Annotated in this window: 227 protein-coding genes, 1 tRNA gene and 2 pseudogenes (2 of these 230 only partly in view); 125 read left to right on the top strand and 105 right to left on the bottom strand. The window is 69.0% G+C overall.

What is annotated here, in order from left to right:
- From BLR21_RS42655 to BLR21_RS22435, 4 genes are all read right to left on the bottom strand, one after another.
- A protein-coding gene (locus BLR21_RS42655) for a hypothetical protein (RefSeq protein ID WP_256334861.1) crosses the window boundary here: on the bottom strand, positions 1 to 26 show its start. 727 nt of this gene lie to the left of the window's left edge; only the first 26 of its 753 coding nucleotides appear in the window; its start codon is at positions 24 to 26; its stop codon lies off the left edge, out of view.
- Positions 27 to 337: 311 nt separating this feature from the next.
- The gene (locus BLR21_RS22425; protein ID WP_256334862.1) at positions 338 to 1099 is read right to left on the bottom strand and encodes a heme ABC transporter ATP-binding protein; all 762 of its coding nucleotides are present in this window, start codon (positions 1097 to 1099) and stop codon (positions 338 to 340) included.
- On the bottom strand, positions 1096 to 2100 hold the full coding sequence (locus tag BLR21_RS22430) for a FecCD family ABC transporter permease (protein WP_090007914.1): 1005 nt from the start codon (positions 2098 to 2100) through the stop codon (positions 1096 to 1098). Before BLR21_RS22430 ends, BLR21_RS22425 begins: the two co-directional genes overlap by 4 nt.
- Positions 2097 to 3155 carry a heme/hemin ABC transporter substrate-binding protein gene (locus BLR21_RS22435; RefSeq protein ID WP_090007916.1) on the bottom strand — a complete coding sequence of 353 codons (1059 nt, stop codon included), beginning with the start codon at positions 3153 to 3155 and terminating at the stop codon, positions 2097 to 2099. The genes BLR21_RS22430 and BLR21_RS22435 overlap by 4 nt, the downstream gene beginning before the upstream one ends.
- An 85-nt stretch (positions 3156 to 3240) precedes the next feature.
- On the opposite strand from BLR21_RS22435, the gene BLR21_RS22440 reads away from it, so the two are divergent.
- Positions 3241 to 3738, top strand: a complete 498-nt coding sequence (locus tag BLR21_RS22440; protein WP_256334863.1) for a hypothetical protein — start codon at positions 3241 to 3243, stop codon at positions 3736 to 3738.
- A gap of 256 nt (positions 3739 to 3994) precedes the next feature.
- Here BLR21_RS22440 and BLR21_RS22445 read toward each other — a convergent pair whose 3' ends face one another.
- Both BLR21_RS22445 and BLR21_RS22450 read right to left on the bottom strand, forming a co-directional pair.
- Positions 3995 to 4639: a response regulator transcription factor gene (locus BLR21_RS22445; protein WP_090007920.1), complete on the bottom strand. Its 645-nt coding sequence runs from the start codon at positions 4637 to 4639 to the stop codon at positions 3995 to 3997.
- Positions 4630 to 5748 (bottom strand): sensor histidine kinase, encoded by a 1119-nt coding sequence (locus tag BLR21_RS22450; RefSeq protein WP_218130947.1) that lies wholly within the window; start codon positions 5746 to 5748, stop codon positions 4630 to 4632. The genes BLR21_RS22445 and BLR21_RS22450 overlap by 10 nt, the downstream gene beginning before the upstream one ends.
- 173 nt (positions 5749 to 5921) lie before the next feature.
- Between BLR21_RS22450 and BLR21_RS22455 the strand changes: the two genes are divergently transcribed.
- Positions 5922 to 6563, top strand: a complete 642-nt coding sequence (locus BLR21_RS22455) for a DedA family protein (RefSeq protein ID WP_090007925.1) — start codon at positions 5922 to 5924, stop codon at positions 6561 to 6563.
- A 98-nt stretch (positions 6564 to 6661) separates the two neighbouring features.
- Here BLR21_RS22455 and katG read toward each other — a convergent pair whose 3' ends face one another.
- The 3 genes from katG to BLR21_RS22470 form a co-directional block, all read right to left on the bottom strand.
- Positions 6662 to 8893 carry a catalase/peroxidase HPI gene (gene katG / locus BLR21_RS22460; RefSeq protein ID WP_090007927.1) on the bottom strand — a complete coding sequence of 744 codons (2232 nt, stop codon included), beginning with the start codon at positions 8891 to 8893 and terminating at the stop codon, positions 6662 to 6664.
- 18 nt (positions 8894 to 8911) lie between these two features.
- A complete protein-coding gene (locus BLR21_RS22465) occupies positions 8912 to 9346 on the bottom strand; it encodes a Fur family transcriptional regulator (RefSeq protein ID WP_030481444.1) in 435 nt (144 codons plus the stop codon).
- A gap of 66 nt (positions 9347 to 9412) precedes the next feature.
- Positions 9413 to 10807, bottom strand: coding sequence for an aminotransferase-like domain-containing protein (locus BLR21_RS22470; RefSeq protein WP_090007929.1), 1395 nt, complete (start codon positions 10805 to 10807; stop codon positions 9413 to 9415).
- 22 nt (positions 10808 to 10829) lie between these two features.
- Here BLR21_RS22470 and BLR21_RS22475 point away from each other — a divergent pair, with 22 nt between their 5' ends.
- From BLR21_RS22475 to BLR21_RS22495, 5 genes are read left to right on the top strand one after another with little or no spacing between them, the layout of a single operon-like run.
- Positions 10830 to 11720 carry a DMT family transporter gene (locus BLR21_RS22475; RefSeq protein ID WP_218130934.1) on the top strand — a complete coding sequence of 297 codons (891 nt, stop codon included), beginning with the start codon at positions 10830 to 10832 and terminating at the stop codon, positions 11718 to 11720.
- Positions 11721 to 11759: 39 nt separating this feature from the next.
- Positions 11760 to 12302, top strand: a complete 543-nt coding sequence (locus BLR21_RS22480; protein ID WP_090007933.1) for a DUF6939 family protein — start codon at positions 11760 to 11762, stop codon at positions 12300 to 12302.
- A gap of 43 nt (positions 12303 to 12345) precedes the next feature.
- On the top strand, positions 12346 to 12693 hold the full coding sequence (locus BLR21_RS22485) for an MmcQ/YjbR family DNA-binding protein (RefSeq protein WP_090007935.1): 348 nt from the start codon (positions 12346 to 12348) through the stop codon (positions 12691 to 12693).
- Positions 12690 to 13049 (top strand): VOC family protein, encoded by a 360-nt coding sequence (locus tag BLR21_RS22490; RefSeq protein ID WP_090007937.1) that lies wholly within the window; start codon positions 12690 to 12692, stop codon positions 13047 to 13049. Before BLR21_RS22485 ends, BLR21_RS22490 begins: the two co-directional genes overlap by 4 nt.
- A 60-nt stretch (positions 13050 to 13109) precedes the next feature.
- The gene (locus BLR21_RS22495; protein ID WP_090007939.1) at positions 13110 to 13781 is read left to right on the top strand and encodes an SDR family oxidoreductase; all 672 of its coding nucleotides are present in this window, start codon (positions 13110 to 13112) and stop codon (positions 13779 to 13781) included.
- On the opposite strand, the gene BLR21_RS22500 is transcribed toward BLR21_RS22495, so the two are convergent.
- Complete coding sequence (locus tag BLR21_RS22500) at positions 13778 to 14620, bottom strand: serine hydrolase (RefSeq protein ID WP_090007941.1); 843 nt, start codon at positions 14618 to 14620, stop codon at positions 13778 to 13780. The genes BLR21_RS22495 and BLR21_RS22500 overlap by 4 nt on opposite strands.
- 149 nt (positions 14621 to 14769) lie before the next feature.
- On the opposite strand from BLR21_RS22500, the gene BLR21_RS22505 reads away from it, so the two are divergent.
- The 3 genes from BLR21_RS22505 to BLR21_RS22515 are packed head-to-tail and all read left to right on the top strand — an operon-like array spanning position 14770 to position 16354.
- A complete protein-coding gene (locus tag BLR21_RS22505) occupies positions 14770 to 15192 on the top strand; it encodes a hypothetical protein (RefSeq protein ID WP_090007943.1) in 423 nt (140 codons plus the stop codon).
- Positions 15189 to 15413, top strand: a complete 225-nt coding sequence (locus BLR21_RS22510; RefSeq protein WP_256334864.1) for a helix-turn-helix transcriptional regulator — start codon at positions 15189 to 15191, stop codon at positions 15411 to 15413. Before BLR21_RS22505 ends, BLR21_RS22510 begins: the two co-directional genes overlap by 4 nt.
- Positions 15410 to 16354: an NAD(P)-dependent alcohol dehydrogenase gene (locus BLR21_RS22515; RefSeq protein ID WP_090007945.1), complete on the top strand. Its 945-nt coding sequence runs from the start codon at positions 15410 to 15412 to the stop codon at positions 16352 to 16354. The genes BLR21_RS22510 and BLR21_RS22515 overlap by 4 nt, the downstream gene beginning before the upstream one ends.
- On the opposite strand, the gene BLR21_RS22520 is transcribed toward BLR21_RS22515, so the two are convergent.
- The gene (locus tag BLR21_RS22520) at positions 16312 to 17493 is read right to left on the bottom strand and encodes an amidohydrolase family protein (protein WP_090007947.1); all 1182 of its coding nucleotides are present in this window, start codon (positions 17491 to 17493) and stop codon (positions 16312 to 16314) included. The genes BLR21_RS22515 and BLR21_RS22520 overlap by 43 nt on opposite strands.
- Positions 17494 to 17531: 38 nt before the next feature.
- Positions 17532 to 18167 (bottom strand): GTP cyclohydrolase II, encoded by a 636-nt coding sequence (gene ribA, locus BLR21_RS22525; protein WP_090007948.1) that lies wholly within the window; start codon positions 18165 to 18167, stop codon positions 17532 to 17534.
- Positions 18168 to 18258: 91 nt separating this feature from the next.
- Here ribA and BLR21_RS22530 point away from each other — a divergent pair, with 91 nt between their 5' ends.
- Genes BLR21_RS22530 through BLR21_RS22545 form a run of 4 tightly spaced genes read left to right on the top strand, consistent with a single transcriptional unit; the run spans position 18259 to position 21353 of the window.
- Positions 18259 to 18669, top strand: a complete 411-nt coding sequence (locus BLR21_RS22530; RefSeq protein WP_090007950.1) for a 6-pyruvoyl trahydropterin synthase family protein — start codon at positions 18259 to 18261, stop codon at positions 18667 to 18669.
- Positions 18647 to 19618: a glycosyltransferase family 4 protein gene (locus BLR21_RS22535; protein ID WP_338061063.1), complete on the top strand. Its 972-nt coding sequence runs from the start codon at positions 18647 to 18649 to the stop codon at positions 19616 to 19618. The genes BLR21_RS22530 and BLR21_RS22535 overlap by 23 nt, the downstream gene beginning before the upstream one ends.
- Positions 19615 to 20394: a class I SAM-dependent methyltransferase gene (locus BLR21_RS22540; protein WP_090007954.1), complete on the top strand. Its 780-nt coding sequence runs from the start codon at positions 19615 to 19617 to the stop codon at positions 20392 to 20394. Before BLR21_RS22535 ends, BLR21_RS22540 begins: the two co-directional genes overlap by 4 nt.
- Complete coding sequence (locus tag BLR21_RS22545; RefSeq protein WP_090007956.1) at positions 20394 to 21353, top strand: lysylphosphatidylglycerol synthase transmembrane domain-containing protein; 960 nt, start codon at positions 20394 to 20396, stop codon at positions 21351 to 21353. The genes BLR21_RS22540 and BLR21_RS22545 overlap by 1 nt, the downstream gene beginning before the upstream one ends.
- Here BLR21_RS22545 and BLR21_RS22550 read toward each other — a convergent pair.
- Complete coding sequence (locus BLR21_RS22550; RefSeq protein WP_090007959.1) at positions 21270 to 21959, bottom strand: creatininase family protein; 690 nt, start codon at positions 21957 to 21959, stop codon at positions 21270 to 21272. The genes BLR21_RS22545 and BLR21_RS22550 overlap by 84 nt on opposite strands.
- Complete coding sequence (locus BLR21_RS22555) at positions 21946 to 22923, bottom strand: zinc-dependent alcohol dehydrogenase (protein WP_090007962.1); 978 nt, start codon at positions 22921 to 22923, stop codon at positions 21946 to 21948. Before BLR21_RS22555 ends, BLR21_RS22550 begins: the two co-directional genes overlap by 14 nt.
- Before the next feature lie 42 nt (positions 22924 to 22965).
- Here BLR21_RS22555 and BLR21_RS22560 point away from each other — a divergent pair, with 42 nt between their 5' ends.
- A complete protein-coding gene (locus tag BLR21_RS22560; RefSeq protein ID WP_090007964.1) occupies positions 22966 to 23700 on the top strand; it encodes a CDP-alcohol phosphatidyltransferase family protein in 735 nt (244 codons plus the stop codon).
- Positions 23693 to 24094, top strand: coding sequence for a DoxX family protein (locus BLR21_RS22565; protein WP_090007966.1), 402 nt, complete (start codon positions 23693 to 23695; stop codon positions 24092 to 24094). The genes BLR21_RS22560 and BLR21_RS22565 overlap by 8 nt, the downstream gene beginning before the upstream one ends.
- On the opposite strand, the gene BLR21_RS22570 is transcribed toward BLR21_RS22565, so the two are convergent.
- Entirely contained in the window at positions 24084 to 24737 is a 654-nt protein-coding gene (locus tag BLR21_RS22570; RefSeq protein WP_090007968.1) for a RibD family protein, read from the bottom strand. The two genes, BLR21_RS22565 and BLR21_RS22570, sit on opposite strands and share 11 nt — an antisense overlap.
- 84 nt (positions 24738 to 24821) lie before the next feature.
- Between BLR21_RS22570 and BLR21_RS22575 the strand changes: the two genes are divergently transcribed.
- Complete coding sequence (locus tag BLR21_RS22575) at positions 24822 to 26396, top strand: sulfatase-like hydrolase/transferase (RefSeq protein WP_090007970.1); 1575 nt, start codon at positions 24822 to 24824, stop codon at positions 26394 to 26396.
- Here the strand turns inward: BLR21_RS22575 and BLR21_RS22580 are convergent.
- Positions 26393 to 26911 carry a DinB family protein gene (locus tag BLR21_RS22580; protein WP_090007971.1) on the bottom strand — a complete coding sequence of 173 codons (519 nt, stop codon included), beginning with the start codon at positions 26909 to 26911 and terminating at the stop codon, positions 26393 to 26395. The genes BLR21_RS22575 and BLR21_RS22580 overlap by 4 nt on opposite strands.
- Before the next feature lie 146 nt (positions 26912 to 27057).
- Positions 27058 to 27249, bottom strand: a complete 192-nt coding sequence (locus tag BLR21_RS22585; RefSeq protein WP_143027832.1) for a hypothetical protein — start codon at positions 27247 to 27249, stop codon at positions 27058 to 27060.
- Positions 27250 to 27299: 50 nt separating this feature from the next.
- Between BLR21_RS22585 and BLR21_RS22590 the strand changes: the two genes are divergently transcribed.
- Complete coding sequence (locus BLR21_RS22590) at positions 27300 to 27869, top strand: DinB family protein (RefSeq protein ID WP_090007975.1); 570 nt, start codon at positions 27300 to 27302, stop codon at positions 27867 to 27869.
- On the opposite strand, the gene BLR21_RS22595 is transcribed toward BLR21_RS22590, so the two are convergent.
- Positions 27800 to 28927 carry an MFS transporter gene (locus tag BLR21_RS22595; RefSeq protein WP_420843904.1) on the bottom strand — a complete coding sequence of 376 codons (1128 nt, stop codon included), beginning with the start codon at positions 28925 to 28927 and terminating at the stop codon, positions 27800 to 27802. The genes BLR21_RS22590 and BLR21_RS22595 overlap by 70 nt on opposite strands.
- Before the next feature lie 122 nt (positions 28928 to 29049).
- Between BLR21_RS22595 and BLR21_RS22600 the strand changes: the two genes are divergently transcribed.
- Genes BLR21_RS22600 through BLR21_RS22610 form a run of 3 tightly spaced genes read left to right on the top strand, consistent with a single transcriptional unit; the run spans position 29050 to position 31561 of the window.
- Entirely contained in the window at positions 29050 to 29526 is a 477-nt protein-coding gene (locus tag BLR21_RS22600) for a phosphatase PAP2 family protein (protein ID WP_143027833.1), read from the top strand.
- Positions 29527 to 29534: 8 nt separating this feature from the next.
- Positions 29535 to 30914 (top strand): sensor histidine kinase, encoded by a 1380-nt coding sequence (locus BLR21_RS22605; RefSeq protein WP_176929744.1) that lies wholly within the window; start codon positions 29535 to 29537, stop codon positions 30912 to 30914.
- Entirely contained in the window at positions 30911 to 31561 is a 651-nt protein-coding gene (locus BLR21_RS22610; protein ID WP_090008322.1) for a response regulator, read from the top strand. The genes BLR21_RS22605 and BLR21_RS22610 overlap by 4 nt, the downstream gene beginning before the upstream one ends.
- Here BLR21_RS22610 and BLR21_RS22615 read toward each other — a convergent pair.
- Together BLR21_RS22615 and BLR21_RS22620 are read right to left on the bottom strand one after the other, a co-directional pair.
- Complete coding sequence (locus tag BLR21_RS22615; RefSeq protein WP_090007983.1) at positions 31558 to 33138, bottom strand: solute symporter family protein; 1581 nt, start codon at positions 33136 to 33138, stop codon at positions 31558 to 31560. The genes BLR21_RS22610 and BLR21_RS22615 overlap by 4 nt on opposite strands.
- 3 nt (positions 33139 to 33141) lie before the next feature.
- The gene (locus tag BLR21_RS22620; RefSeq protein WP_090007985.1) at positions 33142 to 33558 is read right to left on the bottom strand and encodes a DUF485 domain-containing protein; all 417 of its coding nucleotides are present in this window, start codon (positions 33556 to 33558) and stop codon (positions 33142 to 33144) included.
- Positions 33559 to 33822: 264 nt separating this feature from the next.
- Here BLR21_RS22620 and BLR21_RS22625 point away from each other — a divergent pair.
- The 13 genes and pseudogenes from BLR21_RS22625 to surE all read left to right on the top strand — a co-directional run.
- Positions 33823 to 35145 (top strand): annotated as a pseudogene (locus BLR21_RS22625) (OFA family MFS transporter); the annotation flags it as partial.
- 110 nt (positions 35146 to 35255) lie between these two features.
- Positions 35256 to 35381, top strand: coding sequence for an MFS transporter small subunit (locus BLR21_RS43920; RefSeq protein WP_256334866.1), 126 nt, complete (start codon positions 35256 to 35258; stop codon positions 35379 to 35381).
- Positions 35381 to 37471 carry a sensor histidine kinase gene (locus BLR21_RS22630; RefSeq protein WP_090007989.1) on the top strand — a complete coding sequence of 697 codons (2091 nt, stop codon included), beginning with the start codon at positions 35381 to 35383 and terminating at the stop codon, positions 37469 to 37471. Before BLR21_RS43920 ends, BLR21_RS22630 begins: the two co-directional genes overlap by 1 nt.
- The gene (locus BLR21_RS22635; protein WP_090007991.1) at positions 37468 to 37866 is read left to right on the top strand and encodes a roadblock/LC7 domain-containing protein; all 399 of its coding nucleotides are present in this window, start codon (positions 37468 to 37470) and stop codon (positions 37864 to 37866) included. Before BLR21_RS22630 ends, BLR21_RS22635 begins: the two co-directional genes overlap by 4 nt.
- Complete coding sequence (locus BLR21_RS22640; RefSeq protein ID WP_090007994.1) at positions 37863 to 38387, top strand: DUF742 domain-containing protein; 525 nt, start codon at positions 37863 to 37865, stop codon at positions 38385 to 38387. The genes BLR21_RS22635 and BLR21_RS22640 overlap by 4 nt, the downstream gene beginning before the upstream one ends.
- A gap of 43 nt (positions 38388 to 38430) precedes the next feature.
- On the top strand, positions 38431 to 39021 hold the full coding sequence (locus BLR21_RS22645) for a nitroreductase family protein (RefSeq protein WP_090007996.1): 591 nt from the start codon (positions 38431 to 38433) through the stop codon (positions 39019 to 39021).
- Positions 39012 to 41927, top strand: coding sequence for an AfsR/SARP family transcriptional regulator (locus tag BLR21_RS22650; RefSeq protein ID WP_090007998.1), 2916 nt, complete (start codon positions 39012 to 39014; stop codon positions 41925 to 41927). The genes BLR21_RS22645 and BLR21_RS22650 overlap by 10 nt, the downstream gene beginning before the upstream one ends.
- Before the next feature lie 510 nt (positions 41928 to 42437).
- On the top strand, positions 42438 to 42986 hold the full coding sequence (locus tag BLR21_RS22655) for a Uma2 family endonuclease (RefSeq protein ID WP_090008324.1): 549 nt from the start codon (positions 42438 to 42440) through the stop codon (positions 42984 to 42986).
- A 143-nt stretch (positions 42987 to 43129) separates the two neighbouring features.
- Entirely contained in the window at positions 43130 to 45262 is a 2133-nt protein-coding gene (locus BLR21_RS22660) for a terpene synthase family protein (RefSeq protein WP_090008001.1), read from the top strand.
- An 83-nt stretch (positions 45263 to 45345) separates the two neighbouring features.
- Positions 45346 to 46434 carry an FAD-dependent monooxygenase gene (locus tag BLR21_RS22665; protein WP_090008003.1) on the top strand — a complete coding sequence of 363 codons (1089 nt, stop codon included), beginning with the start codon at positions 45346 to 45348 and terminating at the stop codon, positions 46432 to 46434.
- A 113-nt stretch (positions 46435 to 46547) separates the two neighbouring features.
- On the top strand, positions 46548 to 48275 hold the full coding sequence (locus tag BLR21_RS22670; protein ID WP_090008005.1) for a family 20 glycosylhydrolase: 1728 nt from the start codon (positions 46548 to 46550) through the stop codon (positions 48273 to 48275).
- 51 nt (positions 48276 to 48326) lie between these two features.
- Positions 48327 to 49232 (top strand): 1-phosphofructokinase family hexose kinase, encoded by a 906-nt coding sequence (locus BLR21_RS22675; RefSeq protein ID WP_090008007.1) that lies wholly within the window; start codon positions 48327 to 48329, stop codon positions 49230 to 49232.
- A gap of 4 nt (positions 49233 to 49236) precedes the next feature.
- Positions 49237 to 49992 (top strand): 5'/3'-nucleotidase SurE, encoded by a 756-nt coding sequence (gene surE / locus BLR21_RS22680; protein WP_090008009.1) that lies wholly within the window; start codon positions 49237 to 49239, stop codon positions 49990 to 49992.
- Here surE and BLR21_RS22685 read toward each other — a convergent pair.
- From BLR21_RS22685 to BLR21_RS22695, 3 genes are read right to left on the bottom strand one after another with little or no spacing between them, the layout of a single operon-like run.
- Complete coding sequence (locus BLR21_RS22685) at positions 49955 to 50275, bottom strand: hypothetical protein (RefSeq protein WP_143027835.1); 321 nt, start codon at positions 50273 to 50275, stop codon at positions 49955 to 49957. The two genes, surE and BLR21_RS22685, sit on opposite strands and share 38 nt — an antisense overlap.
- Positions 50276 to 50290: 15 nt before the next feature.
- Complete coding sequence (locus BLR21_RS22690; protein WP_090008013.1) at positions 50291 to 50686, bottom strand: DUF5313 family protein; 396 nt, start codon at positions 50684 to 50686, stop codon at positions 50291 to 50293.
- A complete protein-coding gene (locus BLR21_RS22695) occupies positions 50683 to 51132 on the bottom strand; it encodes a MarR family winged helix-turn-helix transcriptional regulator (RefSeq protein ID WP_176929745.1) in 450 nt (149 codons plus the stop codon). Before BLR21_RS22695 ends, BLR21_RS22690 begins: the two co-directional genes overlap by 4 nt.
- A 55-nt stretch (positions 51133 to 51187) precedes the next feature.
- On the opposite strand from BLR21_RS22695, the gene BLR21_RS22700 reads away from it, so the two are divergent.
- Entirely contained in the window at positions 51188 to 52012 is an 825-nt protein-coding gene (locus tag BLR21_RS22700; RefSeq protein WP_090008015.1) for a glycosyltransferase family 2 protein, read from the top strand.
- Here BLR21_RS22700 and BLR21_RS22705 read toward each other — a convergent pair.
- The 3 genes from BLR21_RS22705 to BLR21_RS22715 all read right to left on the bottom strand — a co-directional run bounded on the left by BLR21_RS22705 (position 51978) and on the right by BLR21_RS22715 (position 54754).
- Positions 51978 to 53054 carry an aminotransferase-like domain-containing protein gene (locus BLR21_RS22705; RefSeq protein ID WP_218130935.1) on the bottom strand — a complete coding sequence of 359 codons (1077 nt, stop codon included), beginning with the start codon at positions 53052 to 53054 and terminating at the stop codon, positions 51978 to 51980. The genes BLR21_RS22700 and BLR21_RS22705 overlap by 35 nt on opposite strands.
- A gap of 30 nt (positions 53055 to 53084) precedes the next feature.
- A complete protein-coding gene (locus BLR21_RS22710) occupies positions 53085 to 54281 on the bottom strand; it encodes a PI-PLC domain-containing protein (protein WP_218130936.1) in 1197 nt (398 codons plus the stop codon).
- 269 nt (positions 54282 to 54550) lie between these two features.
- Entirely contained in the window at positions 54551 to 54754 is a 204-nt protein-coding gene (locus BLR21_RS22715) for a cold-shock protein (RefSeq protein ID WP_030479286.1), read from the bottom strand.
- 140 nt (positions 54755 to 54894) lie between these two features.
- On the opposite strand from BLR21_RS22715, the gene BLR21_RS22720 reads away from it, so the two are divergent.
- The 7 genes from BLR21_RS22720 to BLR21_RS22750 all read left to right on the top strand — a co-directional run bounded on the left by BLR21_RS22720 (position 54895) and on the right by BLR21_RS22750 (position 60608).
- Positions 54895 to 55995, top strand: a complete 1101-nt coding sequence (locus tag BLR21_RS22720; protein WP_090008019.1) for an acyl-CoA dehydrogenase family protein — start codon at positions 54895 to 54897, stop codon at positions 55993 to 55995.
- On the top strand, positions 55995 to 56996 hold the full coding sequence (locus tag BLR21_RS22725) for a s-methyl-5-thioribose-1-phosphate isomerase (protein ID WP_176929746.1): 1002 nt from the start codon (positions 55995 to 55997) through the stop codon (positions 56994 to 56996). The genes BLR21_RS22720 and BLR21_RS22725 overlap by 1 nt, the downstream gene beginning before the upstream one ends.
- Entirely contained in the window at positions 56993 to 57649 is a 657-nt protein-coding gene (gene mtnC, locus BLR21_RS22730) for an acireductone synthase (protein WP_090008021.1), read from the top strand. The genes BLR21_RS22725 and mtnC overlap by 4 nt, the downstream gene beginning before the upstream one ends.
- Positions 57646 to 58242, top strand: a complete 597-nt coding sequence (mtnB, locus tag BLR21_RS22735; protein WP_256334867.1) for a methylthioribulose 1-phosphate dehydratase — start codon at positions 57646 to 57648, stop codon at positions 58240 to 58242. The genes mtnC and mtnB overlap by 4 nt, the downstream gene beginning before the upstream one ends.
- Entirely contained in the window at positions 58239 to 58802 is a 564-nt protein-coding gene (locus tag BLR21_RS22740; RefSeq protein WP_090008025.1) for a 1,2-dihydroxy-3-keto-5-methylthiopentene dioxygenase, read from the top strand. The genes mtnB and BLR21_RS22740 overlap by 4 nt, the downstream gene beginning before the upstream one ends.
- Positions 58803 to 58912: 110 nt before the next feature.
- Positions 58913 to 59590: a polysaccharide lyase family 7 protein gene (locus BLR21_RS22745; RefSeq protein ID WP_143027836.1), complete on the top strand. Its 678-nt coding sequence runs from the start codon at positions 58913 to 58915 to the stop codon at positions 59588 to 59590.
- 82 nt (positions 59591 to 59672) lie between these two features.
- Entirely contained in the window at positions 59673 to 60608 is a 936-nt protein-coding gene (locus BLR21_RS22750; RefSeq protein ID WP_090008029.1) for an asparaginase, read from the top strand.
- 536 nt (positions 60609 to 61144) lie between these two features.
- On the opposite strand, the gene BLR21_RS22755 is transcribed toward BLR21_RS22750, so the two are convergent.
- Positions 61145 to 62323 (bottom strand): HNH endonuclease signature motif containing protein, encoded by a 1179-nt coding sequence (locus BLR21_RS22755; protein ID WP_176929747.1) that lies wholly within the window; start codon positions 62321 to 62323, stop codon positions 61145 to 61147.
- Between the two features lie 167 nt (positions 62324 to 62490).
- Between BLR21_RS22755 and BLR21_RS22760 the strand changes: the two genes are divergently transcribed.
- Both BLR21_RS22760 and BLR21_RS44550 read left to right on the top strand, forming a co-directional pair.
- The gene (locus BLR21_RS22760) at positions 62491 to 63336 is read left to right on the top strand and encodes a helix-turn-helix domain-containing protein (RefSeq protein WP_090008033.1); all 846 of its coding nucleotides are present in this window, start codon (positions 62491 to 62493) and stop codon (positions 63334 to 63336) included.
- 37 nt (positions 63337 to 63373) lie between these two features.
- A complete protein-coding gene (locus tag BLR21_RS44550) occupies positions 63374 to 63484 on the top strand; it encodes a DUF397 domain-containing protein (protein ID WP_338061064.1) in 111 nt (36 codons plus the stop codon).
- On the opposite strand, the gene BLR21_RS22770 is transcribed toward BLR21_RS44550, so the two are convergent.
- The 9 genes from BLR21_RS22770 to BLR21_RS22810 form a co-directional block, all read right to left on the bottom strand.
- Positions 63471 to 64016: a radical SAM family protein gene (locus BLR21_RS22770; protein WP_030479274.1), complete on the bottom strand. Its 546-nt coding sequence runs from the start codon at positions 64014 to 64016 to the stop codon at positions 63471 to 63473. The two genes, BLR21_RS44550 and BLR21_RS22770, sit on opposite strands and share 14 nt — an antisense overlap.
- A 57-nt stretch (positions 64017 to 64073) precedes the next feature.
- Positions 64074 to 64739 carry a response regulator transcription factor gene (locus tag BLR21_RS43925; protein ID WP_090008037.1) on the bottom strand — a complete coding sequence of 222 codons (666 nt, stop codon included), beginning with the start codon at positions 64737 to 64739 and terminating at the stop codon, positions 64074 to 64076.
- Positions 64736 to 66610: a sensor histidine kinase gene (locus BLR21_RS43930; protein WP_090008039.1), complete on the bottom strand. Its 1875-nt coding sequence runs from the start codon at positions 66608 to 66610 to the stop codon at positions 64736 to 64738. Before BLR21_RS43930 ends, BLR21_RS43925 begins: the two co-directional genes overlap by 4 nt.
- Entirely contained in the window at positions 66589 to 66813 is a 225-nt protein-coding gene (locus BLR21_RS22785) for a hypothetical protein (RefSeq protein WP_090008041.1), read from the bottom strand. Before BLR21_RS22785 ends, BLR21_RS43930 begins: the two co-directional genes overlap by 22 nt.
- Positions 66814 to 66920: 107 nt before the next feature.
- Positions 66921 to 67910: a zinc-dependent alcohol dehydrogenase family protein gene (locus tag BLR21_RS22790; protein ID WP_090008043.1), complete on the bottom strand. Its 990-nt coding sequence runs from the start codon at positions 67908 to 67910 to the stop codon at positions 66921 to 66923.
- Positions 67907 to 68722 (bottom strand): carbohydrate ABC transporter permease, encoded by an 816-nt coding sequence (locus tag BLR21_RS22795; protein ID WP_090008045.1) that lies wholly within the window; start codon positions 68720 to 68722, stop codon positions 67907 to 67909. Before BLR21_RS22795 ends, BLR21_RS22790 begins: the two co-directional genes overlap by 4 nt.
- A complete protein-coding gene (locus BLR21_RS22800) occupies positions 68719 to 69639 on the bottom strand; it encodes a carbohydrate ABC transporter permease (protein WP_218130937.1) in 921 nt (306 codons plus the stop codon). Before BLR21_RS22800 ends, BLR21_RS22795 begins: the two co-directional genes overlap by 4 nt.
- A gap of 10 nt (positions 69640 to 69649) precedes the next feature.
- A complete protein-coding gene (locus tag BLR21_RS22805; RefSeq protein WP_090008047.1) occupies positions 69650 to 70984 on the bottom strand; it encodes an ABC transporter substrate-binding protein in 1335 nt (444 codons plus the stop codon).
- Between the two features lie 66 nt (positions 70985 to 71050).
- Positions 71051 to 71812: a DeoR/GlpR family DNA-binding transcription regulator gene (locus tag BLR21_RS22810; RefSeq protein ID WP_090008048.1), complete on the bottom strand. Its 762-nt coding sequence runs from the start codon at positions 71810 to 71812 to the stop codon at positions 71051 to 71053.
- Between the two features lie 276 nt (positions 71813 to 72088).
- Here BLR21_RS22810 and BLR21_RS22815 point away from each other — a divergent pair, with 276 nt between their 5' ends.
- The 4 genes from BLR21_RS22815 to BLR21_RS22830 are packed head-to-tail and all read left to right on the top strand — an operon-like array spanning position 72089 to position 74249.
- A complete protein-coding gene (locus tag BLR21_RS22815; RefSeq protein ID WP_090008049.1) occupies positions 72089 to 72574 on the top strand; it encodes a DUF6346 domain-containing protein in 486 nt (161 codons plus the stop codon).
- Positions 72575 to 73036 (top strand): YbaB/EbfC family nucleoid-associated protein, encoded by a 462-nt coding sequence (locus BLR21_RS22820; RefSeq protein ID WP_090008051.1) that lies wholly within the window; start codon positions 72575 to 72577, stop codon positions 73034 to 73036.
- A gap of 5 nt (positions 73037 to 73041) precedes the next feature.
- Positions 73042 to 73377, top strand: a complete 336-nt coding sequence (locus BLR21_RS22825; RefSeq protein WP_090008052.1) for a type VII secretion target — start codon at positions 73042 to 73044, stop codon at positions 73375 to 73377.
- Complete coding sequence (locus BLR21_RS22830) at positions 73374 to 74249, top strand: hypothetical protein (protein ID WP_090008054.1); 876 nt, start codon at positions 73374 to 73376, stop codon at positions 74247 to 74249. Before BLR21_RS22825 ends, BLR21_RS22830 begins: the two co-directional genes overlap by 4 nt.
- 38 nt (positions 74250 to 74287) lie before the next feature.
- Here the strand turns inward: BLR21_RS22830 and BLR21_RS22835 are convergent, their stop codons facing one another.
- From BLR21_RS22835 to BLR21_RS22860, 7 genes are all read right to left on the bottom strand, one after another.
- The gene (locus BLR21_RS22835; protein WP_090008056.1) at positions 74288 to 75769 is read right to left on the bottom strand and encodes a glycoside hydrolase family 13 protein; all 1482 of its coding nucleotides are present in this window, start codon (positions 75767 to 75769) and stop codon (positions 74288 to 74290) included.
- Positions 75770 to 75780: 11 nt separating this feature from the next.
- Positions 75781 to 76614, bottom strand: a complete 834-nt coding sequence (locus BLR21_RS22840) for a carbohydrate ABC transporter permease (RefSeq protein ID WP_090008058.1) — start codon at positions 76612 to 76614, stop codon at positions 75781 to 75783.
- Positions 76611 to 77468: a carbohydrate ABC transporter permease gene (locus tag BLR21_RS42660; RefSeq protein WP_030479259.1), complete on the bottom strand. Its 858-nt coding sequence runs from the start codon at positions 77466 to 77468 to the stop codon at positions 76611 to 76613. The genes BLR21_RS22840 and BLR21_RS42660 overlap by 4 nt, the downstream gene beginning before the upstream one ends.
- Positions 77469 to 78806 (bottom strand): ABC transporter substrate-binding protein, encoded by a 1338-nt coding sequence (locus BLR21_RS42665; RefSeq protein WP_176929748.1) that lies wholly within the window; start codon positions 78804 to 78806, stop codon positions 77469 to 77471.
- 109 nt (positions 78807 to 78915) lie between these two features.
- Positions 78916 to 79899 (bottom strand): LacI family DNA-binding transcriptional regulator, encoded by a 984-nt coding sequence (locus BLR21_RS22850; protein WP_090008060.1) that lies wholly within the window; start codon positions 79897 to 79899, stop codon positions 78916 to 78918.
- A 42-nt stretch (positions 79900 to 79941) separates the two neighbouring features.
- Positions 79942 to 81075 (bottom strand): hypothetical protein, encoded by a 1134-nt coding sequence (locus BLR21_RS22855; protein ID WP_256334868.1) that lies wholly within the window; start codon positions 81073 to 81075, stop codon positions 79942 to 79944.
- A 91-nt stretch (positions 81076 to 81166) separates the two neighbouring features.
- Positions 81167 to 81964 carry a FadR/GntR family transcriptional regulator gene (locus BLR21_RS22860; protein WP_090008062.1) on the bottom strand — a complete coding sequence of 266 codons (798 nt, stop codon included), beginning with the start codon at positions 81962 to 81964 and terminating at the stop codon, positions 81167 to 81169.
- A gap of 157 nt (positions 81965 to 82121) precedes the next feature.
- On the opposite strand from BLR21_RS22860, the gene BLR21_RS42670 reads away from it, so the two are divergent.
- From BLR21_RS42670 to BLR21_RS22870, 4 genes are all read left to right on the top strand, one after another.
- A complete protein-coding gene (locus tag BLR21_RS42670; protein ID WP_169746011.1) occupies positions 82122 to 82274 on the top strand; it encodes a hypothetical protein in 153 nt (50 codons plus the stop codon).
- Positions 82275 to 82398: 124 nt separating this feature from the next.
- Complete coding sequence (locus BLR21_RS22865) at positions 82399 to 83679, top strand: aKG-HExxH-type peptide beta-hydroxylase (protein WP_090008064.1); 1281 nt, start codon at positions 82399 to 82401, stop codon at positions 83677 to 83679.
- Between the two features lie 586 nt (positions 83680 to 84265).
- Positions 84266 to 84454 carry a hypothetical protein gene (locus BLR21_RS41760; RefSeq protein ID WP_143027837.1) on the top strand — a complete coding sequence of 63 codons (189 nt, stop codon included), beginning with the start codon at positions 84266 to 84268 and terminating at the stop codon, positions 84452 to 84454.
- A gap of 191 nt (positions 84455 to 84645) precedes the next feature.
- Positions 84646 to 85374: an LPXTG cell wall anchor domain-containing protein gene (locus BLR21_RS22870; RefSeq protein ID WP_143027838.1), complete on the top strand. Its 729-nt coding sequence runs from the start codon at positions 84646 to 84648 to the stop codon at positions 85372 to 85374.
- A 118-nt stretch (positions 85375 to 85492) separates the two neighbouring features.
- Here BLR21_RS22870 and BLR21_RS22875 read toward each other — a convergent pair whose 3' ends face one another.
- The gene (locus BLR21_RS22875) at positions 85493 to 85999 is read right to left on the bottom strand and encodes a DUF305 domain-containing protein (protein ID WP_218130938.1); all 507 of its coding nucleotides are present in this window, start codon (positions 85997 to 85999) and stop codon (positions 85493 to 85495) included.
- 133 nt (positions 86000 to 86132) lie between these two features.
- On the opposite strand from BLR21_RS22875, the gene ctaD reads away from it, so the two are divergent.
- From ctaD to BLR21_RS22915, 8 genes are all read left to right on the top strand, one after another.
- Positions 86133 to 87920, top strand: coding sequence for an aa3-type cytochrome oxidase subunit I (gene ctaD, locus BLR21_RS22880; RefSeq protein ID WP_030479250.1), 1788 nt, complete (start codon positions 86133 to 86135; stop codon positions 87918 to 87920).
- An 81-nt stretch (positions 87921 to 88001) separates the two neighbouring features.
- Positions 88002 to 89216: a phosphoserine phosphatase SerB gene (gene serB, locus BLR21_RS22885; RefSeq protein WP_090008070.1), complete on the top strand. Its 1215-nt coding sequence runs from the start codon at positions 88002 to 88004 to the stop codon at positions 89214 to 89216.
- 56 nt (positions 89217 to 89272) lie between these two features.
- Positions 89273 to 89893: a peptidyl-tRNA hydrolase gene (locus BLR21_RS22890; protein WP_090008335.1), complete on the top strand. Its 621-nt coding sequence runs from the start codon at positions 89273 to 89275 to the stop codon at positions 89891 to 89893.
- Between the two features lie 30 nt (positions 89894 to 89923).
- Positions 89924 to 91303: a phospholipase D-like domain-containing protein gene (locus BLR21_RS22895; protein WP_256334869.1), complete on the top strand. Its 1380-nt coding sequence runs from the start codon at positions 89924 to 89926 to the stop codon at positions 91301 to 91303.
- 22 nt (positions 91304 to 91325) lie between these two features.
- The gene (locus tag BLR21_RS22900) at positions 91326 to 91898 is read left to right on the top strand and encodes a VOC family protein (RefSeq protein WP_090008072.1); all 573 of its coding nucleotides are present in this window, start codon (positions 91326 to 91328) and stop codon (positions 91896 to 91898) included.
- Between the two features lie 10 nt (positions 91899 to 91908).
- On the top strand, positions 91909 to 92214 hold the full coding sequence (locus BLR21_RS22905; RefSeq protein WP_090008074.1) for a helix-turn-helix transcriptional regulator: 306 nt from the start codon (positions 91909 to 91911) through the stop codon (positions 92212 to 92214).
- Positions 92211 to 92510, top strand: coding sequence for a hypothetical protein (locus BLR21_RS22910; RefSeq protein WP_090008076.1), 300 nt, complete (start codon positions 92211 to 92213; stop codon positions 92508 to 92510). The genes BLR21_RS22905 and BLR21_RS22910 overlap by 4 nt, the downstream gene beginning before the upstream one ends.
- A 48-nt stretch (positions 92511 to 92558) precedes the next feature.
- Positions 92559 to 93155 carry a VOC family protein gene (locus tag BLR21_RS22915; protein WP_090008078.1) on the top strand — a complete coding sequence of 199 codons (597 nt, stop codon included), beginning with the start codon at positions 92559 to 92561 and terminating at the stop codon, positions 93153 to 93155.
- Here BLR21_RS22915 and BLR21_RS22920 read toward each other — a convergent pair.
- From BLR21_RS22920 to xrtP, 5 genes are all read right to left on the bottom strand, one after another.
- The gene (locus tag BLR21_RS22920) at positions 93124 to 95127 is read right to left on the bottom strand and encodes an ATP-dependent DNA helicase (protein WP_476737558.1); all 2004 of its coding nucleotides are present in this window, start codon (positions 95125 to 95127) and stop codon (positions 93124 to 93126) included. The genes BLR21_RS22915 and BLR21_RS22920 overlap by 32 nt on opposite strands.
- A 35-nt stretch (positions 95128 to 95162) precedes the next feature.
- Positions 95163 to 95798, bottom strand: a complete 636-nt coding sequence (locus BLR21_RS22925; RefSeq protein WP_176929749.1) for a nucleotidyltransferase family protein — start codon at positions 95796 to 95798, stop codon at positions 95163 to 95165.
- A gap of 10 nt (positions 95799 to 95808) precedes the next feature.
- Entirely contained in the window at positions 95809 to 96381 is a 573-nt protein-coding gene (locus BLR21_RS22930; RefSeq protein ID WP_256334870.1) for a biotin transporter BioY, read from the bottom strand.
- A 99-nt stretch (positions 96382 to 96480) separates the two neighbouring features.
- On the bottom strand, positions 96481 to 97803 hold the full coding sequence (locus BLR21_RS22935) for a glycosyltransferase (protein WP_090008343.1): 1323 nt from the start codon (positions 97801 to 97803) through the stop codon (positions 96481 to 96483).
- A 44-nt stretch (positions 97804 to 97847) separates the two neighbouring features.
- The gene (xrtP, locus tag BLR21_RS22940; protein ID WP_256334871.1) at positions 97848 to 98366 is read right to left on the bottom strand and encodes an exosortase P; all 519 of its coding nucleotides are present in this window, start codon (positions 98364 to 98366) and stop codon (positions 97848 to 97850) included.
- 295 nt (positions 98367 to 98661) lie between these two features.
- Between xrtP and BLR21_RS22945 the strand changes: the two genes are divergently transcribed.
- From BLR21_RS22945 to BLR21_RS22960, 4 genes are all read left to right on the top strand, one after another.
- Complete coding sequence (locus tag BLR21_RS22945; RefSeq protein WP_090008084.1) at positions 98662 to 99426, top strand: choice-of-anchor P family protein; 765 nt, start codon at positions 98662 to 98664, stop codon at positions 99424 to 99426.
- Positions 99427 to 99439: 13 nt separating this feature from the next.
- Positions 99440 to 99631, top strand: a complete 192-nt coding sequence (locus BLR21_RS22950; RefSeq protein ID WP_090008086.1) for an LPXTG cell wall anchor domain-containing protein — start codon at positions 99440 to 99442, stop codon at positions 99629 to 99631.
- Positions 99632 to 99700: 69 nt separating this feature from the next.
- Entirely contained in the window at positions 99701 to 100873 is a 1173-nt protein-coding gene (gene wecB, locus BLR21_RS22955) for a non-hydrolyzing UDP-N-acetylglucosamine 2-epimerase (RefSeq protein WP_090008088.1), read from the top strand.
- Positions 100874 to 100997: 124 nt separating this feature from the next.
- Entirely contained in the window at positions 100998 to 101666 is a 669-nt protein-coding gene (locus tag BLR21_RS22960; protein WP_090008090.1) for a hypothetical protein, read from the top strand.
- On the opposite strand, the gene BLR21_RS22965 is transcribed toward BLR21_RS22960, so the two are convergent.
- Both BLR21_RS22965 and BLR21_RS22970 read right to left on the bottom strand, forming a co-directional pair.
- Positions 101663 to 102202: an isochorismatase family protein gene (locus tag BLR21_RS22965; RefSeq protein WP_090008092.1), complete on the bottom strand. Its 540-nt coding sequence runs from the start codon at positions 102200 to 102202 to the stop codon at positions 101663 to 101665. The genes BLR21_RS22960 and BLR21_RS22965 overlap by 4 nt on opposite strands.
- Before the next feature lies 1 nt (position 102203).
- Positions 102204 to 103487: a nicotinate phosphoribosyltransferase gene (locus tag BLR21_RS22970; protein ID WP_090008094.1), complete on the bottom strand. Its 1284-nt coding sequence runs from the start codon at positions 103485 to 103487 to the stop codon at positions 102204 to 102206.
- A 79-nt stretch (positions 103488 to 103566) separates the two neighbouring features.
- Between BLR21_RS22970 and clpS the strand changes: the two genes are divergently transcribed.
- The 7 genes from clpS (at position 103567) to BLR21_RS23005 (ending at position 107389) form a co-directional block, all read left to right on the top strand.
- Positions 103567 to 103866: an ATP-dependent Clp protease adapter ClpS gene (gene clpS / locus BLR21_RS22975; RefSeq protein ID WP_090008096.1), complete on the top strand. Its 300-nt coding sequence runs from the start codon at positions 103567 to 103569 to the stop codon at positions 103864 to 103866.
- Positions 103863 to 104420 carry a DUF2017 domain-containing protein gene (locus BLR21_RS22980; protein ID WP_176929750.1) on the top strand — a complete coding sequence of 186 codons (558 nt, stop codon included), beginning with the start codon at positions 103863 to 103865 and terminating at the stop codon, positions 104418 to 104420. The genes clpS and BLR21_RS22980 overlap by 4 nt, the downstream gene beginning before the upstream one ends.
- Positions 104417 to 105328 (top strand): P1 family peptidase, encoded by a 912-nt coding sequence (locus tag BLR21_RS22985; protein ID WP_090008100.1) that lies wholly within the window; start codon positions 104417 to 104419, stop codon positions 105326 to 105328. Before BLR21_RS22980 ends, BLR21_RS22985 begins: the two co-directional genes overlap by 4 nt.
- Positions 105329 to 105345: 17 nt before the next feature.
- Positions 105346 to 105642 carry a hypothetical protein gene (locus BLR21_RS22990; RefSeq protein ID WP_090008102.1) on the top strand — a complete coding sequence of 99 codons (297 nt, stop codon included), beginning with the start codon at positions 105346 to 105348 and terminating at the stop codon, positions 105640 to 105642.
- A gap of 73 nt (positions 105643 to 105715) precedes the next feature.
- The gene (locus BLR21_RS22995) at positions 105716 to 106126 is read left to right on the top strand and encodes a M67 family metallopeptidase (RefSeq protein WP_090008104.1); all 411 of its coding nucleotides are present in this window, start codon (positions 105716 to 105718) and stop codon (positions 106124 to 106126) included.
- A 31-nt stretch (positions 106127 to 106157) separates the two neighbouring features.
- Entirely contained in the window at positions 106158 to 106430 is a 273-nt protein-coding gene (locus BLR21_RS23000; RefSeq protein WP_090008106.1) for a MoaD family protein, read from the top strand.
- Between the two features lie 8 nt (positions 106431 to 106438).
- Complete coding sequence (locus tag BLR21_RS23005) at positions 106439 to 107389, top strand: PLP-dependent cysteine synthase family protein (protein ID WP_030479224.1); 951 nt, start codon at positions 106439 to 106441, stop codon at positions 107387 to 107389.
- 102 nt (positions 107390 to 107491) lie between these two features.
- Here the strand turns inward: BLR21_RS23005 and BLR21_RS23010 are convergent, their stop codons facing one another.
- A complete protein-coding gene (locus BLR21_RS23010; RefSeq protein ID WP_090008108.1) occupies positions 107492 to 108352 on the bottom strand; it encodes an SMP-30/gluconolactonase/LRE family protein in 861 nt (286 codons plus the stop codon).
- Positions 108353 to 108385: 33 nt separating this feature from the next.
- Between BLR21_RS23010 and BLR21_RS23015 the strand changes: the two genes are divergently transcribed.
- Genes BLR21_RS23015 through BLR21_RS23030 form a run of 4 tightly spaced genes read left to right on the top strand, consistent with a single transcriptional unit; the run spans position 108386 to position 110943 of the window.
- Positions 108386 to 108997 carry a rhomboid family intramembrane serine protease gene (locus BLR21_RS23015; RefSeq protein ID WP_090008110.1) on the top strand — a complete coding sequence of 204 codons (612 nt, stop codon included), beginning with the start codon at positions 108386 to 108388 and terminating at the stop codon, positions 108995 to 108997.
- 11 nt (positions 108998 to 109008) lie between these two features.
- Positions 109009 to 109761, top strand: coding sequence for a glutamate racemase (gene murI, locus BLR21_RS23020; protein ID WP_090008345.1), 753 nt, complete (start codon positions 109009 to 109011; stop codon positions 109759 to 109761).
- A 1-nt stretch (position 109762) separates the two neighbouring features.
- Entirely contained in the window at positions 109763 to 110530 is a 768-nt protein-coding gene (locus tag BLR21_RS23025) for an MBL fold metallo-hydrolase (protein WP_090008112.1), read from the top strand.
- The gene (locus BLR21_RS23030; RefSeq protein ID WP_090008114.1) at positions 110527 to 110943 is read left to right on the top strand and encodes an OsmC family protein; all 417 of its coding nucleotides are present in this window, start codon (positions 110527 to 110529) and stop codon (positions 110941 to 110943) included. Before BLR21_RS23025 ends, BLR21_RS23030 begins: the two co-directional genes overlap by 4 nt.
- Here BLR21_RS23030 and BLR21_RS23035 read toward each other — a convergent pair.
- Entirely contained in the window at positions 110901 to 111395 is a 495-nt protein-coding gene (locus tag BLR21_RS23035) for a DUF2231 domain-containing protein (RefSeq protein WP_256334872.1), read from the bottom strand. The genes BLR21_RS23030 and BLR21_RS23035 overlap by 43 nt on opposite strands.
- Positions 111396 to 111444: 49 nt before the next feature.
- On the opposite strand from BLR21_RS23035, the gene rph reads away from it, so the two are divergent.
- Positions 111445 to 112209 (top strand): ribonuclease PH, encoded by a 765-nt coding sequence (rph, locus tag BLR21_RS23040; protein WP_090008118.1) that lies wholly within the window; start codon positions 111445 to 111447, stop codon positions 112207 to 112209.
- Positions 112206 to 112805, top strand: a complete 600-nt coding sequence (gene rdgB, locus BLR21_RS23045) for an RdgB/HAM1 family non-canonical purine NTP pyrophosphatase (protein WP_090008120.1) — start codon at positions 112206 to 112208, stop codon at positions 112803 to 112805. Before rph ends, rdgB begins: the two co-directional genes overlap by 4 nt.
- Here rdgB and BLR21_RS23050 read toward each other — a convergent pair.
- The 8 genes and pseudogenes from BLR21_RS23050 to BLR21_RS23085 form a co-directional block, all read right to left on the bottom strand.
- Positions 112802 to 113248 carry a hypothetical protein gene (locus BLR21_RS23050; RefSeq protein WP_143027841.1) on the bottom strand — a complete coding sequence of 149 codons (447 nt, stop codon included), beginning with the start codon at positions 113246 to 113248 and terminating at the stop codon, positions 112802 to 112804. The genes rdgB and BLR21_RS23050 overlap by 4 nt on opposite strands.
- Positions 113249 to 113312: 64 nt before the next feature.
- A complete protein-coding gene (locus tag BLR21_RS23055) occupies positions 113313 to 114038 on the bottom strand; it encodes an NACHT domain-containing protein (protein ID WP_090008124.1) in 726 nt (241 codons plus the stop codon).
- A 73-nt stretch (positions 114039 to 114111) separates the two neighbouring features.
- Positions 114112 to 114999 (bottom strand): annotated as a pseudogene (locus BLR21_RS44710) (NACHT N-terminal Helical domain 1-containing protein); the annotation flags it as partial.
- A gap of 58 nt (positions 115000 to 115057) precedes the next feature.
- Complete coding sequence (locus BLR21_RS23065; protein ID WP_090008128.1) at positions 115058 to 115399, bottom strand: DMT family transporter; 342 nt, start codon at positions 115397 to 115399, stop codon at positions 115058 to 115060.
- 283 nt (positions 115400 to 115682) lie between these two features.
- A complete protein-coding gene (gene bcp / locus BLR21_RS23070) occupies positions 115683 to 116150 on the bottom strand; it encodes a thioredoxin-dependent thiol peroxidase (protein ID WP_090008131.1) in 468 nt (155 codons plus the stop codon).
- Positions 116151 to 116160: 10 nt separating this feature from the next.
- The gene (locus BLR21_RS23075; RefSeq protein ID WP_090008133.1) at positions 116161 to 116688 is read right to left on the bottom strand and encodes a hypothetical protein; all 528 of its coding nucleotides are present in this window, start codon (positions 116686 to 116688) and stop codon (positions 116161 to 116163) included.
- A gap of 336 nt (positions 116689 to 117024) precedes the next feature.
- On the bottom strand, positions 117025 to 118053 hold the full coding sequence (locus BLR21_RS23080) for an LLM class flavin-dependent oxidoreductase (RefSeq protein WP_090008135.1): 1029 nt from the start codon (positions 118051 to 118053) through the stop codon (positions 117025 to 117027).
- 7 nt (positions 118054 to 118060) lie between these two features.
- On the bottom strand, positions 118061 to 118813 hold the full coding sequence (locus BLR21_RS23085; protein WP_256334873.1) for a hypothetical protein: 753 nt from the start codon (positions 118811 to 118813) through the stop codon (positions 118061 to 118063).
- Positions 118814 to 118907: 94 nt separating this feature from the next.
- Between BLR21_RS23085 and BLR21_RS23090 the strand changes: the two genes are divergently transcribed.
- Positions 118908 to 119954, top strand: coding sequence for an NAD(P)-binding domain-containing protein (locus BLR21_RS23090; RefSeq protein ID WP_256334874.1), 1047 nt, complete (start codon positions 118908 to 118910; stop codon positions 119952 to 119954).
- Positions 119955 to 120488: 534 nt separating this feature from the next.
- On the opposite strand, the gene BLR21_RS23095 is transcribed toward BLR21_RS23090, so the two are convergent.
- Positions 120489 to 121103, bottom strand: coding sequence for a DedA family protein (locus BLR21_RS23095; RefSeq protein WP_256334875.1), 615 nt, complete (start codon positions 121101 to 121103; stop codon positions 120489 to 120491).
- A gap of 350 nt (positions 121104 to 121453) precedes the next feature.
- Between BLR21_RS23095 and BLR21_RS23100 the strand changes: the two genes are divergently transcribed.
- Positions 121454 to 122539, top strand: coding sequence for an ATP-binding protein (locus BLR21_RS23100; protein WP_090008139.1), 1086 nt, complete (start codon positions 121454 to 121456; stop codon positions 122537 to 122539).
- Between the two features lie 136 nt (positions 122540 to 122675).
- Here the strand turns inward: BLR21_RS23100 and BLR21_RS23105 are convergent.
- Positions 122676 to 122752 (bottom strand) — tRNA-Leu (locus tag BLR21_RS23105).
- 109 nt (positions 122753 to 122861) lie between these two features.
- Between BLR21_RS23105 and BLR21_RS23110 the strand changes: the two genes are divergently transcribed.
- The gene (locus BLR21_RS23110) at positions 122862 to 123083 is read left to right on the top strand and encodes a DUF3618 domain-containing protein (RefSeq protein ID WP_030469566.1); all 222 of its coding nucleotides are present in this window, start codon (positions 122862 to 122864) and stop codon (positions 123081 to 123083) included.
- Here BLR21_RS23110 and BLR21_RS23115 read toward each other — a convergent pair.
- The gene (locus BLR21_RS23115; RefSeq protein WP_245816491.1) at positions 123080 to 123694 is read right to left on the bottom strand and encodes a TetR/AcrR family transcriptional regulator; all 615 of its coding nucleotides are present in this window, start codon (positions 123692 to 123694) and stop codon (positions 123080 to 123082) included. The two genes, BLR21_RS23110 and BLR21_RS23115, sit on opposite strands and share 4 nt — an antisense overlap.
- A 452-nt stretch (positions 123695 to 124146) precedes the next feature.
- Between BLR21_RS23115 and BLR21_RS23120 the strand changes: the two genes are divergently transcribed.
- On the top strand, positions 124147 to 125193 hold the full coding sequence (locus BLR21_RS23120; RefSeq protein WP_090008141.1) for a zinc-dependent alcohol dehydrogenase family protein: 1047 nt from the start codon (positions 124147 to 124149) through the stop codon (positions 125191 to 125193).
- On the opposite strand, the gene BLR21_RS23125 is transcribed toward BLR21_RS23120, so the two are convergent.
- A complete protein-coding gene (locus BLR21_RS23125) occupies positions 125190 to 126653 on the bottom strand; it encodes a flavin-containing monooxygenase (protein WP_090008143.1) in 1464 nt (487 codons plus the stop codon). The genes BLR21_RS23120 and BLR21_RS23125 overlap by 4 nt on opposite strands.
- Before the next feature lie 115 nt (positions 126654 to 126768).
- On the opposite strand from BLR21_RS23125, the gene BLR21_RS23130 reads away from it, so the two are divergent.
- Positions 126769 to 127353, top strand: coding sequence for a TetR/AcrR family transcriptional regulator (locus BLR21_RS23130; protein ID WP_090008351.1), 585 nt, complete (start codon positions 126769 to 126771; stop codon positions 127351 to 127353).
- On the opposite strand, the gene BLR21_RS23135 is transcribed toward BLR21_RS23130, so the two are convergent.
- From BLR21_RS23135 to BLR21_RS23150, 4 genes are all read right to left on the bottom strand, one after another.
- The gene (locus BLR21_RS23135; protein WP_030479202.1) at positions 127319 to 128026 is read right to left on the bottom strand and encodes a type 1 glutamine amidotransferase; all 708 of its coding nucleotides are present in this window, start codon (positions 128024 to 128026) and stop codon (positions 127319 to 127321) included. The two genes, BLR21_RS23130 and BLR21_RS23135, sit on opposite strands and share 35 nt — an antisense overlap.
- Positions 128019 to 129266 (bottom strand): MurT ligase domain-containing protein, encoded by a 1248-nt coding sequence (locus BLR21_RS23140; protein ID WP_256334876.1) that lies wholly within the window; start codon positions 129264 to 129266, stop codon positions 128019 to 128021. The genes BLR21_RS23135 and BLR21_RS23140 overlap by 8 nt, the downstream gene beginning before the upstream one ends.
- Positions 129267 to 129342: 76 nt before the next feature.
- Positions 129343 to 129828, bottom strand: coding sequence for a helix-turn-helix domain-containing protein (locus tag BLR21_RS23145; RefSeq protein WP_256334877.1), 486 nt, complete (start codon positions 129826 to 129828; stop codon positions 129343 to 129345).
- 116 nt (positions 129829 to 129944) lie between these two features.
- Entirely contained in the window at positions 129945 to 131852 is a 1908-nt protein-coding gene (locus BLR21_RS23150; RefSeq protein ID WP_256334878.1) for an LCP family protein, read from the bottom strand.
- A gap of 152 nt (positions 131853 to 132004) precedes the next feature.
- Here BLR21_RS23150 and BLR21_RS23160 point away from each other — a divergent pair, with 152 nt between their 5' ends.
- Complete coding sequence (locus BLR21_RS23160) at positions 132005 to 134935, top strand: glycine--tRNA ligase (RefSeq protein ID WP_090008357.1); 2931 nt, start codon at positions 132005 to 132007, stop codon at positions 134933 to 134935.
- A 51-nt stretch (positions 134936 to 134986) separates the two neighbouring features.
- Here the strand turns inward: BLR21_RS23160 and BLR21_RS23165 are convergent, their stop codons facing one another.
- The 3 genes from BLR21_RS23165 to BLR21_RS23175 all read right to left on the bottom strand — a co-directional run bounded on the left by BLR21_RS23165 (position 134987) and on the right by BLR21_RS23175 (position 139078).
- Complete coding sequence (locus BLR21_RS23165) at positions 134987 to 136447, bottom strand: alpha/beta hydrolase (protein ID WP_090008150.1); 1461 nt, start codon at positions 136445 to 136447, stop codon at positions 134987 to 134989.
- Positions 136448 to 136499: 52 nt separating this feature from the next.
- Positions 136500 to 137216 (bottom strand): helix-turn-helix domain-containing protein, encoded by a 717-nt coding sequence (locus BLR21_RS23170; protein WP_090008152.1) that lies wholly within the window; start codon positions 137214 to 137216, stop codon positions 136500 to 136502.
- A 167-nt stretch (positions 137217 to 137383) separates the two neighbouring features.
- Positions 137384 to 139078 (bottom strand): S8 family serine peptidase, encoded by a 1695-nt coding sequence (locus BLR21_RS23175; RefSeq protein WP_090008154.1) that lies wholly within the window; start codon positions 139076 to 139078, stop codon positions 137384 to 137386.
- A gap of 231 nt (positions 139079 to 139309) precedes the next feature.
- Here BLR21_RS23175 and BLR21_RS23180 point away from each other — a divergent pair, with 231 nt between their 5' ends.
- Entirely contained in the window at positions 139310 to 140407 is a 1098-nt protein-coding gene (locus BLR21_RS23180; protein WP_090008358.1) for a sugar ABC transporter substrate-binding protein, read from the top strand.
- 7 nt (positions 140408 to 140414) lie between these two features.
- On the opposite strand, the gene BLR21_RS23185 is transcribed toward BLR21_RS23180, so the two are convergent.
- Positions 140415 to 141119 carry a hypothetical protein gene (locus BLR21_RS23185; RefSeq protein WP_256334879.1) on the bottom strand — a complete coding sequence of 235 codons (705 nt, stop codon included), beginning with the start codon at positions 141117 to 141119 and terminating at the stop codon, positions 140415 to 140417.
- Between the two features lie 74 nt (positions 141120 to 141193).
- On the bottom strand, positions 141194 to 141436 hold the full coding sequence (locus BLR21_RS23190; RefSeq protein WP_090008158.1) for a hypothetical protein: 243 nt from the start codon (positions 141434 to 141436) through the stop codon (positions 141194 to 141196).
- A gap of 210 nt (positions 141437 to 141646) precedes the next feature.
- Between BLR21_RS23190 and BLR21_RS23195 the strand changes: the two genes are divergently transcribed.
- On the top strand, positions 141647 to 141853 hold the full coding sequence (locus BLR21_RS23195) for a cold-shock protein (protein WP_030479190.1): 207 nt from the start codon (positions 141647 to 141649) through the stop codon (positions 141851 to 141853).
- A gap of 105 nt (positions 141854 to 141958) precedes the next feature.
- The gene (locus BLR21_RS43935) at positions 141959 to 142081 is read left to right on the top strand and encodes a hypothetical protein (RefSeq protein WP_256334880.1); all 123 of its coding nucleotides are present in this window, start codon (positions 141959 to 141961) and stop codon (positions 142079 to 142081) included.
- Here BLR21_RS43935 and BLR21_RS23200 read toward each other — a convergent pair.
- Positions 142078 to 142518: an ester cyclase gene (locus BLR21_RS23200; RefSeq protein WP_090008160.1), complete on the bottom strand. Its 441-nt coding sequence runs from the start codon at positions 142516 to 142518 to the stop codon at positions 142078 to 142080. The genes BLR21_RS43935 and BLR21_RS23200 overlap by 4 nt on opposite strands.
- A 68-nt stretch (positions 142519 to 142586) precedes the next feature.
- On the opposite strand from BLR21_RS23200, the gene BLR21_RS23205 reads away from it, so the two are divergent.
- Complete coding sequence (locus tag BLR21_RS23205; RefSeq protein WP_090008161.1) at positions 142587 to 143216, top strand: TetR/AcrR family transcriptional regulator C-terminal domain-containing protein; 630 nt, start codon at positions 142587 to 142589, stop codon at positions 143214 to 143216.
- On the opposite strand, the gene BLR21_RS23210 is transcribed toward BLR21_RS23205, so the two are convergent.
- Entirely contained in the window at positions 143213 to 144901 is a 1689-nt protein-coding gene (locus BLR21_RS23210) for an acyl-CoA dehydrogenase family protein (RefSeq protein ID WP_090008163.1), read from the bottom strand. The two genes, BLR21_RS23205 and BLR21_RS23210, sit on opposite strands and share 4 nt — an antisense overlap.
- A gap of 145 nt (positions 144902 to 145046) precedes the next feature.
- On the opposite strand from BLR21_RS23210, the gene BLR21_RS23215 reads away from it, so the two are divergent.
- Entirely contained in the window at positions 145047 to 146126 is a 1080-nt protein-coding gene (locus BLR21_RS23215) for a WD40/YVTN/BNR-like repeat-containing protein (RefSeq protein WP_090008165.1), read from the top strand.
- Positions 146123 to 146407, top strand: coding sequence for a MoaD/ThiS family protein (locus BLR21_RS23220; protein ID WP_090008168.1), 285 nt, complete (start codon positions 146123 to 146125; stop codon positions 146405 to 146407). Before BLR21_RS23215 ends, BLR21_RS23220 begins: the two co-directional genes overlap by 4 nt.
- 459 nt (positions 146408 to 146866) lie before the next feature.
- On the opposite strand, the gene BLR21_RS23225 is transcribed toward BLR21_RS23220, so the two are convergent.
- Together BLR21_RS23225 and BLR21_RS23230 are read right to left on the bottom strand one after the other, a co-directional pair.
- Positions 146867 to 147826 (bottom strand): zinc-binding dehydrogenase, encoded by a 960-nt coding sequence (locus BLR21_RS23225; RefSeq protein ID WP_090008360.1) that lies wholly within the window; start codon positions 147824 to 147826, stop codon positions 146867 to 146869.
- Positions 147827 to 147906: 80 nt separating this feature from the next.
- The gene (locus BLR21_RS23230) at positions 147907 to 149373 is read right to left on the bottom strand and encodes an aromatic amino acid ammonia-lyase (RefSeq protein WP_090008170.1); all 1467 of its coding nucleotides are present in this window, start codon (positions 149371 to 149373) and stop codon (positions 147907 to 147909) included.
- A 30-nt stretch (positions 149374 to 149403) separates the two neighbouring features.
- On the opposite strand from BLR21_RS23230, the gene BLR21_RS23235 reads away from it, so the two are divergent.
- On the top strand, positions 149404 to 152382 hold the full coding sequence (locus BLR21_RS23235) for a DEAD/DEAH box helicase (RefSeq protein ID WP_090008172.1): 2979 nt from the start codon (positions 149404 to 149406) through the stop codon (positions 152380 to 152382).
- On the top strand, positions 152375 to 153202 hold the full coding sequence (locus BLR21_RS23240; RefSeq protein ID WP_090008174.1) for an SWIM zinc finger family protein: 828 nt from the start codon (positions 152375 to 152377) through the stop codon (positions 153200 to 153202). The genes BLR21_RS23235 and BLR21_RS23240 overlap by 8 nt, the downstream gene beginning before the upstream one ends.
- Positions 153203 to 153233: 31 nt before the next feature.
- Here BLR21_RS23240 and BLR21_RS41765 read toward each other — a convergent pair whose 3' ends face one another.
- From BLR21_RS41765 to BLR21_RS44425, 4 genes are all read right to left on the bottom strand, one after another.
- Positions 153234 to 153386 (bottom strand): esterase-like activity of phytase family protein, encoded by a 153-nt coding sequence (locus BLR21_RS41765; RefSeq protein ID WP_143027842.1) that lies wholly within the window; start codon positions 153384 to 153386, stop codon positions 153234 to 153236.
- A gap of 412 nt (positions 153387 to 153798) precedes the next feature.
- Positions 153799 to 154071 carry a GlsB/YeaQ/YmgE family stress response membrane protein gene (locus BLR21_RS23245; protein ID WP_090008176.1) on the bottom strand — a complete coding sequence of 91 codons (273 nt, stop codon included), beginning with the start codon at positions 154069 to 154071 and terminating at the stop codon, positions 153799 to 153801.
- A gap of 64 nt (positions 154072 to 154135) precedes the next feature.
- Positions 154136 to 154618 carry a hypothetical protein gene (locus BLR21_RS23250; protein ID WP_090008178.1) on the bottom strand — a complete coding sequence of 161 codons (483 nt, stop codon included), beginning with the start codon at positions 154616 to 154618 and terminating at the stop codon, positions 154136 to 154138.
- A gap of 94 nt (positions 154619 to 154712) precedes the next feature.
- Positions 154713 to 155777: a DUF2786 domain-containing protein gene (locus BLR21_RS44425; protein WP_090008180.1), complete on the bottom strand. Its 1065-nt coding sequence runs from the start codon at positions 155775 to 155777 to the stop codon at positions 154713 to 154715.
- A gap of 62 nt (positions 155778 to 155839) precedes the next feature.
- On the opposite strand from BLR21_RS44425, the gene folP reads away from it, so the two are divergent.
- The 3 genes from folP to BLR21_RS23270 are packed head-to-tail and all read left to right on the top strand — an operon-like array spanning position 155840 to position 157950.
- A complete protein-coding gene (folP, locus tag BLR21_RS23260) occupies positions 155840 to 156664 on the top strand; it encodes a dihydropteroate synthase (protein ID WP_090008182.1) in 825 nt (274 codons plus the stop codon).
- A gap of 14 nt (positions 156665 to 156678) precedes the next feature.
- Positions 156679 to 157617 carry a hypothetical protein gene (locus BLR21_RS23265; protein ID WP_030479172.1) on the top strand — a complete coding sequence of 313 codons (939 nt, stop codon included), beginning with the start codon at positions 156679 to 156681 and terminating at the stop codon, positions 157615 to 157617.
- A gap of 48 nt (positions 157618 to 157665) precedes the next feature.
- On the top strand, positions 157666 to 157950 hold the full coding sequence (locus BLR21_RS23270; RefSeq protein WP_084401906.1) for a hypothetical protein: 285 nt from the start codon (positions 157666 to 157668) through the stop codon (positions 157948 to 157950).
- Here BLR21_RS23270 and BLR21_RS23275 read toward each other — a convergent pair.
- Positions 157907 to 158959 (bottom strand): cytochrome P450 family protein, encoded by a 1053-nt coding sequence (locus BLR21_RS23275; RefSeq protein WP_176929751.1) that lies wholly within the window; start codon positions 158957 to 158959, stop codon positions 157907 to 157909. The two genes, BLR21_RS23270 and BLR21_RS23275, sit on opposite strands and share 44 nt — an antisense overlap.
- A gap of 85 nt (positions 158960 to 159044) precedes the next feature.
- On the opposite strand from BLR21_RS23275, the gene BLR21_RS44430 reads away from it, so the two are divergent.
- A complete protein-coding gene (locus tag BLR21_RS44430) occupies positions 159045 to 161333 on the top strand; it encodes a helix-turn-helix domain-containing protein (RefSeq protein ID WP_090008186.1) in 2289 nt (762 codons plus the stop codon).
- Here BLR21_RS44430 and BLR21_RS23285 read toward each other — a convergent pair.
- The 5 genes from BLR21_RS23285 to BLR21_RS23305 form a co-directional block, all read right to left on the bottom strand.
- The gene (locus BLR21_RS23285) at positions 161317 to 165090 is read right to left on the bottom strand and encodes a TIGR02680 family protein (protein ID WP_090008188.1); all 3774 of its coding nucleotides are present in this window, start codon (positions 165088 to 165090) and stop codon (positions 161317 to 161319) included. The genes BLR21_RS44430 and BLR21_RS23285 overlap by 17 nt on opposite strands.
- The gene (locus tag BLR21_RS23290; protein WP_090008190.1) at positions 165083 to 166156 is read right to left on the bottom strand and encodes a TIGR02678 family protein; all 1074 of its coding nucleotides are present in this window, start codon (positions 166154 to 166156) and stop codon (positions 165083 to 165085) included. Before BLR21_RS23290 ends, BLR21_RS23285 begins: the two co-directional genes overlap by 8 nt.
- Positions 166153 to 167553, bottom strand: coding sequence for a TIGR02677 family protein (locus tag BLR21_RS23295; RefSeq protein WP_256334881.1), 1401 nt, complete (start codon positions 167551 to 167553; stop codon positions 166153 to 166155). Before BLR21_RS23295 ends, BLR21_RS23290 begins: the two co-directional genes overlap by 4 nt.
- Before the next feature lie 118 nt (positions 167554 to 167671).
- The gene (locus BLR21_RS23300) at positions 167672 to 169561 is read right to left on the bottom strand and encodes a DUF2075 domain-containing protein (RefSeq protein WP_256334882.1); all 1890 of its coding nucleotides are present in this window, start codon (positions 169559 to 169561) and stop codon (positions 167672 to 167674) included.
- Positions 169562 to 169685: 124 nt separating this feature from the next.
- The gene (locus BLR21_RS23305) at positions 169686 to 171545 is read right to left on the bottom strand and encodes a DNA/RNA helicase domain-containing protein (RefSeq protein ID WP_176929752.1); all 1860 of its coding nucleotides are present in this window, start codon (positions 171543 to 171545) and stop codon (positions 169686 to 169688) included.
- A gap of 146 nt (positions 171546 to 171691) precedes the next feature.
- Here BLR21_RS23305 and BLR21_RS42675 point away from each other — a divergent pair, with 146 nt between their 5' ends.
- Positions 171692 to 171847 (top strand): hypothetical protein, encoded by a 156-nt coding sequence (locus BLR21_RS42675; RefSeq protein ID WP_176929753.1) that lies wholly within the window; start codon positions 171692 to 171694, stop codon positions 171845 to 171847.
- A 252-nt stretch (positions 171848 to 172099) separates the two neighbouring features.
- Here BLR21_RS42675 and BLR21_RS23310 read toward each other — a convergent pair whose 3' ends face one another.
- Genes BLR21_RS23310 through BLR21_RS23330 form a run of 5 tightly spaced genes read right to left on the bottom strand, consistent with a single transcriptional unit; the run spans position 172100 to position 175482 of the window.
- Positions 172100 to 172993: a DUF6346 domain-containing protein gene (locus BLR21_RS23310; RefSeq protein ID WP_090008197.1), complete on the bottom strand. Its 894-nt coding sequence runs from the start codon at positions 172991 to 172993 to the stop codon at positions 172100 to 172102.
- Positions 172990 to 173436, bottom strand: a complete 447-nt coding sequence (locus BLR21_RS23315; protein WP_090008199.1) for a DUF6346 domain-containing protein — start codon at positions 173434 to 173436, stop codon at positions 172990 to 172992. The genes BLR21_RS23310 and BLR21_RS23315 overlap by 4 nt, the downstream gene beginning before the upstream one ends.
- Positions 173433 to 174731, bottom strand: a complete 1299-nt coding sequence (locus tag BLR21_RS23320; RefSeq protein WP_090008201.1) for a WXG100 family type VII secretion target — start codon at positions 174729 to 174731, stop codon at positions 173433 to 173435. The genes BLR21_RS23315 and BLR21_RS23320 overlap by 4 nt, the downstream gene beginning before the upstream one ends.
- Complete coding sequence (locus BLR21_RS23325) at positions 174728 to 175033, bottom strand: hypothetical protein (protein ID WP_090008204.1); 306 nt, start codon at positions 175031 to 175033, stop codon at positions 174728 to 174730. Before BLR21_RS23325 ends, BLR21_RS23320 begins: the two co-directional genes overlap by 4 nt.
- Positions 175030 to 175482, bottom strand: coding sequence for a YbaB/EbfC family nucleoid-associated protein (locus tag BLR21_RS23330; protein WP_176929754.1), 453 nt, complete (start codon positions 175480 to 175482; stop codon positions 175030 to 175032). The genes BLR21_RS23325 and BLR21_RS23330 overlap by 4 nt, the downstream gene beginning before the upstream one ends.
- A gap of 56 nt (positions 175483 to 175538) precedes the next feature.
- On the opposite strand from BLR21_RS23330, the gene BLR21_RS23335 reads away from it, so the two are divergent.
- The 9 genes from BLR21_RS23335 to BLR21_RS23375 all read left to right on the top strand — a co-directional run bounded on the left by BLR21_RS23335 (position 175539) and on the right by BLR21_RS23375 (position 193837).
- Entirely contained in the window at positions 175539 to 176090 is a 552-nt protein-coding gene (locus BLR21_RS23335) for a hypothetical protein (protein WP_090008208.1), read from the top strand.
- Positions 176091 to 176153: 63 nt separating this feature from the next.
- Positions 176154 to 176786 carry a hypothetical protein gene (locus BLR21_RS23340; RefSeq protein ID WP_090008210.1) on the top strand — a complete coding sequence of 211 codons (633 nt, stop codon included), beginning with the start codon at positions 176154 to 176156 and terminating at the stop codon, positions 176784 to 176786.
- A 114-nt stretch (positions 176787 to 176900) separates the two neighbouring features.
- Positions 176901 to 178220, top strand: coding sequence for a purine-cytosine permease family protein (locus BLR21_RS23345; protein ID WP_090008364.1), 1320 nt, complete (start codon positions 176901 to 176903; stop codon positions 178218 to 178220).
- Between the two features lie 118 nt (positions 178221 to 178338).
- Complete coding sequence (locus tag BLR21_RS23350) at positions 178339 to 189834, top strand: amino acid adenylation domain-containing protein (RefSeq protein ID WP_090008212.1); 11496 nt, start codon at positions 178339 to 178341, stop codon at positions 189832 to 189834.
- Positions 189834 to 190589 (top strand): ABC transporter permease, encoded by a 756-nt coding sequence (locus BLR21_RS23355; RefSeq protein ID WP_090008214.1) that lies wholly within the window; start codon positions 189834 to 189836, stop codon positions 190587 to 190589. The genes BLR21_RS23350 and BLR21_RS23355 overlap by 1 nt, the downstream gene beginning before the upstream one ends.
- Before the next feature lie 19 nt (positions 190590 to 190608).
- Positions 190609 to 191817: a cytochrome P450 gene (locus BLR21_RS23360; RefSeq protein ID WP_090008216.1), complete on the top strand. Its 1209-nt coding sequence runs from the start codon at positions 190609 to 190611 to the stop codon at positions 191815 to 191817.
- Positions 191814 to 192011: an MbtH family protein gene (locus tag BLR21_RS23365; RefSeq protein WP_090008218.1), complete on the top strand. Its 198-nt coding sequence runs from the start codon at positions 191814 to 191816 to the stop codon at positions 192009 to 192011. The genes BLR21_RS23360 and BLR21_RS23365 overlap by 4 nt, the downstream gene beginning before the upstream one ends.
- 4 nt (positions 192012 to 192015) lie before the next feature.
- Positions 192016 to 192954 (top strand): ATP-binding cassette domain-containing protein, encoded by a 939-nt coding sequence (locus BLR21_RS23370; protein ID WP_090008220.1) that lies wholly within the window; start codon positions 192016 to 192018, stop codon positions 192952 to 192954.
- A 4-nt stretch (positions 192955 to 192958) separates the two neighbouring features.
- Positions 192959 to 193837 (top strand): ArsR/SmtB family transcription factor, encoded by an 879-nt coding sequence (locus BLR21_RS23375; protein ID WP_090008222.1) that lies wholly within the window; start codon positions 192959 to 192961, stop codon positions 193835 to 193837.
- Here BLR21_RS23375 and BLR21_RS23380 read toward each other — a convergent pair whose 3' ends face one another.
- The 4 genes from BLR21_RS23380 to BLR21_RS23395 are packed head-to-tail and all read right to left on the bottom strand — an operon-like array spanning position 193838 to position 198165.
- Entirely contained in the window at positions 193838 to 194341 is a 504-nt protein-coding gene (locus tag BLR21_RS23380; RefSeq protein WP_256334883.1) for a flavin reductase family protein, read from the bottom strand.
- Positions 194338 to 195603, bottom strand: a complete 1266-nt coding sequence (locus BLR21_RS23385; protein WP_090008224.1) for a cation:proton antiporter — start codon at positions 195601 to 195603, stop codon at positions 194338 to 194340. Before BLR21_RS23385 ends, BLR21_RS23380 begins: the two co-directional genes overlap by 4 nt.
- 7 nt (positions 195604 to 195610) lie before the next feature.
- Positions 195611 to 197206, bottom strand: coding sequence for a tryptophan halogenase family protein (locus BLR21_RS23390; RefSeq protein WP_090008226.1), 1596 nt, complete (start codon positions 197204 to 197206; stop codon positions 195611 to 195613).
- Positions 197207 to 197250: 44 nt separating this feature from the next.
- The gene (locus BLR21_RS23395) at positions 197251 to 198165 is read right to left on the bottom strand and encodes a TauD/TfdA family dioxygenase (protein WP_256334884.1); all 915 of its coding nucleotides are present in this window, start codon (positions 198163 to 198165) and stop codon (positions 197251 to 197253) included.
- Positions 198166 to 198445: 280 nt separating this feature from the next.
- Between BLR21_RS23395 and BLR21_RS23400 the strand changes: the two genes are divergently transcribed.
- The 13 genes from BLR21_RS23400 to BLR21_RS23460 all read left to right on the top strand — a co-directional run bounded on the left by BLR21_RS23400 (position 198446) and on the right by BLR21_RS23460 (position 210526).
- The gene (locus BLR21_RS23400; RefSeq protein WP_218130941.1) at positions 198446 to 200647 is read left to right on the top strand and encodes an MMPL family transporter; all 2202 of its coding nucleotides are present in this window, start codon (positions 198446 to 198448) and stop codon (positions 200645 to 200647) included.
- 154 nt (positions 200648 to 200801) lie between these two features.
- On the top strand, positions 200802 to 201074 hold the full coding sequence (locus BLR21_RS23405; protein ID WP_090008231.1) for an acyl carrier protein: 273 nt from the start codon (positions 200802 to 200804) through the stop codon (positions 201072 to 201074).
- Positions 201075 to 201104: 30 nt separating this feature from the next.
- On the top strand, positions 201105 to 202331 hold the full coding sequence (locus BLR21_RS23410) for a beta-ketoacyl-[acyl-carrier-protein] synthase family protein (protein ID WP_090008233.1): 1227 nt from the start codon (positions 201105 to 201107) through the stop codon (positions 202329 to 202331).
- Positions 202331 to 203101, top strand: a complete 771-nt coding sequence (locus BLR21_RS23415) for an alpha/beta fold hydrolase (protein ID WP_090008369.1) — start codon at positions 202331 to 202333, stop codon at positions 203099 to 203101. Before BLR21_RS23410 ends, BLR21_RS23415 begins: the two co-directional genes overlap by 1 nt.
- Before the next feature lies 1 nt (position 203102).
- Entirely contained in the window at positions 203103 to 204059 is a 957-nt protein-coding gene (locus BLR21_RS23420; protein ID WP_176929755.1) for a thioesterase family protein, read from the top strand.
- Positions 204056 to 205192, top strand: a complete 1137-nt coding sequence (locus tag BLR21_RS23425; protein ID WP_176929756.1) for a beta-ketoacyl synthase N-terminal-like domain-containing protein — start codon at positions 204056 to 204058, stop codon at positions 205190 to 205192. The genes BLR21_RS23420 and BLR21_RS23425 overlap by 4 nt, the downstream gene beginning before the upstream one ends.
- A complete protein-coding gene (locus tag BLR21_RS23430; RefSeq protein ID WP_090008235.1) occupies positions 205189 to 205545 on the top strand; it encodes a 3-hydroxyacyl-ACP dehydratase FabZ family protein in 357 nt (118 codons plus the stop codon). The genes BLR21_RS23425 and BLR21_RS23430 overlap by 4 nt, the downstream gene beginning before the upstream one ends.
- A complete protein-coding gene (locus BLR21_RS23435; RefSeq protein ID WP_090008237.1) occupies positions 205542 to 206039 on the top strand; it encodes a 3-hydroxyacyl-ACP dehydratase FabZ family protein in 498 nt (165 codons plus the stop codon). The genes BLR21_RS23430 and BLR21_RS23435 overlap by 4 nt, the downstream gene beginning before the upstream one ends.
- Entirely contained in the window at positions 206036 to 206776 is a 741-nt protein-coding gene (gene fabG / locus BLR21_RS23440) for a 3-oxoacyl-[acyl-carrier-protein] reductase (RefSeq protein WP_090008239.1), read from the top strand. The genes BLR21_RS23435 and fabG overlap by 4 nt, the downstream gene beginning before the upstream one ends.
- 20 nt (positions 206777 to 206796) lie before the next feature.
- Positions 206797 to 207501, top strand: coding sequence for a 2-hydroxychromene-2-carboxylate isomerase (locus tag BLR21_RS23445; RefSeq protein WP_090008241.1), 705 nt, complete (start codon positions 206797 to 206799; stop codon positions 207499 to 207501).
- Positions 207498 to 208658 carry an acyl-CoA dehydrogenase family protein gene (locus BLR21_RS23450; protein ID WP_090008243.1) on the top strand — a complete coding sequence of 387 codons (1161 nt, stop codon included), beginning with the start codon at positions 207498 to 207500 and terminating at the stop codon, positions 208656 to 208658. Before BLR21_RS23445 ends, BLR21_RS23450 begins: the two co-directional genes overlap by 4 nt.
- Before the next feature lie 326 nt (positions 208659 to 208984).
- Complete coding sequence (locus BLR21_RS23455) at positions 208985 to 209743, top strand: AfsR/SARP family transcriptional regulator (protein WP_090008247.1); 759 nt, start codon at positions 208985 to 208987, stop codon at positions 209741 to 209743.
- 225 nt (positions 209744 to 209968) lie between these two features.
- Positions 209969 to 210526: an AfsR/SARP family transcriptional regulator gene (locus BLR21_RS23460; RefSeq protein ID WP_256334885.1), complete on the top strand. Its 558-nt coding sequence runs from the start codon at positions 209969 to 209971 to the stop codon at positions 210524 to 210526.
- Positions 210527 to 210530: 4 nt separating this feature from the next.
- Here the strand turns inward: BLR21_RS23460 and BLR21_RS23465 are convergent, their stop codons facing one another.
- The 3 genes from BLR21_RS23465 to BLR21_RS23475 are packed head-to-tail and all read right to left on the bottom strand — an operon-like array spanning position 210531 to position 213132.
- On the bottom strand, positions 210531 to 211283 hold the full coding sequence (locus BLR21_RS23465) for an FkbM family methyltransferase (protein ID WP_090008249.1): 753 nt from the start codon (positions 211281 to 211283) through the stop codon (positions 210531 to 210533).
- A complete protein-coding gene (locus BLR21_RS23470; protein WP_090008250.1) occupies positions 211277 to 212212 on the bottom strand; it encodes an alpha/beta hydrolase in 936 nt (311 codons plus the stop codon). Before BLR21_RS23470 ends, BLR21_RS23465 begins: the two co-directional genes overlap by 7 nt.
- 14 nt (positions 212213 to 212226) lie before the next feature.
- Positions 212227 to 213132, bottom strand: a complete 906-nt coding sequence (locus BLR21_RS23475) for a tryptophan 2,3-dioxygenase (protein ID WP_218130943.1) — start codon at positions 213130 to 213132, stop codon at positions 212227 to 212229.
- A gap of 110 nt (positions 213133 to 213242) precedes the next feature.
- On the opposite strand from BLR21_RS23475, the gene BLR21_RS23480 reads away from it, so the two are divergent.
- Positions 213243 to 214718: an amino acid adenylation domain-containing protein gene (locus BLR21_RS23480; protein ID WP_176929757.1), complete on the top strand. Its 1476-nt coding sequence runs from the start codon at positions 213243 to 213245 to the stop codon at positions 214716 to 214718.
- A gap of 54 nt (positions 214719 to 214772) precedes the next feature.
- Here the strand turns inward: BLR21_RS23480 and sbnA are convergent, their stop codons facing one another.
- Genes sbnA through BLR21_RS23500 form a run of 4 tightly spaced genes read right to left on the bottom strand, consistent with a single transcriptional unit; the run spans position 214773 to position 219048 of the window.
- Positions 214773 to 215708 carry a 2,3-diaminopropionate biosynthesis protein SbnA gene (gene sbnA, locus BLR21_RS23485; protein ID WP_090008254.1) on the bottom strand — a complete coding sequence of 312 codons (936 nt, stop codon included), beginning with the start codon at positions 215706 to 215708 and terminating at the stop codon, positions 214773 to 214775.
- 7 nt (positions 215709 to 215715) lie between these two features.
- The gene (gene sbnB, locus BLR21_RS23490) at positions 215716 to 216735 is read right to left on the bottom strand and encodes a 2,3-diaminopropionate biosynthesis protein SbnB (protein ID WP_090008256.1); all 1020 of its coding nucleotides are present in this window, start codon (positions 216733 to 216735) and stop codon (positions 215716 to 215718) included.
- A gap of 19 nt (positions 216736 to 216754) precedes the next feature.
- Entirely contained in the window at positions 216755 to 217681 is a 927-nt protein-coding gene (locus tag BLR21_RS23495) for a TauD/TfdA family dioxygenase (protein ID WP_090008258.1), read from the bottom strand.
- On the bottom strand, positions 217675 to 219048 hold the full coding sequence (locus BLR21_RS23500; protein ID WP_090008259.1) for an amidase family protein: 1374 nt from the start codon (positions 219046 to 219048) through the stop codon (positions 217675 to 217677). The genes BLR21_RS23495 and BLR21_RS23500 overlap by 7 nt, the downstream gene beginning before the upstream one ends.
- A gap of 153 nt (positions 219049 to 219201) precedes the next feature.
- Between BLR21_RS23500 and BLR21_RS23505 the strand changes: the two genes are divergently transcribed.
- Genes BLR21_RS23505 through BLR21_RS23520 form a run of 4 tightly spaced genes read left to right on the top strand, consistent with a single transcriptional unit; the run spans position 219202 to position 221495 of the window.
- On the top strand, positions 219202 to 219483 hold the full coding sequence (locus BLR21_RS23505) for an ArsR/SmtB family transcription factor (RefSeq protein WP_256334886.1): 282 nt from the start codon (positions 219202 to 219204) through the stop codon (positions 219481 to 219483).
- Positions 219480 to 219713, top strand: coding sequence for a hypothetical protein (locus BLR21_RS23510; RefSeq protein ID WP_090008261.1), 234 nt, complete (start codon positions 219480 to 219482; stop codon positions 219711 to 219713). The genes BLR21_RS23505 and BLR21_RS23510 overlap by 4 nt, the downstream gene beginning before the upstream one ends.
- Positions 219710 to 220489 carry a sensor domain-containing protein gene (locus BLR21_RS23515; protein ID WP_090008263.1) on the top strand — a complete coding sequence of 260 codons (780 nt, stop codon included), beginning with the start codon at positions 219710 to 219712 and terminating at the stop codon, positions 220487 to 220489. Before BLR21_RS23510 ends, BLR21_RS23515 begins: the two co-directional genes overlap by 4 nt.
- 31 nt (positions 220490 to 220520) lie before the next feature.
- A complete protein-coding gene (locus tag BLR21_RS23520) occupies positions 220521 to 221495 on the top strand; it encodes a LysR family transcriptional regulator (protein WP_090008265.1) in 975 nt (324 codons plus the stop codon).
- Between the two features lie 66 nt (positions 221496 to 221561).
- Here BLR21_RS23520 and BLR21_RS23525 read toward each other — a convergent pair whose 3' ends face one another.
- Entirely contained in the window at positions 221562 to 222338 is a 777-nt protein-coding gene (locus tag BLR21_RS23525) for a sensor histidine kinase (protein ID WP_218130944.1), read from the bottom strand.
- Between the two features lie 216 nt (positions 222339 to 222554).
- Between BLR21_RS23525 and BLR21_RS23530 the strand changes: the two genes are divergently transcribed.
- Positions 222555 to 224768, top strand: coding sequence for a xanthine dehydrogenase family protein molybdopterin-binding subunit (locus BLR21_RS23530; RefSeq protein ID WP_090008267.1), 2214 nt, complete (start codon positions 222555 to 222557; stop codon positions 224766 to 224768).
- 13 nt (positions 224769 to 224781) lie between these two features.
- Positions 224782 to 224871 carry the beginning of a (2Fe-2S)-binding protein gene (locus tag BLR21_RS23535; RefSeq protein WP_090008269.1) on the top strand. It continues 366 nt past the right edge of the window, so 90 of the gene's 456 nt are visible here — the first part of the coding sequence; it begins with the start codon at positions 224782 to 224784; the stop codon falls past the right edge of the window.

A 224871-nucleotide genomic window follows, 5' to 3' on the forward strand; every position in this document is an offset into this window, starting at 1 on the left:
GCCGCGGTGAGGACCAGCAGGGCCACGACCACCAGCGTCCGTAACCCTCGTGCGGCTACAGGCGACCGCCGAGCCCCTGGCCGCACAGCCTCAGGCCACACGGTCTCGCGCCGCACAGCCTCGGGCCGCACAGCCTCGGGCCGCACAGCCTCAGGCGGCACAGCCTCAGGCCGCACGGTCTCGCGTCGCACAGCCCCGGCTGGCGCGGTCTCGCGTCGCACAGCCCTGTGCGGCACAGCCTCTCGCCGCGGGCTCGGCGTTGAAGGCTTACGCAGGGGTCCCCTCCAGGGGGTCCCCTTGCTTTTATTCTTCCAGACGGCACCGACAGTTTTCGGCCTCATGCTTCCCCTCTCCACGGCAGCACGACCGGCCGCCCGGTCCGCGGATGCGCGAACACCTCGACCCGATGCCGGTACACCTCGCTCAGCAGGTCTCCGGTGAGCACCTCGTTCGGCGGCCCGTCCGCGACGATCGAGCCCCCGGACATCACCGCGACCCGGTCCGCGTGCGCCGCGGCCATCCCGAGGTCGTGCAACACCACCAGCACCGCGTTGCCCTGCGCCGCCTGACTCGTGGCCGTGCGGAGCACCAGTTCGGAATGCCGGATGTCCAGGGCGGCCGTCGGTTCGTCCAGCAGCAGCACCCCGGCCCGTTGGGCGAGCACGCGAGCGAGTGCGGCCCTGGCCTGCTCGCCGCCGGAGAGCGTCGTGAACTTCCGCCCGGCGAACGCGGCCATCTCGGTCTGCTCCATCACCTCGGCGACCACGTCCTCGTCGTCGTCCCACGGCGCCCGGCCCATCCGGACCACCTCGGCCACCGTGAAGGGGAACGACAGCGTGATCCGTTGCGGCAGAACGGATCGGCGCCGGGCGGTCTCGCGCGCGGACCACTCGTCGAGCGGTCTCCCGTCCAGCCACACCGAACCGGCGTCGGCCCGGACGTCGCCTGCCAGCACCGCGAGTGCCGTGGACTTGCCCGCGCCGTTCGGCCCGACCAGCGCCAGCACCTCGCCGGACGCCACCGTGAGGTTCAGGTCGCGCAGCACCTGCTGCCCGCCCAGCCGGACCGACACGTTCTCGCAGCACATCTCCGGCTTCACGCCCAGCCACCCGCCTGCTGCCGCGTCCTCCTGAGCAGCCAGAAGAAGAACGGCCCGCCGACGAGCGCGGTCAGCATCCCGATCGGCAGGTCGACGAACGTGATCACGCCACGCGCGCCCAGATCCGCCGCGACCAGCAGCAGCGCGCCGCCGAGCGCGCTGGCCGGCAGCAGCACGCGGTGGCCGGGGCCAGCGATCATCCGGATCAGATGCGGCACCACGAGTCCGACGAACCCGATCACGCCGGTGAACGACACCGCGGCCGACACCATCAGCGCCACCAGCACGATCGAGCCGAGCCTGAGCACCTCGACGTTCACGCCGAGGTGCCGCGCGGGCCGTTCGCCGAGCGACAGCAGGTCGAGCCTCCGCGCGAGGACCGCGGCGAGCGCGATGCCGGCGACCGCGAGAGGCAGCACCGTCCAGACGTAGCTCCACCGCGCGCCGGCGATGCTGCCGAGTTGCCAGAACACGATCTGCTCGCGTGCCTGCTGGTCGCCGAGGAACGTCAGGAACGCGATCCCCGCGCCCGCCACCGCGTTGATCGCGACACCGGTCAGGATCAGCGTGACCACCTCGGTGCGGCCGCCCGACCGCGCGAACGAGTACACGAGCAACGTCGCGGCCAGCCCGAACACGAAGGCGATGACCGGCGTCGTGAACTGGCCGAAGAAGGTCAGCTGGAACACGATCGTCAGGCACGCGCCGACCGCGGCACCACTCGACACCCCGACCACGCTCGGTTCCGCGAGCGGGTTGCCGAACACGCCCTGCATCAACGCGCCCGCGACCCCGAGCACGGCGCCGACGACGATCGACATCACCACGCGCGGGAACCGGACGTTCCACAGCGTCGCCTCGGCCATCGGATCACTCGACGGGCTCCCGAACAGCGACGCGAAGACGTCGCCGACGGGAATCGGGAACTGGCCGACGGACGCGGACAGCAGCACGGCCCCGAACAGCAGGACGGCGAGCGTCAGGAAAAGCAGCGACCTCACGTGTACAGCGCCCTGGCCAGGCCGTCGATCACGGAGGCGGTCAGCGGTCCGAAGCTCAGCACCTGGTAGTCGTTCATGTCGACGATCCGGCGCTTCTGCCCGGCCGGCGTCTGCGCGACACCGGGCACGCCGACCATGCCGTCGACCCCGCCGACGGACGCGAGTCCCTTCGACATCACCAGGATCACGTCCGGCGCCGCCCTGGACAACGCCTCCGGGTTGATCGGCTTGGAGCCCTGCAGGCCGACCTCGGTGGCGACGTCGACCCCGCCGACCGCGGTGATCAGCTCGTCCGCGCCGGTGCCCTGGCCGAACATCTGGTAGACCCCGGACTGGCCTCTGACGTAGAGGAACACGATCCGCAGCTCTGATCCGTTCGCCAGCCGCTGGGCCGTGATCTTGGCCTTCTCGATCTCGATCGTCGTGCGGTAGGCCAGTTTTTCGCCCTCTCCCGGCACACCAAGGGCGTCGGCGACCTGCTTGATCAGCTCGCCGACGTTGTTGACGGCCCGCCGCGACTCCGTGACGACGACGGGGATGCCGGAATCCCTGAGTTGCAGCACCACGTCCCACGGCCCGAGCGTGGTGTCGGTGATCACGACGGTCGGTCGCAGCGCGAGGATCGCCTCGGCGTTGAGCTGGTGCCCGTTCGTCGTGACGAGCGGAAGCTGTGCGGCGGCGGGAAAACCGGTCGACGTGTCGCGCCCGACCATCCGGCCGCCCAGGCCCAGCCCGAACACCGTCGCGCCGAGCGTGCCGTACTGGTCGAAGGCGAGAATTCGGTCGGCGCTGGTCACCGTGACCTTGGTGTCCTGCGCGTCGGTGATCGTCGTCGGCAGCACCGGAGACGGCCTGTCGCTGATCGGCACGACGTCCGGTACCGCCACCGTCGCGGTGCTCGGCCCGGACTTCTGCCGCGGGTCCTGCGCCGGTTCCAGTTGTTCCAGCGGCGTTCTGCCCGGATCGCCCTGCGGTACTTCCGGCGCGTTGCGGCTCGCCGGTCCGGTGCATCCCGCGACCAGCGCGACCGTGAGCACAGCCACCCAGATTCTCACGCTTTGAACTTAACTTAGGCTTACCTAACAGTCTAGGGTGAAGCTCCCACCACATCCGAGTCCCCATTCACACCAAGGACAAGTGATGGCAAGAAAGATCCTGGCAATGGCAGCAGTAGCGGCCGCCCTCGTGACGACCGCCGTGCCTGCCGCGGCGGCTCCGGGAAGCGCTTCCCGCAACGGCCACACCCTGAGCGCGTCCAACGCCACCGACCTCGTCGTGGCCGGTGAGACGATCACCGTGACCGGCACCGGCTACGACCCGGCCAAGGGCTACTACGTGGCGTTGTGCCAGGTGCCCGACGACTACAGCTACGGCACGACCCCGACCCCCTGCCTGGGCGGCGACGGCCAGGGCGGCAGCGGTGTCGGCCCGTCGGCGTGGGTGACCAACACGCCGATCGGCACCAACCCGAGCGTGCCGATCGCGGCGGACGGCTCGTTCACCGCGCAGATCCACGTCAGGCAGGCCGGGGGCAACCTCGACTGCGCGCAGGTGACGTGCGCGATCGTCACCAGGCGCGACCACTGGGGCCTCTCCGACCGCAGCTTCGACGTCTTCATCCCGGCGTCCTGGAGTTAGTGCCGGCTCGTTCGTTTCAGCTGGCCGGTGGGTGTTCGCGGACCGCGCAGCGGCGGCGGAACCCGGCGAGGAACCTCGCCGGGTCGCCGTGCCGGCGGATCGCGGACACCGCACCGGTCAGCGGGAACCAGCTCCGTGATCGTCTCCGCTGCGTGCCGCCAGCCCGCGTGGCGCAGCGGTTCGTCAAGCAGGGCAACGAGTTCGGCGTCCCGCTCGAGTTTCGCGCCCGGTGTCGTGAGCAGCTCCTCGACGGTCGTCAGCTGCCCAGGTAGCGGACGACGGCCATCACCCGGCGGCTCACGCCGGACGAGCCGGAGAGGCCGAGCTTGTCGAAGATCGCGTTGATGTGCTTCTCCGCGGCGCTCTGCGAGATGTGCAGCTGTGCGGAGATGCGGGCGTTGGTGAGGCCCTGGGCCATCAGTTCGAGGACCTCCTTCTCCCGTGCGGTCAGTGTTTCGAGCGGGTCGACGTGCGTGGTCCTGGTCAGCAGCCTGCGCACGACCTCCGGGTCGAACGCCGCACCGCCCGCCGCCACCCTGTCCAGTGCCTCCAGGAACTCGTCCACCTGCGCCACCCGGTCCTTGAGCAGGTAGCCGACCTTGCCGCCGGTGCTGGTGATGAGCTCGGTGGCGTAGCGGTTCTCGACGTACTGCGAGAGCACGAGCACGCTGACCTCCGGCCACCGCTCCCGGATCTCCAGCGCGGCGCGCATGCCGTCGTCCTTGTGGTCCGGTGGCATCCGGACGTCCGTCACCACTATGTCCGGCCGGTGTTCTTCGGTGGCCTTCAGTAACTCCGGCGCGGTGCCGACGGCGGCCACGACGTCGTGGCTCTCCTCGGCGAGCAAGCGGATCAGGCCCTCGCGCAGCAGCGTCGAGTCCTCGGCCAGGATCACTCGCACGGCACCCTCGCGTAGATCGTGGTGGGACCGCCGGGCGGACTGGTCACCTCGAAGTCCCCGTCCACCGCCTTGACCCTCCTCGCCAGCCCCGACAGCCCGGTGCCGGTGGGGTCCGCACCACCGATGCCGTCGTCCCGCACCACGATCGCGATGCCGCCCTTGCCATCCCGTCGCACGTGGATCTCGACCAGCGACGGGTCCGCGTGCTTGGCCGCGTTGGTGACGGCCTCGGACGTCACGAAGTAGATCACCGTCTCCAGCGCGGTGCCGGGCGACGACCCGAGCCGGTTGCTGATCTCGACGCGCACGCTCGACCGTTCCGCCAGCACCTCGAGCGCCGCGTCCAGCCCCGAGTCGTCCAGCACGGCCGGGTAGACGCGCGTCGCGACCTCGCGCAACTCGTCGATGGCCTCGCCCGCCGTGTCGTGCGCCTGCCGCAACAACTCCTGCAACTGCTCCTCGCCCCTGGCCCGCTTGGCCCGGCCGATCAGCATGCCGAGCGCCACAAGTCGTTGCTGGACACCGTCGTGCAGGTCGCGTTCGATGCGCCGCCGTTCGTCGTCGATCGCCTCGATGACCTCGGCCCGCGTGCTGGTCAGTTCCGCGACCCGCTCGCGCAGCAGCGTCTGCTGGCTGGTCCCGAGCATCGTGGTGGCGAGCCACCGGTCCAGCACCGCCACACCGACCACGCCGGCCGTCGTCACGAAGATGACCAGTGCACCCGGGATCGCCATCAGTGCGATCAGCCCGAGGGTGACCCGGTCCGCGTCCTCGATGAGCGCCCAGTCGCCGTCGAACAGCCACGCCGTCACCACCGAGATCCCGATGATGTACCAGAACGTCAGCAGGCAGATCACGCCGGCGCCGAGCGCGCCGACCAGCCACCGCACCGCGAGGTAACGACGGCATCCCTGACGTGTCAGCGGGTTCGTGTGCACGGGCCGGTCGAACCGCGTGATCCTGCCGAGCTCGTACTCGGTCAGCCGGACCACGCCCACACCGGCGGCCGCGGCGGCGAGACCGGCCACTCCCGTCAGCGATCCGATCGTGAGACCCACGAGCATCCGGAACCAGCCACGCACCAACGAACCCGCGCTGAGCCGCTCCATCTGATGCACGTTCGCCACCGTACTGACCCCTCCGGCGCCCGGCATTGCGGTTTACCACAGTATCGCCCTGCGGTTTCCCCCACGATTCCCGACGGACAACCTCATGGTGCCGCCCATTCCCCATTCCTAACGTGGACCCCGACAGATTTCACCGTCACCTGAGGGGAAAACCGATGCTGGCTGAATGGGCCGTCTCGCTGATGGAGTCACTGGGAGGCGTGGGCGCGGCCGTGGTCGTGGGCCTGGACAACCTGTTCCCGCCTATCCCGAGCGAGCTGGTGCTGCCCCTGGCCGGCTTCTCCGCGAGCAAGGGCGTGTTCAGCCTGCCCGCGGCCCTGTTCTGGACCACCGTGGGCTCGGTCGCGGGGGCCGTCATCGTCTACTTCGCGGGAATGCTCCTGGGCCGCACCAGAACTCGCAACCTGGTGGCCCGGATCCCACTGGTCCGGGTGACCGACTTCGACAGGACCGAAGCCTGGTTCACCCGCCACGGCACGAAAGCCGTCTTCTTCGGCCGAATGGTGCCGCTGTTCCGCAGTTTCATCTCCCTGCCCGCGGGAGTGGAACGCATGAACTTCCCGAAATTCCTCGTGCTCACCACATTGGGCAGCCTGATCTGGAACACCATCTTCGTGGGAGCCGGTTACCTGCTGGGCGAGAACTGGCACCGGGTCGAGTCCTACGCCGGCGTCTTCCAGAAACTGGTGCTGTTCGCCGTGGCCGCGGCCGTCGTGCTCTTCGTCGTCACCCGCCTGCGCCAGCGCTCCAAGGGCGACCCGGAGGCGACGCGGGTTCTACCGCGTGTCAGGCGATGACGTTGCCGCACAACACAACTGGGCCGTGGTGTACCGGGGCTGGACACGAAGGTGCCCCAGGCCGGGGGAGTGGCCTGGGGCACCTGGGTGAGGCTGGATCAGACGTCGTAGCGGTCCGCGTTCATGACCTTGTTCCACGCGACGACGAAGTCCTGCACGAACTTCGAGGCGGCGTCGTCACTCGCGTAGACCTCGGCGACGGCGCGCAGTTCGGAGTTCGAGCCGAACACCAGGTCGTTGCGGGTGGCGGTCCAGCGGACGGCACCGGTGGCGCGGTCGCGGCCCTCGAAGTTCTCCTGGTCCTCGGTGACCGACTTCCACTCCGTCTCCATGTCGAGCAGGTTGACGAAGAAGTCGTTGGTCAGCGTCTCCGGCTTGGCCGTGAGCACGCCCGCCTGCGAACCGCCGTGGTTGGCGCCCAGCACGCGCAGGCCGCCGATCAGCACGGTCAGCTCGGGCGCCGAGACGCCGAGCAGGTTCGCCCTGTCGATCAGCAGGTACTCCGACGGCAGCGGGGTGGCCTTGCCGCCGTAGTTGCGGAAACCGTCGACCTTCGGCTCCAGGACGGCGAACGACTCGGCGTCGGTCTGCTCCTGGGACGCGTCCACGCGGCCCGCGAGGAACGGCACCTCGACGTCGTGGCCGGCGGCCTTGGCTGCCTGCTCGATCGCCGCGGCACCGCCGAGGACGATCAGGTCGGCCAGCGAGACCTTCTTGCCGCCGGTCGCGGAGCTGTTGAACGCCTCCCGCACGCCTTCCAGCGTGCGCAGCACCTGGGCGAGGTGGTCGGGCTCGTTGACCTCCCAGCCGCGCTGCGGCTCGAGGCGGATGCGGGCACCGTTGGCGCCACCGCGCTTGTCGCTCTGGCGGAACGACGAGGCCGAAGCCCACGCCGTCTTGACCAGCTGCGAGACCGAGAGGCCGGTCTCCAGGATCTTCGCCTTCAGCGACGCGATGTCGTCGGCGGAGATCAGCTCGTAGTCGCGGACGGGCAGGCGGTCCTGCCAGATCAGCTCCTCCTGCGGCACCTGCGGGCCGAGGTAGCGCTGGATCGGGCCCATGTCGCGGTGGGTCAGCTTGAACCACGCGCGGGAGAAGGCGTCGGCGAACGCCTCGTGGCTCTCCGCGAACTTGCGCGAGATCGGCTCGTAGATCGGGTCGAAGCGCAGCGCGAGGTCCGTGGTCAGCATCATCGGCGTGCGGTCGAGGGTGCCGTCCTCGGGGTCCGGCACGGTGTTGGCGCCCGCACCGTCCTTCGGCTTCCACTGGTGCGCGCCGGCGGGCGACTTGGTGAGCTCCCACTCGAACGCGAACAGGTTCTTGAAGAACAGGTTCGTCCACTTGGTGGGCTGCTGCGTCCAGGTCACCTCCAGGCCGGAGGTGATGGCGTCGCGGCCCTTGCCGGTGCCGTGCGTGCTGATCCAGCCGAAGCCCTGCGCGTCCATCAGGGAGCCCTCGGGCTCGGCACCGACCAGCGACGGGTCGCCGGCGCCGTGCGCCTTGCCGAAGGTGTGGCCGCCGGCGATGAGCGCGACGGTCTCCTCGTCGTTCATGCCCATGCGGCCGAACGTCTCGCGGATGTCGCGGGCGGAGGCCAGCGGGTCGGGGTTGCCGTTCGGGCCCTCGGGGTTGACGTAGATCAGGCCCATCTGGACGGCCGCGAGCGGGCTCTCCAGGTCGCGCTCACCGCTGTAGCGGGCGTCGCCGCCGAGCCACTCGGTCTCCGGGCCCCAGTAGACGTCCTCGTCCGGCTCCCACACGTCGGCGCGGCCGCCGGCGAAGCCGAAGGTCTCGAAGCCCATGGTCTCCAGCGCGCGGTTGCCGGTGAAGATCATGAGGTCGGCCCAGGAGACCTTCTTGCCCCACTTCTTCTTGACCGGCCACAGCAGACGGCGGGCCTTGTCCAGGTTGCCGTTGTCCGGCCAGCTGTTGAGCGGGGCGAAGCGCTGCATGCCCGCGCCTGCACCACCGCGGCCGTCGTGGGTGCGGTACGTGCCCGCGCTGTGCCACGCCATGCGGATCATGAACGGGCCGTAGTGCCCGAAGTCCGCGGGCCACCAGTCCTTCGACTCCGTCAGCACGGCGTCGACGTCGCGGGCCAGCTCGTCGAGGTCGACGGTCAGGAACTCCTGGCCGTAGTCGAGCTCACCACCGAAGGGGTCTGCCTGGACGGGGTGCTTGCGCAGGATCCGGAGGTTGAGCTGGTTGGGCCACCAGTCTCGGTTGCCGCCGCCCTCACTGGGGTGGCTGCGCCGGCCGTGCGCGACCGGGCAGCCGCCGGCCTCCTCCTGGTTCAGCTCGCTCAGCTTGGCGTCAGTGCTGTCGGACACGGGAATCCTTCCGGGTGTTCAGGAACTTTTCGCGGCGGTCGTGCACTCGGGGCAGGAGCCCCAGTAGATGACCTCGGCCTCGTCGATGGCGAAGCCGTGGTCGTCGGATGCGTCCAGGCATGGCGCGTGGCCGACTGCGCAGTCGACGTCGGCGATGGCACCGCAGGATCTGCAGACGACGTGGTGGTGGTTGTCCCCGACGCGCGCCTCGTAACGGGCGACCGAGCCCTGGGGCTCGATCTTCCGCAGCAGGCCGGCTCCGGTCAGCGCGCGGAGCACGTCGTACACGGCCTGATGGGAGACCGCGCCGAGGTTCTGACGCACGACGCCGATGATCGAGTCCGTGTCGGCGTGCGGGTGGGAGTGCACTGCGGACAGCACTGCTATCCGCGGGGCCGTCACCCGAAGCGACGCTCCACGCAGCAGGCGCTCGAAATCGGAAGCCGTGGGCACGGACCCACCATGCCGCCTTTTCTGGAGTGAGTCAAGTTAATGAATGATGCAATTCACCCGAAGCGGTCACCGCCGCACGGTGGACAGCGCGTCGGCCAGCCGCCGGACACCCTCGGCGAGCACGTGCTCGGGTGCGCCGCCGTAGGTCAAACGGAGAAAACTGCCCGGTGGTTCAGCGGCGAACCACGGCCGGCCCGGGAACACCACGACGTCACGTGCGGCGGCGGCCGTCGTGAGCTCCAGGTCGTCGACGCCGTCCGGCAACGTCACCCACAGGTGCAGTCCTCCGGACGACCTAGCGATCTCCAGCTCCGGCAGGTGCTCGCCGAGTGCGCGTGTCAGAGCGTCACGCCTGGACCTCAAGGACTGCTGGAGCGTGCGCAGATGCCGGCGCCAGACAGGCGAGGTCACGAAGTCGATCGCCGCCTCCTGCAACGGCCCCGCGACGTACAGGTCCTGCCGGGACCGCGTGTTCTTCAGCCGGATGCCCGCCGGGCCGCGGGCACCGATCGCGGCGACGCGCAGACCGGGCGCGGCGACCTTGGTGAGCGAGCGGACGTAGACGACGTGGCCGTCGGTGTCCTGCGAGACCAGCGTCGGCGGCGCGGTGCCGTCGATGGTGAAGCCGCGCGCCCAGTCGTCCTCGACCAGGAACGCGCCGTTGTCGCGGACGATGCGCATGACCTCGGTACGCCGCTCCTCGGACAACACGGCGCCGTGCGGGTTCGCGTGCAGCGGCTGGCAGTAGAAGACCTTCGCGCCCGTGCGTTCGAAGGCGGCCTGGAGCAGGTCCGGCCGCACACCGTCCTGGTCCGCCGGCACCGGAACGACCTTGAGCCCGGCGTCGCGCGCCGCCGCGATCGCGCCGAGGTAGGTGGGCGACTCGACCAGCACGGCGTCACCGCGCTCGCCGAGCCCGCGGAACACCGTCGCGAGTGCTTCCTGAGCGCCCGCGCACACCGTGATGTCACCGGCTCTGAGCTCGCCGCCGGCCTCCTTCGCGAACCACGCGCGCAGCTCCTCCTTGCCCTCCACCGGGACGCGTCCCCACGAGGCGGGGCGGCGTGCGGCGCGGCTGAGCGCGGCGCCGAGCGCGTCGGTCGGTTGCAGGCCGGGATCGAGGTAACCGCTGGTCAGCGGGATGGCCTCGGGTTTCGGCACCGCGACGAGGTTGGCCACCAGGTCCTCGCCGGGCCTGCCCTCGCCGAGCGCGACGGCCTGCCACGACAGGTCGTGGCTCGTCGCCGCCGTCCGCGGGGCGACGTAGCTGCCGCGGCCGGGACGCACCTCGACCAGTCCCTCGGCGGCCACGCGCTGGATCGCCTGCTGGACCGTCGCGGGCGACGCCCGGTGCCGCGCCATCAGCTCGCGCACCGAGGGCATGCGGTCGCCGGCGCGACCGGACCGTGCCGCTGCTCTCAGGTGCTCGATAACGCGGACGGCTGCGTTATCCTCGTTCATGAGAGCCAAGAGTAACGTTATCGTGCCAGCGGGGGTAACACTCGGCGCGCTCGGCGTCCTGGGTTTCAGCTTCTCGCTGCCCGCGACCCGCCTGGCAGTGGCGGGACTGGACGCGTGGTTCGTCGCGTTCGGCCGCGCCTTCGTCGCCGGGCTCCTGGCGATCGCCTACCTCGCGTTATCGCGAGCGCCTCTTCCTTCGGTAACGCAGGTCCGCCGCCTGCTCGTCGTCGCCCTTGGCATCGTGGTCGGCTTCCCGCTCCTCACGTCCCTGGCCCTCACCACGCAGACCTCCGCCCACGGCGCCGTCGTGATCGCCGTGCTGCCCATGTCCACGGCGATCTGGGCGGTCCTGCGCGCCTCCGAACGCCCACCCGTCAAGTTCTGGCTCGCCAGCGGCGCCGGTCTGCTCGCGGTGCTGGCGTTCGTGGCCACCGGCGGCGGCTTCTCCGGCTCGCTGAGCCTCGCCGACGGCTACCTGCTGGTCGCCGTGGTGCTGTGCGGCCTGGGATACGCCGAGGGAGGCGCGCTCTCCCGCGAACTGGGCGGCGCCAGGACCGTCTGCTGGGCGCTGGTCGTCTCGCTGCCGGTGACGATCCCGATCTCCTTCTACACGGCCGACTTCTCGCGCGCCGACAGCGTCGTGTGGCTCAGTTTCGCCTACGTGTCACTGATTTCGATGTTCCTGGGCTTCTTCGCCTGGTACGCGGGCCTGGCCGCGGGCGGCGTTGCCAAGATCGGCCAGATCCAGCTGGCCCAGCCGGTGCTGACGCTCGTGTGGTCGGCGCTCGTCCTGGGCGAACCGGTCGGCTGGCCGGCCCTCGCCACCGCGGCCGTCGTGCTCGTCTGCGTCGTGCTGACCCAACGAAGCCGTGTCACGTCAACGACAACCCTGACCGCCCAACCGGTGCGCTGACCGTCCGAAAATGTCAGACCCTCCTGCCATGCTCGGGCCATGCCGATCGAAGTCGCGAGCAAGCGCCGCAAGGTGAAGCGCCCGGACGCGGTGGTCATCGACGTGACCTCCCGCGGCCCCGAGCCGTGGGTGCGCTTCAGCCCGTTCTTCCCGCACGGCCAGATCCCGGTGCCGTTGTCGCCCGGCGTGACGAGCGAGTCCGTCGAGGGCCTCTGGCAGGCGCTGAAGGTGTTCGAGGGGGCCGACGTCGATCCGTCGAAGCTCGCGGTGACATCGATGAAGGGCCTGAAGCGCACGGTTCGCCGCTTCGGCCAGGTCCGCGGGCACCGCGCGGGGCTCATCGGCGAGAGTCTGCTCGACTACCGCACGGCCCGCCAGGAGATCTACTTACCGGCCTACCGCTGGGTTCTGGAGCACCGCCTGCGGGCCGAGGTCGAACGCTTGCGCGCGCTGGCCGAGTCCGCCGACGTCGTGCTGCTCGACTACACGACCAACGGCGACGTCGATGACCTGAGCACGCCGCTGTCCCACGCCGCACTGGTCGTCGACCACCTGGGGAGGCTCACCGCGCCCGCGTCCTGAGAGCCGGATTTATACTTTCCGCCTTCGGCTTTGGGGGTCGGCAGTGGCGACATCGAACAAGCAGCTCTTCAAGATCGTGGACGGGCTCGCCGAGGCGCAGCGGTCGTCCGGCCAGCAGTACGACACGTTGCGTGTGCGCGGCAAGGTGTTCGGCTACTACTGGCCGCGCACGCAGACGGTCGGGCTGAAGCAGACGCTGTCCGAGCAGCGGGCTCTCGTGGCCGAACGGCCCGAGGTGTTCGAGGAGCAGTTCACGTCCGGTGGCTTCGGCTGGGTCGTGGTGTACCTCGAAGGCATCGAGGCCGACGAGATGAAGGAGCTGGTGTACGAGGCCTGGCGGCTGTCCGCGCCGGAGGAGCTCGTCGCCCAGGTCCCGGACCTTGCGCGATGAGCAGGGTCAAGTTCGAGCTGCCCGCTGACGACCTCGGCCGTGCGACGGCGTTCTACCGCGACGTCTTCGGGTGGTCGGCGCAGCAGTTGCCGTTCGACTACGTGCTTGTCGGCACGGACGGGGAGCCGGTCGACGTGGCCGACGCGGACGGCGGGATCTCGCCCCGGACCGAGTTCGTGCAGGGGCCGGTGCTGATCATCGAGGTGCCGGCCATCGACGCCGTGGCGAGCAAGGTCGTGGCAGCGGGCGGCACGGTGCTCAATGCCAAGGAACGCGTGGGCGACTACGGGTTCTCGCAGTACGTCAAGGACAGCGAGGGCACTGTGCTCTGCCTGTGGGAGTCGGTTCAGGGCTGACGGCGCACGCTGTTCGCGCGGCTTGACCTCCACCGCGATCGAGGGTGCAGCATCTCGGTCATGAACGTGGTGATCACAGGTGGTGGCAGGGGTTTCGGGCGCACGATCGCGCGGCGGTTCGCCGAGCAGGGGGCCACGGTCGTCGTGACGGCCCGTGATCTCGTTGCCGCGCAACGCACTCGCGACCTGCTGCCCGGCGCGCACGCGTTGCGGTGCGATCTCACGGATCCGGTGTCGGTCCGGCGTTGTGCCGCCCAGGCAGGCGAGTTGCTCGGCCACGTCGACGTGCTGGTCAACAACGGCGCGGCGTTTCTGGCGGAGTCCCAGGTGGACGATGACGCGATCGTGCGCACGATCTTGTCCGGCACGGCCGGAACGGTGCTGATGACCGAGAGTTTCCTGCCCCTGCTGCGGCGTTCCGAACGCCCGGACGTCGTCACGCTCGTGTCGCTGGAAGCCGAGTCACGCAGCGATCCCGCGCACATCGCGCACGCCGCGTTCCACGCGGCCAAGGCGGGTCAGGGGCGGTACGCGGAGATCATGTCGCAACGGCTGCGCCCCGAAGGCATCCGCATGATCGCGTTGTATCCGCCGGACTTCGACAACAGCGACGACGCGGCGCGCGACGGCATGCTCACCGCGCGGTCCGTGGCCGACTGCGTGCTGTTCGCGGTGAACCAGCCACGGGACTGCTTCATCCGCTCGTTCCACTTCGAACCGATGCCGCGCTAGCGGAACAGGATGCGGGTGATCTCGGTGTCGGTCGCGCGGCCCTCGTCGTAGGCGCCCTCGCCCCTGAGGTTGTTCATGATCGCGAGGGTGTACCGCTCGTCCTTGCCGACGAACCCGACCGAGTTCATCACCCAGCCGCCGTCCTCCTCCGACCAGCCGTTCTTGACGCCGGAGTCGGGGCCCCAGACGCCCCACTGCTGCACGGGCCCGACCGCGCGCATCTGCCCGAGGATGTACGCGCGGTCCTCCGCGGGCACGGCGTCGAGGATGTGGTTCATCAGGCGGTCGAGGTCGTTGGCCGTGCACTTCTCGTAGCCCCAGTAGGGGAACGAGGCCGAGTAACCCTTCTGTGGCACCAGATCGGTCATTCCGTACGTGCCGAACGCCGCGTTGAACGTCGCGCCCGTGTAGCGCTTCCACAGCGTGTCGGCCGCGTCGTCGTCGGACGTGTGCAGCATCGCGCTCATCAGACTGCGGTCCTCGGCGCTGAGCTTGATCTTGCCGGCGCGGTGGCGTTCCAGCAGGTTCACGACCATCGCGAGTTTGATCGTCGACGCGGTCCACGTCATGTCGCCGGAGTGGTCGTTGCGCCAGATCGCGCCGGACTCGCGGTCGCGCAGCACGAAACCCGTGGTCCCCGGCCTGGTCTCGGCGTAGTCCTGGGCGGCCTTGATCCGCTTCTGGAAGTCGCACTCGAACCCGCTGTCGGGCAGCGGGCAGATCCCGGGCGTCGCGACGAGAGGTGCTGCCGCGGGGGTATGTGCCGGAGGTTCCGCCGTCACCGGGTGGCCGCACGCCGTGAGGGCGAGCGCGCACGCAACAAGGATCGGACGGAGCATGCGCCGCACGCTAACGGGTCCGCTCGGAGGTGGTCGACCGCCATACGGACGCGTTGATCACGGAAAGATTAAGTCAAAGATATTTGACACGGTGTCTGGTTCGCTTTACCTTGGTGATGTCAGGTTTCTTTGACATCAGGAGCGGGACCATGGCGTTCGAGGAGAAGCGGGCCTGGGCCTTGGCGGTCATCGCCGTGGTGGGTTATGCCGCGTATGTCGTGCTCGTCCTGAGCGGGACGGCGGGACGTCCGCTGGTCGAGGCGCCGTACGCAGGCGCGTTGCTGTCGACGATCCTGTTCGGGATCGTCGCCGGCATCGTGTCCGGGATCTGGTTCGGCATCGCCGCGCGCAACGACGGGCTGCAGGCCGACGAACGGGACCGGGAGATCGGCCGGTTCGGTGACCACATCGGCCAGTCGTTCGTCGTCATCGGTGGCGTGTCCGCGATGGCGCTGGCGATGCTCGAGGCGCCGCACTTCTGGATCGCCAACGTGCTCTACCTGTGCTTCGTGCTGTCCGCGGTGCTCGGTTCCGCCGCGAAGATCATGTTCTACCGGCGGGGACTGCTGTGAAGCCGACCAAAGTCACGAACTCCATCCGTGCGTTGCGTTTCGCGCACGGCGAGATGAAGCAGGCCGATCTCGCCACGGCCATCGGTGTGACGCGGCAGACGTTGATCGCCATCGAGCAGGGCAGGTACTCGCCCTCGCTGGAGGTGGCCTTCAAGATCGCGCGTGTGTTCGGGGTGTCGCTCGAAGAGGTGTTCCAGTACCCGGAGGAGGAAGAGCTGTGAAGGCTGTTGTGCAACGAAGATACGGATCGGCGGTGTTCGGTGACCTCGATGTGCCTGTGCCTGGGCAGGGCGAGGTTCTGCTGGAGGTGCGGGCGGCGGGCGTCGACATGGGCGTCTGGCACCTGCTCACCGGCAAGCCGTACCTGCTGCGGTTCCTCGGGTTCGGGTTCCGCGGGCCGAAGTCGCCGGTGCCCGGACGGGACGTCGCCGGTGTGGTGAAGGAGATCGGGCCCGGCGTGACCGGGTTCGCGGTCGGCGACGAGGTGTTCGGCACGTGCGACGGGTCGTTCGCCGAGTACGCGGTCGCGCCGGTCTCACGGCTCGCGCGCAAGCCGGAGGGGATCTCGTTCACGGAGGCGGCCGCGGTGCCGATCTCGGGCGGGACGGCGCTGCAGGGGTTGCGCGGAGTCCAGGCGGGACAACGGGTTCTGGTGCTCGGCGCGGGTGGCGGTGTCGGGTCGTACGGGGTCCAGATCGCGAAAGCTCTGGGCGCACATGTGACCGGTGTGTGCAGCACCAGCAAGGTGGAACTGGTGCGGTCTCTGGGTGCCGACGAGGTCTTCGACTACACCGTCGCGGACTTCACCGGCACGTACGACCTGATCCTGGACTGCGGCGGCGCCAGGCCGTTGTCCAGGTTGCGCGGGGCCACGAACGAGCGCGGCAGGATCGTGCTGGTCGGTGCGGAGACCGGCGGTTCGATCACGGGCGGTTTCCAGAAGTCGCTGGGCTCGCCGCTGCTGAACCCGTTCTCGTCCAAGAAGTTCGTCCCGCTGATGTCCACCGAACGCGCTGACGTCTTCGACGAGCTGCGTGTGCTCATCGAGGCGGGCTCGGTGAAAGCCGCCGTGGGCAAGGTCTTCCCGCTGTCCGAAGCGCTCGACGCGGTGGACCATGTCTACTCGCGGCGGTCCGCCGGCAAGACGGTCGTCACGATCTGACCTCCGATCACCACGGTCGTCACGTGGTGCAACGCCGTGATGTCCCGCACGGGATCTCCTTGCACGGCAATGATGTCCGCATCCCAGCCGGGTTTCAGCACGCCCTTGCTCACGCCGCACGCCTTGGCGGCCTGACTGGTCGCGCTCGCCAGCACGGCGGCGTTCGGGATGCCCGCCTCGATCATGTTCCGCAGGGCGTGGGCGGTGATCCCGTGTGGTTTGCCCGCGCCGATACCACCGTCCGTACCGGAGACCGTACGCACGCCATGGTCGTACATGCGCCCGGTCGCGTCGATCTTGGCGGCCATGCTCATCCCCATGCGGTCGAACGCCTCCTGGATGTGAGGAGGCGGTTCCATGGTGACGCCGAGGGTGTGGCAGACGGCGATGTCGGCCTCCGCCAGCGCGTCCATCAGTTCGACGGGGACGACCATGGCCCCGCCGGACAGGCACGTGCAGTGCTCGATGCCGTCCACACCGGCGGCCACGGCCTGCTGGACGGCCCTGAGGCTGTGGGCGTGCGCGGTCACCGGGAGGCCCAGCGAATGGGCCTCCTCGACCACCACGCGCAGGTCGTGCTCGGTGAACTGGCAGTCGTCGACGATCGTGCCGGGGGTGGTGAACCCGCCGCTGGCCATGATCTTGACGATGTCGACGTTGCGTTCGGCTCTAGCGCGCACGGCCTGGCGGAGCGCGTCGTCCCCGGACGCTTGGCCACCCATCGACCAGCAGTGACCCCGTGGGCTGGTGATGGGCGGGCCGGAGGCGAGGACGCGTTGCCGGTGCTTCGCGCGCTGGTCCACCACGGCCCACGCGCGGTCACCCAGATCGCGGACGGTGGTGACGCCTGCCCTGAGGTGGCGGTCGAGGCTGTCCCTGATCACCGCGTCGAGGTGCTCGGAGGTGAAGTCCGGCAGGCGGTCCAGCGCGCCGTTCTCGCTGTCCGCGCACAAATGGACGTGGGTGTCGATCAGTCCGGGAAGGACGGTGGCGGTGCCGAGGTCGACCACCTCGGCACCGGCGACGTCGGGACGCCCCTGCTCGACGGCCTTGATCTTGCCGTCCTCGACGAGGACCGTGACAGGGCCCGCGATGGACCGCTCACCGTCGAACGCACGCTCTGCCCGCAGCGCCAGCATCGGCCCATTCTGAGCGCCACATGCTGGGAAAGCAATGGTCAGCGGGCATGCGGCAGCGTCGTGAACCCCTCGACCTGGGGCAGGTCGTGACCGAGCCGGTCCCGCTTCGCCGTCAGGTACGCGATGTTGTGCGCGTTGGGCGTCATCAGCGACGGCACGCGCGCGGTCACCGAGATCCCGTGGGACTCCAGCGCCGCGATCTTGTCCGGGTTGTTGGACATCAGCCGCACGGACTGCACGCGCAGGTGCTTGAGCACGCGAGCCGCGGGGGAGTAGTCGCGAACATCGACGGGCAGGCCGAGTGACGTGGCCGAGTCCAACGTGTCCAGTCCTTCGTCCTGCAGCACGTGGGTGCGGATCTTCGACACCAGACCGATTCCGCGCCCTTCGTGACCGCGCAGGTAGACGAGGATCCCGCTGCCCTCGCGCACGATCGTGTTCAGCGCGGCGTCGAGTTGCTCGCCGCACTCGCAGCGCATCGCGGCGAAGATGTCGCCGGTCATGCACTCGGAGTGGATGCGCACGAGGACGTTCTCGCGCAGCTTCGTCTTGCCGTACACCAGGGCCATGTGTTCGTGGCCGTCCGCTCGGAACGCGACCGCGCGGAAGGTGCCACGCCGTGTCACCAGATCGGATTCCGCCACGTCTTCGTCACTGAAGGCCTGCTCGAACATCTCCGGTCCCCTCGTCGCCAGGCGCCTTCCGAACGTGCAGCTACGCTCGGATGGAGTCGCACCGTAACCCGACCGCACAGCGGAGGTCACCCTGTTCAGCATCACCGTCCGCGATCACGTGATGATCGCCCACAGTTTCCGCGGCGAGGTCTTCGGTCCGGCACAACGTCTGCATGGAGCAACGTTTCTGGTCGACGCAACGTTCAAACGGGCTGAACTCGATTCGGACAACATCGTCGTCGACATCGGACTCGCGACCCAGGAGCTGAACAAGGTCCTGGCCGCCTTCAACTACCGCAACCTGGACGAAGAACCCCAGTTCGCGGGCATCAACACGTCCACGGAGTGGCTCGCGAAACACATCGCGGACCAGCTCGCGGACAAGATCTCCGAGGGTGCCCTGGGTGAGGGCGCTCACGGGATCGATGCGATCGCCGTCACACTCCATGAGTCTCATGTGGCGTGGGCCGGCTACGAACGTGCACTTCGTCCTTCCGGCTGACGTCGGGGATCCTGGCGGTCCCAGCGGCGGCAACGTCTACGACCTGCGCGTGAGCGCGGGCCTGAACCGTCTGCTCGTCGCTGGGGACTGGCCGCGTCCGAGTGACGCCACCGCGTTGGAGCAAACGCTTGCGGGGATCCCGCACGGAGACGTCGTGCTCCTCGACGGCCTCGTGAGCTGCGGACTGCCCGAAATCGTCGTTCCTCACGCACGAAGATTGAACATCGCTGTCCTCGTGCACCTGCCGCTCGCCGACGAGACGGGCCTCGACCCCGGCACCGCACGCGCCCTCGACGCCCGCGAAGGCCAGGTCCTGAGGGCCGCGAGGGCGGTCATCGCGACGAGTCCGACGGCCGCGCGTGACATCGAGCGCAGGCACGGGCTCGACCACGTCCACGTCGTCGTCCCGGGCACCGATCCGGCGCCGCGAGCGCCCGGCACGGACGGCGTGCACCACCTGTTGTGCGTCGCGTCCATCACAGCCCGCAAAGGCCACGACCTGCTGGTCAGGGCGTTGCGGAGGATCGAACGCGACTGGCGGCTGACGTGCGTGGGCCCGCATCGGCCGTTCCTGCGCGAACTCCCGCGAGACGATCGGGTCAGCTTCCCCGGACCACTCGCCGGCAAGGCTCTGACCAGCGCGTACGCCAGTGCCGACCTCTTCGTGCTGGCCTCCCGCGCCGAGACCTACGGCATGGTCGTCACCGAGGCGCTCGCGCACGGTCTGCCGGTCATCGCGAGTGCTGTCCCGGACGCCCTCGGCGATGGCGGTCTGCTCATTCCCGCCGGGGACGAAAATGCATTGGAAGCTGCACTAACACGCTGGTTCGAAGATCAGGATTTTCGGTCCGAACTGCGGGCGAGGGCGCTCGCCCGGCGAGCTGTTCTGTCCACTTGGGACGAATCCACAGAGGATCTGCGGAGGGTGCTGGCTACGCTCCGGCCATGACCTTCGCCCCGGAATGGCTGGCACTGCGCGAAATCGCCGACGCTGACGCACGCTCGGAGGAGCTCGCGGACGTGGTCCGCGAAACTCTGGTGAACCGAAACCCCCTGACGATCCGTGACCTCGGTTGTGGAACGGGATCGATGGGACGATGGCTCGCCGGGAGGCTCGGCGGCGTACAGCACTGGGTGCTGCACGACCGCGACCCCCGGCTGCTCGGGCTGGCGGTGGCCGGCATGAACGAGCTGGAGAACGTCACCGCCGAAACGCGTGAGGGTGACCTCACGTCCCTGAAAGCCGCCGACATCGAGGGCGCAGACCTGGTCACGTGCTCCGCTTTGCTCGACTTGCTCACTACCAACGAGATGAACGCTCTGGCGGTTGCATGCGTAGAAGCACATGTGCCCGCACTGTTCACGCTCTCGGTGGCAGGCCGGATCGACATCGATCCGGCCGAGCCGCTCGACGCCGCCTTCCAGGACGCGTTCAACGCTCACCAGCGTCGCGTCGTGGACGGGCGCCGTCTGCTCGGACCTGATGCACCGGCTGTCGCCGAAGAGGCGTTCGTGGCAGCAGGCGCTTCGGTTCGCACGGCTCAGAGCCCCTGGCGCATGAATGGCGACGCCCTGCAGCGGGAATGGCTGAAGGGCTGGGTCGACGCCGCGGTGGAGCAGGAACCCACACTCGCCGCCGAGGCCCCCGAGTACCTGCGCCGCAGGTCAACGGCCTCCGTGACGGTCCACCACGTCGACCTGCTGGCACTACCGGGAGCTGTGTGATGAAGAAGTTGTGGCCGTGGCTTCGCCTGATGCTGGCGCTGGGCATCCTGGTTGCTCTGGGCGTGCGCCTGGGCACCGGGGCGTTCCTCGACGGACTGCGCGCGATCGACGCGTTCTCCGTCGCCGCCGCACTGGCGATCGGGCTCGTGACGACGGTGCTCAGCGCGGGTCGCTGGGTCCTCGTCGCGCGCCGCCTCGGCCTGCCGCTGACCCTGCGCACCGCGGTCAGCGACTACTACCGCGCCCAGCTCGTCAACGCCGTGCTGCCCGCGGGCGTGCTCGGCGACGTGCACCGCGCGGTCAACCACGGCCGTGAGTCGGGCGACGTCGGACGGGGCGTGCGCGCCGTGTTCTTCGAGCGCTTCGCCGGTCAGATCGTGCTCATCGGGATCGGGCTCGCGGTGCTGCTCACGCACCCCGCGCCCGGCCTCGGCCTCGCTCCGAACGGCACCACCGTCGCGTTGGTTCTCGCCGGTCTGGCCGCCCTCGTCGCCGCCGGCTGGAACATCCGGCCGGTGCGAAAGGCGCTGGTCAACACCCTCGCAGACGGCATCAGGCTGTTGTCGCTCAAGACCTGGCCCGCTGTCATCGGGTTGTCCGCCGCCACGGTCGCCGGTTACGTCGCGCTGTTCCTGGTGGCCGCCCGCGCCGCCGGGTCGGACGCGACGGTCACCCAGCTCGCGCCGGTCGTCGTGCTGGCGCTGCTGATCATGGCGATCCCGGTCAACATCGGCGGGTTCGGCCCCCGCGAGGCGTTCCTCGCGGTGGCGTTCGGTGCCGCCGGTCTGGGCGCCGCGCAGGGCTTCACCACGGGCATCGTCTACGGCGTGCTGGCGCTCATCGCCGCACTGCCCGGCGCGGTCGTGCTGTTCCTGTCACGCCGGAGGACCGAACAGGTCGAGGTAGTGGCGGAAGGACTCGGCCAGCCCCGCGAGCAGGAGCTCGCCCTTGCGCGCTGACGCCAGGGACGGACGCCCGATGACGCCGGAGGACGTGTACGGCGCCAGACCCAGGGTGAGCAGGTGCCGCCTGTCCTCCGCCAGGTGGTCAGAGGTTTCGTAGCCGGGACGGATCAGATCGGGGTGCGCGTGCAGCAGGATCGACGTCTCCAGCTCGCCCGCGTGCATGTCGCTGTACGCCGAGGTCTCGATGCCGGCCTTCTCCCGCGCGAACGCCCAGTCGTCCCGGCCGGGGAACAGCGCCAGGCCCTCGCCCTCCTGCACGATGTTGGACAGCACGTAGTTGCCGCCGTGGCCGTTGACCAGCACGACGTTCGTGACACCGTTGCGCCGCAGGGACTCCGCGATGTCCGTGACCACTGAGATCAACGTGCGCGCGGAGATGCTGACGGTCCCCGGCCAGTCGGCGTGCTCCTGCGAGCACGAGAACTGGATCGGCGGCAGCAGCCGGACCGGGTACCTCGCCGCGATCTCCGACGCGATGGTCCACGCGATCACCGAGTCCGTGGCCAGCGGCAGGTGCGGACCGTGCTGCTCGGTGCTGCCGACCGGGAGCACGGCCACGCTCCTACCGCGGACGTCGACCGTGGTGTCACTCGGAAACATGACCCTGACCGTAGTCAATCCGGTGGCACAGCGCCGGAATCCCGCCGTCGGCCAGCCTGGGCATTACGTCGGGCAGGTCCTCGAACGCGCTGTGGCCCGTGATCAGCGCGTCGAACCTGTCGTCGGCCAGCAGGTCGAGCGCGACCGCCATGCGTTCGGCGTAGGAGCGGTCGGGACGGCCGACCGTGCCGACCTGGCTGCTGCGGATCGTCAGCCTGCGCGAGTGGAAGAACTCGCCCAGCGGCACGGAGATCAACCTGTCGCCGTACCAGCTCAGCTCGATCACGCGGCCTTCCGGCGCGAGCAGGCCGAGAGCCGTGGTGAGGCCCGGTTCGGTCGCACTCGCGTGGAAGACCAGATCGCACCCGTCGAGAGCATTGCCCGGCAGGGCGAAGCCGACACCGAGCTGCCGGGCCACGGCCTCGCGGGCGGGATCGGAGTCCACGAGCTCCACGCGGGCGCCGGGGAACGTGGCGAGCACCGCCGCGATGCTCGACCCGACCATGCCACCGCCGACCACCGCGATCCGGTCGCCGACCAGCGGACGCGCGTCCCACACCGCGTTGACCGCGGTCTCGACGGTGCCCGCCAGCACCGCCCTGGCCGCCGGCACCGCGTCGGGCACGAGCGTGACCGAGGTTTCCGGTACCACGTAACGAGTCTGGTGTGGATAGAGACAGAACACCGTGCGCCCTCTCAGGTGCCCGTGTTCGACGACGCCCACGTTGAGGTACCCGTACTTCACCGGCCACGGGAAGTCGCCCTCCTGGAAGGGAGCCCTCATCACCGCGTACTGGTTCTCCGGCACGCCACCGCGGAACACGAGGGTCTCCGTGCCTCGGCTCACGCCGGAGAACAGCGTGCGCACCTCGACCTCACCCGGACCGGGTTCGGGCAGTGTGACCTGCCGGACTTCCCCGTTTCCGGATTCGTTGAGCCAAAAGGCACTCGCCGTACGTGTCACTCACAACACCTCCGCCGCACGAAGTTCGTTAGGGGCCACCTGATGATCACACTTCAGCACACCAGGACCGCGCCCGTCCTGCGGGAGCCTGCCATCTGGGCGGGGCTTCAGGTCCTCGCGCTGGGCATGGTCGGTGCCACCGCCGGTCTCGGCCCGCTCGGCTGGGCCGCCGGTCTCGCCTACGGGTTCGCCACGTGGGCGTTCCTCGGTTACGGCATGCAACGGCACCGCACCTCGGCTTTGGGACCCGCTGACCGGGTCACGCTCGCCCGCGGCCTGATGGTCGGCGCGGTGACCGCCCTGGTCGCCGACCGTGCCGGGCAGGACGTGCCGGTCGCGCTGGTCGTGATGCTGGCGGCCGTCGCGCTGTCACTCGACTGGGTGGACGGTCAGGTTGCTCGCCGCACGGGCACCTCGACCGCGCTGGGCGCCCGGTTCGACATGGAGGTCGACGCGTTCCTGATCCTGGTGCTGAGCGCCTACGTGGCCGTGCACATGGGTCCGTGGGTGCTCGCGATCGGACTCATGCGGTACGTGTTCGTCGCCGCTTCCTGGCGGTTCCGCTGGATGAACGCACCGCTGCCCGCCAGTTACGCCCGCAAGGTCGTGGCCGCGATCCAGGGGATCTTCCTCGTCGTGGCGGCGTCCGGCCTGCTTCCGGCAGCGGGGCTCCTCGTTGGTCTCGCGCTGGCATCGCTCGTGTGGTCGTTCGGTCGCGATGTGCTCTGGCTGTGGAACAACGCGGCCGTTTCGGTGGGAGAATCCCGCCATGCCTGAGCAGACCTCAACCGCGGCGAAGATCGGCAACATCGTCGTCTGGATCCTGCAGATCGTGCTCGCCGTGCAGTTCGTGATGAACGGCTACGCGCTGTTCACCGACTCGTTCGTCGCCAAGTTCGACGACATCGGCTTCGGTCAGTGGTTCCGCTACTTCACCGGTGTGCTGGAGATCGCCACCGCGATCGGCCTGCTCATCCCGCCCATCTGCGGCCTCGCGGCGCTGGGCCTCGCGGGCATCATGGCCGGCGCGGCGCTCACCGAGTTCACCCTGGTGACCAACGGTGGACTCGACGACGCGAAGATGCCGCTGATCTTCATGGTGTGGGCGCTGGTGATCGCGGTCTACCGCCGGGAGCAGATCTTCGGAGTGTTCAAGCTCGTCAGGAAGTGACTTTCGGGAAGTAGCGGAGCACCGCGACGTCCCCGACCTTCGTGACGTCCTCCAGGTGGAATCGGCGTGCCGGTCCACCGGGGAATTCGGCGGGATTCACGAAACGCGGGGCCGTCGCCTGGCCGATCAGCATCGGTGCCACCGCCACCCGGATCTCGTCGGCCAGTCCGGCTTCGAGGAACGCGGTGTGAATGCTCGTGCCGCCTTCGACCATGAGTTTTCGCACGCCACGCGCGCCGAGATCGTCCAGAATCTCCGGGAATTCGCTGAAGGTCTTCGTCTCGGTGAGGTGCCCGACCGTGGTCTCCGGGGTGCGCGAGTACACCAGGCTGGCGCCGCCGCAGTGCCAGAACCGCAGGTCGGGATCCAGGTTGCCGCTCCTGGTGACGGTGACGCGCAATGGGAACTCCGGTTTGCCGTCCGCGATTCTCCGCGCACGCCGCTCGTCGCTGTAGACGAGCAGTCGCGCGTTGTCACGGCGCAGCGTCTCGGCTCCCGCCAGAATCGCGTCCGACTCCGCGCGCATCCGGTCGACGTGGTCGAAGTCCTCGGCGTTCGACAGAGGAAACCTCTCGGTGCCGCGATCGTCGATGTGGCCGTCGAGGCTGACGGCAACGCTGAGCAGCACGTGCGGGCGGGTCACGAACCAGATGCTAGAGCAGTTGAACCTGTCGCGGGCTGCGCCGCGTTTACCTCATAGGGCCTGGAAAGGGGATTCTCGGTGAGGATGTTGCTGCGGCGGACGGTCACGGTCCTGGCGGGGCTGTTCGTGTTGTTCGTGCTCATCGCACCGAGCGATCTGGAGAAGTTCTCGTTCGAGGCGTTCCTGCGGGTGCCGCTCGAAGGCCTCGTCGGCGTGCTGGTGCTGGTGCTGCTGCCGGACCGGTTCCGCAAGCCCGCGGCCATCGCGGGTGGTGTCGCGCTGGGGCTGTTCGCGGTCGTCAAGATCATGGACATCGGCTTCGACCTGGTGCTGTACCGGCCGTTCGACCTCGTGCTGGACTGGCCGTTGCTGGTGCCCGCCATCGACTTCGTGGACGTGACGTCCGGCCGCTTCGCCTCCCTTCTCGCCGTGGGCCTCACGGTCGCGCTGGTCGCCGGGATCGTGTTCGTCGCGGCGGTTTCGGTGCAGCGCCTCGGTTCTGTCGCAGCCGGGCGGCGTCCCGTCGCGATCCGGGCCGTGGCCGCAGCGGTCGTGGTGTGCCTTTCTCTTGCCGTGCCAGGGGTTCCGGTCTACTCCGACGCCGCCGCGACGTCGCTGGTCGACCACGCGCGGCGCGTCCAGGTGGGGCTGAACGACCGGGAGGTGTTCGCGGCGGAGGCTTCGGCCGACGCGTTCCGCGGTCAGCCCGGGCTGCTGTCCTCGTTGCAGGGCAAGGACGTCGTCTTCGCGTTCGTGGAGAGCTACGGCAGGTCGGCGCTGGACATGCCGGACGTCGCGGCGAAGCTGGCGCAGGGCGACGACCGGCTGGAGGCGGCCGGGTACTCGTCCAAGTCGGCGTACCTGACCTCGCCGACCGCCGGCGGTGGCAGCTGGATGGCACAGGCGACGTTCCTGTCCGGACTGTGGATCGACAACCAGCAGCGGTACCGCAACCTCGTGGCCTCCGACCGGCTGACGCTGCCGCGCGCGTTCCGCGAGTCGTCGTGGCGTTCGGTCGGTGTCGTCCCCGGCATCACCCAGGCGTGGCCGGAAGGCGACTTCTTCCACTACGACAAGATCTACGCCGCGCAGGACCTCGGGTACGCCGGTCCGCGGTTCGGTTACGCGACGACGCCCGACCAGTTCACGTTGGAGTCGTTCCAACGCAACGAGCGCGCGAAGGCCCACGGCCCGGTGATGGCGGCGATTCCGATGGTGTCCTCGCACGCGCCGTGGTCACCGACGCCGGACTTCGTGGACTGGGACAAGCTCGGCGACGGTTCGATCTACTCGACCATGCCCGCCTCGAACGACCCGCCGGAGTCGATCTTCGGCCGTGATCCGGCGGCCGTGCGCGCCGACTACGCGCACTCCATCTCGTACTCGCTGGAGTCCGTGCTCTCCTACCTCGAGAAGTACGGCGACGAGAACCTGGTGATGGTCTTCCTCGGCGACCACCAGCCCGCGCAGATGGTGACCGGCGAAGGTGCGTCGCGGGACGTGCCGATCACCATCGTCGCCAGGGACCCGGCCGTGATGGCCGAGGTCGAGGCCTGGAAGTGGGACGACGGCATCAAGCCGGGAGGGTCGGCCCCGGTGTCGCGGATGAGCGACTTCCGGGACCAGTTCCTCTCGACCTTCAGCCCGCCCAAGCCTTAGCCCATGGTCTTCTGGCCGTCGATCGTCTCGCGGATGATGTCCGCGTGGCCCGCGTGCTGCGAGGTCTCCGCGACGATGTGCACGAACACCCGCCGCGCCGACCACGTCTTGCCCTCGGGGAACCACGGGGCGGCCGGCAGCGGGTGCGAGAGGTCCATGTCGACCGTCTCGACCAGCTTGTCGGTGTAGGCCGCGACCTCGTTGTAGTGGGCGATGATGCTCTCCAGCGTCTCGCCCGGTGCCATCCGGAAGTTCGCCTCGTGGTTCTCGTTGGCCGTCGACTCGGGGTCGGACTCCATCGCCGAGGTGCCGTGCTCGATGAACTTGACCCAGTTCTCCTCGACCGACGCGACGTGCTTGATCAGACCGCCGATGCTCAGCACGCTCGCGGTCGGGCTCGACGCCGCCTGCTCGTCGCTCAGGCCCTGCGCGGTGAACGTCAGGAACCAGCGGTGCTGCCTCAGGGTCTCGAGGAGGTCCGCGCGCTCGCCGGTGAGGATCTCGGTGGTGGTCATCGCTTCTGTCCTTCGCTCGTTTGTCCCGACATGAAGGACTCTAGGACCACTTGAGGTCAGCTTGTGTCCTAGACGAACGGCCGCTCAAGCGAAACTTGAGCGACATTCGAGCGATCCGAGCCTGACCTGCGATCACCCTCCGTGAGTCAGTCGAGGTAGCCGTCGTCGGGCCGGTCCACCCGGCCGCCGCCGTCCTCGGTCTCCTCGATGTGCATGGCGGTCTCCTCGGGTGAGGTGACGAAATCGCCGCCGCCTGCCTCGACGGCGACCGCGTCCGGCTCGTCGTCTACCGGCTCGCCACCGCCCTCAGGGGTCGTGAACTGCTGGTGTTCGGTCATGCCTTCGAGGTTTCCGGAGAACCGGAAGCGCAAACGTTAGTGTCGTCGGCATGATTTCCGAGGACCTCCAGCGCTACCTCCAGGCGTCGCGTGACTCGATCCTGTCTTCTTTGGACGGACTGGGCGAGTACGACGTCCGGCGCCCGCTCGTGCCCAGCGGCACCAACCTGCTCGGCCTGGTGAAGCACCTGGTCGGCATCGAGTTCGGCTACCTCGGCGACAGCGTGGGCCGTCCGGCGCCGGTCACCCTGCCGTGGAACGAGGACGGGTCGGTCTGGGAGAACGGCGACATGTGGGCCAAGCCCACGGAGTCCCGCGAGTACCTCGTCGACCTGTACCGACGGGCCTGGAAGCACACCGACGAGTCGATCGCGGACCTGCCGCTGGACGCGCCGGGCTCGGTGCCGTGGTGGCCGGAACACAAGCGGCAGACGACGTTCGGGCACCTGCTCGTCCGCGTCACGGCGGAGACCGCGCAGCACGCCGGGCACTGCGACATCGTGCGCGAGCTGATCGACGGCCGGTCCGGCGCGGACAACCCCGATGGCTACTACGACCTGGTCCTGAGCATGGCGAGCGCACCGATCACCGGGCCGGGCACGAGCAGCAGGAACGCATAACGCCAGGTCACGACGTCGGCGAGCAGCGGGACGAGCTGGATGCTGACCACCGTCAGACCGAATCCGACGGCGGTCAGCGCGGTCAGCGCCGTCCCGACGTAGCGAGGGTCGGCGACCTCACTCAGCGACGTCGAGAACACCCCGGAGTCCGCGATCACCGAAGCGCCCCACACCGCGCAGAACGCGATCAGCAGCGACGTTCCCCAGGCGAGTGGTGAGAGCAGGCAGCAGAGCCCGCTCACCGTCAGCGCTCCCACGGCGGCGGGCGCGCGACCGAACCTGTCCGCCGCCCAGCCACCCACGAGACAGCCGGCGAACCCCGCCACGCCCATCGTCAGGAACACCGTGGCACCAACGGGTTCGCCCGAACTCAGCAGGAACGTCGGCAGCCACGTCCACAGGGCGTACAGCTCCCACATGTGCCCGAAGTAGCCGAGGTTCACCAGCCGCGGCTTGCGCTCCCGGAACATCTGCACGGCATAGCGCGGGTTGAGCTGCGCGGTCGTGGCGGTCAGGAACGGCCCAGGCCGCACGACCAGCAGCGCCACCACGGCACCCAGCAGAGCGATGGCCGCGGCGGCGAAGAGCACCTCGCGCCACGGCAGCCGCCCGAACACGTGGGGAAGCGCCGACCCGAGCGTCAGCGCCCCGATCAGCACGCCCAGCGCCCGTCCGCGGTTGCGCGGCTCCGACCAGGACGCCATCAGCTTCATGCCCACCGGGTAGACGCCGGCGAGCGCCACCCCGGTCAGGAACCGCAACGGGATCGCGGCACCCAGCCCGTCCACGAACAGCCCGAGCACCAGCGTGAACGCCGCGCCCAGAGCCGCGGAACAGGCGAGCAGCAGGTGCGGGCGGACGCGGTCGGCCAAGTTGAGCACCGTGGCCCCGACCGCTCCCGTCACGAAGCCGAGCTGCACGGACGCGGTCAGCCACACCGCCGCGCCCGCGCTGATGCCCCACTCGGCCCGCAGAGAGGGAACGACGGCGGACATCGAGAACCACACGGCCAGACCGAGGACCTGGACCAGTGCGATGGCCGCTCGCTGGATCAGCACGTCGCGCATTCTCCACGCTCTGGCCGTCGCCGCAGGACGGCGGCCGACCTTGTCGAAAGTAAGGGGCATTCGGTTCCGAACGGCAGGGGCGGCGGGGACGACATCTTCGTAGTTTCGGCTGGGTGACTTGGCTGACTGTGGGCACCGACGCGGTGCTCGGTGTGTTCGCGTTGATGTTCTTGTTGTTGTGGTTCCAGCACAGGCTGCGGGCGTTCCTCGCCGGTGCCGGTGTGGTGGTGGCGTACGCGATCAGCGAGGTCGTCAAGCTGGTCGTGCGGGAGGAACGGCCCTGCCGCACGGCGCCGTCGATCGCGGAGTGCCCGGAGCCGGGTGACTGGTCGTTCCCCAGCAACCACTCGGTGATCGCCGGTGCGTCCGCGATGGCGATCTGGGCGCTGCACCGTGCCTATGGCTGGGTGGCGGCGGTGTGCGCGATCGCGGCGGCGTCGTCGCGGGTGATCGTGGGTGTCCACTATGTACACGACGTCCTGGCCGGGCTGGCGCTCGGAGCGTTGGTGTCCTGGGGGATCGCGGTGCTGCTGGACAAGCGGCGCGTGGTGGCGGACGCGCCGACCGTGGTGATGCAACGACTGCGATGATGGTTGCCGTGTGGGAGGTTCTGCTCTACCTGGTCCTGTTCGGCGCGGCCTTCGCCGTGGTGCGCAACCGGCCCGCGGTCGCACTGGGAACAGCACTGGGGACCTGGCTCGGCTGCTACCTCGTCACCGTCGACTTCGACGTCAGGGTGGTGGCGCTCACTCCCGCACTGGCACTGGTCAGCTTCCTCGCCGGACGGAACGCGGATGATCCGCGGCCTACCGCCATCGCCCTGACGATCGCCGAGGTCGCCGGTGTCGTCGTGGCTCTCACCGAGCGCGGCGGCTCCGACACCGCGCTCGCCGTCACCTCCGGCATCGGTGTGCTGGGCGTGGTGCCCTGGGCCTTCGGCCGGTTCCGGCGCCGGTACGGGGAACTGCAGGAGGTCGGCTGGGAGCACGCCTCGTTGCTGGAGCGGAGCGTCGAGAACGCCCGCAACGCCGAACGGGCCCGGCTCGCGGGCGAGATGCACGACCTCGTCGGTCATGAGCTGGCACGGGCCGCGTTGCTGACCGGTGCGCTGGAACTGGAGCCGACGCTCACCGCGCAACAGCGCGAGGCTGCCAAAACCGCCCGTGCCAGCGTCACGGCCGCGGCGGAACGGCTCGCCGACGTCATGCAGGTGCTGCGGGCCGACGAGGACGAACCCGTCGCGACGATCGAGGAGGTCGTCGCCAGGAGCGGACTCGACGTGGAGCTCGTCAACGGCCGCAGGACGGCGATCGACGGCATCATCGCGCGGACCGTCCACCGGGTGACGGCCGAGGCGCTGACGAACGTGATCAAGCACGCGCCCGGCGCGAAGGTCACCGTGAGCCTGTCCGCGAACCTCGAGCTCCGCATCACCAACGGCCCGGCGCCGAGGACCCAGGCCGTCGGCAGCGGCAAGGGCCTGGTGGGCCTCGCCGAACGCGTCGCGCTCGTCGGCGGCTGGTTCGAGGCCGCGCCCTCCGACGACGGCGGGTTCGAGGTCAGGGCGAAGCTCCCGGAACGTCCACGAGCCCGGACGACGCCCACACACGTGCACCGCGAACGCACCGAGAAGGAGCTTCGCAAGAGCGCCAAACGCACGGTCCTGATCACCACGGTCGTGTGCGCGGGAATCGCGATCGGCGTGCCGGGCTACATGGTGTTCGACGCCGTGACGTCCGTGCTCACGCCGCAGCAGTTCGAACGGGCTCAATTCGGGCAACACGAGGACACCCTCGACCTGCCGCTGCGCACCCGCGTCGACAACCCGCTCGGCGTCACCGCGCCGCCGGGCACCGAGTGCCGTTACTACAGCACGCACCCCAACCCGTTCGACGGCGACCGCCACGACCTGCACCAGCTGTGCTTCCGGGATGATCGGCTCGTGTCCAAGCAGTGGCTCGCCAGGAGGAGCGGTTGATCAGGGTCGTGCTCGCGGACGACGAGCCGGTGGTCAGGTTCGGCGTGAAGGCCGTCCTCGGCACCGCCGGCGACATCGAGGTGGTCGCCGAGGCGGAGAACGGCAGCGCGGCGATCGACCTCGTCGCCCGGCACCGGCCCGACGTGGCCGTGCTCGACATCCGCATGCCGGTGTTCGACGGGCTGGACGCGGCCAAGGTGATCCGCGAGTGCCATCCCGGCACGAAGACGCTGGTGCTGACCACGTTCGCGGACGACGCGTACATCAGCCGTGCGCTGGGGGAGGGCGCGGCCGGGTTCGTGCTGAAGACCGGCGACCCGCAGGAGATCATCTCCGGGGTCCGCGCCGTCGCGAACGGCGGCGCGTTCCTGTCCCCGATGGTGGCGAAGCGAGTCGTGGACCAGCTCTCCCACGCGCATCCGCGACCCCTTGCGACGCAACGGATCGAGGTCCTGACCGCACGGGAGCGCGAGGTGCTCGGCCTGGTCGGCGCCGGGCTGTCCAACGCCGAGATCGCCGCGCGCATCCACGTCGTAGAGGGGACCGTGAAGGTCTACGTCAGCACGATCTTCCGGCAGCTCGGGGTCCGCAACCGCGTGCAGGCCGCGATCATCGCCCACGAGTCCGGGATCATCCCTGTGAACTAGGTCCGGGCACCGATGCCCGAGATCGCCCGGACTTCCATCTCCGCCGCCTTGGCGGCCATCTCCGGCTCGGGCTTGGAGAAGATCGTGGCGAGGAACCCGCACAGGAACGAGAACGGGATCGACACCAGGCCGGGGTTGCCGAGCGGGAACCACGCGAAGTCCACGTCCGGGAAGATCGACGTCTTCACGCCCGACATCACCGGCGAGAAGATGATCAGCACCAGGCACGAGCCCAGGCCGCCGTAGATGCTCCACAGCGTGCCGGTGGTGTTGAAGCGCCGCCAGAAGATCGTGTAGAGGATCGTCGACAGGTTCGCCGAGGCGGCCAGCGCCAGCGCCAGCGACACGAGGAACGCGACGTTCTGCCCGTTCGCCGCGATGCCGCCGATGATCGACAGGATGCCGACCACCACGGCCGTCAGCCGCGCGACCCGGATCTCCCTGCGGGGTTCGGCGTTGCCGCGCTTGATCACGTTCGCGTAGACGTCGTGCGCGAACGAGGCGGAGGCCGCCAGCGTCAGGCCGGCGACGACCGCGAGGATCGTGGCGAAGGCGACGGCGGACACGAGGCCGAGCAGCACCTCGCCACCGATCTCGAACGCGAGCAGCGGCGCGGCGGAGTTCTCGCCACCCGGTGCCGCGGCGATCTTGTCGGTGCCGACCAGGGCCATCGCGCCGAAGCCGATCACCAGCGTGCACAGGTAGAAGATGACCATCGTCCAGGTCGCCCACACGACCGAACGACGAGCCTCGGCGGCGTTCGGCACGGTGTAGAAGCGCATCAGCACGTGGGGCAGTGACGCGATACCGAGCACCAGTGACAGCGCCAGCGAGACGAAGTCCAGTTTGGACATAGCGCTGAAGCCGTACTTGGCGCCCGGATCCAGCACCGCCTCGCCGAGTTTGTTGTTCTCGGTGGCCTGCGCCATGATCGCCGACAGGCTGAACCCGAACTTGCCCAGCAGGAAGACGCTCATCAGCGTCACGCAGAGCAGCAGCAGGACGGCCTTGATGATCTGCACCCAGGTCGTGCCCTTCATGCCGCCGATCAGCACGTAGAGCACCATCACCATGCCGACCAGGGCGATCAGGATCGCCTGGCCCCACTTCGAGGTCACGTTGAGCAGCAACGCGATCAGGCCGCCGGCGCCCGCCATCTGCGCGATCATGTAGAAGAACGAGATCACCAGCGTCGCGTTCGCCGCGGCCGCGCGGACCGGGCGCTGCCTCATCCGGAACGCCAGCACGTCGCCGACGGTGAAGCGGCCGGTGTTGCGCAGGCCCTCCGCGATCAGCAGCAGGCCGACCAGCCACGCGACGACCCAGCCCACGGAGTAGAGGAAGCCGTCGTAGCCGTGTGCCGCGATGCCGCCGGAGATGCCGAGGAACGACGCGGCGGACAGGAAGTCACCGGACAGCGCCACGCCGTTCTGGGCGCCGGTGAACGAGCTGCCGGCGGCGTAGTAGTCCGACGCCGTCACGTTCCGGCTCGAAGCGCGGTAGACGATGTAAAGGGTGATCAGGACGAACACCGCGAAGACGCTGAGGTTCAGCACCGGGTTGCCGGTGGTGGGCATGACTTACTCCTCGACGCCTGTCTTCTCGGCGAGCAATTTCCGCTGCGGGTCCAGCCGTCGCTTTGCGTAACGGGCATAACCGAGCGTGATGATGATCGAAGTCACAAACTGTCCGAGGCCCAGCAGGATGCCGAGGTTGATCACGCCGATCACCTTGGTGCTGACGAAGTCTTTCGCGTACGCGGACAGCAGTACGAAGGTCAGGTAGGACGCGAGGAAAAGCGCGGTCATCGGGAAGACGAAAGTCGTGAGCCGGCGGCGGAGAGTGCGGAATTCCTCGGTCTGCCGAATCAGCTCGAACTTCGGGGTGCCGTCGGAATGGATGTACGACAAAGTCTCCGGGTCGTCGAACGACGCGAAACCCCGGATTTCCCGGTACTCGTGCTGTGCTTCGCCAGGCGACCTCATCGCCTTGGTCATGTACCCCTGCCCCTCGTGTGCGGCGCCCACTGTAGCGCTCTCACGTGTGCGGTCAACCTGACGGATACCGCCGGAAACGGACGAAACCGGACTGAATGCCGACGCTTCATTCGTCTCAAATGGTTCGAACCAGGCTTTGTATCAAGTGGATGGTCGGAGTTGCAGAAGGTGCAACACCTGAAGCCTTGCTCAAGACCGTTGTCGCACGTGTGCACCTGGCCTAGGATCGATCGGTCCGCGTTATTGGTGACGGTTGGGGATAAAGTGGGGTTCTTAGCGCGCGAACGCCAAGTCGCGCCTCCCGGATGGAACCGCTGGCTCGTTCCACCCGCAGCTCTGGCGATTCATCTCTCCATTGGCCAGGCCTACGCCTGGAGCGTCTTCAAGACGCCGCTGGAGAAATCTCTCGGCATCACCGGAACGCAGTCCGCACTGCCGTTCCAGCTCGGCATCGTGATGCTCGGGCTCTCCGCCGCCGTACTCGGTACGACGGTGGAACGCAGGGGCCCGCGCTGGGCCATGCTGATGTCCCTGATCGCCTTCTGCTCCGGCCTGCTGATCTCGGCGGTCGGCGTGTGGGCCGGTCAGTACTGGGTCGTCGTCCTCGGCTACGGCCTCGTCGGCGGCATCGGTCTCGGCATCGGCTACATCTCGCCGGTCTCGACGCTGATCAAGTGGTTCCCCGACCGGCCGGGCATGGCGACCGGCATCGCGATCATGGGCTTCGGCGGCGGCGCGCTGATCGCGTCACCGTGGTCGACCTCGATGCTGACGGCGTTCGGCACCACCACGTCGGGCATCGGCAAGGCCTTCCTCGTGCACGGCATCGCCTACGCGGTCTTCATGAGCGTCGGCGTGCTGCTGATCCGCCTGCCCTCCAAGGAGTTCACGGCCGAGAAGGCGGCGCTGCTCAAGGACAGGCCGAAGGCCAACGTCGGCTTCAACGTCTCCGCGAACAACGCGATCAAGACGCCGCAGTTCTGGCTGCTGTGGGTCGTGCTGTGCTTCAACGTCACCGCGGGCATCGGCATCCTGGAGAAGGCCGCGCCGATGCTGGTCGACTTCTTCAAGGAGTCCTCGACGCCCGTGGCCGCCACCGCGGCGACCGGTTTCGTGGCACTGCTGTCCGCCGCGAACATGGCGGGCCGGTTCGTCTGGTCGTCCACTTCGGACATCGTGGGCCGCAAGAACATCTACCGCCTCTACCTCGGTGTCGGCGCGCTGCTCTACCTGGTGCTGCTGACGGCCGGCTCGACCAGCACGCCGCTGTTCGTGATCGCGGCGATGGTGATCCTGTCGTTCTACGGCGCGGGCTTCGCGACCGTCCCGGCGTACCTGCGCGACCTGTTCGGCACCTACCAGGTCGGCGCGATCCACGGCCGCCTGCTCACCGCGTGGTCGGTGGCCGGCGTGCTCGGGCCGCTGATCGTCAACGCCATCGCGGACGCGGGCAAGAAGGCCGGGCACGTCGGCCCTGACTTGTACGCGACGTCGTTCTACATCATGATCGCGCTGCTGGTCGTCGGTTTCGTCGCGAACGAGTTGATCCGCCCGGTCGACCCGAGGTTCCACGAGCCCGAGGCCGCCGGGGAGACCGGCAAGCCCAGGGCGGGGGACGAGGCCACGGTCGCCAAGTGGAACGAGGCCGAAGCGGCCGATGCCGCCGAGAAGCAGGACGCGGAAGGCGTGGTGAAGAAGTGAGCTCACTCCAGGAAAGCCGATCAAGCACGTTGTTGCTGGCCGGTGCGTGGCTGTGGGTGGGCCTGCCGCTCGCCTACGGCCTGTACCGGCTCTTCCTGAACGCGGCCAAGCTCTTCGTCTGATGTTCAACGCGCTCGTCAACTGGCGCAACTGGCGCCTGCCGGTGAAGCTCGCCGCGGTGTTGATCGTTCCGGTCACCATCGCGGTGGGCTCCGGCGTGTTGCAGATCAACTCGCAGATCGACCGTGCCGAAACCTATGCGGCGCTGCAGCGACTGGTGAAGGTCCGGGCCGCCCTGATCCCCGTGATCGACGGCGTGCAGGCGGAACGGCGGATCGTCGCCGAGGGCGTCGGCCCACAGCTCCTGGCCGACCAGGTCAAGCGGACCGACGATGCCCGCACGGCGTTGCGCGTCCAGATCGCGAAGACCTCGCTCGGCGAGGTCGTGACCGCTCGCATGAACGACGTGCAGGGCCGCATCGGCGACCTGCCCGCGTTGCGCGAACGGGCGGGCGACGACGTGCCGGCCGTGATCAGGACCTACACCGAGCTCACCGACTCGTTGCTCGACGTGGACGAGGTCATCGCGAGCGAGTTCGGCGACGCAGCGCTCCTGCGCACCGCCATGGGCCTGCACCACGTGGTGCAGGTGCGGGACCAGGTCCTGTACCAGCAGGCGGTCGTGCTGTCCGGGCTCACCCGCGGCCAGCTGACCACCGCGGAGGTGCGGGCGCTGGTCGAGTCGAACGTCAAGCTCGGCTACATCGCGGGCGAGTTCGCCGCGCTCGCCACCCCGGACCAGATGAGGACCTACGGCAAGGACTTCAACGGCCCGGACATCGAGGCCCAGCGCACGATGCTGGCCGCCGCGGTGCTGCACCCGACCTCGGACGCGCCCAGCACGGGCACCAACGCCGGCAAGCCTCCCAAGGCACTGCCGATCGCCGCGGCGGACTGGAGCAGGGCGACGGGCGCCGTCGCGACGTCGATGGGCAGCGTGGTCACGGGGTTGCAGGACGACCTGCGCGGCACGGCGGACCGCCTGCGTGACGAGTCCAGCGACGCCGCCGGCACGGCGTCCGCGATCCTGTTCGCCAGCCTGATCCTGGCCGCCACCATCGGGTTCGTCGTCGGCCGCTACCTGCTGCGTTCGCTGAACGCACTGCGCCGCTCCGCGCTCGACGTGGCCTGGGACAAACTTCCCGAAATGGTCGCGACCGGACGTGGCAGCACCGAGATCGAGCCCGTGCCGGTGCATACGACCGAGGAGTTCGGCCAGGTGGCGCGCGCGTTCGACGCGGTGCACCAGCAGGCCGTGAAGTCGGTCATCGAGCAGGCCGGCATGCGCGCGAACATGCGCAACATCTTCGTGAACCTCTCGCGGCGCAGCCAGAGCCTCGTCGAACGCCAGCTCAAGCTGATGGAGGAACTGGAGAAGTACGAGGAGGACCCGGACCAGCTCGCGAACCTCTTCAAGCTCGACCACCTCGCCACCCGCATGCGCCGCAACAACGAGAACCTGATGGTGCTCTCCGGCGGCGACGTGGCCCGGCGGTTCCACAAGCCGATCCCACTCACCGACGTGCTGCGCGCGGCGGCCGCGGAGATCGAGCAGTACCAGCGGGTCATGGTGCACACGGCACCCAACGCCGAGGTCGTCGGTTACGTGGCGAGCGACCTGGTCCGCCTGCTCGCCGAACTCCTCGACAACGCGACGGCGTTCTCGCCGCCGCACACCCAGGTCGCGATCAGCGCGTCGATCGAGGCGGGCGACATCGTGCAGATCGACGTGGCCGACCACGGCATCGGCATCGACCCCGAGGCGCTCGAGGGCGTGAACCAGCGGCTCGCGGCCGCGGGTGAGGGTATGGACGTGCAGGTCTTCCGCGAAATGGGACTTTTTGTGGTGGGCAGGCTCGCCGCACGCCATCAGATCGTGGTACGTCTGGACGCACGACAAGGTGCCGGGACTCGCGCGATCGTGTTGGTTCCGGCCGAACTGGCACCACGGCGACAGGAGTCCTGGGAGTCTTTCCGAGGGGAGACGATCGAACGACGGCAAGCTTCGTGGTTCCAGCAGACGAGGCCGGCCGCCGCACCGCCGCCTCCCGCCGCACCCGCACGCCAGACGCCGGAATCGGCCCGAGGCTTCCTCGACGCGTTCCAGCGGGGTGTGCAACGCGGCCTTCCCGAAAACCAGGAGAGTCGATGAGCACGCAGGTGGACCAGTTCGGCTGGCTGGTCACCAACTTCGCCGAACGCACCCCCGGCATCGAGCACGCCGTGGTGATCTCCGCGGACGGCCTGGTGTTGATCTCGTCCTCGAAGCTGCCGGCGCACGTCGCACCGCAGTTCGCGGCGATCGTGGCCGGCGTGGTCTCCCTCGCCGACTCGGCGTCGAAGTGCTTCGCCGGCGAGTCGGTGGTCCGCACGGTCGTGCAGATGGACAGAGGCGTGATGCTGCTGTCCTCGATCAGCGACGGCTCCGTCCTCGCCGTGCTGGCGTCGTCGTCGGCCGACGTCGCGCAGATCGCCTACGAGATGACCGTCGTCGTGCGGCAGGTGGGCCAGCTGCTCACGCCCGAGCTGCGGGCAGAGCTCCTATGAGAGAGCCCGACGAACAGGTCAACTTCGGCGATCTGATCAGCGGTTTCAGCTTCGACAGCGAGCGGATCCGCAAGCGGGGCAAGAAGAAGGCCGAGCGTTCCGCGGAACCCGTGCGGGAGCCGGACCCGTACGCGACGCTGCCGTTCGAGCCGGTCCCGCCGCTGCCGTCCGTCGAGACGGGCGTCGAGTCGTCGTCGATCGTGCGCGCCTACGCGTGGACCGGGGGGCGCACCACGTCCGACGTGCACCTGGAGATCGAGACCCTGGTCTCGGTCAACGAGTTCTCGTCCACGGCCGTGCGTCCGGAGCACCAGGACGTGCTGGCCCTGTGCACGCAGCCCCGTTCGGTGGCGGAGGTCGCCGCCCTGCGCGGACTGCCGCTGGGTGTCACGAGGGTGCTGCTCGGCGACATGGCCGGGCACGGGCTGATCGACGTGCACCGGACTGCGTCGTCGTACGGCGGCGACAGGCCGGACGGAATGCTGCTGGAACGGGTGCTGGCAGGGCTTCGCCGCCTCTGAGTGCCGCTGATACGGTCGGAAGACCTGTCTGGGGAGGTACGGAGTGGAGTTCCAGGATGTGGTCCGCCGCCGGCGGATGGTGCGCAGGTTCACCGACGAGCCGGTCAGCGAGGAGAGCCTCCAGCGGATCATGCGCAACGCGGTGCGCGGTCCCTCGGCAGGGTTCTCGCAGGGCCAGGGGTTTCTCGTGCTGCGGGGCGAGCAGCTGCGGCGGCTCACCGAGATGTTCGAGTGGTGGAGCGGGGAAGACGCCAAGACGGCGCCCGTCGTCGTCATCCCGTTCTCGGCCAAGGAGGTCTACCTCGAGCGGTACGCGGAGGCCGACAAGGACTGGACCGGCCTGGCCGACGAGGACAGGTGGCCGGTGCCCTACTGGGACATCGACACCGGCATGGCCGCGTTGCTGATCCTGCAGACGGCCGTGGACGAGGGCCTCGGCGCGGTGTTCTTCGGGACTGACAAGGAGACCTGGCCCGAGCTGCGCGCGGCCTTCGGCGTGCCGGATCGCTACGTGCCGATCGGCATGATCGCGATCGGGCACTCCGCCGAGGAGAGCGTCTCCGAGGGTGCCTCGCCGCTCAGGCGTAAGCGCAAGCTGTTCGACGAGGTCGTGCACTGGGGCCAGTGGCAGTGAGGTCGTTCGGCCTGCTCGGGCCGTTGGAGGTGGTGCTCGACGGGCGCCACGTCCACATCCCGGCCGGCAAGCGGCGGGTCGTGCTCGCCGCGCTCCTGCTGCGTCCCGGCCAGGTGGTCCCGGTCGACGAACTGGTCGAGCTCGCCGGCGGTTCGCGCAACGCCGTGCAGACCACGGTCGGCCGGCTCCGCGAGGTGCTGCCCTCGCTCGTGCTGACCAGGCCGGGCGGCTACCTGCTGGACGTGCGGCCCGACGAGGTCGACGTCCACCGGTTCGGCCGGCTGGAGCCGGCGGAGGCGCTCGCGCTCTGGCGCGGCCGCCCGTTCGCCGACATCGGCAGCGACGCGCTCGAACGCGACCACGTGCCCGCGTTGACCGAGAGGTACCTGGCGACGCTGGAAGCCCGGGTCGAGGCCGACCTGCGCGCGGGCGGGCACGAGCGGCTGGTGCCCGAACTGCGCGCACTCACCCGCCGGCACCCGGCCAGGGAACGGATGTGGGCGCAGCTGATCGTGGCGCTGCACCGCTGCGACCGGCAGACCGAGGCGTTGCAGGCGTACGACGACATCCGCGGCAGGCTCGCCGAGGAACTGGGCCTCGACCCGGGCAAGGACCTGCAGAAGGCGCACCAGCAGGTGCTCACGGCGGACAACCGGCCGCGCGTGCGCAACGACCTGCCCGGCGACATCGCCGACTTCGCGGGCCGTTCCTCCGACCTGGACGAGATCCTCGCCGCCGTGCCGTCCGGGTGCGTCGCGATCACCGCTATCGACGGCATGGCCGGCATTGGCAAAACCACGATCGCGGTCCGCGCCGCCCACCGGCTTGCTTCTCGTTTCCCGGACGCGCAACTGTTCGTGGACCTGCACTCCTACACCGCGGGCGTCGCCCCGCGCACGCCGTCGGACGCGCTGCTGGAGTTGCTGACGGCGCTCGGCGTGCCCGCGCAGGACATCCCGGACGGCCTGGACGCCCGCGCCGCCCGGTGGCGGGCGGAAATGGCGCACCGCAAGGCACTCGTGGTGCTCGACAACGCGGGCAGCACCGCCCAGGTCCGCCCACTGCTGCCCGGCACGGGCCTCGTGCTGGTCACCAGCAGGCGCCGCCTGGTCGACCTGGACGCCGCCCACACGATCTCGCTGGACGTACTGTCCGAAGAGGACTCGCTGAACCTCCTGGCGAGCATCGCCCGCAGGAAGGACGAGGACTGCCGGGAGGTGGTGCGGCTCTGCGGCTACCTCCCGCTGGCCGTGCGGATCGTCGGTGCCCGCTGGCGCACCCGCCCGGTGTGGTCCGCGAAGGACGTCGTCCGCCGCCTCACCGAGCAGCGGCTGACGGAGCTGACCGCCGGAGAACGCAGCGTCGCTGGCGCGTTCGCGTTGTCCTATCAGCAACTCACGGCCGACCAGCAACGGCTGTTCCGCCGGCTGGGGCTGCACACCGGCGAGGATTGGGACGCGTACCTCGCGGCGGCCGTCGTCGGCACCACCCGTGCCGAGGCCGAACGGCTGCTGGACGAACTCCTGGACGCGCACCTGGTGCAGCAGAAGGAGAACGGCCGCTACCGCTTCCACGACCTCCTGGCGGACCACGCCAAGGCGTCGGTCGATCCGGCGGAGAGGAGCGAGGCGATCGCGCGGATCCTCGACCACTACCTGCGCGGCGCGGAGGACTCCGCGCGGAGGATCGCCCCCGGCCGGCCGGAGCTCGACTCCGCCGTCACCCACGAGCCGGTCGACCCACCGCTGTTCCGCACCCCGTTCGACGCACTGGCGTGGCAGGAGGCCGAGCGGCTGAACCTCAGGGCCGCGGTCTACCTGGCGGCGTACGAAGGTTTCTACCACCACGCCTGGCAGCTGCCGCACCAGTTCGCCCACTACCTGCTGTTGCGCGGCTCCGGCAGGGAGCGGGTCGAGGTGCTGAACGTCGCCCTCGGCGCCGCACGCCACCTCGGCGACCTGAAGGCTCGCGCGGAAGCGTTGCGGGGCTTGGGTTCGGCGTACATGGAGGACGGCGACCCGAAGGCGGAGAAGGACCTGCGCGAGGCACTCGACCTCATGCGGCAGATAGGCGACCTGCGCGGTGAGGCGTCCGTGATGGGCCTGCTCGGCATGATCGCGCGCGAACGGGACGAGTACGACAGGTCGCTGGACTACTTCGAACGCGGTGTCGTGCTGATGCGGCAGGCGGGTGCGCCGACCGGTGTGGCGGCGGCGCTGCACAACATCGGCATCAACCATGCCCAGCTGGGCCGGACCGAGGAAGCCTTGGCGTACATGGGCGAGGCTGTCGAGTTGATGGAGGAGCACGGTGATGTCCGGGCCGCTGCTCTGACACTGCACAACATCGCTCACGTGCATTTCGACGCGTTCGCCGACGAGGAGTGCCTTGCCCACGCGGACCGGTCGCTGGTCGCCTACCGCGAGTCGGCCGACCGGCGCGGTGAAGCGCTCGCTCTGGCCGACTACGCCTACTGGCGCTACGAGATGGGCCACCACACCGTCGCACGGGAGCTGGCGCGTGAGGCGGCGAGACTGTGCCGGGCGTACACGAATCTCGCCGACGACCACGCGGTGCTGGCGTCCATGGAGGACGTTCGCGACCACATCGGTCAGGCCGCGCTGCTCGTGGCTCTGTCACTCGACGCCCAGCTGGGCGGACGGCCGGCCGAGGCGCTCGGCCACCTGCGCCGGTGCCTGGTGATCGTGCGGGGGCGCAGCTGGTGGAGCCTGGACCGCGTGCTCGGGCAGCTCTCCGCCGTGCACCTGGCGCTGGGCGACCGGGTCACCGCCGTCCGGTACGCGGAGGAGGCGGTGGCCGCGGCCAGGAGCACACCCCAGCCACGGGCCGTCGCCTTCGCGGAAAAGATCCTCGCTAGAGCGAAAGCCCCAGCGCCACCAGCGTGATCACGGCCGCCGCCAGCACGGCGAAGGCCACCCACTGCCCGATCCTGTCCGACGTCCTGCGCATTCCCTGCTCCCCTCGGTGGTGTCGCCACCGAGGGTCGTGAAGGCCGTCCCCACGGCGTCCCCACCGCGATCACACGGATTCATCGGAATGCGTTGTGAGGTATTGCTCCAACGGACTGCTTGGCTCGCTCGTAAGATTCCGTTAGGGTCGCATTCGCGAGCAATTGGCAGGGCGGCGCGCGTTATCAAAAATCGCCCGAAAATTGATCAGAAATTAGCCACTTGTTCGATTGAAACCATCGGCTGCTCCGTCCGGGTGACGCCCTCCACGGCAGGACCAATGATCGCTCACCCTGCGGGACGGTGGTGACGAGGACGTGTGCGTGCAGTGGTGCGGGGTCGGCCAAAAGGGGCTTGCGAGTCGTGAGAATCGGACCAGTCTTGTCTAATGGCATCGCCGGGATCCGTCCGGCGGACAGTGGCCACGACACGGGGGTGGAACGCACCATGGGTGGTGTCCCTACGTTTCCCCACGGCAGACCGCTGACGTGGGCGGACCTGGAGGCGATGCCTGATGACGGGCACCGTTTCGAACTCGTCGACGGGGTGCTCGTCATGAGCCCCTCACCCCGCCCCGTGCACCAGCGGGTAGTCGCCCGCCTGCTGGTGGCACTGACCGCTGTCTGTCCGCCGGAGCTCGAGGTGCTCCCGGCCCCGGTGGACGTCGTGCTCGCCGACGACACGGTCTTCATCCCCGACCTGGTGGTGGGCCGGCGCGAGCAGTTCTCGAAACAGGCGCTCATCGGGCCGCCGGTGCTGGCGGTCGAGGTCCTGTCGCCCCGCACGCGGCACGTGGACCTCGAACTCAAGCGGGCGAAGTTCCAGGAAGTCGGCTGCGAGAACTACTGGGTGATCGACTACGACAGTCCGTGGCTGCGGTGCCTGCACCTCGAGAACGGCGTCTACGTCGAGCAGGCCCGTTCCGAGGGCGAGGAGATCATCGAGCTGCAGTTCCCGTTCGCGGTGAAACTCAGCGCCCAGTCGCTCGTGCGCTGAGTGGTCGCCGGGCGAGCCGGGTTGGGCTGAACGGGCGACAGAGATCCACGCACGTGTGGATCACGGTTTCACCATCTGGCGTCCCCGTGCGCCGGGCTGGTTGCGTGCAGTGCGTCAGCCCAACGCGCGGAGGTCCAACGCACATGCAGCCGTTCCAGCTGCCGGAGTTCTACACGCCCTATCCGGCCCGGCTGAACCCGGACCTCGAACGCGCCCGCGTCCACACGCGTGCCTGGGCCCGCGAGATGGACATGATCGACGTGCCGCAGCACGGCACCGTCATCTGGTCGGAAGAGGACCTGGAGTCGCACGACTACGCGTTGCTCTGCGCGTACACCCACCCCGACTGCGACGGTGAGGCCCTCGACCTCATCACCGACTGGTACGTGTGGGTCTTCTACTTCGACGACCACTTCGTCGAGCTCTACAAGCGGAACCCGGACATCGCGGGCGCGCAGGCCTACCTCGACCGGCTGCCGCTGTTCATGCCCGTCACCGGGGCCATCACGACCACGCCGGAGAACCCGGTGGAGAAGGGCCTCGCCGACCTCTGGCGCCGCACCGTGCCCACCCACTCGCTCGACTGGCGCGAACGGTTCGCCGCCAACACGAAGCACCTGCTGGACGAGTCGATGTGGGAGCTGCACAACATCAGCTCGAACAGGCTGTCCAACCCCATCGAGTACATCGAGATGCGCCGCAAGGTCGGTGGCGCGCCGTGGTCGGCGAACCTCGTCGAGCACGCCGTCGGCCTCGAAGTGCCCGCACGCATCGCCCTGTCCCGGCCCATCGGGGTCCTTAGGGACACGTTCAGCGACGCCGTGCACCTGCGCAACGACCTGTTCTCCTACGAACGCGAGGTGCTCGACGAGGGCGAGCTCTCCAACGGCGTGCTGGTGTTCGAGAAGTTCCTCGACCTGCCCACGCAGCAGGCCGCCGAGGCCGTCAACGACCTGCTGACCTCGCGGCTGCACCAGTTCGAGCACACGGCGCTCACCGAGGTGCCGATCCTGCTGGACGAGCACGCCATCGACCCCATCGGTCGCGCGGCCGTCCTGGGCTACGTGAAGGGCCTGCAGGACTGGCAGGCGGGCGGCCACGAGTGGCACCTGCGGTCGTCGCGGTACATGAACAAGGCCCCGAAGCCCCAGCCGGGCATCCTCGGCTCGTACGCCAGGACCATGCCGCAGCGGCTGAGGCAGTTCGCCAGCATGCCGAAGACCGTCGAGCCGTACCCACGGCCGGTCTTCGACGTGCCGTTCACCCTCACGCTGTCCCCGCACCTCGACCAGGCCAGGGACCAGGTCGTCGCGTGGGGCGTCGCGCAGGGCATGACGAGCGAGGGCATCTGGGACGAGCGCAAGATGCGGACGTTCGACTTCCCGCTGTGCTCCGCGGGCCTCGACCCGGACGCGACGGAGCAGGAGCTGTTCCTGTCCGGCTGCTGGCTCACCTGGGGCACCTATGCCGACGACGCCTACCCGCTCTGGTTCGGCCAGACCCGCAACCTCCCCGGGCTCAAGACGCAGACCGCCCGCCTCAAGGCCTGCATGCCGCTCGACCTCGTGCGGACCGTCGTCCCCGCCAACGCGATGGAGGTCTCGCTGGCCGACCTCTGGCAGCGGACCGCGGGGCCCATGACCGCGCGGTTCCGCGCCACGTTCCGCGAGACCATCGACAAGATGCTCGACGCGTGGGTGTGGGAAGTGATCAACATGCACCACAACCGCATCCCCGACCCGGTCGACTACGTGGAAATGCGGCGCAGCACGTTCGGCTCCGAGCTGACGACGTCGTTGTCGCGCTTCTCGCATTCCGCGACGGTGCCGGCGGAACTGTGGGGCACGCGGGTCGTGCAGACCATGGAACGGTCGGCCATGGATTACTGCGCGATGCTGAACGACGTCTTCTCGTACTTGAAGGAGATTCAGCACGAGGGCGAAGTGCACAACATGGTGCGCGTCGTCGAGAACTTCCTCGGTGTGTCCCAAACGCGTGCTTTCGAGATCACCTACGCGTTGATGGACGCCCGGCTCGGCCAGTTCGTCAAGTCCGTCGAGACCGACCTGCCGAAGATGTTCGACGACCTCTCGCTGGACGCCGGCGCGCGTGCGGGCCTCACCCGGTACGCCGACGAGCTGAAGGACTGGATCGTCGGGATCATCCACTGGCACCGGGAGACCAGCCGCTACGAGGAAGCCGGTGAGATCCCGGTGGCGTTCCACCAGGGCCCCTCCGGCCTCGGCACTTCGGCCTACCGGCTCACGTCCCGCTGACCGCCGCTGACCGCGTTCGGTCAGTGCACGGTCAGCGCCGGTCGGCACCTTGTGGGCAACACCGGCTCACAGGGGGCAACACCATGAAGAACGTCCTGATCTCCGGCGCCAGCATCGGCGGGCCCGCGCTCGCGTACTGGTTGCGCCACCACGGTTTCAGCGTCACCGTCGTGGAGCGGGCGCGCGGCCTGCGGCCCGGCGGCCAGGCCATCGACGTGCGCGGCCCGGCGCTGGAGGTCGTCGAGCGGATGGGCCTCGGCGACCGGCTGCGGTCGTTGAGCACCGGCATGCGCGGCATGAACATGGTCGACGCCGACGGCAACGAGGTGTTCCGCTCCACCACGCACACCCTGAGCGGCGGCGACCTGTCGAGCCCCGACGTCGAACTGCTGCGCGACGACCTCGCCCGGATGCTGTTCGACGCGGCGGACGGCGTCGAGTACCTCTTCGACGACACCATCACCTCGATCGACGGCACCCGCGTCACGTTCGAGAAGGCGGCGCCGCGCGACTTCGACGTCATCGTCGGCGCGGACGGCCTGCACTCAGGCGTCCGCCGGCTCGTGTTCGGGCCCGAGTCGCGGTTCATCAGCCACCTCGGCATGAACCTCGCCGTCTTCACCGCGCCGAACTTCCTCGGCCTCGACCACTGGCAGACGTTCCAGCAGGGCGTGGTCATCGGCGGCGGAATCATGAGCGCGCGGTCCAACGCGGAATGCCGTGTCTACATGGGTTTCCACGGCGAGGTGTCGTTCGACCACCGCGACACCGACGCCCAGCGCCGGTTGCTCGCCGAGACGTTCGACGGCGCGGGCTGGGTGTGGCCGACCGCGCTGAAGCACATGTGGGAGGCGCCGGACTTCCACTTCGACTCGATGAGCCAGATCCGGATGGACACGTGGTCGCGCGGCAACGTCGTGCTGCTCGGTGACGCCGGGTACTGCGGTTCGCCGCTGTCCGGGCAGGGCACCAGCATGGCCCTGGTCGGCGCGTACGTGCTGGCCGGTGAACTCGCGAAGGACCCGTCGGCCGCCTTCCAGCGCTACGAGGAGGTCCTGCGGCCGTACGTGACCGCCAACCAGGACATGGCGTTGCGGAACATGGAGAGCGGCGGGGCGCCCGGCGACGACTTCGCCGAGATCGTGAACAGCCTCAGTCTTCCCGGCTACTGACCCCGCCTCCGCGGCGGTCTCGAACAAATAATTGGCCCAGACCATTGACGACAAAAGGGATGTTTGAGCACGCTGGACGCAGGGTCGCCGCCCCCGACTCGTGAGGAGGAGTCGTGAGAACTCGCGTTCTCGCCGCGGTCATCGCTGTCACCGCAGCGCTGTCCGTGAGCGCGCAGTCGCAAGCCGCGGAACCACTGCAGAGCCTCGTACCGGTCCCGGTCTCGGTGCAGGTCAAAAGCGGTGTCACGCACACGCTGACGGCAGCCACGAAGATCTACACCGCCCCTGCCGCGCGTGACGTCGGCGACTTCCTCGCCGGAGTCCTGCGGCCCTCGACCGGCTACGCGTTCCCGGTGTCCGACACGACCGGAACCCCCTCGGACGGCATCTCGTTGCTGCTCACGGGCGCACCGGGCACGGTCGGCCAGCAGGGTTACCAGCTCGACGTCGCGGCGAACTCCATCGTCCTGCGCGCCAACACGCCGGAAGGCCTCTTCACCGGCGTGCAGACGCTGAGGCAGCTGTTGCCGGCCACCGTGGAGAGCACGACCGCGCAGGCCGGTCCGTGGACCGTGCCGGGCACGCTGATCGTCGACTACCCGCGGTTCTCCTACCGCGGCGCGATGCTCGACGTGGCCCGCCACTTCCACCCGGTCTCCACGGTCAAGCGCTATATCGACCAGCTCGCGCTCTACAAGATCAACTACTTCCACCTGCACCTGAGCGACGACCAGGGCTGGCGGATCGTCATCGACAGCTGGCCGCGCCTCGCCACGTACGGCGGCAGCACGCAGGTCGGCGGCGGCCCCGGCGGTTACTACACCAAGGCGCAGTACAGCGAGATCGTGCAGTACGCGGCCTCGCGCAAGATCACGGTGATCCCGGAGATCGACATGCCGGGCCACACCAACGCCGCGCAGGCCTCGTACGCGGAGCTCAACTGCAACGGTCAGGCGCCGCCGCTGCGCACGGACATCGAGGTCGGCTACTCCTCGCTGTGCGTGAACAAGGACATCACCTACCAGTTCGTCGACGACGTGGTGCGCGAGATCGCGGCGCTCACGCCGGGCCCGTACTTCCACATCGGCGGCGACGAGGCGCACGCCACCTCCGACGCCGACTACCAGACGTTCATGAACCGGGCCCTGCCGATCGTGCAGAAGTACGGCAAGACCGTGCTCGGCTGGCACGAGTTCGTGAAGACCACGACCGACACCACCGCAATGCCGCAGTACTGGGGCACCTCGACGTCCAACGCCACGGTGCAGGCAGCGGCGGCTCGCGGCCAGAAGGTCATCATGTCGCCCGCGAACAAGGCGTACCTGGACATGAAGTACAACTCCAGCACGCCTTTGGGCCTGTCGTGGGCGGGCATGATCGAGGTCCAGACCGCCTACGACTGGAACCCCGGCACGCACCTGAGCGGCGTTCCCGAGTCGGCGGTCCGCGGCGTCGAGGCTCCACTGTGGACGGAGACGATCGTGACCGGCCGGGACCTCGAGTTCATGGCGTTCCCGAGGCTGTCGGCGATCGCCGAACTGGGCTGGTCGCCGTGGTCGACGCACAACTGGGACCAGTTCAAGGTGCGCCTGGGCAACCAGGGCCCGCGCTGGACGACCATGGGCATCAACTTCTACAGGTCCACCCAGGTGCCGTGGGACACCGGCGGTCCTGGCCCCGGCCCGTGCACGCAGCCGGTGTGGGAGCGCGACAAGGTCTACACCGGCGGCAACGTGGTCTCGCACAACGGCCACAAGTGGACCGCGCAGTGGTGGACGCGGGGTGAGGAGCCCGGCACCACCGGCCAGTGGGGCGTCTGGCGCGACGCAGGCGTCTGCTGATTCACCCGGTGTGGGCGAGTAACACTCGCCCACACCGGGTAACAGAACGTCGTGGATGCCCGAGTTGCCGTATTCGCCCCGTCCCCCCAACTGACCATCACCATCGAGGACCTCGACGGCGAGCCGGACGTGCACCTGCACGCCGGCGGCCAGGGTTTCTGGCAGTCCAGGATGATCGCCGCTCTGGGCGTCGAGGCCGTCGTGTGCGCGACGTTCGGCGGTGAGACCGGCCGGGTGCTGCGCACGTTGCTGGAAGGCGAGCACATCGACCTGAAGGCGCGTGAGGTCGCCGCCCGCAACGGCGCCTACGTGCACGACCGCCGCGACGGCAGCCGCGACGAGATGGTCGAGATGCTGCCGGAGGCGTTGTCCCGCCACGAACTCGACGACGTCTACGAGTCGGCGCTCGTGGAGGGGATCCGAGCGGGCACGGCCGTGCTGAGCGGGCCCTCCGACGACCGCGTGCTGCCCCACGACACGTACTTCCGCCTCACCTCGGACCTGGCCGGCAACGGTTGCCGCGTGATCGTCGACCTGGCGGGCGACCGGCTCGCCGAAGCCGTGCGCGGCGGCCCGCACGTCGTCAAGGTGTCGCACGAGGAACTGGGCGAGGAAGAACTGCCCAAGCTCATCCAGAAGGCCAAGGAGATCGCTTCGTCGTGCGTGCACGGTGTGGTGGTGTCCCGCGCCGGCGAACCGGCGTTGGCGCTGCTGGAAGACCAGCTCTACCTCGTGCGGATGCCGCAGTTGGAGGCCGTCGACACGCGTGGCGCCGGCGACTCCATGACCGCGGGGATTTCGGCGGGCCTCGCGCTGGGTATGTCGTTGACGGACGCGGTGAAGCTCGGCGCGGCCGCGGGAGCGGTCAACGTGACCCGGCACGGCCTCGGCAGTGGCGGGGGAGAGGCCGTGCGCGAGCTGGGCAAACGCGTGGAACTGGAGCCGATCGAGGAATGAGCGGATGCGCGCACTGATCACGAACGACGATGGGATCGACTCTCCCGGCCTGTGGGCCCTGGCGTCGGCCGCCGCCGAGTGCGGCCTCGAAGTGGTGGTGGCGGCGCCGACCGCCCAGGCCAGCGGTACCAGCGCGTCGGTCGCGGCGGTGGGCGAGCACGGCAGGGTGGCGAGCGAACGCCGTACCCTGCCCGGACTCGACGCCGAGGCCTACGCGGTCGCGGCGCATCCGGGCCTGATCTCGCTGATCGCGTGCAGGGGCGGCTTCGGCGGCAAGCCCGACGTGGTCCTGTCCGGCGTGAACCTGGGCGCGAACGTGGGCCGCGCGATCCTGCACTCCGGCACCGTCGGCGCGGCGCTGACCGCGCACGTGAACGACGTCACGGCGATGGCGGTGTCGCTCGACGTGGGATTGGACGGACCCGAACCGTTGTGGGACAAGGCAGGCGAGGTCGTTCGCGTCGTGCTGCCGACGTTGCTGGAGATGCCCGCCGCCACGGTGCTGTCGTTGAACGTGCCGAATGTCGTTGACGTGCAAGGACTTCGCTGGGCGGAGCTGGCGCGGTTCGGTACCGTGCAGAGCCGGGTGGACGACGTGGGTGACAACGAGGTCGAGCTCGTGCACGTCTACGCCGAGGATTCGCTCGTGCCGGGCACGGACACGGCGTTGCTGGCGGACGGTTTCGCGACCGTGACGGCGCTGCGCTCGGTCGGCCGCGACGTCAGTCCTGAGCGCGCTTTGCCGGCCTGGCCAGCGTGATCACGAGCCCGATCAGGGCCGTCCGCACCTCGAGGAAGCTCTCCGTCGTCAGTTCGTTGAGCGAGAACGACAACATCCCGAACGACAGCAGCAGGAGAAGTCCGTACATGCGCGCGAGGTCGTGCCGCCACGCCATCGCGACGCCCAGCGCCCCGACGCCGATCTGGATCACGTGGTAGTTCGGGTCCAGTCCGAACAGGTCGAACCATCCGAAGGCGAGTTGTAGCACCCCGGCTGTCAGTGTGAGCGCCTGCGGCCTCGTGAACTGGAACTGATCGCTCAACAAGGCCATAGGTCCCTACCCCTCGGATCGCCGCCAGACCGCGTCGTACTTCGCCTGTCGTTCGCGATCCCTCACAGCGTTTCGGTCCCGGCGACCTTGAGTCGCCGACCCTCGTGGATACCCGTACTTCGTGAGGCGGTAATCCACACTTTCCGGAGCGTAGGACAGCGCGAAGTACAGTCCTACAACGAATCCGAGCGCGCCGCACGCAATTGCCAGCGGCCACGGCGAGTCGAGCCCGAAGACCAGCGCCAGCGTGATGGCCGTCGTCAGTGGTGTGACCTGCGCGAGGCTGCGCACCGTGAAGCGCAGCAACCACTTCGGACCGGTCACGTCGTCGTGGACGAACTCCCGGTACTTCTGTGGCACGCGTCCACCCGCGTAGTACCAGACCTTCAGCGCGGGGTTCACCGCGTCGCCTTGGCGATCACCTTGTGCAGCACCTGGTTCAGCTGCGTGAGTTCTTCGAACGTCATGTCGAGCTGCTCCACGACCTTGAAGGGGATCTTGAGCGCTTCCCGGCGCAACTCGGTGCCCTTCGCGGTGAGAGTCAGCGCGAGCGCGCGTTCGTCGGCCTTGTCCCGCTGCCGCTCGACGTACCCGATCGCCTCCAGCCGCTTGAGCAGCGGGCTGAGGGTGCCGGGGTCGAGTTGCAGGACGGTGCTCAGGTCCTTGACGGTGCGCGGCGACCGCTCCCAGAGCGCCAGCATCACCAGGTACTGGGGATGCGTGAGATTCAGCGGCTCCAGGATCGGGCGGTAGACCGCGATCACCGTCCGGCTGGCCACGGCCAGCGCGAAGCAGACCTGCCGCTCCAGTTCGAGCGGGTTCTCCGGGATGCTTGGTGTACTAATCATTGGTGTACATACTAACTGGCGGTGTCAACGGCGAACGACGGGGTAGACGACTGGTATGGCCCGGACCACCGTCGTCATCGCCTCCCGGAACCGTGCGGACAGCCTGCTGCGCACGCTGTCACGCCTGAGCGAGCTCGCGGTGCCGGTGATCCTGGTCGACAACGCGTCGACGGACGACACGGTTTCCCGGGTACGCAACGAATTCCCGAATGTTCTGCTGCTGGAGTGCGCGGTGAACCGCGGCGCGGTGGCGCGCAACCTCGGCGTGCAGGCGGCGCGGACGCCGTTCGTCGCCTTCGCCGACGACGACTCGTGGTGGGCGCCCGACGCGATCGAGCGAGCCGAGCCGATCTTCGACGAGCACCCGGACCTGGCGGTGATCGTCGCGCACACGCTGGTGGGGCCGGCGGAGGAACCCGATCCGATCACGCCGCTGCTGCGCCACAGCCCGCTGGGCGAGGGTGTCGCGGGGCCCGCGGTGCTCGGGTTCCTGGCCTGCTCGGCCATCGTGCGGCGGCAGGCGTTCCTGGACGTGGACGGCTTCAGCCCGGTGCTGTTCTTCCGCGGCGAGGAAACGTTGCTGTCGTGGGACCTGGCGGCGGCGGGCTGGGCGCTCTGCTACGTCGAGGACGTGGTGGCGCACCACCACCCGGCGGCAGGCCGGGCGCCGGGCGAGGACGTCGTCGAGCGGCGCAACGCACTGCTGGCCGCGTGGATGCGACGGCCGCTGGCCGGCGCGCTGGCGGCGTCGTTGAAGGACCTTCGGGCGTTCCGGGCGGCCCTGCCCCGGCTGCGTCAGGCGCTCCGGCAGCGACGTGCGCTGCCGGAACACCTGGAAGCGCAGATCAGAGCGATCGGACGGCAGCCGCGAGGCGCGTGATGCCCTCGTCGATCTGCTCCGGCGTGACGCCCGAGAACGCGAGCCGGATGGCGTTGTCGCCGCCCTCCAGCAGGAAGTCGGAGCCCTTCACGAACTCGACGCCGTGCTCCTTCGCGACCGGCACCAGCTTGTCGATCGACACGCCCGGCAGCTCGACCCACATGAAGTAGCCACCCTGCGGCGCGGTGAAGACCGCCTCCGGAAGCTCCCGCTGCAGCGCGGTGACCAGGGCGTCCTTGCGGGCGCGCAGCGCGGTGCGGACGTTCGCGACCGACTCCTCGAGACGGCCGGAACGGCAGTACGAGTTCACGATCGACTGCGCCACCATGTTCGGCGAGATGTACGTGGTGGTGGCGATGTCCTGCACGGACTTGATGACGGCCTTCGGCCCCACCAGGTAACCGCAGCGGATGCCGGGCGCCATGGTCTTCGAGAACGACGACGCGTAGACGACCTTCTCGTTCTTGTCCTGCGACAGCATCGTCGGCAGCGGCTCGCCCTCGAACCGCACCTTGACGTACGGGTCGTCCTCGAACAGCACGAAGTCGTACTTGGCCGCGAGGTCCAGCAGACGCGCGCGCTTCGCCTCGGACAGCGTGTAGCCGGCCGGGTTGTGGAAGTTCGGGATGATGTGCGCGAGCTTCGGGCGCACCCCGCTCTCCAGCAGCTCCTGGAGCGCGTCGACGTTGATGCCGTCGGTCTCCAGCTCGATCGCGTGGATCTTGGCGCCGCGCTGGCGCAGGTTCAGCAGCGTGCGGTCGTAGGTCGGCGCCTCGACCACCACGTCGTCGCCCTGCCCGACGAGCAGTTCGAACAGGAACGCGTCGGCCTGCATCGAGCCGTTGGTGACGAGCACCTGTTCCGGCGCGACGCCGTGCTGCTCCGCGAGCCAGGCGCGCAGCGGCACGTAGCCGACGCTCGTGCCGTACGCGAAGGTGCCGCCGGGATCGTCCGTGAAGGCTTTCTGCGCCGCTTCGCGCAGACCTTCCTGGTCGATGATGTCGAGAGAGGGCGCTCCGCGCGTGAACAGGATCGAGGCCATGCGCGGAGCGTACAACTCCCACGATTTGGGCTACGGCCTATATACGTATGAGTTCAGGTGCCGCACGGCCTGAGCCGCGTCGCCCAGGTGATAGAGATCGACCGACACGTAGTTCGGCTTCTTCCTGGCCGCGGGCTGGCAGAACTGCTGCGCCCGGTTCGCGACCTTGCTGTTGTCCGTCGTCGCCGTGCTGCTGAACGGAACGTCCCGGAAGTGGTTCATGTAGAACAACGGCGGGAAGTTCCCGGTCGCCGTCAGCGGTTTGTCACCCCATCGGCTGTAACAGGACCAGTCGGAGTTGCCGAGGCCCGGACCCATGGACCAGTAGTTCTCGACCGTCCAGTCCTTCTGGTAGAGCACGCCGCTGTCCTCGCGACCGTCCTTGCCGTGGTCGGTGAAGATGATCAGCCGCTTGTTGCTCGCCTGCATCTGGCTGCGCTTGGGCCAGCCGTTCTGCGGCACGCCCTCAGCCCGGTACAGGACGTCGCCCAGCCCCTGCACCTTGCGGAGTTCGGCGCGCAGTACGTCCGCCGACACGTAGTCCTCCAGGAAGACGGTGACGATCTCGCTGCGGTTGGTGCGCAGGAAGTCCACGATCCGCTGAATGTCGACGTTCAGCGCCACCGGCCTGCTCACGAGTGTGCAGCTGTTGTGGCAGAGGATCGCGCCGTCCGGGGTCTGGTGGATGTCCAGCGAGAAACCCCGCACGCCGTCGTTCAGCTGCTGCACGATTCCGCGCGTCTGGTTCTTGGCGAGGTTGATGAACGGCGGCGCGAACCCGCCGTCCACCCCGTTCGCATAGGCGTTGTGGGCGGTCAGGAACGTCATTTGGTCGAGCGTCGGATCGGCCGGCATCGGCTCGGTCCGGCTGACGACCGGCGTCAGGTACCAGCGCGACTCACCGCCGAGACCGAAGAATTCCCATTGATCACCGAACTGACGCGGCTCGTGAACCGTATCCCCCTGTGAACACGAACCCATGGTGAGCTGACGGGTGATGCACTGGCCCGGCGAGTCGGTGTTCTCGAACCTCCCGTCGCTCAGCCGCCACTGCTGGCGGTCCTCGTTGCCCTTCGGACGGTGCAGTGCCAGTCCACTGCCGCTCTGGGCGACGTTGAGGCCGGTCCGGACACCGGTGACGTAGAACGTGCCCGCGGGAGCCGCTTCAGCGGTGGCGGGTACCAGGGGAAGCAGGAGCAGGGCCGCGATGGCAGGGAGGTATCGCACAGTGACCAGGGTCACTCATCCGAGTGAAACATGAAACGTCTTCAAGTGTGTGGACGTTTAACACTATGGGTATCCCACGCGCCGTAGCGCCCTCTTAGGGGGCAGCACAACTCCAAGGCAGCCGTCGCCCGACCGAAGGGTTAGGGCCGGTTCCGGGCGCCGCCTTCACAAGCCGCGCAGGGTTCGACTCCCTCGGTTGCCGCCAAAATCCGTGCAGGTACAGAAGAAGCCCGCCCAGCGCGCGGCCGGGCGGGCTTCCAAGAGCTGAATCAGATGGCGCGGACGTCCTGCGCCTGAGGCCCCTTCTGACCCTGGCCGATCTCGAACTCCACGCGCTGCTGCTCTTCAAGCGACTTGAAGCCCGAGCCGGAAATCTGCGAGTAGTGCACGAACACGTCCGGACCGCCGCCGTCCTGCGCGATGAATCCGAAGCCCTTCTCGCCGTTGAACCACTTCACGGTGCCCTGCGCCATACCGATTGCTCCCTAGATGTTGGACCCCCGCCAGAGCGAGGTTCGCGCGCAGTCTGCCAGGCGACGGTCTCTCTCACATCGTGGTTAGCCCGGTGGTGTGACGAAGTAAGTTGAACCGGGTACCACCGAGAGGAGCAGGGATGTCGAACTGGCTGGACGTCGCGCACGAGGTTGCGGCGACGCTCAGGTCCGACGCGGCGGACAGGGACCGGGCGAACCAGCCGCCCGCCAAAGAGGTGGAACTGCTCCGGCAGAGCGGACTGCTGAACGTGCGGGACTGGACCCAGCAGCAGCGGATCGGCCGGATCATCGGTGCCGCCGACGCCAACATCGGGCACCTCCTCGGGTACCACTACCTGCAGATCTGGCGCAGCGGGCTGTTCGACGCCCAGTTCAGCGTGCAGCCCGACCAGTTCTGGGCCGGTGTCAGCAACCCGCTCGACGCGGCGCTGGAACTGACGCCCGCCGAGGGTGGTTTCGTCCTGAACGGTCGCAAGACGTTCGCCACCGGAGCCGCCGTCGCCGACCGCCTCGTGGTCAGCGCGACCCGCACGGACAACGGCGAGAAACTGACGTTCCTGCTCGACGGGAAAGCGACCGGAATCACCTACTTGGACGATTGGGACAACATCGGTCAGCGCCTCACGGCGTCCGGTGGGGTGAACTTCGAGAACGTCCAGGTGACGGAGGTGCTCGGCGTCCAGCCGGCTACCGAGGACCCGCGCGTCAGCCTCGCCGCGATCGGCTTCCAGCTCGTGCTCGCCCAGCTCTACGTGGCCATCGCGGAGGGCGCGCTCGCCGAGGCGGCCGACTACACCCGCACCAAGACCCGGCCGTGGTTCGTCAGCGGTGTCGAGGCGGCAACCGAGGACCCGTACATCGTCGCGGCCTACGGCGAGATGGTGTCCCAGACCAGGGCCGCCGGGCTGCTCGCGGACGAAGCGGCCCGTCAACTCTGGGAGGCCTCCGAACTCGGCCGCCAGCTCACGCCCGCCAAGCGCGGCGAGGTCGCGGTGACGATCTCCGAGGCCAAGGTCGTCAGTACCAAGCTCGTCAACGAGGTCACCAGCCGCATCTTCGAGCAGGTCGGCGCGCGCGGCACCGCGGCCAAGTACGGCGTGGACCGCTTCTGGCGCAACGCCCGCACGCTCACGCTGCACGACCCGGTCGTCTACAAGGCCCGCGAGGTCGGCGAGCACTTCCTGACCGGCGCGCGCCCCGCTCACACCGGGTACAGCTGATGCAGCCGGTGCTCGCCGACTCGGTGCGGCTCACCGGCGACGGCGTGCTGATCCTCGACCGCCGGCAGTTCCCGTTCGAACGGAACTGGGTGCTGTGCCGCACGGCCGAGGACGTCGCGCGGGCCATCGTGGACATGGTCACCCAGTCCTCCGGCCCGTACTTCGCGGTGCTGTTCGCCATGGTGCTGAAAGCCCGCACCCTGGAAGCGCTGCCGTTCGAGCAGGCCCGCGCACAGCTGGCGCAGACCGCGCTGATGCTCGAGAACACCAGGCGCACCAACAACGCCCTGCGCAAGGCCACCAAGGTCGTCCTCGACCACGTGGACGCCGCGCGAGACATCACGCACGCACTCGCGGGCGCCGAGGAAGGCGACCGCAGGTACCGGGCGAAGAGCCAGGCGCTGGGCGAGCACACGGCGAACCTGTTGCCCCACAACGCCACCGTCCTGACGCACTGCTGGGCCGACCTGTACCTGACGGAGACGGTCAGGGCGGCCCAGCACCAGCACAAGACGCTGCGCTTCTTCTGCACCGAGACCAGGCCCTACCTGCAGGGGGCCAGGCTCACCGCCGAGACGTTGATCGAGATGGGCGTCGACACCACGCTCATCACGGACGGCATGGGCGCCGCGGTGCTGCAAAGCGGTGAGGTCGACGCGTTGGTGACGGCGGCCGACCGGGTCACCATGGACGGGCACGTCGTGAACAAGGTCGGCACGCTGGGTCTGGCCGTGGCCGCGCACGCGTTCGGAGTACCGTTCCACGCCCAAGTGCAGGCACCCGATCTGCAAGCGCCCACGACGGAGTACGTCGAGATCGAGTACCGCGACGGTGCCGAAGTGCTGCAGGTGCTGGGCAGGCCGAGTGCCACGCCAAGGGTGAAGGGACACTACCCGGCGTTCGACGTGACGCCGCCGCGCTTCGTCACGACGGTGGTGACCGACCGGGGCGTGTACAGCGCCGGGGAGCTCGACAAGTACTACGAGGGAGAACAGCGGTGAGCAAGTGGGTCGTGCTCGACATCGAGGGCACGTTGAGCGCGACGGACCAGGTGCTGGTCGTCCTCTACGACTACGCCCGTCCCAGGCTCGGTCCGTGGATCGAGCAGCACGGTGACGACCCGGTGGTCGCCGAAGCCGTGCGGCAGATCAAGGAGCTCAGCGGCCACGACGACGTTGTCAAAGCGCTGCACGACTGGATGGACGCCGACCAGAAGGTCACGCCCCTAAAGACGTTGCAGGGCCTCATCTGGCAGCAGGGCTACGCGCAGGGCGACCTGGTAGCGGAGTTCTTCCCGGACGTCGTCCCCGCGATGCGCAAGTGGCACGGCGACGGCGTGCGGCTCGCGATCTTCAGCTCCGGCTCGGTCGCGGGCCAGATCGCGTTCTTCCAGCACACCACCGACGGCGACCTGACCCCGTTGCTGGAGCACCACTTCGACACGGTCAACGCCGGCCCGAAGCGCGAAGCCGCGTCGTACCACCAGATCGCCTCAGTGCTGAAGAGCGACGACATCACCTTCTACAGCGACGTTCCGGCCGAGCTGCATGCCGCGCAGGAGGCGGGCTGGAAGACGGTCGGCGTCGCGCGCGCCGGTGAGCCGTACGCCAACGCCGACTTCTCGCCCCACCCGACGGTCTGGGAGCTGTCGTGACGGCCGAGCTCGCCCGCGAGTGCGTCCGTTTCGCGCAGATGGGCTGGATGCGCGGCACTTCAGGGAACCTCTCCGTTGTCCTGCAACGTGATCCGCTCCGGCTCGCGGTCACGGTCAGCGGCGTCGACAAGGGCGAGATCACCGCTGACGACAGCGTGGTCATCGACGTCGACGCCAACGCGGTCGACTCGCCGAAGGTCCCGTCCGCCGAAGCGGCCCTGCACGCCAGGATCGCTCGGGTCGCGGGAGCGGGCGCCGTCGTGCACGTCCACGCGCTCGCCACCGTGGTCGCGGCGGAGCACTGGCCCGACGGCGTGGTGCTGAAGGACCTGGAAATGCTCAAGGGTTTCGGCCGCTACGACCACGAGGAGGTCGTGATTCCGGTCGTCCGCAACTCGCAGGACATGCTCGAACTGGGCGACGCCTTCGAGAAGGGCTTCGACCCGAAGGTGCCGGCTCTGCTCGTCGCGCGGCACGGCGTGTACGTGTGGGGCGACGACCTCGTGCAGGCCCGGCACCGCCTGGAATGCCTGGAGTGGCTGCTGCGCTTCAAACTGGAGACGCGAGACATCTTTACGGGGAGGCACTCATGACGCTGCTGACGGTGTGGCCGGAAACCGGCCCCGAACAGACCGTCCTGCGCACCACCGACGCCGAGGAGATCACCACCGCGCTCAAGGAGCACGGCGTGCGCTTCAGCCGTTGGTCCGTTGTGGACGGTGTGACCGCGGAGAACGCCCTGGAGATCTACGCGCAGGAAGTCGCCCGCGTCAGCGAGACGGAGAGCTACGGCTACGTCGACGCGATGGAGATGACGCCGGCCGACACGGACGAGTACCGCGCGAAGGCCGTCGAGTTCCGCGGCAAGTTCCTCGCCGAGCACACGCACGACGACGACGAAGACCGCTACTTCGCCCGTGGCGCAGGGGTTTTCTACCTGCACATCGGCGACAAGGTGTACGCGGTGTTCTGCGAGGCGGGCGACCTGCTGAGCGTTCCGGCGAACACCACGCACTGGTTCGACATGGGCACGACGCCCGACTACGTGTCGATCCGGTTCTTCCACGACGACGACGGCTGGATCGGGAACTTCACCGGCAGCGACATCGCGACGAGGTTCCCGACCTTCGACGAGCTGAGTTCAGGAATGTGAAAGTTCGCCTACCTGAACATTGTTCCGGAATTTGAACGAAGTATTGATTCCCTCCGCCCTCTGACCTCAGAGTGGTACAGACCACTTATCGAAGGTCGGAGGGATTCACCGTGGAAACCCCTGCACTCCACACACGACGATCCGTGCTCGCCCTCGCGTTGACCGCACCCCTGCTCGTGGCACCGGCGGCTCAGGCCCTCGCTCAGCCGCCGTCCGCGCAGTGGGTCTCGGCGCCGTACACCTACACCGTCCAGAAGCCGTACAACCTGGCGCTGAGTTCCAGGTACAAGTTCTCCGGCGGCGTCCACACGACGTGGGTGTACGACTACGACCAGCCGCACACCCAGGGCAGCCCGACCGATCCGCGCACCGAGCTACGGTTCCACCAGGAGTACTCCAGCGGCTCGCGCGCCTGGGAGGGCGAGATCTACATCCCGGCCGGCGTCAGCGGCCCGACCGTCGTGCAGATCCTGCGCGGCAGCCGCCCCAGCGGCACCCGCGCCACCGACGTGATGCTCAACGTCGCGAACATCAACGGCGGCACCCTGCGCAAGGACAACAACCAGGTAGTCGCCACCGGCATCTACAACAAATGGTTCAAGATCCGCGTCGAACACACCGCGGTGGCGGGCGGCCGCGGCACCGTGAGGACCTACTACAACGGCGCCCTCAAACTCACGCACCAGGACGAGGGTCCGGCGACCCGCTACTTCAAGAACGGCGTCTACCACCACGGCAGCGGCCGCGCGGAGGCCCGTTTCCGCAACATCACCTACTGGCGCCGGTGACGCCCTGATCCGGTCCCGCTTCCGCGCGCCACGGCGGGACGCGCGGAAGCGGGACCGCTGTCAGCGACCCTAGAGTGGCGCCATGGACTCACGGGTGGCGGTTGCATCGCTCGGCGGCACGATCACGATGACGGGCTCCGGCGCGGTGTCACCGACACTCGGCGCGCAGGACCTGGTCGGAGCCCTGGAGGTCGGCGAGATCGCCACCCTGGCGACGATTCCCGGCGCCTCGCTCACCTTCGCGACGTTGCTGGAGACCTTCGACTGGGCCGACGAGCAAGTCTCACGGGGCGCCGCCGGCGTGGTGATCATCCAGGGCACCGACACGCTGGAAGAGACCGCGTACTTCTTCGACTGCCTGTGGCAGCACGAAGAACCGCTCGTCGTCACCGGCGCCATGCGCCACCCAGGCCTGCCCGGCGCGGACGGCCCGGCCAACCTCGCCGCCGCCGTGTCCATCGCGGCAGCCCCGAACTCACGCGGGCGCGGGGCGTTGCTCGTCCTCAACGACGAGATCCACGCCGCCCGCTGGGTCCGCAAGGCGCACAGCAGCCTCACGAACGCCTTCGCCTCGTTCCCCGGCCCGCTCGGACTCCAGATCGAGGGCGCCCCGCAGTACTTCCACCCCGCGCACCGGCTGTCGGCACTACCGCGACCCCTTGACGCACCAGCGGTTCCACTCATCGAGGCCACAGTGGACGACGACGGCGCGATCCTCGACTGGCTCAACGTCCAGGGCGTCGTGGTCGCGGCCACCGGCGCCGGGCACGTGTCGCAGGGGATGGCCGAGGCGATCTCCCGCGCCCGCTTCCCGGTGGTGGTGGCGTCGCGGACCGGCGCGGGCACGACGTTCCGCAACACCTACGGCTTCACCGGGTCCGAGTCGGACCTGATTCAGCGCGGCGCGGTCATGGCGGGCTGGCTGTGCCCGCGCAAGTCCCGCGTGCTCCTCCGCCTCGCGCTGGGCTCGGAGAGCGCGGTCGAGGACGTGTTCACGGTCCGCGGGGGTGTCTTCTGAGTGTTGCACCGCGCCTTGGCGGGCGCGGCGGTCCTTTGGTGGTCGGGCGGCCCGAGGTGGCAGCGGCGGCTGGGTCCGGGGTGTTTGGCGGGTTGGGCGGTGGGGGCCCGAGGTGCGTGGTGGAGAGGGACGGTTGGGCTGTCCGGGGTGCTTGGCGGACAGGGTGGCCGGGTTGCCCGAGGTGCGTGGTGGACAGGGACGGTTGGACTGTCGGGGGTGCTTGGCGAACAGGGTGGTCGGGCTGCCCGAGGTGTGTGGTGGCAGGAGCGGCTGGGTTGGCCGAGATGTGAGGCGGACGGGCGACGGGGCGGCTCGAGGGTTTTGGTGGGTGGGGCATCAGGTACTCCGGTGTGCTTGGTGGCTTGGGCGCTGCGTTGTGGTGTGGAGGGGCTGCGGCTGCGGCTGTCGCAGGGGGTTGGGCTGTTCGAGGTGTTTGGTGGGCGGCGGCGGCCTCAAGGGCGGGGTGGGGGTGGCGGTGGTGCGCCGCGCCCTTGTGGCCGACCGCCCGTGAGTGGGTGGTTGGTGGGCGCGGCGCCTTAGGCGGCGTGGAGTGGGTTGGTTCTTGGTCTTCGGTTTGGGTCTATGAATGCTGGTGGGCGGAAGGTTGGGAGGCCTTCGGCCATCTGGATCTGCCACTCTGAGTGGTGCATTAGGTCGTGGTGCCTGCGGCAGAGGAGGACCAGGTTGGCGGCGTTGGTTTTGCCGCCTTCTGACCAGAAGGTGATGTGGTGGGCTTCGCAGTGTTTTGGTGGGCGGGTGCAGCCTGGGAAGGCGCAGCCCTTGTCTCGGGCCACCAGGACTCGGCGTAGGCCCGCGTTGATTGCCCTGGTCTTGCGGCCTACGTCGTGGATCTGGGAGCGGCTGCCGAGCAGGGCGGGGATGATGCCCGCGTCGCAGGCCATCTTGCGGACCTGGGCCATCGGGAGGTGTTCGCCGTTGTCCAGTAGTGCGGTGCCGAGGTTTTCGCGGAGCTTGTCGTAGTCGACTGTGATCGTCAGCTGGACGCGCTCGCCGCCGTGGATTCTGCTGTTGTCGGCGCGTAGGGCCAGGTCGATGACCTCGCACAGGGCGTCGCCTTCTCGTTCTGGCGCGCAGCGCTGGTCGTGGGGTTCCGGCTTGGCCAGTGGGTCGATCAGCGCGTCCAGCTTTGCGCCGGTCTCGGCGTCTAGGTCTGCGGACAGTAGGTACCGGCCGCTCCTCCATTGGCGCCGCATGAAGTTCTTCTGCGGCGCGGGGGTTGGGGCCTTGGGTTCTGGGCCGTCCTGGTCCAGGCGGTAGGCCAGCTCCTTGCAGAACGCCTTGGCGGAGCGGGGCTCGTGCTGCCGTGCGTACTCGACCACGTGCTCCTCCGCTACGGAGGGCAGCGCGGCCATTGCCTCGGCCAGCACCTCCACGTGGTCTTCGGACAGCTCTCCCTCGGCCATCGCGGCGGCGATGCCGGGCATGGCCGGGGCGATTTGGGAACCTGTCGGCGTCACCGTGGGGCACAAAGCCTGCGCCTGCTTGATCCTGCGGCGTGACACCTTGGGATCCCAGCGCAGCGTGTGCTTGAAGACCTCGACGAGATCCTTGTATCCCAGCGTTTCCGCCGCGCCCTGCTGGTCCAGCGAACCGATGATCTCCAGCACCTGGAACTGAAGCCGTTGCAACGCGCGGACCTTCCGCTTGAGCTCGTCGAGGAGCTCAAGCGGGGAGGAGAGCGCGAGGGGTGGCATGCGATTAGCTTGACATGAACAGGTGTTCGAATGCCATTCCACAATCAGGTGAACGTGCAGGTCAGGGCCTATGGCGCCGTGTGCGGCGCACGGTGCCATAGGGTCTGACGTTTTCACCCGAACGAGCCCGTGGCATGGATCGAATCCAAGCCCTACCGTCGAACGGCATGACCGCGATCATTTCCACCCCGTGCAGCCGAGAACTCGGTGACGAGCTGCGCCGCCTACGGGAGACGAGTACCGAGTTCCACGGCCGCGCGATGGCCGTCCAGCTGGGCTGGGATCCGAGCAAGGTGTCCGACATCGAACTCGGCAAGGTGCGCGCGAGTGACGTCGACATCGTGCAGTACCTCGCGACGTGCGGTAAGAACATCGACTTCATCGACGCGTTTCGCGGTCGCTACTACAACGCCTTCGATCTGTACTTCGCTCAGTTGCCGGACAACCTGCGCACACTCGCGATGATGGAGGCGATGGCTACGAAGATCGTCTCCTACGACATCCTGACGGTGCACGGCCTGTTGCAGACGGAGTTCTACGCGCGGGAACTGTTCGTGGACGGCCAGTTCGAGGCGCCGCAGGACATCGAGAGGTTCGTCCAGGCCCGCATGGAACGGCAGGCGATCATGAGGCGGCCGAACCGCCTGGAGTGCGTTTTCTACTTGCACGAGTTCGCATTGCGGATGCGGCTGGGGGATGCGTCGCTCCGCGAAGATCAGTACCTTCGCCTGCTGTTCAACACCCACATCCTCCGGATCGTGCCTGCCCACGTCACTGCCTTCCGTTCCGCGGTCACGCTGTACGAGTTCGGGAAGGCGGCTCCGGTCGTGTACACCGACACGGACACCGCCGAGGTGTACGCGCAGGACAGCGTTGCCGTCGCACGAACCAAGAGGCTCTTTCAGCGGCTGGATGCCGTCGCCCTGGATGCGGAACAATCGAAGCGAAAGCTGGCGGAGTACGTCAGCGGACTTCGAGAGGATCCTCATGACGGCCGAACGGACCTGGCATAAGAGCAGCTACAGCAGCGGTGCTACAGGAAGCAGCTGTGTGGAGGTGTCGCTGACCCAGGACGCGCTGGTCCGGGACACGAAGAACGCGAGCGGTGCGGTACTCGCGTTCTCCGCCTCGGCCTGGCGCGCCCTGATCAACTCGCTCTGACCACCGACGTGTTCGCGGTCTCGACCGTCACCCGCACGGTCTGAGGGGCGAGCGACTGCAGGTACTGCGCGTGGTCCGAGCCGAGCGTGTCGCTGAACGCGATGAACGCCAGCCGGGGCAGTTCGAACGCGGTGGTGGCGCAGAACTCCTCCAGGCGGTCGAAACCGCGCCGGATGCCGGTGGCGTCGAGGCCGAACACGGCGTGCCGGTCGAGCTTGGCGGCACCGATGTCGAGCAGGTGCAACGCGTGCATGGCGTGCGTGAACGCCATCGCGCACACCTCGATGCGCGAGCACGACAGCAGCAGCGTCCGCACCATCGACGGGTGCAGTGACTTGCCGGACGTGCGCAGGACGACGTCGATGCCGGCGGCGCGGAACAGTTCGACGATCTCGAACAGGCCGGGCACTCCCAGCGGCTCGCCGCCGCCCAGCGTGACGGTCTCGGGGCGCATCGAGATGAGCGCCTGTGCGATGTGCAGCATTCGGTCGTGGCTGAGCCGCGCGTGTGCGACGTCCCAGGTGATGTCCATGCGAATCGGGCCCCCTTCGGCGGATGCGCCGATCCAAGCCAGGGACCAGTCCCGCCGTCAGGTGACCCGTGTCCCGTCTTGGGAGGGACTTCCCAGCCCGGCCTCGCGGGCGCGCACGATCGCCTGCGCGCGATCGGCCACCTGGAGTTTGGTGAAGATCGCGGACACCCGGTTGCGCACGGTCTTGCCCGACAGCGTCAGCCGATGCGCGATCGACGGGTTGTCCAAGCCGGACGCCATCAGCTCCAGCACGTCCCGTTCACGATCCGTGAGCTGCGGGAACAGCACCGCCCTGGACGACGAGATCGCGGTGAAGTAGCCCATCATCCGCTGGGCGATGGTGGCGCTGAAGATCGCGTCGCCGGCTCCTATCGCCTGCACCGCGCGCACGATCTCGTCGTCATCGGTCGTCTTGACCAGGTAACCGCGCGCCCCGGCCTTCATGGCCGCGAACACGAGCTCGTCGTCCTCGTGCATCGTCAGCACGAGGACACCGACGTGCGGCAGGGCCTCCTGGATCTGCTTGGCGGCCTCGACCCCGCCCAGCACGGGCATGTGCAGGTCCATCACGACGACGTCCGGCACGACGTCCAGGACGACCTTCACGGCCTCCTGCCCGTCGGCGGCGTCACCGACGACCTCGAGACCGTCCTCGCCGTCCAGCAACGCCTTCAAGCCGCGCCGGAACACCGGGTGGTCGTCGGCGATCACCACGCGCGTCACTGGGCCTCCAACGGGATCCGCGCCACCACCCGAGTGCCGTGTGGTTCCGCGGGTCCCACTGTGCACGATCCACCCAGCTCCGCGCACCGTTCGCGCATCGAGTCGAGCCCCACGCCCGGCTTGGAATCCGCCGCGACCCCGCGCCCGTCGTCCACGATCTCCACGACCAGGTCGCCGTCGGCCCGCACGGTGATCACGCAGGTCGACGCTCCGGAGTGGCGTGCGGTGTTCGTCAACGCCTCCGCGACGATCCGGTAGGCCGCGACCTCCACGGCGGCGGACAGCCCGTCGATCTGCTCGGCCTCCACCTTGACGCGCAGGTCGCCGCCGAAGCGAGCGGCCTCGTCGCGCACGGCCAGCGCCAGGCCCTGGTCGAGGATCGGCGGCCGCAGCCCGTCCACGAGGCTGCGCACCTCGACGGCGGTCGTGTCGACGTCGGCCAGCACCGGGTCCAGCACGTCGCCCAGCGAGCGGCGCAACGCCTTGAGCTGCAACCGGATCCCGACCAACGCCGGGCCCACGCCGTCGTGCAGGTCGCGCCGCAGCCGCAGCCGTTCCTCCTCGCGGGCGCGCACCAGCCGTTCGCGGGCGAGCTGCAGATCGGCGGTCAGCTTGATCGACTGCGCGGCCGGAGCGGTGGAACGGGCCAGATCGACGAGCAGGCTCAGTTCGCGATCGCTCAGCCGCTCGTCGGGAGCGCGCGGCTCGACCACGAGATCGCCGACCGAGGAACCCCGGTACGTCATGGGAAAGCGCAGCTGCGGCCATCCGCGGCTGCGTCCGTGCTCGGCCAGCACCGAGCCACCGCGAATCGCCACGTACGGCAGCTTCAACGACTCGGCGACCGTCTGGGCCACCGTCGCGAGCACGTCCTGGGACTGTTCGAGCTTCTCGCTCAACGTGGACAACGTCGCGTATGGATCAGAGCGGTCGCCGTACAGCCACCGGTCGAGCTTGCGCTGCACCCAGCTGCGGATCGGCGCGAACACCAGTCCCGCGGCCACGACCCCGATCACCTCGGCGTCCTCCGCGAACAGCTGGCCGGCCCCGACCATCACCCCGAGGTAGACCAGCAGCAATACCACGGTCAGCGATCCGTAGAGCAACGACCGGTGGATCAGCAGGCTGATGTCGTACAGGCCGTACCGCAGGATCGCGATGACCGCGGCGGCCGGAAACGCCAGCACACCGACGATCCACGCGATGTGCCCGTCCGTCGTCTCCACCACGGTCGCCACACCGGCCAGCGTCAGCAGGGCGAAGGCCCACACGAGCAGCCGGCGTTCGTCCCCTTCCGCCCTCCGCCATCGCAGAGCCAGCGAGACCACGGCCGCGAGCACGGAGACCCCGGCCGCGAGCACGGCGATCAGCGTGATCGTCTTCGCGACCCCGCCGCCACTGCTCTGCCAGAACGAGGCGGGATCACCCCACGACGCCCAGGCGATCCCGAGGGTGCCGGCGACAGCACTGAACAGCGACGCCCCGATGGCGATCCACCAGCGGTTGCTCAGCGGCTTGCCGTTGGGGAAGACCAGCGCCACAGCGGGCAACAGCGCGTACGTGGGCCACCAGACCCACGCCTCGACCCATCGGGCGGGGTGGTCGGCGGGGTGGCCCGCGACCGCGATGGCGACGGCGCCGAACACGCCCATCACCAGCAGCAACCACCCGACGGACGACCTGCGGACGTGGCCGATCACCCGCACCCCGAGCAGGGTGCAGGCGAACGCGACCAGCCAGTTCCGCGGATGTGAGACGGCGCCGGTGACCGCTGTGTGCACGACGGCGAAGAGCACACAGGCGGCCACCAACGCGCCGACGACACGGGCGAGGGTGACCTCGCGCCGTGTCAGTCGCTGAGCCAGTGCCACAGGTTGTGGAACGGAGAACCGGAGTCCAGCGTGGAGAGACCTCCTGGCCAGCCCTGGAAGGTCATGAGCCGGTGGCGCAGCTCCTCCACGGTCCTGGGTTCGGCGGGCTTGTGGGGGTGATCGAAATCGACGTCCTCAGGTGGCGCGTTCATCGCGCGCACCTGGAGCTCCGCGTACCAGGCGAGGAGCTCTTCGTCGGACATGTGCGAAAAGTACGGCGGAGTTACTTTCTGCCCGGACTTCGACATGCCTGGAAGGAGTCATGGGCACCCGTCTGGATACACCAGTGTCCACAACTTTTCCGGCTGGTTCACGGCAGGACCTGGATCTTGCGGCCGACACCGGCCTTGAACTGGTCCAACGCCCCGGCGTAACCGTCCAGCGGCACCCTGTCACTGATGAAGATCTCGGGGTCGAGCACTCCGGTCGCGAACAGGTCCGCCGCCCGTTCGAACGAGTGCAGCACCGCCATCGAGCCGGTGATGGTGATCTCCTGGTTGTAGATCTTGTACGGCTCGATGGTCACGCGGGCCGAGTAATCGGAGACTCCGAACTGGAGGAACGTGCCTCCCTTCGCGACCCGGCCGAGTCCGTCCTGGATGGCCTTCTCGTTGCCGGTGGCGTCGATGACGACGTCCCAGCCCTGCGGCCGGTCCAGCTCGTCCGCGGAGGCCGCCACGCCCGTGACGCCGAGCTGGACGGCGGTCTTCAGGCGCTCCTCGTTGAGGTCCACGACCTCGATGGACGACGCGCCGGTCAGCTTGCCGAGCTGCAGCATCATCAGGCCCATCGTGCCCGAGCCGTAGATCAGCACCCGGGACGCCAGCTGCGACCGCAGCACGTCGTAGCCGCGCACCGCGCACGACAGCGGCTCGATCAGCGCCGCGTCCTCGGTCCGCACGTGGTCCGGCAGCTTCACGCAGTTCGCCACGGGAGCCACCGCGAACTCCGCCGCGCCACCGGCCGTCGTGACGCCGATGGCCGCCCAGCGTTCGCAGAGATTGTTCTTGCCGGAGCGGCACATCCGGCACTCGTAGCAGTAGAGCGACGGGTCGACAGCGACTCGGTCACCTACGGAAAGCTCGCTCACCTGCGAGCCGATCTCGACGATCGTGCCGGCGAACTCGTGGCCCGGCACGACCGGCAGGGTGGGAGCGAACTCGCCCTGCAGGATGTGCAGGTCCGTACCGCACAGCCCGCAGGCAGCCACGTCGACGACCACTTCGCGGGGACCGCACTTCGGATCGTCCACAGTGGTCACTTCGACGGACCCGACGCCGGTGATCACTGCTGCTTTCACTTGACTGCTCCCAACGAAAGGCCCTGGACGAGCTTGTCCTGGGCGGCGAACCCGGCGATGAGCACCGGCAGCGAGACCACGACCGCGGCCGCGCACACCTTCGCCAGGAACAGGCCCTGGGAGGTGACGAACCCGGTCAGGTACACGGGCGCGGTACCGGCGACGACACCGGTCAGCACCCGTGCGAAGAGCAGCTCGTTCCAGCTGAAGATGAAGCAGATCAACGCCGTCGCCGCGATGCCGGGCATCGCGATCGGTGCCACCACCCGGCGCAGCGTCGTGACCAGCCCGGCGCCGTCGATCGAGGCCGCCTCCAGGATCTCCTTGGGGACCTCGGCGAGGAACGAGCGCATGAGCCACACCGCGATCGGCAGGTTCATCGAGCAGTACAGCAGCGTGAGGAACGAGATGTTGTCGAGCATCCCGGAGAACTGCGCGATCAGGTAGATCGGCAGCAGTGCCGCGACGACCGGCATCATCTTGGTGGACAGGAAGAAGAACAGGACGTCCGTCCACTTCTCCACCGGCTTGATCGACAACGCGTACGCGGCCGGGATCGCCAGCAGCAGCACGATGATCGTCGATCCGATCGAGGCGCTGAACGAGTTGATCAGCGGCGGCCACGCGCCGGCGTCGAAGAACTCGGCGTAGCCGTCCAGCGTCAGCGGTGCCATGAGGGACGGCGGGTTCGTGGCCGCGTCCGACTCACTGTGCAGCGAGGTCAGGAACATCCAGGCCACCGGTGCGAAGAACACAAGGCCGGAGAACCAGGCGAGCACACCCCAGCCGTGTCCAATCCACTTGGGATTCATCGCTTCTCCTCCTTGAACAGCGAGGACACCGTGCGCAGCGCGAACGTCGCGATGATGATCGACCCCGCCACCACGATCACGCCGGCTGCGGAGGCCTCGCCGTACTCGTGGGCCTGGTAGAAGGTCTGGTAGATCATGTACGGCAGGTTCGCCGTGCCCAGGCCACCGGACGTGATCGTGAAGACCGCGTCGAAGTTCTGCACGATGTAGATCGACCCGAGCAGCCCGCCGAGCTCCAGGTACTGGCGCAGGTGCGGGAAAGTCAGGTAGCGGAAGATCTGGAACCCCGACGCGCCGTCGATCGTGGCGGCCTCGACGGGTTCCATCGGCTTGGACTGCAGGCCCGCCAGCAGGATCAGCATCATGAACGGCGTCCACTGCCACACCAGCGACAGCACGACGGCGCTCATCGGCATGGTGCTGATCCAGTCCGGCTGGGCGTCGAAGCCCAGCCAGTTCAGGATTCCGTTGAACAGGCCGTACTCCGGGTTGTAGAGCACGTGCTTCCAGATCAGCGCCGCCGCCACCGGGACCACGAGGAACGGCGCGATGAGCATGGTGCGCACGAACCCGCGGCCACGGAACTTCTTGTCCAGCAACAATGCGAGGCCCAGGCCGAGGACCAGGCTGATCAGCACCACCGACGCGGTCAGCACGATCGTGTTGACGACCGACGAGCGCAGGTCGGGGTCGGTGAAGACGTTGACGTAGTTGTCGAACCCGGCGAACCCGCGGTTGGCCGGGTCGAGCGAGTTCCACTTCATGAACGAGATGACCAGCGTCGCCACGAACGGCAGCTGCGTCACGATGATCAGGAAGATGAGCGCGGGCAGCAGGGGCGCCCGCCGCGTCCACTTCGAGTAGCCCCTGCGGGGGACGGGAGGCGGCCGGTCCACCGCCGGCCGCTCCCTCGTCATGACAGCCATGTCACTGTCCCTTGTACTTCGCGGCGACCTTCTCGGCGAGTCCCTGGCCGTTGTCGAGCGCCTCGTCCACCGTCACCGCGCCCGCGATCGCCGAGCTGATCTGCTGCGACACCTGGGTGCCGAGGTCGGTGAACTCGGGGATGCCGACGAACTGGATGCCGGGCGCCGGGCGTTCCTGCACACCGGGGTTCAACGGCTTCGCGCTCTTGATCGCGGCCTCGGCCATCGCGGAGAACGTGCCGGAGGACTGCTTGTACTCGGGACGCTGGTAGGTCGACGAGCGCTTGCCGTCGGGAAGCTTCGACCAGCCGAGGTTCTTGCCGACCAGTTCCTCGTAGCCCTTGCCGGACGCCCACGAGATGAACTTCCAGGCCGCGTCCTGCTTCTTCGAGGCCTTCTGGATCCCGAACGCCCACGTGTAGAGCCAGCCGGAGCTGTCGGTCTTCACGACCGGCGCCTGGGTGAAGCCGAGCTTGCCCTTGATGGGGGAGTCGTCGGCCTCCAGCAGGCCGGCGGCGACCGTGGCGTCGTACCACATCGCGACCTTGCCCTGCGTCATGTTGTTGAGGCACTCGGCGAACCCGGCCTGCGGGGCACCCGCCTCGCCGTGGTTGCGCACCAGATCCACGTAGAACTTGGTGGCCTCCTTGAACTCCGGCGCGTTGACCTGCGCCTGCCAGTCCTTGGTGAACCACGTGCCGCCGAAGGTGTTCACGACCGTCGTGAGCGGCGCCATGACCTGGCCCCAGCCCGGCTGGCCGCGCAGGCAGATGCCGCGCACCTCGGGCGTGGCGACCTTCGCGGCGGCCTCCGCGACCTGCTGCCAGGTCGGCCTCTCGGGCAGCGTGACGCCCTTTGCCTCGAAGATGTCCTTGCGGTACATGAGGAACGACGACTCGCCGTAGAACGGCTGCGCGTAGACCTTGCCGTCCGCCGCGGTCAGCGACTGCCTGATCGGCTCCAGGATGTCGGCCTGGTCGAACCCGCTGTCCTTGGACACGAAGTCGTCCATCGGCGCGAGCCAGCCGTTCTTGGCGTACATCGGCGTCTCGTAGTTGGAGATCGTCGCGACGTCGTACTGCCCGGCCTGGCTGGAGAAGTCCTGGCTGATCTTGTCGCGGACGTCGTTCTCCGGCAGCACGGTGAAGTTCACCTTGATGCCGGTGTCCTTGGTGAAGTTGTCCGCGGTGAGCTTCTGCAGGTCCTGCATCTGCGGGTTGTTCACCATCAGGACGTTCACCGAGTTCTCACCGCCGCCCCCGCCGCCGGCTCCCGAGCAGGCGGACGCGAGCAGCAACACGGCGGTAGCGGCTCCGAGTGTGCGAATCGACGACATCGTCGGTTCCTTTCAAGGGTTTTTGGGCGCGCTGAAGAGGGGGATGCACCCAAAGGCGAGGGGTGGTCAGGCTCTGATGACCTTGGGGCCTAGAAGTGTGTAGCGGTGGGCCTCGTGCGCGGTGAGGCCGCTGTCGGTGACGATCGCCTCCAGATCGGAGACCTCGGCGAACCGGTGGAAGCTGGAGACACCGAACTTCGTGTGCGTCCCGACGAAGATCTTCCGCCGGGAAGCGCTGAGCGCCTTGGCCTTCACCGCGCCGACCGCCGGGTCGGGCGTGGTCAGGCCGTGCTCGCGGGAGATGCCGTTCGCGCCGATGTAGGCGAGGTCGATGACCATCTCGCCGAGCATCCTGGTGGTCCAGTGGTCCACAGTGGCCAGTGTGTGGCCCCTGACGCGGCCGCCCAGCAGCAGGACGGTGCACGACGGGTGCTCGGACATCGCCGCCGCGGTCGGCAGCGACGCGGTGATGATCGTGAGCGGGTTGGTCGTGGGCAACGCCTCCGCGACGAGTTGCGGCGTGTAGCCCTCGTCGATGAACACGGTCTCGGCGTCGTCGAGGCGTTCGGCGGCCGCCTTCGCGATGCGCCGCTTCTCCGGGACGTGGGACCCGGCGCGGAACCGGAGCCCTGTCTCGAAGCCGGCGCTCTCGACCGGGACACCGCCACCGTGCGTCCGCCGCACCAGGCCGTGCTCGTCGAGCACGCGCAGGTCGCGCCTGACCGTCTCGGGGGCGACGCGCAGTTCCTGCGCCATCTCCACCACGTCGACGCGGCCGTCGGCGCGGGCCCTGGCCAGGATGCGCCGCTTGCGTTCCTCGGCTCGCATGTCACCTGCCCACTCGGCTATTGGTTTGCCCGTTCGGGCTGTGCATAGATGAAACACCCTTGAAACACTGTGGTCGGCACCACAACTGGGTGACATCCTGCCCGATTTTCGCCCGGTTCGCCCTGGTTGCCGCCTCGTTCACGCAGGTCGGCCAGACTGGGCACGCCCGAACTGCTGCGGCGGCGTGCCCGGATGGCCTCCAGATCGTTGCTGAATTCGGTGGAACCGGGCGCTCCGGATTGAAGTCGAACAGGGGTCAACGAGGGGACGAGACGCATGAAGTGGGTCGCGGGGCTGTTCGCGCTGGTGATCTTGGGCTGCGGCGTCCTGCTGGGACTGACGGGCTTCACGAAGTTCGATCCGGCGGCGGGCACGAACAGCAGGCCCGTCACGGACCGGGGTGTGGCACGCGTGGCCGACTGCACGAGCGAGGGACCTGTCGGCAGACACGGCTTCGGTACCTGGTGGAAGTGTCAGGCCGACGTCACGTGGGAGAGCGGGCGGCAGACGAGGGTGACGGCCGAACCGGGCCAGCTCACCCCGTCCGACAAGGGCACCGAGGTACCGGTGGTCCAGCGGGGCGAGGGCAAGGTCCGCAACGGCCCGGACAACCCGCCGGTGTACCGCGCCGATTTCGAACCGAGCGTGGTGCTGGGTATCGGTTCGGTGCTCGGGGGCATAGGGATCGGTGGAATCGGGGCGCTGGTCGTTTTGGGCACGATGGCGTCCCGTCGCAAGAAGGCACAGGAGAGGGACTACTAGATGAATCCGGCAGCGGCTGACCCCGACGCGATGATGCGTCAGTGGAACGAGCAGATCCAGACGAAGCTTCGGCAAGCCGATGAGATGAAACAGGTCGCGAACGCGGTGTCGGTGACGCAGCGTTCCTCTGACGGGTCCGTGTCCGTCACGGTCGACCAGAACGGCGTCGTCTCGGCACTGGACCTGACCGACGCGGCGCTGCGCAAGCAGCCCGCGCAGTTGTCGGCCGAGATCCTCGGTGCGATGCGGACCGCTCAGGCGCAGATCGCGGCCAAGATGCAGGAGGTCATGGCGCCCATCATCGGCGACGACTCCGCGACCATGGGCGCGCTGATGGGCGGCTACCACGAGCGCTTCCCGGAGCCCCCGCCGGTCGATCCCACGCCGCCGCGTCCCACCGGCCCCTCCGATGACGACGACTTCGGCGGGCACAACTTCGCCCGCGACGACAAGGGGTGGTGAGGGGCATGACCGGATCGTTCAACGTCCAGACCGAGGCGATGCGCGAGCACGCCAAGCGGCTGGAGGGCATCGTGAAGCAGATCGCGACGGCGCAGCAGGCCATCGGGCAGGCGAGCATCAACGGCGCCAACGCGTACGGGATCCTCTGCAGCCCGTTGCTGGAGCCGATCATGGGCACCATCGAGGCCGCCGGCACCGGGGCCGTCAACACCGCGCACGGCGTCGTCGACGCCACAGTGGACGGTGTGAACGGCATGGCCGACGTCTACGACGACGTCGACCAGAAGCTCGGCGGCAACTTCAAGAAGATCGTCGAGAAGCTCGGGGAGCTGACGTCATGACCGCACCGAACCCGTTGGTGGCCGCCGCTCCTGGTCCTACGCCCGCTCTGGCCGGCCTCAACCTGGTCGAGCCCGCGGCCGACGCTGTCTCGGCGATCCAGCGCGGCGACTGGGCGGAGGCGGGCATCAACGTCCTCGGCGCGGGCATCGACGCGCTGGGCTTCCTGACCGACCCGTTCGGCACGCTGCTGTCGTCGGCGTTCGCGTGGTTCATCGAGCACGTCGAGCCGTTGACGTCGATGCTCAACTCGCTCGCGGGCAACCCCGGCGTGATCAACCAGAATGCCGCCACCTGGGGCAACGTCGGTGACCACCTCAAGAAGGCCGGCGAGGACATGGCTCGCATGGTCGACGCGGACACCAGCGCGTGGCGTGGAGCGGCAGTCGCCGCCTACGCCGCGGTGGGCAAGGCGCAGGCGACCGGTGTGAAGGCCGCCGGTCTTGCCGCTGAGGGTGTCGGTGCCGCGCTGACCGGTGCGGGTGTGGCCGTCGCGACGGTGCGCACGATCGTGCGTGACCTGATCTCGATGGCGATGAGCGAGCTCGTGCAGGCGCTGATCCGGTGGGCGGCGGCCGCGTTGCTCACGGTCGGGCTCGCGACGCCGGGCATCATCGCGGACGGCATCCGGCTGATCATGAAGTGGGCCAAGAAGGTCTCGGACTGGCTCGACAAGGTGATCACGACGATCCGCAGCCTGTCGAAGCTCGTCAACAAGATCTTCGAGATCCTGGAGAAGTGCAAGGGCGGGCTGGAGGCGATCATGCCGAAGGCCGCCGCGAACGCCGTGGTGAACACGACGGCGATCGGTGTCGTGAAGAACCTGCCGACCGAGGCGGCGAAGGTCGACGACTCGCCCTACGCGACGAGGTGAAGCTCGGGGGTGGCTCGCGGCCACCCCCGACCCCCCGTCTACTTCAGCCAGGCCGCGGCGTCCGGCGGCAGCTGGCCGTTGGCGAGCGCGACGCTTGACAACGTTGGCACGCCCGGCAGATCGATCGCCCGGTCCGACAGGTTGACGACGCAGGTGTGGTCGCCGCGCTGGAACGCCAGCACGTCCTCGCCCAGGTCGAGCCACTCCAGGTCACCGTCGATGCCGCGGCGCTGCGCGAACACCTGCCGGTACAGGGTGAGCATCGACTCGGGGTCGTCCGACTGGACCGCGACCGAGAAGTCCTGCCAGTTCTCCGGTTGCGGCAACCAGCTCGGACCGTCCTCGGCGGACCAGGGCAGGGGCACGCGGCAGCCGTCACGGCCCCGGTCGGTGAAGCCGGAGCGGTGCCACACCGGGTCCTCGCGCAGCTCGTCCGGCAGGTCCTCGACCTCCCAGAGGCCCAGCTCCTCGCCCTGGTAGACGTAGACGCCGCCGGGCAGTGCCGCGGTGAGCATGATCGCCGCACGGGCGCGGCGGGTGCCGAGTTCGAAGTCGGTCGGGGCGCCGTGCTGCCTGTCCGCGAAGGAGAATCCCGTCTTCTCGCGGCCGTAGCGGGTCACGTGCCTGGTGACGTCGTGGTTGGAGAGCACCCAGGTCGGTGGCGCGCCAACGGGTTCGTGCGCGGCCAGCGTGCTGTCGACGACCTTGCGCAGTTCGTCCGCGTTCCACGGACAGCACAGGAAGTCGAAGTTGAACGCGCTGTGCATCTCGTCCTGGCGGAGGTACCGGGCGAACCTGACCGGGTCGGGCAGCCACATCTCGCCGACGAGAATGCGGTCGCCCTCGTACTCGTCGACGATCTGCCGCCACCGGCGGTAGATCTCGTGCACGCCGTCCTGGTCGGAGTAGGGCAGGTCGGCGTCGGGCCTGCTGAAGTCCTTGACCAGGCCGTCGGCCACGTCGATGCGGAAGCCGTCGACGCCGCGGTCGAGCCAGAACCGCAGGATGTCCTCGAACTCGTCGTGGACGACCTGGTTCTCCCAGTTGAAGTCCGGCTGCTCGGCGGCGTAGAGGTGCAGGTACCAGCGGCCGTCCTCGAGCCTGCTCCACGCCGGGCCGCCGAAGCGCGACTGCCAGTCGTTCGGGATCTCCTCGGTGGCACGGACGTGGAAGCGGTCCCACAGGCCGTCCTTGAACCACGGGTGCTGGTCGCTGCTGTGGTTCGGGACGAGGTCGATGATGATCCGGATGCCCAGGCCGTGCGCGTCCGCGATGAGCTTCTCGGCGTCGGCGAGCGACCCGAAGACCGGCTCGATGTCGCGGTAGTCCGCCACGTCGTAGCCGCCGTCCGCGAGCGGGCTCGGGTACCACGGGTTGAGCCAGATCGCGTCGAACCCGAGGCTCGCGATGTGCTGGAGCCTGTCGCGGAGGCCGGCCAGGTCGCCGATGCCGTCACCGTTGCCGTCCGCGAAGCTGCGCAGGTAGACCTGGTAGATGGAAGCGTTGCGCCACCAACTCATCTGGTGTCCTTTCAGCCTTTTACGCCGCCCGCGGTGAGCCCCGCGAGGATGTGCCGCTGGAACGCCAGGAACAGCGCCACCATCGGCAGGCTCGCCAGCACGAGGCCCGCGAGCAGGAGGTTGATCGGGGTGTCCGGGGCGAAGCGCTGAAGCGCGACACTGAGCGTCTGCTTCGCCGGATCGGGGAACACGAGCAGCGGCCAGATGAAGTCCTTCCACGCCGCCACGACCGCGAAGATCGAGACGACGGCGAGGATGGGGCGTGAGATCGGCAGCACGATGCGGACGAGGGTCGTCCACGTTCCGGCGCCGTCGATCCTGGCCGCTTCGAGGAGCTCTTCCGGGATCTGGTCGAAGAACCGCTTGAGCAGGTACACGTTCAGCGCGTTCGCCGCGGCCGGCAACCAGATGCCCGCCGGGTTGTTGAGCAGGTCGAGGTCGGTGAGCGTGAGGTAGACCGGGACCAGAATGGCCGTCGAGGGCAACATCAGCGTCGCCAGCATCAGGCCCATGACCACGTTGCCGAAGATCGGCCGGAGCTTGGACAGCGCGTAGGCCGCGGGGACGATCACGGCCATCTGCACCGCCCACGCGCCGATCGCGACGACGAACGTGTTGAGGAAGAACCGGCCCAGGTCCATGTAGTTCCAGGCGTCGACGTACGCGCCCGGTTCCCACGTCCGCGGCAGGATGGTCGGCGGTTGCTGGGCCAGTTCCGCCGGCGGTTTGAACGCGCCGAGCAGCACCCACACCAGCGGGAGCAGGAACGCCGCCGTGAACAGGACCAGCGTGCCGATCAGGACGATCCAGTACGCCGGGCCCGTTCCCCTGGTGAGAGTCCTCATGCGTCGGCCTTCTTGGTGATCTTGAGGTAGAGGAAGGAGAAGACGCCCAGCACCGCGAAGAGGATCAGGCTCAGCGCGCTCGCGGTGCCGAAGTCGTTGTAGTAGAAGGCGTAGCGGTACAGCAGGAGCAGCACGGTGACCGTGGACTCCTCCGGGCCGCCGCCGGTCATGATGAACGGCTCGGTGAAGACCTGCATGGTCGCGACGACCTGCAGCAGCAACAGCATCAGGATCACGAACTTGGTCTGCGGGATCGTGATGTGCCAGACCTTCTTGACGATCCCCGCGCCGTCCAGGTCGGCGGCCTCGTACAGCTCACCGGGGATGGTCTGCAGCGCGGCCAGGTAGATCAGCGTCGCCGAGCCCATGTTCGCCCAGGTGATCACCAGGACCAGGCTGATCATGCTGGTGTCCGCGGAGTCGAGCCACTGGGACGTCGGCAGCCCGAGTCCTCTGAGGACGGAGTTGAACAGGCCCGGTCCCGGGTCGTAGAACCACTTCCACAGCAGGGCCGTCACGACCGGCGGCAACATCACCGGCAGGTAGACCAGCAGGCGGAAGTAGCCCTTGGCGTGCCGTAGTTCGTTGAGCACCACGGCGGTCAGGAACGGGACGCCGAAACCGAGGACCAGTGCCAGCAGCGTGAAGTACAAGGTGTTGCGCCACGCCACCCCGAACAGCGGGTCCGCGAAGAGTCGCTCGAAGTTCTCCCAGCCCACCCAGTCGGGACTCGTGACGAAGTTGACCTGCTGGAAGCTCAGGACCACCCCGCGCACGATGGGGTACCAGGAGAAGACCGCGAAGACGACCAGCGCGGCACTCAGGAAGCCGTACGCGGTGACGTGGCGCCGCACTCACTTCACCTGCGCCAGAACGGCGTTGACCTTGGTCTCCGCGTCCTTCAGCAGTGCCGAGTGGTCGGCGTCGGAGTTCGTCAGCGTCGCCTGCACCACGCTGTCGAGGATCGCGTAGACCTGTTGCGCCTGCGGCGGTTCGAGCGAGCCCCTGGTCTTCTCCGAACCGTCCACATAGGCCTGGAAGTTCTTCACCGGCATGGTGGCGTACTTGGCCTTCAGGTCTTCCTGCTGCTTGCGCGGCTCACCGGTCCAGATGTCGGCGATCGGCGGGATCGGCAGGCCGACGGGCTGCCCGCGGTCCTTGTACTTCTGCAGGTTGCCTTCGAGCCGGTCCGGGTTCAGGTACTTCCACTGGATCCACTTCAGGCCCGCCCTGATCTTCTCCGGCGTGGCCTTCGGGTTGATCATGTAGCCCTCGCCGCCGAGCAGGGTGCCCTTCTGCTCCGGGATCGCGGCCAGGCCATAGTCGTCGTAGCGGCCCTTGAACTGGTTGACGATCGCGGCGACGTTGTCGGGCGCGGCCAGGTACATGCCGAGCTGCCCGGCGCCCATCATGTTCTGCACGTCACCGATCTCCAGGAGCTGCTTCTCGCCCATGGAGTTGTCGTCCCAGCGCATCTCCTTGAGCCTGCGCAGGACTTCCCTGCCCTTGTCGTTGTTGAAGTCGGCCTTGTAGGTGTCGCCGTCCTTGCGGGCGATGTCACCGCCGACGGACTTCATCCACGTGGTGAAGTGCCAGCCACCCTGGTTGCTCTTGCTGTACTCGGCGAACCCGGTGACGCCGGCGTCCTTGAGCTTCTTGGCCGCGGCGCGGACCTCGTCCCACGTCTTCGGCGGCGAGTCGGGGTCCAGGCCCGCCTTGGTGAAGTTGGTGCGGCTGTAGAGCAGGCCCATCGTGTAGTTGGCGGTGGGCAGGCCGTAGACCTTGCCGTCGACCGTGAAGACGTCCTTGAGCTCCTGCTTCAGGTCGCCGTAGTGCGGGACGTCCTTGACGTAGTCGGTCAGGTCGGCCGCCTGCTTGCGGGCGATGAGCGCCGCGGGGTCGGTGAAGTAGACGTAGAAGACGTCCTCCAACTGGCCACCGGCGAGCTTGGCGCTGAACGTCTTCGGGTCCATGAACCCCTCGTGCGGCACGAGGTCGATGTCCGGGTTCGCTGTCTCGAACTCCGCGACGTCCTCGTCGAAGACCTTGCGGTCGAACGCCTGGGTCTGTGGCGGCTGACCGTTGATGTTGACCTGAACCTTGCCGCCGGGCTCGGTCGTGGAACCGCTCCCACAGCCGACGGAGCTTAGGGCCAGGACACCGCCAATCAGCACGGCAGCGGACTTCTTCATGGTGGGGCCGCCCTTCTCACGAGCGCGTCGATGTGACGGCGACCATAAGGCGCCGTTACATCTGAACGCAATATCTAGACGAAAACTCGCAAGAAGACGACTGCTCTCGTTACCTCACCGGCGCACTGGACGCCCGCACCACCAACTCGGGCTCGAACAGCAACTCGTCCGGCGCCACCGCGTTGCCGGAGATCTGGTTGGCCAGCAGCTCGACGGCCGCCCGCCCCATCGCCTCGATCGGCTGCCGGACCGTGGTCAGCGGCGGATCAGTGCAGGTCATGAAGGCGGAATCGTCGTACCCAATGATCGACACGTCCTTGGGCACGTCCAGTCCCGCACGCCGCACGGCCCTGATCGCACCCAGCGCCAGGGGGTCGCTCGCGCAGATGATCGCCGTGACCCCACGCTGCACCAGCTTGGTCGCGGCCGCCTGCCCGCCCTCCAGGCTGAACATCGCGTGCTCGACATCGGCCCCGCCGCACTTGTCGATGGCCAGCTGCTTGCGCAGGCTCGGCACGTGGTCCAGCGGCCCGAGCACTGCCCCGATCCGCCGATGCCCCAGCGACGTCAGATGCCCGTACGCCTGCTCCACGGCCACCGCGTCATCACACGACACCCGAGGAAACGCCAGATCGTCTATAGCGGCGTTGACCAGCACCGTAGGCAACTTGCGGGACATCATCTGCTGGTAATGACCGTGACTCGCGTCCTTCTGCGCGTACAGCCCACCGGCGAACACAATGCCGCTGACGTGCTGCTCCAGCAGCAGCTCCAGGTACTCCGCCTCAGTCACCCCGCCGGCCGTCCGAGTGCACAGAACGGGCGTGAACCCCCGTTGCGCCAGCGCGTTCCCGACCACGTCCGCGAAAGCGGGGAAGATCGGGTTCTGCAACTCGGGCAACACCAGCCCGACCAGCCTCGCCCGTTCCCCCCTGAGCTGCGTCGGCCTCTCGTAACCCAGCACGTCAAGCGCGGTAAGCACGGCACTCCGCGTGGCGTCCGAGACCCCCGGCTTGCCGTTCAGCACCCGGCTGACGGTGGCCTCGCTGACCCCGACCTTGGCCGCGACCTCGGCCAGCCTCCGTTGCGTCATGGCGCAAGTGTACGCAATTTCTTGCGCTCACTTGCAAGGCACTCAGCCCATTGCCTCTCGCCACAGCAAAGCCACGCCGTGCCCCGGCAGCAGCCACGACCGCACGTCCAGGTCCTCGAGCTCACCTGCTTCCAGCCAGCGCGCGGCCGCCGTCGCCGACCGGAAGGTGAAGGGCATGACCCGGAACTCGTGCCTGGGGGACTGGTCGACCTCCAGTCCGGTCGCGTCGAAGCTGATGGTGTCCACAAAGGATGGATAGGGCGACTGCCAGTAGCAGAAGCCGTCGTTGGTGCGCTGCAACGTGCGTGACCAGACGGTGAGCTCGCGGATCGCGCGCACCACGTGGTCGTCCGCGATGCGGCTGAGGTCGCACTCGAGGATCCGCAGGTCACTCATGTGGTCCAGCGGGCTGAGCTTGCCCAGCGGGCCCGTGGACTCGCGGAAGAACGTCAGGTAGTTGGCCCATTGGTCGAACCTCACCTCGACCGGCGGGATCTGGCTGGGTTCCGCCGAGCGGCGCAGTCCTTCGTGGTCGAGGTAGTCGATGGCGATCTGGGTGGAGTGGCGCAGGTCGTCGACCGAGTCGAGGAACAGCGACGGGTCCGGGATGAAGTACAGCTCGAACAACGGGTAGCGGCAGGCGGCGCTGATGCTGTCGCGCAGGGTGGCGTTCGAGGTGGCGAAGATGACGAAGCGCTCGGTCGGGACGTCGTTGCGGAACCGGTACTGCTGCGTCGTCATCAGGTGGTACGTCTTGGTGTCGATGCCCTGCAGTTCCAGCTTCACGGTGGTGCTGGTGCTGATCGTCAGGTCGTCGCCGCGCGGGCGCATGCCGTCGCCGCCGAGCACACCCGCCACCACGTCGTCGTTCGCGTCGTTCGGGCCGTACACGGACGAGAGGAAGGTGCGCAGCACCTCGGACGGCAGCAGGTGCTCGACGATGCCAGGCCCGGAGATCCGGCCGAACTCCGCGACGAGGCGCTTGTGCAGGAACAGTTCGTAGAAGCCGAGCAGAAATCCGGCGAGCGCCGGCAGCGGCCAGAACACGACCAGCGCGTCGTGGAGGACGCTGCGCGAAGTGGGCTGCCACAGCAGGACCGCCGTCAGGTCCGCGGCCGCGACGGTGACCAGCAGGATTGCGACGGCCAGCGCTTGTTTGTGCCTGCGCGCCGTCACCACCTGGTCGCCGCCCCCTCACTCCACCGGTTGTCCATACATGGTGGGAGTGATGAGGGGTCAGCGCCAGCCCCTTTCGGTCACCGCCGTATCAGCGCGACCTGCCCCAGATCGGGTTGTCCGACACCCCGACGTAGGTGCTGAGCGTCGCTTTGGGCTGCGTGTCGTCCGTGGCCACGTCGTTGTACAACCCGAGCAGATGGGTGGTCATCGCGCTCTTCGCGCCCACCTCGTCGTGCCGGCGGAGGAACCAGATCACCTGTTCGTGCTCGTTCGCGGAACGGTTGTGCACCTCGCGGGACGGGTGCGCGTGCCGCTTGCAGTCCTGCAGGCCCGGCACGAGCACCTGGTACATCTGCTCCAGCAGTTCGTTGTGCGACGCGCGGATCAGTGCCGAGTGGAACTCCTCGTCCGACTCGATCACCTCCTGGGTGTCCTCGACCGGCGCGCGCTGGTAGCGGTGGTTCAGCTTGGCGAGTTCGTCCAGTTCGCCGTCGCCGGCGCGCACCGCGGCCAGCGACGCCGCGGTGGTCTCCAGCGCGATCCGCACTTCCAGCAGGTCGGTCTGGGAGAACTGCCGCGCGGCGAGCCTTCCCTCGATGTGCTCCTCGACGGCGGCGAGGTCGGTGCGGCGGACGTACCAGCCCAGCCCGCGGCGGACCTCGACGATGCCCTGCAACTGGAGCCGCTGCAGGGCCGTGCGCAGCGACGACCGGGCAACATCCAGTTTGCGGGCGAGTTCCGGCTCGGTGGGGAGGCGGTCGCCGGCTCTGAGGGTGCCGCCGATGATCTGCTCCCGGAGCTTTTGCTCGATGAGCTCCGGCAGGGGCCGTCGCGAATCAGGCGAGAGCGACCAGCTCTCGCCGCGATGAACGTCCTCGGCGGGCATTGGTCCAGCTTAGGCGTGTTGCCGGTCAGTTGCAACTTGTCTGGCAACCCGGCGACCGTTGACAGACAACCTACAACGCGAGACTCTTGTCCCAGGCGAGGCGCCTGGGACCGCCCACACCCGGGAGCACGTACTCGCCTAGTCGGGAGGGAACGAGATGTCCGCAGGGAGTGCACTCGGAATCGCCGCCGCCGTCGCAGTCGCCGTCACCGCGATCGGCTGGCGCACCGTGATCACGATGATCGCCGTCTCGGTCATCGCACTGGCCGTCGTCGGCTTCGTGAACGTCACCAGCATCATGTTCGGCTGATGAACAGAACCAACCGGTGCCCGGTCGGCGTCCCCCAGGCGCAGGCCGGGCACCGGTCCTGTGGGGGATCCCGGTTTCGCGTCGGTGACGCAGGTCGCTATCTTCCCGCGACAGGGAGTTTTCGGTGGTCAAGCGCCGGCTCCACGCCGCCGGGTACGTGAACACGGGGTCTTCGATGTTGAGTTCTCCATCAGCACCCGCGCTGCATGCGCGGCTCGCGCCCGCGGACGTGCTGGTCGACGAGCGACGTGCGCTCTACCGCCTCGCCGTCGAACTGTTCGCACCCGGCACGGAGATGTCAGACAACCTCCTCGACCATCCGATCGTGCGCTACGAGATCGGTCGCGCTCTGGCGGGGCACGGTGGCGTGGACCCGGAGGCGCTGCGTGAAGTCGCCGCGATGGGCGTGCGGGACGTCGGCATCGCGGTGGCGTCCGATCCGGCGGCCGCTGAACAGCTCGAAGCGCCGTTGCGCATCATCGCCCCACCCGGTCAGGCGCCGCGGCCGCTGACCGAGGCGGACGGAGAGCGGTTCGAGACGGCGGTCAGGATCGTGGCCGACGGCGTCGACCTGTTCAGGCGACTCGCGCCCGCGATGGCCGGCGATCTGCTGGCCCACGTATCGATGCTCGCGGTGCTCAGGGCGGAGACGTCCGGGGGAGTGGTCTCCGCGTCGTCGCGATACGTGCCCGGAATCGTGCTGATCGACGAGCCGGTCGGCCCGATGGAGGTAGCTGAGGCGCTTGTGCACGAGGGCGCGCACGAGAAGTTCTTCGACTTGGCCATCACGCGAGAGTTCCTCGACACGCACGCCGAAGACGCGGAGTATTTCGAGAACTCGTGGTCTCACGCCCGATGGCCCCTGGAACAGACCTTTGCGGCCTGGCACGCCTACACCTGTCTCGGCCAGTTCTTCCTGTTGTCCGAGCCGGCACAGCTTGGCCCGCACTCCTTGCTGCCCAAGGCGCGGGAGCGGGCCGCGGAGATCGGCGACTGGTTGCTGGCGCACGAGCATGACCTGCTGCCGGACGCCCGATGGTTGCTGCGCGCTCTCGCGGGCCAAGTGGCCGAGGCGGCGGACGGGGTGTCCACTGTGGATGCGTCCCTCCTTGCTGCCGGCATCCGCGAGGACGGGAACTTCCGAGTGCCGCCGGACGTGACCTACCGGCTCGCGAAGAGTGGTCGCGCCGTGGTGGGTCGCATGGAGGAACGGCCGGAGATCTTCTGGCTCGACTCCGACGCCGGCTGGGTGCTGAACGAGTGCCGCCAGGCGCCGGGGCCGTTCGGACTGCTGCTCGGGAACGCCACCGAGCAGTGGCGGGTCGACCTGCCCGAGGCGCGACGGCGGCTGGCAGCCGCTCTGGGGTCGTTGCACGTGTTCTCAATCATTGAAGCGAGTGAGTGACCTTTCAGAAGGAACCATGACCACCTCGAACTGGGTTGTCCGTCAGCAGCTGTTCCCTCCGGCCGTGGGAGCGCGCCTCCCGCGGCTGCCGCCTGGAGCGGGCATGCCAGAGAGGCGGTCCGTGGTACCGATCGAGTGGTTCCGGCGCATGCCGAACGGTGGGACGGTCTACCTCCGTTCGCCACGTTGATCTTGCTGGCGGCACCGGTGTCCGCCGCAGGTATTTTCGCGCCGAATGAGAAATGAGTTCATTTCTGCTATTCCTGGGGCGGGTCCGTCGCGCCTAGGATGGCCGCCGGGAGCAGGTGCGGGCCGCGAACGTGCAGGTGAGGCCCCTTGCGGGGCGTTGTAGACTGCCGCATCCGGTCCACCCGGTGTGCCAAAACCCTTACGTGCTCGACGCCGCCACCAGTCGTTTTCCGGCGTGTGTCGTGACGATAGGCGATGAATACCGTTCGAGGTCACACTCAGGCGAACCGGGTATCACCAGCTCGACACCGTGTTGTAGACGGGTGTGGCCAGGGCTTCCCGGGTATCCGGAGTTTCCTCGTGCGCAGGCCCCGACCCCATTCGTCGAGAAGGAACCATGACCACCCCGAACCAGCCTCTCGGTCGGCCCCAGATCCCCCTTGGTGCCGGCGTTCCCGTTCCCCACCTCCCCACTGGTGTGGGTCCGGTGCTCGGCCAGCCCGTTACTCCCGTTGACTGGTTCCGGCGCATGCCGAACGGTGGCACGGTGTTCCTCAAGCCCGCCGACGCGGCGGAGAACGACTGAGAGTCGTTCCGTGTGCTTTCGAGGGGGTCTGCCGTCAGGCAGGCCCCTTCGGCGTTCGGTCGTTTGGGGATGCGACCTCACGGACGGGTAACAACTCGGCCACAAGGGCGAAGTTGATCGTCATCTAGACCGTTCGGGGGACGTCGATCGTCTTAGATCGCCGAATCCGCCAACCCTCACGGAGTAACCCGATGCGCCTGACGCCTCTGAGAAGATCCGGCCTGCTCGCCTCGGCCGCCATGGCCGCTGTGGCCACGCTCGCCCTGGCGACCACGTCGCTCGCTGAGCAGGATGCGCCGGTCAGCGGTGACCCGCGTGCGACGGCGTACCTCAAGAACGTCGACATCAAGCACCCCGAGGCCTGCACCGTGGGCGGGCTGACCGGGGTCACGATCCACCCGGACCTGTTCGACTACTCAGGTGGCGACAACCAGCTGCACCTGAACATCACCGGACTGTCCCGACTGCCCGAGGGCATGAAGGTCACGGGCATCGTGGTCAAGGGCGGCCCCGTGTTCAACGTCTACCTCGCTGACAAGCTCGGCGCGACGTTGCCGTGGGAGAAGCTCCGCGCTCCCCTGAAGGACAACGGGAACGGCTCGGACATCAGCCACTGGTACGGCTGTGGCATCAAGGACACGACGACCACCCCGACCACGACGACGACCACCACGACGACTACGACCGTGACGCAGTCGTCGACCCCGTCCTCGTCATCCGGCACCACCACGACGACCACCGGGGCGTCGTCCTCCGACGTCGCGCCGACCACGACCACCACGGCCGCGGTCGTGCCGGTCGCGAACGAGGACGACCTCGCCGCCACCGGGTTCGGGTCCGCCTGGATGCTCGGGCTCGGTGCCGCGCTCGTCGCCGCTGGTGCCGCGCTGGTGCTCGTGATGCGCAGGCGTCGCATCTAAGACACTGCATGAGCACGCCCCAGAGCGTGCGTCGTGTCTGAAGGAGCCGCCCCGCCGCCGTAGATCCCTACGGTGCGCTGGGCGGCTTCTTCGTTGTTCGCGGAGGAGGCAGCCGGCATCAGCCCTGGGGGAGCAGCGACTCCATTTCCGCGATCTCCTTCTCCTGGTGGCTGACGACGTCCTGGGCGAGCTTGCGGGTCTCCGGGTCGGTGCCGGCGGAGAGGTGCTTGCGCGCCATGTCCACGGCGCCGCGGTGGTGCTGGATCATCAGCGACAGCCACTGGCGGTCGAACTCGGTGCCGTCCAGGTCGGCGAGGTTGCCCAGTTCGACCATGCCGTGCGATTCGGTGTGGCCGTGTGAGGACGCCTGCACGGGCGCGTTCCACGTGCGGAGCCAGCCGTTCATGCGGTCGATCTCGGGCTTCTGGGCGTCCGCGATGCGCTTGGCCAGATCGATCAGCCTGGGGTTCTCCGTGCGGGACGGGACTAGGCCGGACATCTCCAGCGCCTGCTCGTGGTGCGGCACCATCCCCTGGGCGAACGTGACGTCCGCGGAGTTGTGCGTGGCCGGAGAGCCACAGGCGGCCAGCAACAGGACAGAAGCGACAGCGAGCAATCGAAGCACGGCGGCAGGATACGTGTGACGTGCGCTACGCCGCTGGCCACCGGCCATGGCCCACCCGAATGGAGCTGATCGGCTCCGTCTAATATCCGGGGAGTTTCCCGAACTACTGGTCCCACCAAGGCCTGGAGGTACCGTGACGGCCGTAGCCCCGCAGCCGATCGCAACGCGTCCTTATCCGACGCGCACTGCGGTCAAGGGGTCCTTCCTGCTGCGGATGTTCCGCACCACGGACCACAAGCAAATCGGCATCATGTACCTGGTCACCTCGTTCGCCTTCTTCATGGTCGGCGGCGCGATGGCCATGCTGATGCGGACCGAGCTGGCCCGTCCCGGCATGCAGTTCCTGAGCCAGGAGCAGTTCAACCAGCTCTTCACGATGCACGGCACCGTGATGCTGCTGCTCTACGCGACGCCGATCGTCTTCGGCTTCGCGAACTTCGTGCTCCCGCTGCAGATCGGCTCGCCCGACGTGGCGTTCCCGCGGCTCAACGCCTTCTCGTACTGGCTCTACCTCTTCGGTGGCCTGATCGTGATGGCGGGCTTCGTCACCCCCGGTGGTGCCGCCGACTTCGGCTGGTTCGCCTACACGCCGCTGTCGAGCGCCATCCACTCGCCCGGCGCGGGTGCCGACCTGTGGATCTCCGGCCTGGTGGTCGGTGGTCTCGGCACCATCCTCGGCGCGGTGAACATGATCACCACCGTGGTCTGCCTGCGCGCGCCCGGCATGACGATGTTCCGGATGCCGATCTTCACCTGGAACATCCTGGTGACGTCGATCCTGGTGCTGCTCGCGTTCCCGATCCTCACCGCCGCGCTGCTCGGCCTGCTGGCCGACCGCCATCTGGGCGCGAACGTGTTCAACCCCGAGAACGGCGGGGTGATCCTGTGGCAGCACCTCTTCTGGTTCTTCGGGCATCCGGAGGTCTACATCGTCGCCTTGCCGTTCTTCGGCATCGTGTCGGAGATCTTCCCGGTGTTCAGCCGCAAGCCGATCTTCGGTTACAACGGCCTGGTCTACGCGACGCTCGGCATCGCGGCCCTGTCCGTCGCCGTGTGGGCGCACCACATGTACGCGACCGGCGCCGTGCTGCTGCCGTTCTTCGCCTTCATGACGTTCCTCATCGCGGTCCCGACCGGTGTGAAGTTCTTCAACTGGATCGGCACGATGTGGAAGGGGCAACTGACGTTCGAGACGCCCATGCTGTTCAGCATCGGCTTCATCGTCACGTTCCTCTTCGGTGGTCTGTCCGGCATCCTGCTGGCTGCGCCCGCGATCGACTTCCACGTGTCCGACACGTACTTCGTCGTCGCGCACTTCCACTACGTGCTCTACGGCACGATCGTGTTCGCGACCTTCGCGGGTATCTACTTCTGGTTCCCGAAGATCACCGGCCGCTTCATGGACGAGCCGCTCGGCAAGCTGCACTTCTGGACGACGTTCCTCGGCTTCCACGCGACGTTCCTCGTCCAGCACTGGCTGGGCAACGAGGGCATGCCGCGCCGGTACGCCGACTACCTGGCGTCGGACGGCTTCACGACGCTGAACATGATCTCGACGATCGGTGCCTACATCCTGGGCGCGTCGACGCTGCCGTTCATCTGGAACGTCTTCCGGAGCTACCGCTTCGGTGAGGTCGTCACGGCGGACGACCCGTGGGGTTACGGCAACTCGCTCGAGTGGGCCACCTCGTCCCCGCCGCCGCGGCACAACTTCACCGAGCTGCCCCGGATCCGTTCGGAGCGCCCGGCGTTCGAGCTGCACTACCCGCACATGATCGAACGGATCCGGAACGAGGGTCACGTGACCTTCACCGGCAAGACGATCCAGCACAAGGACGCCAAGCCGGCGCTGTCCGAGATGGCGGCGTCCGCGATCAAGTCGGGTACGGCCTCCGAGAAGGACGACGACGACCACAAGTAACCTGCGAGTAACAGGTTCAACGACGAGCCCCGGCTGCTTCCACGCGGCCGGGGCTCTTCGCGTCTACGAGGAGACGACGACGTGAAAACGCCCGTGCTCATCACCGTGACCGGACCCGACAAGCCTGGCGTCTCCTCGGTGCTCTTCGCCGTGCTGACCAGGCACGGCGTCGACGTGCTCGACGTGGAACAGGTCGTGATCAGAGGCCGGCTGGTGCTCGGCGCGCTGGTCTCGACCGACCACGATCCCGAGGGTCTGCAGGAGTCGGTCGAGCAGGCCATGGCCACCGTCTCGATGCATGTGGAGATCGAGATCGGCGCGGACTCGAAGCGCACCGCCCGCCTGGAGTCCTCGCACGTGCTGATCGTGCTCGGCCGCCCGGTCACCGCGAGGGCGTTCACCGAGGTCGCGCGCCGGCTGGCGTCGCTCGGTGTGAACATCGACGCGATCCGCGGTGTCGCCGACTATCCCGTCACGGGCCTTGAGCTGCGCGTTTCGGTCGCGGACGACACGATGGAGAACGACTCGGCGCTGCGGTCGGCGCTCGCCGACGTGTCGGTCCGGGTGGGCCTCGACATCGCGGTCGAACGCGCCGGGCTGACCCGCAGGGCCAAGCGCCTGGTGGTGTTCGACGTCGACTCCACGCTGATCCAGGGCGAGGTGATCGAGATGCTGGCCGCGCACGTCGGGTGCGAGGAGCAGGTGCGCGAGATCACCGAGGCCGCGATGCGCGGCGAGCTCGACTTCGCGGAGTCGCTGCGGCGCCGGGTGGCGTTGCTGGAGGGCCTCGACGAGAAGGTGCTGCAGGAGGTCGGGTCCTCGCTGGAGCTCACGGCCGGCGCGCGCACGACGATCCGGACGCTGAAGCGCCTCGGTTTCTACTGCGGTGTGGTGTCCGGCGGGTTCACGTCGGTGATCACGGGTCTCGCGGACGAGCTGCAGCTGGACTTCTGCGCGGCGAACACGCTGGAGGTCGTGGACGGCAAGCTGACCGGGCAGGTCGTCGGCGAGATCGTCGACCGGCCGGGCAAGGCCGTGGCGCTGCGGCGGTTCGCCGAGGAGGTCGGTGTGTCGCTGGCTCAGTGCGTGGCGGTCGGTGACGGCGCGAACGACATCGACATGCTGAACGCGGCGGGCCTCGGCATCGCGTTCAACGCCAAGCCCGCGCTGCGCGAGGTGGCCGACACGGCGCTGTCGCACCCGTTCCTGGACGCGGTGCTGTTCATCCTCGGCGTGACGCGGGCCGAGGTGGAGGCCGCGGACGCCGCGGACGGCCTGGAGCTGACCCGGCTGTGAAGATTCTTGACCTGATCGCTTCCCGGAACTACGCGGAGGAGTCCGAAGTCCGCGCGATGCCGATGGTGTTGCGCATCGAACGGGTCGACCCGCCGTCCCGGACGGCGCTGCTGGAGGCCGCGGCCGCTTCGGCGGTCGCGGTGTGCCTCGACCCGCGCGCCGACGTCGGCGGCGAGTGGCACGAGGCCGTGCGGGCGTGGGTGGCCGGGCGGATCCGCAAGGTGTCGCGGCGGGCCCGCGGCGTGCAGTGGGACGCCGTGCAGGAGCTGCCGGGGGTGACCGTGACGGTCGGCGGCGCGTCGGTCCGTTCGCTGCTGCCCGTGCTGGTGTCCGAGACGCCGCGGGAGGTCGCCAAGCTGCAGATCTCCGGCTCCGACCTGCCTGCCGACGAGCCGGGACCCGTGCCGGAGGGCGCGCGGCTGCTGTACGTGAACCCGCGCGTCGAGATGTCCGCCGGCAAGCTCGCGGCTCAGGTCGGCCACGCGTCGATGCTGCTGGCGCCGCACCTCTCCGCGGTCGAGCTGAAGGCGTGGGCGGACCTGGACTACCGGTGTGCCGTGCGGACGCCGTCCGTCGCGGAGTGGGACTCGTTGATCCACCGCGGCGACGTCGTGGCGGTGCGGGACGCGGGTTTCACGGAGGTCGAGCCGGGCACGACGACGGTGCTCGCCGTTTAGAAGCGTGCGAATCGGGTAAATCCGCCTCTCGTGGGCTTACTCGACGTTCTTGACGCCCGGCTCGGCGACGGGCTGGAGAACATGCTGTGCTCGCACCACACCCGCCGGCTGACGCGGCTGGGGTGGGGCGACGTGCTCACGGACGAGGGCGCGGGGTGGTTCACCCCGCGCCGTCCCGTGCAGCGCGGCAACAAGATCGAGGTGCTGGTCGACGGCGCCAACGCGTTCCCGGTCGTGGCGAAGGCGATCGAGAACGCGCGGAAGTACGTGCACATCGCGAACTGGCACGCGTCGCCGGACTTCCGGCTGACCCGCGAACCGGGCGCGCCGCAGTTGCGTGAGCTGCTTTCGGCTGCGGCGGAACGGATCCCGGTGCGCGTGCTGCTCTGGGCCGGTCCGCCGTTCCCGATGTTCGAGCCGACGCGCAAGCGTGCTTTGGCCGCGCAGAAGGCTTTCTGGGAGTGCGGCGCCGTCCGGTGCGAGCTGGACGCGCGCGAGCGCACGTTGCACTGCCACCACGAGAAGATCGTGATCGTCGACGACGTGGCGTTCGTCGGCGGCCTCGACATGACGGCCGTGGAGGGCGACCGCCACGACTCGCCCGAGCATCCGCCGCGTGATCTCGGCTGGCACGACCACGTCGCACGGCTGGAGGGCCCGGTCGTCGCCGAGGTGGCCGCGCACTTCGCCGCGCGGTGGCTGGAGATCGCGGGGGAGACGCTGCCCGCGCCCGAGGTGCCGCCCGAGGCCGGGTCGTCGTCGGTGCAGCTGGTGCGGACGATCCCGGAGAAGACCTACTCGTTCGCCCCGCACGGTGACTTCAGCCTGCTCGACTCGTACCTGCGGGCGCTGCGGGCGGCCGAGTCGCTGATCTACGTGGAGAACCAGTTCCTGTGGTCCCCGGAGATCACCGAGGTGCTGCTGGAGAAGCTGAGACGGCCGCCGTCGCCCGAGTTTCGGATGGTGTTGCTGCTGCCGCAGAAACCGAGCAACGGCGCCGACACCACCCGCGGGCAGCTCGGCCGTCTGCTCGACGTCGACGAAGGCGGGCGGCTCGTCGCGGCAACGCTCGTCTCCCATGGCGACGCGCCGGTCTACGTGCACGCCAAGCTGTCCATTGTGGACGACAGGTGGATGTCGATCGGGTCGGCGAACCTGAACGAGCACTCGCTGTTCAACGACACCGAGGTCAACGTCGTGACCGACGACGCCGAGGTGGTGCGCGCGACGCGGTTGCGGCTGTGGGCGGAACATCTGGGGACGGACGTCTCCGGGCCCGCGCACGAGATCGTCGACCGCGTGTGGCGGTCGGAGCTGAAGGGTTCCGGGCGGGTCACGTCGCTGCCCGGTGTGTCCCGCCGGGCCGGAAGACTGCAAGGACCGTTACGTGGATTGCTGGTCGACGGCTGATCTCCGGGTCTAGTTTGGCGACGTGGCCAACGAGGTGACGATCCCGCTGCTGCCGTGCGCCTCCATCGACGAGGTGGCCGAGTTCTACGTGATGCTCGGGTTCACGGTCACGTACCGGCAGTACCGGCCGAACGCGTACCTGTCGGTGCGGCGGGAGGAGATCAACCTCCACTTCTTCGGCATCCCCGGCTACCAGGCCGCGCAGTCGTACAGCTCGTGCCTGATCCAGGTCGAGGACCCGCGCGAGGTGTACGGCGTGTTCGCGGCCGGGATGCGCGCCGTGTACGGGCAGGTGCTGGTCACGGGCATCCCGCGGATGACGCGGCCCCGGCGCGATGGGTTCCTGTTCGTCGATCCCGGCGGCAACTGGATCCGGGTGGTCCCCTCGGTGCGTGAACGGGAGAACGGGCGGAACGGGCTGTCGCGGGCGTTGGACACCGCGGTGACGCTGGCCGGGTCGCACGCGGCCGAGCGGCAGGCGTTGAAGATCCTCGAAGGGGCGCTGGCGCGGGAGGTGCACGCCTCGGAGGAGGAGCGGGCCTCGGCACTGGAGTTCCGCGAAGAGCTGCTTGACCGGCTTAATCTACATAGGTAGTCTTAGTGGTGTGGAGCCACTGCAACGCATCGGCAAGGCCACCGTCGACGTTCTCGAAGTGCTGCTCGCCACCGACGAGCCGCGCTGGGGTCTGGAGATCATCAAGCTCACCGGCAGGCCGTCGGGCAGCGTTTACCCGTTGCTGGACAAGCTGGAACGGGCTGGGTGGGTCACCTCGACCTGGGACGACGACGCGGAACGGCGTGGGCCGCGCCGGCGGATGTACCGGCTGACCGCTGACGGGGCCGCGGAGGCCCGCAGGGTCGTCGCGCGGGCTGCTCCGGCACCGAGGTTCGTGCCTCGGGCGGCGCAATGAGAATCGCGTTGCTGCTGGTGCGGTTCGCGGCGGCGGTGGTGGGTGACGAGCGCTGTCGCGAGCAGTGGGAAGCGGATGTCGTTGGGGCACGCGAACTCGGCATGTCGCCGTTCGGGGTGGCGGTCGGGGCTGTGCGTGCTGCTGTTGTCATGCCTTCGAAAGGGGCTGCTGTGGCTGGAATCGGACCGTTGGGCATTGCCTTGAAGCACGCGGGGACTTCGCGTGGGCGGGTGCTCGCCATCGCCGTGGTTTCCGCGTTGATGGTGCTGGGCGGGCTCGCGCTGCTGTTCGCTTGAGCAAATAGCTCGGTGTCGTTTCGGCGGGACCGGGCTTAGCTTCGGGCGGTGGCGAACGAACTGACTATTCCGCTCCTGCCCTGCGTCGACATCGACGAGATGTCGGCCTTCTACGAGATGCTCGGCTTCTCCATCACCTATCGGCAGACGCGCCCGAACCCGTACGTCTGCGTGCGGCGTGAAGACATCAACCTGCACTTCTACGGGATGGACGGGCACGTTCCGGAGCAGTCGCACAGCACGTGCGTGATCATCGTCGAGGACACCGGGCCGTTGTTCGAGGATTTCGCGGCGCGAATGCGCGCTGTGCACGGGAAGCTGCTCATCTCCGGCATCCCGCGGATGACCCGGCCTCGGCTGCGCAACGACCGGTACACCGGGTTCACCGTCGTCGATCCGGGCGGCAACTGGATCCGGATCAACAAGGCCACCCAGGAACCCGAGGCGCGCACCAAGCTCGCGAAAGCCATGGAGAACGCGGCACGGCTGGCGGACGCGAAGGGGGACGAGCGGCAGGGGTTGAAGATCCTCGAAGGCGCGCTGACGAAGACCGATGGTTCCGAACCGGAACTGGCGGAGGCCCAGGCCTACCGCGACGAGCTCGTCGAGCGGATCAAGGGGTCTGAGCCTCGTCCAGGCGCTTGAGGGCGCCGCGGACCACCTCCGGGTCGTAGGTCGTCCAGAACGGGGGGAGTGAGGCCCTGATGAAGCCGCCGTAGCGAGCGGTGGCGATGCGCGGATCGAGGACGGCCACCACGCCCTTGTCCGACATCGAGCGCAGCAACCTGCCGGCGCCCTGGGCCATCAGCAGGGCGGCGTGCGTGGCGGCGACGGTCAGGAAGCCGTTGCCGCCACGTGAGCTCACCGCCTTCTGGCGGGCGGAGGCCAGCGGGTCGTCCGGGCGCGGGAACGGGATGCGGTCCATGATCACGAGCTGGAGGCTGGGCCCCGGCACGTCGACGCCCTGCCACAGCGACAGGGTGCCGAACAGGCACGTGCGCTCGTCCTCGGAGAACTTCTTGACCAGCAGGCCCGTCGCGTCGTCGCCCTGACACAGGATCGGGTACTCGATCTTGTCCCGCAGTGCCTCGGTCGCGGCCTTGGCCGCCCGCGTCGAGGAGAACAGGCCGAGCGCGCGACCGCCCGCCGCGTTCACCAGGCCCTCGATCTCGTCGAGGTACTCCGGCGGCAGGCCGTCGCGGCCCGGCTGTGGCAGATGCCTTGCCACGTAGAGGATTCCGCTCGTGCCGTGCTGGAACGGCGACCCCACGTCGAGGCCGCTCCACTTGGGACCGTCGATGTCCTTCTCGGTCGCCGCGCCCTCGATCTTGCGGACCTTCTCCGACGGCGGCAGGCCCCACTGGCGCGCCATCGTGTCGAAGGCGCCGCCCAGGGTCAGCGTCGCGGACGTCAGAACGGTGGTGCGCTTGGCGAACAGCCGCTCCCGCAGCAGCCCGCCGACACCGAGCGGCGCCACCCGCAGCGAGGGCGCCTTCTGGTTGAAGTCGCCCGAGACCCAGACGACGTCACGTTCCTCGTCGAACGCCTCCAGCACCCGCACCGCGCAGTCGTGGACCTCTTCCAGCAACGCCAGCGCGAGCTTGCGCGCCGTCGCCGCGTCCGGGTCTTCCTTGCGCTCCGAACCCATGGCCGACATGCAGTTGTGCGCCGCGTCGCGCGTGGCCGCCAGCGCACCCGCGAGCGCCCGGGGCAGCGCGTCCAACCGGCCGGACGGCATGTCCTCGAGGATCATCGCCAGCCCGTCGCCCGCCTCGGCCAGCCGATCCGCGATGTCCTGGTCGATGAGCCGCCCGCACCGCCGCGCGGCCATGCCCACCGACGCTCCGGTCAGCTCCTCCGTGGCCACCGACGTGATGCGGTCGACCAGGTCGTGCGCCTCGTCGATCACCACCACGTCGTGGTCGGGCAGTACTTGGTAACCCTCCAACGCGTCGATGGCGAGCATCGCGTGGTTCGTCACCACCACGTCAGCCTTGCCCGCCTCGGCCCGCGCTCGTTCCGCGAAGCAGTCGGACCCGATCGGGCACTTCGACACCCCGAGGCACTCGCGGGCCGTGACGCTGACCTGCCGCCACGCCTGCTCGCTGACACCGGGCACCAGCTCGTCGCGGTCACCGGTCTCGGTGTCCGACGACCACTCGTGCAGCCGCTTCACCTCGCGCCCGAGCTTCGACACCGCGAACGGGTCGAACAGCGCGTCCTCCTCCGGCTCGTCCGGCGCGCCGTTGTGCACGCGGTGCATGCACAGGTAGTTCCTGCGGCCCTTGAGGATCGCGAACGTGGGCTCGCGCCCCAGGTCCTTCTTGAGCGCCTTGGAGAGCCGCGGCAGATCCCGGTCCACCAGCTGCCGCTGCAACGCGATCGTGGCCGTCGAGACCACCACCGTCTCGTCCTCGGCCACCGCGTGCCGGATCGACGGCACCAGGTACGCCAGCGACTTGCCGGTACCCGTGCCCGCCTGCACCGCGAGGTGCTCGCCCGTGCGGATCGAGTGGTCGACGGCCTCGGCCATCTCCACCTGACCAGGACGCTCCGCGCCGCCCACGGCGTGGACGGCGGTTTCGAGCAGGCTCAGGGTGGGGGGAACTTCAGGCACGGGACAGACCGTACCCGGAGGGTCCGACAGTCCCGTCAGACCTCGCCGCAGATCCGGTCGAACAGCTCGACGGACGCGCGCAGGTGCGAAGAGGTCAGCGGCACCGACGGGTCCCGGCGTGCGGCCACCAGGTCCAGGATCGGCAGATCGGGCCAGCGGGCCGCCGCCAGCTCACCGGCGCGCGACTTGCTGACGATCTCGCCGGTCCGGATCGTGTGCCACAGCCGCGCGGGTCCCAGGCCCACCCAGAGGATGTCGTGACCCGGCAGGTCCGGCATGACCCGGACCCGGTCGAACAGGCGTTTCCAGTAGCTGACGAGGTTGTCGCGGCAGTAGGCCTCGACGTCAGCGGCAGTGCCCGGACAGGTGGGTCGTGTGCCGCGCACGGTCTGACCGACGGTCCGCAGCTGTTGCCACAGCACGGGAGTGATCTCGCCGGCCAACGGCGTCACGTCGAACACCGGCTTCTCCAGCGAACCGGCGAGCACGACCGCGACGTCGGCGCCGTCCATCGACGGTAGTTCGGCGGCGGCGGAAAGCTCGATCACGATGTCCAGGTCGGAGTCGTGCACGACGTCGCCGAGCACGCGGGACCCATAAACATGCGCGCCTGCCACGAGACCGGGCAGGCGCGCATCCAAGAACGAGAGGTACTCCCCAGGTGTCACCACCCGGTCCAAGCTACCGGCGGCGGACGAGGGCCCAGGCTCCCGGCAGGAGGCCGGCGGCGAGGGCGATCTTCAGGGCGTCACCGATCAGGAACGGCAGCACGCCCACGGCCAGGGCCTTGCCGAGTGACATCCCGGTCATCGCCATCAGCCACGGCACGCCGACGGAGTAGATCGCGAGGTTGCCCAGCGCCATCGTGCCCAGGGTGCGCAACGGCGTGCGGTCGCCACCTTGGCCGGCCAGGTAGCCCACGAGAGCACCGGCGAACACGAAGCCGACGACGTAGCCGAGGGAGACCGGCACACCGGACGAGCCGCCCTGGAACCACGGCACGCCAGCGACGCCCGCGATCAGGTACAGCAGCATCGAGGTCGCTCCGCGCTGCCAGCCGAGCGAGGCGCCGACGAGCAGGGCCGCGAACGTCTGGCCCGTCAGCGGAACCGGGCTGCCGGGGATCGGCAGCGCCACCTGAGCGGCGAGACCGGTCAACGCGGCACCGGCTACGACGAGAGCGAGGTCGCGGGCCAGGGCGCCCGGCACGAAGTCGGCGAGCACGGTGCGACGAGGCGCGAGTGCGAGAGTCACGGTTCCCTCCCAGGCGGAGTCGAGTGAACCGAGGTTAACCACGCAGGCTCGAGAACGTCTTTGTTCGATCTCCACAAAGTGACCGGTCACACATGCGGATCAGGCGTCGAGGGCGACCTTGCCCGCCACCCGCTCCTCGTTGCGACGCGTTTTGGTCCAACCGTTGTTGCCGCGCACCAAACGGATCAGCGCGCGCCACGACGTGATGTAGAAGGTGTAGATGTACAGCGCGTAACCGAACCCGTACGCAATGGACTTCCAGAACCCCACGGGTTCACAGCGTGCGCGATACACCGGTCCCCACAGGACGAACGGCATCAGTCCGAACGCGCCGTAGACGGTGAAGAGGATCCACGCGCCGTCGAAGAACCACGACACGACTTCGGAAGGCGACACCGCGAACCGGTACGCCATCATCGCCATCGGAATCGGGTAGATGAGCGTGCCCAGCAACTGCATCCACGGTTGCGCGAGGTAGTACATCATCTCCGCCGCGCCCAGCGTGGTCAGGTGGTCGGAGTCCCAGATGCGCCGCAGATAACGCATGCACTGCATGGTGCCCTGGCCCCACCGCGTGCGTTGCGCCAGGAACCGTCGCAACGAGTACAGCGCCTCCTGGTTCACGTGCGTGTCCAACGAGAAACCCGTGTGCCAGCCCGCCGTCAGCAGGTGCACGCCGAGCTCGAAGTCCTCCAGCAACGACCCGCGCCACGGGCTTCCGGCCGGCCCGGCGATCGAGTCCAACGCGGACAGCCGCGTGAACTGGCCGTTGCCGCCCATGGAGATCGTGCCGGTGGCACCGCGGGACATCTGGATCGCCGCGATGGCCGTGCGGAACTCCAGGTCCTGCATCCGCACGAGCCCGGCACCGAACGCGCGGCGCCACCGCGACACCCCCGGCTGCCGCCGGCCCGCGTTGATCATCCGCACGTCCACCTGCACGGCGCCGATCCGCGGATTGCCGAAGAGGTGTTGCGCCGCACAGACTTCGAGGCAGTTCGGGGCCGGTCGCCCGTCCGCGTCGACCACCACGACGATCGCGCGGTCGGTGTCCGCGCGGCGTCCCATCCACATCTTCAACGTGCGATAGGCGTCGTTCAGCGCGTTGCCCTTGCCGGTGCGGGCGTACGGGCGTTGGCGTTGCACGAGGTGGATCTGCGGGTCCCGCACACCACCGTTGCGCTTCAACGTCCGCACGACTCCGGCGGTGCGGTCGTCCGAGTCGTCGTCGATGACCCACACGTGCGCGATGGGGAAAGTCCCGCGCAGGTACCGGATCGTGTCGCCGATGACGGCCTCCTCGTCGCGGCACGGCACGAAGAAGTGCCACTCCAACGAGGCAGGCTCGCCGACGGGCGCGGGTTTGCGCCGCAGGTACGGGATGACGATCACGAACACGTACGTCACGAAGGCGACGCTCATCGTCAGGGCGAGCGCCTGCGTGAACCCGAGAACGAGGTCGAGGCTCACCTCCGCGTGGCCAGCCAGACGAACGCGACCAACGCGGCCGCGCCACCGAACACGCTCACCATCGACCCGAGCAGGGTGTGACCCCAGTAGTACCCGGTGTCGACGCCCAGCCAGTCGACCAGGCCCACCAGCGTCAGCACGCGGAACTGGTTCACGACGACGACCGCGAACGCCGCGACCCCCAGTGCGAACAGCACGCGGCTCTGGATGCGCGGGCGCAACGCGATCATGACCGCGCCGACGACGATCAGCGGCAGCACCAGGAACGCGGACGTGCACTCCGGCGTCATCCGCAGGCCCAGCGGGGTGTCCGAGCCCAGCCCGAAGTAGACGGTCTGGCGTTCCGGGACCACTTCCACGCCATAGGAGCTGATGACGCTCAGGACCGCGCCGGACAGCGAGATCTCCGCCGTGCGGTACAGGCGATGTGCGAACACGAGTCCCGCCGCTAGTGCGAGCAGGGCGACCACCGTCACCCGGCTCGGGAATGCGGTGCGGCGCACGGCAAGCGTCACCCGAAGATCCTTTCAACCGATGAGGGAGCGCCCAGACGGGCTACTTGACCTTCCATCGGTAGACGCAACGTCATCCCTCACCCCCGGATCGGGTGACGCCGTAATCAGAAATTGATCAAAAGTCCCACCATGAGTGGCGCCGGTTGGGCGAGTCGGGTGGTCGTGTCGCCCGATACGGGGAGTAACCCTCAGTTCCCTCGAAAGAAAGCCGATGCCGGTAATTGCCCCCGGAAAGCGTGAAACCACATCGGTATCAACGCGCCCTGGGGCCAGACGAACCAAGGGAAGGAGTTTCATGCGTGTCCGAATGACGGGACTGGCTGGAGTCATCGCGATTGCCGCACTCCTGGTCGGTGCCGCACCAGCTTCCGCCGCTCCGGGGGACGCCTCGGCCTACGGTGCGAAGCTCGACGTGACGCTGCTCGGCAACCCCGCGGTCAACGCGGAGCCGTTCGCCGCAGCCAATGCGAACGGTCCTACCCAGAACACGTTCGCAGGCGTCGACCTCACCGGGATCCTGAAGACCGGTGTCATCAACGCTTCCGCGTCGCGGGACGAGAAGTCCGGCGGCGTGTACTCGCGGGCGAGCACCGCGGACGTCCGGGTCGACCTGCTCTCCAAGGTCACCGGCAGGATCTCCGCCGAACTGGTGGAGGCGGAGTGCACGGCGACCCAGAAGGGCCTCGCCGGCAAGGCCAAGCTGGCGGGCGTGAACCTCGGCAGGCTCGGCCAGGTCAACGCCGACCCCGCGGCGAACACCAGGCTCGACGTGCAGCTCGCGGGCATCAAGATCGCCGAGGTGATCTTCAACGAGCAGATCAGGAACAACGACGGCAGCCTCACCGTGAACGCGATCCACATCAAGCTGCTGCAGGGCGCGCTCGGCGGCATCGGCACCGGCGACGTGATCATCTCGTCCGCCACGTGCGGCCCCGCCGGCCTGCCCATCCCGATGGCGTCGGGGGCAGGCCTGTGGATCGGCCTCGGCCTGCTCGGTGTCGTCTCCGCTCCGGTCGCCTTCCTGGCGCTGCGCCGTCGCGCGTCACTCAACGCGGCCTGATCGAGGAGCGCAGATGTACAAGGTCCCCGGTACCGGCATCGGTGTCGGCACGGGCGTGGGTGCCCTCGCGGTCACCGGCGCGGACGTGACCTGGTGGATCGCCGCGGGAATCGTCCTCCTCGTCGCGGGTGCGTTCCTAGTGCACTCGGCGCGGAAGAGGCGTCGCGCGGTCCCCGTCCAGACCAGACCGAATCGAGCCGGCTGAATTGGTCCGTCTGGGGTTGCCCCCGGCCCCAGACGGACCTCCCGCTCTTTCCCCGAGAAGAGGACAACGGTGAGCAAAGAGGTTCTGCTGGTGGCCGGCACCCGGCCAGAAGCACTGAAGATCGCCCCGGTCGCCATCGCCCTGAAGGGGCACCCCGGCCTGCGTCCCACGATCGTCCACAGCGGACAGCACTCCGGCATGGTCGAGCAGGCGCTCGGCGCGTTCGACCTGGTGCCGGACGTGCGGCTGGACGTCCCCCGCCACTCCGGGACGCAGGCCGAGCTGGTCTCCCGGTTGTTGCCCGAGTTCGACGCCCTGCTGCAGGAGCGCGACCCCGCGGTCACCCTCGTGCAGGGCGACACCACCACGACCCTGGCCGCCGCGTTGGCCTCGTTCTGGCGCGGCATCCCCGTGGCGCACCTGGAAGCCGGTCTGCGGACCGGTGACCTGTACGGCCCGTTCCCCGAGGAGGGGAACCGGCAGATGATCTCCCGCATCACCTCGCTGCACCTCGCGCCGACCGACGACGCCGCGAACGCGCTGAACTCAGAGTCGCTGCCGGACAGCCACATCGTCGTCACCGGCAACACCGTCGTGGACGCCGTGCAGCGTGTCGCGGCCGCGAACCTGCCAGCGTCCAGCCCGGATCTCATCGCTCTGGAACGCACCCTGGACGCCACCGGTGGCCGGCTCATGCTCGTCACCGTGCACCGCCGTGAGTCGTGGGGCCGCCCGCTCATGCGCGTGCTCAACGCCGTGCGCTCCATCGCCGACCGCCACCCCGACCTGCACGTGGTGATCCCCGCGCACCCGAACCCCGGTGTGCGCGAACAGGTCGTGTCACTGCTGGGCGGCCACGAGCGCATCGTCATCACCGACCCGCTGGACTACCCGGACCTGGTACGCGTGCTGAAGCGGGCGGCCCTCGTGCTGACCGACTCCGGTGGCATCCAGGAGGAGGCGCCGACGTTCGGCGTGCCCGTCCTGGTGCTGCGCGAGACCACCGAACGCATGCTCGCCGTCGACGCCGGGTGCGCCTGGCTCGTCGGCACCGACACCACCCGCATCCTCGCCGAGGCGGGCTGGGTGCTCGGCTCCCGGCTGCGGCTTCCCCTGGGGCGCAACCCGTTCGGTGACGGGCGTGCCGCCGTGCGGGTGTGCACCGCGCTGGAGAGGCTGGCGGGCCTGCCGACGGCCCTGCCGCGCCGCGAGCCGTTCGCCACGCTCGTGGGCGTTCGCTGACGAAGACGCCTGTCACTCAACCGGGTAATTGGCGACACGTTCGGGTGACATGAAGGGCTGGGCGGTTATCAGCGCCACCCAGCACAACCATTATCGGGCCGTGGGAACAAAGGCAATGCGAAAAATGCGCAAGACTTCGATCGCCGGAGCTGTGGTCGCGTTGACGTTCGTGACCGCGGGCACCGGGCTCGCGGCCAACCCGCCCGGTACCGCGTCGTCGGGATCCGCGGACTTCGCGAAGGCGGGTCAGACGTTCAAGGTGGCGCCGCTCGCGGTGTGCGACGTGAACCCGGACGTGGCGGGCACCGTCACCGGCTCCAGCCCGGCGGTGAGCCGGACCGGGCTCAAGATCGGCGAGACCAGTTCCACCTGCACGACCGAGGTGGTGAACCCGGACGAGTTCCTCACCAGGACGAAGTCCGTGGCGAAGGGCGCGGGTTTCGACCTGTCCGCCCTCGCCGGGCTGTCCGGTGGGAACAGAGGACCGCGGCTCAAGATCGCCGAGTGGACGGTCAACTGCGACGCCGACGAGAAGGGCACGCAGGCCGGCTGGCAGCTCAAGGGCATGTCCGGCTGGACCGGGCTGCCGCAGCAGCTCCCGTCCGGCTACGTGCACGACGTCAAGGCGAACAACGGAACCGTGCTCGCCAAGGCCAAGTTCACCGACACGGTGTTCCCGGTGCCGAACGACGGCAGTCTCAGCATGACCCTGCTGAAGATCACCTTCGAACCGTCGTCCGGCTACACGGGAAGCATCACCGTCGGTTCGGTGGCCTGCTCGCCGACGCCTTAGGAGACAGCGACACCCGCGGCGAGCAGCTCCTCAACGGCGGCGTCGCGGGTCGTCGCGGCGACCGCCGCCGTCAGGTCGACGAGCACCCTCGTGCGGAAGCCGTTCCGGTGGGCGTCGAGGGCGGTGGCGCGGACGCAGTGGTCGGTCGCGATGCCCACGACGTCCACCTCGGTCACGCCCCTCTCGGTCAGCCAGCCCGCGAGGTCGTTCTCCGCCTCGAAACCCGAGTAGGCGGCGGCGAAACGGCCCTTCGAGAAGACCTGCTCGATCCCCGACACGTCCAGTTCCGGGTGGAACGACGCTCCGGGCGAGCCCGCCACGCAGTGCACCGGCCACGAGTCGATGAAGTCCGGCGTCAGCGAGAAGTGCGCGCCGGGGTCGACGTGGTAGTCGCGGGTCGCCACGACGTGGTCGTACGACGAGGTGGTGATGTGCTGCGAGATGGCCGCGGCGACGGCCGCACCGCCCGTGACGGCCAGCGAACCGCCTTCGCAGAAGTCGTTCTGCACGTCGACGACGATCAGTGCCTTGGTCATGTCAGTTCTCCAGATAGATCGTCGGGATCGCGGGCTCGCCGCGCGAGAGCTTGAGGCCCTCCCACGGCACGCTCACCAGAGCCGCGCGCAGGCGTTCGCGGTTCTGCTCCAGTGTGGGCACCTCGTCGGTGACCTTGCCGCCCCGCACCAGCGGGATCTGCACGAGCCGGTCGTACGGGCCGAGCTCCGGCTCGGTAGACGCCTGGAACACGACCTCTTCCAGTGCCGTGCCCGTGTCCTTGTGCCGCCGCAACGCCTTCTTCCAGCCGCCGCGGGACTGCTTGGACGTGCTGCGCTTCTCGACGTGCCTGCCGTCGACCTCGACCAGCTTGTAGACCATGCCCGCCGTCGGCGCGCCGGACCCGACCACGACCGAGGTGCCGACGCCGTACGCGTCCACGGGCTCGGCGCGCAGGGCGGCGATCGAGTACTCGTCCAGGTCACCGGACACGACGATGCGGGTGTTGCGGGCGCCCAGCGCGTCGAGCTGGTCGCGGGCCTGGCGGGCCAGCACACCCAGGTCGCCCGAGTCGATCCGGATCGCGCCGAGATCGGGACCGGCGACCGCGACCGCGGTCTTGATGCCCTCGGTGATGTCGTAGGTGTCGACCAGCAGCGTCGTCCCGGCGCCCAGCGCCTTGACCTGGCTGCGGAACGCCTCCTCCTCGGAGTCGTGCAGCAACGTGAACGCGTGCGCGCACGTGCCGGCCGTTGGGATGCCGTGCCGGCGTCCGGCTTCCAGGTTGGACGTCGCGGTGAAGCCCGCCAGGTACGAAGCACGGGCGGACGCCACGGCGGCCTCCTCGTGCGTGCGGCGCGAGCCCATCTCGATCATTCGGCGGCCGTTCGCGGCGGTCACCATGCGGGCGGCGGCGGACGCGATGGCGCTGTCGTGGTTGAGGATCGAGAGCGCGAGCGTCTCCAGCACGACGCCCTCGGCGAACGACGCGCGCACCGTCAGCACCGGCGAACCGGGGAAGTACAGCTCGCCCTCGGGGTAGCCGTCGATGTCGCCGGTGAACCGGTAGTTCGCGAGCCATTCCAAGGTGGAATCGTCGACGACGGCGTTGCGGCGCAGCTGGTCGATCTCCTCCTCGCCGAAGCGGAAGTCGCCGATCGCGTCGAGCAGCCTGTTCGTCCCGGCGACCACGCCGTAGCGCCGTTCGTTCGGGAGCCTGCGCGCGAACAGCTCGAACACGCACGGACGGTCACCAGTGCCGTCACGCAGTGCGGCCGCGAGCATCGTGAGCTCGTAGTGGTCGGTGAGCAACGCCGTCGAGTTCATGGTCACCAACCCTAAGGTCGCATCCGGTTTACCCGCACGCGGTCTCCGTCACTGCGGCGAACATGACACCATTGGCGGTATGACCACGCCCGTCGAACAGGAGCGGACGCAGCCGGAGGCCGTCGGCAAAGAAGTCGCCGCCGAGGACCGACCCTGGCAGACCGTGGTCTGGAACGACCCGGTAAACCTGATGTCCTACGTGACGTACGTGTTCCAGAAGCTGTTCGGGTTCAGCAGGGACCATGCGACCAAGCTGATGCTCGACGTGCACCACAAGGGCAAGGCGATCGTGACATCGGGGACCAAGGACAAGGTGGAGGCCGACGTGGCGAAACTCCACGCGGCAGGGCTCTGGGCGACCATGCAGCGGGCCTCGTGAAGAGGTGGATCCGCGACGGCGACATCGTCGTCGGCAGGCTGGATCGGCAGGAGGCCGCGGTCGTGCGCGGTCTGGTCAGCCAGATCCAGGACATGCTGCTGGCCCGCGCCGAGGAGGCGCCCCAGGACGAGCTCGCGGAGCTGACGGGCATCAGGACAGGCCCGTCGGAGGCTCCCGACGATCCGATCCTGGGCAGGCTGCTGCCGGACTTCCACCGCCTCGACGACGACGCGCCGGACCCGGACGAGGTCAACTCGGCCTCGGCGCTGCGCTCGTTGCACGAGCCGGAGCTTCTGGACCACAAGACAGGTGCGGCCGAGACCGTGCTGCGGACCTGCTCGCCCGACGGCGGTGAGATCCGGCTGACCATCGCGGAAGCCGAGTCCTGGATGTCGTCGCTCAACGACGTGCGTCTGGCCCTGGGGACAGCGCTGGACGTCACCGAGGACATGCCGGAGGAACTGCCGCCGGAGGACCCGAGATCGCCGCACCTCGGCGTCTACCACTGGCTGACCTGGGTGCAGGACACGCTCGTCGAAGCGATGATGCCGTGATCCCCGGCGTTCTCGTCGGCCACCACCACCGGCTCGAACCGGGCTGGGCGACGGGGACGACGGTCGTGCTGGTGCCGGCCGGAGCCGTCGGTGCCGTCGACAGCCGAGGTGGCGCTCCAGGAACCCGTGAGACTGATCTCCTGGCCCCGGCGAACCTGGTCCAGCAGGTGCACGCGATCTGCCTGTCAGGTGGCTCGGCCTACGGGCTCGCGGCCGCGGACGGCGTCATGCGCTGGCTCTCGGAACGGTCGATCGGCTTCCGGGTCGGCGCGCGGCCGCACCACGTCGTGCCGATCGTGCCGGGTGCGGTGATCTTCGACCTGCCGATGTCGGAGTGGGGCAACCGGCCGGACGCCTCGTTCGGTTACGCGGCCTGCGAGGCCGCCGCGGAGTCCTTTGCACTGGGCTGCGTCGGCGCGGGCGCCGGTGCGCGGGTCGGTTCGCTCAAGGGCGGTGTCGGCGTCGCCTCGGCCACGGTCGGCGCGCACCGGATCGGCGCGCTCGCCGTGGTGAACGCGTCCGGTGAGGTCGTCGACCGCGCGTCCGGCCTGCCGTGGCTGCCCTCGCTCGGCACGTCGGCGGTGGCGTTGCCCGAAGCCAAGCCCGAAGGCCTCAACACCACGATCGGCGTGGTCGCGGTGGACGCGGACCTGTCCAAAGCGGAGTGTCAGCGGCTCGCGATGGCCGCGCAGGACGGCCTGGCCCGCGCCGTGCGGCCCGCGCACTCGATGTTCGACGGTGACACGGTGTTCGCGCTGGCCACGGGTGCCGTGCCGCTGGCGGAGCCGCGCGCGTTCGCGCTGGACGCGTTGTGCACGGCGGCGGCCGAGATGTTCGCTGAGGCCGTGGTGTCCGGCACGCGCGAGGCGACGTCTTTGAACGGTGTGACGGCTTTCCGCGACCTCTGAGCGGGTAACCACCGGGCATGACCGATGTCATCGACCAGGCAGCAGGTGTCGTGTCCGAGCTGGCGCCGCCCGGTGCGGCGCGGGAGATCCCCGGCAGGGAACTCGCGGTCGTCGCGCCCGCCGGGCTGTTCGCCGCGGCGTTCCTGGTGCCACCGGGGCTGGGAAAGGTGCTGATGAAGCTGGGTGTCGCGGCCACCCCGTTCGCCGCGTGGGCGGAACTGGCCGCGTGGCGCGGGCTCGACCAGGGTCAGCGGCGGCGCGGGGTGGCGTTGCTGGCCCTCTACCTCGTGGTGGTGCTCAGCAGGCGCCGATGACGCCCTGAAGTGCGGTTCCCAGCGGGTATCTCGCATACCGAGACAACTCTCGCCAGCCCGTAGGATTGAGCGCGTGCTGGTGATTCGCCGTGACCTGGTGGACGCGATGGTGGCCCACGCGCGCCGTGACCATCCCGACGAGGCGTGCGGGCAGATCGCAGGGCCGGAGGGCTCCGATCGGCCTGAGCGCATCATCGAGATGGAGAACGCGGAGCGGTCGCCGACGTTCTACCGTTTCGACGCTGCTGAGCAGCTCAAGGTGTATCGCGAGATGCAGGCCAACGACGAGGAAGCGGTGGTCATCTACCACTCGCACACCGCGACCGAGGCCTATCCGTCCCGCACCGACATCACGTTCGCGAATGAGCCCCAGGCGCACTACGTACTGGTCTCCACGCGTGACCCGATCGAGCACGAGCTGCGGTCGTACCGCATCGTCGACGGCGTTGTGACCGAGGAACCGGTCAAGATCGTCGAATCCTGAGTTGCACCCGTTTCCCGGAGGTAGAACCACCATGGCAGTCACCGTGTCGATCCCGACGATCCTGCGCACCCACACCAAGGGCGAGAAGTCGGTGTCCGCTGCCGGTACGACGCTCGCCGAGGTCATCGACGACCTGGAGAACAACCACGGCGGCCTCAAGGCCCGCCTGGTCAAGGAAGGGACGCTGCACCGGTTCGTCAACGTCTACGTCAACGACGAGGACGTGCGCTTCTCCGGTGGCCTCGCGGCCGAGGTGAAGGACGGCGACAACGTCACCATCCTCCCGGCCGTCGCGGGCGGCTGATCTTTCCGATGGCCCGTTACGACTCGCTCCTGGACGCGCTCGGCGGGACGCCGCTGGTGGGCCTGCCGCGCCTGTCGCCGTCCGCGGACGTGCGCCTCTGGGCGAAGCTCGAGGACCGCAACCCGACCGGCTCGATCAAGGACCGGCCCGCGCTGGCCATGATCGAGGCGGCGGAGCGGGACGGCGTGCTGCGTCCCGGCGCGACGATCCTGGAGCCGACGTCCGGCAACACCGGTATCTCCCTGGCGATGGCCGCGAAGCTCAAGGGCTACGGCCTGGTGTGCGTGATGCCCGAGAACACCTCGACCGAGCGCAAGCAGCTGCTGCAGGCGTACGGCGCGCGCATCGTGTTCTCGCCTGCCGCCGGCGGGTCGAACCAGGCCGTCGCCACGGCGAAGGAGATCGCCAAGCAGAACCCGGACTGGGTCATGCTCTACCAGTACGGGAACCCGGCGAACGCGGAGGCGCACTTCCGCGGCACGGGTCCGGAGATCCTGAAGGACCTGCCGGAGATCACGCACTTCGTCGCGGGTCTGGGCACGACGGGCACGCTCGTCGGTGTCGGGCGGTACCTGCGCGAGGCCAAGCCGGACGTGCAGATCATCGCCGCCGAACCCCGGTACGGCGAGCTGGTCTACGGCCTGCGCAACCTCGACGAGGGCTTCGTCCCGGAGCTCTACGACGCGTCGGTGCTGACCGGGCGGTACTCGGTCGGTTCCTATGACGCGTTGCGCCGCACCCGGCAGCTGCTGGAGACCGAGGGCATCTTCGCCGGCATCTCGACGGGGGCGATCCTGCACGCCGCGCTGGCCGTGGCGCAGAAGGCCGAGGTCGCGGGGAAGTCCGCGGACATCGTGTTCGTGGTCGCGGACGCGGGGTGGAAGTACCTGTCGACCGGCGCCTACGCCGGAACCCTGGACGAGGCGGCCGCCAAGCTCGACGGCCACCTCTGGGCTTAGCCCGACGATCTTGTCGGTGGTGCCGAGTAGGTTGTGACGCAGGGGTTCCCAGCTCGGGGGGACCCCTGCGTCAGCCTGCGAAGGCCGCTCCGGGCAGCTGCGTCAGCCGTTGAACGCGACGCTCGGCACGCCCTGGCCGGCTCCGGGCAGCACGAGCACGGAACCGTTGAGCTGCCGGTCCGCCAGCGCCTCATCGGACAGCCCGACGCGGGCCGAGGTGACGTAGAGGTCGGTGAAGTCCGGTCCGCCGAAGCAGCACGCGGTCGGGTTGTCGACCGGCACCCCGATCTCGCGGTCGAGCTCACCGGCCGGCGTGTAGCGGCGCACGGCGTGGCCGCCCCACAGCGCGACCCACACGCACCCGTCGGCGTCCACGGTCAGCCCGTCCGGCCAGCCTTCGGTGTTGCCGACGTGGGTGAACGGGCGGCGGTTCGAGACAGTGCCGGTGGCGTTGTCGAAGTCGAGGACGTCGATGCGGCGGGTCGGCGTGTCGACGAAGTACATGAGCCTGCCGTCCGGGCTCCAGCCGACGCCGTTGCTCGTGTTCACCTTGTCCACCATGACCTTCGCGGAGCCGTCGCCGGTGATCCTGGCGAGCCAGCCCTCGTCGGCGGCCTGGTCGTAGCGCATCGTGCCGGCCCACAGGCGGCCCGACGGGTCGATGCCCGCGTCGTTGCCGCGCACACCGTCACGGGCCCAGTAGACGAGCCAGCTCTTGGCGCCGTCGCGGTCGATCAGCGCGATGCCGTCGCGCAGGTTGCAGACGAGGCCACCCTGCGCGCGGGGCTTGGCGGCGCCCACGTGCTGGGGCACCACGAGCACCGCGTCGTCGTCCCGCGCGGGTGCGTACCGGTGCACCTCGGAGGCGAGGATGTCCACCCACAGCAACGTGGAGCTGCTGTGGTCCCACGTCGGGCCCTCGCCCAGCTGGGCGGACGCGCGTACCGCTACTTCGATCGACACCCAACCACCTTAGTTCCCACGTACTCTGGACAAGTGGACCGCACCGCGCTCGCGAAACGGGTAATACCGCCGCATCCAGTGCTGTCGCTGCTCGTCGTGGCGGGGTTCGTCGGCTTCCTCTACGCCGTCGAGGCCTTCGACGTGGCGACCGGCGGCTCGCTGGAGGACGACGGCGTGCTGCCGCGTGACTTCGGCGAGTGGGACAACCTGCTGTGGATGCCGTTGATCCACGGCGACTGGAGCCACCTCACCGGCAACGCGGTTCCGTTGCTGCTGCTGGGGTTCCTCGCGAACTCGGGTGGTCTCAAGCAGTTCTTCCAGGTCACCGCCGTCATCTGGTTGTCGTCCGCGCTGGGCGTGTGGGTGTTCGGCAGCCCCGGCAGCCACATCGGCGCGTCCGGGCTGGTGTTCGGCTTCCTCGCGTTCCTGCTGGTGCGCGGGATCTTCGCGCGTTCGTGGCTGCAACTGGTGATCGCCGTCGGCGTGTTCATGCTGTACGGCGCCGCATTGTGGGGCGTGCTGCCCGGCCAGCCCGGTGTGTCGTGGGAAGGCCACCTGTTCGGCGCAATCGGCGGAGTTCTGGCTGCGTGGGGTGTTTCTCGCGACAACCGCCGCGCGAGCGCACCGGCTACATTCACGGCGTGACGATCGGGATCATGGACTCGGGCGTCGGCGGCCTCACCGTCGCCCGCGCGATCATGGACCAGCTGCCGGGCGAGTCGATCCACTACATCGGCGACACGGCTCATGGTCCCTATGGGCCGCTGCCGATCGCGCAGGCGCGCAAGCACGCCCTGGAGATCTGCGACCGGCTCGTGGACGAGGGCGCGAAGATGCTGGTGATCGCGTGCAACACCGCGTCCGCCGCCTGCTTCCGCGACGCCCGCGAGCGCTACGACGTGCCGGTGGTCGAGGTGATCCTTCCCGCCGTGCGCCGTGCGGTGAGGACGACGCACAGCGGCCGGGTCGGCGTGATCGCCACGGTCGGCACGATCAACTCCCACGCCTACCAGGACGCGTTCCAGGCCGCGCGCGACGTGACGGTGACGGCGGCGGCGTGCCCCCGGTTCGTCGACTTCGTGGAGCGCGGCATCACCTCCGGCCGGCAGGTGCTCGGGCTGGCGCAGGCCTACCTGGAACCGTTGCAGCGCGCCGAGGTCGACACGGTCGTGCTGGGCTGCACGCACTACCCGTTGCTGACGGGCGTGATCCAGATCGTCATGGGCGAGCACGTGACGCTGGTGTCGAGCGCCGAGGAGACGGTGAAGGACGTCGTGCGGCTGCTGACCGAGCGCGACGAGTTCGCACCGTCCGGCCCGGCCGTGCACCGCGTGACGTGCACCGGCCCGCCCGAGCGGTTCGCGAAGCTCGCGGGCCGGTTCCTGCCGACCTTCGAACAGTGGGGCTGACGTGCTGCTGACCGTGCTCGGCTGCTCCGGCAGCATCCCCGGACCCGGCGCGGCGGCCTCGGGGTACCTGCTGGAGGCCGACGGGTTCACGCTGGCGCTGGAGTTCGGCAACGGCGTGCTGTCGCGGTTCCAGGAGGAGCGGCCGCTGTTCTCGATGGACGCGCTGGTGCTCTCGCATCTGCACCCGGACCACTGCGTCGACGTGTCTTCCCTATACGTGGCAAGGAAATACCACCCTCTTCCGCCGTCCGGGCCGTTGCCCGTCCACGCGCCCGCCGAGGCGCACTCGCGGTTCGTCGCCGCCTACGCGCCGAACGAGGCCGAGCGGTCGTCACTGGACTTCAGCGACGTCTTCTCCTTCCACGGCCTGGGTTCGCGGGTGGAGATCGGACCGTTCACCGTGGACTCCGCGGTGGTCGCACATCCTTGCGAGGCCTACGGGTTCCGGATCTCGTGCGGCGGGGTGACGCTGGCGTACACCGGGGACAGCGGGCCCTGCGCCGCGCTGGACTCGCTGGCGGCCGGCGCCGATGTACTGCTGAGCGAGGCGAGCTGGACGCACGCGCCTGAGCGCCAGCCGGACCTGCACCTGTCCGGGCGCGAGGCGGGGGAACTGGCCGCGCGGGCGGGAGCCGGCCGGCTGCTGATCACGCACGTGCCGCCGTGGACGTCGCGTGAGGACGTGCTGGAGGAGGCCCGGTCGGCGTTCGGCGGGCCCAGTGAGCTGGTCGTGCAGGGCGGCCGGTACGAGATGGGGGAGCGGGCATGATCAACCTGGAGCGCGTCGGCGAGCACGAGTTCGTCGCTTCCAACGGTCGCGGTGCGTCGGTGCGGATCGGCCGCAAGGGCCAGGAGGGCTCGTTCAGCCCGGTCGAACTGCTGGTCGCGGCCGCCGCCGGGTGCGCCATGGTGACGTCGGAGACGTTGATCCTGCGCAGAACCGGCGGCGACAAGCTGACAGCGGAGGCGGACGCCGTCCAGTCCGAGAGCGGCAACGAGGTGATCTCCATCCCGGTGACGCTCTCGTACGACCTGTCCGCGGTGGACGACCCGGAGGCGCTGGAAACCGTCGTCCGGCGCGCCGTGGAGCAGTTCTGCACGGTCACGCGGACGTTGAAGCAGTCGGCGACGTCGCCGCTTCAGCTCCCGACACCGCTCCAGACGGCTTCCGAGCCGCTGTGACCGGCGCGCACGGTCTGCACCGTCGTCCCGATCGCGAGCAGCACGACCAGGACGGACACCACGACTGAGAGCACCCGCCACGTCTTCGTGGTGGGTGCCTCGGCCTGGCGTTCGCGGTCCGCGAGCCGGCCCGCGACCAGCAGCGCGATCACCGCGACGCCGAACCCGAGCGCGATGGGCAGCAGCGTGGTGCCGAGGTCGGCGTGAATCTGGATGGCGGGGTTCTGGACGCCGTTGTTCTGCAGTGCCGCCTGGAAGTCCTCGCCGGTCTGCTTGGCCACCGGGACCGCCGCGACGCCTGCCAGCGTGACCCCCAGAACGGGCCACGCGTACCTGCGCCGCCAGGCCGGGACCAGCGCGATCGCGACCGAACTGAGCGCCGCGAGAGGCAACAGCGCGACCACCGCGTGCACCAGCAACGGGTGAAGCGGAATACCGTCGATCGTCAGCATGTCTCTCCCTACGCCATGGCGCTCCGCAGGGTTCATTAGGGTATGCGCCGTGGTGCGAAGCGATGGCCGAAACGACGACGTGTTGCGTGACATCCGGATCACGCGTGGATATCAGACCTGGCCCGCGGGCTCGGTCCTGATCGAGTTCGGGAACACCCGCGTGCTGTGCGCCGCGAGTGTCACCGAAGGCGTTCCCCGGTGGCGCCAGGGCTCCGGCCTCGGCTGGGTGACCGCCGAGTACGCGATGCTCCCGTCAGCCACGCACAGCCGCAGCGACCGCGAGTCCGTGAAGGGCCGCATCGGCGGCCGCACGCACGAGATCTCGCGCCTGATCGGCCGTTCCTTGCGTGCCTGCATCGACCTGGCGGCGTTGGGCGAGAACACCATCGTCATCGACTGCGACGTCATCCAGGCCGACGGCGGCACCCGTACCGCCGCGATCACCGGCGCGTACGTCGCGCTGGCCGACGCGGTGACGTACCTGGGCGCAGCGGGCCGCCTGGCCGACCCGTCGCCGCTGTCGTGCGCGGTGTCCGCGGTGTCGGTGGGCGTCGTGGACGGCCGCGTCCGGCTGGACCTGCCGTACGAGGAGGACTCGCGCGCGGAGGTCGACATGAACGTCGTCGCCACCGACGCCGGCACTTTGATCGAGGTCCAGGGCACCGGCGAGGGCGCGACGTTCGCACGGTCCACTTTGGATCGCATGCTCGACATCGCCCTACAGGGCTGCGTCGAACTGAACCGCCTCCAGGCCGAGGCGCTGGCCCAGCCGTACCCCGGCATCCTGCCGGAGCCCAAGGCGAGCAAGCGATGAAGCTGCTTCTGGCTTCCCGCAACGCGAAGAAGCTCCGCGAACTCCAGCGCATCGTCGTCGCCGAGGCCCTGTCCGGCATCGAGGTGCTGTCCCTGTCGGACGTGCCGGAGTTCCCGGAGGCCCCCGAGACCGCGCCCGACTTCGAGGGCAACGCGCTGGCGAAGGCCCGCGACGCCGCTGCCGCCACGGGGCTCGCGTCCGTGGCCGACGACTCCGGGCTCGCGGTGGACGAACTGAACGGCATGCCCGGCGTGCTGTCCGCCCGTTGGTCGGGCCGCCACGGCGACGACGACGCCAACCTGGACCTGTTGCTCGGTCAGCTCGGCGACGTGCCGGACGAGCGTCGCGGCGCTGCCTTCGTGTCGGTGGTCGCTCTTGTCGTACCGGGCGGTGAAGAGGTCGTCGTGCGCGGGGAGTGGCGCGGCACGTTGCTGCGGGCCCGTCGCGGCACCAACGGCTTCGGCTACGACCCGATCTTCGTGCCCGAGGGGTACGAGGTCACCTCGGCCGAGATGACAGCGGAGGAGAAGGACGCGGAGTCGCACCGGGGCCGCGCCCTGAAGCTCCTGGTGCCGTACCTGCGCAAGCTGGCCTAGTTTCGCCACCTGATCTTCACGTCGGGACCGAGCTGCTCGATTCCGACGTGAAGGTTGCGTCGGCGCAGCTCCAGAAGCAGCGAGCGGTTCCGCAGCGGCTCGATGTCGATCGGGCCCCAGTCGTCGACCTCGATCGTCTCCAGTCTCGGAGGTGCGGGCACGACGCTCAGATCGACCCAACCGTGGCAGCCCAGTCTGCGAAGCAGAGCCATGTCGGCGATCGGACTCATGTCGCAGTCAGGTGCGGGTTCGCTCAGCGACAGGGTGACGAGTTCGCGACCGCGCAGGAACTCGAGCGTGTGCCAGGGTTCGACCTGAAAGAGGCCGAGCGTGTGTTCGATCGGCGGCAGCTGGTCGAGATTCTCGAGTTGCACTGCGCCGTACAGAAACAGCGAGTGCGGGGTCGTCGCCTTGAGCGGGCTCACGTCGACCACCCCGGTCACCGGAACGCTGAGATGTCTCAGCCCCGGCACGTCCTGGACGAACGTCAGGTCGGTCTGTTCCTCGTCATCCGTCAGGAAGATGTCGACGGCGGTCAGACGGCGCAACCGTGGAAGGTGGGGGATCAACCGGATGGTCGTGATCCTGGCGCAGCCGTCGTCCAGCGGTGCGTGCGACAGCACCTCTTCCGCGTAACGCCGGCGATCGAAGTTGAGCCACGCTTCGAGCGGCCAGGTACTCCTGAAAGGTCCGGTGCACGAAGTCGACCTGGCCCGGGACGAGTTCGCGGATGACTCCGCTGCGTTCCAGCAGGTGTGTGACAACAGCGTCCGTCTCCTCGTCCACGTTCGGCATCGAGCGGATCTTGCGGGCTACGTGCTCGTGCACCTTCGAGGTCGGCAGCTGACTGCGCCCGCCCAGGGTCAGCCGCCAGGCCAGGTCTCGCAGCAGCAACGGTGAGGAAGCCAGGGAACGCAGATGCACTCGGCTGTCGAGTTGGCTGACCAGCCGACGCCGGGCCTCCTCCGGCGCACCGGCCGCCTCGTGCCACCGCTGGAGGAAGATCCTCACGTCGACCGGACTCATCTGTTGCAGGACCGTTGACGAGAAATTCAGCTCCGCCAACCACTTCTTGTCCGCCGCGGCAGGGCGTGCCGTCACCACGACCTGCGCCAGGGGGAAGGTGTGCAGGAGTTCGCGCAGCCACTCGCGGACGTGGGGGCGCTTCGACGGCGGTACCTCGTCCACGCCGTCGACCAGCAGCAGTCCCCCTGCCCTCCCGCAACACGCGATGGACCCAGCCTGCCGGCATGATTCCGGCCAGCCATCCGGTGACGAACTCCTCGGGCTTGGCGGGCATCGGTGAGTCGGCGTAGGCGCGTAACCGGATCGGGAAGGGGATCAGCCCGTTCCACGAGCGCAGGTCGCCCACGAAGCCGCCACGGGCGGCGGTGACCGCGATCCAGTCCAGCAGCGTGGTCTTGCCGGAGCCCGCTTCTCCGCGCACGAAGGTGCGGCTGACCAAAGCGGACTCCACTCGCACACCGGAGTGCGACTGCTGGTCCGCCTCACCGAACCATCCGTGCCGTAGGCGTTCCTGGCCTGACACCGTGAGACTCAGGTAGGCCACGCTCAGTGCCAGGCGTGGACGGTCCTTCACGGACAGGCCGAGGAGTTCCAGCCGGTCCAGGCTCACTGTGATGTAGCGCAGGTATTCGTCGCGGAACTCGTCGTCGTTGTCAGCGCCTTGCGGGGCGTGCAACGACGTTCGTGGCAGGCGAGAGAGCGCGTCCTCCAGCAAGGCGGTCTGGGCGGTGGCGCGGGAGAGAACCTCGGCCAGCGCACGCGGCTGGAACGACGGCAGGTTTCTGATGATCTGCACGAGGTAGCGGCAGGACTGGTCGAGGGCGATCTCGTAACACCGGCCCAGGTCCTGGCGAGGCACCGAACCGCGGATGCGCTGGGCCAGGACTTCGGGGTCGGCGTCGTCGGAGAGCAGGGCCTCGTCGGACAGGTCGACGGACGACAGCGCCTCCTCCACCGCGGTGAGGGAGGCGGCGACGTCGTCGTCGGCGAACCGTTCGAGGACGGGCGCCAACTGCTCGGTGACCTGGTGCCCGATGTGCTGGACGAGAGTGTCGAGTTTGGCTCGCTGGTAGGGCTTCGCGAGTTCCGCTGCCGCGAGATCGGCGAGTGATCTGGCCAGTGCGTCTTCCTCGGCGTGACTGGCGAGCCACTCGGTGGCGGCGCGCATCGCCACCGATTGACCGAGCTTGGAGACAGCGGCGATTTCGAACCCCACCCAAATGAGGCTAGACGTTGGCCGCCTGGGCGTGGGAGGCCACCGACACGACGCAGACACCGGCAGCGATCAGGGCCATGCCGGCGAGCATGGCGAGGTTCAGCGGGTCAGCGAAGAGGACTCGGCTCGTGATCGCCACCAGGGCGATACCCGCGCCTGCCCAGATCGCATAGGTGATCGCGACCGGCACGCCCATTCTGATCACGAGTGATTCGAGGTAGAGGGCGGTCAGGAAGCCGACGCCGAGGCCGGCCGTGGGCCACGGTTTGGTGAAGCCGTCGGAGTATTTGAGGCAGAGGGTCGCGAAAACCTCCGCACCTACGGCCAGAGTCAGCAATATCCACTTGAGCATTGAAGTTTCCCAGCACGAAATGCACGCAGCGCTTGGCATGCGTGTTGAAGAGAACGGTTGACAGTGGGCGAAAAGCCCTGGTCAGCCGCCGCGCGTGGGGAAGTGGACTCGCAAGATGAAATCAGACGGGATGTCGGGGCCGTTAGGTGCCGTCAAACGACACACGGTGTATCACCCTCACCGGAACAGGGGCGGCTTTGTTGCACGCCCTCGCCTCGACCATACCTGAAAAAAGGGCCGCCGTCGCAGTCGAAGCGACGGCGGCCTCACGTCCGGTGGGAAATCAGGCGGGGAGTTCGCGCAGGAGTTTGGCGACGTGGCCGGTGGCGCGGACGTTGTACATGGCCTTGACGATCTTGCCGTCGGGGCCGACGAGGAACGTCGAGCGGATGACGCCCTGGACGGTGCGGCCGTAGTTCTGCTTCTCGCCGAACGCGCCCCACTCGGTGAGGACCTTCTTGTCCGGGTCGCCGAGGAGCGGGAAGGTCAGGCCCTCGGCGTCACGGAACTTCGCGAGCTTCTCCTGCTTGTCGGGCGAGATGCCGACGACCTCGTAGCCGAGATCGTTCAGCTGCGCGAGGCTGTCGCGGAAGTCGCAGGCCTGCTTGGTGCAGCCCGGCGTGCTCGCGGCCGGGTAGAAGTACACGACCACGGACTTGCCGAGGTAGTCGGACAGGGACACCGGCTTGCCCTCGCTGTCGGGCAGCGTGAACGCGGGCGCGGTGTCACCAGGTTCGAGACGACTGGTCATGCCCCAGAGACTAGGCCTGGCCCTCGAAGACGGTGGGCGCGTCCTGGCCCTGTCCGCCCGGCTGGATGGTCAGCTGCATGCGCACCGGCGCCTCGGGTACCGCGAACGCCAGCTGGAGCTGGGTGTCGCGGCCCGGCGGGAGCTCGGCGACGGCGGCGGCGAGGCCGTTGAGGCCCTGCACGGAGTCGACGAGGTCAGCGGCGGGTTCTCCGTCGGCCGTGGCGCGCACGGAGAGCTGAGAGGGCCGGTAAGGGGCCTTGGAGCCGTTGTAGACAGTGATCGTGAAGACCGCCGTGCGGCTGGCCTTCGGGATCGCCGTCTCGGACGGTGCGAGGGAGCGGGGGGCGGAGACCACGACGGACAGGCCCGAGGCCCACACGCGTTGCGAGCCGTACGCGGCGGCACCGGACGCGCTCGGCGTCTCGGCTCGCTGCTCGACCGTCAGGTTCTCGTCGGGGGTGACGGCGACACTGGGGCCCGCACATCCCGCCACGGCCAGCAACAGGCACAGGGCCGCGGCCGATTTGGCGAACTTCACGAACTCCCCTTTCCCACCCCGGCGGTGGGTGTGAACGATTCACGTCCACTGTGACGGTGCCGAAGAGGGAAGTGCGAACGAAAGAGGCCTCTGAAGCGGACCTGGTGCCGGGACGTGGCCGACTCGTGATGGGCGGCGTGGGCGGCGCCACAGAGTGCGCCGGCCCCACGCCGTCCTGCGGCCGAGGCCGCGGGTCACGCTAGGGAGCGCGTCGGGGGGCGTGCGCGCTCATACCGATCATCGCCGACTGTGTGCCCCGCGCTACAAGCGGAGCCGTTTATCACCCGTTCAGACCAGCGTCAGTCGTACAAAACGTGAAGGTCACGCCTGGCCGACTCACGTATGTGCGGCTGAACGGTCCAGTGACGGCGTCCGTTCGGCCAGCTCGCTGAGGAGTTCGAAGGAACGCAGACGGTCATCATGCCCGTGCACGATGGTGGTGACCATGAGCTCGTCGGCCGCCGTCGACTCCATCAACCCGTCCAGCCCCGAGCGGACCGTTGAGGGGGACCCGATGATCTGGCTGGCCATGCGGTCTTCGATCACCAGCTCGTCGATCTCGGTGTAGGGGTAGTCCGCTGCCTCCTGCGGCGTGGCCAGCGGAGCCGGACGGCCCTGGCGCAGCCGCACGAAGGAGAGCGCTCCCGGACCCGCGATGTAGCGGGCGTGCTCGTCGGTGTCGGCGACGACGACCGAGGCGCACACCATCGCGTAGGGCTCGTCGAGCACCTCGGACGGCCGGAAGTGCCTTCGGTACAGCTCCAGCGCGGGCAGCGTGTTCTGCGCGCTGAAGTGGTGGGCGAACGCGAACGGCAGGCCCAGCATCCCCGCCGCCTGCGCGCTGTAGCCGGACGAGCCGAGCAGCCAGATCGGCGGCTTGTTGCCGGCGGCGGGCACGGCGTTGAGCTCGGCGGTGCCCTCGAAGTACTTGATCAGCTCGGTCAGCTCCTGCGGGAAGTTCTCCGCGGAGAGACCTGCCTCGGTGCGCCGCAGCGCCCGCGCCGTCTTCTGGTCGGTGCCGGGCGCGCGGCCGATGCCGAGGTCGATGCGGCCGGGGTGCAACGCCTCGAGCATGCCGAACTGCTCGGCGACCACCAGCGGCGCGTGGTTGGGCAGCATGACGCCGCCGGAGCCGACGCGGATCGTCCGCGTCGCGTCCGCGATGTGCCCGATCAGCACGGCCGGCGCGGACGAGGCGATGCCCGGCATGTTGTGGTGCTCGGCGAACCAGTAGCGGTGGTAGCCGAGACGTTCGGCCTGCTGAGCGAGCTCCCGCGAGTTCCGCAGCGCGGTCGTCGCGTCCGACCCCGACGTGATGGGGGCTAGGTCGAGAACGGACAGCGGGATCTCACTCAGACGGCTCATACATCGATCAACACCGATACTTCGTGACTTCTTCCGTGAGCCGGGTAACTCGTTTCGCGGCCTTCTCGTACGTGGTGCCCTCGGGGTGCAGCGTCAGCACCGCGACGATGCTGAACCAGCACGTCCCGGACGTGTGCAGCGCCGGTGACTTCGTGTCCAGGTCCCACTGCATGCGCGGACGCGGCCTGTCGACGCACGGCTTCGCCGGGTCGCCGAACCCCGACCAGCCCTGCTTGAACGCGGGCTGCCACGTGGTGGACGGCAGCCCGAACGACTGGTCGAACCCGTCCGACGCGCACTTCTCGGCCCGCTGCAGGTGCCCCATGATCGTGTGCCGCACCTTCGGCTTCGCCTCCTCCAGCACGTACCGATAGATCTTCACGACGTCCGAGGCGCTCACGGCCGTGTAGCCCCACATGCCGCGGTTCTCCGGCGGCCGCGTGTCGTCGAGCTTCAACCGCTCGGCCGTGCGCACGACGAGCTGCTCCCACCCATTCTCGACCCACAGCTCGCTAGCCGCGTTGTCGTCGCTGACGCGCAACATCGGTTCGATGCGCGGGTCGTCGCCCCGAGTCTCCAGCTGTTCGATCGCGATCAGGATCTTCACCAGCGAGGCTGACCTGATCGGTTTGTGCACGTCCCGGCCGGTCACCTGGTGCGTGATCCGGTCGTAGACCGCGTAGGAGGCCGTCGGCGCGGGAACGGGCGCCGGCGTGGAAACAGGTGCCGCGAGCAACGCCATCGTCAGAGTTAGGTGCACGCTCCCGGAAGCTAGTGGCCGCCCGGACCTTTTGCCCGATGTTTTGTGGGTCACAGGTGAGAAGAACCGGCTGCCTCCTTCCGTTGACCGAGATGTGACGGATGTGGTGGTGATCGGCGCGGGACAGGCGGGCCTGTCCGCCTCGTACTTCTTGCAGCGGCGCGGTGTCGGCCACGTGGTGCTGGACGCGAACGACGCTCCCGGCGGCGCCTGGCTGCACCGCTGGCCGAGCCTGCGCATGCGGACCGTGCACGGCATCCACGAGCTGCCGGGCATGCCGTTCGAGCAGCCCTCGCCCGACGAGGCCGCCAACGAGGCGATCCCGTCCTACTTCGCCCGCTACGAACAGCTCTTCGACCTGCCCGTCGTGCGCCCGGTGAACGTCACCCAGGTGGTGAGCGACGGCTCGTTGCTCAAGGTCGAGACCACCGACGGCGTCTGGACCACCCGCGGCCTGATCAACGCGACCGGCACCTGGCGCCGCCCGTTCTGGCCGTACTACCCGGGCCAGGAGACGTTCCGGGGCCGTCAGCTGCACACCGCCGACTACCAGGGCCCCGCCGACTTCGCGGGCAAGCGGGTCGTGGTCGTGGGCGGCGGCGCTTCGGCCACCCAACTGCTGATGGAACTCGCTCCTTTCGCTGCGGAGACCCGCTGGATCACGCGGCACGAACCGGTGTGGCGGGAGGGCCCGTTCACCGAGGACTACGGCCGCTGGGTGGTCGGCATGGTCGAGGAACGCGTCCGGGCGGGCCTGATCCCGCGCAGCGTCGTCAGCGTCACCGGGTTGGCGCTGACCGACCAGACGCGCGCCGCCATCGCCTCCGGGGTGCTGGCCCGCAAGCCGATGTTCGAGCGGGTCACGCCCACCGGCGTCGAGTGGGCGTCCGGGGAACGCTTCGACGCCGACGTCATCCTGTGGGCCACCGGGTTCCGGCACGATCTGGACCACCTCGCGCCGTTGCACCTGCGGGCCTCCGGCGGCGGGATCCAGGTGGACGGCACCCGTGTGGTGTCCGACCCGCGGATCCACCTCGTGGGGTACGGGCCTTCGGCCAGCACGATCGGGGCTAACCGGGCCGGGCGCAGTGCCGTTCGTGAGTTGATGGGGTACCTGGACAGCCTCAAGGTCGCGAACTAGGCGGCCTCACGGCGGGCGAGCGTGGGTGGGGGTTGTGCGCGGTCCGGGGTCGGCGCGCGGGTGGGGGGCTGGTCGGGTTGCTGCGGGCGGGTGTGGGTGGGGGTTGTGCGCGGTCCGGCGGTGGGGGGCTGGTCGGGTTGCTGCGGGCGGGTGTGGGTGTGGGTTGTGCGCGGTCCGGTGGTGGGGGGCTGGTCGGGGTTGCTGGGGGCAGGCGTGAGTCGGGTTGCGCGGCCCAGGGGTGGCGACTGGTCGGGGTCGCTGCGGGCGGGCGTGGTTGGGGACCCGAGCGACACGGGTGTGGCGTGCGGACTGGGTGCTGTACCTGCCGCAGCTGAACGGCGTTGCGTGGCGACTCGGGGGTGTGAGTGGTTTTCGGTGTGACGCCGGAGGTTCTGACTGCCTGCGAGCGGCTCCGACGGGCGGGCGTTCGGCCTGGTTGCCGACGGCGGGCCTGAGTGGCTTGGTTGTGACGCCGGGATGCGGGCGGACCGGTTGAGGGTTGACCGCGGGCGCGCTGCTTCGGAGTGCGAGCGTTCAGACGCGTGAGTTGGCGCGCTTCTTTGAGAGGCGGGTCACCACGAAGATCAGCACGGCCACCACCGCCAGGCCCAGGACCACCTTCGAGCCGATGCCCACGTACTGCTCGACGAGGTGCCAGTTGTCGCCCAGCAGGTATCCCGCGAGGATCAGCGCCGTGTTCCACAGCAGGCTGCCTGCTGCGGTGTAGGCGACGAACGGTGCTAATCGCATGCGTTCGACGCCGGCCGGGATCGAGATCAGGCTGCGGAAGACCGGGATCATGCGGCCGAAGAAGACCGCTTGGTAGCCGTTGCGCAGGAACCACGCCTCTGTTCTGTCCACATCGGACACTCGGACCAGGGGCATCCGGGAGGCGATGCGGCGGACCCGGTCGCGGCCCAGCATGGCGCCGACCCAGTACAGCAGCAGCGCGCCGGCGACCGAGCCGAGCGTGGTCCAGAGGATGGCGTCGAGCAGCGACATCTTGCCCTGGGCCGCGGTGAAGCCGGCCAGGGGCAGGAAGACCTCGCTCGGGAGGGGCGGGAACAGGTTTTCCAGCGCGATCGCCAGAGCCGCTCCGGGTGCGCCGGCCGTTTGCATCAGGTCGGTGACCCAGTCGACCAAGTTCATGGGGTCCAAGTTACGGATGGTGTGGTTCGGGGACATTGGGGTAGGCCGCAAGGTTGGGGTGGGGAAAACCTCACCTCAACTGGGGGATGACCACTAGGGGGAGTCGAATCCTCAGTGCTCGCGCGAGAAGCGCGGCCGGTTCGCGTGTCGTTGCGACCGTCCGGAACGGGCAGGGTGAGAGTCCTCACGCCGGTCGCCTTCAAGGCCTGATCGCGGGTCTCGAGCACGGTCCACGCCGAGCTGATCATTCATCCACAGAGGATCGGGTGGGCCCTGAACACGTGCCATTGGTCCACAACGTTCCGGAAACGCCTTTCCGGCGTGAAATCGTTTGACTACGATCGTGTTCGATGGCTGACCAGGTGGGGACGTGTGCGTTCTGCGGCACCGCGACCGCCACCTCCCGGCGCAGACACGCGCGGTACTGCTCGAACGCCTGCCGGCAGCGCGCTTACCGGCAGCGCGTGAACGAACCCGTTACGGCACTGGACAGTTTCGTCGGCCGCGATGCCGAGCTGGCCCGTCTCGGCGGGTTCGTCGGCACGCGCGTGCTCACGCTCGTCGGGCCGGCCGGCGTCGGGAAGAGCAGGCTGGTCAAGGAGTTCGCCGGAAGCGGGGCGACGTGGGTCGAGCTCGCGTCGGCGAACGACGTCGCGAGAGCCTGTGCGGTGGCGCTCGGTGAACCGGGCAGGGGGCCCGTGCTGAGCACGCTGGTGCGCGCGCTCGCGGGCCACAGGACGTTGCTGGTGCTGGACAACTGCGAGCGCGTCGCTGCGAAGTGTGCCGCGCTGCTGGAGCCGTTGCTGCTCGGCTGTCCCGGCCTCACCATCATCGCGACCAGCCGCGAACCGTTGCGGGTGCCGGGTGAGGTCCTCTTCGCGGTGCAGCCGTTGTCGATCACGGACGCGGTGGAGCTGTTCGCCGACCGCGCCCGCGCGAACCAGGTGGGCCTGCGGCTGGGCGACAGGGACGCGCTGGTTGCGCTGTGCGCGCGTCTTGATCGCCTCCCTCTGGCCATCGAACTCGCGGCCAGGCTGGTGACCCTGTTGCCCGTCAAGGAGGTCCTGGCGCGGCTGGACGACCGGCTGGAGCTGCTCAACCGGGGCAACCGCACCGCCGCGGAACGCCACCGGAGCCTGCGCGCCGCGATCGGGTGGAGCTACGACCACCTGAGCGCCGACGAGCAGCACGTGTTCCGGTGCATCTCGCAGGGGCCTGGCGGCTTCGGGCTCGACGGCGCCGTCCAGGCCTGCGACCTGCCCTCGGACCGGGTGCTGGTGGTGCTGTCCGCGCTCGTGGCCAAGTCGCTGCTGACGTTCACCGGGGCCGGCCGCTTCGAGCAGCTGGAGTCGGTCCGGCTCTACGGCAGGGAACGGCTCGCGGAGCAGTTCGCCGGGGAGGTTCGCGGGAGAGATTCGCGGTACTTCAGCGGCTGATCCGAAGGTGGTCCGCCACGGGTCGGCCCCTGCGGCGAACCACTGAAAAGCCCTGACCCGGGGTGCGGGGTGGCCCTGCAGGACACGCGATCTGACCTGGGCGAACGTGCTCCGTGAGCACGTTCGCCCACGAAGATGGTGAGGTCGGGGGGACTCGAACCCCCACTGGCTGGGACCTAAACCCAGTGCCTCTGCCAATTGGGCTACGACCCCTCGGGTGGAAGCCTATAGGCACCCCATGTACACGCTCTCCCGGGTCGCGCGAAGCCGCACTCCTGGCCGTCCACTACGGTTGCGGGCAGAACCGCTGCTAGGAGGACATGTGGCTCGCGATCCCGACACCATCCAGCGCGAGATCGAACAGGCTCGCACCGCGCTGGCCGCCACCCTGGACGAGCTCAGCGAGCGCGCCAACCCGCAGAAGCTCGTCGAGCAGGGCAAGTCGTCCGTGCTCGACGTGCTGAGCCAGCCCAAGGTCAAGTACACCCTGATCGCGGTCGGCGCCGTGGTCGGCTTCGCGCTGGTCCGCAAGCTCTTCCGCTAGGAAACCCGCACCAACGGCAGGAGCACCTGCTCGACGACCTTCTCCACGAACGGCTCGTCGAGCGGGTCCCCGGTCAGCATCAGCCGGTAGATCAGGGCGGCGCCCGCGATCTCGACCGCCATGCCGCGCGGTGCGTCGGCCTTGAGCTCGCCTCGTTCGGCGGCCCGGTCCAGGATGCCGCGCAGCACGTCGCGCTGTGAGATCAGGAACGTCTCCCGGAACGCCGCCGCCAGCTCGGGCTCGTGCGGCAGTTCGCCCACGAGCGCCTGAGCGGCCTTGCCGATCGGTCCGGAGAGGAACGCGGCGAACGACGAGAGGAACTCGCGCAGGTCTCCGGCCAGCGAGCCGGTGTCCGGTGCCGCGAGGTTCTGCGTGGCGAGCTGGGTGCACGTGTCGATCACGAGATCGAGCTTCGACTCCCACCGCCGGTAGATCGTCGCCTTGCCCGCTCTCGCACGGGCCGCCACCGCGTCCATGGTGAGGGCCCGGTACCCGACCTCGGCCATCACCTCGAGCGCTGCCTGACGTAAGGCGTCGTCCCTGCTGGCGTCGCGAGGACGGCCCCGCTGGGGGACCCTGCCCTCGTTGAACGCCGCTGTCGACACAGCCATGCCACCTCCTCGTACAAGGGCACGGCTGATGCGTGTCCTCCCCGCCCCTTTGGCGGCACATCCTAGGCGTCCTGGCCCACCCGCAGGGTCAGCAGCACCCGGTTGTTGCATCGTGTTGCGCCGGTCGGGCCTGCGCGATCTCCGCCAGAACTGGCCTGTGACGGCACGTCGGCCGGCCACTGGGAGGGGTTCGTGGAGTTCCTGTCGGAAGCCTGAAGATCACGACCGGTTTCGACGAGGGGTGGTCCGCGCTCGCCGATCCCGGCAACGGCAAGGGAAACGGAACGACGAACAACCCGGACGTCCCGCCGGGACAGTCCAAGCAGGACATTTCTACGCCACAGCCGCGATGCCGAGCATGAGTAAGCAATTCCACAGCGTCTCGATTCGGCGGAAACGCCGGGACAGGAGGACGATGTAACGGTTGGGCAACGAGGCAAGGGAGGCGCCCGGTGCGGGCTACGACGATCTACGGCACCCGAGACATCCGAGTCGAGGAGGTGCCGGACGCGGCCGTCCAGGAGGCCACCGACGTCGTCGTCCGGGTCGAGCTCGCGTGCATCTGTGGCAGCGACCTGTGGGCGTACCGGGGCGTGGCCAAGCGCGAGGGCGGGCAGCGGATCGGGCACGAGTTCCTCGGCATCGTCGAGGAGGTCGGCGGCGAGGTCCACTCCGTCAACGTCGGCGACCGCGTCATCGCGCCGTTCGTGTGGAGCGACGGCACGTGCGCGTACTGCCAGGCCGGGTTGCAGACGTCCTGCCGCAGCGGCGGTTTCTGGGGCAGCAAGGGCAGCGACGGCGGGCAGGGCGAGGCCGTGCGCGTGCCGCAGGCCGACGGCACGCTGGTGCGGGTTCCCGCGGACGCGCCGGCGGCGTTGCTGCCCGCGTTCCTGAGCCTGAGCGACGTCATGGGCACCGGTCACCACGCGGCCATGGGCGCGGGTGTCGGTCCCGGCAGCACGGTCGCGGTCGTCGGTGACGGCGCGGTCGGCCTGTGCGGTGTGCTCGCGGCCAAGCGGCTCGGCGCCGAGCGGATCATCGCGATGGGCCGCCACGAGGACCGGGCCAAGATCGCGAAGCTTTTCGGCGCCACGGACCAGGTTTCCGAACGTGGTGAGGCCGCGATCGAGCGGATCAAGGAGATGACCGGCGGCCTCGGCGCGGCCGCGGTGCTGGAGTGCGTCGGCACCGAGCAGTCGTGGGAGACCGCGATGGGCATCGTGCGCGACGGCGGCCGGATCGGCTACGTCGGTGTGCCGCACGAGATGCCGGGGCTGCCGCTGGGCAAGCTGTTCGGCCGCAACATCTCCATCGGCGGCGGTGTCGCGCCCGTCCGCGCGTACCTGCCGGAGTTGCTGGCCGACGTGCTCGCCGGGCGGATCGACCCCGGTCCCGTCTTCGACCGGACGGTCTCGCTCGACGACGTCGCGCTGGGCTACCAGGCGATGGACGAGCGGACCGCCCTCAAGGTCATCGTCCGGCCCCAGATCGCGGGCTAGTTTGTGAGCACGTAGTCCTCGGCGCGTACGCGTTTGGTCCGCATCCAGTACCGCCAGGTGAATCCCGGCCACACGGTGCGGTTCACGCCCTGCGCGTCGAGGTACCAGCTCTTGCAGCCGCCCTGGGTCCACACGCCCTTGGTGAGCTTCTGCTGGAGCTCCTTGTTGAACTCCTGCTGGGCCTCCACTCGCACGTCCAGCTCCGCTGCGCGGTGTTTTTCGAGGAGCTGGAGGCACTGCGAGATGTACCGGATCTGCGACTCGATCATGAACACGACCGAGTTGTGCCCGAGTCCGGTGTTGGGGCCCAGCAGGAAGAACAGGTTGGGAAAACCCGAGACCGTGATGCCGTAGTAGGTCTCGATGCCCTCCTGGCGCCACTGCTTCGCGAGGTCGACGCCGCCCTTGCCCTGGATGTCCAGGTAGTCGAACGAGTCGACGACGTGGAACCCGGTGCCGTAGATGATGACGTCGACCTCGTGCTCGACGCCCGCACTGTCCACGATGGACTTCTCGCGCACCTCGGAGACCTTGTCCGTCACCAGGTCCACGTTCGGGTAGCCGAGGGTGGGGTAGAAGTCGTTGGAGATGAGCACGCGCTTGCAGCCCATGGTGTAGTCGGGCTTCAGCTTCCTGCGCAGCTGTGCGTCCGGCACCTGCTTCTTCATGTGCTTCAACGCGATGCCCTGCGCGAACTGCATGATCTTCGGGTTGATCGCGAACCCCAGTGCGGACGACTCGCGTACCCAGTAGACGAAGTTGCGGTAGATCCGTTGCGTGAAAGGCAAAGCGCGGAACAGCTTCTGCTCCCAGCCGTTGATCGCGCGGTCGGCCTTGGGCATGATCCACGGCGGCGTGCGCTGGAAGATCTTCATCGACGCGACCTGGCCGGCGATCTTCGGCACGAACTGGATCGCGGACGCACCCGTGCCGATGACGGCGACGCGTTTGCCCGTCAGGTCGTAGTCGTGGTCCCACTGTGCCGAGTGGAACGCCTTGCCGCCGAAGTTCTCGATGCCCGGCAGCTCCGGGACGTTCGGGATGTGCAACGCGCCGACGCCCGCGACCAGGGCCTGCGCCCTGTAGGTGTCGCCCTGCTCGGTCGTGACGTTCCAGCGCTTGGCCTCGTCGTCCCACTGCGCGCCGGAGACCTTGGTGTTGAAACGGATGTGAGGCCGCAGCCGGTACTTCTCGGCGACGCGCTGCAGGTAGTCGAAGATCTCGCCCTGGCGCGCGAACATCCGCGACCACCTCGGGTTCATCTCGAACGAGAACGAGTACATGTGCGACGGCACGTCGCACGCGCAGCCCGGGTAGGAGTTGTCCCGCCAGGTGCCGCCGAGGTCGGCGGCCTTCTCCAGCACCACGAAGTCGCGCTCACCGCGGCGCTTCAACTCGATGGCCATGCCGAGGCCAGAGAAGCCGGTGCCGATGACGAGCACTTTCGTCTCTCGGTGCATGGGGAAGTCCCTCCGCTCGCGGTGGCTACTTCGCAGTAGGTTACTCGAAGTAAGTTACGAGCGGTAGACTCTGTTCGTGACAGCTCCTCGGCGCCGCATGCCCAAGGCCCAGCGCATGGCCCAGATGCTCACCGTCGCTGAGGAGATCTTCGCCGAGCAGGGCTATCTCGCCACCTCGATGGACGAGATCGCCGAACGTGTGGGCGTCTCGAAGCCGATGCTCTACGAGTACTTCGGCTCGAAGGAAGGCCTGCTCATCGGCTGCATCCACCGTGCGCGCACGGAGCTGCGCGAGAAGACGGCGGCGGCGATCGCCGGTGCGGCGAGTCCCGAGGAGTTCCTGCGGCTCGGCCTGCTGGCGTTCTTCGAGTTCATCGACGAGCACCGCAGGTCGTGGGCCCTGTTGCGGCAGGAGGCGGCCGTGGCGGTGCCGTCGGCGCAGGAGGAGGTGGAAGGCATCCGCCAGCAGCAGACGGACATGATCGGGGCCGTCCTGGCGTCGTTCACGCCGGACATCGACCCGCTGGAGGCGGAGGCGTTCGCCGAGATCGTCGTCGGCGCGACGGAACGTCTCGCGGTCTGGATGGAGCGCAGGCCCTCGGTGGGGCCCGCGCTCGCAACCGACTACGTGATGGCCGTGATCTGGCCAGGCGTGGACAACCGCCTTAGGAAGCCGCTTTCACCCGCTCGGCTCGCATAGCGGTGACGGCGGGCAGGTCCAGCGGCGCGGGCTTCACACCCGTCGCCCACTCGATCAGCAGGTCCGCGATCTGCGGGTTGCGCGGCAGCACGGGGCCGTGCAGGTAGGTGCACAGGATCCGGCCCTGCACGGCGCCCTCGACGCTGCCGTCGTTGCCGGTGCCGACCTTGACGTGCGCGAGCGGCCGGGCGGCCGGGCCGAGCACGGTGCGGCCCTGGTGGTTCTCGAACCCGCTCAGCACGCCCTCGAACAGGCCGTTCGCCGGCTCGGCGAGGACCTCACCGATCGCGCGGCTGCCGCCGGCGTGCGAGGTCGAGTCGATTAGGCCCATGCCGGGGTGCGTGACGTTGTCGGCACGGGTGAAGCTCTCACCGAAGATCTGGATGCCGGCGCAGACGCCCAGCACCACGGCGTTCTTCGTGACGGCGCGCTGCAGGCCGGGGTGCTCGCGCAGGTGCTTCACCGCCAGCGTCTGCGCGGTGTCCTCACCTCCGCCGACGACGTAGATGTCGCACGAGTCCGGCACCGGCTGGCCGTAGTTGATCGGCACGATCTCGGCTTTGATACCGCGCCACGTCATGCGCTTCTCGAGGACCACGGCATTGCCGAAGTCGCCATATGTGCCGAGGAGATCCGGCAGCACGAGCGCGATCTGGATTGTCGACTCACTCATCAGCGGCAGCCCTGGCATTCAAGTCGCGGAACGCGGTGTAGTTGGCGATGACCTCGACCGCCCCCTGCGGCATCTGGTCGATGGCCTTCAGCGGGTCGGGCACGATCGTGTGCTGGACCTCGGCATAGGTCAGGCGGACGGCGAGATCGGTCGCCCGTTCGCCGGACGCGATGACCGTGCGGCCCTGGAGGCGCTCGAACGGGACGTCCCACAGCCAGCTCAGGTCGCGGCCGTCGGCCTCCTGGGCGTTGATCACCAGGACGGCCGGGTGGTTGGCCTCCTTGACGACCGTGAGGGTCTCGCTCCAGCCCGCCGGGTTCTTGCTGAGCAACAGGCGCGCGCTGCGGCCGCCCCGCTGGATCGTGCGGTAGCGGCCGCTCACGTTGGAGACACCGCGCAGGCGGCGCACCGCCTCGTCGGCGGGGACACCCATCGCGTGGGCGGCGGCGGCCGCCATGACGGCGTTGGCCTGGTTGAACTTGCCCGGCAGCGTGAGGCGCAGTTCGAGCTGCCGGTGCTCCGGCGTGATCATCGCCTCGTCCGCGGTGATCCAGCTCGGGTGCGGGCGGGAGAGGTCGCAGCCCGTGCAGTGCCAGTGCTCGCCCTGCCAGCGGATCGGGTTGCCGCAGCGCGGGCAGCTCGCCGAGTCGTGGTGCCAGCCGGTGCCGGTGGCGACCCAGACGACGTTGGAGGCGTTCCAAGCCGCGCTCGTCACCATCACGTCGTCGCAGTTCGCGATGATCGTGCAGTTCTGCAGCTTGTCGACGGCGTCGCGCAGCGACCGCTCGATGGTGCGGACCTCGCCGACCCGGTCGAGCTGGTCACGCGAGAGGTTCAGGATCACCGCGACGGACGGGTTGCTGGCGCCCGCGACGGCCGGGAAGTAGGCCTCGTCGCACTCCAGCACGGCGTACGGCGCGTCCGGCTGCTTCGAGAGCGCCGTGACGTGGCCGTCGGGCATGTTCGCGCCGCTGTGGTTCGTGGCGACCTCGCCGAGCGCGCCCACGGCCCGCGCCAGCATCATCGTGCTGGTGGTCTTGCCGTTGGTGCCCGTCACGACGGCGACCCTGCGGCCCTGGGTGAGGTGGCCCAGCGCCTGCGGGTCGAGCTTCAGCGCGACCCGGCCGCCGATCATGCCGCCGGCGCCGAGACCCATCTTCTGGGACAGCGTGGAACTCAGGTTGCCCAGTTTCACGGCGGCTGCGGTGCGCAGGGGGAGGCGGGCGGGGGAATCGTTCACCCCGGCGATGCTACCGGCGCAGCTGTTCGGCCCTTTCGGACGGTGGTTGCGTTGGTGTGAACGGGGTTCGGTACAACTAGCGACTCAGTGCTCGCAGGATCCGGATGAGCTCCACCGTAGGCACTTGACACAGCTGCGCCATGTTTTCCAGTGCGGGCAGGTCGAGGTGCACGTCGGGCGAGGCACCTGACGGCAGCGCGAGCAGCCGTCCGGCCGCCCACCGTTTGAGGGGCAGGATCCGGGGGTTGTCGGTCGCGGCGATCCCGGTGAGGCTCAGCGTCAGATGCCCGGCGGGGGTGTCGCCGAAGAAGCGTTCGTGCACGCGGGCGAGGACCTCGTGTGCCGGAACGTCGAGGGCGTGACAGATCTCCACGAGACGCACGACGGAGCACTGCCGGGTGCCGAGCTCGTAGGTCGCCAGCGTCTGCAGCGAGATCTCGGTCTGCAGCCGCTTGTTCAGCTCCTTGCGGGTCCATCCGCGCTGCTTGCGAAGGCTGCGGATCTCGTCACCGAGCACGCGCTGGTACGCCACTGTGTCGATTTGGCCGTTCGCAGTCTGCACCCTGGTCCTCCACCCCGTGAGCGGGTCTCACGGTGATGGAAGGCGCCAGTGCTTCGCTGCTTACGCAACTTGCTAGGAGAACCCCCCGAATGGGGGATACATATCTACTCTGGGTATCAGTTTACGCAGCGCACACCGTCTGCGGAGATGGGCGGAGGGGCCGCGGGGTCAGCCGGTTGCTGACGCGCACCGTCCAGGGCGAGTACTCCGGAACCGGTGAAACCCCGCGCGCCGGGACCCGAGTAGTCCGATCCGAGGAACACGCGGACGGCGCCGACCGGCACGTTCACGTCCTCCTCGATCTTCAGGCCGCCGAGCGTCTCCTGGACCGCGTTCGCGCCCGCCTCGCCGCCCTTGCCGTAACGGACGACCGACTTCGACATGGCGTCGGCGTTGCCCGTCTGGCCGCCCGTGAAGCCCTTCGCGACGAGCGACTGGAGCACCTCGCCCGCGAGACCGGCCTGGCCGGAGGCGTTGCGGACGTCGACGGTCACCGAGGCCTTGTCGAACTTCGGGTCCGCCGGGTTCGACGACGCCGGGGCCTTGCCGAGGTTCTTGACGAACGTCCGCACCTCGGACTCGACCACCTCGACCGCCGAGCCGTCCTCCGGGGTCTGCAGGTCGGGGTTGCCCGTCGGGATCGTCTGGAAGGTCATGTTGCCGCCCGTCATGTCCTTCATCTGCAGGGCGAACTTGGTGATGTCCCAGCCGTCGTCTAGCACGATCGCGCCGCTGACGGCCTTGATCATCTCGCTGCGCTTGGTGCTGTCGGTGAGCACGCCCGCCGACAGCATCTTCTTGGCGAGGCCCGCCATGAAGACCTGCTGGCGCACGACGCGGTCGAGGTCGCCCATCGGCAGGCCGTGGCGCTGGCGGACGAACGCGAGCGCGTTCTTGCCCTCGATGGTCTGCGGGCCCGCGGGGAAGTTCGCGCCGGAGAAGCTGTCGCGGACCTTGTTGTTGAGGCAGACGTCGATGCCGCCGATGGCCTTGGTGATGTCGTAGAAGCCGACCAGGTTGACCTCGGCGTAGTGGTCGATCGTCGCGCCGGTCAGGGTCTGGATGGTCTCGATGAGGTTGTTCGCGCCCGCCTTGCGCGACTCCATCTCGATCTCGGGCGCGGGCTTGCCGCTGCCCTGCAGCTTCTCGGCGGCCTTGTTCTTGGCGAAACCGTAGGCGGAGTTGATCTTGTGTCGCCCGAACCCGCCCGCGATCCTCACGTAGGAGTCGCGCGGGAACGACACGGCGTAGGCCTTGCCGCTGTCGTTCGGGATGTGCAGCAGGATCAGCGTGTCGGTGTTGAAGCCGCCGTCGTCGGCGCCGCCCGCCTGCAGTTCGTGGAGGATGTGCTGCGGCAGCGGGTTGCCCTTGGAGTCGGTGCGGCTGTCCATGCCGACCAGCAGGATGTCGATCGCACCGTCGGCGGGCTTCTCGCCCGCGTCGGCCAGGTTCAGGTCCTGCTTGGTCAGGCCGTCCGTCAGCGCCGTCAGGTTCTGCCACGCGATGCCGGTGACCAGCAGGATCGTCGCCGACAGCATGCTGATGAAGATCTTGGCGCCGGTGGACGCGCCGCGCTCGGCCTTGCTCGGCCGGCGGGCCGGCGCGGGCCTGGGCCTCGGCCGGGGCGCGGGTGCGGCGGCCTTCGCCTTCGCGGGCGTGGTGCGGACCGTGGGACGGTCGACGACCGGACGCGGGCGCGGGGCGGACGACGTGGCTCGGCGCGGTGGTTCGCTGCGGTTCGCCGACTCCCTGCGCGGGGTCTCACGGCGCGGCGGTTCCGCGCGGCTCGCCGGCTCGCGGCGTGGCGGTTCGACACGGCTCACCGGCTCGCGGCGCGGCGGTTCGGCGCGCTTCGGAGGCTCCCGGCGTGGGGGTTCGGCACCGCCGGGCTGCCTGCGCGGCGGTTCGGCCGCGCGTGGCGGCACCTGCGGGCGGCGGGGCTGGCCCACCTGGGGGCGCGGGGTGGCGGAAGGTCGCCTGGGATTCCCGTTCGGGTCTCCCGGCCGCGGCGGCCGGTTGTCCACACCCACTCCTTTCAGCGCATTCGGGTACACCAAGTAGACGTGCGGGGCCGCCACTCGGTTGTGCACAGGGTGACACAGCGCCGGAGACCACCCGATCGAGGCCCCCTGACCAGCGGTTTTATCTGTTTCGTAGACTCGTCGCCGTGTTGACGATGCAGGACGCGCTGCTCGCGCTGACCAAGTACTGGACCGACCGAGGCTGCATCGTGGTGCAGCCGTTCAACACCGAGGTCGGGGCGGGAACGCTGAACCCGGCCACCGTGCTGCGGGTGCTGGGCCCCGAGCCGTGGCGCGTCGCCTACGTGGAGCCGTCCGTGCGGCCCGACGACGCCCGCTACGGCGAGAACCCGAACCGGCTGCAGACGCACACCCAGTTCCAGGTGATCCTCAAGCCCGATCCGGGCGACCCGCAGGAGCTCTACCTCGGTTCGCTGGAGGCGCTGGGCATCGACGTGCGCGGGCACGACGTCCGGTTCGTCGAGGACAACTGGGCCTCGCCCGCCCTGGGCGCCTGGGGCCTCGGCTGGGAGGTCTGGCTCGACGGCCTCGAGATCACCCAGTTCACGTACTTCCAGCAGGCCGGCGGCATGACGCTGGACCCGGTGTCGGTGGAGATCACCTACGGCATCGAGCGGATCATGATGGCGCTGCAGGGCGTCGACCACTTCAAGAAGATCGCCTACGCGCCCGGCATCTCCTACGGCGAGGCGTTCGGCCAGGCCGAGTTCGAGATGTCGCGCTACTACCTCGACGACGCGGACGTGGAGGCGAACAAGCGCCTCTTCGAGGAGTTCGCGGCCGAGGCGCGGCGCATGCTCGACGCCCGCCTCCCGGTGCCGGCGCACAGCTTCGTGCTGAAGTGCTCGCACATCTTCAACGTGCTGGACGCGCGGGGCTCGATCTCCACGACCGAGCGCGCCCGTGCGTTCGGCCGGATGCGCGGACTGGCCCGTGAGGTCGCCGCACTGTGGGCCGAGCGCCGGTCCGAGCTCGGGCACCCGCTCGGTGTGGCCGAACTCCCGGCCGCCGTCGAGAAGCCCTCGTCCTTCGCGGACGTCGTCGCGCCGGCGACGCTGCTGTTCGAGATCGGCACCGAGGAACTGCCGCCGCACGAGGTGATCCGGACCGTCGACGCGGTGCGCGCCGCGGTGACCTCGAAGCTGGCAGCGACCCGGTTGTCCAGCGGCGAGGTGACCGTGCACGGCACGCCGCGCCGGATCGTCGTGCTGGTGCCCGCGGTCTCCCCGCGTGAGCCGGACGCCGAACGCACTGTGCGCGGTCCTCGCGTCTCCGCTGCCTTCGACGGCGACGGCAACCCGACGAAGGCCGTGCAGGGCTTCGCGCGCGGCCAGGGCGTCGAGGTGTCAGCTCTGGGGCGGGTGACCGAGAACGGCGTCGAGTTCGTGGCGCTGACCAAGTCCGACGCCGGCCGTGGCGCCGTCGAGGTGCTCAGCGGGCTGCTGGCCGAGGTCGTGTCGGACCTGCGGGCCGAGAAGAACATGAAGTGGAACGACCCGAAGCTGTCGTTCACCAGGCCGATCCGCTGGCTGCTCGCGTTGCTGGGGGAGACCCCGGTGCCGGTCGCGGTGTCGTCGCTCGCCTCGGGTACCTCGACGCGCGTGCACCGGACGGCCGGCGCACCGGTCGTCGAAGTGTCCAAAGCGGACGGTTACCTGGAGTTCCTGCGGTCGCATGGCATTGAGGCCGACTCGTCGGTGCGTTCCGCCTCGATCGTCGCCGCCGCGCAGGAGCTGGCGGCGTCGGTCGGCGGTGTCGTCGAGGTCGACGGCCTGCTGGACGAGGTGACGAACCTCGTCGAGTGGCCGACGCCGATCCTCGGCTCGTTCGAGGAGCGGTACCTGGAACTGCCGGGGCAGATCCTCACCACGGTGATGCGCAAGCACCAGCGCTACCTGCCGGTGCGGTCGGCCGACGGGACCCTGCTGCCGCACTTCGTGGCCGTGGCGAACGGTGCCGTGGACGCGGACCTGGTGCGAGCGGGCAACGAGGCCGTGCTGCGCGCGCGGTACGAGGACGCGGCGTTCTTCTGGCGGGCGGACCTCAAGACGCCGCTGGACGAGATGAAGTCCGGTCTCGCCAAGCTGACGTTCGCGGACAAGCTCGGCTCGATGGCGGACCGTGCGTCCCGGATCGCTTCGCTCGCGGGCCGGTTCGCTTCGGTCGTCGACGTCGACCGTGAGACCTTGGACCGCGCGGGTGCGCTGGCCAAGTTCGACCTCGGCTCGCAGATGGTGATCGAGCTGTCGTCGCTGGCCGGCGTGATGGCTCGCGAGTACGCGGCACGCGCAGGCGAGACGTCCGAGGTCGCACTGGCGTTGTGGGAGATGGAACTCCCGCGTTCGGCCGGCGACGCGCTGCCGTCGTCGGTGCCGGGCGCGTTGCTGTCGCTGGCGGACCGTTTCGACCTGCTGGCGGGCCTGTTCGGCATCGGCGCGCAGCCGACCGGTTCGTCCGACCCGTTCGGCCTGCGCCGCGCGGCTCTCGGCGCGGTGACCGTGCTGCGGGCGTTCCCGGACCTGCGCGCGATCACGCTGCCGGTGGCGCTTTCCCTTGCCGCTGAAGGACTCGAGGTTTCCGCGGAGGCTCTGGAGACCGCACGCGAGTTCGCGGTGCGCCGGTACGAGCAGGCGTTGCTCGACGGCGGGCACGAGCACCGGTTCGTGCAGGCGGTGCTGCCGCTGGCCGACTCACCGGTGCTGGCCGACGAGACGTTGACGCAGCTGGAGTCGTTGGCGGGCAACGAGTCCTTCGACGCGCTGGCTGCCGCGTTGCAGCGGGTGCGGCGGATCGTGCCCGCGGCCGTCGAGGGCTCGTACGACGCCTCGGTGTTGTCGGAGCCCGCCGAGGTGGCGCTGCACAAGGCGTTCGACGGGGTGTCGCGGGATGTCGTCGGGCTGGCCGCGTTCTTCGCTGCCGCCGAAGGGCTGACCGCGCCGATCAACACGTTCTTCGACGAGGTGCTCGTGATGGCCGAGGACGAGAAGGTGAAGGCCGCGCGGCTTGGGTTGCTGGCTTCGATCCGGGACTTCGCGGCGCCGGTGCTGGACTGGACCCAGCTGTAGGACGACGACAAGGAGGGCCGGCTCGCGGTGAGCGAGCCGGCCCGTCGGAGATCAGCCAGACTCAGCGGCGCACTTCGCGTCGTTCGGACGCTGTCCGCCGAGCAGGTACTCGGTCACCTTGTCGTTGGCGCACTTGTTCCTGCCGATCAGGTAGGCGCCGTGCCCGCCCTGGTCGACGGTGATCATCGCGGCCCGGTCACCGAACGCGCGCCGCGTCGAGTGCGCGCCGGCGAGTGGCGTGGCGGGGTCGCGCTCGTTCTGCACCATCAGGATGTTGCGCGGTCCGCGGTCGGACAGCCGCACCTGCTTCTCCACCGGCTTCGGCCAGAACGCGCACGGCTGGATGTTCGCGGCGGCCGCGCCGAACATCGGGTAGCGGATGCGGTCCACGGCGACGTTGCGCTCGTAGGCGCGGACCGACGAAGGCCATTCGGAGTCGCCGCAGATCACGTTCAGGCGGCCCGCGAGCAGGGCCTGGATGCGCGGGACCTCCGGGAACTCCTGCGGCGGCTGCGGCCGGCCGGTGTCGAACGCCTTCCAGGAGGCGGCGAGCTTCGCGAACGACTCGTCAGTCGTGCTGTACAGGCCCGCGAACGTGCCCATGCGGAACATCTGCCCGTTGATGCCCTCGACCGACGGCTTCTCGTCCAGGCGTGCGGCCAGGTCGAAGTACTTGGCGCGCACCTGTTGCGGCGTGGCGCCCAGGCCGTACTCGGGGTGCGCCGCCGCCCACTTCGCGAAGTCCGGGAACGTGTCCTCGACGCCACGGGCCATCAGTCGCCCGCCCTCGACGTCCCAGCCGCTCGCCGGGAGGTTGCTGTCGATCACGACGCGGTCGCTGGTCCTCGGGAACAGCGTGGCGTAGACCGAACCCAGGTAGGTGCCGTACGAGTAGCCGAGGAACGAAGCCTTCTTCTCGCCCAGTGCGGCGCGAACGCTGTCCAGGTCGTGGGCGATGTTCCTGGTCGTGTTGTACGGCAACGTGTCCGCGGTCGACGACTTCAGGCACTGCTCTGCGATCTTCTTCGTCTCGTCGGCGCGCTTGCGGACGTCAGACGGCTTCACGGCGTACGGCGGCACGCTCCCCGCAGCCATTTGTTCTTCCGTGAGGTCGCACGTCGTCGGCGAGCTGTAACCGAGACCGCGCGGATCCATGCCGATGATGTCGTACGCGTCCAGCACGGTCTGCGGCATTCCCAGTGCCTTCAGGACGAACGGGAACGTCAGGCCCTCGCTCGGCCCGCCGGGGTTGGTCAGCAGGATGCCCTTGCGCTTCTCAGGGCTCCTGCTCGCCAGCCGGGTGATCATGATCTCGGTCTGGCGGCCCTCCGGCTCGCGGTAGTCCAGCGGCACCTGGAGCTTTCCGCACTCCAGTCCGGGAAGCGCCACGTCAGCAGGGCAGGTGACCCACTGCACCTGCTTCACGGGCGGTGCCGCGGACGACACCCCCGGTACCGCCACCAGCGCTGCGGCGGCGGTCACGACCGCGGCCAGAGACAACGATTTTCGCATTAGCAAATCCTCCCCGACGGCGCGCCCCCTCGGCGCGCCAAACCAATGAATGTCAGCCGCTCATGCGGACGAGAACGTCCAGCTGGGCCTTGTTGTAGAGCTCGACCATGACCTTGATGACCGTCCGCTTCGCGTGCTCCACACCGCGCGGTGCGTCGCTGTACAGACCTGCCGCGTCCGGGAACGCGGCACGCATCTCGGCCATGTACGGCATCGCGCGCATGCGTTCGGCCAGGCTCTGCCGAGTCTGCTCGTCGGCGTCCTCCGGCAGCGCGTCGAACTCGACGACCGCCGGATCCTTCGAGTAGCCCTTCAGCGTCTCGGCGTACCTGGTCAGCGTCTCCGGCGAGAGCAGTTGCGCCAGCACGACGGTGAACGAACGGTCCTGCGGTGACAGGTTCGCACCCGAGATCATCGCCGCGACGTCGGCCGGCAGGTCGGTCGGCGCCTCCTGGCGCAGGATCACCGCCAGTTCGGCCCGGATCCGTTGCAGCCGTTCGATCGTCGCGGCCAGTTCGGCGTCGAGTTCGCGCAACGCCTCGCCGGGATGTTCGTCCCCGTCACCGAGGTCCGCGATCTGCGTGAGCGACAGGCCGAGATCGGTGAGACGCTTGATCCTCATCACCCGCACGAGATGGGGCACGCCGTAGCTCTTGTAGCCGTTGGCGCGGCGTTCCGGCTCGGCGAGCAGGCCCACGTCGTGGTAGTGCCGGATCGTGCGCAACGTCGTGCCGGCGAGATCGGCCAGCTGGCTGGTGCTCCACCCCACGACGTTCTCCCCCCGTTCGGCCCGGACACGACCCAGTTGAAACCATGCCGCTACGGCACGGTCAAGGCAGGGCGGATCTTTCCGACGAAGGTGGCGGGGAGAGTCCACTTTCGTCGCACGCAAAAGGCCCCGGTCGAGCCGACCGGGGCCTTTTGTCCTACCAGGACTTACAGGAACTGACGACCGCGGGTGACAGCACCGTAGGCGTCCACGATGCCGTGACCGTAGAAGCCGTTGAACTTCGCGTCACCTTCACAGGTGGCGTCGAACTCCGGCGAGCGGCCCACGTTGACGTACGACACGGTGCGCGGGTTCGGGCAGGCGCGCTGCGTCGCGGTCTTGTAGAGCACCTTCTCGACCTTGTCGGGCGAGAGGGTCAGGCCAGGGTTCTTCCTGTCCTTCTTGCCGTACTGGCTGACGATCAGCGCGGCGACACCAGCGGCGTGCGGGGCGGCCATCGAGGTGCCCTGCAGGTACTGGTAGTAGCCGACCTTGTCGCCCTGCACGGCCTTCTTCACACCGGCGGCCAGACCGGCCTCGGTGATGTTGCCGGCCTCGTCGATCGCGCCTTCGACGAGAGCGACGTTGCGCGGGTAGGTCGACAGGATCATGTTCTCGTTGGTGCGGTACCACGGCGTGCCGAGGCCGTCGCGGAAGTAACCACCGGGAGCCGAGAGCGCCGTCTGCTCAACGCCGTAGTTCGAGTAGTCGGCCTTGTTGGTCGACGGGCCGAGAGCCGACACCGAGATGACGTGGTTGCCCTCGGTCGGGAGGTTGAGGCACGTCGCGTTGTCGACCGGACGCGGGCGGTTGTGGCCCGGCGGGTAGTTCGGGCTCACGGTGTCCTGGCGCGGCTTGCCCAGGTCCTCGTGGTTGTTGCCACCGGCACCGATCAGCGTGACGCCCTTGCGGTGCGCGTAGTTCAACGCGCGCTGCACGGTCGCGATGATCGTGCGCTGCTCCAGCTGCTCCTCGACCGAGGCCGTGGGGTCGTTGGCGCAGTTCATGTACCAGGGGTCGACGTAGAACGACATGTTGATGACGTCCAGGCCGATGTCGGCGCCGTAGGTGATGGCGTCGACGACGGGCTGCAGGAAGAACGAGCCCGCGTCCTGGCCGCCGCGGATGTTGACCAGCGACACACCCGGTGCGACACCGGAGATGCCGAAACCGTTGGCAGCGGCGCCGATGGTGCCGGCGACGTGCGTGCCGTGGCCGCCGTCGTCCCAGTTCGCCGGGTCGACGCAACCGCGGAACTCACACGGGCCGTCGAAGACGCCACCGTCGGAGTCGTTGGGGATGTCGACCGTGAAGTTGCGCGAGAGCTCGTTGTTGAAGTTCGGCGCGATGTCCGGGTGGGAACCGTCCACACCGGTGTCGAGAACACCGACGTACACGCGCTTGTCGCCGGCCTGCTTGGCCCGCGCGATGTTGGAGCGGACGAGGTTCAGGCCCCACAGGTCCCCGTCGAGCGGGTCCATGCCGGCCGTCGTTCCCTGCTGGGCGGGAGCCTTGTTCGGCTTCTCGCCCTTGTTCTCCTTCTCGACGTTGTCCCGCTTGGTCTTCTCGGCCGCGGGCGCGTGCCCGATCGGCTTGGTCCGAGCGGCACCGACGATCGCGCTCGAAGCGGAAACCTTCTCCGCGAAGCCGTTCGCGGGTGCCTTGACCGTCAGCAGGCCGACGGCGTCGTTGCTCCGCACGACCTCGCCGCCCGCCGCTTCCACGGCGTCGATCGCGAAGTCGCGGTTTCCGGGTTCTTCCAGAAGGACGGTGTACTCCGTGGTCGGCCCTGTGGTGGCCGGCGCGGCCCCCGCCGCCGAAGTGCCCGCTGCGATCAGCGACACCGTGGCCGCCACCGCCATCACGGTTCTGCGCGTTCTCACCTAGCTGTCTCCTCACACCCGGTCAGGGCTGGATCCAACAACACACGGAGCGGCCCCCGATTGCCGCCCAAGTTGGACACACTGACACGAAAATTCGCTGCGCATCAGCGCCTTTCGTACGGAATCGAACTGTAGCCGATCGGAAGCGGAGCGTGATGTTATGAGAAGAAATCTTGACTTAACAAGATTCAAGGGATGGACTTCGCGATTATGCGAAGACGGGTAATGGCATCGTCGGCGTGCCTGCTCTTTCTCCTCACCGCCTGTGGCGACGCAGGTCAGGGGTCTCCGACGCTGCCTACGCGTGGTCCCAAACCAATCGTCGGGGTAATCCTTCCCGACCGAACGACATCCACGCGTTGGGAAGAGCAGGATCGTCCTCTGCTCACACAGGCGTTCAACTACGCGGACATCGAACCGTTCATGGAGAACGCCGAGGGCGACGAGGCGAAGTTCGCGCAGATCGCCGACGAGATGATCCGCCGTAAGGTGAAGGTCCTGATGATCACGCCGTTGTCGGCGGCGGGCGGTCTCGCGGTCCACAAGAAGGCGAAGGCCGCGAACATCCCGGTCATCGACTACGACCGGGTCACGCTCGGCGGCACGGCGGAGTACCACGTGGGCTTCGACAGCGTGAACGTCGGCCAGTTGCAGGCGGACGGCCTGATGGCCTGCCTCGGCGACAAGCCGGGCGCCCAGATCATCGAGATCCAGGGCGCTCCGACCGACCACAACGCGACCCTCTTCACGCAGGGCCAGAAGTCGCGGCTGTCCTCGAAGTACGACAGCGGCGCGCTCAGGCTCGTGAAGTCGCAGCCGGTCGCCGACTGGAACAACGACCTCGGCGGTCAGCTGTTCGAGCAGATCCTGAACGAGAACGGCGGCAAGGTCGACGGCGTGGTCGCGGCCAACGACGGCCTGGCCGGCGCGGTCATCGCCGTGCTCAAGAAGAAGAACCTGCGGGTCCCGGTCACCGGTCAGGACGCCACTGTGGACGGCCTGCGGGCCGTGCTGGGCGGCGACCAGTGCGTCACCGTCTACAAGCCGGTGCGCGACGAGGCCGAGGCCGCCGCCAGGCTGGCGATCGCCATCGCCCGCGGGGACCTGGAGGGTGCCGATGACCTCGCCACCGGCAACCTGCGGGATCCCGTTTCGCGACGCGACATCAAGTCGGTGCTGCTCGGCGCGACGCTGATCAAGAAGGACTCCGTCCGGACGCTGGTCACGGAGGGCATCGTCAAGCCGGCGGAACTGTGCGCCGGCGGGCTCGCCCAGGTCTGCGCCCAGCAGGACATCGTCGGAGGCTAGAGACCCGTCACGGCCTGTCTTGATCAGGCAGGTCGTGACGTCCCGAAATGAACTCCTGAACGGCGATCTTCGCCTTGATGATCGGCTGCCGGATCCTGGCCTCCCGGCGGTACGCGCGGGCCAGCTTGCGCGAGCCCTCCGGATAGCGCCAGCGCGCCCACGGTGACCCCGGCCGGGCCAGCCGCACCGCGCCCACCGCGGGCACCACCGGCACGAGCAGGCCGAGCAGGCCGGTCCAGATCTTGCCCTTGAGCAGCGCCACGATCGCGAAGCACAGGTTCACCGAGATGATGATCAGCCGGAGCGTGAACGTGGACGCCGGCGTCGTCTCCGGGTTGAGCTGCAGCACCTCGTCGTAGCCGAACGGGCGTGCGCCGAGCAGGAACGTCCCGGTGAGCCCGACGGCGAGGAACACCGCGTCCACGGACAGCCGGCCCGCCTTCATCCAGTACACGTCCCGCAGGTGCAGGATCAGCGCGAACTCGTCCAGCACCAGCGCCGCACCGACCCCGAGACCGGCCGCCGCGGCCAGCCTGGCGCCGTGCAGGTCGTCGGGGATGACGAGACCCCCGACGCTGGACAGGAGCAGCAGCACGGTGCCGAACACGACGTGATGCACGTGCGTGTCGCCGTGCACGATGTTTCCCGGCCACCAGCGGACCTTCGCCCTGATCATGCGCACGCTGATGCGGATGAACACGAATGTGGTCACCAAACCGATGAAGAAGAAGAGCAGTCGTTCGCTGCCGGTCAAGCCACGGCCCCCTGGGTCAACGACCTTCCAGGTTACCGGCCTTCGGGCAGGTTCATGTTCTTCACGGTGCCGATCTGGAACACGGTGCCGTGGACGTCCCCGACCAGCTTGTTGGAGATCGTCGGGCGGCCCTTCGGGGCAGCTTCGGCCGGTGCGTCGCGCAGGTGTTCTCCGACCAGGGCGGCGAGTCCGCCGGCGATCTGGGGTGCGACGGCGACCTTGATCGACATCGCCGTCAGCTCCGACACGAGCACCTCCGCGAACTCACCTGGCATCTCACGGTAGCAGCGAAATCGATGGCTCGACTGAGGGCGGGGACCCGTGGTTGACTGTCTTCGGTCGTACGTTTCGTGTTCGTGGATCACCCCGCTCGCGGAACGAGGTTGCGAGCGAGCGGGTTCTCCAGGTTCCGGAGAAGACGCCGCCGTGACTTGACCCGGTGGTCGCGAGCGCGATCCGGCACCTGTTAGAGGAGAAGTAGCAAGATGGCAGTACAGGGCACCGTCAAGTGGTTCAACGCGGAGAAGGGCTTCGGCTTCATCTCCCCCGACAACGGTGGCGCCGACGTGTTCGTGCACTACTCGGAGATCCAGGGGAACGGCTACAAGTCCCTCGACGAGAACCAGCGGGTCGAGTTCGAGATCGGTCAGGGCCAGAAGGGCCCGCAGGCCCAGGGCGTCCGCGCCGTCTGAGTCTGACCGGCCAGTTCTGATTCAAGACAAGCCGCCTGTCCACTATCGGACATGCGGCTTTGTCGTATCTTGTGCCCGATTCATCGCGCTCAGTAGCGTCGCGGCATGGGGAGACCGTTCGTAGCCGGTCCGTTGCTGCTCGCGTTGCGGCCCAACCGGTTCGTCCGGTGCCGTGGGCATTTTTTCGCCGGCGGGCAGGTCGTCGGAGAGGTTCGTGTCGTGTTCTAGAACTTCTCGGGGACCTTGAGCATGCCCAGCTGTGACATGACGGTCGCCGTGTCGCCGTAGACCCGCTGGCAGACGAGGACGTCCTTGTCGAAGAGGAAGAAACCGACCATCCTGACCTTGAACGACCGTCCGGTAACTTCTTCGCCGATGAGGCTTCCCAGGTGCGTGCCCTGCAGTTCGAACTCCACGATCACGGCATCTTCGGCGTGGTGGACGTCGATGACCTTGTTGCGCTGGTCGGGGAACGCCGCGCGGGTGCGTTGCCAGTAGTCGCGCACCGCGTCCACGCCATCGAGGACCTGGCCGGACGCCATGATCTCGTAGCGGGGGTGCGGAAACGTGTTCAGAGAGGTGTCGAAGTCGTGGTCGTTCTGCGACTCCATGTGTTCCAAGACGATCGCTTCACGCAGCGCTCTGAGCGCCCTGGACTCGGTCATACCGGCCGACCCTCCTACGTACGCCGTACGTCGCAGGGAAGCTACTCCACGTCGGATGGTCTCCGCCAGTGTCCTCGCCACGTGAACCGCTGACCCGCGCGCGCATCGTGGATGCGGCCGTGCGGTTGATCGAATGCGAGGGCGTCGAGGCCGTCTCGATGCGGCGTCTCGCCGCGGAACTGGGCGCGGGCACGATGTCGCTGTACAACCACGTGCCGAACAAGGCCGTGCTGGTGGACCTCGCGGCCGAGCGGATCATGGCGGACGCGCGGCCGTACCAGGTCGACAGCGACGACTGGCGTGATCACCTCCGGGCCCATGCCCGTGCCGTGCGGGAACTGGCGCGCCGGCACCCCCGTGCGTTCGTGATGCTGGCGACGCGACGGCTGAGCAGCGAGGCGGGGTTCCGGACGATCGAGGCGGCGCTGACGAACTTCGACCGCGCGGGGTTCCGGGGCAAGATCGCCGTCGGGATGATGCGGGCCATGGTGTCGTACCTGCTGGGCACGCTGATGAGGGAGGTCGCGACGTCGCCCGAGCTGGGCGGGATCGCGTTGTCGCCCTACGAGGACGTCGACGTGTCGGCGTTCCCGCTGTCCGCAGGGGTGATGGACGAGCTGGGGACCTACGACCACGATCACGAGTTCGAGTTCGGCCTCGAACTCATGATCGCGGCGTTGGAGCGCTACCAGTCCTAAGGACGCATCTCGTAACGGCCGGAGAGCGCTTCCACCTGCTGCCAGACGGCGTCGAAGCGAGCCTGGTCGACGTGCGGCTTGCGGATCTGCGTGATGGCCCACTGCTGCTGGGCCTCGGTGCTGCTGGCCTTGCCGTGCAGGGCGGTCGCGTAGCCGGCGAAGTCGCGGACCAGGACGTCGAAGATCTGGTCGAGCACGTGCGGGTCGGTGTTCGTGATCTTCGCCTGCTCCAGGACCAGCTGGCCGTAGACGACCAGGGTGAAGAGGTGGCCGAGGTTGAGCAGGAAGTCGAGGTCCTTCTGCTGGGCCTCGTCCGGCGCCGCCGTGGTCAGCAGCGTCCTGATGGCCCTGGCCTGCTCGTGGAACAGCGCCACGTTGGGCAGGTGGGCGTGCTCGGTGTAGATCGGCTCCCAGTCGTGGAACTGGATCTTGCCGAGACCGCGCGCGGGGCCCTGGTGCCAGAAGAAGTCGTCGTCCGTCGCGTCGTGGCGCGTCGGGACCTCGTCGTAGGCCTTGGGGTTGAACAGGTAGTTCGGCATGAACTTGAGCACCAGGGCCAGGTTCACGTGCACGGTGCCTTCGAGCTTGGGCAGCGCGCGGATGTCGGCCGTGGCGCGGGTGAAGTACGTGTCCTTCTCGAAACCCTTGGCGGCGATGACGTCCCAGAGCAGGTCGATGACGTTCTCGCCCTCGCTCGTCACCTTCATCTTGGTGATGGGGTTGAAGAGGAGGTAGCGGCGGTCGTTCTCGCCGGCGCTGCGGAAGTAGTCGACGCTGCGGTCCGCGAAGAGCTTCATCGCGGTGAGGCGCGCGTAGGCGTCGACGAAGTTCTGGCGCACGTGCGGGAAGTCCGTGACCGGGTTGCCGTAGAGGATCCGGTTGTGGGCGTGGGTGATCGCCTCGTAGAACGAGTGCTCGCAGATGCCGATGCTGGCCGTGCAGAGGTTGAACTTGCCGACGTTGACGGTGTTGAGCGCGGCGGAGAAGGCGTCGGGGCCGCGGTGCAGGACGTCGGCGTCGGTGATGGGGTAGGCGTCGAGGCGGAACTCGCTCACGAACATCTGGCTGTCGACGACGTTCTTGACGAGGTGGAAGTTCTCGTGCTGGCTGTCCACCGCGAAGAAGACGTACTCGTCGGAGTCCGCGAGCCTGCCGAAGACGCTGACCATGCCGGCGACGTTGCCGTTGCCGATGTAGTACTTGCTGCCGGTGGCCGTGTAGCCGGTCTCCGTCCTCGTGACGATCATGTCGGTGCTGTAGACGTCGGCACCGTGCTCCTTCTCGGACAGTCCGAACGCGAAGACCGCGCCGCTGTCGAGGAGAGCGGCCGCCTTCTGCTTGGCCTCCTCGTTGCCGCTCATCCAGATCGGACCGAGGCCGAGGACCGTGACCTGCCAGGCGTACCAGTACTGCAGGCCGTAGAAGCCGAGCACCTCGCTGAACGCGGCGTTGCGGGCGGCGTCCCAGCGCTTGGTGCCGTCCACACTCGCGGGTGTGCAGAAGGTCGCGAAGAGTTTCTCCTGCTTCACGAAGTCGAGGAACTCGGTGTACCAGACCTTGTCCTGCGCGTCCGCGATGAGCTGCCGCTTGCCGCGGGCCTCGAACCAGTCGACGGTCGCCCTGAGCAGGCGCCGCGTCTCGTCGTCGAGGTGGGCGGGGTCGTAGTGGTTCGGGTCGAGCAGCACTGGGGCCTCCTTGCGTCTCTTCTTTCGGACGCTACCAGTGAGTAACTTGTGGGTCTACGTGGGGTTTCCCTCGTCCCCAGAAATTGTCAGACCCCCGGCGTAACGTGCTCCGCATCACATCTTCTGGCTGGGAGGCTGCGTTGCGATGACGGTGGTTGTGGCGATCGGTACGCGCAAGGGGCTGTGGCTCGCCCGCAGTGAGGATCGGGTGTCGTGGCGGGTCGAGGGCCCTCACCACGCGATGCAGGAGGTGTACGCGGTCGCGTTCGACGCTCGTGCGGGCCTTCGTCTGCTGGCGGGGGTGTCCTCACCGCACTTCGGTCCGGGAGTGTCCACCTCGGACGATCTGGGTGCCACCTGGGAGGAGTCGCCCACGCCGCCGATCGCGTTCCCGGTCGACGACGCGGCCCTCGAACGCGTCTGGCAGCTCCAGCCCGGACCGGCCACGCAGCCGGGCGTGGTCTGGGCGGGCACCCAGCCGTCGGCGCTGTTCAAGTCCTCCGACGGCGGCCGCTCGTTCGAGTTCGTCGAGGGCCTCTGGAACCACCCGCACCGGCCGGAGTGGGGGGCGGGCTTCGGCGGCCAGGCCGTCCACACGATCGTGCCCGACCCGGTCGACCCCGACCGGATGCTGGTGGCGATGTCGACCGGCGGCGTCTACCGCACCGCCGACGGAGGCAAGTCCTGGGAGGCCCGCAACAAGGGCATCAAGGCGTACTTCCTCCCGGACCCGTGGCCGGAGTTCGGCCAATGCGTCCACAAGGTGGCCCAGCACCCGGCGTCGCCTTCGCGCTTCTACGCCCAGAACCACCACGGCGTCTACCGCAGCGACGACGGAGGCGACACCTGGCAGTCGATCGCCGCCGGCCTGCCCACGGACTTCGGCTTCGCCATGGTCGTCCACCCCCACGACCCGGACACGATCTTCACGTTCCCGATCGAGGCGGACGGCCGCCGCTTCCCGCCGGAAGGCAAGTGCCGCGTCTACCGCTCCCAGGACGCGGGCGCCACCTGGCAGGCCCTCGGCGAAGGCCTGCCCGACGACTTCTGGACAGCGGTGATGCGCGACGCCATGTGCACGGACGACGCCGACGTCCCCGGCGTCTACTTCGGCTCCCGCTCGGGCGAGGTCTACGCCAGTCCGGACGAGGGCGAGACCTGGCACCGCGTGGCAGCCCACCTCCCGGACGTGACGTCGGTCCGAGCCGCGGTGATCCCGACGTGAAGGTGAAGGTCCTGATCCCCGGCGTCCTCCGCGCCGCCACCGACGGCGCCGCCCACCTCGACGTGGAAGTCCCGGACCCGGCCACCCTGGGAGCGGCCCTGGACGTCCTGGCGGACACCTACCCGCTACTCGACCGCCGCCTGCGCGACGAGCGCGCAGGCCTGCGCCGCTATGTGAACTTCTACGTCAACGGCGAGGAATGCCGCCGCCTCGGCGGCCCCGCCACCCCACTCCCGTCGGGCGCGGAGATCCAGATCCTGCCGTCGGTGGCCGGCGGCTGACGCCTGCGCCTCGCCGGGTCGCGCCGCACCGGGGATGGCGGCGCGACCCGGTTGCTCGGTTCCGGCGGCGGCCGGGCAACGGGCTGCTCGGCAACGGCGGCGGCCCGGTGGCTGCGGCGGCCCGGCAACGGCGACTGCCCGGTGGCTGCGGCGGCCCGGCAACGGCGACTGCCCGGTGGCTGCGACTGCCCGGCAACGGCGACTGCCCGGTGGCTGCGACTGCCCGGTGGCTGCGGCGGCCCGGTGGCTGCGGCGGCCCGGTACCGGCGGCTGCCCAGCACCGGCGGCCCGGCCGCCCCCGGCACCTGCCTACCAGCGCCCGCCGCCCCAGACCTCGACCGCAGCCGCGACCCAGCTACCGCCGCGACCCAGCTACCGCCGCGACCCAGCTACCGCCGCCACGCACCCGCCTGCCCCAACCACCACCCCGACCGAGTCCAGCCCCGGTCGCGCGAGCGATCAAACCAGCAGCAGCGACTTGCCGAGGGTCGTGCGTTCCTCGAGTGAACGGTGAGCCTTCTCGGCCTCCGCCAACGGGTACGTCGCGCCGATCACCGGCCGGAGCCGGCCCTGCGCGGTGAGGGTGAGCGCGTCCGTGAGGAGTGCGCGCACGGTCGCCGGGTCGGGTGGCCCGGCCGCCAGCACGTTGTCCACGTGCACCTGCCGGCGGGCCGCCAGGTCCGGATCGATGTCGGCGAAGCCGTCCGAGGTGCCGTAGGTGACGAAGTGGCCGCCGTCGGCCACCGTCTCGAACACGGCCCTGCCGAGGGGGCCTCCCGCGCCGTCGAAGGCCAGGCCGACACCGCCCGTCGCCTCGCGGACCTGGTGTTGCCAGCCGTCCAGCGAGTAGTCGACGGCCAGGTCCGCGCCCAGTTCGCGGCTCAGCGCGAGCTTGCGCTCACCGCGGGCCGCGGCGACGACTCCTGCGCCGGCGTCGCGCAGGAGTTGCACGAGCAGCGAACCCGCGCCGCCCGTCGCGGCCGCCACCAGGACCCACTCGTCCTTTCTGATCTCCGCGCGCCGGGCGAGCATGAGTGCGGTGACGCCGTCGTGCACCAGGGCCGCCGCCTCGGCCGAGCGCAGGCCGTCGGGTACCGCGACGATCTCCTCGGCGGGGAAGACCATCTGTTCCGCGTAGCCGCCCGATCCGCGGCTGATGACGTGCCGGCCCAGCCACGCCGGGTCCACGCCTTCGCCGACCGAGAGCACGTGGCCCGCGCCGCCTCCGCCTGGTACGTACGGAAGTGTCAGCGGGAAGTACTCGCCGCCCCAGCCGCTGCGCAGCAGCGTGTCGAGGAAGATCACGTCGGCGACCTCCATGCCCACCACGACCTGCCCCGGACCTGCCACCGGCGCGGGAACCTCCTCCGCGCGAAGCACCTCCGGACCACCGAACTCGTGCACACGGACAGCACGCACCACAACCACATCCCCGCCTAGATCAACCTGGCCACGGCCCACCGTAAAAGCTCCAGCTTGGTGGAGATCAAGCCCAGATCTCAGCAGGTGGCGAAGTCGTCGAGCAGTGCCGAGGCGACCTCGACGTCCGGGCTGAGCTGGCGGTCGGCCATGTCCGGGTTGAGCTTCGACTCGGCGGCCTCGAAGGCGGCCCGCAGCGATTCCGTCTGAGGCGTGATGCCGCGTAGCCGCAGGGCGCGGACGGCGGCCACGACCTCGCAGGCTAGGACGAGGCGGAACGCGCTCAGCGAGCGCAGGGCCTGGGAGGCGGACTGGAAGGCGAAGCTCGAGTTCTCCTCCTGGCCGCGCGACACGACGGCGTTGCCGATGCTCGCGGGTTCGGCGAGGGTGCGGACCTCGGCCAGCGCGGAGTTGGCGCTGTACTCGAGGATCATCACGCCCGAGCTGCCGGGTACGCCCTCGGCGAGGAACGGGCGCAGGCCGGTGAAGTTCGGCTCGACCAGCGTCGCGAGGCGGGCGGTCGAGATGTGGCCGGTGTGCAGCATCGAGAGCCGGAGCCGGTCGAGCGCCTGGCCCAGGTACGCGCTGTGGAACGCGCCGTGGTGGTAGGCGGCGTCGTCCTCCGGGCCGAAATGGTAGGAGACGATCAGCGGGTTCTCGGCGGCGGCGTTGAGCTCGACGTCGAGCACCCGGCCCAGGTCGGTGGCGGCGTCGACGGCCGGGCCGTGGATCTGCGGGAAGCACCGGTAGCCGAACGGGTCCTGGATGCGCGCCGGCGGGCGTGGTGGTTCGCCGATCAGGCGGCGCATCTCGGCGGCCACGGCGACCTGACCTGGATGAGGGCGGCCGAGGTGGACGCGTTCGTCGTAGGCCTCGACGGCTCCGTCCACGGCGAGGAACGACAGCGCGGCGACGACGTGCGTGGCCTTGAGGAGCTGGTGCGCGTCCTGCCAGGCCAGACCCGCCATGCCGATGGTGAGGGCGTTGCTGCTGATCAACGCCAGCGCGTCGCCCGAGTCGAGTGCGATCGGGTCGGGGGTCTGCGTGGAGCCGAGCCAGTAGCGCTCGCCGAGCAGGGTCAGGCCGGTTTCGGCGAGGGCGGTGAGGTCGCCCGTGCCGATGGCGCCGTACTCGTGGACGCCGGGGTAGCAACTGCTGTTCAGCGCGGCGAGCAGCGCGTCCGCCACGGCTCTGCGCACGCCCGCGCCGCCCGCGAGGAGCTGGTTGAGGCGCACGACCATCATGGCGCGCACCTGTTCCTCGGGGAGCATGCCGCCGAGTCCGCCCGCGTGGCTGCGCAGCAGGCGCAGGCCGTGCTCGGCCCAGCCCTCCGTGCTGACGATCTGGTCGCGGTTCGCGCCGACGCCGGTCGTGCGGCCGTACACCTGTCGTCGCACCACAAGGCGCTGGCTGGCGCCCCACGAAGCTTCGAGACGTGCGAGCCCGTCAGCGTGCAGCGCCACCGGCGAGTGGAACCGCGCGACGCGCACCACGTCGTCGGCGCTGAGGGACTGACCGTCCAGCACGACGGGGGAGTCTTCGACCATGGCGCCAATGTGAGCACATAGGGTTCAGAGGTGCTCGTACTGCATGGCCTGTGCACGACCGACGGCGTTCTCGCGCTGTGGGCCGAAGACTCCGGGCTGCCCGCACGTAGCGAGAGCACGCGTCGGGACGCACCGCACCCGTTCGCGGCGTCGGCCGAGTCGCTGGCCGCCGCGCTCGGGCAGGAACCGCGCAAAACGACCACACGGACGTTGCTCCTGCCGTCGTTCTCGTCGGGGCCGATGGCGTCGCCCGAACTGGTGCGCGACCCGCTGGCGGCGGGACGAGCGCAGCGCGGCAAGGTGCAGCTGCGGCAGTGGGGCGTGCCCACCATCCGCCTCGACGGTGCCCCGGAGCGTGGTGCCGAGGTGCGGCTGAGCGACTCCGCGCGGTTCGTGTTCGACGTGGCCGCCTTCGCCGCCGACCTGGTCGACCGCGGCCGGGTGCTGCCGTCGATCGCTCCGGAGCGGGCCGTCGCACTGTGGGCGCCGGTGCTCTCGGGGACGGATTCGGCGCGGTTCGCGGCGCTGCAGGCCGCGATGCCGCCCGCCTGCCGGTGCGAGCAGATCGTCGGCGACCCGGCGGAACTCGTGCGCGCGGCACTGACGACAGCGGTCGACGAGCAGGTGCGGAGCCGGCTGAGCGGCACCGCTCTCGCCCCGGCGGGACGAGGCCGTGCGACGACGGCGGAGTCCTGGCTCGCCGCGCTCACCGGCGAGCCCGCCTTCGACGCGGACCCCGTCGAACTCTACGAACTGCGCGAGCAACTGGACCGCTGGCGCGACAGCGCGGGCAACGAAAGCCCCGTGCGCACCTGCTTCCGGCTGCGCTCGCCGGAGCAGCGCAACGACGACGAGTGGGCCGTCGAGTTCCTGCTTCAGGCCGTCGACGAGCCGAGTGTTCTCGTGCCCGCGCAGCAGGTCTGGTTCGCGGACGACGGCGTGCTGCGGCGCTGGATCCCGGCGCCGCAGGAACACCTGCTGGCCGATCTCGGCCGCGCGAGCAAGCTGCACCCCGACCTGGACGAGGCGTTGCGCGGCTCGCACCCCGCCGAGATGGAGGTCAGCGCGGAGGGCGCGTACCGGTTCCTGACCGCCGCACCGGTGCTGGCACAGGCCGGGTTCGGCGTGCTGCTGCCGTCGTGGTGGCAGCAGACGACGAAGCTGGGCCTGAAACTCACCACGAAGAGCCGCGGTACCGCGGGAACCGTCGCCAAGGAGAGCGAGATCGGCTTGAAGTCCATTGTGGACTACAAGTGGGAGCTCGCCCTCGGCGAGGACACGCTGACCGACGCCGAGCTCGCCGAACTGGCCAGGGCGAAGGTGCCGCTGGTCAAGGTGCGCGGCCAGTGGGTGCAGGTCGACCAGAAACGGCTCGCCGCCGGACTCGCGTTCCTCAAGCGCGGCGGTGGGCAGATGACCGCCGTCGAGGTCATGCTCCACAGTGGACTGAAGGCGGAAGACGAGAGCCTGCCGCTTCCGCTGATGTCCGTCGAGGCGGATGGCTGGCTCGGCGACCTGTTGTCCGGCAAGGCCGACGAACAGCTCGAACCCGTCGAGCCGCCGGAGAACTTCGGCGCGCGGCTGCGTCCGTACCAGCAGCGCGGCCTGGCGTGGCTCGCGTTCCTCGACAGGATCGGCCTGGGAGCGTGCCTGGCCGACGACATGGGTCTCGGCAAGACCGTGCAGCTGCTGGCACTGGAAGCCTTGAACCGCGCCGACGGCAAGAGGCCGCCCACGTTGCTGATCTGCCCGATGTCGGTCGTCGGCAACTGGCAACGCGAGGCAGCGCGGTTCACCCCGGACCTCTCGGTGCACGTGCACCACGGCGCGGACCGCCTGAACGGTGACGCGTTGCGCGAAGCCGTGGAGAGCCACGACCTGATCCTCACCACCTACTCGCTGGCCGCCCGCGACGCCGACGCGCTGAGCGACCTCACCTTCGGCCGGGTGGTGCTCGACGAGGCGCAGAACATCAAGAACAGCTCGACCCGCCAGTCCCAGGCGGTGCGTCAGCTCAAGGCACGGCACCGCGTCGCGCTCACCGGCACGCCCGTCGAGAACCGCCTCGCCGAGCTCTGGTCGATCATGGACTTCGCCAACCCCGGTGTGCTGGGCACGGTCAACACGTTCCGCGCCCGCTTCGCCGTCCCGGTGGAGCGCCACAACGACCAGGACGCCGCCGCCCGCCTGCGCAAGATCACGAACCCGTTCGTGCTGCGCCGCGTGAAGACCGATCCGCGCATCATCAGCGACCTGCCGGACAAGGTCGAGATGCGCCAGCTCTGCAACCTCACCGCCGAGCAGGCCTCGCTCTACCAGGCCGTCGTCAACGACATGCTCGAGAAGATCGAGGAGGCGGACGAGGGTGTCGAGCGGAGGGGACTCGTGCTCGCGACCATGTCGAAGCTCAAGCAGGTCTGCAACCACCCCGCGCACTTCCTCGGCGACGGCTCCCGCGTCGCCGGCCGCTCCGGCAAGCTCACGCGCCTGGAGGAAGTGCTCGAAGAAGTGCTCGCCGAGGGCGACAAAGCGTTGTGCTTCACGCAGTTCACCGAGTTCGGCAGCATGCTCGTGCCGTACCTGGCCGCACGCTTCGACACCGAGGTGATGTTCCTGCACGGCGGCACGAACAAGGCATCTCGCGACCGCATGGTGGAGCGCTTCCAGGACAGCAAGGGCCCGTCGCTGTTCCTGTTGTCGCTCAAGGCGGGCGGCACCGGTCTCAACCTCACCGCCGCGAACCACGTGATCCACCTGGACCGCTGGTGGAACCCGGCGGTCGAGGACCAGGCGACCGACCGCGCGTTCCGGATCGGCCAGCGCCGCAACGTGCAGGTGCGCAAGTTCGTGTGCATCGGCACGCTGGAGGAACGCATCGACGCCATGATCGAGGAGAAGCGCGCACTGGCCCAGCTGGTCGTCGGCGCCGGCGAGAACTGGCTCACCGACCTGTCCACCGCGCAGCTGCGCGACCTGCTGGCGTTGTCCGGGGAGGCCATCGGTGAGTGAGCACCGGTCCGGCGAACGTTTTCAGTACGGTAAAACCATCAAGGTCGACAACGGTCTCAAGGCCAAGAGCAAGCGCGGCGACATCGGCGCCACCTGGTGGTCGCGCCGGTTCATCGAGGTGCTGGAGTCCTTCGGCATGGGCGGCCGGCTGACCCGCGGCCGCAACTACGCGCGGCAGGGCCAGGTGCTGTCGTTGTCGCTGTCCACGAGCATGGTCATCGCCTTGGTGCAGGGTTCGCGCCCCACGCCGTACAAGACGCGGATCGCGATCAAGGCGTTCACCGGCCAGGAGTGGCAGCGCATCGAGCACGCGCTGGCCGGCAAGGCCCTGTACGCGGCGAAACTGCTGGCCGGCGAGATGCCCGCGGATATCGAGACGTTGTTCGCCTCGCTGGGACTGCGGCTCTTCCCCGCGACGCAGCGCGAGATGACGATGGACTGCAGCTGCCCGGACTGGGAGGTGCCGTGCAAGCACCTCGCCGCCGCCTGTTACCTGCTCGCCGAGTCGTTCGACAACGACCCGTTCGAGATCCTCGCCTGGCGCGGCCGCAGCCGTGAGGACCTGCTCGACCGTCTCCGCGCGCTGCGCGGCACGGCGCGTTCCGCCGTGGCCCGTGAGGAGGCGCCGCCGCTGACGAGGTGCCTCGACACGTTCTGGCAGCGGCAGACCACGTCGAACCTCCACTTCGGCGACCCCACGGCGGTCGTGCGCACGGACGCGGTGCTCGATCAGCTCGACGGTGTGCCGATCACCGTGGGCGGGTCGTCGCTGGCCGACCTGTTGCGCCCGGCCTACCTGTCGCTGAAGCCCGAGGAGTAGAGCTCGCGCGAGTCCGAACCGGCTGCCCGCCTCAGCGGATCCAGCCGAGGCGGCAGGAACACTGACTCTCCCGGAGCACCTCCTTCTTGGTCCTGGCCGCGGCACCGCGCTGGTTGTCGCGTTCGAGGACCAGCAGCGTGCGGTCGTTCAGCGCGGTGATCTCGGACGTGCCGCTGCCGATCACCGGCACGCCTTCGGCCCGTTGCCGGCGGCTGCCTTCGCGACCGCCTAGGGCTGCGGAACCTCCTTGGTCAGCGTCAGTTCCCACCGGATGGGCAAATGGTCACTCGGCGGCTGCGGTCAGCCGGGCACCGAGGCTGCGGAACCGGTGGAAGCACCGGGGTCCAGCGCGTTCAAGCGCGGGAGGGCAGTGCGGCGCGCACGCGGCAGCCGTTGGCGAGATGGTGCTCGGGCGGCGGCGGTGGGCAGCCGGGTGCGGTGGGCGGCGGCGGTGGGCAGCCGGGTGCGGTGGGAGCCGGCGGACCCGTTGGGCGCTGTGTGGTCCGGGCGCGGTGGCTTGTGGGCGCGCGGAGGGCGAGCGGCTCGGGCCTGTCGGCGGTGGATTGAGCGGGCGGCTGGGGCCCCTTGTCCTTGGGTCAGTGGAGGAGCTTCTGCTTGGAGCGGTTGGCCCACAGGGTTACGCCGGCGCCGGCGAGGCCCACCTGCAGAGCCAGTTCGATCCAGTCGATTCCCGGGGTGTCGGCCACGCCCAGGACCGTGGCGGCCGCGGTGCCCAGCAGGGCGGCGACGATGCCCACGAGGATGGTCGCGAGCAGCGACACGTGTTGCCTGCCCGGGATCACCAGGCGGCCCAGGCCGCCGATGACGGCTCCGAAGAGCAGTGCGGTGAACAAGCCGTCGATCTCCACTGTGGTACCCCCTGCGACTCTGGTGCTTGTCCCTCCAGAGTCCGCTGGCTGCGGGGCCCGCGAATCAGGTCTTCCCCTGAGTGCCCCCTGAGTTCGCCCCTAGGAGCACGGCGGCTGTCGCGGAGAGTTCGCGGCCCGGCACGTCCGGGTCGCAGCCCACCCTGGCGAGGCGGGCCCGGATGGCCGTGGGGGAGCGCTCCATGGCGTCGGCCAGGGACCTGATCAGTTTCGGGGAGTCGGCCTCGGACGGGGTGAGCCAGGCGGCGCGCAGGTCGGTGTCGAGGGCTTCGGTCCAGGGCTGGTTGGCGTTCGCGTGGCGGGACGGGCGGCTGCGCAGGCGCGTGTGGGCGCTCAGGACCCGCGCGAGGAGCTTGCCGATCGTCACGCCGCCCTCTACCGGCAGGCGGAGGCGGCCGTCCGCGATCACCTCGCCCGAGTCGAGTGAGCCGAGCAGGTCGAGCACCATCGATTCGTCGGAGTCGGTCGTCGCGCTCAGCCGGTAGTTGACCTCGCCGAGCTTGATCTCGTTGTGGAAGGTGGATGTCATGGGGTCGACGTTAGGGAGGGGGTCTGACGGTTTTTCCGAGGTTGGGCCCCGGAGGCCGTTGTGCTGCGGGGAGTTCACTCGAAGGGGTGGTGGCCTAGCCCGAGGTCACGGACTTTCGGCCGGTCCCGATGTCGGCGGCGTCGGCGGCGGCACGCCCAGCACCCCACCCGGCGGCGGAGCGCACCGTGACGCGCGAGGTGCGCGTCTGCGTGAACATCTGCTCGAACAGCGTGTCCACGGCCTGCTTGCGGTCCGCGAGCACCGGCAGCAGCCGCTCGTCCGAGGCGATCGGGTCGTCCGGGGCAGCGGGCGCGGCCGCCATCGTCTCCAGCCGCTCCCCGATCCGCGACGCGTACGCCACCAGGAACGACTTGCGGAACGGCCGCGAGCGCGCCTCACTGCCCTTACCGGCCCGTCCGCCAACGGCGACCATCGCCCGTGTCGCCTGCACGAGCAGAGACGTCGACAGCAGCTCCACGCTCTCCAGGTCGACCTCGTCACCGACGAGAGCGATGAACCCGAACCCTTCGTAAGCCACAGCCCGCGACCGGAAGGCCTCCGACACCACGTGCACGAGCTGTGACTTCTCCTTGAAGTAGCTCTTGTCCAGCCACATCCGCCGCGACGTCGCCTCCGCCGGCAGGTCCGCGTCCAGCATCGCCCGCTCCAGCGCGTGCCGGTTCATCAGCTCCTGCGCCTTGGCCGACAGCGCCTCCGCCTCCTCGGGGAACGCCGTCGACTCGGCCTTCGCCAGCAGGCCGCGCACCCGGTTGAGCACCTTCGGGTCCAGCCCCGCGCGCACGGCCGACATCAGCACGTCGCCCGGCAACGGCAGGATCTGCGGCAACGACGGCATCCGTCCGAGGAACTTCAACAGCTCGGCGGCCGTGCGGTTCGCATACGACATCGTCTCGATGTGACGCGTCGCCCACGCCTCGATCAGCGGCCCCTCCCACCACACCGAGGCGCCGATCTCGTCCAGCTGACGCTGCCACCGCGGATGCACGGTCGCCGGAGCATGCGGCGAACAGGACAAAGCGATCACGTCCACCACGAGAGAGGCGGCCGACTCATCGAGCGAACGCGACACCATCTCGCGCACGTCGTACGGCAGCCAGCCGCGCTGCCAGAGCGCATCGACCGCTTTCACCAGTTCCACGCCATGCAGTATGAGACGTCCGCCATGTGCAAAGGTCGGGGACCACCTGGTAGACACGGGATGTGATCGAGCTCCAGTTCCGCGGCCGGACCGTCGTCCGCGACCACGCGCTGGTGATGGCGATCATCAACCGCACGCCGGACTCGTTCTACGACAAGGGCGCCACCTACGCCGAGGACGTGGCCATGGAGGCCGTGCACCGCGTCGTGGACGAAGGCGCGGACATCGTGGACATCGGCGGTGTGAAGGCCGGCCCCGGCGATCTGGTCGACTCCGGCGAGGAAGTGCGCCGCGTCGTGCCGTTCATCGCGCGCGTGCGTGCCGCCTACCCGGATCTGATCATCAGCAGCGACACCTGGCGCGCGGACGTCGGCCGCCTCGTCTGCGAGGCCGGGGCCGACCTGCTCAACGACACGTGGGCGGGCGCGGACCCGCAGCTGGCCGAGGTCGCCGCGGAGTACGGCGCCGGCTACGTCTGCTCGCACACGGGCGGTGCGGTGCCCCGCACGCGTCCGCATAGGGTTAGTTACCCGAACCTCGTCGCGGACGTCATCGCGGAGACGACGTCGCGTGCCGAGAGGGTGGTCTCGCTCGGTGTGCCTCGTAAGAGCGTGCTGATCGACCCCACACACGACTTCGGCAAGAACACATGGCACAGCCTCGCGCTGGTGCGGCACACGGACGAGCTGGTGGCGACCGGGTGGCCGGTGCTGATGGCTCTGTCCAACAAGGACTTCGTCGGGGAGACCCTCGGCGTGGAACTGAACGAGCGCGTCGAGGGCACCCTCGTCGCGACCGTGATCGCGGCGTTGGCGGGCGCCGCGGTCTTTCGCGCGCACGAGGTGGCGCGCACCAGACGAGTACTCGAGTCCGTCGCTCGACTCTGAGCTGGAGGTATCAGGTGGACGACGTCTTCGCCCGGTTTTCGGACGACCGGTGGGACGACTTCCTCGACGAACTCGACAAGATCCGCGTGAGCGTGGTGGATCCCGCGGAACGACAGCAGCTGAAGGTCACCGCACGCCGCGACGCACGAGAAGCGGGCACTCAGCCGTTGCTCGTGCGGATGGCCCTCGCGGACCACTACCTGAACCTGCTCGCCATCGGCGTGTGGGCGGGCGACGAGAGCTGGCGTGCCGATCTGCGTGACCTGGTCGTCTCTCTCGTGCCCGCGGAGGACGAGTCACGCGACGACGCACTGCTGAGCTCTGTCATCGCCGTGGTGCTCGCACAGCTGCTGCAGGACGCACGCCTGCGTGGCGGTTCCGAGGCCGACGTCATCGCACGGTCGGCGTGGGAGAAGGCCCAGGAGTGGGCTGCCTACGCGGAGGACCGTCACGTGGAACGGCTCCTGTACGCCTCCACGGAGGCCGGTGCGCGCGTGGTGACGGCCTCGGAGGTGCAGGAGGTCGTCGAGCTCGCCACGGCCGCAGCGGACGACCAGCACGCCGAAACGATCGCCGCTCTGGAGACCGAGGGCTTCACCGCGGAGTTCATGAACGGCGTGTGGGTGGTGGAGGGCGAGTTCCGCAACGCGGTGCGGGCCGCTGCGCGCGCGATCACGCTCACGGGCCATGGCTGCGTCCTCGCGCGCAACATTCGGTCATCGGCCGTGATGCTGTGGCACGAGAACACGCTCGCCATGGCGGACTCGAAGGTGCCGCGCTGGCGCGTCTACCCGATGCTCGCGCCCGTTACGCCGCAATCGAAGTTTTCCGGCGGTGAAGGCCTGCCGTTCACCCGCGAGACACACCCGCTGGCACCCGCTCCAGAAGTCGTCCGCCGGTTGGCGGACGCCGTTGGTGTCAACCTGTCCCATCTGCTGGCTGCATTGCGGTGAAAGGGTGATCTTTGACGTTCCGTAACCTCGACTCGTTATCTTGGTGTCATGCCCAGATTCGCCGAGTTCGATGTGGAAGGCCTGCGGAAATCCAGCGCCGTAGCGGACTTTCCCTGGTCAGAGACGTGGGTCACGTTGATCCGCGTTGATGCCAAGGGAGTTGTCCGGCAAGCCAAGTCGTTGACGGAGAAAGTTTCTTTGCTGACCGTCGCGTCAGACAAGGACCTCGTCATCGCGTCCTGTCCGGAGATTTACGCGGTCGACGACCTGTCGGCCGCCCGTGCCGCCGTCAGGGCTTCGGTCGCACGCGAAATGATCCCAAGCCTCGGATGAATGACTCCCGCCACTCGGGCTCAGCGGCGAGCACGAGTTCCGGGAAACGCCGGAGGAGCGTTCCGAACGCGATCTCACCTTCGATACGAGCCAGCCGCGCCCCCACGCAGTAGTGGATCCCGTGACCGAACGCGACGTGTGGGTCTCGGCCCAGCTGCACCACGTCCGGACCGGAATACCGGGACGGATCCCGGTTCGCCGCCCCAAGTGAGACGGTGACCTGCGAGGATCTCGGAATCGTGACCCCTCCGATCACCACGTCGGAAGTGGCGACACGACCCACCCCCATGGCCAGTGGACCGTCGAGGCGCAGGAACTCCTCGACGGCCTCCGGAATCAGGATCGGATCGTCGGCCAGCGACCGCTGCAGGGCCGGATCGCGCAGCAGGGCGAGCAGGCCGTTGCCGATGAGCTGCACGGTCGTCTCGTGGCCTGCTGTGATGAGCAACACAAGGTTCATCACCAGGTTCGGTTCGTCGCGGAGCTCGGTGATGACGTCGTCACCGGGCTCCTTGGTGGCCACGAGACGCTCCACGTACGCGGCGAACCTGCCGAAGGCCTCGACCATGGTCTCGGGTGCGAGCAGCTCCGCGGACAGCTTCCGGACCTCGTCTCTGTCCTCTTTGGGCACACCTAGGAGTTCACAGATGACGGTAATCGGCAGCGGGTAGGCGAACGTCTCGATGACGTCCACCTCCTCCGCGCCCTCCCACGCGTCGAGCAGTTCGTTCGCGATCTCCTCGATGCGCGGCCGGAGGGCCTCCATCCGCCGTGTGGAGAACGCACGTGCGATGGGCTTGCGCAACAGCGTGTGCTCCGGCGGGTCCGTGTGGTTCAGCATGCCGCCGGGGATGATGGCGCTGCTGAGATCCGGGTGGCTGAGTGCCTGCACGACGTCGTCGTAACGGCTGATCATCCACGACTTCTGGCCGTCCGGGGTCTCGATCAGCGCGGGGCCCCGCTCACGCCACTCGTCGAAGTACGGGATCGGATCGGTGAAGAAGCTCATGCCGTTCATCGTGGTGTTTGCGCTGTTCAGGGGCATGAGTAGGCGATCACCCATCTTGCCGGCGGGGATCACCTAGCCTGACGGTATGGGGTGGCCGTTCGTGGGGAGGGACGCCGAACTCATCGCGGTCCGGCGCGCGGTGCGAGGTGCGGGGCTGATCGTGGCGGGTCCTGCAGGCGTGGGCAAGACACGGCTGTTGGACGAGGTCGAGTGCGACGTCCGGTTGCGTGCCACGGCGGCGATGTCGGAAATTCCACTCGGCGTGATGGCGCCCTTCTTGCCGTCGGTGGATCCCTCGCCGTTGGCGATGCTGACCGCCGCACGGACGGCGCTGCGCGGTCGCGTCGTGGTGGTTGATGACGTCCATCTCCTCGACGACGCGTCGGCAGGCCTGCTGCACCAGCTCGTACAACACCGGGAAGCCGTCGTGGTGGCGACGTTGCGTTCGGGCGAACGCGCGCCGGAACCGGTGGTGGCGCTCTGGAAGGACGAACTGCTGCCGCGCATCGAGCTCGAGCCGCTCGGGCGTGCGGCGGTGGTCGAGGTGCTGGAGACCGTGCTCGGCGGCGCGCTGGACAGCGTGACGGCCGATCGGCTGTGGACAGCGTCCGCCGGAAACATGTTGCTGCTGCGAGAGATGCACTTCGCTGCGCAGTGGGTATCGCACGGCGGTGTGTGGTCGTTGAACGGACCGCTGCCGTTGTCGCCACGGCTGGTGGAGCTGATCGAGGCACACCTCGCCGCCGTGCCCGCCGAGGAACGCCGGGTGCTGGAACTGCTCGCGTTCGGCGAGCCGCTGGACCTGGCCGCGTCGGAGGCGTTGGACGGGCTCGTGACCGTCGCCGATGACGGACTGAGGCTCGCGCATCCGTTGTACGGCGAGGTGTTGCGCGCGCAGTGCCCTTCTCTGCGCAAGCGGAACCATCAGCGGTACCTGGCTTCCGTGCTCGACGATCCGTTGCGAGTAGCGGTGTTGCGCCTGGACAGCGGTACGGCGGACGATGCGGAACTGCTCCTGCGGGCGGCGAACATCGCCAACGCGACAGGTGGTGTCGTTCTGGCAGAACGGCTCGCACGAGCCGCATGGTCCGCCGGTGGTGGTGTCGAGGCCGCACGGCAGTTGGCATACATCCTGTTGTTCACGGATCGTGCGGAGGAAGCGGAGGAGATCTTCGCGTCGATCGTGACCGACGACGACCCGATCGAGGTCCGCACCATGCGCGCGATGAACCTCGGTTGGGCTCTCGGTCGCACCGAGGAAGCCGCAGAGATGATCATGATGCCGGCGGGACGAGCCGCGTTCCTGTTCTTCGCCGGCAAGTACGACGAGGCTCGTGCGCTGCTCTCGCCCTCGGATCCGGGCGAGGCGGCCATCCTCGCGATGATCGACGTGGTGCAGGGCCGCTACACGGGACCGTTCCCGGTCGTCCCGCCGATGCCCGAAGTGGGGCTGGGTGCCGAGATGAACGCGTTCTCCGAGGTGTTCGTGTACTCCGTGCACGGTGAACTGGCCCGTGCGGAACGTCTTGCCGTGCAAGCGCATCGGGAGAAGGTCGAGTGGGATTCCATGCGGTCGAGCTGGGCCGTGTCGTGCGCCGGCTTGGCACGCGCTGGTGGCCGGCTGCTCGAAGCGCGGCGCTTACTGCGAGAGGCACGGCCCACGCAGCCGTTCGTGCGGCTGTGCGAACTCGCTCACGTGGAGGCGTTGCTGGGCAACGACGCACGTGCGCTGCTCGCCGAGGCGGAAGCGCTGGCACCACCGGGAATGCGCCCGTACGGCATCGGGCTGTGGCAGGCGCGGATCTGGGCGGGCGGGACGTCGCCGTTCGAGGCGGCGGAGGACGCCAGGACGCACACCGAGTTCGCCGCTGAGGCGATTTTCCTGCATGAGGCGGTACGGCTCGGGCATGCTTCCGACGCCCTGGAACGGCTGCGGGAACTCGCCGCCACCACGACCGGGCTGCTGGTCCCGGCGTACGCGGCGCACGCGGAGGCGTTGGTGCGCAACGACTCCGCGGCGCTGGAGGAGGTGTCCGCGCGGTTCGAGGAAGCCGGGTACGTGCTGTTCGCGGCGGAGGCCGCCGCCGCGTCGGGCAACCGCGCGCTGGCCGGACGGCTGATCGGCCGGTGCGAGGGCGCGCGAACGCCCGCGCTCGCCGCGGTGACGTTGGTGCCGCTCACCAAGCGAGAGCGTGAGGTCGCCGTGCTGGCCGCACGGGGACTCACGAACAAGGAGATCGCCGAGTCGCTGGTGATCTCCGTGCGGACCGTCGACAACCACCTGTCCAGCACGTACGCGAAGCTCGGGATCGCGACGCGCGGCGAACTCGCGCTGGTCCTCGGAGACCGGGGATTGTTCAGTCATCCGCCGTGAGGCTGTGTCCGTCCCACGTGAAGCGCACGGTCGTCACGGCGTCGTCCCCGTCCGTGCCGGTCGTGAGCTGGTGGATGGCGATGCCGGTCAGCTCCCGGTAGTCGCACCATTCGTGGTCCGACGTGAGCACCAGGTCGAGGTCGAAATTGACCAGTAGCTCCAGCAGCTGACCGCGGTTGGTGGCGTCGACGCCGACGAAGACCTCGTCCAGCAGGATCATGCGGGGTGCGGTCGGGGTGGCGTGGTAGTGCGCGGCCGCCGCGGCGAACAGCGGAAGGTGCAGCACGATGGCCTTCTCGCCGCCGGACAACGCGCCGTGCACGCGCTTGGTGACGGGCACCCAGCCTTCGCCTCGGTCCACCTTCACCACGAACTGGTGCCACGTCGTGTAGTCGAGCACCTGGGCGAGTTGTTGTTCCCAGCCCGTCGCGGAGTCGTGCGCGCGTGCTTCTTCCACGCGCTCGCGGAAGAACTGGTGCAGCAATGCGCGTTCGTCGTCGTTCAGGTCTGAACGCAGCAGGAGGTCGCGGGCCTCTCGGGTGCCCGGCGGTAGCTGGGGATCGACCTGCCAGTCGAGTTGCACGCGGATGCCGGAGGCTGTTTGGACCCGCTCCAAGCGCTGGTTCATGGTGCCGACGAGCTCGGACGCGCCCTGGATGCGCTGGGCGATATGCCTTCTGGTGTCGCCGGTCAGGGTCTGGTCGAAGAGGTCGCGTTCGCCGTCCGTGATGTGCGTGCGCACGCGGTCGCGTTCGGCTTGCAGCGCTTGAAGCAGGGCGTGCGCGCCCATGCGCGCGCCGTCCAGCGTCGCGGTCAGCACGGTGACGTCGTCGTCGGGGTCGAGCGACAGGTCGATGCGGCCGGCCAGCTGGTGCTGCGCCTGGTGCACGGCAGCGCCGAGACGGGACTCGGAGTCGCGGATCAGGCGCGGGTCCACCGGTCCGTCGGGCACCTCACCGGCGTCGGCGGGCAGGTGGCCGCTGGTCAGGTGCCGATAGCGGGCTTCGGCCGCCTCATGCACGACGGTGGCTTCCGCGGCGCGTGCGGTGTCGACCTTGCGCTTCTCCTCCAACGTGCCGAGTGTGCGCGCCAGGCCCGTTTGCTTGTCCTGCAGTAGTTCGCGTTCCTCGGCCAGTGCGAGAGCCTTGGCACGCAACGAGATGAGCTGCTGGTCCAGGGCCTGGAACTCGGAGCCCGCGGCACGTTCGACCGTCTCCAGCGTGATGGCGAGGTCGGCGGCCTCCTGCTGACGGGCGGCCGTCGTCTCCTCGGCCTCGTCGGCCAGCGCGCTGCTCGTCGAGGCACGGCTGCCGGCCTCGACCGACAGCGCCTCGGTGGTGAACGCGTCGTGGCGGTCGTCCAGCCAGCGGTGGGCCGCGGTGGCGAACGCCGACAGCGCGTCCGCGTCCGGGATTTCGGTGGTGGCGGCGTGCTGGGCGACGACGGCCTCGGCGTCCGCCACCCGCTGGGCCGCGGCCGCGACGGCGTCTTTCCTTGCCGCACAACGCAGCTGCGCCTTCGTCCGCTGCTCTTCGGCGATCTCGATCGGGTCGGTCGAGGGTTGCCTGGCCATCTCACCGGCCAGCGTCGCGCGGCGCACGGCGATCTGGTTCAGTGCGGCGTCCACACCGGACAGATCGGTGGCGAGCTGCTCGATCAGGCCGGTCAGCTCGGCGATCCGGCCCGCGCGGGCCCGTTTGCGGGCGTCCGCGCCGATGTAGGTGGGGAAGTCCTTGGTCCAGCGGCCGTGCGCGTTGGCCAGCCGCCACGTCCCGTCCGCGCCGATCGCGACGGCGTGGCCGGTGGCCGTGTCACCGAACGCGACGCCCTCCAGGAACCGGCGGCAGCGCTCGTCGTCGGTGACGAGCACCTCCAGCAGCGTGTAGCCGGGGGCGGGAGGTGCCAGCGACGGTTCGGCGAAACGGTCGCGATCGGACCTGCCGAACGAGTTGTCCGGCGTGAGCCACGCGTCGAGCAGGCCCGACGCCTCCAGAGCCGCCTCGACCGCGCCACGCACGGGCAGTGGCGTGCCAGGGCGGAAGTCGACCAGACGCCACAGAGGGGCGCCCACGGCATGAGCGCGGTACTCGTCGTCACGCGTGTACGGCGCGGGCGGCGGTACGTCGACCTGATTGGCGAGCTTCTCGCGGATGGCGTTGTACTGCGAGAGCTGGCCGTTCAACGCCGTGCGCGTCTCGTCCAGACGCGCCTCGATGCGGCTGAACTCCTCGCGAGCGCGTGCGGCGGCCTCGACGACCTCGCCGTGCTCGGACACGTTCAGCTCGGAACAACCGTGCGCCCATGTGTCGAAGTCCGTGCGGAACTTCGCAAACGCTTGCTCGAACGTCCGCTGCGCCACGGCTTCCGCTTCGGTGGCGAGGTCAAGCTCGTCACGCGTTTCCTCAAGCCGTTGACGTGCGGCATTCCGTGCGTCGACGGCTTTCTCGTGCGCGGCGACGGCACGACTGATCGAGTTGATCTCGATGGACCGGGACTCGATGGCGGCGGTGAGCAGCTGACGGCCCGACCGCGCGTCGGCGTGCGACTCGATCTCCTCGAACAGCGACGGCATGCCCGCGTGTTCGGCGGCTTCCCGTGCGATCACGGCGGAACGTCGCAGCTCATCGGCGCGTGCGGCCGCATCGGCCTTGGCCTGCTCCGCCTGTTCGTCGTCGGCAACGGCACGCGCGCGGAGTTTCACGGCGTGCGCGGTGGCCTCCGAAGCGCGCAGGTTCGCGGCGGAAAGCTGCTGCCGCAACAGGTCGAGCTGCTTGCCCTCCTGGTAGGCCGGCAGGTCGGAGATGCCGGAGATCTGGGCGTCGACCCCGCTCGCGTCGCGTCCCAGAGCCGCGAGCTGGTCGAACGCCTCGTCGGTCAGCGTGATCTGCCGCTGGTAGCGGCGTTCGCTCATCCGCGCGGCCCGCGTCAGGTCCTCGAGCTGCTCGGTCGCCGACTCCAGTGTCCGTGCGGCCACTCCGAGAACGCGCTGGGCGTAGCCGCGTTGCACGTCCGCGAGCCGTTCGGCGGTGAAGATCTCCTCGTCGAGCCGCCGCAGCTCCTCGCGCTGGCGGTCGAGCCGTTCGAACCCCTCGGCGATCTCGGTCAGATCGGACTGGTCCAGCGGTGGAAGTGCCTTGGACAGCAACGAGGACAGCACGCTCGGGTCGAGCCGCTCGGACAGCTTCGGCGTGCGCAGCTGCAACAGCGCGGTGATCAACGAGTCGTATCGTTGCTCGCTCACTCCGGGAAACAACGTCGTCCGCACCGTATGGCGGTAATCGGCCGGTGAGGCGTGCACGACACCGTGTTCGCCGATCGCGTCAACGAGATCGGTCTTGGTCAACGGGCGCCCGGCCTCGTTCACCAGCGTCAGATCACCGATCCTGAGCGACGTCGTGAAGTACGTGGCGATGACGTTCGTCGTGTTCGTCGTGGCCTGGAGCCGCGCACCGCATGTGAACCACTGCTCGCCGTGCTGGAACTCCAGCCACACGTACCCGACGCGCGTGCTGCCCTGGTTGCCCTCACCCATGAGGTTCCAGTGCATCGTGCGGTCCGCACTGCCGAACGTCGACAGACGGTGCGGACGCAGGTTCGCGTCGAACAGGTACGGCAGCAGCAGCTCGAGCGCTTTCGACTTGCCCGTGCCGTTGGGGCCTCTGAGCAGCAGCCTGCCCTGGTAGAACGAGAAGATCTCGTCGTAGTAGCGCCAGACGTTGATGATGCCGGCGCGGCTCGGTTGCCACCGGTCAGTCATTGAGCTCCTCGACCGCGTACCTGGCTGCGGCGGGCAGCCTGTGAACGGTGCCGTTCTCCGTGCGTGCGAGCCCGAACGCCGCCAGCAGTTCGAGCGCGTCCGCCGCGAGCCTGCCCGCGCCACCGTCCGACTGGTAGGCCGTGGCCCAGGTGCGGAACTTCGTGAGCAGCTCGCGTACTTCTTCCACCAGGTCCTCAGTGGTGGCCGGGCCCTGTGCCAACCGGTCGAGCAACAACAACGCGGCGACCTTCGCGTGGTTGTCGTCGTCCGGGAACCTCGTGTCCGTGGCGATCGCGTCGGCGTCGACCACGAGATAGCCCTCGGCGCGTTCCTCCAGCGTGCACCCGGCGAGCCGGATGCCCGTCTGGACGACCTTGCGCCCGGCGGGGGACGTCAGGAACGCGAGCTGGCTCGCGGTCAGATCTTCCTTGTAGAGCACCGGATCGTCGATGAGCCTGCGCATCACCGAATGCCGTTGCCACAGGCTGCGGTGCGCGTTGTCGTAGCGGGTCTCGCGGGTCAGGCCGGCGACCGTGTCCACTGTGGAGGGCGGCGCCGGTGCGGCCAGCAGGCGGGTGACGAGCGTCGGGTCCGCGCGGACGCGCTCACCGGCCTCGACGGCGCCGTGGTCTTCGAGGAACGTCAGCACGTCGTTGAACGCGTTGCGGTCGCTGCGCCTCGCCGGGTCGAATGGGATGCCGTCCTCGGCGGCGGCCTGCCTGGTGCGGCCGGTCAGCTCGTCGAGCGTGCTCACCGGCGTCGTCAGCAGTTCCGCGCACACCAGGCACAGCAGCGTGTAGCGCCGCCGGTCGAACGCCGGCCGCGTGCGGTCGGGCCGTTGCGTCACCTTGAAGAGGCGCGCGTAACCGGCGCGCGGCTCGACGACCACACGCCAGCCGCAGTAGTAGTCGAACCACTTCGTGATCGGTTCGCGGCGCCTTCTGATGAGGTCGAAACCGTCGTGGTCCTGCGTCGCGGTGAGCAGCGGGCGCGCGAGCAGCAGACGAACGCCACGCGCCACCTCTTCGCTCTCCAGCCGTGCGAGCTGGTTCCCCGGGCGGCTCATCGGCTCTGCACGTCGATCACGTAGTCGGGCCCGCTCAGCGTGCCCTTCTGGGTGGTCATGGTCGCCCAGCCGCGCGCGTTGCGCAGGTTGATCTGCATCCGCCCGTCGCTGGTGCCGGCCGTGCGCGTGCCGGTGCTGTCCGGATCGCTGCCCAGCGCCCTGCCGACCAGGTCGATCAGCCGGTGGAACGTGTCATGGTCGAGATTGGTGAGCGTGGAGATCCGGATCGCGCCGTCGGTCTGGATCTGCGACCACGCGTACTCGAGCTCGGCGCGTTCCTTCTCCGCCTGCTCACGGCGGTTGCGGCGCACCTCGTCGACGTTGCGGACCTTGCCGGTGCTGCCGATGTGCTCCTGCTTGCCGGTAGCGCGCAACTGCGGCGACACGGGCACCGGCGGCGTGTTGTGCCACGCCTCGCCGCTCGGCAACAGCTCACCGTCGGCGTGCGCGAGATGCGCGTGCCGGGCCGGCCACAACCCGAACGCGGCGTTGAACAGCTCGTGCGCCTCGTCCTCGGTCTCGGTCCGCGCGAACCACCGGGCAAGCGACCTGAAGTCGGCCGCCGTGTTCGTGGGCTTCTTGCGCTGCTCGCTGATCCGGTCGAGCACCCGCAGCAGCTGCACGATCGCCTTGCGCGACACGTCCTGCAGTTCCTCGACGCGCGGCGGGTTGTCGCAGAACCAGCTGCGCAGGCTGCCCCAGTTCTCTTTCCGTTGCTGCAGCCACTGGTCCGGGACGAGCCCGGCGCCGTTGCGCGCGCGTTCGTGCAGCTCGGCGGGGTCGATGGCGCTGATGGCCTCGCGGATCTTCAGCTTGCGCGCGTCCAGTTCGGCGATGAAGTCCCGCAGGTAGGTGACCGTCGTGCGCTTGACGTCCTGGAACGTGGCCAGGTCGGCCTGGTCGTCCCTCAGGAGTCTTTGCAGGTCGGCGTTGAACCGCGTCGTGCCGGTCTTGAACGCTTCTAGATGGCCTTCGAGCTGTGTGAGCGTGGTGAACGCCTGGCGCTCGTCCAGCGGCTTTTGGAGTTCGTCGAGGTGGGCCGCGATGGCGTCGAGCACGGCGGTCTGCAGCGCGCCGTCGGTCGTGAGGGCGTGGACGGCGTGCCGGATACCGGCGTACGCGGCCTCGCCTGGTTTCGTCAGGCCGTACCGGTGCTGCGAGGCGTCGAGCAGGCCCCATCCACGCAGAGCAGTGAGGGACGCGGTGAGCTCGTCGTCCGTCACCTGCTCGGACCAGCCGACGCCCCTCAGTCGTTGCTGCACGTCATCGGCGGTGAGGACGGTCTGCAGGCACTCGTTCGCCACCCCGAACACGCGCATCACTGCGGTGTGCAGCTCCGCCTGGTCGGTCGTGGTGAAGCGGAACAGCTCCGCGGGCACCGGTGGAAACGTCGTCACCTGTGCCACCGTAGCTTGTCGCAGTAGGGCTTTCGGGTGACAGGGTGGGAGGCCATCAGGCCTCCAGATCGCTCAGGAGGGTCCGACAGTTTTGGACCGAACGCTGCGAGCCACCGGTTCAGCCTGTCATCGAGCGCAGGTGATCCTGAGTCTCCTGGTCCTCGGAGTAGACACAGACACCGCGCATTCCCCTGGTGAGCAGCACCTTGTACGTGTTGCGGACCAGCCGGTTGAAGTGCAGATCGTCGGCCTTCTTCACGGCGGGATCGTGCGAGTGATTCCGGCGCGACTCCCAGTGGTCCTCGCGCCAGACGAAGTCGTTCCCGAAGATCACGCCGGCCCAGTCGTACTCGAAGCCCTGAGCGGTGTAGATGCAGCCGACCTGGCCGAACCCACGTTCGTCACTGGCCCAGAAGTGTGCAGCGGGCGCATCGGGAACGCGTTTCTCCGGCTTGACGTTCCACGGCCGGTGCCAGTCGCCGATCTGAACGTCCGGCACCAGAACCTTCGTGCCGTCCTTGGTAACCGGATCGCTCCACTTCCAGCAGTACCCGGCCGCGATGCGAGCGGTGCCGCCCTCCTTGTCCTGCCGATCGAGCAACCACGATTCCATCTCCCGTGGCGACTCCGCGCTGCGCACGACGAACTCGTCATCGGTCCGGGTGACCAGCTTGGACCACGGCGTCGGCTTCCCCTTGAGGCCCAGCAGCTTGGCGACCCACGCGTCGAAGAACTCCGATCCGCCGCAGCGGAACTGCCCGCCGAGCTCAACCACCTCGACCTCGCAGCCCGCGGCCTTCGCAGCGGCCTCGATCTCCACCCGCGATCCCATCTCGCCGGGGCGTACCGTCTGGTTCTCGTCGAGCAGGAAGACCGGTACCCAGGCGGCGTCGATCAGTTCCTCGATCTGTCTGCGGGCCTTCTCCCTTGCCTCCCGCCTGGAATAGCGGTTGAGGCTGGTTTCCCTGATGCGGTGCGCCTCGTCGCAGATCAGCACATGGAGTCCGCGCTGCTCGGCTTCGATGAAGTTGTTGAAGTACTTGAACATCTTCTGAACCCGCGGATTACGGCTACCCGCGTGCTTGCGCATGGTGTTGGTGAACGAGCTGGAACCCGTCGCATGGAAGACCTCCCTGCCCTGCCGTGCGAGTTCGCCGAGCAGGCTGAGCGCGATGATGCTCTTGCCGGAGCCGGGTCCCCCGAGCACGATCACCACGGTCTGGGTGCGCGACGCACGAGCCTTTTCCACTGCCATCGTGACCAGGCGGTAAGCGACCTGCTGCTGGTCCAGGAGCACGAACTGTTCGCGTTCCTGGATCTCCTTGGCCGCCGCGGCGAGCAGCGGCTTCGACGGGGCGTGCCGCATGCCGAGGAACTCGTCGGCGGCCCGTCGAGCGCCATCGCGCGTGGCCGAGTCGCTGTCGAGCAGCGCGCGGAGCCGGTCGACCATCCTGCTCTTGCTGTCGAGGGTGTAGAGCTCTCCGAACTCGTCGACCGCGTACTGCGAGATCCGCCAGACTCCGGCTTCACGGGCGTTGTGCAGATATGCCAGGCCGTGCACGGAATCCTGCTGTTCGGCGAGCGCCGGCGTCGAGTCCACGAGGTACTCGCAGTACTGCCGGACCTGCACGACCGGATGCAGTACGGGCTGGGTGTAGTGCTCGATCTGCACCAAATCCTCGCCGTAGGGTTCGGCCTTCGACCACTGCTTGAGCTCGACCAGCACGTAGGACGGCCTACCGTGCCTGGGATTCTGGCCGCACACCACCACGTCCACGCGCATCGGGCTGTGCGGCAGCTTGTGCTCCAGCAGCACCTCGACGTGGCCGAGACCAGCGTCGACGAGGTCGGAGAGGAAGGCGGGCAGGCTGTTGCGCCAGGACCGCACCTCGCCGTTGCCGACACCTGCCTCGAACTGGATACGCGCCTTGTCCGCAAGCATGGTGTGCAGCCTGTCGGCCAAGGCGTCGGCGAGCAGCGACTCGGCGCTCTGACGGACGAGAGCCACAGATTTCCCCCCATTTGGGCACGCGAGATCCACGTGCGGGTGGGGGCAGCGACGAGGTGCCATGTCCGGCCACGCTCGGTGCCCGTCGGGCCGCGATCATCGAGGCTAGCCGATCGCCGGCCGATCAACCGGCCAGGTGGCGCAGGTGCTCCTGTGTCTCGTCGTCGACGGAGAACATGGTGACGCCGCGCATTCCCCTGGTGAGCAGGACGCGGTAGGCGTTGCGAGCCAGTACGGGGAACGAGCTCCGGTTTCCCCTGACTCCAGGGTCGAAGGACTTCTCCGGTTGAGGCACCCACCTGTGTCCACGCCACACCAGGTCCTCGCCGAAGATCACGCCCGCCCAGTCGTACTCGAAGCCCTGAGCGGTGTAGATGCAGCCGACCTGGCTCACGCCCCGCTTGTCTGTCGCCCAGTAGTCGTGGTCAGGGCCGAACTGGTTGGCCCTGCGGTAGTTCCAGTATCGTTCCCAGTCGCCGATCCTGATGTCGGGACGTCGTGCGCGCCGGTCACCCCACGGCCAGTCCCAGCAGAAACCGGCGGTCATCCGGCCGGTCTCCTCGGGAGACTTCCGCGCTCTGATCCAGGCTTCCATCTCGTGTGGATCGCCGGCCACGTGGACCTGGAACCGGTCCGCCGAGGCGAGGCTCGACCACTTCACGGGAGACTCGTCCGCCACGCCGAGGAGACAGTCGACCCACCGGTCGTAGGCGTCGGAGCCGCCGCAGCGGAACTGCCCGCGCAGGTTGATCACATCGACCTCGCAGTCGAGCTGCTTCGCGATCCTGGTGATCTCGGCGACCGTGCCGACCTCATAGGTCCGCACGCGCTGGTTCTCGTCGAGCAGGAAGACGGGTACGCGGGCGGCCGAGATCAGCTCCTTGATCTGAGGTTCGCCCTGTTCGGCATTTCGGCCGTATGACCCGGACCTCGTGCTCGCCTGCCGCAGCCGCTGGGCCTCGTCGCTGATGATGATCTCCAGCTCGTGGATCTTGTCGGCCCCGAACTCGTTGTTGTACTTGAACATGTCCGCTACCCGACGCTCGCCTGGATCTAGGTAACGACGCATGGTCTTGGTGAAGGCCTTGGAACCGGTCGAGTGGTATCCGTTCAGGCCGAGCTCGTCCAGCCTGCCCAGCAGTGACAGGGCGATGGCGCTCTTGCCGGAGCCGGGGCCACCGACGACGACCACGACCTTCTTGCGGCTGCCCTCGTTCACCCTCACCAGCTTGTCCTCGACGAGCTGGTAGGCGGTCTGCTGTTGGTCCACCAGTGGCAACAGCGTGCGGTTCAGGACCGAGTCGCGGGCGATCTCGAGCAGCCGGGCAGAAGGACGGGCGCGGTGGGAGAGGAACCTCCTGGCACTCCCGGCGTTCTCCTCGTGTGAGCGACGTGAGTCGAGCAGCCGTTGCAACTGCGTGAGCAGCTCCGACTCGTCGTCTCGGGTGTAGAGCCTGCCCCAGTGGTCTTCGGGATGGTCGAGGAGTGCTTCGACGTCCCGCCGGCTTGCGTTGTGCAGATAAGCGAGGCCGCCGATGAGCTCTTTCTCCTCCGCCAGCGCGGGAACCGCGTGCTGGACGTAGTGGCAGTAGCCGCGGACCTGGTCCGACGGATGTTGCCGTAGCTCATCTCGTGCGTGTTGCTGGACCAGGCCGCCCTGCACCGAATGCACGCTGCTCCACTGCTTCAGCTCGACGAACACGTAGGACGGCCGGCCGCTCGCCGGGTGGTGCCCGCACACGATGGCGTCGACGCGGAGTGACGAACGCGGCAGGGCGTGTTCGAGCAGCACCTGGCACTCGCCGAGACCTGCTTTCTTGAGCACCTTCAGCAGTGCCTTCGAGCTGTGCCGCCACGACTCGAGCTCGGGCTTGCCCACGGACCGGAAGTGTGTGCTGCGGTACGCCTCTTCCAGGCGGGAGTGCAGCTTCTCCGCCAACGACTCTTCCAGCAGGCTTGCGGCGCGGTCCTGCACGAGTGGCACTGGTTCCCCCAAGTCTCGCTCACCGTGACCCCCGTCACTCGATCAGGTTATACCCAAACGAGTGATGGGTTGGAAGCGATTGCGGTAACAAACCAGTGATAGACAAGCGATGGCCTGGACAGCCACCACCTGGGTGACGCGCAACGGTGTTGATTGAATCCGGTCGCATCTGGTCGGTGTTCTACTCGAAGATCGGTTCTGTCGCGCTGGCCGGGGAGCGGATGGACCTGGAGATCACCGAGTTGCTGGCCACCTCGCTGCTGGTCCAGGCCACCCGCGCGATGGTCGCCGAAGGCAGCTAGGCCACTCGTGCCGGAACGTCTCGCACGCGATCGTTTCGCCAGGCGTTCCTGGTCTCCTATGCCACACGTATCAGAGAGCGGCTCGACGAGGCCGGAGTCCGGGCGCACGACCCGGTCGAGGACGAGCGGTTGCTGCCGGTGCTGGCCGAGCGGTGGGAAGCGGGCCGGGCGGCCGCCGACCGGGCGGACATCACGGTCGGGCGCCAGGCCGTCGACGCCTGAGCATCACCGGCCCAACTCACCGCGGCTTGATCACCTGATGTCGAGCAAGCGTGGTGGCAGCTCCGGCTTCTCCAGGCCACGGATCCGTGGCCGGTCGTAGAGCGGCTTGGCGACCAGCGCGACACCGCCGGCGAACAGCAGGACCATCAACGTCTTGGCGAACCGGTGTTCGTGGGCCTGGTCCACGGACTCCCAGGTCGATCCCGTGAAGGTGACCGGTTTGCGCGTGCCGACGTCCGCGGCGGTGAACTGCGAGTAGCTCATGGTCTGGACGAGTTCGCCGCCGGTGTCCGGGGTGATGGTGACAGCGCAGCGCCAGGTCGCTCCCAGGTACCGCCAGTCACGGTCGCAGGACGTCACGACGCCGGTTCCCTCGGCGGGTCGGGGCCAGAAGTCGGCGCGGGCGGCGATCAGCAGGCCGTAGGTGAAGTGGGCCGCGGCGAAGGCGAGGAGACCCGCGCCGACGTACCAGCGGGCGTGCCCGCGGAGGCGGCTCACTTCTGCCCGCGGACTCTCGCGGCGCGAACGGCTGTTCTGCCACCAGATGCCGGTGCCGAGAAGGCCGGCGCCGATCAGCACTACGGCGCCCATGGTCGGCCACGGTGCCGGGGTGAATGACTCGCGGGACGGAACGAAGTCGAGCGGGCCCAGGCGTTGCATGGGCACGGACGTGTCGGCCGGGGTCAGCAGGGAGGAGTCGCTGGTGAACCGCGTCCGCACGCCGTAGGTGTCGGTGACGATCGCGCTGCAACTCCAGCGGGTGCCCAGGAGGAGCCAGTTGCGCTCGCATTGGATGTTCTCGGCTTGGGCGACCGCGGAGCCTCGGGGGCCGTGGTCCTCCCAGAACAGCAGGAGGAACGCGGCGCCGTACAGGCAGAGGCCGAGCCAGGCGAGAGACAGCCAGCGCTGGTGATGTCCTTTCATGACAACGGTTCCTTGTCGCGGAACATGCGGAACGTGATGAAGAGCGCGACTACCGGAATGCCCATGAGGGACAGCATGTACGCGACCTTGTTCGGGTCTCTGCGTTCGGCGAGCGCCCACTCCGCGCTTGACTGGGAGGACCGTCCGGAACGTACGCGGTTGTTGGTCATCGGCACGCGGTTGCCGATGTCGGCTGGCGTGAGCGAGGAGTTCTTGCTGCTGTACGGGTACTGCTTGCCATCGTCAGCGACGATGGTGGCGTTGCAATACCAGAGGGCGCCGAAGGCCCACCAGTTGCGTGCGCACGAGATGCTCTCCGCGTAGCCCTTCGGGTCGCCGCCCGAGCCGGCTTCGCCGTCGAAGAACAACGTGCCTGCATGGGCGGTGTACAGAGCGACGATCCAGAGAACGGCGGCGATGGCGATCCGCCTCGGTTTGGTCACGAGCCTTCCTTGGGGTCTTTGTGGCCGCCGCCTTCAGCTTTGTTCAGCTCTTTCGACAGCTCCTTCGCCGGGTGGACGAGGTCTCCCCAGTTCGGCATCAGGTGACTGATGTCCCTGCTGGAGACCGCGCGCACCCAGTTCTGGCCGTCGAGCAGGCCCTTGCTCATCGGCGCGTCCACCCGGTCGGCCGCACGGCCGAGGCCGGACTGGGGGTCGCCCATGTTCTCCGTGCGCGTAGTCAGAGGGGGCTGGTTCATCCTCTCGTAGAAGTCCTTGACCGCCTGCTTGCGGGCCGGGCCGTTCTCCTTCACGCGGGCCGCCCAGTCGTCGACCTTCTGGGTGGTGCGCTGGGCGATGTCGTCGACTTTGTTCATCGCGTTGTCGACCCCGTCTTGGATGCGCCTGCTCGCGTTGCCGAGGCCTTCGCCGATGTTGTCGAGGGAGTCGGCCCTGGACACCCTCGTTGCCGAGTCGGAGGCGAGCTCTGCCGCCCGTTGGTTGCCGTAGCGGCTGTTCGGCATCTGCCTGCTCAGGGCCGCGAGGTCATCGGCTTGCTTGCGCATCGCGCCAGCGGCCTTCTTCGCCAGCGAGCCGAGCTTGTCCAACGCCTTGAACAACTTGGCGACGAACCGGGCGATCTTGGTGCCGATCTCGACTGCCTTGGTGACGGCTCGGGTGATGAAGGCCGCGATGGAGGCGCCTGCGGTCGGGATCGCCGACGCAGCTGCCGGAATGCCCCACATCAGCAGGGTGCCTGCCAGGTCGGCCAGCAGATCGCGAATCAGCGCCCTGGTCGCGGCCACTACCGCGCCGGCCACCTTGATCTTGTTCGCGGCGGACGAGGCGGCGGCTGACGACCCACGGAGTTGTGCCACGAGATTGGTGCAACGGGTGCCATAGGCATCGGCCGCATGGCCCGTCCACTCGGCGAGTGTCTTGGCATGAGATTCGTAGGCGTTGGCCTCGTCGCTCAGGCGTTTGGCGATGTTCTCCCACGTGGTGCCGATCGCTTCGATGGCAGGTGGATCACCCATGAGCTGGTCGAACGGTTCCCGGATGAAACCGACGTTCTCGATGATCCAGCCCACGACCGACGAGGCCAGCGTGCCCAACGGGTCGGTGAGGAAGCCTGCGACGTCCAGTGCCAGCGCGGCCCCGTCGATGCCCAGCGCGACCGGGTCGATGGTCTTGCCTTCGGCGAAGGGCTTGACCAGGTCCTCGGCGGTGTCGAACATGCCTGCGCCGGCGAGCCGCTTCTTGTCGTCTTCCTTCTTCGCGACCAAGGGGTTGCTCATCGGTCCACCCCCTGCATTGCGGTGCGGTTGCCCTCTTCAGTCTGCCGGTAGGTCTCGGCCGCCGAGCACAGTTCGTCACCGGTTGCTTCGAAGGCCTTGGGGAGGGCTGCGAGAAGAGCCTTGGCGTCGTCGAGCTCGTCGTTGAAGATCCACGACCACGCTTGGCAGAGTTCGCCCATCACGTTCGGACCGAGGCTCACCTGGGAGGCGGACACTGCCTCCTGCAGGGAGGGCGAGACCTGGCCGACGAGTTGCTTGCCGTGGGCCGCGATGGCCTCGGACTGCGCCGCGAAGCCGGTCATCGCAGCACCGAGTTTCCGCCGAAGTCGTCGTCATCGCCCCGGGGTGGTGCGGGACGGCCTGGGGCGGGTGGCGGTTCGGCGACGGTGCCTGCCGGGTCGATCGCGGCGATGCCCTGCTCGACCTGTTCGCGCAGGAAGGCCATGCCCTCGCCGTCGCCGAGGATCGGGCGCATCGTGTCCTCGATCTTGCGGGCGGCCTCGACCTGGGCGCGGCGGATGGTGTCCATGATCGTGCGGCCCAGGGTGGTGTGGCCGAGGTCGTCGGCGCGCGGGGTGAGCTGGAGTGATTCGATTCGGCCGCCGGAGCCCACGGTGACGATGACCGCGCCGTCAGGGCTTTGGGCTTCGGTGCGGGATTCGCGGAACGCCGTCTGGATGGCGTTCGCCTGTTCCTGGGCCTGGTGCAGGCGCTGTTCGAAGTTCGCGAGGAACGCGTGCGGATCGGTCACGATCGAATGATCGCATTTGTACGAACTCTGCGCGCACGGTTCGGCACAATGCGTGCATGATGAAGCCGCTCATCACTCGGGAGATGCGGGAACGCGCTCGTCGCATGCCCAACAACTGGTTGCACGTGGTCGACCCCGTCTACGACGGCAGTTCGGGCGAGGCGGTCATCGGGCGATATCTCGTGGACGCACAGGGTGAGATCACTGATCAGTACGTGCCGAATCCCCGATATCAGGCGCGTGAAGTCACCTTCGAGAACGACCTCGAGTCGTTGATGTACCTCGTGCACCGCGGGTACGCGGACAAAGCCGAACTGGTCGACGCTGTGCTGGCCGCCGAACTCGTGCTGCCGGCTGATCCCGCTCGCGAACCGAGAAAGCATCTCGTCATGCGCAAGGACGTTGTGGACGTCTTCGCTTCGGAACTAGCGCGGCCGCGGGACTGGCCGCCGCATTGGCATCGGTTTCGCGGGGTGGAGCTGGCCGTGGTCGTGGACGCGCTGGAGCGGCCTGTCACGGTGCTGGTGACCGCGCAGGGCGGAGTTCAGTTCGAGGTACCGGGCGACCTGCTCGTCGACGGGCTGCGCGAAGTGATCACGATGGGGTGATCCGCGTGGTGGCGCCGAGCCACGAACGGACTGCGTTGCGCCGATCGGCCTAATCTCCCGCCCATGCGGACGAGGCTGACCCCCATGCAGCAGGCGGTGGTGGATGCCGGGCGCCCGTTGCCGCAGCTCACCGATCCGCTGGAGGTCGAGCTCCAGGTCAGTGCCTTCGTGGGGCCGTTCGCGGACAACGAGGAGTTGTGGGAGGTCGTCGTCCGGCACCTGGAGGAGGTGCCCAGTCGGCGCAGTGCGGCGTTGCTGACGGCGCTGGGGCATCTGCTGCCTGGGCGGCCCGGGGCGTGGGCTCAGGAGGCCGCGTGCCGTCAGGCCGAGCCGAAGTGGGATTTGGGAGCGCTCACATTCGGGGAGTGCTGGATCGGTGACCGGTCGATCGACGCGGGATATCTGGCACTGCTGTGCAGCTATTCGTACGGCGACTCGCCTCATGCCATGGTCTTCATGATCGACGAAATCAGTGGCAGCCTCACGCGGCACGCGTTTCTGACGCGGCAGGTGGAGGAGGCGCTGGCTCGGCTGCGAGACCAGATGCGGTTGGAGCTGATCACGCCGGTGGCGGCCCACTGGCTGCTCAGCCGCAGCTACGACCGGTTCGAGCGGCGGCCCGGGCTCGGGATGAGCATGGACGTGCACCAGACTCGGTTGGTCGCGCGAAGGAGAATCGCACTCGCGATGAATTAGGTGCCTGTGCGAATCGCAACGTGGTGATTCATCCGCCTGTGCACATTGCCTATAGCTCGACCGTGGGTGGGCTATTACTGTCCGGGTTGTCGATCACAGGGCGGAGGGATGATCGTGGCCGCTCTTGTCGGGCGTGATGATCAGGCCCTCAGTCGTGTCCCTGACCAGGCGCGGCACCCGTGGTTGTCAGTCGCGACCCAGCGCTTCGGGCAGACGACCGCGCTGAGCCAGTTGCTGCTGGGCGCGACACTTGGCTTCGGCATGACGTTCTGGGACGCGTTCCTCGCGCTCACGATCGGGGCCGTGCTGCTCAACGCCGTGGCGATCACGGTCGGCGTCATCGGGCAGCGGGAAGGGCTCTCGACGGCGATGCTGAGCCGGTGGACCGGGTTCGGGCACGCCGGATCGGCGGTGCTCGGGCTGGTCATCGCCCTGTCGTGCACCGGGTGGTTCGGCGTGCAGACCGGGCTGGCGGGGATGGCGCTCGCCAACGCGGCGGGGGTGTTGCCGGCGCCGGTGTGGTCGTTGCTCTTCGGGATCGTCGTCACGGTCATCGCCGCCTATGGCGTGCGGTGGATGGCGTGGACGGCGTACGTGGCGGTGCCCGCGTTCCTGCTGTTGCTCGGCTGGCTGGTGCTGGCCGGCATCAACGATGTCGGCGCCGCGCTCAGTGGTCCGGCGCCGGGGCCCTCGATCGGGATGCTGACGGCGATCACGCTGGTCACCGGCAGTTTCATCGTCGGGGCGGCGATCGCGCCGGACCTGACGCGCTTCAACCGCACCGAGCGGGACGTCGTCAAGCAGACGGTTCTCGGGATCACGCTCGCCGAGTGGGTCATCGGCCTCGCCGGTGTGCTCCTCGCGCACGGGCTCGGCACGACGGACGTCATGGGCGCCATCAGCGCGTCCGGCGGCTGGATCGGCGCGCTGATCGTGGTCACGGCGGTGCTGAAGATCAACGACTGGAACCTCTACTCGGCCTCGCTCGGGCTCGTGAACTTCTTCGACGCCGTGTTCGCGCTCCGGATCAGCCGGGTGCAGATGACCGTCATCGTCGGGTGCGCCGGCAGTGTTCTCGCGGCGGCGGGGATCGTGCACCGGTTCAGCCACTTCCTGGTGCTGCTGGGCGTGGTGTTCCCGCCCGTCGCCGGGATCATGATCGCCGAGTACTTCGTCGTGCGGCGGTGGCGCAACGAGATCATCTCCACGCGGCCGTACGTGCCGCGGTCGGCGCCCTCGTGGGTGCCCGCCACGGTGGTCATCTGGCCGGCTTCGGCCATCGCCGGCGAGCTCGTGGCGTTCGGGCAGTCCAGTGTGAACTCACTCGTGCTCGCGTTCGCGTTGTACGTCTGCGCCGGGCGGCTGGACCTCCTCCGCATGAGGACGCGCCGGGCCACCAACCGCAGGGTGGCCGAGGAAGCGGCGGCCGCCTGAGGGGTGGACGTGCGCATCGGTATCGGTGGCACTGCTGTCAGAGCGAGGTCAGTCCACGGTCAGATCGGTCGGCAATCATCAGCGGCGCCGTGTCGATGTGTCCCACCGGGAGTGCCTCATGACTGCACGTCTGCCGCTGACCGACGGCCAGAAGGACATCTGGTTCGACGAGAAGCTGACCGGTGGCGGACCGGCCTACAACACGGCGGCCTACTGGGACATCCGCGGACCGCTGGACGCGGGCCTCTTCCGGTCCGCCGTGCGGCGGCTGGTGGACGAGGCGGAGTGCGCGCGGGCCCGGTTCGTGGAGGACGGGGGCGAGCCGTGGCAGGTGGTCGAGCCGCTGCCGGTGGTGCCCATGGCCGAGCACGATCTGAGCGGCCACGAGGATCCGGACGCGGCGGTGGCGGAGTGGGTCGCGGCCGACCTGCGGGAGCCGTTCTCGATCGAGGACTTCCCGCTGTTCCGGTTCGCGTTGCTGCGCCTGGCGGACGACCGCGTGGTGTTCTACATGTGCAACCACCACCTGATGTCGGACGGCTTCAGCTACGTCATCTACTGGCAGCGCCTGGCCGCGATCTACGAGGCGATGAGTGCCGGCGCGTCGCTCGACGAGGGCGCTTTCCCGCGGTTGAACACCTTGCTGGAGGCCGAGAACGACTACCGCGGGTCCGAGCGCGCCGAGCGCGACCGGCGGTTCTGGGAGGAGCGGGGCGGCGAGGTCGAGCCGGTGAGCCTCTCCGTGCGTGACGCGGTTCCCGCGGCGGAGTTCCTGCGCAGGGACGGGATGCTGTCCGAGAGTGTGGCCGAGTTGCTGCGGGCCAGGGCCTGGGAGGCCAGGGTCAACTGGCAGGTCGTCGTGCTGGCGGCGGTCGCCACCTACACGGCGCGGCTGGCGGGCACGCGCGAGGTGTTGCTGTCGTTGCCGGTGCACGCGCGGGCCGGTGCGCGGATGCAGGCCGTGCCCGGCATGGTCAACAACTATCTGCCGGTGAGGGTGCGTACGAACCCGGAGCAGACCAGGGCCGAGCTGCTCGGGGAGGTCGCGCGTGAGTTCACGGCGGTGCTCAGGCATCAGCGGCACCGGATCAGCCGCATTCGCCGGCAGATGGGGTTCGCCAGCGACGACCGCCGCCCGTTCGGGCCGTTCGTCAACATCATCCCGCAGGTCAGTGAGCTCACCATCGGCGAGTGCGAGGTGTTCGCGCACAGCCCGTCGACGGGGCTGGTGGACGACTTCGAGGTGACGGTCGCGGACACCGGGGCCGCGGGCATCCAGGTCAACGTCAGCGGCAACGTCGCGCTGTTCTCGGCCGGGGAGATGGACGCCCACCTCGGCAGGTTCCTGGCGTTCACGGAAGCGTTCGTGACGGCCGGCGACGACCTGCCGCTCGGGCGGTTGCCGGTGACCGGGCCCGGCGAGGTCCTGTCGTTACTGGACGGGCCGCGGCGCGACCAGGACGACAGGGACGTCGTCACGCGGGTGCGGGAGGTCGCCGTGCGTCAGCCGGATGCCGTCGCGGTCGGCGAGCTGACGTACGCCGAGCTGGTGGCCAGGGCGAGTGCCTTGTCCCGCAAGCACAAGCCGGGCGAGGTCGTGGCCGTGCTCGCCGGACGCGGGGAAGGGTTCGTCACCGCGGTTCTCGGCGTGCTCGGTGCGGGCGCGGCGTACCTGCCGCTGGATGTCGCCTCGCCGGTGATGCGGCTGGAGTCGCTCATCGCCGACGCCGGGGTGGCTCAGGTCGTGACCACCGTGGAGCACGAGGGGCTGGCGCGGGAGATCGCGCCGAGGGCCGGGATCGTGGTGCTGGGCGTCGACAAGGACGAAGAGCTGGTCCCGGTAAGGGGATGCGACCGCGACGATCTCGCGTACGTGATCTTCACGTCCGGGTCGACGGGAAAGCCCAAGGGTGCGATGGTGCACCACGGCGGCATGATGAACCACCTGCTGGCGAAGGTGGAGGACCTCGATCTGTCCTCAAAGGACACCGTGGTGTTCAACGCGCCGGTCACCTTCGACATCTCGGTGTGGCAGATGCTGGCGCCACTGCTGGCGGGCGCGCACGTGCGGGTGGCTGACGACGACGTCGCCGCGGATCCCGACGCGTTGTTCGCGATGCCTGCCACCGTGCTGGAGGTCGTGCCGTCGTTGCTGCGCGCCGCACTGGACGCCTGGGACATCGGCACCGCACCGGATCTGCCGAGGTTACGCAGCCTGATGGTGACCGGTGAGGCGTTGCCCGCGTCGCTGTGTCACCGTTGGCACGAACGCTTTCCCGCGGTGCCGATCGTGAACGCGTACGGGCCGACGGAGTGCTCGGACGACGTGACGCACGCGGTGATCAGGCCCGGCGACGTCGATGGGCATCGTGCGCCGATCGGTCGCCCGGTCCGCAACACACGGCTCTACGTGCTGGGCGACGAGCTGCGGCCCGTGCCCGCCGGCTCGATCGGCGAGCTTTACGTAGGCGGGTCCGGGGTCGGGCGGGGATACCTCGGCGACCGCGGCCGCACGGCGCTCGCTTTCCTGCCGGACCCGTTCGGCGGGCGGGGAGAGCGCATGTACCGCACTGGCGACCGGGTGGTGCTGCGCCAGGACGGCCGGCTGGAGTTCGTGGAACGGCGCGATCATCAGGTCAAGATCCGCGGCCACCGGGTCGAGCTGGGCGAGGTCGAGGCCGCGGTGCGCGCGGTGCCCGGGGTCCGGGACGGGGTCGTGGTCGGCGACGAGACCGGCGGACGCCCGCGGCTCGTCGGGTATGTCGTGCCGGACGCGGGACTGGACACCGGCGCGCTGCCGCGCGAACTCGCGAAGGCGTTGCCGGAACACATGGTGCCGTCGGCGTTCGTCGTGCTCGACGCGTTACCGCTCACCGCCGCGGGCAAGGTCGACCGCAAGGCGTTGCCACGGCCGGAGGCGGTCACCGCGGCGGCACGCACGGCGCTCAACCCGGTCGAGCATGTCCTGTGCACGGTCGTCGCCGAGGTGCTCGGCGTGCCCTCGGTCGGCGCGGAGGACAGCTTCTTCGCACTCGGAGGCGACAGCATCAGCGCGATCCAGGTCGTGGCTCGTGCGCGGGCGGCCGGGTTGCGACTCACGCCGCGTGACGTGTTCCGGCGCAAGTCCGTCCGCGAGCTCGCGACCGTGGCGACCATGCTGACGACCGCGCCGCCCAGGCCGGCCGACGACGGCGTGGGCGAGGTCGAGCTGACCCCGGTCGTCCACCAGCTGAGGGAGACCGCGGGCGGGCGGCTCGACCTGATCGCGAGGTACAGCCAGCACGTCGTGCTCGACGCGCCGGCCGGGCTGGACGAGGCCGGCCTCGTGCGCGCGGTGCGGGCCGTGCTCGACCGGCACGACGCCCTGCGCATGTGCCTGCGCATTCCGGTGGAAGGCGTGTGGGCACTGGAGGTCCTCCCGCGTGACGCCGTGGACGCCGCCACGCTCGTCGCCAGTGTGTCCACTGTGGACGACGAGGCGCTGGCGGCCGCCCGGGCGAGGCTGCGACCCGGCCAAGGGGTGATGCTCCAGGTGATCCACGACGGTGACGCGCTGGGTCTCGTCGCGCATCACCTCGTCGTCGACGGTGTGTCGTGGCGGATCCTGCTCGGCGACCTGCTGGCGGCCTGCCAGGGCGGCACGCTCGAGCCGGTGGGCACCTCCCTGCGCAGCTGGGCCCGGTTGCTGGCCGAGCAGTCGCGGTCGCGCTCCCGGATGACGGAACTGCCGGTGTGGCTGGACCAGTTGCGCGGTGACGACGCCCCACTCGGCAACCGGCCGCTCGACCCGGAGCGGGACACACACGCCACGGCGCGGCGGCTGACGGCCGAACTGCCCGACGTGGCCGGTGTGGCAGCGGCCTTCCACACCGGCATCGACGACATCCTGTTGTCCGCACTGGCGATCGCCGTCACGGAGTGGCGCGGCACCGAGTCACCCGTGCGCGTCGAGGTGGAACGGCATGGCCGCGAACATCTTGCGGACGACGTGGACCCGTCCCGCACGGCCGGCTGGTTCACGAGCTTCCACCCCGTCGCGCTGACCGCCGGCGACCGCGCGGACCTCGGCGCCGCGGTGAAGCGGCTCAAGGAACAGCTGCGGGCACTGCCGGAGGACCGGCTGGGCTTCGGCCTGCTGCGGCACGGCAACCCGCAGACCCAGGCCGCCCTCGCCCGCTTCCCGGCGCCCCAGCTCGGGTTCAACCATCTCGGCCGCTTCGCCGGCGGGGTGGTGCGTTCCGGTGGCGTGGCGGCTGATCCCGGTCTCCCGCTGCGGCACGTCGTCGAGCTGACCGCCGTCACGACGGACCGCGACGGCGTCCCGGTGCTGTCCGCCGACATCGTGTGGGCGGGTGAGCTGCTGTCCGAAGAGGACGTCCGGGGTCTGACCACGATCTGGGCGCGGGTCCTGCGCGAGCTCGCCGGGCACGCGGGCGGGCACACCCCGGCGGACTTCCCGCTGGTGCCGATCGGCCAGGCGGAGATCGAGGAGTACGAGGCCGCCGGCGCGGTGGCGGACGTGCTGCCGCTGTCCCCGTTGCAGAACGGCCTGCTGTTCCAGGCCGAGTTCGACGACGACGGCGTCGACGTCTACACGCTGCAGATCACCATGGACGCCGAAGGACCGCTGGACATCGACCGGCTTCGCGCCGCCGCCGCCGCGCTGCTGAGACGCCACCCCAGCCTGCGGGCGAGCTTCCGGTACCGCGCGTCGGGTGACGCCGTGCAGGTGATCGCCGCGCAGGCCGAGCCCGAGGTCGGCGAGGTCTCGCTGACCGAGGCCGAGGCCGACCGGTTCACCGACGACGAGTGGCTGCGCCGGTTCGACGTCACCCGCCCGCCGTTGCTGCGGTTCACCGTGGTGCGGCTCGGCGGCGAGCGGTTCCGCCTGGTGATCACGGCCCACCACATCCTGGTGGACGGCTGGTCGATGTCCGCGATCCTCGGGCGCGAGCTGCTCACGTTGCTCGCCAACGGGGCGGACACCTCGGCACTGCCCGCCGCCGTGCCGTACCGCGACTACTACGACTGGCTCGCCGTCCAGGACGAGCAGGGCGCGCGGGAGGCGTGGCAGGCCGAGCTGGCCGGTGTGTCGGAGGCGACGAGGCTCGGCCCGGCGGACCGTGGCCGCGTGCATCTGCTGCCGGAGGTGCTGACCACCGACCTGCCCGGCCACCTCACCGAACGGCTGCACCGCTTCGCCCGCGGGCACGGCCTCACGCTGAACACGGTCATGGAGGGCTGCTGGGCGGTGCTGCTCGGCCGGTTGACCGGACGCGACGACGTCGTGTTCGGCACGGTCAGCTCGGGCCGCCCGCCGGAGCTGCCGGGGATGGAGTCCATGGTCGGGGTGTTCATGCACACCCTGCCGGTGCGGGTGCGGCTGGACCCGTGGCAGCCGTTCGCCGCGATGCTGACCGATCTGCAGGAACGCCTGGCCGCCATGGAGGAGCACCAGCACCTGGGGCTCGCCGAGGTACAGCGCGACACCGGTGTCGGCGAGCTGTTCGACACCGTCCTGAGCTACCACAACTATCCGGTCGACGATGTGGACCGCCTGGCGGGCGTGCTGCCCGGCGTCACCGTGCTGGGCTGGCAGGCCAGGGTGATCTCGGAGTACCCGCTGGCACTCGGCGTCTTCCCCGGCGACCGCGTCCGGCTGCAGGCGCAGTACCGGCCGGACGTGTTCGAGAAGTCCTTTGTGGACTCCGTGGTCGGACGGTTCGTGCGCCTGCTCGACCAGCTCGTCAGCGCGCCGGACGTCCCGCTCGGCCGGGCCGGCGTGCTCGCCGGCGACGAACGTGAGCTGATCCTCGGGCCCTGGGCCGGTCGCCCGGTGCTCAGCGCGGATGTCCTTGTGCCCGACGTGTTCCAGGCGAGGGTGCGGGAGGCGCCCGACGCCCCGGCCGTGGACTTCGGCCCGGTCGTGATCGGCTACGGCGAGCTGAACGAGCGGGCGAACCGCCTGGCCCGCCTGCTGGTCCGGCACGGTGTCGGGCCCGGTGAGCTGGTCGCACTGATGTTCGGGCGGTCGGCCGAGATGATCGTCGCCGCGCTGGCCGTGCTCAAGGCAGGTGGCGCCTACCTGCCGATCGACCCGTCGTACCCGGAGAACCGCATCGGCTACCTGCTGGCGGACTCCGCGCCGGTCGTCACGTTGTCCACAGTGGACAACGAGATCGCGGTGCCGGGTGCGGTGCTGGAGCTCGACGACCCCGAGGTCGTGCGGAAGCTGGCCGCGCTCGCCGGCACCGACCTCACCGACGCGGACAGGTCCGCGCCGGTGCGTCCGGGTCACCCGGCGTACGTCATCTACACCTCCGGGTCGACCGGCAAGCCGAAGGGCGTGGTCGTGGACCACTCCGGGTTCGTCGCGATGATCGAGAGCCTCGCCGAGTGCTTCAGCGTGGACGCCTCGACGCGGGTGCTGCAGTTCGCGTCCTACAGCTTCGACTTCTCGGTGTGGGAGATGGGGGTCGCGCTGCTGAAGGGCGGCACGGCGGTGATCGCCGGGGACGAGGCCCGTGCGCCAGGACCCGCGCTCGTCGAGTTGCTCGACGACCGCCGCGTCACACTGGCCGGTCTGCCACCCGCGGTCGTCGCCGCCCTGCCGGAGCACGCCGAGCTGCCGCAGGGCATGACGCTCGTGACCGCCGGCGAGGCGCTCGCACCCGCGGTGGCGCGGCGGTGGGCGCCGAGGCACCGGATGTTCAACGGCTACGGCCCCACGGAGACCGTGGTCGGCGCGACGGTCAGTGCGCCGCTGTCCGGCGAGGGGCGTCCGCCGATCGGGCGGCCGACCTCCGCCCACCGCGTGTACGTGCTGGACTCGAGCCTGCAGCCGGTGCCGGCGGGTGTGGTCGGCGAGCTGTACGTCAGCCACCACCTCGCGGTCGGCTACCTGAACCGGGCGGGCCTGACCGCGCTGAGGTTCGTCGCGGACCCGTTCGCCGGTGCGGGGGAACGCATGTACCGCACCGGGGACCTGGTGCGGTGGTTGCCCGACGGCGACCTCGACTACGTGGGCCGGATCGACGACCAGGTGCAGCTGCGTGGGTTCCGCATCGAGCTGCCGGAGATCGAGTCGGTGCTGACCTCCCACGACCTGGTGGCGCGGGCGGCGGTGATCGTCCGCGACGACGATCCCGACGACCCGCGGCTCGTGGCCTACGTCGTGACCACGGACGGGGCGCTGCCACCGGATCTGCGCGACCACGCGGCCGAGTCGCTGCCCGCCTACATGCTGCCGTCGGCGTGGGTCGTCCTGCCGGTGCTCCCGCTGACCAGCCGGGGCAAGCTGGACCGCGCCGCGCTGCCCGCACCCGACCGGGCCGGTGCGCGCGGCCGGGCACCGCGCACCCCGGTCCAGGAGATCCTGTGCGGGGTCTTCGCCGAGGTGCTGGGCGTGCCCGAGGTCGGTCTCGACGACGACTTCTTCGACTCCGGTGGCCACTCGCTGCACGCGACCAAGGCCATCGCGAGGATCCGTTCGGCGCTCGGCGCCGAGGTGCCGATCCGCGCCCTGTTCGAGGCCCGCACGGTGGCCGCGCTCGCCGGTCGGGTCGAGGCCGCCGGACAGGCACGTCCGGCGCTGCGGCCACGCACCGCGGAGCTGCCCAGCGGTGATCGGATCGAGCCGTTGTCGGCTGCGCAGCGCAGGCTGTGGTTCGTCAACCGGCTGCACGACGAGGCGTCCACCTACAACGTGCCGCTGGCGCTGCGCATGTCCGGCAAGCTCGACACCGACGCCCTCCAGGCCGCGCTGCGGGACCTGGTGGAACGGCACGAGGTGCTGCGGTCGGTGTTCCCGGAGACCGATGGCGAGCCGTGTCAGCGCGTGCTGGCCGAGCCCGCCGGGCAACCGTTGCTGTGCGCGGTGAACGTGCGCGAGGACGAGCTCGCCGCGGCTGTCTCCGCCGAGTCCGTGCGCAGGTTCGACCTCGCCGCCGCACCACCGTTGCGTGCCACGCTGTTCGTGCTCGGTTCCGACGAACACCTGTTGCTGCTGGTGTTCCACCACATCGTGTTCGACGGCTGGTCGATCACGCCGCTGACCGCCGACCTGATGACGGCCTATCGCGCCCGGTGCTCCGGGCGGGCTCCGAAGTGGCGGCCGTTGCCGGTCAGCTACGCGGACTACACGGCGTGGCAACGGGAACTGCTCGGCACCAGGGAGGAGCCGACCGAGACGTACACCGCCCAGCTCGAGCACTGGCGGACCGCGCTCGCCGGCCTGCCCGACGAGATCGCCCTGCCCACGGACTTCGCCCGGCCCGCCGTCGGCGACGACCGCGGCGGTCAGGTCGCGTTCACCGTCGAACCGGAGCTGCACCGCGGCCTGCTGCGGCTGGCTCGCACGTCCGGCGCGAGCCTGTTCATGGTCCTGCAGGCCGCGTTGGCCGGTCTGCTGACGCGCCTCGGCGCCGGCACGGACATCCCGCTGGGCAGCCCGATCGCCGGTCGTACCGACGAGGCGCTGCACGACCTGGTCGGGTACTTCGTGAACACCCTGGTGCTGCGCACCGACACGGCGGGCGACCCGACGTTCGGCGAGCTGGTGGAGCGGGTCCGGGAGCGCGACCTGTCCGCCTACGCCCACCAGGACCTGCCGTTCGACGACGTGGTCGAGGCGCTGAACCCGGTGCGGTCGCTGGGCAGGCAGGCGTTGTTCCAGGTGATGCTGGCACTGCAGACCGGGCACGGTGCCCCCGTGGTGCTGCCGGGACTGACCGTGCGCGGCGAGTTCGTGCCGTCGGCCACCACTAAGTTCGACCTGATCGTCCAGTTCCTCGAACCGGTCGACGACGGGTCGGCCACCACCGAGACCGGCATGACCGGCCTGATCGACTACCGCGCGGACCTGTTCACCGCGGCGACCGTCGAGCGCATCGCGGGGCGGCTGGTGCGGGTGCTCCGCGCCGCCGTCGCCGATCCCGGGCTGCGGCTCAGTCAGGTGGACGTGCTCGAACCGGACGAACGGCAGCGGATGCTGGTGTCCTGGAACGACACCGCGCACGAGGTGCCGGACGCGACGCTGCCCGCGTTGTTCGAGGCGCAGGTCCGCCGCACGCCTGAAGCGTGCGCGGTCGCGGCCGGTACCGACGAACTGTCCTATGTGGAGCTGAACGCGCGGGCGAACCGGCTGGCGCGGCACCTGCGGCGGCTGGGCGCCGGCCGGGAAAGGGTCGTCGCGATCGCGTTGCCGAGGACGACTGATCTGGTCGTGGCCGTGCAGGCGGTGCTCAAGTCCGGTGCCGCGTACCTGCCGGTCGACGTGGAGCACCCCGCGGAGCGGATCGCCGGGATGTTCGCCGAGACCGAGCCGGTGTGCGTCATCACCACGTCCGCGTCGGCGGCCAAGGTGGCGCAGGGACTGCCGGTCGTGCTCCCGGACGACCCGGCGATCGCCGCGCTGCCGTCCGGCGATCTGTCCGATGTGGACATCGAGGGAGGGAACGCGGCCTACCTCGTCTACACCTCCGGTTCCACCGGACGGCCCAAGGGCACCGTGGTCGAGCATCGGTCCGCGGTCAACTACCTGGCCTGGTCCCTGGAGGCGTACCCGTCGCTGACCTCCGGCGCGTTGCTGCACTCGCCGTTGTCGTTCGACCTCACCGTGACGGGGCTGCACGGACCGTTGATCTCCGGCGGTTGCGTGCACCTCGCGGAGCTGGCGGAGCACGGTCTGGCCGAGGGCAGCGTGGCCGCCCGCGCCGGGGTGGACTTCCTCAAGGCCACGCCGAGTCACCTGGCGCTGCTGCAGGTGCTGCCGGACGCGTACTCACCGCGCCGTGAGCTGGTGCTCGGCGGTGAACCACTGCCCGGTGACCACCTTGACGTGTGGCGGCGGGCGCATCCGGAAGTCCGGGTCGTCAACGAGTACGGGCCCACCGAGACCACGGTCGGCTGCACGTCGTTCGCGATCGAGCCGGGCGACGAGGTGCCCGCGGAGGTGCTGTCGATCGGCAGGCCGCTGTGGAACACGCGGGTCTACGTGCTCGACGGCCACCTGCGCCCGGTGCCGGCCGGGGTCGTCGGGGAGCTTTACGTGGCCGGGGCGAACGTCGCCCGCGGCTATGCGGGCCGGCCGGGGCTGACGGCCGAGCGGTTCGTGGCCGACCCGTTCGGCGGGCCCGGTGAGCGCCTGTACCGCACCGGCGACCTCGTGCGCTGGGACGACGGCGGCGAGCTGCGGTTCGCGGGCCGGGCGGACGACCAGGTCAAGATCCGCGGGTTCCGGGTCGAGCTCGGTGAGGTCGAGTCGGTGCTGGCGCGGCACGAGTCGGTCCGGCAGGTGGCCGTCGCCGCCCGCGAGGACAGCGAGGGACGCCGCCTCGTCGCCTATGTGGTGGGGGACGTCGACTCCGGCACGCTGATCCGGTACGCCGAGACCGCGCTGCCGGACTACATGGTCCCGCCCGTCGTCGTGATGCTGTCCGCGTTGCCCTTGACCGCCAACGGAAAGCTGGACCGGCGGGCACTCCCGGCACCGGACGTCCCGCGCGGTGGCGACCCCGCTCCGGCGAAGACGCCCGACGAGCGGACGTTGTGTTCGATCATGGCCGAGGTGCTGGGAGTGTCGCGGATCGGCGCGGAGGACAACTTCTTCGACTCCGGCGGCGACAGCGTCCGGGTGGTCAAGGTCGTGAGCCGCGCCCGCAAGGCAGGCCTGATGATCACGATCGCGGACGTGTTCGTGCACCAGAGCGCGCGGGCACTCGCCGAAACGCTCGCACCGGCCGAGCCCCGGCCGAAGGCGGCCAGCAGCGGCACGGTCATGGCCGGCGCGCTGGAGGAGCTGGAGGAACAGGACGAGTTCGATCCGTTCGGCGTGCTGCTGCGGATGAAGCCCACCGGGGACCGGGCGCCGCTGTTCTGTGTCCACAGTGGAGTCGGGTTCGCCCTGCCGTACCTGGGCCTGGCCAAACACCTCGGTCCCGAGTACCCGCTCTACGGCATTCAGGATCCGTCGGTCACCGAGCTGGCCCCGGTGCCCCATTCGATCGCCGCGATGGCGGACGACTACGTCCGGCGGATGAAGCAGGTGCAACCGGAGGGGCCGTACCACCTGCTCGGCTGGTCGTTCGGCGGCATCGTCGCGTACGAGATCGCGGCCCGGTTGCAGGCCGCTGGCGACGAGGTGGGCCTGCTCGCCAACCTGGACGCCTACCCCCGCACCGATCTCGAACAGCGCGACGACGAGCAGGTGATGTTCGGCTGGCTGCTGGAGCTCGTCGGGCACAGCCGGGAGGAGTTTGCCGGACGCGAGGTCACCCCGTCGGACGTCCTCGCCGTGCTGCGCGCGGACAACAACCCGCTCGCCGCGCTCGGTGAACAACGTGTGGCGGCCATGGTCGAGGGGATGCGCAACCACGACGTGCTGCTGAAGAACTACGAGCCCAGCCCGTACCGCGGCCGGATGCTGCTGTTCACCGCGGTCGCCGGCCAGACGCCGGCGGCCGTCGAGGAGAGGGCCGGGCGCTGGTCGTCCTTTGTGGATGGACAGATCGCCACCTACCGGATCAACTGCGCGCACGACGACATGATGAGCCCGGAACCACTGGCCCAGGTCGGTGTGGTCGTCACCGCCGAGCTCGATCGGACGAGGTCGTGATGGTCGAGGTGCTCGCCATGACCGGCCGGCGGCTGCGCCAGCTGCGGCGCAGCCCCGGGCGGCTGCTCGGGGTCACGCTGAGCCCGCTCGTGTCGCTGGTCGTGCTCGGTTACCTGTTCCGGGACACGATCTCGGTGGGGGGCGGGAACTACCAGGAGTACCTGTTCGCGGGCGCGGCGATCCAGGTCGGTCTCGCCGGGGTCGGCCCGACCGCCATCGCGGTCGCCACGGACCTGCGCACCGGCGCGTTCGACAGGTACCGGTCGCTGCCGATCAGCAGGGTCGCGGTACCGCTCGGGCACACCGCGGGCGACTTCCTGCTGTCACTGCTCGCGCTCGGCATCGTCGTGGTCGTCGGCACCCTGCTCGGCTGGCATTCGCACACCGGGCTCGTGCCGACGCTGCAGGGGTTCGCGGTGGTGGTCGTGTTCAGCTACGTGATGCTCTGGGTGGGCGTGCTGTTCGGCTCGATCATGGGCAACCTCGAGTCGATCAGCTCGGTGACGCAGTTCCTCGTCGTCGTCCTGCCCTTCTTCTCCAACGCCTTCCTGCCCGTGTCGAGCCTGCCCGCGCTGGTCCGGCCGATCGCGGAGTGGAACCCGATCAGTGCGGTGATGACGCTGTGCCGCGACCTGTGGGGCAACGGGGCGGCACCCGTGTCCGGGTCGCCCTACCTGGTCGCGGGCGCGACCCTGCTGATCCTGCTGGCCGCGAGCCTGGCGGTCGGCGTGCGCAGGTTCGCGACCGCCGGGTGAGTCCATTGTGGAGTGTGAGATGTACGACCTGACCGATCCGCTGACCTACATCGGCACCGACGTGAACGCCATGTGGCGATGGTTCCGTGAGAACGAGCCGGTGTACCGGCATCCGGCGGGACCACGCGGGCCCGAGTTCTGGGCCGTGTGCCGCCACGCCGACGTCATGGCGGTCTACCGCGACAACGAGCGGTTCACCTCCGAGCGCGGCAACGTGCTCACGACGTTGTTGCAGGGCGGGGACTCCGCCGCCGGGCGGATGCTCGCGGTCACCGACGGGCACCGCCACCGGGAGATCCGCAAGCTGATGCTCAGGTCCTTCTCCCCGCGGGTCGTGGGACGCATGCGGGACGCGGCCAGGGAACGTACGGCCGGCCTGTTCGCCAGGGCCATGGAGCAGGAGCGGTTCGACTTCGCGACCGAGATCGTCGACCACGTGCCGATCAACACGATGGGCGACCTGATGGGCGTGCCGGACGCGGACCGTGCCCAGCTCGTCGCGTGGAACACGGAGACGCTCGGCAGCCGTGACGGTGGCGGCACGGAGTTCGACGAGATCCTGGCCCGCAACGAGATCCTGCTGTACTTCCAGGACCTCGCCGCGCACCGCAGGCGCACCCCCGGCGAGGATGTGATCAGCGCGCTGGCCACCGGCACCATCGACGGCGAGCCGCTCACCGACGAGGAGATCGTCCTCAACTGCTACAGCCTGATCCTCGGCGGGGACGAGTCGAGCAGGCTGTCCGCGACGGGCGCGCTCGTGGCCCTGGCCGAGCACCCCGAGCAGTGGCGGGCGCTCAAGGACGGCACCGCCGGTCTCGACTCCGCGGTGGAGGAGGTGCTGCGCTGGACCACTCCGGCGATGCATTTCGGCCGCCGCGCGATCGTCGACGTGACGATCGGCGACCAGTTCGTCCGCGCGGGCGACATCGTCACGTTGTGGAACATCTCCGCGAACTTCGACGAGGAGGCGTTCCCCGAGCCCGGCCGGTTCGACCTCGCCCGTACCCCGAACCGGCACCTGACGTTCGGGTACGGCCCGCACTTCTGCATCGGCGCGTTCCTCGGCCGGGCGCACGTCGAGGCGGTGCTGGAGGGGCTGCGCGACCAGGTGGCCGAGTTCCGGCTCGCGGGTGAGCCGCGGCAGATCCACTCGAACTTCGTCTACGGCCACATCAACCTGCCGGTGGAGCTGACTCCCTTGCGGACTAAGGAGAACCTGCGATGACCAACCCGTTCGACGACGAGAACGGCACGTTCCTGGTGCTCGTGAACGACCAGGACCAGTACAGCCTGTGGCCCTCGTTCGCCGAGGTGCCCCACGGCTGGACGGTGTCGCTGGGCGCGAGTCCGCGGGCCGCCGCGCTGGCCCACGTCGAGGAGAACTGGACCGACCTGCGTCCGCTCCGCCTGCGGAGCTGACCCGGTGACCCAGGCGATCGAGGTAACCGGTCTGCGCAAGCGATATCGGGACTCCGAGGCGCTGTGCGGGGTGGACCTCGCGGTGCCCGCCGGCACGGTGCTCGGCCTGCTCGGGCCCAACGGCGCGGGCAAGACCACGACGGTGCGGGTGCTGGCGACGTTGCTGCGGCCGGACGCCGGCACCGCGAAGGTCGCCGGTTTCGACGTGGTACGCAGTCCCCGGGAGGTGCGGGCGCGGATCGGTCTCGCCGGCCAGTACGCGGCCGTCGACGAACTGCTGACCGGTGCCGAGAACCTGGTGCTGCTCGGCAGACTGCTGCACCTGGGCGGACGTGGTGCCCGTCGGCGTGCGGCCGAGCTGCTCGAGCAGTTCGGCCTGACCGGCGCGGCGAACCGGCCGGTGCGGACGTACTCCGGTGGCATGCGCCGCCGCCTCGACATCGCGTCGTGCCTGGTGGTCACGCCCGAGGTGCTGTTCCTCGACGAACCGACCACCGGGCTCGACCCGGCGAGCCGGATCGAGCTGTGGGCGACCGTGCGCGAGCTCGTGCGGGGTGGCGTGACGTTGCTGCTGACCACCCAGTACCTGGAGGAGGCCGACCAGCTCGCCGACCGGGTCGCGGTGATCGCGGGGGGCCGGGTGATCGCGGACGGTACCCCCGACGAGCTCAAGCGCAAGGTGGGAGGCGAACGGCTGGAGGTCGCGGTCGAACCCCGTGATGTCCCAGTGGCTTTGGCGGCTCTCGCACGTTTCGCGGCCGAGCCGCCCGTCGCCGGCGAGGGCGGGAGGATCTCGCTGAAGCTCGCCGGCACGCTCGACGGGATCGCGTCGGCCGCAGCCGCGTTACGGTCCGCCGGGGTGGACGTCACCGACTTCGCGTTGCGGCGTCCCAGCCTCGACGACGTCTTCCTCGACCTGATCGGCCGCCGGGCGTCGGGGTGAGCGGGTGACACGGATCGTGTTCACGGGTCGGGACCTGGTCAGGCTGCGGATGAAGATCAGCCTGGGCCCGGCGGCGGAGACGGTGTTCGCGCTGCGCGACCTGCGCCGCGCGGGCGGAGGCGCGCACGAGGGCTGGCGCGAACGCGTGCACAACCGGCTGCGTGCCGACCCGGCACTGGCACGGTTGCTGCCGCGATCGTCCGACGACGACCTGCTGCACCACGTGGACCGCTCTCGCCGGGCACCGAAGAAGGACACGTCGTCCAGCTCCGACCTGCTGGAGATCTGGCGGATCGCCATCGCGCCCTACTGGGGCCGCATGTTCACCTATCTCGACGCCGAGTGCGATGCCCGGGGCCGGGCGGCGCTCACCGAGGGCGTCGAGTCACTGCTGTCCACTTTGCACCCCCGGATCCGGTGGGATCCTCCCGTGCTCGACGTGCCCGGCGGGCCGGCGGGGGAGGAGATCCGCCTGGACGGCAACGGCCTGGTGCTGAGCCCGTCACTGTTCCTGGTCACCAGGCCCGGCGTCGTGCTCGGCGCCGAACGTCTCAGCGGCCGTCCGGCCCTGGTGTTCGCCGCACCTCCCGACCGCGCGATCTCGGAACGGATCTGGCAGGCACCGCAGCACTCCGGCCGTGCACTGGCCGCCCTCGTCGGCATGACGAGGGCGGCCGCGCTGCGGGTGCTCACCGACACCTGCACCACCGGGCAGCTCGCGGAGCGGCTCGGCATCTCCTGCGCGGGTGCCAGCCAGCACACCGCGGTGCTGCGGCAGAACGGGCTCATCACCACGAGACGTGTCCGCAACACCGCGTTGCACACCGTGACCCCGCTGGGCGCCGCGCTGCTCGGCGGTAACCCGCTCGACGGCGGGCGCTGATCACTCCGGCCACGAGCTGTACCGCCTCCGGCCGTACAGCAACGGCACATGACCATCCTGATGCGTCACGTCGAGAACGGTGCCCATCACGATGACGTGGCTGCCGGCGTGCTCGGTGCGGCTGACCCGGCAGTCCGCGATGGCATGCGCGGCGTCGAGCAGATGCGGCCCGCTCTGACCGTTGTTCCAGCGCACCTGGTCGAACCGCCCCGGCCGCCCGGAGGCGAACAGCTCGGCGGCGGAGCGGGCACCGTCGTGCAGCAGGTTGACCGCGAACGCTCCCCGCCGCACGATCGCCGCCAGCGTCGGACTCCCGGCCCGCAGACAGACCAGCAACATCGGCGGGGAGACACTCAGGCTGCACAACGAAGAGCACGTCATACCCCACGGTCCGCCCTCGTCGTCCGTCGTCGTCACGATCGCGATACCGCTGGGGAACTCCGACATCAGTGCGCGGAACCCGTTCACCGAGACGGTGCCGAGCGCGGTCGTCGAGTCGGTCACAGCACACCGTCCCTGTTCTCCTGGTGGGCTTGCACCGGTGGGCGGCGGCGTAGTTCGGCGCGGTCGAGCACCAGCAGGGCCGGCCCGGTCGTCGCGGTGGTCACCAGTGCCATCACGACGAGCGCAAGGAACATCGGCGCGGTCAGGACTCCCGTGCTGTACCCGATCTGCAGCACGATGAGCTCGGTCAACCCGCGGGTGTTCACCAGTGCGGCCGCCCGCATCGAGTCCCAGGTGGACAGTCCGCCCAGCCGGGCGCCCGCGTAGCCGCCCGCCACCTTGCCCGCGACGCCGAGGACGACGGCCAGCGCCACCAGCGCGACCGGGGTCGCGGCGAACGCCGTGGTGAACACGGTGATCCCGGTAGCGACGAAGAACACGGGTACGGCGTGCCTGCCCACCGCGGTGACCGCGGCGACCGGCTTCTCCCACTCCTTGCCGGTGGGCACGGCGAAACCCGCCAGCACGGCACCGAAGATCGCGGTCATGCCGAAGTGCTCGGCGCCCGCCGCCAGGCCAACGGCCACGCCACCGATCACGATCGCGGCGACGACCGGCCACCGGCCGGAGACGCGGCTCGCGGCGGCGGTGCGTGCCAGCGACCGCATCGACCACGCGGCCACGGTTCCCACCGCCAGCACGAGCGCGGTGCGGACGAACCCGTCCACCCTGCCGGATGTCAGTCCCACCGCGACGGTGAGCAGCAGCCACGAGATCGCGTCGATGACGATCGCGGCGGTCAGCGCGAGCTGCCCGATCCTGGTGCCGGTCATGCCGCGGTCGTCCAGGATCCTGGCCAGCACCGGCACCGCCGTGATCGACAGCGACACCGCGGTCATCAGGACGAAGGCGGGGGCGGAGGCGGTGCCCCGCACCAGCGGGTCACCGGCGAGGAGCACCCACCCCGCCAGCAACGCGCCGGCGACGAGCGCGGGCAGGAGGGCACCCGCCGTCATCCAGCCCAGCGCCGGCGACGTGAACCGGTGGCGCAGCCGCAGTTCGTGCGCGACCCCGACCAGGAACAGCGCCAGCCCCAGCTTCGCGACGACGCCCAGTGCGGACTGGACGTGGGCGGGGAACACGGTGTGGAACACGTCGTTCCCGGCCAGCCAGATCACGGCCGGGCCGGCGAGCAGCCCGGCCGTGATCTCACCGATGACCGCCGGTTGGCGAGCGCGGCCGGCGACGTATCGCCCGCCTGCGGCGATCACCACCGCGACGCCTGCGACGCCCGCGACGTGCAGGACATCCCATGCGGTCAAGGTTCCGTCACCTCCCGTGCAACTGGCGGAGGTATTCGTAGGTGCTGGGCAGGGTGCGAACCAGTTCTTCCTGTTCCTTCTTGACCCTGGCGAACACCGCCTCGGCCGACTCCACCGTCTCCTGGCGGAAACCCAGCGCGGGCAACGGGTGCTCCGGCAGGAAGTCGAGGCCGGAGAACACGCAGTAGTAGTTGGCGTTGCTCCAGAAGTTCCGGAACTCGGCCTCGAAGTTGCCGTAGTAGTTGCCCTCGTCGGTCACCGGCATGTTCACCGCGAGACCCGCCTTGTACATCGCGACCTTCTCGCGGAAGTCGCTCGCGAGCTCCAGTTCCTTGCAGGCACGCCAGAACGGCGTGTCGTCGCGCGGGGCGAAGCTGAAGTGGCCCTGGATGAAGTCCCGCGTGTCGTCGAACATCGTCTCGATCTCGCGGTTGAACTGGTCGAGCAGGATCGGCTCGAAGTTCTTGTCCGGGAAGTGCTTCACCAGCTGGTACAGCGCCGCGTAGACGAAGTAGATGCCGGTGGACTCGAGCGGCTCCAGGAAGCACGAGGACAGCCCGATGCCGACGACGTTCTTCACCCACGCCCGCCGGTTGCGGCCGACGCGGAACTTCACGTGGTTGAGCTTCTGCGTCTCCGGGTCCAGTCCCCACATCCGGCAGAACTCCTCGGTGGCCTCGTCCTGGGAGGCGAACCGGCTGGAGTACACGTAGCCGGTGCCGAACCGGCCGAGCATGGGAATCTTCCACGTCCAGCCGGACGACATCGCGATCGCCGAGGTGTACGGCTCGACCCCGTTCGCCTCGTCGTCGTGCGGCACGGCCGTGGCGACGGCGCGGTCGTTGAGCAGGTGGTCGCTCATGTCCAGGAACGGTTCCTTCATCACCTGGTTGATCAGCAGGCTGCGGAACCCCGAGCAGTCGACGAACAGGTCGGCCTCGAGCCGGCGGCCCGTCTCGGTCCTGATCGCGGTGATGTACCCGCCGTGGTCGACCTCGGCCTCGGTGAACGTGTCCTGGATGTGCACAGCGCCCTGCTTCTCGGTGGCGAAGCGGCGCAGGAAGTCGGCGACCAGGTTGGCGTCGAAGTGCCAGGCGTAGCTGGCCCAGCGGGTGCCGTCGAGATAACGCGGCGACAGGTTCCGGTCGAACACCGGCGGCTGGCGGTAGCAGGCGTAGTCGAACGGCTCGTCCGTCTCGCCGGCCAGCTTCTTGTTCACCCAGTAGTGCGACAGCGGCAGGTTGCCGTGCTCCGGCAGCAGGCCGAAGAGGTGGTCGAAGTGGTCCTTGCGGCCCTCACCGTGCGGTCGCGCGGTGGCCTCGCCCGCTCCGGGAGTGCGCCAGTTGATGAACCTGATGCCCATCTTGAAACTGGCGTTGCACTCGCGCATCCACTCCTCCTCGGACAGGCCGAGGAAGTCGAAGAACACCTTGTGCAGATTGGGAATGGTGGCCTCGCCGACGCCGATCTTCGGAATGGCGGGCGCTTCCAGCACCGTGATGTTCACGGCCGGTCCGAGTGCCTTGCCGAGATAGGACGCGCTCATCCATCCCGCTGTTCCGCCACCGAGAACGACGATGTTCCTGATTTGGTTGCCTGTCATCGCTACAAAGCTCCAAGTCGGTTACCACTCGTGTGCGTGGAAGATCATTTGACGAGCACGTGGCCGTCATTCGGCCGATAGCGCCGGGAATCTCGCAGATCGCGCAGCGAGAAACTGCGCTGCAGCCAGCGGTCCCGTCCGTCGTAGCGGGGGACGAACGCCGTACGGCCGTGCAGCGAGATGCGGTTGTCCACCACCGCCATGTCGCCGGGCGCGAGGCAGAACGTCACCGACGTTGCCTCCAGCGCCGCTTCGAGCTCCCGCAGTGCCTTGCCGGCGGCGTCGTGCAACGGGGTCGTCGCGGCGAAGTCGACCACGATGTCCGGGTCCTCCGGATCGCCGCCGCACACCGCGTGCGGCTCGGTGGCTTCACCTCCGCCGAACGACGGGGGTGGCGCGGTGACGAAGTCGGCGCGGAACAGCGACTCCCGGCACTCGGTGCTGAGCTGCGGAAATGCGCGGCGGATGCTGGCGATGCGCAGTCCGGCCACACGTTCGTGGTCGGCCCGCAGGCACAGCAGGAGCACGTAGTCGGGCCGGTGCGGGTGAAAGGCGTTCTCGTTGTGGAACGACAGCATCACCGAGCCCTCGTTGCCCTGGAAGCTCTCGCTGCCGGGTACCGGCACCACGTCCTGCACGAGCGCGCCGGACTTCTCGGCGAGGAACGCCACCGGGTCGCCGAGGCCGCTCGTGAACAGCGACAGCAGCGCGGCGGGCACGGTTGCCTCGCGCTGTACGGAACCGCTGTGCGCCGGCGTATCGGGAATCAGCAGCTCGTCCACCGGTAATGCCTGGACCAGCAACGCCCCGGACTCACCGGAATCGCGGCGGAACCGAGCGATGCGTTTGCGGACCGAAGCCGGAACGTCGTGCCAGAAATCGCTCGACGCGGTCGTCCACGCGGGTGAGCCGACCTCGTCGCCGGCGACCGCAAGAAAGTCGTTGGCGACCTGTTCCATGGCTTTCGTCTCGATTGATCCCAACGTGAAAACGTCGGGCGGACCCTCGGCGTCAAAGAGAGCGGGCATCCATTTCCCCCCACTGAACAACAGGCGATGCGACGCGCTTTCGAGCCTAGGTTTCACCATCTCCACTGACCACCTGCTTAAGTGCAGGATGAAAGTCCCTGGTCAGCGCTACCCCCGTGGAACCCGCGTTGACACGTCGTCCTGCCATCTGTCAGTCTCGTCTTACAGGTGGAGGGTGGCTCGGACAGTGGCTGGTGAGGGGATGGCAGGCGTGCGCAAGCGTGCACTGATCGTGCGGGTGGCCGGCTGGAGTGCCGGCAACCCCTGGAAAGCGATCATCGGATGGATCCTGTTCGTGGTGCTGTGCGTCATGGCCGGCAGCTTCGCCGGCGGCAAGGACGCGACCAGCGCGGACTTCCGGGTCGGTGAGGCCGGCCGGATGGAGCAGATTGCCGACGACGGGGGTCTCGCGCCGGCCGCGATCGAGAAGGTGCTGATCACGGCACGGTCCGGGTCCCTGGACCGCGCTGCCGCCGACCGGGCGGCCGCGGACGTCAGCGCGCGGATGCGGGTGCTGCCCGAGGTGTCGTCCGTGGCCGAGCCGGTGGTCTCACCGAACGGTCAGGCGGTGATGGTCAAGGTCACCATGAAGGGCGACCAGCGGTACGCGAGCCAGTTCGTGGAGCCACTGCAGGCGCAGACGGCCGAGGTGCAGAAGGCGAATCCGGACCTGGTCGTCGAGGAGACCGGCAAGGGTTCGACCGGCAAGGGACTCTCGGACCAGCGGTCGGCGGACCTCGCGCTGTCCGAGGGGATCACGCTGCCGATCACGTTGCTGATCCTGTTCATCGTCTTCGGCTCGCTGCTCGCGGCCGGCGTGCCGGTGCTGCTCGCCATCACCTCGATCGCGGGTGCCAGCGGGTTGTACGGCCTCGCGTCCTACCTGTTCCCGGACGCGGGCGTGGGCAGCCAGGTGATCGTGATGATGGGGATGGCGGTCGGCGTCGACTACGCCCTGTTCTATCTCAAGCGAGAACGGGAGGAACGCGAGGCGTCCGGCGGCAGGATCAGCACGACGGCGGCCATCGAGCTCGCGGCGGCCACGTCCGGCCGGGCGATCGTGATGTCGGGCCTCGCCGTGATCCTCTCCACGGCGTGCCTGTTCCTGGCCGACGACGTGATCTTCTCATCGCTGGCGGCCGGCACGATCATCGTCATCGCGGTGGCGGTGGTGAGCTCGCTGACCGTGTTGCCGGCGCTGCTCGCGAAGCTCGGCAACCGGGTCGACAAGCAGGTGCGGTTCCTGCGGCGGCGGTCCGACGCGGGTGCGCAGGGCCGGCTGTGGGAGAAGTTGCTGCGTCCGGCGATGCGCAAGCCCGGCCTGACGCTGCTGGTGTCGCTGCTGTTCATGCTGCTGCTGTCGCTGCCCGCGCTGGGGTTGAAGCTCGGCGTGCCCGGCAACGACACGTACTCGCGGAGCGTCCCGGCGCTGCAGGTCGCCGACCGCGTCTCGGAGGCGTTCCCGACCGAGCGGGCGAACAACGCGATCGCGGTGCGCTCGGCCTCGGCGTCGTCCGCCGACATCCGCACGGCACTGGAAAGCCTGGCGGACAAGGCAAGCGCGGACCCGTTGTTCGCGGGCAACGACAATCCCGAGATCAAGCTCTCCGCGGACGGGCACACGGGCACGCTCGACCTCGGCACGCCGAACAAGGTCAGCTCGCCGGAGGCGGCCCAGGCACTGGACCGGCTGCGTGCCGACCTGGTGCCGCAGGCGTTCGCCGGGCTGCCGGGAGCCGAGTACGCGGTGTCCGGAGACGTCGCGCAGAACAGGGACTACGTCACGCACCAGAACGGGAAGCTTCCCCTGGTGCTGGGATTCGTGCTGCTGGTGACGTTCCTGATGACCGCGATCGCGTTGCGTTCGCTGGTGATCGCCTTCATCGGCACGCTGCTCACCGTGCTGTCCGCGGCGGGTGCGTTCGGCGCGCTGGTGCTGGTGTTCCAGGGCACCTGGGCCGAAGGCCTGCTCGGGTTCTCGTCCGTCGGGTTCATCGGGTCGCGTGTGCCGCTGTTCCTGGTCGTGATCCTGTTCGGCCTGTCGATCGACTACCAGATCTTCGTGGTCAGCCGGATCAGGGAGGCGGTCCAGCAAGGTGCGTCCACGCGGGAGGCCGTCACGCGGGGCATCGTCACGTCGGCGAGCGTCGTCACGAGCGCGGCCGTGGTCATGGTGTCGGTGTTCGTGGCCTTCATGTTCCTGCACCTGCTGGAGATGAAGCAGACGGGCTTCGCGCTCGCGGTCGGTGTGCTCCTGGACGCGGTGATCGTGCGGATCCTCATCCTGCCCGCGATCCTCGCCCTGCTCGGCCGATCGAGCTGGTGGCCGTCCCGTCCGTGGCCGTCGGTCACGAGCGGACCGCGGCCCTCCGGCGCGACGGACCAGACGGTGGTGAACCAGCCGATCCGGTGAACCAGGAACGCCGGATCGGAAGCGAGCGGTGCCCCGGGGTCAACCCCCGATCCATGGGGCACCGCGCCCGGCGCTTCCTACGGGTATAGGAATCGTATAAGCCCCGCTGACAAAGTTGGCCCCCGTCCGGCACATCGCACATCAGGGGGCTGCCATGACCACCACCAACCAGACATCCAATGTGGACGAAGGCGTGCGCGAGAAGATCAAGGCGATCGTCTGCGAGATCCTGGAGATCGAACCGGGTGAGATGACAGGCACGAGCCTGTTCAAGGAGGACCACGAGGCCGACTCCATGGGCGCCATCGAGATCCTCTCCTCCCTCGAGCGGGTCTTCGGCGTCGACATCGACCAGAGCGAGCTGGCCCGCATGGTCAACCTGGACGGTGTCGTCGCGGTGGTCCAGGAAGCGTCGGCGGCGAAGTGACCCGCTCCAGATAACCGGGAGGGGGACACAATGGACGACGCACGACGCAAGGTCGTGATCACCGGTCTCGGCATCGTCTCCAGCATCGGCATCGGCGCCAAGGAGTTCTCGGAGGGCCTGCGGTCCGGCCGCAGCGGCGTCAAGCCGATCACCTCGTTCGAGACCGAGGGGTACGCCCACGCCAACGGCTGCGAGATCACCGACTTCACGGCCGGGGACTGGGTGGTGGGCACCGACCCCTCGACCATGGGCCGCACCAGCCAGTTCGCCGCCGCTGCCGCACGTATGGCGGTCGGCGACGCGGGGCTGCCGTTCGACGAGTTACGCGGCCGCCGCTGCCTTGTCTCCGTCGGCACGACCGACGGCGAGTCGCGGGACCTCGACCAGCTGGCCGTCGATCAGCTCCGTGACGGACCGGAGCACCTCGACGAGCTGCTCGCCCGCCGGTCGCCGGCTTCGCGCCTGGCCACCAGCATCGTGCGCGAGCTCGCGCTCACCGACGTCGAGCCGGTCACCATCCCGACGGCGTGCGCGGCCGGCAACTACGCGATCGGGCACGGCATCGACGCGATTCGCGCCGGTGACGCCGACGTGGTGCTGGCCGGTGGAGTGGACGCGTTGTGCCGCAAGACCTATGCCGGGTTCTACCGGCTCGGCGCGATGGCGCCCGAGGTGTGCCAGCCGTTCGACCGGCACCGCAAGGGCATCCTCGTCGGCGAGGGCGCCGGCATCCTGCTGATGGAGAGCCTGGAGTCGGCACTCGCCCGCGGCGCGCGCATCTACGCCGAGGTGCTCGGGTACGGCCTCAACTGCGACGCGCTCAGCCCGGTGCACCCGGACCAGAACACGCTCGCGCGATGCATGGAGCTGGCGCTGCACAACGCCGGCGTGAAGCCCGAGGACATCGACTTCATCTCCGCGCACGGCACCGGTACCAGGGCCAACGACATGACCGAGGTCGGCGCCATCCGGCAGGCGTTCGCGGGTACCCCGCCGCCCACCGTGTCGATCAAGAGCATGCTCGGCCACGCGATGGGCGCGGCCAGCGCGCTCGGTGCGGCGGCGTGCGCGCTGGCGATCACCGAGGGGTTCATCCCGCCGACGATCAACCATCGGGAGACCGACCCCGAGTGCGATGTGGACTGCGTTCCCAACGAGGTCCGCTACGCCGAGGTGAACGTGGTGCAGAACAACTCGCTCGCGTTCGGCGGGAACAACGCCGTTACCGTGCTCGGCCGGTGCGAAGCGGGTGGGTGATGGTTCCGCTGCTCCGCCGTCCGTCCACATCGGAGGGTGCGACGCGGGTGCTGCTGCTGCACGGACTCGGCTGCAAGACCACGGTCTGGGACTCGCTCGTGGACAGGATGCCGCCGACGGCCGAGCTGTGGGAGGTCGAGCTCCCGTGGCACGGCATCGACAGCGGTGACTGGAGCCATATCGGCGACCAGATCGAGCCGGTGGTGTGCGCGGTGGAGGCCCAGCCAGGATTCGACGCCGTCGTCGCGCACTCGTTCTCGGCGGCGCTGCTGCTGGAGGCGTACTGCACCGGCAAGCTCGCACCACGCCCCTCGGTCCTGGTGAGCGCGTTCTACCGGCCGCGCCCCAGGGACTTCACGTGGCACACGATCTCGCACTACCTCAACGACTTCCACCGGATCTTCGCCGAGGCGCTGCGCGTCGGCGAGGCGTCCAGGTACGCGGAACGGCAGCGGATGGCGCTGGCGGTCAGCATCCGGGACCAGGTAGGCCCGTATGGCTGGATGCGGTTCTTCGAGTCGTACCTGCGGACACCGTTCCTCGACCTCTCCGGCGTCACCGCGCCCCAGCTCGTGCTGACCGGTGACTCCGACATCGCGGCCGATCCCTCCGACGGCCGGGCGCTGGCGGACGGCCTGCCCGACGGCAGGTTCGAGCTGATCGAGCAGTGCGGTCACTTCCCGATGCTGGAACAGCCAGAGTTCTTCGCCCGTGCCGTTTCCGACTTCTTCGACGCGGCCATGCTGCCGACCACCCGAGCCAGGAGTTGACGTGACTTCCACCCGAAACGCTCCCGCCGGCACGCTGCCGCGGGACGACTCGACCCGCGTGGTGCTGAGGCCCCGCTACGAGGGTTCCAACATCTGCACGTGGATCGGCTTCAAACACGTCAACTACCTCGTGGAGGAGGCCGTTCTCGACCACCTGCGGCAGCGCGGGTTCCCGGCCGGCGAGCTCTACGAGCGGTACGGGATCTGCACCGACATCACCGAGATCGACACCAGGATGTGGACGGCGTACCACATCGACGACGTCGCGGTCGCCACCGTCCGCCAGGCCGAAGGCCCCGGCCAGGAGCTGCGGTTCGTCGTGGAGATGATCGCCGACCGGGGCAAGCCGGTGAGGACGGTGACCGCCAAGGTCGGCGTGACGCTGCGGAAGGACGTGCGCGGCTTTCCCGCCGAGCCGGTGCCCGCCGAGCTGGCCGCACTGGTCGTGGATCGCATCGGCACCCCGCAGGAGCCCGTGGCGGCGAGCGGTGACGACGTGATCGCGCAACTCACCGAGAACCGCAACGCGTTCGGCTGGTCGTGGCGGGTGCCCTACCCGTACTGCCACTTCACCGAGCGCCTGCAGATGTCGGGCTACCTGCGGCTGATGGAGGAGGCGGTCGACCTCTTCCTCGCCGACCGCGGTGTCTCCATCCACACCCTGCTGAGCGAGCAGAACTGGATACCGGTCGTGCCGAGCTCCAGCATCACGATGCTGGACGAGGTCGGCATGGAGGAGGAGATCCACACGGTCTTCACCGTGGAGAACGTGTTCAAGCGGCTGACCTACACCGCCAGGATGGACTGCTACGTGCGCCGCGACGGCGTGCTGCGCAAGACCGCCACCGGCACGATCACCCACGGTTACGCGGTGATCGAGAACCGGCGGGACTGGAGCCAGGTCGACTTCGACGACAGGCTGCACGGCGCGTTGCTCGGTGACGGAGCGACATCATGACGGCCCAGGCCGCGCTCGCCGACCGCGACGGGACGCGCACCGCGGAACTGGTGCTGTCCAAGTGGTTCGTCGTGTCGCCGTACGGCGTGGGCAACGACCCGTTCGCCGACGGTGTCCTGTCCGGCCGCAGCGCGATCTCCGGTGTGGACAGGTCGCAGTTCGACGTGCCCTACGAGCTGGTGGGCCTGGTACCCGACTTCAGCGCCGCGAAGTACCTGGGCAACAAGGGAACGCGCCTGATGGACCGGCTCACCGCACTCGCGGTGACCGCGGCGGGCGGCCTGGTCGACCAGTGCCGCGAGGACCTCGTCGCCGACCCGGAACGAGCCGCGCTCGTGCTCGGCACCGGGTGGGCCAGCGTCCAGTCCATCATGGACACCACGCGTGACTCGCTCACCGGGGACAAGCCGTACCACGTCGACCCCGCCAAGTTCCCCAACACGGTGATGAACAAGGCAGCGGGCCAGAGCGCGATCTGGCACACCATCAAGGGGCCGAACACCACCATCTCCGGTGACTGGCTCACCGCACTGCTGACGCTGAGCTATGCGGCCAGGCTCGTGCGCGGTGGTCACTGCGACCGCGCGCTGTGCGGTGTGGCGGAGGAGTACTCGGCGCAGCGGGCATGGCTGGAGTGGCACGCGGGCAGGGCGGGCGGCGACGGCATGTCCGCGCTCGGCGAGGGCAGCGCGTTCTTCCTGCTGGAGTCCGCGGCCGACGCGGAACGGTCGGGCCGCACGCCTTTGGTCAGGCTGCTCGCCACCCGATTCACGGCGTTCGGCGCCCACGGTGACGCCGGTGCCGCGCTGCGGGACTGCGTCCGCGCCGCGTTGCGGCAGGCCGGGGTCGGTCCGGAGCAGGTGCGCGTGGTCGCACCCGCGAGCGCGGGCGCGGCCCCGGTGGAGAACGACGTGCTGACCGAGGAGTTCGGGGCGTCGGCACCGGAGTGGATCCGGAGCCGGCACCTGATCGGTGACGCGTCGGCGGCCTCGGCCGGGTTCCAGATCGCCGCCGTGCTGGCGGCGGCCGGGCGCAGGCCGCTCGGCCGCGACGAGGCGGCGGTGGTCACCACGATCGGTCGTGACGGCATGACCGGTTGCCTGGTGCTCGGTGGCTGCGGAGGTTCGTCGTGAACGGGTGGGACGTCCGGGTCGTGGGAGCGGACGGCCCGGTGGTGCGCGCGGCGGTCGACATCGATCCCGCCCACCCCGTGCTGGAGGGGCACTACCCCGGCTTTCCGATCCTGCCCGGCCTCTACCTGGTCGAGTACGTCCACTCGCTGGTCAGGGCTACCAGGGGCGTGCGTCGTCCGGTGGCGCTGGAGCGGGTCCGGTTCGCGGCACCGGTCTACGGCGGCGACACCGTGGACCTCGCCGCCGAACTGTCCGAAAAGGACGGCGTGCTGCGCTGCGCCGCCACGGCGTCGGTGGGGGAGCGGACCGTCGCCCAGATCCGGCTGCGCTATGCCACGGGAGGTGTGCGATGAACGGCGTCGCACGGATCAAACGGCTTATTCCGCACCGCTACCCGATCCTCCTGGTGGACCGGGTATCCGCGGTGGAGGTCGGCCGGACGTTGGTGGCGCACAAGGCGGTGACCGTCGCCGAACCCTGCTACCGGCACCTCGGCGACGACGCCGCCGAGGAGGACTACGCCTACCCGATCAGCCTGCTGCTGGAGTCGTGGGCGCAGGCCGCGGTGCTGCTCATCTGCTGGGAGCAGCCCAACCCCGACGTGCTGGCCGGCAAGGTCGAGCTGGCCGCGGGCATCAAGGGCGTCGAGCTCGGTGGGCCGGTGTTCCCCGGTGACGTGCTGGAGCACCGCGCGGAGATCCACCGCCTGGTCGACGACGCCGCTGTGGTCGGCGGCGCCTCCTACGTCGGCGGGCGCAAGGTGCTGGAGGTGGCACAGTTCACCGCGGCGCTGCGGGACTCCAGCGTGCTGGTGCGCGACAAGCCCCTGACGGGAGCACCGCGGTGACCGCGCGCCGGGTCGCGCTGGTGACCGGTGGCTCGCGGGGGATCGGACGCGCAGTCGTGACGCGCCTGGCCGAGGACGGCTGGGACGTCGCGTTCTGCTATCGCTCCAACGATTCCGCGGCGGAGCTCGTCGCGAAGGAAGCGGCCGGGTCGGGCGCCTCGGTGCTGGCCCGGCAGGTGGATGTGGCCGAGTACGCGGAGAGCAAACGGTTCGTGCGCGACACCGAAGCCGAGCTCGGCCCGATCCACGCCGTGGTCACCTGCGCCGGGATCGTGAAGGACAACCCGCTGGTGCTGATGTCCGAAAAGGACTGGAACTCGGTGCTGCGGGTGAACCTCGACGGCGTGTTCAACGTGTGCTCGGCCGCGATCTTCGCGATGGTCAAGCGCCGCGCCGGCACCGTGGTCACGATGTCCTCGGTGGCCGGCGTGCACGGCAACGGCACGCAGACCAACTACTCGGCCTCGAAGGCCGGGATCATCGGGTTCACCAAGGCACTCGCCAAGGAGTCCGGCCCGCGCGGCATCCGTGCCAACGTGGTCGCGCCGGGGTTCGTCGAGACCGACATGACCGCCGGGTTGCCCGCCAGGGCGACCGAAGGGCTCGCCGGGCGCATCCCGCTCGGCCGGTTCGGCAGGCCGGAGGAGGTAGCGGACCTGGTGTCGTTCCTCGTGTCGGACCGCGCCTCCTACATCACCGGCCAGGTGTTCGGCGTCGACGGCGGCCTGGTGATCTGACGCCACCGGAGGGGATTGGCATGAGCAGGAAAACGCCCAGGTTCTACTTCTCGTTGCGCAGCCCGTACTCGTGGCTCGCGTATCGGGAGCTGATGAGCCGGTTCCGCGACGTCGCGGAGTCGATCGAGTGGCGGCCGTACTACGAGCCGGACGAGCGCAGTGCCGGGCTCATCCGTGCCCAGGGGGCCGAGTTGCCGTACGCGGAAATGACGCGCGCCAAGCACTTCTACATCTTGCAGGACGTGGCGCGGCTGGCGAGGGAACGCGGCATCGAGGTCACCTGGCCGGTGGACAGGGATCCGGTGTGGGAGGTGCCGCACCTCGGGTACCTGTACGCGCGGCGGCACGGCAAGGGCCTCGGCTACATCGATGCGGTCTACCGGGCTCGGTGGGAGCAGGGCCGCGACATCTGCGACCGCGCCACCATCGCCGAGATCGGTGCGCTGCTGGAGCTCGACTCGGTCGCCGTCGCCAACGCCGCCGACGACGACGAACTGCGCGGCGAGGGTGCGGTCTCGATGGCGGAGGCCTTCCGGCACGGCGCGTTCGGTGTGCCGTTCTTCGTGCAGGGGTTCACCCGGTTCTGGGGTCTCGACCGGCTGGAGGCGTTCGCCGGCCACGTCCGGGCGAGGCAGGCCCCTGCGCAGGCGGAGCCCGAGGTCGTGACGGCGGCCGTCGGGATGGGCCGTGGCCCTGACGACGGGCACGCGGGCGGCTGCGGATGAGCGTGCGCCGGCCGGGGCCGCGGTGGGAGACCGCGGATCCCGGCCTCGCCACGGTGCGCGACCTGGCCCGTGACTTCTTCACCGCCGAGGTGCTGCCGCACCAGCTGCGGTGGCGGGCCGAGCGGCAGGTCGACCGGACACTGTGGACGGAGGCAGGCCGGCGTGGGCTGCTGGGCCTGAGCGTTCCCCCGGAGTATGGCGGGGCGGGCGGCACGGTGGCGCACGACGCCGTGCTCGCGGAGGAACAGGCGCGTGTCGGCGACACGTCGTGGGGGCTGAGCGCGCACGGGATCGTCACGCAGTACGTACTTCTGCACGGGACAGAGGAGCAGAAGTGGCGCTGGCTCCCGCGGCTTGTCACGGGCGAGCTGGTCGGCGCGCTCGCGGTCACCGAGCCCGGTGCCGGCTCCGACCTGCAGGCCATCACCACCCGTGCGTGCCGGGACGGCGAGGACTACCTGCTCAACGGCACCAAGACGTTCGTCACCAACGGCGGCCAGGCGAACCTGGTGATCACGTTCGTCGTCACGTCTGCGCCGGAGGAGCGGCAGCGCCGGATGTCCCTGGTGGTCGTCGAGGCCGACGGGCTCGCGGGCTGCCACCGCGGGCCGGTGCTGGACAAGATCGGCAGGCACGGCCAGGACACCGGCGAGTTCACCTTCGACGACACCCGTGTCCCGGCGGGCAACGTGCTCGGTGGTGCGGAGGGCCGTGGTCTGCGGCAGTTGCTGCCGCTCGTCTCCAGGGAACGCCTGCTGCTGGCGGTGACCTCGGTGGCGGCGATGGAGGCCGCGATCGAGGAGACCGTGCGGCACTGCCGGCAGCGCACTGCTTTCGGGCGCAGGCTGATGAAGTTCCAGAACACCCAGTTCGTCCTCGCCGACTGTGCGACCGCGGCCGCCGCGAGCAGGGCGCTGGTGGACGGATGCGTCGAACGCGCGCTCGCCGGCGAGCTTTCCATGACGGACGCGGCGATGGCGAAGCTGCACGCCTCGGAGACGCTGTGCGAGGTCGTCGACCGGTGTCTGCAGCTCTTCGGCGGTTATGGCTATCTCGCCGGCCAGCCGGTCGCGCGGGCATGGGCCGATGCCAGGGTCTCGCGCATCTTCGGCGGCACCAGCGAGATCATGAAAGAGATCATCGCGGCGTCACTGTAGTCATAGCCAATCAATCGGTCAGTCAATCCTGCTCGCGAGGCGCGGTGGATACTGCGTCATTCATCCTCATTCGCCACCCTTCGAACGGGTCATACCACCGTGGTATGTCGCCCAGTTGCCTGTGGTATTCGACACAGGCTGTTACTTCCGTATAGTGTGAACCAGGTCGTATTTGCCCGCGCCGTCCTGGAGCCGGGCCTGCGACTGCTCTGCGGGGGTGGAGCAATCAATGGGGGTCGGAACTGTGGTCACAGCTGAATCGGGGGTGCGCCCGGCCGATCATGTGATCAATGGTTCCGCGCTGAGGTGTGAAGAGGTGTCGCGAAATGGAGATTCGAATTCTCGGTTCGTTGGCAGTCACCCGTGAAGGGCAGGAACGTGAAATTGCTTCGGCGAGAGTGCGCACCGTACTGGCCCTGCTAGCGCTGCCGCCGGGGGTGCCATTGCCCGCGGCACAACTGGTCGAGGAGCTCTGGTCCGGCAAACCGCTGGGCAATGCGCGCAATGCGTTGCACGCGAACATCACCCGCCTGCGCAAGCTGCTCGAGTCGGTCACCGGGCGCAAGGGCGACGAGGTGCTGCGCACGGTGAGCGGCGGCTACCTGCTCGACGTGCCGAAGAACTGCGTGGACGGCTACCGGTTCCTGGACCTGGCCGAACGCGGGGCCGCCAAGGTGCAACGGCACCCGGCGATGGCCATTGAGCTGCTGGAAGAGGCGCTGCGGCTGTGGCGCGGGCCGGCGCTGCTGGACGTCTGCGACGGTGCGCGGTGCCGCATGGAGGCCACTCATCTGAACGAGAGACGTCTCAGCGCCCGCGAGGACCTGATCACGGCCAAACTTGCCAACGGCGACCAGCGCGGGGTGGTCCCCGAGCTCAACCTACTGACCGCGCAATATCCGGAACGAGAGCGTTTCAGTGAACAACTGATGATCGCTCTGTACCGCGACGGCAGGCAGACCGAGGCGCTCGACGTGTTTCATCACACCCGAAAGCGGCTGGCCAGCGAAATGGGGCTCGAACCCGGTCGCGGCATGCGGCAGCTGTATGAGGCGATTCTCGTCCAGGACAAGGTTCTCGGGTAGGTGGATCTCGTGGAATTTCGTATCTTGGGTCCGGTCGAAGTGCGCGGGGGCGACGCGGAGTTGACCCGTGACGGGGTCAAACCGCGCACCGTGCTCGCTGCCCTGCTGCTTTCCGGCGACAAGTTGATTTCAGATGAACAGATGTCGGACGTACTATGGGGCCCGCATCCGCCCGCGACATCCTACGCACAGATACACACCTATGTCTCACGATTACGAAAGATCGTGGGCAGCAGATCGGCCATCGTCCGGAGATCTCCCGGCTATCGGCTCGACATCGGCACCGCGCACTTCGACTTCGCCGAGTTCCAGAACGAGGCGGAGCGCGGCAGGACGGCGTTGTTCTCCGGCCGGTACGAGGAGGCGGCGAAGCGGTACCGGGCGGCGCTGCACCTGTGGCGCGGTCCCGCCCTCGCCGGGGTGACCGAGTACCTGGCCAGTTCGGCGGGTCCGCGGCTCGAGGAGGACAGGCTGTCCGTGCTCGAACGGCGGCTGGACGCCGACCTCGCGCTCGGCAGGGCCGCCGAGATCCTGCCGGAGCTGGCCCAGCTGGTCGCGCAGCACCCGTTGCGCGAACGGTTCCGCGCCCAGCTCATGACGGTGCTGTACCGGTGTGACCGGCAGGCCGACGCGCTCACCGTGTTCGACGAGGGCAGGCGGGTGCTCGCCGAGGAGTTCGGGATAGACCCCGGAGCGTTGCTGCGCGAGGTGCACCAGGCGATCCTCACCGGCACGCCCGCCCTGGTGTGGCCCGGCGCCGGGCCGGTGCCGCTGGTGCGCTGACAGGTCAGGCGGGCCGCCGCACCGCGAAGACTGTGTGGCGGCCACCGGGGTCCTCCCGCACAGTGACGTCGAACCCCTTGTTCCGCAACATCCCGGTCGTCGGAGCGAGCCGCCCCGCCGTCGGCGTGCCTGCCTCGTCGTGCACCTCCAGCACGAGCCGGTGCAGCATCGGCCAGTGCCGCTCCTCGATGCCGCGCAACACGTCCAGCTCAGCCCGCTGCACATCGATCTTCACCATGTCGACGCGGGGCAGCCCCAGTTCGTCGATGACGCCGGACAGCCGGCGCACCCGGCAGCCGAAGGTCTGCTCGCGGAAGCGGAAGTCGAGCAGCTCGCCGAGCAACTCCGCGTCATAGTCCACTTCGGACAACCGATCCCGGATGTACCGCTTCTCCAGTGCTGTGTCGGCATACTGCGTGGACATGGTGGAGTAGCCGGGGTAGTAGACGAAGGACACCTCGCGGTCGGCGTCGGAGAGTCCGTACGGCAGCACGGTCACGTCATGCGCCGAGACGTTGGCGCGCAGCTTCTCCAGCAACGGAGGCAACGGCTCGAACGCGTAGATCGATGCGGTAGGGCATTCCGACCGGGCGAACAGCGAGTACATCCCGATGTTCGCGCCGACGTCGAGCACGACCGACCCCGGCGGCAGCTCCACGCCAGGCGGAAGGTACGCGCGCCGGACGACTATCTCGTCATAGAGGTACTCGGTCTCGTGGCGGTTGACGCCGGCCACCTCGCCAGGGTCGATCAGCATCGTGCGTCCCCTCCAGTGCCGCAACCGGCAGCGTTTGCCCCGTATTCGGCGCTCAGACGAGGCGCCCTGCTGAGCGTCGAAGACGCGGCGAAGGTTGCCGGTTGCGGCACCAGCAGGCCGGCCACGGCGGCTCCGAGCGCGGTGGCCGGGTCACCGAGGTCGTGTGGGATGTCGAAGTGGTTGCGGTGGCTGATGACGAGCTCGTCGAGCCGCGGCGTGCGGGACGCGGCGGCGGCGACGAACTCGTCGTGCTGTCGCGCGAACTCCCGGGTCTCCACCCCGCCGCGGGCGACGACCAGTGGCGGCAGCCGGTCGGGCAGGTGCCGGATCGGGCTCAGCCGCGCGGCTTCCGCCGCGTCGAGCCCGAGCGGTTCGTTGACGTAGGTGAGCCGCAGCGGTTCGAGGTCGTAGACGCCGCTGAGCAGGATCGCGCTCGCGAGCGGCAGCTCTTCCCGGCACAGCGCCGCGACGACGAGGTGTGCGCCGGCGCAGTGGCCGGCCACGTGCACGCGGCCGGCCCCGAGCCTGGTGGCGTGGCCGGCGAGCCACGAGAGACCGCGGGCGACCTGCGTGACGATGTCGCCGAGCTGGTGCTCGGGTGCCAGGCCGTAGCCGAGAGCGGCGAACGCGACCCCCGCGGGCACCAGGTCCCGCGCGGGGAACGCCGAGTCCTCCTTGCTCAGCTCCTGCCAGTACCCGCCGTGCACGAACACGAGCAGCGGCGCGCCGGGGCGGTTCGCGGGGAAGAAGTCGAGCGTCTCCCTCGCCGCCGGGCCGTAGCGCAACCCTGACCGCACCGGGAGCTCGGTCCGCGCCGCCTCGCTGGTCCTCGCGTAGCCGTCGAGGAACAGCCCCAGATCGGGAACGAGGGAGCTCGGTGAGTACTGCCGGTCGAGCTCGGCCTGGTCGTAGTCGCGGTACACCGCCACGGAAAGCCCTTTGGTCAGAGGGTGGAGCGCGCGGCCAGCAACTCGGGGAAGAACCGGTGCTCGGACACCCGCCGCAGCCAGTCGACACCGTCGGTGCCACCCGTACCCGGCTTGTGCCCGAGGATCCGCTCGACCACGAGCAGATGTGTCGAGCGCCAGCGCGAGTGCAGGTAGCCCACCTCGGACAGCGCCTCGGCGAGCAGGTACAGCCGATGGTCGCGCTTCGGCTCGCGGTAGATCCCGGCCCAGGCCTCCTCGACCGCGGGATCAGGTTCGTACGGCTGGGCGTAGTCGGGGCGCTCCGGAATCGGTGCGCCACGCCTGCGCAGCACCGCGAGCGCGGCGTCGTACACGCTCGGCGCCCTCAGCGCGGCATCGACCTGCTCGTGCACCCACGCCACGGCGTTGTGCGCCTCGGCCATGCGGGGCGACTTGTGCCCGAGAGCGAACTCGAGCTGCCGGTACATGTACGACTGCAGCCCGGACGCCACGCCCAGCTCGTTGCGGAAACCCGCGAACTCGGACGCGGTGATCGCGCTGACCGGGTCCCAGCTCGCCGCCAGCAGCCGCTGGGTCCGCTCGACCCGGCGCAGATGCCACAGCGCCTCGTCGAGCAGGTCGTCGAACAGCAGGTCGCGCACGCGGTTGATGTCCGTGAAGAGGAGCTTGAACAGCAGCTCCTGGATTTGTCCCACGGTGTAGAAGGTCAGCTCCGCCGGCTCCCGCGTGCGCGGGTGTTGCAGACTGAGGAGCACATCGACGTTGTGGTAGTCGATGTAGGGCGTGGTGTCCGCGCTCGTGCGCCCGACGCTGAAGTCGAGCGCGGGCTCGCCGCCCGTGTGCTCGGCCCTGGCGCGGCGTTCGCTCTCGGTCAGCGGGGTATAGGCGCGAGGCTCGTACGTGGTCCGCTCGACAGTCACGAACCCGATTCTTCAGTCCGGGTCTGACATGGCTCTGATCTCCTGCTGACAGCGCCCGGCCGTCAGTGGGCTGTCAGACCGGTGTCAGCGGCACGGCCGATGCTGGGGGCGTGATCCTGGGGGAGAGCCGTCCGCTTCTGAACGACTCCGTGGTGCACCTGATCCGGGGTCACGCCGAGACCGGACCGGCGACCGTGGCGATCGAGCACGCCGGTGGCGGCTGGACCTATCGCGAGCTGTGGCAGCGTGTGCTGGAGATCGCGGCCGCGCTCGGTGAGAGCGGCGTGGAGCCGGGCGACCGGGTGGTGCTGTGGGCGAACCGGACACCGGACACCATCGCCGCCGCGGTGGCCATCATGGCGTTGCGCGCGGCGTACGTGCCGATCGATCCCAAGCACCCGGCCGAGCGCGTCAAAGCCATTCTGGCACAGGCGAAACCGGCCGCTGTCGTGGCGGACGGCCCGGTGCCGGGCGCGCTCGACCTCGCGGACGTGCCGAAGCTGGTGCGACCGCCGGAGCGTGACCTGCCGCGCGTGGACGACATCGCCTATGCCGTGTTCACCTCGGGTTCGACCGGCACTCCCAAGGGCGTGCTGATCGAGCACGGTTCGCTGGTGAACTACGTGGGGTGGTGCGGATCGCTGACAGGCCGGGATGGCACGGGCAGTCCACTGTTCGCGAGCCTCGGCTTCGACCTCGCGTTCACCTCGCTCTGGGTGCCGCTGGCTCAGGGCGACCGGGTCGTCGTGGCCAGCGGCATGTGGGACAGCGCCACGCTCTTCGGCCGGCCGGAGCCGTACTCCTTCCTGAAGCTCACGCCGTCGCACGCGCGGTTCCTGGAGCAGCTCGCGTCCCCGCCGGACTACCGGGCGCTCACCCGGCTGCTGATGTTCGGCGGGGAGGCGCTCGACCCCGGCCTGCTCACCGCGCTCGGCGACCGCCTGCGCGGGGTGCGGCTGGTCAACCACTACGGGCCCACCGAGACCACCATCGGTTGCTGCGCCTACGAGTTCGCCGCCGACCGCGTCCCCGCCCTGCCGACCGTCCCGATCGGTTCCCCCGCGTGGAACACCGTCGCCCACGTCGTCGACGACCAGCTGCGTCCGGCCAGGGAAGGAGAACTGGTCATCGCCGGCCGGCCGGTGGCCGCGGGGTACCTCGGCCTGACGAGTGACCGCTTCCTCGACACTCCCGAGCTGGGCGGCCGGGCCTACCGGACCGGTGACATCGTGGAGATGGTGGGCCCGCGGACGTTGCGCTACCTGGGGCGGCGGGACGACCAGCTGAAGATCAGCGGGCATCGGATCGAGCTGGGGGAGCTGCGGCACCACGTGCTCGGGGTGCCCGGTGTGGCCGGGGTGGCCTTCGAGGTGGTGCACGGCATGATCGACGAGGTCGAGGCGTTCGTCGTGCCCGCCGACCCGAGTGCGGACGGCCTCGCGCTGGCGCGTGCGGTGCGTACCGCGCTGCGGGGTGTGCTGCCGGAGGCGGTCGTGCCCGACGAGGTGCATGTGGTGCCACGGCTCGTCCTCACCGGCAACGGCAAGTGCGACGTCCGCGCGACCCGGTCTCTCGCCCTCGGCTAGCGCCTTTGTCGAAGCCCGGCCCGGCTGTCACGGACAAGGCTTCTGGTCCGGTGCCTAGAGGCTGTAGTGCTCGGCGACCCAGCTGTCGTCGTAGACGGTGTCCAGGTAGCGCTCGCCGAAGTCCGGTGCCACCGCCACGGCGGTGAGCGCGCGGCCGCCGTGCCGCCGCAGCCACTTCCCGGCTCCGCTGACCACCGTGCCGGTGGATCCACCGAAGAGGAACCCGCGCTCGGCCAGTGACCGGCAGGTCCGCACAGTGTCCACTTCGGACACGTGCACGACGTCGTCCACCAGTGACTCGTCGAGCAACGGCGGCCGGATGCCGGTGCCCATGCCGGGGATCAGGCGGGTCGCCGGGGGACCGCCGAACGCCACCGAGCCCTCGGTCTCGATCGCCACGACACGGGTCGACGGACGCGCCTCGCGCAGATAGCGCGCACACCCCATCAACGTGCCGGTCGTGCCGGCCCCCACGAACAGCACGTCGATCTCGGGAAAGCTCTTGATGATCTCCGGCCCGGTGGTCTGGTGGTGGGCCAGCCAGTTCGCCTCGTTCGCGTACTGGTTGAGCCACAGGTAGTCCGGACGCGCGGCGCAGAGTCTGGCGATGTGGTCGAGCCGGGCGCCGAGGAAACCGTGCTCCGGATGTGGCTCGCCGACCACGTGCACCTCGGCGCCGAGCGCTCGCATCAGCCGCACCGAGGCCGCGTTGCAGCGGACGTCGGTGACGCAGGTGAACGAGAACCCGTTGCTGCGCGCGACCATGCTGAGCGCGATGCCCAGGTTGCCCGACGAGCTCTCCACCAGCCTGGTGCCCGGACGCAGATCGCCGGCCCGCTCGGCGGCGGCCACCATCTCGACCGCCGCCTTGAGCTTCACCGAGCCGGCGAAGTTGAAGCCCTCGCACTTGAGGTAGAGCGGTACGTCCGGGCGCAGGTCCACGAACAGGTCGGCGACGTTGAAGTCCTGTGGACTGACGATGATCGGCACCGGAGCCTCAGTGGCGGTTCAGCTCGGCGAAGAAGCCCTCGACCGGCAGCGCCGTGCCGGCCCTGGTCACCTCGTCGTGCACGTGCCTGCCGACCGCGAGGTCCAGTACCCCGAGACCGAACGGGGAGAACACGAGCGTTCGCCCGTGCTCAGGCTTCAGCACGCCGGTCAGCACGTCGTACAGCGTGCCGGACACGAACGACCGGTCGCCGGTGAGCTGTTCGGCCAGGTGCACGGACGTGTTCGCGCGCAGGCAGTGGTCGATGTCGTCGACCACGTTGGCGGACTCGAGCACGACCTCGGGAGCCAGGTCGCGCAGGGACAGGTGCAGCACCAGTGGCGCGTGGGCGAACCAGGACGGGTCGGTGACATGCGGGGTGGCGGCCACGGTCGCGTAGACGATCAGGCCGGACGACCGGGCGAGCGACTCGGGGCTGTCGTGCACGACGATCCGCCCGTCGTGGCCGGACCGCTCCAGGTATCCGCGGAAACCCGCCGCCTGGGCGGGATCGAGGTCGTACAGCCCGATCTCGTCGAACGTCCACCCGGTGCCCGCCAGGTAGGTGTGCGCGTACCTGGCGATCAGCCCGGTGCCGACGATCCCGAGTCCGCGCGGCCGGTCGTGGCCCCTGGTGAGCACATCGGCCGCCAGCGCCGCGGACGCCGCGGTCCGGGCGGCACTGATGATCGAGCCCTCCAGGCAGGCGAAGGGATAACCCGTCGCGGGATCGTTGAGCAACAGCACGGCGGACGCGCGGGGCAGCCCCGACGCGATGTTCTCCGGGAAGCTCGACACCCACTTGATCCCATCGACAGCCGCGGTGCCGCCGATCGACGCGGGCAGCGCGATGATCCGGGCCGACGGCCGGTCGGGGAAACGCAGGAAGTAGGACGGAGGGTTGACGGTGTTGCCGTCACCGTGCACCCGGTAGGCCTGCTCCACCAGGTCGACGACCTGTTTCTCCTTGCCTGCCAGGGCATCCCTTACCTGTGCGCCGGGGATCACCACGAACTCGGGGACCGTCATCTTCCTCGCCGCTCCTTACTCAGGTCATCGAGACCAGGACACGTCGTGACCCGGTGAAGGGCTCGCGCCCGTGCAGCACGCGCATGTTGTCCACGACCATCAGGTCACCTTCGTGCCACGGCATCGCGAGCTTGCCGGCCCGCTGGGCTTTCCGGACGTCGGCGAGGTCCGCCGCCGGGATCGGGCTGCCGTCCCCGTAGGCCACCGAGTGCGGCAGGTCCGCTTCGTCGTCCACCACGGACAGCAGCAGTTCCGCTTCGTCCTCCGGCAGGTTCGAGGGGTGCCACTGGTCGGCCTGGTTGAACCAGACCACCGCGCCGGTGTCCGGGTGCCGGCGGACGGCAGGGCGGCGCTGGGACACCCTCAGCGCGCCCTCCGCCGTCCACGAGAACTCGGCGCCGGAGGAACGCAGAAACTCCTCGACGGTCGCGGGGTCGCTCGTCTCGAAGGTCTGCTGCCACGACTTGCCGAGGCCCGCGCCGCCGTGCAGATGCGTGCGGTAGAGCACGCCCCGCGTCTCGAACCTCTCGCGCACGTCCGGGGACAGGCCCGCGAGCAACGCCCCTCCGTCGCAGACGGGGGTGGCGCCACCGGTGTCGGCGGCGTCGACACAGGAGAAGAACAGCCGGCTTGGCCACCGGTGGGCGTACGACATCTCGTTGTGCAACGTGATCTCGTACCGCGCCGGGTACTCGGTGGAGGTGAACACGCCCTCGGAGACGGTGGTGCGCGGGGTGTTGCCGCCGCGGTAGCTGTTGATCAGCGAGCCGCCGAACGCGGACACCGCCTCGTGGAACCGTTCGCTGCCGTCGATGCCGAGTCCGCGCAGCAGCACGACGCCGTCGCGGGCTAGGTGCTCGCCGGCGCACGCGACCAGGTCGTCACCTGGCCGCACGCCCACGACGGCCATCGTCGTGCCGCCCTGGGTGAGCTTCTCGATCAGCATGGTCGCTCCTTCAGTTCCTGCTCCAGGGCGAGTGCCAGCGGCAGCAGTTCCGCCGATGTGGCCGGTCCGAACACGGACAGGCCGACCGGGAGCCCGGCCACGTCACCGGCGGGCACCGAGACGTTCGGGTACCCGGCCAGTGCGGCGGGGGTCGAGCTGGTGCGGGGGAAAGGGTCGCCGTTCGCGTGGTCGATCGGCCAGGCGGGCTGGTTCGACGGTGCGAGCACGGCCAGGATCCCGTGGTCCCGCAACGTGGTGCGGATCAGTTCCCGCGCCTGGGCCCGGACCTGAGCCCTGGTCTCCGCGGCGGTCCGGGCCGTGCCGGACACCGACGCGGTCTGCTCGAAGAGATCCTGGCCGAAGAGGCTCAGCTCGACAGGATCGGCCCGGTTGGCCGCGATCAGCCCGGCCAGAGTGGACGGCACGCCGTCCCGTGTCCTGAGATAGTTCTCGACACTTGGCCGGAACTCGGCGAACAGCGCCCGGATCGCGTTGGCGGACAACGACCTCGGTATGGTCAGGTCGACGGGGACGATCGTCGCGCGCAGCCGCCTCCCGGCGTCGGCGAGCACAGCGTCCACTTCGGACGGCATGCCGGGCACGCGCCAGAGGCCGAACCTGGCCCCGGTGAGGTCGGTCGTGGCGCCGAAGTCACGGCCTGCCAGCACCTCCAGGCACGTCACGGCGTCGGCCAGGCGACCGGCGAGCACCCCGGCCACGTCCAGCGCCGCCGAGACGGGGACGATCCCGGCCGACGGCAGCAGGCCGGTCTCCGGTTTGAGGCCGACGACACCGCACACTCCGGCGGGTCCGACGATCGACCCGTCGGTCTCGGTACCGAGCGCGAGCGGAGCCATCGCGGTGGCCACCGCCACCGCCGAGCCGGACGACGACCCCCACGGGCTGTGGCTGGGCCGGAGCGGGTGACGGGTCTGGCCGCCTGCGCCGGACCACCCCTCCGTCGCCTCGGACGACCGGAAGTTGCCCCACTCGGACAGGTTCGTCTTGCCGAGCAGCACGGTCCCGGCGGCGCGTGCCCTGGCGACGATCTCGGCGTCGCGGGCGGGTGGAGTGCCCGCGAGCAGGCGAGACCCGGCGGTGGTCGCGAGGCCTCGGGTGTCGATGTTGTCCTTGATCAGCAGGGGAATCCCGTCGAGCGGGCCGCGGGCGTGACCGGCGGCCCGTCTGCGGTCGGACTCGGCGGCCTGGGCCAGTGCCGTGTCGTCGAGCGCGAGAACCGCGTTCAGGGACCGGTTCGCCGCCTCGATCCGGTCGAGGCAGCGTCGCGTCAGCTCGACGCTCGTGAGGGCGCCCGTGCAGAGCCGTGCGTGGAGATCCACGACGGACGGCAGCGCGGGTGTCGTCATGTGTCCTAGGGTCGCGGCTCGATCTGACCTCGCTCTGACAGCGCGCTGACCGTGCCCGCGTTGCAACGGCGGACTTCCACCTGTAAGTTTTGTCTGACAGGATCGGATCCGCGGCCGGAGGGGGAAGCCCTGACCAGCGAAGAACTGCTGGCGTTGCTTGCCGCCTTCGGGCACGAGCAGCGCCTGCGCATCATCGGGGAACTGGCCATGGGCCGGGTACATGTCAGCGAGCTCGCCCGCCGGCTGGAGTTGTCCCGCCCGCTCCTCTACATGCACCTCGAACGGCTGGAGAAGGCCGGGCTCGTGGTGGGCAACCTGGAGTTGTCGTCCGACGGCAAGGCCATGAAGTACTTCGAGCTGGCGCCGTTCGAGCTTCGGCTGGACGTCGACCTGATCCTCTCGGTGCTCGGAAAAACGAAGGAGACCTCTACATGACCGGCGCCGTTCTCACCATCGCCATCGTCCTGATCACGGTCGGCGGCATCGCAGCGAGCGTGGTCTCGTACTTCCAGTTGCAGCGCCATCGTTCCGACGCGGTGGCCATGGCCGAGTTCCGCAAACTCGCCGAGCAGGCGGTGGCCAACCAGGAGGCGTTGCGGCGGGAGCTGGACGAGATCAGGGCGAGGCTGACCGCCGTCGAGGACCTGTTGCGGAGCGTCGGGTGAGCGGTTTCGGGGGCGGGGTACCGCGCAACCCGCTGCGGCTGGTGTTCTCGTCCACGCCGTGGCTCGCGACCGGGTACCTGCTGAGCTACGTCGTCGTGGGCACGGCGTTGTTCGTGGTCGCGTTCTCGGTGCTGGCCACCACCTACGCGCTGAGCCTGCTGACGTTCGGCATCCCGCTGCTCGCCGGCGCCGCGCTGGTGGTGCGCGGGTGCGCGGAGGTCGAACGCAAACGTGCGGAGCTGTTCGGCGACAACGTCGCCGCCGGTTACCGGACCGTCGAGGAGTCCGGGCTCTTCGCGCAGATCAAAGTCAGATGGACGGACCCCGCGACGCTGAGGGACTGCGGCTACCTGGTGCTGATGTACGTGCCGCTGGTGCTGCTGGACTTCGTGGCAGCACTCGTGTGGCTGAGCTGTCTGTTCGGTGTGACAGTTCCGCTGTGGTACTGGGCCTCGCCCAGGACGTGGCACGACGGGGAGTTCGACCACGGCATCAAGCTCGGGTACTTCCCTTCGGGAGCCGACGCTCCTCAGGGGATCGGGATCTTCATCGGCGACCTGCCGACGGCCCTGCTCGTCGCGGCGGCGTTCGCCGTGCTCTCCCTGGGCGCCGCCTACGTGGTGGTGTTCGCCGCCCGTCTGCACGCCGGCGTCACCCGGTCGTTGCTCGGGCCGCGGATCGACCCGCTCGAGCGGGCCAGGCGGGTGCTCACCGAACCGGGCCCGCTCGAGCCTTGGCCGGCGCCCAAGTCGTTCTCGAACGAGAAAGGCCGGTGAGCCGGTACTTTCGTCCGTGGGGGGGTACGGAATGGAGATCGAAGTTCGTCACGCCCGCGTGGTCACGACGTTGGTACAGGCGGGCAGCATTTCCAAGGCCGCAGGGATGCTGAACCTGCCACAGCCGAGTGTCAGCGCGTTGTTGCGCCGAATCGAGCGGACGCTGGGTGGAGACCTGTTCGTGCGGTCGAAAACCGGTATCACGCCTACGTTGTTCGGCCAGCGCCTGATCCCGAAGCTCGCGCGCCTGGTGCTGCACGCCGACGACGTGCTGGCGGAGGCGTTGGCCGACGACTCGAACGTGCTCCGGTTCGGCAATGCGGAATGGACGCCCACGGCACTGCACGAGGCGCTCCGGAAGTCGTTGTCGGACCTGCGGATCCAGACCGCGACCATGAGCCCGCACGCCTCGGTCGAGGCGGTGTACGGCGGCACGCTGACCGCCGCGCTGGTGCCTGTCCTGAAAGGGGCGGCGCCCGCGCGGATGTCCGAACCCGTGCTGGCGTCGAAGAGTCTGACGCACGAACCCGTGTGGCTCGCCCTGCCGTCCGGGCACCCGCTCACGTTGCGTGACACGGCGACGCTGGCGGACCTGGCGAAGCTGACCTGGGTGCGCCGCTCCGCCAGCGATTGGTTCCACCCGGTGGAACAGTGGCTGTTCGACCAGCTCAAGGGACACAACCCCGTAGTGCTGCACTACGTCTGCGGGCACGCGGAGGCGATGAGCTGGGTCCGCGACGCCGGGGCCGCGTGCCTCGTGTCGTCGAGCGGGATCGGTGCCGACGTGGGCGTCGTCGGGATCGCCGATGCGCCGGTCATCGAGTTCGCCCTGGCGTGGCGCAGGGGTTCCGTGCATCCGCAGACGTTGCGCCGGCTCGTCGAGACCATCCGGGAGTACTACTACGACCGGGCCAGGGAGACGCCGCGGTACTGGTCGTTCATGGTGGAGAACGCGCACGACTTTCCCGGTTTCGCGCGTTATCTGAGGGCGGCCGACCCGAAGTAGCGGGCGTTCACTGTCCACTGCGGCAGGCGCCGGGCGCCGGTGCCGCAGCTGACCGATCCGCTCGTGTCAGGTCGGCACGAACGCGGGCAGCACGGCGTCCACCTCGAACCCGCCGTCGTCGGTCGGGCCCGCGGTGAGGGTGCCACCGACCATCTCGACGCGGCCACGCAGGCCCAGCAGGCCGCTGCCGGAACCGGCCAGCACCAGACCCGGTGCGGCCGTCGGCCTGGTGTTGCGGACGACCGCGCGGACACTGCTCGGTCCACAGTGGATGGTGATCTCGGTGAGGGCGCCCGGCGCGTGCTTGTGCACGTTGGTCAGCGATTCCTGGACGACCCGGTACATCGTGCGGCGCACGGCCGGGGAGACGGTGTCCGCGTCGCCGTGCTCGGTCAGGGTGATCTCCAGGCCGGTGGCCGCGGAGTCGGCGACGAGCCGGGAGAGCCGGTCCGGCAGCACGTCCGGGATGCGGGCGGCGCGGCCGGAGCGCAGCACGCCGACGAGATCGCGTAGTTCGGCCAGCGACTGGCAGCCCGCGGTGCGCAGTTCCTCGGCCGCCTGGCGCACGCCGTCGTCCCTCGCGGCCATCCGCAACGCGCCGGCGTGCAGCACCATCAGGTTCAGCCGGTGCGTCACGACGTCGCGCATCTCGGCGGCGAGCCTGGTGCGTTCGTCGGCGCGGGCCTGCTCGGCCATCAGTTCGCGTTCCCGCTCGGCGAGTTCGGCCGATGCCCGCGCGAGCCTGCGCCGCGTGCCGGCGTAGAGGCCCGCGAGCACGGCGATCACGATCACGCTGGAGCCGATGACGCCGACGGACGCCATCGACGCGTAGGCCGGCGTCACGCGGGTGACGATACTGCCGGTTTTGTGCCCCGGATCACCTACTGGAGCAGGGGGTTGACCCTACTTTCGCAGGTGGCGACGTACGGCTGTTCCGGCTGCCGGACACGTGCGTCCGTTCACTGCACTTCCTTGCGCCGGCAGCGGTACTGCTGTTCGTTCGTACACCCATTCGGCTGACGGTCGTACCCGTGTCCGCCGGATGTCGTTGACGAGTACATGACCTGTGACAACGAAGTCCCGGTCCCCGCAGCCGGGGCTCCGGTTCGTCGTCGGCAGTTCCTCACGTTCCTCGTGGCCGCGCCGGTGCTCACCGTCGCGGTTCCCGGCACGGCCGAGGCCGTCATCCCGACGCTGCCGCAACCGGCCGAGATCCTCGATCTCGGCGAGATTCTGATCCTTGCCGGTACCCCGACCGCCGGCGCGCTCGCCGTGCTCAGCGTCGGTGAGGACGGCATCGTCACCCTCGACCTGCCTCGCGCCGAGGTCGGCCAGGGCATCACGACGGCCTGCGCGATGCTCGTCGCGGAGGAGCTGGACCTGCCTCTCGGCCAGGTCCGCGTCACGCTCGCCGACGCGCGGCCCGAGTTGCTGATGAACCAGCTCACGGGCGGTTCCAACACGATGCGGTCGGTGTACGGCCCGATCCGCCAGGCCGCGGCGGCCGCGCGGGCCCGGCTGCTCGCGGCGGCGGCGGCGCAGCACGGCGTGGAGGTCTCCAGACTGTCCACACGCGACGGTGCGGTGATCCTCCCGGACGGGCGTCCCATCCTGTACGGGCTGCTGACGTCCGCCGCCGCGCAGCTCACCGGAGTCTTCGCCGCCCAACCGAAACCGGCCTCGGAACACCGGCTCGTCGGCACGCCGCAGTCACGCATCGACGCCCGCGCGATGGTCACCGGTCAGTTCCGGTACACGCTCGACCGCGACGTGCCGGGCGCGATGCCGACGGTCGTGCGCAGGCCGCCGACGATCAACGGATCGGTGCGGTCGGTCGACTCGGCGGTGGCCAGGACCATGCCCGGTGTGCTCGCGATCGGGGTCGTGCCGACGGGCGTCGCGGTCGTCGCGGAGACGTTCGGGCAGGCCATGGCCGCCCGTGACGCGCTGAAGGTCACCTGGAACGCCGGCACGATCGACGCGTTGTCGGACAAGGAGATCCGCGCCAAGCTGAAGGCCGCCACGCTGCCGTTCGTCGTGCCGCCGCTGCTGACCCAGCACCTGGACATGGAGTTCGACTTCGCGTTCGTCAGCCACGCGCCGATGGAGACGAACTCGGCGATCGCGGACGTTCGTGACGACCGGGCCGAGATCTGGGCCGGGTTGAAGTCGCCGATCGTGGCGCAGCAGACCATCGCGGCGGCCATCGGCCTGCCCGAGTCCGCGGTGACGGTGCACGTGACGCAGGGCGGCGGCTCGTTCGGGCGCAGGCTCTTCTTCGACGCCGCGATCGAGGCCGCGCAGATCTCGAAGGCCCTGCGCCGCCCGGTGAAACTCATGTGGAGCCGCACCGACGACATGCGGCACGGCCGCGCTCGCGCCGCGAGCCACCACAAGCTGCGGGCGACGTTCGCGCTCGGCAACGTGCTGACGTTCGAGCACCGCGTCGCCTCGGTCGAGACGGACTTCCGGCACGGCCTCGGCGAGATCCTCACCGCCACCGCCGCGTCGCTGCCGGTCGCGGGCAACCTGTCGTTCGCGCAGACGGTGTTCCTCACGACGTGCAAGGTGCCGTACAACTTCGGCGTGGTGACCTCGTTGCTCAACGAGGTGCCGCTGCGCATGCACACCGGCTCGTGGCGGTCGGTGTACTCGGCGAACACCCGTGGTGCGGAAGAGGTCCTGGTGGACCAGCTCGCGGCGAAGATGGGCAAGGACCCCGTCGCGTTCCGCCGCGAGTACCTGAAGACCGCCCGTCAGCGCGCCGTGCTCAACAAGGTCGTGGCGGAGGGCGATTGGGGCCGTGCGATGCCCAAGGGCTTCGCGCAGGGCGTTGCGTTCCACGACGAGTACAAGTCGTGCACGGCCTGCCTGGTCGAGATCGACGCCCGTGACCCGCGGAACCCGCGCGTGGTCAAGGCGGTGATCGCGGTCGACGTCGGCCGCCCGATCAACCCGCGCGGTCTCGAGGCGCAGATGCTCGGCGGCCTGACCGACGCCATCTCCACCACGTTGCGCGCCGGTCTGCACATCGACAAAGGCCTGCCGCTGGAGGGCTCGTACTCGCACTTCCACTACGCGCGGCAGAAGGACACCCCGAAGGACGTGCGGATCTTCGTGATGCCGGCGACGGGCGAACCGGGTGGCGCGGGGGAACTGGGCGTGCCGGCCGCGGTCGGTGCGATCGCCAACGCCTACGCGCGGGCGACCGGCGTGGTGCCGCGCAGCTTCCCGATCATCTTCCCGGTCGACTTCGAGCCGTTCCCGCGCTGAAGGAGCGTCCCCTGTGCCTACCTACACCTTCGTCGTCAACGGGAAGCCGGTCACCGTCGACGCTCCCGCCGACCTGGCGCTGCTCTGGGTGCTGCGCGACAAG

Origin of the sequence: Lentzea albidocapillata subsp. violacea (assembly GCF_900100275.1) — a bacterium.
GTDB classification, from domain to species: Bacteria; Actinomycetota; Actinomycetes; order Mycobacteriales; family Pseudonocardiaceae; genus Lentzea; species Lentzea violacea.

Excerpts from the sequence above, each read along its gene's own strand:
- BLR21_RS22440 (WP_256334863.1), top strand. The coding sequence starts at position 3,241 with ATGGCAAGAAAGATCCTGGCAATGGCAGCAGTAGCGGCCGCCCTCGTG.
- BLR21_RS22450 (WP_218130947.1), bottom strand. The coding sequence starts at position 5,748 with ATGGAGCGGCTCAGCGCGGGTTCGTTGGTGCGTGGCTGGTTCCGGATG.
- BLR21_RS22455 (WP_090007925.1), top strand. The coding sequence starts at position 5,922 with ATGCTGGCTGAATGGGCCGTCTCGCTGATGGAGTCACTGGGAGGCGTG.
- BLR21_RS22470 (WP_090007929.1), bottom strand. The coding sequence starts at position 10,807 with ATGAACGAGGATAACGCAGCCGTCCGCGTTATCGAGCACCTGAGAGCA.
- BLR21_RS22480 (WP_090007933.1), top strand. The coding sequence starts at position 11,760 with ATGCCGATCGAAGTCGCGAGCAAGCGCCGCAAGGTGAAGCGCCCGGAC.
- BLR21_RS22490 (WP_090007937.1), top strand. The coding sequence starts at position 12,690 with ATGAGCAGGGTCAAGTTCGAGCTGCCCGCTGACGACCTCGGCCGTGCG.
- BLR21_RS22495 (WP_090007939.1), top strand. The coding sequence starts at position 13,110 with ATGAACGTGGTGATCACAGGTGGTGGCAGGGGTTTCGGGCGCACGATC.
- BLR21_RS22500 (WP_090007941.1), bottom strand. The coding sequence starts at position 14,620 with ATGCTCCGTCCGATCCTTGTTGCGTGCGCGCTCGCCCTCACGGCGTGC.
- BLR21_RS22505 (WP_090007943.1), top strand. The coding sequence starts at position 14,770 with ATGGCGTTCGAGGAGAAGCGGGCCTGGGCCTTGGCGGTCATCGCCGTG.
- BLR21_RS22520 (WP_090007947.1), bottom strand. The coding sequence starts at position 17,493 with ATGCTGGCGCTGCGGGCAGAGCGTGCGTTCGACGGTGAGCGGTCCATC.
- ribA (WP_090007948.1), bottom strand. The coding sequence starts at position 18,167 with ATGTTCGAGCAGGCCTTCAGTGACGAAGACGTGGCGGAATCCGATCTG.
- BLR21_RS22540 (WP_090007954.1), top strand. The coding sequence starts at position 19,615 with ATGACCTTCGCCCCGGAATGGCTGGCACTGCGCGAAATCGCCGACGCT.
- BLR21_RS22545 (WP_090007956.1), top strand. The coding sequence starts at position 20,394 with ATGAAGAAGTTGTGGCCGTGGCTTCGCCTGATGCTGGCGCTGGGCATC.
- BLR21_RS22550 (WP_090007959.1), bottom strand. The coding sequence starts at position 21,959 with ATGTTTCCGAGTGACACCACGGTCGACGTCCGCGGTAGGAGCGTGGCC.
- BLR21_RS22560 (WP_090007964.1), top strand. The coding sequence starts at position 22,966 with ATGATCACACTTCAGCACACCAGGACCGCGCCCGTCCTGCGGGAGCCT.
- BLR21_RS22565 (WP_090007966.1), top strand. The coding sequence starts at position 23,693 with ATGCCTGAGCAGACCTCAACCGCGGCGAAGATCGGCAACATCGTCGTC.
- BLR21_RS22575 (WP_090007970.1), top strand. The coding sequence starts at position 24,822 with ATGTTGCTGCGGCGGACGGTCACGGTCCTGGCGGGGCTGTTCGTGTTG.
- BLR21_RS22580 (WP_090007971.1), bottom strand. The coding sequence starts at position 26,911 with ATGACCACCACCGAGATCCTCACCGGCGAGCGCGCGGACCTCCTCGAG.
- BLR21_RS22585 (WP_143027832.1), bottom strand. The coding sequence starts at position 27,249 with ATGACCGAACACCAGCAGTTCACGACCCCTGAGGGCGGTGGCGAGCCG.
- BLR21_RS22590 (WP_090007975.1), top strand. The coding sequence starts at position 27,300 with ATGATTTCCGAGGACCTCCAGCGCTACCTCCAGGCGTCGCGTGACTCG.
- BLR21_RS22615 (WP_090007983.1), bottom strand. The coding sequence starts at position 33,138 with ATGCCCACCACCGGCAACCCGGTGCTGAACCTCAGCGTCTTCGCGGTG.
- BLR21_RS22620 (WP_090007985.1), bottom strand. The coding sequence starts at position 33,558 with ATGACCAAGGCGATGAGGTCGCCTGGCGAAGCACAGCACGAGTACCGG.
- BLR21_RS22630 (WP_090007989.1), top strand. The coding sequence starts at position 35,381 with ATGTTCAACGCGCTCGTCAACTGGCGCAACTGGCGCCTGCCGGTGAAG.
- BLR21_RS22635 (WP_090007991.1), top strand. The coding sequence starts at position 37,468 with ATGAGCACGCAGGTGGACCAGTTCGGCTGGCTGGTCACCAACTTCGCC.
- BLR21_RS22640 (WP_090007994.1), top strand. The coding sequence starts at position 37,863 with ATGAGAGAGCCCGACGAACAGGTCAACTTCGGCGATCTGATCAGCGGT.
- BLR21_RS22655 (WP_090008324.1), top strand. The coding sequence starts at position 42,438 with ATGGGTGGTGTCCCTACGTTTCCCCACGGCAGACCGCTGACGTGGGCG.
- BLR21_RS22660 (WP_090008001.1), top strand. The coding sequence starts at position 43,130 with ATGCAGCCGTTCCAGCTGCCGGAGTTCTACACGCCCTATCCGGCCCGG.
- BLR21_RS22665 (WP_090008003.1), top strand. The coding sequence starts at position 45,346 with ATGAAGAACGTCCTGATCTCCGGCGCCAGCATCGGCGGGCCCGCGCTC.
- surE (WP_090008009.1), top strand. The coding sequence starts at position 49,237 with ATGCGCGCACTGATCACGAACGACGATGGGATCGACTCTCCCGGCCTG.
- BLR21_RS22695 (WP_176929745.1), bottom strand. The coding sequence starts at position 51,132 with ATGATTAGTACACCAAGCATCCCGGAGAACCCGCTCGAACTGGAGCGG.
- BLR21_RS22700 (WP_090008015.1), top strand. The coding sequence starts at position 51,188 with ATGGCCCGGACCACCGTCGTCATCGCCTCCCGGAACCGTGCGGACAGC.
- BLR21_RS22705 (WP_218130935.1), bottom strand. The coding sequence starts at position 53,054 with ATGGCCTCGATCCTGTTCACGCGCGGAGCGCCCTCTCTCGACATCATC.
- BLR21_RS22715 (WP_030479286.1), bottom strand. The coding sequence starts at position 54,754 with ATGGCGCAGGGCACCGTGAAGTGGTTCAACGGCGAGAAGGGCTTCGGA.
- BLR21_RS22720 (WP_090008019.1), top strand. The coding sequence starts at position 54,895 with ATGTCGAACTGGCTGGACGTCGCGCACGAGGTTGCGGCGACGCTCAGG.
- BLR21_RS22725 (WP_176929746.1), top strand. The coding sequence starts at position 55,995 with ATGCAGCCGGTGCTCGCCGACTCGGTGCGGCTCACCGGCGACGGCGTG.
- BLR21_RS22740 (WP_090008025.1), top strand. The coding sequence starts at position 58,239 with ATGACGCTGCTGACGGTGTGGCCGGAAACCGGCCCCGAACAGACCGTC.
- BLR21_RS22750 (WP_090008029.1), top strand. The coding sequence starts at position 59,673 with ATGGACTCACGGGTGGCGGTTGCATCGCTCGGCGGCACGATCACGATG.
- BLR21_RS22755 (WP_176929747.1), bottom strand. The coding sequence starts at position 62,323 with ATGCCACCCCTCGCGCTCTCCTCCCCGCTTGAGCTCCTCGACGAGCTC.
- BLR21_RS22760 (WP_090008033.1), top strand. The coding sequence starts at position 62,491 with ATGACCGCGATCATTTCCACCCCGTGCAGCCGAGAACTCGGTGACGAG.
- BLR21_RS22770 (WP_030479274.1), bottom strand. The coding sequence starts at position 64,016 with ATGGACATCACCTGGGACGTCGCACACGCGCGGCTCAGCCACGACCGA.
- BLR21_RS22785 (WP_090008041.1), bottom strand. The coding sequence starts at position 66,813 with ATGTCCGACGAAGAGCTCCTCGCCTGGTACGCGGAGCTCCAGGTGCGC.
- BLR21_RS22795 (WP_090008045.1), bottom strand. The coding sequence starts at position 68,722 with ATGAATCCCAAGTGGATTGGACACGGCTGGGGTGTGCTCGCCTGGTTC.
- BLR21_RS22800 (WP_218130937.1), bottom strand. The coding sequence starts at position 69,639 with ATGACGAGGGAGCGGCCGGCGGTGGACCGGCCGCCTCCCGTCCCCCGC.
- BLR21_RS22805 (WP_090008047.1), bottom strand. The coding sequence starts at position 70,984 with ATGTCGTCGATTCGCACACTCGGAGCCGCTACCGCCGTGTTGCTGCTC.
- BLR21_RS22810 (WP_090008048.1), bottom strand. The coding sequence starts at position 71,812 with ATGCGAGCCGAGGAACGCAAGCGGCGCATCCTGGCCAGGGCCCGCGCC.
- BLR21_RS22815 (WP_090008049.1), top strand. The coding sequence starts at position 72,089 with ATGAAGTGGGTCGCGGGGCTGTTCGCGCTGGTGATCTTGGGCTGCGGC.
- BLR21_RS22820 (WP_090008051.1), top strand. The coding sequence starts at position 72,575 with ATGAATCCGGCAGCGGCTGACCCCGACGCGATGATGCGTCAGTGGAAC.
- BLR21_RS22825 (WP_090008052.1), top strand. The coding sequence starts at position 73,042 with ATGACCGGATCGTTCAACGTCCAGACCGAGGCGATGCGCGAGCACGCC.
- BLR21_RS22830 (WP_090008054.1), top strand. The coding sequence starts at position 73,374 with ATGACCGCACCGAACCCGTTGGTGGCCGCCGCTCCTGGTCCTACGCCC.
- BLR21_RS22835 (WP_090008056.1), bottom strand. The coding sequence starts at position 75,769 with ATGAGTTGGTGGCGCAACGCTTCCATCTACCAGGTCTACCTGCGCAGC.
- BLR21_RS22840 (WP_090008058.1), bottom strand. The coding sequence starts at position 76,614 with ATGAGGACTCTCACCAGGGGAACGGGCCCGGCGTACTGGATCGTCCTG.
- BLR21_RS42665 (WP_176929748.1), bottom strand. The coding sequence starts at position 78,806 with ATGAAGAAGTCCGCTGCCGTGCTGATTGGCGGTGTCCTGGCCCTAAGC.
- BLR21_RS22850 (WP_090008060.1), bottom strand. The coding sequence starts at position 79,899 with ATGACGCAACGGAGGCTGGCCGAGGTCGCGGCCAAGGTCGGGGTCAGC.
- BLR21_RS22860 (WP_090008062.1), bottom strand. The coding sequence starts at position 81,964 with ATGCCCGCCGAGGACGTTCATCGCGGCGAGAGCTGGTCGCTCTCGCCT.
- BLR21_RS42670 (WP_169746011.1), top strand. The coding sequence starts at position 82,122 with ATGTCCGCAGGGAGTGCACTCGGAATCGCCGCCGCCGTCGCAGTCGCC.
- BLR21_RS41760 (WP_143027837.1), top strand. The coding sequence starts at position 84,266 with ATGACCACCCCGAACCAGCCTCTCGGTCGGCCCCAGATCCCCCTTGGT.
- BLR21_RS22870 (WP_143027838.1), top strand. The coding sequence starts at position 84,646 with ATGCGCCTGACGCCTCTGAGAAGATCCGGCCTGCTCGCCTCGGCCGCC.
- BLR21_RS22890 (WP_090008335.1), top strand. The coding sequence starts at position 89,273 with ATGCCGATGGTGTTGCGCATCGAACGGGTCGACCCGCCGTCCCGGACG.
- BLR21_RS22910 (WP_090008076.1), top strand. The coding sequence starts at position 92,211 with ATGAGAATCGCGTTGCTGCTGGTGCGGTTCGCGGCGGCGGTGGTGGGT.
- BLR21_RS22935 (WP_090008343.1), bottom strand. The coding sequence starts at position 97,803 with ATGAGCGTCGCCTTCGTGACGTACGTGTTCGTGATCGTCATCCCGTAC.
- BLR21_RS22945 (WP_090008084.1), top strand. The coding sequence starts at position 98,662 with ATGCGTGTCCGAATGACGGGACTGGCTGGAGTCATCGCGATTGCCGCA.
- BLR21_RS22950 (WP_090008086.1), top strand. The coding sequence starts at position 99,440 with ATGTACAAGGTCCCCGGTACCGGCATCGGTGTCGGCACGGGCGTGGGT.
- BLR21_RS22960 (WP_090008090.1), top strand. The coding sequence starts at position 100,998 with ATGCGCAAGACTTCGATCGCCGGAGCTGTGGTCGCGTTGACGTTCGTG.
- BLR21_RS22965 (WP_090008092.1), bottom strand. The coding sequence starts at position 102,202 with ATGACCAAGGCACTGATCGTCGTCGACGTGCAGAACGACTTCTGCGAA.
- BLR21_RS22970 (WP_090008094.1), bottom strand. The coding sequence starts at position 103,487 with ATGAACTCGACGGCGTTGCTCACCGACCACTACGAGCTCACGATGCTC.
- clpS (WP_090008096.1), top strand. The coding sequence starts at position 103,567 with ATGACCACGCCCGTCGAACAGGAGCGGACGCAGCCGGAGGCCGTCGGC.
- BLR21_RS22990 (WP_090008102.1), top strand. The coding sequence starts at position 105,346 with ATGACCGATGTCATCGACCAGGCAGCAGGTGTCGTGTCCGAGCTGGCG.
- BLR21_RS23000 (WP_090008106.1), top strand. The coding sequence starts at position 106,158 with ATGGCAGTCACCGTGTCGATCCCGACGATCCTGCGCACCCACACCAAG.
- BLR21_RS23005 (WP_030479224.1), top strand. The coding sequence starts at position 106,439 with ATGGCCCGTTACGACTCGCTCCTGGACGCGCTCGGCGGGACGCCGCTG.
- murI (WP_090008345.1), top strand. The coding sequence starts at position 109,009 with ATGGACTCGGGCGTCGGCGGCCTCACCGTCGCCCGCGCGATCATGGAC.
- BLR21_RS23030 (WP_090008114.1), top strand. The coding sequence starts at position 110,527 with ATGATCAACCTGGAGCGCGTCGGCGAGCACGAGTTCGTCGCTTCCAAC.
- BLR21_RS23035 (WP_256334872.1), bottom strand. The coding sequence starts at position 111,395 with ATGCTGACGATCGACGGTATTCCGCTTCACCCGTTGCTGGTGCACGCG.
- rdgB (WP_090008120.1), top strand. The coding sequence starts at position 112,206 with ATGAAGCTGCTTCTGGCTTCCCGCAACGCGAAGAAGCTCCGCGAACTC.
- BLR21_RS23065 (WP_090008128.1), bottom strand. The coding sequence starts at position 115,399 with ATGCTCAAGTGGATATTGCTGACTCTGGCCGTAGGTGCGGAGGTTTTC.
- bcp (WP_090008131.1), bottom strand. The coding sequence starts at position 116,150 with ATGACCAGTCGTCTCGAACCTGGTGACACCGCGCCCGCGTTCACGCTG.
- BLR21_RS23080 (WP_090008135.1), bottom strand. The coding sequence starts at position 118,053 with ATGAGCCGTCTGAGTGAGATCCCGCTGTCCGTTCTCGACCTAGCCCCC.
- BLR21_RS23095 (WP_256334875.1), bottom strand. The coding sequence starts at position 121,103 with ATGAACTTGGTCGACTGGGTCACCGACCTGATGCAAACGGCCGGCGCA.
- BLR21_RS23100 (WP_090008139.1), top strand. The coding sequence starts at position 121,454 with ATGGCTGACCAGGTGGGGACGTGTGCGTTCTGCGGCACCGCGACCGCC.
- BLR21_RS23115 (WP_245816491.1), bottom strand. The coding sequence starts at position 123,694 with ATGGCTGTGTCGACAGCGGCGTTCAACGAGGGCAGGGTCCCCCAGCGG.
- BLR21_RS23125 (WP_090008143.1), bottom strand. The coding sequence starts at position 126,653 with ATGCACCGAGAGACGAAAGTGCTCGTCATCGGCACCGGCTTCTCTGGC.
- BLR21_RS23130 (WP_090008351.1), top strand. The coding sequence starts at position 126,769 with ATGGCCCAGATGCTCACCGTCGCTGAGGAGATCTTCGCCGAGCAGGGC.
- BLR21_RS23135 (WP_030479202.1), bottom strand. The coding sequence starts at position 128,026 with ATGAGTGAGTCGACAATCCAGATCGCGCTCGTGCTGCCGGATCTCCTC.
- BLR21_RS23160 (WP_090008357.1), top strand. The coding sequence starts at position 132,005 with ATGCAGGACGCGCTGCTCGCGCTGACCAAGTACTGGACCGACCGAGGC.
- BLR21_RS23165 (WP_090008150.1), bottom strand. The coding sequence starts at position 136,447 with ATGCGAAAATCGTTGTCTCTGGCCGCGGTCGTGACCGCCGCCGCAGCG.
- BLR21_RS23175 (WP_090008154.1), bottom strand. The coding sequence starts at position 139,078 with ATGGCGGTGGCGGCCACGGTGTCGCTGATCGCAGCGGGCACTTCGGCG.
- BLR21_RS23180 (WP_090008358.1), top strand. The coding sequence starts at position 139,310 with ATGCGAAGACGGGTAATGGCATCGTCGGCGTGCCTGCTCTTTCTCCTC.
- BLR21_RS23190 (WP_090008158.1), bottom strand. The coding sequence starts at position 141,436 with ATGCCAGGTGAGTTCGCGGAGGTGCTCGTGTCGGAGCTGACGGCGATG.
- BLR21_RS23195 (WP_030479190.1), top strand. The coding sequence starts at position 141,647 with ATGGCAGTACAGGGCACCGTCAAGTGGTTCAACGCGGAGAAGGGCTTC.
- BLR21_RS43935 (WP_256334880.1), top strand. The coding sequence starts at position 141,959 with ATGGGGAGACCGTTCGTAGCCGGTCCGTTGCTGCTCGCGTTGCGGCCC.
- BLR21_RS23200 (WP_090008160.1), bottom strand. The coding sequence starts at position 142,518 with ATGACCGAGTCCAGGGCGCTCAGAGCGCTGCGTGAAGCGATCGTCTTG.
- BLR21_RS23215 (WP_090008165.1), top strand. The coding sequence starts at position 145,047 with ATGACGGTGGTTGTGGCGATCGGTACGCGCAAGGGGCTGTGGCTCGCC.
- BLR21_RS23230 (WP_090008170.1), bottom strand. The coding sequence starts at position 149,373 with ATGGTCGAAGACTCCCCCGTCGTGCTGGACGGTCAGTCCCTCAGCGCC.
- BLR21_RS23250 (WP_090008178.1), bottom strand. The coding sequence starts at position 154,618 with ATGACATCCACCTTCCACAACGAGATCAAGCTCGGCGAGGTCAACTAC.
- BLR21_RS23270 (WP_084401906.1), top strand. The coding sequence starts at position 157,666 with ATGCCCAGATTCGCCGAGTTCGATGTGGAAGGCCTGCGGAAATCCAGC.
- BLR21_RS23275 (WP_176929751.1), bottom strand. The coding sequence starts at position 158,959 with ATGAGCTTCTTCACCGATCCGATCCCGTACTTCGACGAGTGGCGTGAG.
- BLR21_RS44430 (WP_090008186.1), top strand. The coding sequence starts at position 159,045 with ATGGGGTGGCCGTTCGTGGGGAGGGACGCCGAACTCATCGCGGTCCGG.
- BLR21_RS23285 (WP_090008188.1), bottom strand. The coding sequence starts at position 165,090 with ATGACTGACCGGTGGCAACCGAGCCGCGCCGGCATCATCAACGTCTGG.
- BLR21_RS23290 (WP_090008190.1), bottom strand. The coding sequence starts at position 166,156 with ATGAGCCGCCCGGGGAACCAGCTCGCACGGCTGGAGAGCGAAGAGGTG.
- BLR21_RS23310 (WP_090008197.1), bottom strand. The coding sequence starts at position 172,993 with ATGAAAGGACATCACCAGCGCTGGCTGTCTCTCGCCTGGCTCGGCCTC.
- BLR21_RS23320 (WP_090008201.1), bottom strand. The coding sequence starts at position 174,731 with ATGAGCAACCCCTTGGTCGCGAAGAAGGAAGACGACAAGAAGCGGCTC.
- BLR21_RS23325 (WP_090008204.1), bottom strand. The coding sequence starts at position 175,033 with ATGACCGGCTTCGCGGCGCAGTCCGAGGCCATCGCGGCCCACGGCAAG.
- BLR21_RS23335 (WP_090008208.1), top strand. The coding sequence starts at position 175,539 with ATGATGAAGCCGCTCATCACTCGGGAGATGCGGGAACGCGCTCGTCGC.
- BLR21_RS23340 (WP_090008210.1), top strand. The coding sequence starts at position 176,154 with ATGCGGACGAGGCTGACCCCCATGCAGCAGGCGGTGGTGGATGCCGGG.
- BLR21_RS23350 (WP_090008212.1), top strand. The coding sequence starts at position 178,339 with ATGACTGCACGTCTGCCGCTGACCGACGGCCAGAAGGACATCTGGTTC.
- BLR21_RS23355 (WP_090008214.1), top strand. The coding sequence starts at position 189,834 with ATGGTCGAGGTGCTCGCCATGACCGGCCGGCGGCTGCGCCAGCTGCGG.
- BLR21_RS23360 (WP_090008216.1), top strand. The coding sequence starts at position 190,609 with ATGTACGACCTGACCGATCCGCTGACCTACATCGGCACCGACGTGAAC.
- BLR21_RS23365 (WP_090008218.1), top strand. The coding sequence starts at position 191,814 with ATGACCAACCCGTTCGACGACGAGAACGGCACGTTCCTGGTGCTCGTG.
- BLR21_RS23390 (WP_090008226.1), bottom strand. The coding sequence starts at position 197,206 with ATGACAGGCAACCAAATCAGGAACATCGTCGTTCTCGGTGGCGGAACA.
- BLR21_RS23395 (WP_256334884.1), bottom strand. The coding sequence starts at position 198,165 with ATGGAACAGGTCGCCAACGACTTTCTTGCGGTCGCCGGCGACGAGGTC.
- BLR21_RS23405 (WP_090008231.1), top strand. The coding sequence starts at position 200,802 with ATGACCACCACCAACCAGACATCCAATGTGGACGAAGGCGTGCGCGAG.
- BLR21_RS23410 (WP_090008233.1), top strand. The coding sequence starts at position 201,105 with ATGGACGACGCACGACGCAAGGTCGTGATCACCGGTCTCGGCATCGTC.
- BLR21_RS23415 (WP_090008369.1), top strand. The coding sequence starts at position 202,331 with ATGGTTCCGCTGCTCCGCCGTCCGTCCACATCGGAGGGTGCGACGCGG.
- BLR21_RS23425 (WP_176929756.1), top strand. The coding sequence starts at position 204,056 with ATGACGGCCCAGGCCGCGCTCGCCGACCGCGACGGGACGCGCACCGCG.
- BLR21_RS23435 (WP_090008237.1), top strand. The coding sequence starts at position 205,542 with ATGAACGGCGTCGCACGGATCAAACGGCTTATTCCGCACCGCTACCCG.
- BLR21_RS23445 (WP_090008241.1), top strand. The coding sequence starts at position 206,797 with ATGAGCAGGAAAACGCCCAGGTTCTACTTCTCGTTGCGCAGCCCGTAC.
- BLR21_RS23450 (WP_090008243.1), top strand. The coding sequence starts at position 207,498 with ATGAGCGTGCGCCGGCCGGGGCCGCGGTGGGAGACCGCGGATCCCGGC.
- BLR21_RS23455 (WP_090008247.1), top strand. The coding sequence starts at position 208,985 with ATGGAGATTCGAATTCTCGGTTCGTTGGCAGTCACCCGTGAAGGGCAG.
- BLR21_RS23465 (WP_090008249.1), bottom strand. The coding sequence starts at position 211,283 with ATGCTGATCGACCCTGGCGAGGTGGCCGGCGTCAACCGCCACGAGACC.
- sbnB (WP_090008256.1), bottom strand. The coding sequence starts at position 216,735 with ATGACGGTCCCCGAGTTCGTGGTGATCCCCGGCGCACAGGTAAGGGAT.
- BLR21_RS23495 (WP_090008258.1), bottom strand. The coding sequence starts at position 217,681 with ATGCTGATCGAGAAGCTCACCCAGGGCGGCACGACGATGGCCGTCGTG.
- BLR21_RS23500 (WP_090008259.1), bottom strand. The coding sequence starts at position 219,048 with ATGACGACACCCGCGCTGCCGTCCGTCGTGGATCTCCACGCACGGCTC.
- BLR21_RS23510 (WP_090008261.1), top strand. The coding sequence starts at position 219,480 with ATGACCGGCGCCGTTCTCACCATCGCCATCGTCCTGATCACGGTCGGC.
- BLR21_RS23520 (WP_090008265.1), top strand. The coding sequence starts at position 220,521 with ATGGAGATCGAAGTTCGTCACGCCCGCGTGGTCACGACGTTGGTACAG.
- BLR21_RS23530 (WP_090008267.1), top strand. The coding sequence starts at position 222,555 with ATGACCTGTGACAACGAAGTCCCGGTCCCCGCAGCCGGGGCTCCGGTT.